Origin of the sequence: Streptomyces sp. NPDC003035 (assembly GCF_042888285.1) — a bacterium.
Taxonomy (GTDB): domain Bacteria; phylum Actinomycetota; class Actinomycetes; order Streptomycetales; family Streptomycetaceae; genus Streptomyces.
The window spans coordinates 54436-281481 of record NZ_JBIAPJ010000008.1 but is presented as its reverse complement, the minus strand read 5'-3'; the positions used below and the strand labels follow the sequence as shown (position 1 = coordinate 281481).

Below are 227046 nucleotides of genomic sequence, written 5' to 3'. Positions count from 1 at the left end.
CCGTCTGCAGCACGCCACGCGCAACAAGCGGTACGACATCTTCAAGAAGTACACGGACCGGGTGAACGAGCAGTCCGAGCGCCTGATGACGCTCCGCGGCCTGTTCGGCTTCACCTCGGACCGTCCCTCGATCCCGATCGACGAGGTCGAGCCGGTCTCCGAGATCGTCAAGCGGTTCTCGACCGGTGCCATGTCGTACGGCTCGATCTCCCGCGAGGCGCACGAGACCCTCGCCATCGCCATGAACCAGCTGGGCGGCAAGTCCAACACCGGTGAGGGCGGCGAGGACCCGGACCGTCTGTACGACCCGGCGCGCCGCTCCTCCATCAAGCAGGTCGCCTCCGGCCGCTTCGGTGTGACGTCCGAGTACCTGGTCAACGCGGACGACATCCAGATCAAGATGGCCCAGGGCGCCAAGCCCGGTGAGGGCGGTCAGCTGCCCGGCCACAAGGTCTACCCGTGGGTCGCCAAGACCCGGCACTCCACCCCGGGTGTCGGCCTGATCTCCCCGCCGCCGCACCACGACATCTACTCCATCGAGGACCTGGCTCAGCTGATCCACGACCTCAAGAACGCCAACCCGGCCGCGCGTATCCACGTGAAGCTGGTGTCGGAGGTCGGTGTCGGTACGGTCGCGGCGGGTGTGTCCAAGGCGCACGCCGATGTCGTCCTGATCTCGGGCCACGACGGTGGTACGGGCGCCTCGCCGCTCACGTCGCTGAAGCACGCGGGCGGCCCCTGGGAGCTCGGCCTCGCCGAGACCCAGCAGACCCTGCTGCTCAACGGCCTGCGCGACCGGATCGTCGTCCAGACCGACGGTCAGCTCAAGACCGGCCGTGACGTCGTCATCGCCGCGCTGCTCGGCGCCGAGGAGTTCGGTTTCGCGACCGCGCCGCTCGTCGTCTCCGGCTGCGTCATGATGCGTGTCTGCCACCTGGACACCTGCCCGGTCGGCATCGCCACCCAGAACCCGGTCCTGCGCGACCGCTTCTCCGGCAAGGCCGAGTACGTCGTCAACTTCTTCGAGTTCATCGCCGAGGAGGTCCGCGAGCTCCTCGCCGAGCTGGGCTTCCGCACCCTCGAAGAGGCCGTCGGCCACGCCGAGCTGCTCGACACCAGCCGCGCGGTCACGCACTGGAAGGCGCAGGGCCTGGACCTGGCCCCGCTCTTCCACGTGCCCGAGCTGCCCGAGGGCGCGGTCCGCCACGCCCTCATCGAGCAGGACCACGGTCTGGAGAAGGCCCTCGACAACGAGCTGATCCAGCTCGCCGCCGAGGCGCTGAACGCGGCGTCCGCCGAGGAGGCGCAGCCGGTCCGGGCCCAGGTCGCGATCCGCAACATCAACCGCACGGTCGGCACCATGCTCGGCCACGAGGTGACGAAGCGGTTCGGCGGCGCGGGTCTGCCGGAAGACACCATCGACATCACCTTCACCGGCTCCGCCGGCCAGTCGTTCGGCGCCTTCCTGCCGGCCGGTGTCACGCTCCGCCTGGAGGGCGACGCCAACGACTACGTCGGCAAGGGCCTCTCCGGCGGCCGTGTGATCGTCCGCCCGGACCGCGGCGCGGACCACCTGGCGGAGTACTCGACCATCGCGGGCAACACGATCGCGTACGGCGCGACCGGCGGCGAGCTGTTCCTGCGGGGCCGCACCGGTGAGCGCTTCTGCGTCCGCAACTCCGGCGCGCTGGTTGTCTCGGAGGGCGTGGGCGACCACGGCTGCGAGTACATGACCGGTGGCCGGGCCGTCGTCCTCGGCGAGACGGGCCGCAACTTCGCGGCCGGCATGTCGGGCGGTGTCGCCTACGTCATCGACCTCGACCGGGACAACGTCAACTCCGGCAACCTGTCCGCCGTCGAGACGCTGACCGACTCCGACAAGCAGTGGCTGCACGATGTCGTGCGCCGCCACCAGGAGGAGACGGGTTCGACCGTCGCCGAGAAGCTGCTGGCCGACTGGTCCGTGAACGTGGACCGTTTCAGCAAGATCATCCCGACCACGTACAAGGCAGTGCTCGCCGCCAAGGACGCCGCTGAGCTCGCCGGTCTCTCCGAGGCCGAGACCACCGAGAAGATGATGGAGGCGGCGACCAATGGCTGACCCCAAGGGCTTCCTGACCACCGGGCGCGAGGTCGCCAAGACCCGTCCGGTGGGCGAGCGAGTCAAGGACTTCAACGAGGTCTACGTTCCCGGCTCCCTGCTGCCGATCATCAGCAAGCAGGCCGGCCGCTGCATGGACTGCGGCATCCCGTTCTGCCACAACGGCTGCCCGCTGGGGAACCTCATCCCCGAGTGGAACGACTACGCCTACCGTGAGGACTGGACCCAGGCGTCGGAGCGGCTGCACGCGACCAACAACTTCCCGGAGTTCACCGGCCGCCTGTGCCCGGCTCCGTGCGAGGCGGCGTGCGTGCTCGGCATCAACCAGCCGGCCGTCACGATCAAGAACGTCGAAGTCTCCATCATCGACCAGGCGTGGGACCGCAACGACGTCAAGCCGCAGGCGCCCGAGCGCCTGTCCGGCAAGACCGTCGCCGTCATCGGCTCCGGCCCGGCGGGTCTCGCCGCCGCGCAGCAGCTGACCCGGGCCGGCCACACGGTCGCTGTGTTCGAGCGCGCCGACCGCATCGGCGGGCTGCTGCGCTACGGCATCCCCGAGTTCAAGATGGAGAAGCGGCACATCAACCGCCGCATCGAGCAGATGCGGGCGGAGGGCACCAAGTTCCGCACGGGCGTCGAGATCGGCCGCGACATCACGGCGACCGACCTGCGCAAGCGGTACGACGCCGTCGTCATCGCCGCCGGTGCGACCACCGCGCGTGACCTGCCGGTCCCGGGCCGGGAGCTGTCCGGCATCCACCAGGCGATGGAGTACCTGCCGCTGGCCAACAAGGTCGTCGAGGGCGACTTCGTGACCCCGCCGATCACGGCCGAGGGCAAGCACGTGGTCGTCATCGGCGGCGGCGACACCGGCGCGGACTGCGTGGGCACGGCCCACCGCCAGGGCGCGGCCTCGGTCACGCAGCTGGAGATCATGCCGCGTCCGGGCGAGGAGCGGACGGCCGGCCAGCCGTGGCCGACCTTCCCGATGCTGTACAAGGTCACCTCGGCGCACGAGGAGGGCGGCGAGCGGGTCTACTCCGTCTCCACCACCCACTTCGAGGGCGACGAGGACGGCAACGTCCAGTTCCTGCACCTGGTCGAGGTCGAGTTCGTCGAGGGCAAGCTGACGCAGAAGCCGGGCACGGAGCGGAAGATCCCGGCGCAGCTGGTCACGCTCGCGATGGGCTTCACGGGTACGGACGTGGAGAACGGCCTGGTGGCGCAGTTTGGTCTAGACCTCGATGAGCGGGGTAACATCGCTCGCGACGCGGACTTCGCCACCAACGTCGGTGGTGTGTTCGTGGCCGGTGACGCGGGTCGCGGTCAGTCGCTGATCGTCTGGGCGATCGCCGAGGGCCGCTCGGCGGCCCGCGGAGTCGACCGCTTCCTGACGGGCGCGAGCGACCTTCCGGCCCCGATCCGCCCGACGGACCGTGCCCTGACGGTCTGATCGACCCCCAAAAACGTCCCGTACAACGACGTACGGAACTGAGCGCGGCGCCCCCCGAATGTCCCCGACCGGACGACTGGGCGGGCGCCGCGGTGCGTTCACCTCGCGGGGGCGGGGAGGGGGAGGGCCGCCGGGCGGGTCGACGGACGGAGTCCGACGCAGCCGGTCGAAGCCCGGGAGGCCGTCTGCGGCCGAGCGGTGCGAGAGCGGCGTGGGGGGAGGGTCCGGACGACTGGGCGGGCGCCGCGGTGCGTTCGCCTCGCGGGGGCGGGGAGGGGGAGGGCCGCCGGGCGACTGGGTGGCCCGTCGCGGGGCCTACTGGCTGCTCATTCGGTGCGGGTGCCGGGGATCCGTCGGGCAGGCGAAGGCCCGGTAGTCGTCGCGCGCCGCGCTGATGCCCGTCGGGCCGTAGAGGGAGGGCGGTCGCGTGTCGTCCCGGACTTCCCGCGCTTCGTCGTACGGCAGCCAGCTCCGCGCGCCCCCGAACGAGTCGATCGTCAGCAGCAGCCGCATCTCCGTCCCGCACGCGCCGCAGTACACCCGTACGAGATCCGTCCGGTGCCAGGAGTCCCAGCCGCCGATCTTCCAGCCCGGCGCGAGGGAGAGATCGTACTGATAGCAGGGCGCGGCAGCCCCGAGCCGTTCCTCGAAGGCGTCCTCCCACGCGTCGATCCGCTCGACCAGCTCCCGGGGCAGACAGTCCGCGTAGGGGTACTCGACCACCTGCTCGGGGAAGAGCACGCACGGGTTCGGCAGAAATTCCTTCCGCTCCACGATCGCCGGCTCCGGCTGCTCCGACAACGGCTCGATCACGTCCGCCGCCCGTCGCCAGTACAGCCGCGTCGAGGGACCGTAGTCGCCGAAGGACGCGTCCTCGTGACCCCTGAACGGGCACCACAACACCTGGAGCAGGTCCGTCCCCGGCGGGGCGAAGGGCGCCAGGTCCGGCACGTCCCGTGCGTGGAGCTGTGCGAGCGCGAGCAGCGGCAGTGGGGAGCCGTCGTGGCGGTCCGGCTGGTGACCGGACCAGGACATCTCGTCGAGCTCCGCCCGTTCGGCATCCGTGTACGGCACGCCGTCGGAGCCGTCCGGCCGGGGCCGCGCCCAGGCCGCCTCGACGATCCGCTCGCACTGCCGCGCGCGCTCCGGCCGCACCCCCAGCACCCGGCCGTGCTCCGCGCACATCGGCCACGCCTCGTCCGCCGGCCACAGCAGCGGACCGCCCACCGAGCTGTCGGACGCCGTCGGCGCGCCCGCACGCGGATGGAGCAGCGTCGCGGTGCGGGCGTACGCCGTCAGCTCGGGGAAAGGGACGGTGATGTCCAGGGGACGGTACGGGGTGGTCGGCCTCATTCGCACAGGCTAGTGAGCCACACCGCCGAGGCGGCCAGGGCCGCGTCCGCTTCCGGAAGGACCCCCCTCGCCCCCAGAAAGCCGTGGAAGACCCCGGTGTGCAGGTGGATGTGGGCCTGGACTCCCGCCGAGGAGAGACGGCGGGCGTACGCCAGCCCCTCGTCCCGCAGGGGGTCGCAGTCCGCGAGGACCACGAGGGTGGGCGGGAGGCCGGTGAGATCGGCGGCGAGTCCGGGGGAGGCGGCGACCGCGTCGCCGTCCGGGCCCAGGTACTGCTCCCAGTACCAGCGCATATGGGCCGTGGTGTGGAAGAAACCCTCCGCGTACGCCTCCGCCGACACGGCGTCCAGCCGGTGGTCGAGGGCCGGGTAGAAGAGGAGCTGGCCCGCGACGGCCGGGCCGCCCCCGTCGCGGGCCCGCAACGCCGCGCGCGCCGCCAGGTTCCCGCCGCTGGAGTCGCCCGCGAGGAACAGCGGGCCTCCGTACCGGGCGGCCGCCCACTCCAGGACCGTGCACACGTCGTCCTCGGCCGCCGGGAAGCGGTGCTCGGGGGCGCGCCGGTAGTCCACGGAGACCATGGACAGGCCCGTACGGGACGCCAGTTCGCGGCAGAGCCCGTCGTGGGTGTCCAGGTCGCACAGGACCCAGCCCCCGCCGTGCGCGAAGATGACGACCGGCCCCGCCGCCTCGCCGTACAGCCGCACCCGTACCCCGTTCGCCGAGGTCTCGTGGGCCGGGGGCACCTCCCGTACCCCCGCCCGGGCCGCCGCCCGCAACTCCGCCGGCGAACCCGGGCCGGGGAAGCCCGCCGACATCGCCTCGCACAGCGCCCGCGCCGCCGGTGTCAGGGGATCCGTCATCCTGTCGTCAGCCCCCCGTCGACCGTGAACTCCGCGCCCGTCACGTACGAGGACGCGTCCGAGACCAGGAACGCGATCAGCTCCCCGACCTCCTCCGCCCGGCCCATCCGGCCGAGCGGCACATGCGACCAGTTCCGGCCCGCCACCGCCGCCGTCATCGGCGTGTCGACGGCCCCCGGATGCACCGAGTTGACACGGATGCCGTGCTGCGCGAGGTCCAGGGCCGACGAGCGGGTCAGCCCGCGCAGGCCGAACTTGCTGGAGCCGTACGCCGCGTGGCCCGGGATGCCGACCAGGCCGGCGGTCGAGGACACGTTCACGATCGAGCCGCCGCCCGCCTCCCGCAGGGCGGGCAGCACCGCCTGGATGCCGAGGAACGGTCCCAAAAGATTGACCCTGAGGAGGGTTTCGAAGTTCGCGTACGTCTCCGACTCCACCGGGGCCGTACGCCACAGCGCCGCGTTGTTCACCAGCGCGTCGACACGGCCGTACGAGGCGAGGGCGCCGGCGACCACCCCCTGCCAGTCCTCCGCCGAGGTCACGTCGTGCCGTACGAACAGCCCCGCGCCGCCGAGCCCGTCCGCGACCGCCCGGCCCTCCTCCTCCCGTACGTCCGTACAGACGACCCGCGCGCCCGCCGCCCCCAGCAGCCGGGCCTCCGCCGCGCCCTGGCCACGCGCCGCGCCCGTGACGATCACGACCTTGCCTGACAGGGAGTTCACGACGCCTCCCTGGCGCGGAAGTACGGGATGACCTTCTCGCCCCACTGGCGGATGGTCTCCATGCACACCTCCTGGGGGACCGTGCCCATCTGGATCAGGCACATCACCTCGTCCACACCGATCTCGCGCAGCCGCTCCACGTAGGCGACGGCGGTGTCGGCGTCGCCGTAGGCGTGGTCGGTGTTGTACGTGCCGGTGTCGACCGGGCGCGCCGGGATGTTCGCCTCGTGGAGGCGGGCGACCAGCTCCTCGCGGCGCCGCTCCAGCGCCGCGACGTGGTCGGCGGCCTCCTCGTCCTCCGCGTAGCCGGTCGGGGCCGGGGCGTTGCCGTACCAGTGCGCGATCGACTCGGCGAAGAAGCGCTGGCCGCGGGTGCCGAGGCGCAGCGCCCGCTCGGCGTCGTCCAGGACGATCGTCGGGCAGAGCGCCGAGAAGTGGTTGTTGACCTCGGAGGAGACGAACCGCGATCCGTCGCGTACGGTGATGGCCTCGTCGTACACCGTGCGCATCGTGCGGACGTCGTCGGCGCCGGCGAAGCCCATCACCAGGGCCCCGACGCCGAGTTCGGCGGCGAGTTCGAGCGTGTCGTGCTTCGAGCAGGCCATGAAGAGGGGCGGGTGGGGTCCCTGCACCGGCCGGGGCAGGATCGCGCCGGGGCCGATGTCGATCGAGCCGTGCCACTCGAACTCCTCCTCGCGCCAGGCGTGGGAGAAGATCCGCAGGGCCTCCTCCATCTGCGGATACGTGTCCTCGGGGCGTACCCCGTACATCCGCATCTCCTGGCGGGTCGCGCCGCGCCCGGCGCCGATGTCCACCCGTCCGCCACTGAGGACGTCGAGCATCGCGGCGCGCTCGGCCACCCGCACCGGGTGCTGGTAGCCGAAGGGCATGGTGACCACGCCGTGGCCGATGCGGATCCGCTCCGTGCGGGCGGCGACCCAGGTCAGGAAGACCTCGGAGGCGCTCATGTGCGCGTACTGGGTGAGGGAGTGGTGCTCGACCGCCCAGATCCGGTCGAAGCCCATCTTCTCGGCGTGGACGGCCTGTTCGACGCAGTCGTGGATGACCTGACGCTCGCGCTCCGGGGTGGGGTCGACGAGCTGGGCCTCGAAGATCATCGAGAACTTCACGGGTCCTCCTGTGTTTCGAATAGGAATACTTCTAGCAGGCATAGGAGGGGTGGGGAAGAGGAGTCGTAGACTTCGAGCCGTGGCGGACAGGAGAACGGCCGGGCAGGAAGAGGTTCCCGAGATCCCGGGGTTCCCGGCGACGAGCTGGGCGGTGCTCGGGCTGCTCTCCTTCGGGGAGGAGCTGTCCGGCTACGACCTCAAGAAGTGGTCGGACTGGTCACTGCGCTTCTTCTACTGGAGCCCGTCGTTCAGTCAGATCTACAGCGAGCTCAAGCGCCTGGAGGCAGCCGGTTTCGCCACCTCGCGGATGGTCGCGCAGGAGACGGGCAGTCGCGACAAGCGGGTCTACCGGATCACGGACTCGGGCATGGCCGCCGTCCGGACCTGGGCGCGCACGGCGCCCGTCGACCCGCCGGTGCTCAAGCACGGGCCGATGCTCCGGCTGTGGCTGGGGCATCTCCTCGAACCCGAGCAGATGCGTGACGTCCTCGCCCGGCACCGCGAGTTCGCCGAGTCCATGCGGTTGCGCGCCGAGGTCGACGTGGAGGGCTCGAAGGCCGAGGGGGCGTGGGCGTACCCCACGCTCACCCTCAAGTGGGCCGAGCGGTACTACGCCTCCGAGCGCGATCTGGCGGACGCCATGCTCGCGGACATCGAGGAACTGGAGAGGGCGCGCGCCGACAGGGGCGAGGGCAAGGGCAAGGGCAAGCGGCCGTAGGTGCGGCGGAAGTAGAGCAGGGGGCCGGTGTCCCGGAGGGTCGTCAGTGAGGTGACCCGGCCGAGCGCGATGGCGCGGCCCCCGCCGTCGAGAACCGCGTCGAGCGCGCACTCGATCAGCGGTGCGCCGTCGGCGCTGGGCCGCCGGGCCGCCAGGCCGTACCGGCGAACGTGTCGCCGCCCGTGACGGGCTGCTCGACGAGGAGGAACTGACCGCCTGGGCCCGCGAGCGACTCGCCAACTTCAAGGTGCCGCGCCGCTTCGTCGCCGTGCCGGACCTTCCCTGCCGGACTCACCACCCCCGCCGGAGTCAACTCCCTTTGGGGGCAGGCGCGCGGCGCCTGATCACGTACCCTCGGCATCCTGTACGCGTAGAGGGAGGGGAGGGGCCCATGGCCCTCAGTCTGAGCAAGGTCCAGGAAGCCGCGCCCGCGTTGGTGAGCCTCTACAAGTCGGCGGGGGTGTCCCTCCAGAAGCACGGCATGAGCGGGCAGCGCGTCGCCGTCTATCTCGTGCTCGACTACTCGGGCTCGATGAAGCCGTACTACCAGGATGGCAGCGTCCAGGCGCTGGCCGACCGGGTGTTGGGTCTCTCCGCCAACCTGGACGACGACGGCCGGGTGCCGGTGGTCTTCTTCTCCACCGACATCGACGCCGAGACCGACATCGCGCTCGCCGACCACCAGGGGCGGATCGACCGGATCGTCGCCGGGCTCGGCCACATGGGCAAGACCAGCTACCACCTGGCGATGGACGCGGTCATCGACCACTACCTCGACAGCGGGGCGACGGCCCCCGCGCTCGTGGTCTTCCAGACCGACGGCGGACCGATCAACAAGCTCGCCGCCGAGCGGTACCTGTGCAAGGCGGCGAAGCTGCCGATCTTCTGGCAGTTCATCGGCTTCGGCGACCCGGGCAGCCGGCAGTTCGAATTCCTGCGCAAACTCGACGAGTTGGACGTGCCGTCGAAGCGGCCGGTGGACAACGCCGGGTTCTTCCACGCCGGGAAGGACCCGCGCCGGGTCCCGGACGCGGAGCTGTACGACCGGATCGTCGCCGAATTCCCCACGTGGCTGTCCGCGGCCCGGGCGCAGGCCATCCTCCGATGAGCGGGCGGCGCGCTGCGGTCCCTACGGCCTCGATCGGCTCGACCGCGTTGCCTTTTCGGTTCCGGCGAAGGCCGGGCGCGAAATGCGTTGGCCGGGCGGGGGTCGATCAGGTGATAGTGGCGCCATGGCATCTCTTGTGCGCCACGTGACGATCGACTGCTCCGACCCGTACACCCTGGCCACCTTCTGGGCCTCCGTGCTGGACGCCAAGGTGTCCGACGAGGACCGGCCCGGCGACGACGAGGCACTGGTGGAGACGCCCGGCGCGGGCCTGCTCTTCGTCCAGGTGCCGGAGGGGAAGTCGGTCAAGAACCGGGTCCACCTCGACGTCCAGCCGCAGGACCGCACCCGCGACGAGGAGGTCGAGCGGCTGCTCGCGCTCGGCGCGACACTGGTCGGCGACCACCGGAACGCGGACGGGACAGGCTGGGTGACCCTGGCCGACCCCGAAGGCAACGAGTTCTGTGTGGAGCGGGCGAACTCCGAGCGCCCGCAGTAAACCGGACAGAAGATGTCGGGTATCCGGTATTCACTGCTCTCATGAAAATCGCCGGAACCACCTGGTCCACCTTCGCCGCCGCCGAACCGGAACTCGCCGCGACCGTACGGGAGCGCTTCGGCCGGTACACGCATCACGTCCTCGCGACCGTACGGAAGGACGGCTCGCCGCGCCTCACCGGCCTCGAGGTGAACTTCCGCTTCGACGAACTGTGGCTCGCGATGATGCCGAACTCCCGCAAGGCGCTGGACCTGCGGCGCGACCAGCGGTTCTCGCTGCTCGCCAATCCGGGCAGCGGGACCGACATGGGCGGGGGCGACGTGCGCGTCTCCGGGCGGGTGGCCGAGGCCACCGACCCGGAGACGGTCGAGCGGTTCGCGAAGGAGGTCGGCGCGCCGCTGCCGTTCCACCTCTTCCTGGCGGAGGTGGCCGAGGTGGTGCGCACGGCCGTCGAGGGCGACGAGCTGGTCGTCCGCACCTGGACGCCGGGGCGGCCGGTACGGACGATCCGGCGCGGCACCGACGACAGCGCGCCGCGCGAGGACTCATGACCATGACCCGCTGAGCACCTGGGCCCGGCACCAGGACGGGGTGCCCCAGGCGTCCCGGAGAGGCCGGGCCTTGCGTAGCCAGAGGGAGAGGTCGAGCTCCTCGGTGTACCCGACGGCGCCGTGGATCTGGAGGGCGGTGCGGGCGGCGGCGTAGGCGGCCTCGCCGGCCGCGACCTTCGCGGCGGCGAGATCGGCGCTCTCGAAGGTGAGCGCCGCTCCGAAGAGCAGCGGCCGGGCGAACTCCAGGCCGAGCAGGGTGTCGGCCAGGCGGTGCTTGACCGCCTGGAACGACCCGATCGAGGTCCCGAACTGCGTGCGCTGCCGGGCGTACGCCACGGTCCGGTCGAGGAGCGTGAGTCCGACGCCCAGTGCCTGGGCGGCCGTCGCGAGCATCGCCCAGCGCACGGCCTGCTCGACGGCGCCGCGGACGGCCGGTCCGGCGGCGATCAGCTCACCATCGGGTGTAGGGCGGGAGAGCCGCCGGGCGGGGTCGGCGGAGGGGTGGACAGCCCCGTGGGAGGCGGCGCTCCACACCTCGTCCCCACGGACGACGGCCACGAGGTCGGCGACGTCCGCGTCGAGCGCGTCCTGTTGTGCGCCTCCGTTCCGCAGGGCGGTTCCCACCCTCAACCCTCCGGCGTTGTGGACCTTGGCCCCGCCGGGCGGTGCCCCACCCTCGCCCCTTGGCCCGGTTGTGGGCAGGCGTTCCGCTGGGCGGTGCCCGCCCTCACCCCCGCCACCTGGTTGTGGGCAGGCGTTCCGCAGGGCGGAACGGGTGGGCACAACCCACGACGGCGCCGCACCCGGCGGGCGCCTGCGCGGGGGCACCGGGGTAGGCGCGGGCGAGGCCCAGTCGGGGAACGCCAGGGTCGCCAGCGTTTCGCCCGTGGCGATGCCCGGCAGCAGGCGCTTCGTCAGAGCCCCCTCCCCCCTCCCCGCCAGTTCCGACAGCAGCGCCCCCACCGCCACCGTCTCCACCACCGGGCCCGGTACCCCGTGGCGGCCCAGCTCCACGAACGCCGTCGCCAGTTCCACGGGGAGCGGGCCCACGCCCTCGTACGGTTCCGGGATCGCGAGGGCGAAGACGCCCGTCTCCGCGAGGCGGGACCACAGGGCGCGGCCCGGCGCCGGGTCGCCCGACGCCCAGGCACGTATCGTCGCCGGCGTCTCCGCCGCCGTCAGCAGCGCGTCCAGCGAGCGCGCGAAATCGCGCTGCTCCTCCGTCGGCAGGAATCGCATCAGCGCCGCCCCTTCGGCAGACCGAGCAGCCGCTCGGCGATGATGTCGCGCTGGATCTCGTTCGTGCCCGCGTAGATCGGGCCCGCGAGCGAGAAGACGTACCCCTCGGCCCACTCGCCGTCCGCCCGCTCCGCCTCCCCGCCCAGCAGATCGAGCGCCGTCTCGTGCAGCGCGATGTCGTACTCCGACCAGAAGACCTTGTTCAGGCTCGACTCCGCCCCGATCGTCGCCCCCGCCGCGAAGCGCGAGGCGCCTGCCGCCGTGAAGAGCTGGTACGCCCGCGCCCCGATCACCGCGTCCGCGACCCGGTCCCGGAGCCCCGGGGCCTCGCCCGTCTCGCGCCACAGCCGTACGAGACGGTCGGCGGCGGCCAGGAAGCGGCCGGGGGAGCGGAGCATGAGCCCCCGCTCGTTGCCGGTCGTGGACATCGCGATCCGCCAGCCCTGGCCGGGCTCGCCGATCACGTCCTCGTCGGGCACGAAGACCTCGTCGAGGAACAGCTCGGCGAAGGCCGGTTTCCCGTCGAGGCGCCCGATGGGCCGCACGGTCACGCCCGGCGCCCGCAGGTCGAACATGAGGTACGTCAGCCCCCGGTGCGGCCGGTCGGGGTCCGTCTCCGGGTCGGTGCGGAAGATGCCGAAGGCCCGGTCGGCGAAGGGCGCTCGCGAGGACCAGGTCTTCTGCCCGGACAGCAGCCACCCGCCCTCCGTCCGTACCGCCCGCGAGGTCAGCGAGGCGAGGTCCGAGCCGGCCTCGGGCTCGGACCATGCCTGCGCCCAGACGACCTCGCCGGTCGCCATCGACGGGAGCACCCGGGCCCGCTGCTCCTCCGTCGCGTGGTCGAAGAGGGTGGGGGCGAGCAGGTTGATGCCGTTCTGCGAGACCCGGCCCGGCGCCCCCGCCGCGTAGTACTCCTCCTCGAAGATCAGCCACCGGAAGATGTCGGCGTCCCGGCCCCCGTACCGCTCCGGCCAGGACACCACCGACCAGCGGTCGGCGGCCAGTTCCGCCTCCCACGCGCGGTGCGCGGTGAAGCCCTCCGCCGTCTCCAGGGACGGCAGCGGCTCCTTCGGCACATGGGCGCGCAGCCACTCCCGGGCCTCCGCCCGGAAGGCGTCCTCCTCGGCGCCGTACGACAGGTCCATCAGACGCCCGCCTCCTTCATCGCCGCCACGTCCATGCCTCCGAGCGGGTCCGCGGCGGTCTCCGCGTTGTGGGCGTGGGCGAGGTGGTGCAGCCCGAAGACGGAGTCCATCCCCGCGTGCATCCCCTGGAGGTCCTCCGCCTGGTTCACCGCCCGCTTGGTCAGGGCAAGGCCGAGCCGGGGCATCTCCGCGATCCGCAGCGCCAGGCGGTCGGTCTCGGCGCCGAGTTCGGCGCGCTCCACGACCCGGTTGACCATGCCGATCTCGTACGCCCGGCGGGCCGTCATCCGGTCTCCGGTGTAGAGGAACTCCTTGGCGATCCGCGGCGGCATCACCCAGGGGTGCGCGAAGTACTCGACTCCCGGGATCCCCATCCGGACGACCGGATCGGCGAAGAACGCGTCCTCGCTCGCCACGATCAGGTCGCAGATCCAGGCGAGCATCAGCCCGCCCGCCACGCAGGCCCCCTGGACCGAGGCGACGACCGGCTTGGGGAGTTCGCGCCAGCGCCGGCACATGCCCAGGTAGACCTCGGACTCGCGGGCGAACCGCGACTCGGCGCCGTGTCGGACGGAGTGGTCCCACCACAGTCCGGCGCGCCGGTCGAAGGGGAGATGGGCGTCGCGCTCGGGGGTGCCGATGTCGTGGCCCGCGGAGAAGTGCTCGCCCGCCCCGGCGAGCACGACCACCGAGACGTCGGCGTCGGCCGCCGCCCGGTAGAAGGCGTCGTCCAGGGCGTAGGTCATCGCGGAGTTCTGGGCGTTGCGGTAGCGGGGCCGGTTCATCGTCACGTACGCGACGGGGCCGCGACGCTCGTACAGCACGGGCATCTCTCGCGCTCCTTCCCTAACAAGTGTTTGGTAGGTTAACGTACGGCCATGAGCAGCGCCATGAGCAGCGTCGAGGAGTTCCGCACCGAGATACGGCACTGGCTGCAGGCCCACCTCACCGGCGAGTTCGCCCACCTGAAGGGCCGCGGCGGACCGGGCGGGGAACACGAGGCGTTCGCCGAACGCCTGGCCTGGGAACGCCACTTGGCGGCCCACGGCTGGACCTGCGTGGGCTGGCCCAAGGAGTACGGCGGGCGCGGCGCGAGCATCGAGGAGCAGATCGCCTTCCACGAGGAGTACGCCCTCGCCGACGCCCCCGCCCGCGTCAACCACATCGGTGAACAGCTGCTCGGCCCCACCCTCATCGCCCACGGCACCGAGGAGCAGAAGGCCCGCTTCCTGCCCCCGATCCGCGCCGTCGAGGAGCTCTGGTGCCAGGGCTACAGCGAACCCGACGCCGGCTCCGACCTCGCCGCCGTCCGCACCCGCGCCACCCGCGACGGCGACGCCTGGGTCGTCGACGGCCAGAAGATCTGGACCTCGCTCGCTCACGCGTCCCAGTGGTGCTTCGTCCTCGCCCGCACCGAGCCCGGGTCGCGACGGCACGCCGGACTCTCGTACCTCCTCGTCCCCATGGACCAGCCGGGCGTCGTGGTCCGGCCGATCGTCCAGCTCACCGGCACCAGCGAGTTCAACGAGGTCTTCTTCGACGGCGCCCGCACGGACGCCGCGAACGTCGTCGGCGAGCCCGGCGACGGCTGGCGGATCGCGATGGCCACCCTCGGCTACGAACGCGGCGTCTCCACCCTCGGCCAGCAGGTCGGATTCCGCCGCGAGCTGGAGGGCCTGATCGAGCTCGCCCGGCGCACCGGAGCCCTCGCCGACCCCCTCGTCCGCGACCGGCTCGTCCGCGCCTGGACCGGACTGCAGGCCATGCGGGCGAACGCCCTGCGCGGCGCCGAGCCCTCCATGGCCAAGCTGTACTGGTCCCACTGGCACCGCGACCTCGGCGAACTCGCCATGGACATCCGCGGCGCCGCCTCCACGGTCGTCAGCGGGGAGCCGTACGAACTCGACGCATGGCAGCGGCTGTTCCTCTTCTCCCGCGCCGACACCATCTACGCCGGGTCCAGCGAGATCCAGCGCACCATCATCGCCGAGCGGGTGCTCGGCCTCCCGAAGGAGCCGCGCCCATGACCCCACCGCCGCCGCCCTACGAACCGGGACACGGACTCCTCACCGGCCGCAGCGCCGTCATCACCGCCGCCGCCGGAGCCGGCATCGGCGGCGCCACCGCCCGCCGCTTCCTGGAGGAGGGCGCCAGGATCCTCGTCAGCGACGCCCACGCCCGCCGCCTCAAGGAGACCGCGGCCGCCCTCGCCGCCGAGTTCGGCGCCGACCGGATCGACTCCCTGCCCTGCGACGTCACCGACGAGACCCAGGTCCAGCAGCTCGTCGACACGGCCGTACGCCTCCATGGGGGCCTTGACATCGTCGTCAACAACGCCGGCCTCGGCGGCACCGCCGAGCTCGTCGACATGACCGACGAGCAGTGGACCCGCGTCCTCGACGTCACCCTGAACGGCACCTTCCGCTGCACCCGCGCCGCCCTGCGCCACTTCAAGGACGCCGGCGACGGCGGGGTGATCGTCAACAACGCCTCCGTCGTCGGCTGGCGCGCCCAGGCCGGACAGGCCCACTACGCCGCCGCCAAGGCCGGCGTCATGGCGCTCACCCGCTGCGCCGCCGTCGAGGCGGCGGCCCACGGCGTCCGCGTCAACGCCGTCTCCCCGTCCCTGGCCATGCACCCGCACCTGGTCAAGGTCACCTCCGCCGACCTGCTCGCCGACCTCACCGCGGCCGAGGCCTTCGGGCGGTACGCCGAGCCCTGGGAGGTCGCCAACGTCATCGTCTTCCTCGCCAGCGGCTACTCCTCCTACATGACCGGCGAGACCGTCTCGGTCAGCAGCCAGCATCCGTAGGGGGTGTCTTGCCGATCAGGCCGGGCTCGCGTGCCCTGGCACCGCTCCCCCGTAGCCCTTCGGGCACGGGAGGTACCCCCACGCCGCGTTGTCGTCGGTCGCCAACTCCCCCGTAGCCCTTCGGGCACGGGAGGTGCCCCCACCGCGTTGTCTCCCTCCTCCGCCTTGCGATCCGTCCCCTCGGCCCTGGCGGGCCTGGGGAGACCCCATGCACAGACCCCGCTCCCTGATCCGGCCTGATCGACAAGACACCCCCTGGGACCAGAATGGACGTGTGCCGAAGACTGCCAGCAACCCCAGCAAGAAGAAGAGCCCGGTGACCGCATCGCCCGAGCGGCGCCGAGAGCTCCTGGACACCGCGGCCGAGGTGTTTGCCGCCCAGGGGTACAACGCCACGACCGTACGCAAGATCGCCGACGCCGCCGGCATGCTCGCCGGCAGCCTCTACTACCACTTCGATTCCAAGGAATCGATGCTCGACGAGATCCTCTCCACCTTCCTGACCGAGCTGTGGGAGGGCTACGACGCCGTCCTCGCCGCCGGCCTCGGGCCCAGGGAGACCATCGAGGCACTCGTCACCGAGTCCTTCCGCGAGATCGACCGGCACCGCGCCGCCGTCGCCATCTACCAGAAGGAGTCCCGGCACCTCAGCGACCAGCCCCGCTTCCACTACCTCTCCGACTCGCAGGTCAAGTTCGAGAAGGCGTGGCTCGGCACGCTGGAGCGGGGCGTCGAGGCCAAGGTCTTCCGCGCCGACCTCGACATCCGGCTCACCTACCGGTTCGTGCGCGACACCGTCTGGGTCGCCGCGTCCTGGTACCGCCCGGGCGGACAGCACAGCCCGGACGAGATCGCCCGCCAGTACCTGTCGATGGTCCTGGACGGTATCGCCGTACGTTCGTAGACGTCTGGAGGAGTTGTCATGGCCGAGGCCTACATCGTCGAAGCGGTCCGCACCCCGGTGGGCCGCCGCAGGGGAGGCCTGGCCTCCGTCCACCCGGCCGACCTCGGCGCCCATGTCCTCAAGGCCCTCGTCTCGCGATCGGGCGTCGACCCCGCCGCCGTCGAGGACGTGGTCTTCGGCTGCCTCGACACCGTGGGCCCGCAGGCCGGCGACATCGCCCGTACGGCCTGGCTCGCCGCCGGCCTCCCCGAGGAGGTCCCCGGCGTCACGATCGACCGCCAGTGCGGCTCCTCCCAGCAGGCCGTGCACTTCGCCGCCCAGGGCGTACTGTCCGGCACCCAGGACCTCGTCGTCGCGGGCGGCACCCAGAACATGTCGATGATCCCCATCGCCTTCGCCTCCCGCCAGGCCGCCGAACCCCTCGGCCTGACCGACGGCCCCTACGCCGGCTCCGAGGGCTGGCGGGCCCGGTACGGGGACGCGCCCGTCAACCAGTTCCACGGCGCCGAGCTGATCGCCAAGAAATGGGGCATCACCCGCCGTGACCAGGAGGAATTCGCCCTCCGCTCGCACGAGCGGGCGCTGTGCGCCATCGACGAGGGCCGCTTCGAGCGGGAGATCGTGCCCTACGGGGACGTGACCGCCGACGAGGGCCCGCGCCGGGACACCACGCTGGAGAAGATGGCCGGCCTGAAGCCGGTCGTCGAGGGCGGCACCATCACCGCCGCCTGCTCCTCCCAGGTCTCCGACGGCGCCGCGGCCATGCTCCTGGCGAGCGAGCGGGCCGTACGGGAACACGGCCTCACCCCGCGCGCCCGCGTCCACCATCTCTCCGTCCGCGGCGAGGACCCCATCCGGATGCTCTCCGCCCCGATCCCGGCGACCGCACACGCCCTGAAGAAGACCGGCATGTCCATCGACGACATGGACCTCGTCGAGATCAACGAGGCCTTCGCCCCCGTCGTCCTCGCCTGGCTCAAGGAGACCGGCGCGGACCCCGACCGGGTGAACGTCAACGGCGGCGCGATCGCCCTCGGCCACCCGCTGGGCGCCACCGGCGTGAAGCTGATGACCACGCTGCTCCACGAACTCGAGCGCACCGGCGGCCGGTTCGGCCTCCAGACCATGTGTGAAGGCGGGGGCCAGGCGAACGTGACGATCATCGAACGGATGTGACACTCGTCGCTGTCCCGCCCGGAGGGGCGGGACAGCGTGCTAGTCTTTCGGTGTTGCTAGTTGGTACCCATGAACTTTATGTGCGCCTGACGGGAATGTTCCTCAGGCGCAATTTTGTTTTCCGGACTCTCCGGGATGGGGCCCTTACCTATTCAGGAGATCATTGTGGCTACCGGCACTGTGAAGTGGTTCAACGCCGAAAAGGGCTTCGGCTTCATCGAGCAGGACGGCGGCGGCGCCGACGTCTTCGCCCACTACTCGAACATCGCGACCTCCGGCTTCCGTGAGCTCCAGGAAGGCCAGAAGGTCACCTTCGACGTCACGCAGGGCCAGAAGGGCCCGCAGGCGGAGAACATCCTCCCCGCCTGATCGCCGTACGCGATTCTCGCAGCCGGGACCCGCACCGTGCAGGTGCGGGTCCCGGCTCGCGCTGTGCTCAGGCCCAGGAAGGCATTTCCCTATGACTCGCTCCGAAAAGCGGCCCCGCCGGGCCGCGGAATCCACTTCCGGAACCCCGTCCGGAAATGCCTCGGGCCGCCCCGCGCGCGGCTCGGGCAACGCCGGCGCCCGCCGTGGCGCCGCCGCCCCGAAGGCCAAGGGCAAGGGGGCCGGCCGCGGTCGCGGACCGGCCACGCCTCCGCCGCCGCGTGAGTTCACCCTCCCCGAGACGCTGACTCCCGCGCTGCCCTCCGTCGAGTCCTTCGACGCCCTCGACATGCCCCCCGCGCTGGTCAAGACGCTCGCCGCACAGGGTGTGACCGAGCCGTTCCCGATCCAGGGCGCCACCCTGCCGAACTCGCTCGCCGGCCGGGACATCCTCGGCCGCGGCCGCACCGGCTCCGGCAAGACCCTCGCCTTCGGCCTCGCCCTGCTCGCCCGCACCGCGGGCCGCCGCGCCGAGCCCAAGGCGCCGCTCGCCATGGTCCTCGTGCCCACCCGTGAGCTCGCCCAGCAGGTGACCGACGCCCTCGCGCCGTACGCCACCTCCGTGCAGCTGCGGCTCGCCACCGTCGTCGGCGGCATGTCGATCACCAAGCAGTCGAACGCGCTGCGCCGCGGCGCCGAGGTGCTCGTCGCCACGCCCGGACGCCTCAAGGACCTCATCGAGCGCGGCGACTGCCGGCTCGACCAGGTCGCGATCACGGTCCTGGACGAGGCCGACCAGATGGCCGACATGGGCTTCATGCCGCAGGTCGTCGCGCTGCTCAAGCAGGTCGAGCCGGACGGTCAGCGGATGCTGTTCTCGGCGACGCTCGACCAGAACATCGACCGGCTGGTGAAGATGTTCCTCACCGACCCGGTCGTGCACTCCGTCGACCCCTCCGCCGGCGCGGTCACGACGATGGAGCACCACCTCCTCTACATCGCCGACGAGACCGACAAGAAGGCCGTCACGATGAAGATCGCGGCCCGCGACGGCCGCACGATCCTCTTCCTCGACACCAAGCGGTCCGTGGACCGGCTGGTCAAGCGGCTCCTCGCCAACGGCGTCCGGGCCTCCGGACTGCACGGCGGCCGCTCCCAGCCGCAGCGCAACCGCACCCTGGACCAGTTCAAGACCGGCCAGGTCACCGCGCTCGTGGCGACCAACGTGGCGGCCCGCGGCATCCACGTCGACGACCTCGACCTGGTCGTGAACGTCGACCCGCCGGTCGACCACAAGGACTATCTGCACCGCGGCGGCCGCACCGCCCGGGCCGGCGAGTCCGGCAGCGTCGTCACCCTCGTGCTGCCCGAGGAGAAGCGGGACATGAGCCGGCTGATGTCGAACGCCGGCATCAGCCCCCGTACGGCGCAGATCAAGTCCAGCGACGAGGAGCTGACGCGGCTCACCGGCGCCCGAGAGCCGTCCGGCATACCGGTCGTCATCGACGTCCCGCAGCCGGCCCAGCCCACCGCCGCCCGCGGCGGCGGCGGTCAGCGCTCCCGCCGAGGCGGTGGCGCCGGCGGTGGCCGCACCCGCTCCCAGGCCACCGGCCGTACGGGAACGGGCACCGGTACGCGCACGGGCGCGGGCGCCGGCAGCGGTTCGCGCACGGGTGCCGGTACCGGTAGCCGTACGGGTACGGGCGCTTCGGCCACCCGTACCCGCAGCGCCGGCGGTGCCGGCGGCCGCGGCCGCCGGGGCGGCGCGGCCTAGTCGACGAGCCGGTCCTGGAGCTTCGCCAGCGTGTGCGGCTCCAGGCCCAGGCCGTCGGTGAGGTAGCGGAAGAGGCCGCCGTAACCGGCCTTCACCTCCTCCAGCGCGGTGTTCAGGTACTCGGTCCGTACCTCCTGGAGCGGGATGATCAGGTCCGGGTTCTGCATGAGCCCGCCCTGCTTCAGCCCCTCCCGCACCTTCGCGTCGTGCGCGGCCCGGAAGGTGTTCGAGGCCAGGTAGTCACCGACGACCGCGCTCTCCGGCACTCCCAGGAGCGTCAGCAGCAGATAACTCGCCCAGCCCGTACGGTCCTTGCCCGAGGTGCAGTGGTACAGCGACGGAGTCGGGCCCAGGATCGCGAGTTCGTGGAGCGTGGCGCCGAACTGGGCCCGGTTGGCCGCGCTGGTGACGAAGGTGCGGTACACCTCGCGCATGAAGGCGGCAGCCCGGCCGCCGCCGAGCATCTCCTCCTGGCGTACCGGATCGCGGGAGCCGATCGCCGCGAGCAGCTGCCCGTACAGGCCGTTGTCCGTGACGGGACGGGACACCGCGGCGACTCCGGCCGGGAGCCGGTCCGCGCCGTCGTACTGGACCTCCAGCGGGATGCGGAAGTCGACGGCCCGGCCCAGGCGCAGTCCGGCGAGGGTCGTCACATCGGCGTCGGTGAGCTTGCCGAGGGCGTCGGACCGGTACACCAGTCCGTGCCGGACCCGGCCTCCCGTATACGTGCGGTATCCGCCCAAATCGCGGACGTTGACCGCGCCCTGGAGCGGGATGTGGCGGATGGCCGTGGCCGTGCGCGGCCGGGCGAGAGCCGTGGGGGCGAGGGCCGCGGTGAGGACGGCGGCGGTCGTGGTGCTCAGCAGTGCGCGTCTCGACAGAGGCATGACCGGACTCCCTTGAAGGGATGAGGGTTCACCCTGGTGATGGCAGGGTGCGGAGCGCGTGTGCGGCCTCGGACATGACCCGCAGGACGAGTTCCTCGCAGCTCGGAAGATCCTCGATCAGCCCTGCGACCTGCCCGGACGCCATGACACCGAGGTCGGTGCGGCCCTCGACCATGGACGCTTTGAGGAGCATGGGGGTGTTCGCGGCGAGCAGGACCTGGCTCCACGACAGGTCCTTGCCGTGTTTCATCGCGAGACCGTCGCGGACCATCCGCGGCCACGACAGTCCCGAGATCCTGCGGAAGCCGGCCGCACGCCGGACGGCCTGCGTCAACGCCCGTACGCGCCCGGCCCGTTCGAGTGCGGCGACCATCTCCGTACGGAGCATCCGGTGGGGCAGCCCGTCGATGGCGGTCGTCACCGTCACGTCCTTGACCGCCGCGGCCAGGTACAGCGCCTTGACGGCGTCGGGGACGGTGGAGTCGGAGGTGAGCAGGAAACGGGTGCCCATGGCGATGCCGGCCGCGCCGTAGGCGAGCGCGGCGACCAGGCCGCGGCCGTCGTGGAAGCCGCCGGCCGCGATCACCGGGATGTCGACCGCGTCGACCACCTGCGGCAGCAGGACGGTCGTGGCGACCTCGCCGGTGTGCCCGCCGCCCTCGCCGCCCTGCACGATCACCGCGTCCGCGCCCCAGGCGGCGACCTTCTCGGCATGCCGCCGGGCGCCGATGGAGGGGATCACGACCACGCCCGCGTCCTTGAGTTCGGCGATCAGCTCCCGGGACGGTGCGAGGGCGAAGGAGGCGACCCGTACGCCCTCGTCGACGATGATCCGTACCCGCTCGCGGGCGTCGCCGGCGTCGGCCCGCAGATTCACCCCGAAGGGCCGGTCGGTACGGGACTTCACCTCGCGGACCGCCGCCCGCAGCTCCTCCACGGTCATCGTCGCCGAGGCGAGGATGCCGAGGGCGCCGGCGTCGGCCGAGGCCGAGACCAGCCGGGGTCCGGCCACCCAGCCCATGCCGGTCTGGACGATCGGGTGGCGGACGCCGGTGAGCCGGGTGAGCGCCGTCTCCATCAGGCCCGTACCTCCCGGTCCCGCAGCCCCGCGGGGTCGATCACCTCGCGGATGAGCCGCAGCTCCTCGGCGGTCGGTTCGCGGGTGTACGGGACGTCGTCGCCGATCACCAGGTCGAATCCGGTGGCCTGCCTGACCTGGTCCACGGTGACGCCCGGGTGGAGCGAGGCGAGGCGCATCGAGCGGTCGGGCGTCTCGAAGTCGAAGACGCCGAGGTCTGAGACGACCCGGGGGATCCGGTGGAAGCGGTCGGCCCCGGCGGCGGCCGCGCGGTCGTAGCCGACGCCGCTGACCATGTCGACGCGCTCGACGAAGACCCGGGGCGAGTGCTTCGGGATCCAGTAACTGACCGGGTTGTTCAGGGTGTTGACCGGAGCGCCGCGGACGCCGAGGAGCTGACGGGCGGGCCGGGACCAGTCGCCGATGCAGGAGATGTTCTGGTTGCCGTGCCGGTCGATCTGGCTCGCGCCCATCATGACGTGCCGCTTGCCGCCGGTGACCATCGTGAGATGGCGGCGGTACGGCAGCCAGCCCTCGACCTCCCCGTCGAGGCCGACGAGCATCGCCTCGCCGTCGGTCAGCAGCAGGTCGGGGGAGAAGGAACGCTTGGCGAGCCGGGCACCGAAGGAGGAGACCGGGGCCATGGCGGCGGCGAGGACCTCGCCGTTGTCGCGCCACGCCTCGGCACAGGCGATGACGCAGTATTCCGAGCGGCTGATCACTGCTGCTCCTCGTGCCAGGTGCGGACGGCCTGCTGGTAGTCGTCCTCGCTCTTGCCGGCGAGGAACCTCTCGGCGAACTCGGGCCAGGGAGTGGTCGCGTACAGCTTCTGGAAGGGCTCGTCGCGGCCGTAGTCGGGGGCACAGGAGGTGAAGTGCGCGCCGTTCGGGGTCTCGACGACACCGGTGACGCTGTGCCGGCCGACGAGCAGGGACTGCGGGGCGGGGGCGGTGTCCCGGTCGAAGCGGTCGACCAGCTGCTCGCAGGAGACGTACGCGGTGTCGGCGGCCTCGCAGAAGAGGTCGTCGAAGTAGGGGTCCGGGCCGAGGTACTGGCCGTTGCCGAGCCGGTCGGCGCGGTTGAGGTGGACCAGGGCGGCGTCCATGCGCAGGGCGGGCACGGCGACGAACGTCTCCCCGTCCTCGTACGGCGAGGTGACCGTCCGCAGCTCGGGGTTGACCGTCATCACGTCCGAGCCGAGGCCGGCCCGCACGGGAAGGAAGGGCAGCCGGTTGGCGGCCGCGTGCAGGCCCCACATGAACATGGCCTCGTCGAGCTCTGTGAACGCGAAGTCGCCGCGCTCGCGGGCGGCGCGGAAGTGCGGTTCGAGGGGGATGGAGTCCAGGGTGGTGAAGGCGGCCACGAGCCGGCGGATCCGGCCGGCGGCGGCGAGCAGGCCCACGTCGGGGCCTCCGTAGGAGATCACGGTGAGATCGGCGATCTCGGACCGGAGCAGCGCTCTGACCAGGGCCATCGGCTTGCGCCGTGAGCCCCAGCCGCCGATGCCGATGGTCATGCCGCTGCGCAGGCGGCCCACCACCTCGTCGGGGGTCATCGTCTTGTCGGTCACGAGCCGGCCTCCCTGGCCTCGTCCTTGCCGAAGGTGCCGCGGACGCGAGCGGCGACCCCGCTGAGGTTGGCCTCGAAGGTGAAGCCCTGCTCGAAGCGGTAGCTGCGGTGCACGTCCACGGGATCGATGCCGTTGATGGCGGCCTTGGCGAGGCGGATCAGGTACCCGTCCTTCCGGGCGATCTCGCCCGCCAACTCCAGGGCAGCGTCCATGAGTTCCTCGCGGGGCACGACCTTCCAGACCGATCCGTGGGCGTGCAGCTCGGCGGCGGTGGCGGTGCGTGAGGTGTAGTACAGCGCGCGCATCAGGTGCTGCGGGACGAGCCGGGCGAGATGGGTGGCGGCGCCGAGCGCGCCCCGGTCCAGCTCGGGCAGCCCGAACGTGGCGTCCTCGGAGGCGACGATCGCGTCCGCGTTGCCGACGAGCCCGATCCCGCCGCCCAGGCAGAAGCCGCCGACGGCCGCGACGACCGGGACCTCACACGCGTACACCGCCGAAAAGGCCTCCGCGCATCCGTGGTTGGCGCCGATGAGCGCCGTGTGGCGCCCGGTGTCGTGCTCGCGCTGCATCTCCTTGATGTCGACACCCGCGTTGAAGCCCCGGCCGGCGGCGGCCAGCACCACGCAGCGGACCTCGGGGTCCCGGCCGGCCGCGCGGACGGCGTCGGCGAGGGCGTACCAGCCCTGCACGGGGAGGGCGTTGACCGGTGGGAAGTCGACGGTGACGAGTGCGATGCCCTTGCCGGGGCGTGAGGTGGAGACACCCATGAGCGGATCAGCTACCTTTCCACCAAACATTTGTTAGGTGACTGCTTGGTGAGGAAAGGTAGCAGCCGATGGAGCTGGACGGGAGGGTTGTCGTCGTCACCGGCGGCACACGAGGGGTCGGCGCGGGCATCGCCCGGGCGTTCCTCCGGGACGGGGCGCGCGTGGTCGTCTGCGCGCGCCGACCACCGGACGAGGCGGTGGCCGACGAAGGGCGGGAAGCCGTCTTCGCCCCCCTCGACCTGCGCGAACCCGCGGCGGTCGCCGCCTTCTTCGCGAGCGTCGGCGAACGGTACGGACGCCTCGACGTGCTGGTCAACAACGCCGGCGGAACGCCGTACCGGCTCCTCGGCGAGGGGGACGCCGAACGGCACGCCCGGGTCGTGGAGCTGAACCTGACCGTCCCGCTCACCGTCTCTCTCGCCGCGTACGAGCTGCTGCGGGCCTCCCGGGGGTCGGTCGTCATGATCGGCAGCGTCAGCGGGACCCGTCCCTCGCCCGGCACGGCCGCCTACGGCGCCGCGAAGGCCGGCCTGGAGAACCTGGCCCGCTCGATGGCCGTGGAGTGGTCCCCCGAGGTACGGGTCAACACCCTCGTCCTCGGCATGGTCCGCACCGAGCTGTCCCACCTCCACTACGGCGACGAGGACGGCATCGCCGCCGTCGGGGCGACGGTGCCGCTCGGCCGGCTCGCCGAGCCCTCGGACGTGGGGGAGGCGGCGGTGTTCCTGGCCTCCGGCCGGGCCGCCTACGTCTCGGGGGCGTCGCTGCTCGTGCACGGGGGCGGCGAACGCCCCGCGTTTCTGGATGCCGCGACCGTCAACAAGGAGAGCCGAGATGGGAATCTGTGACGACCGGGTCGTGATCGTGACGGGCGGCGGGCGGGGGCTGGGCCGCGCCCATGCGCTGGCCTTCGCGGCGGAAGGGGCGAAGGTCGTCGTCAATGACCTCGGCGTGGGGCTCGACGGCTCGGCGGAGTCGGGCTCCGCGGGGTCGGGCTCGGCGGGGTCGGGCTGGGCAGGGACCGGCTCACCCGCCGGACAGGTGGTGGAGGAGATCCGCGCGGCGGGCGGTCAGGCCGTCGCACACGGCGGCGACGTCGCCACCGAGGAGGGCGCCGCCTCGCTCGTCGCCACCGCTCTGGACTCCTTCGGACGGCTCGACACCCTGGTCAACAACGCGGGATTCCTGCGTGACCGGATGCTCGTGAACCTCGGCGAGGACGACTGGGACGCGGTCATGCGGGTCCACGTGAAGGGCCACTTCCTGCCGCTGCGGCACGCCGCGGCGTACTGGCGGGCGGAGGCGAAGGCGGGGCGCGAGCCGGCGGCGAGGGTCGTCAACACCACGTCGGGAGCGGGTCTTTCGGGCAGCGTCGGGCAGGGGAACTACGCGGCGGCCAAGGCCGGGATCGTCGGCCTCACGCTCGTCGCGGCGGCGGAGATGGGCCGGTACGGGATCCAGGTCAACGCGATCGCCCCGGCGGCCAGGACCCGGATGACGGAACAGGCCTTCGCGGGCCTGGAGGGCGTACCGGAGGACGTCTCGCCGCTGGTGGTCTGGCTGGGCTCGGCGGCCTCGGCGGGCGTGACCGGCCGGGTCTTCGAGGCGGAGGGCGGCCGGATCACCGTCATGGAGGGATGGCGGCCCGGCCCGACGGCCGACAAGGGGGCGCGCTGGAGCCCGGCGGAGGCGGGGGAGACGACACTGAGGCTCCTGGCGGACGCGGAGGCGCCGCAGCCGGTGTACGGCGCGTCCTGACGGTCGCCGGTGTGGCGCTTGGTCGCGACGTACGAGGCGGCGGCGCTCGCGGGCCGCGTGGCGCCGCCGGCCCTGCGCCTTTGGGGCCTGCGGGGCCTGGGCCTGTGCCGTCACCCTTTCACCCCTGCGCCGCACGCGCGGGGGCGCCGCGGCGCCCTGACGGGCCGACCGGCGCTCCCCCACGCCGACCTGGTGTCAGTAGCCGACCGCGAAGTGGCGTTCGCCGCCCCGGTTCTCCAGTTCGTCCACGGCGGCGACGGCGAGGTCCTCCGCCGAGATCCGGGACGAGCCGTCCGCCGCCACCACGAGCGTGGTGGTGGCGCGCCGGTACCCGCCGGTCCTGTCCCCGGGCTCCAGGAGAGCGGGCGGACTCAGGTAGACCCAGTCGGCGGCATGGGCGAGGCAGACGTCCAGTTGCGCGACGCTGGAGGCGGCGATCGCGCGCACGGCCGGGGGCACATACCGCGGATCGTCGAGGACGAGCACTCCGGACGGGCCGCGCAGGGGTGCGGAGCCGCCGATGAGCAGGGCGCGCGTGCCGGCTGCCGCTACGGCGTCCAGCAGCGCCGCGGTGGTCGCGGTGACCGTGCTCTCCGAACCCGGGGCGGGGCGGGTGGCGCCCACGACCGCGTCCGCGCCGGCGAACAGATCGGTCATGCGGCCGACGTCCGTGACGTCACCGCGGACGGCGGTCACGCCCGCCGGCAGGGCATCCGGCCGTGAGCGCCGGAGGACGGCGGTGACCTCGTGCCCGCGGTCGATGGCTTCGGAGACGACGCGGGAGCCGGCCATGCCGGCGGCTCCGACGACGGTGATCCTCATCGGGTGATCCCTTCCTCGGTGGGCTTGGTGGGGCTGGTGGGCATGGTGGGTTTGGCGGACCTCGGGGTGATCTGGCCCGCGGCGATCGCCGCGAGGGCGAGGGCGAACCCGATCAGCTGGACCGGGCCGAGCGACTGGCCGAGCAGCACCACGCCCAGCAGGGCGGCCACGATCGGCGACAGCAGGACGAGGACGGCGACGGAGGTGACCGGCAGGGTCGTGACGCCGCGGACCCACAGGACGTACGAGAGCAGTCCGCCGACCAGGCCGAGCCAGAGGTAGCCCAGCGCGGCGTCCCCGTCGACGGCGGGCGGCGCCCCCTCGAACAGGAACGTCACCGGCACCAGGAACAGACCGCCCGCGGCGAGCTGCCAGCCCGCGAACGCCGTCGGGCCGACACCGTCCGGACGTCCCCAGCGTTTCGTGAGCGTCACGCCGAGCGCCATCGAGGCGGCGCCGCCGAGGCCCGCCAGAATCCCGACCGCGTCGAATCCCGCGTCAGGGCCGATGACGACGAGACCGACACCGACGACACCCGCCACTCCCCAGCCGAAGCTCCAGAGCGACGGGCCCTGCCGCAGCACCGTCACGGCCAGCACCGCCACGACCAGCGGCTGCGTCGCGCTCAGCGTGGCGGCCACGCCGCCGGGCAGTCGCTCCGCCGCGACGAACAACAGCGGGAAGAGCACACCGATGTTGAGCACGCCCAGCACCATCGCCCTCGCCCACCAGGTCCCGCGTGGCAACGTCCGGGTGATCGCCAGCGCGATCAGACCCGCGGGCAGGGCGCGCAGGAGCCCCGCGAACAACGGGTGGCCGGCAGGCAGGAGTTCGGTGGTGACCACGAACGTGGTGCCCCAGACGACGGGCGCGGACGCGGTCATGGCGGTGCCGGCAAGACCGGCCGTACTCGGTGACATCACCAGGTTCTTCACGCGATCAAGCTTCGGCGGGCGCGATCGATGAGTCCAACACATGTTTGTCACCTGATCGATCGTGATTCGCGATGGATGGTGGAAGATGGGCGCATGGAGCTTCAGCAGATGCGGTACGTCGTCGCCGTCGCGGAGACGAACAGCTTCACCCGTGCCGCCGAACGGTGCCTCGTGGTCCAGTCCGCCCTCAGCCACCAGATCGCCCGCCTGGAGCGGGAACTCGGCGCCCGGCTCTTCGAACGCACCAGCCGCCGGGTGCGGTTGACGCCGGCCGGCGAGGCGTTCCTCCCGGCGGCCCGGCAGTGCGTCAACGCCGCCGAGCGCGCCGCCGCCGAGGTCGCCGCGGCCGTCGGCGAGGTCCGTGGGCGGCTCACCGTCGGCGTGATCCCCACCGTCGCGGCGGTCGACGTCCCGGCGGCCCTGAACGCCTTTCACCGGCGATACCCCCATGTCCGTATCGGGCTGCGCGTCGGTGCCAGCGAGGAGCTCGTCGACCTGGTCAAGGAAGGAGCGCTCGACGTCGCCTTCCTCGGCCTGCCCGTGACGGCCCGGCCCGAAGGGGTCGCAGCCAAACCGCTGGCCCATGACCAGCTGGTCGCCGTCGTCGCCCCCGACCATCCGCTCGCGGCGGAGGGCGAGGTCGACCTCGCCCGGCTCTCCTCCGAGGTGTTCGTGGACAAGCCCGCGGGAACGGCGGGACGCATCCAGTCCGACCAGGCCTTCGCCGCGGCGGGCGTCCCCCGCGAGGTCGCCTTCGAGGTGACCGACGCCGGGTTCATGACGCGGCTCATCCACCAGAACCTCGGCATCGCCCTGCTGCCCTCGCACTACACACGACACCTCACGGGCGTGGTCACGGTCCCGGTGCGGGACGCCCCCGCCCGCACCGAGCACCTCATCTGGAACCGCCTCACCCGCACCCCCGCCGCGACGGCCTTCCTCGCGGAACTGGACCTCACGGAAGCGGACCTGAGGGAAGCGGACCTCACGGAGCCGGCCGTCTAGGGGTACCGCTCGGCGAGCGGGTGGACGTGACGTACGAGTGAGGGACGCACACCCCGTCCCCACATCTGCGACACCACGTCAACATCCGGAAAACTGAGGGGAGTTGGGCTTCCCGAGCCGTTCTACGCGCGTCATCATCAGGGCATGCGAATCCCCCCACGATTCTCCGTCATCGGCGGTGCGGCCGCCCTCGTCTCGACCCTCCTCCTCGGCGCCCCGGCCTCCGCGGCCCCCGCCCCGACCTCGAGCTCGACCTCGGCGTTCGCCTACGCGGCCGCCGCCGTCGGCGAGATCTGCTACTCCGACCTCCCCTCCCAGGCCCACGACACCCTCCGTCTGATCGCGCGGGGCGGACCCTTCCCGTACCGCCAGGACGGCAGCGTCTTCCAGAACCGCGAGGGCATCCTGCCGGCCCACTCGACGGGCTACTACCACGAGTACACGGTGAAGACCCCGGGCAGCACCACGAGGGGCGCGCGCCGGATCGTGACCGGTGAGTCGTACCAGGAGGATTACTACACGGCCGACCACTACGCCTCGTTCGACCTCGTCGATCACGGCTGCTGAGCCGCTCGACCAACCAGCCCCCGGTCCGCGGCCGGCCGCGGACCGGGCAGGATGGTGCCCATGACCGTCGATGAGCTGGGGGAGCCGGTCGGCGGATGGGAGCATCTGGGCTTCAACCGGGCGGCGCCCGAGGACCTGCTGATCCGGCTGCTCGACGTCGAATCCCACTTCCTGTTCCGGGGCCCCGATGTCGTCGAGCGGCTCGCCCGCGACGAGGACCGGACCGTACGGCTCTTCCTCGCCGAATCCTGCGACGACGCGCCCCCGGAGATGCTCCTGGAGGTCTGGCACTGGTGGGACGGCAGCCTCTCCTTCCCCGGCCGCCCCCGGACCCACCCGAACTTCCCGCGCGCCGGACTGCTCCGTTACGCCACCGACCCGAACCCGAGGCTGCGCCGACTCGCCCTGGGGGACCCGGAGTCCACGTCCGAGCTGGTCGAGGAGCTCAGCCGGGACGAGGCCGCGGAGGTCCGGCAGGACGTGGTCGGGGACCCGAGGCTCGCTCCCTCGACCGCGGTACGCCTGCTCGACGACCCGGACTCCTCCGTGCGGGCCCGCGCCGCCCGGCACCCCGCCCTCCCGCGGGACGTCCTGCTCCGGCTGCTGCGCGATCCGAAGACCGCCTCCGACGCGGCGACGAATCCCGCGCTGCCCGTGCCGGTGATGCGCCGGATGGTCGACCTGCTGGTGGAGCGAACGGAATCGGCTGCGTCCACTCGCTGAAGCGCGACCAGCGCCGGCAACTGCCCGGCGGCCGTGACGGGCGCCCGGGCGGCGGTCAACGCGGGGCCGTCCGCTCCAGGCGGGTCCTGATCCGGTCGTCCCGGACGTACGCGACGGCGGCGAGGGCGGTGTCGCGGGCGGTGCCGTCCGGGCCACCCTCCGCGAGGATCCACGCCAGTCTCTCGACGGCCCGAGGATCCTGACGCATCGCCAGCCCGCGTGCCGCCTCGGCGGCGACGTCCGGATCCTCGTCGTCCAGCCGGGCCGCGAGCGCCTCCCGGAGTACGGGTGTGTCCTCGGGGACCTCCGCGAGCGCGAGCGTCGCCCAGTCCCGCACGCCGTTGTCGTGATCGCGGCTCAGGGCGACCAGCGTCTCCACGGTCCCGGGGTCCCCGGCGGGTACGGGCCCGGTGAGGGCGCACCCGAGCGCCCGCCGCACCTCGGCATCGGGATGCGAGGCGAACGCCACCAGCTCGGCCAGCGCGCCCGGTTCCCCGCACCGCCCCAGCGCGGCGACCACGGACAGCGCGGGTTCCCGCGCGACGGCGGGTGCGGGGGCCGGTGGGGCGTCGGGCGCGGCGGCCGGCGGGGCGCCCGGTGTGACCGCCGGTGGGGCCCCGTGCGTGGTGTCGGGTGCGGAAGCGCCCCGCCATGTCTCCGCCGCCAGGCGGCGCAGCACCGGCACCGCGCGTGCCGTGAAGCCGTCGAGGCCGCCCAGGACGCTCGCGCCGAGCGCACGCCGCAGGGGCTCGTCGCTCGCGCACCACGCGGCGGCCGTCCGGAAGGTCTCCTCGTCGTCGCGGTCGGCCAGGGCGCGGACCGTCTCGGTCCAGTCGTCCAGGTCCGGGTCACCGCACCGCAAAGCCCGCCCGGCGAGCTCCTCGGGAGGCGTGCGCAGGTCCAGGGCGCGCTCCAGGAGCGTGGCGATGGCCGCGTGACCGGTCTGCTGTTCGTTGCCGCTGCCCGGGGCGCCGTCCGCGCGCAGCAGGTCGACGACGACGGTCACCCCGCCGTCCTCGTACACGCGACGCACCACGGTCTCGCCGGACCGGTCGTCCCCGCCGGTCTCGAGCAGCCCGCGCCGCAACTCCTCCGCGATGTCGACGCCGATCCAGCGCCGCGCCTCCCGCAGCGCGTCCTCGACCGGCCCCGCTCCGTGTTCGAGCAGCGCCCGTACGCTCCCGGTCGAGCCGCGCCGGGCCGCCGCCACCAGCGGGGGCCGGCCGTCGGGCCCCGGCCGGCCCGGGTCGGCGCCGTGCTCCAGGAGGATCCGTACCGTCTCGGCGTGCCCGAGCCGGACGGCCCAGTCCAGGGCCGTGAACCCGTACGCCTCCGCCTGGTCGGCCCGCGCCCCGCCGGCCAGCAGCGCCCGCACCACCTCGGCGTGGCCGCCGCACGCCGCCCCGCACAGCGGCAGGTCCCCCGCCTCCTCGCCGCTGCCCCGCGCGGGGTCGGCGCCGGCCGCCAGCAGGAGCCGTACGATCCCGGGCTCGTTCGTGAGGGCCGCCCGGTACAGCGGGGTCTCCCCCTCGTCGTCCCCCTCGGGGGACGCTCCGGCCCGGAGGGCGCGCACGACGGCGTCGTCCCCCTCGTGGATCGCGTCGAACAGCGTGCTCATGCTCCGACCTTCGCCCGCCGGGCGCGAACGGCGCAAACGATTAGTCCCGCCCCCCGGCCCGCGGCCCACCCGCCCCTACGTGGCGCAGTCCAGGACCGTCCCGCACACCCCGCACCTCGCCCGGACGCTCCGGCCCATCGGCAGCCGCAGCCGCTGGTGGCACACCGGGCACGGGAAGGCCACCCGGGCGGAGGCCCCCGTCCCCTCGAAGGCGTACGCGGCGTCGGCCGCCGCCCGCCCGTAGCGGCGGTCCTTCGCGTACCGGTGGCGCGCCGCCCACCCCGCCGCGGCCAGCGGGGGCCGGCGGGCGTGCCGGGCGGCCTCCTCACGTCCCCGCGTCCACGCCTGGTACGCGTGCGGGCTGGTGAACCACGGCGACGGGTCCTCCCCGAACAGCGCCGCCCGTTCGGCCAGGACGTACCCGAACTCCTCCGGCGTCAGATAGCCCAGCTTCTGGCTGGACACCGCGTCCCGCCGGAACGCGTCGAGCAGCAGCCATCCCGCTCCGAGATAGGAGGTCACCACATCGGTGAGGATCTCGTTCTCCCGTGTGCCGGGAAAACCGAGGTCGAGGCGGTGCAGGAACACATGGGTGATCTCGTGGGCCAGAGCGGCTCCCACGTCCCTGCGGTGCCGCCGGAAGCGGTCGTTCAGCTCGACGAAGTACTCCGGTCCCGCGGTCAGTTCGACGCTCGCCGCGTGTTCCATCTCCCGGAAGCTCACGACCATCCGCGCCTCGGGCAGGCCCAGATGGTGGACGAGGGCCCGGGCCACCCGCTGCGCACCGAGATGGAGGTCCTCCTCGTCCCCGAAGGCCACGTCCGCCGGCGGCACGCTCGTCGCGTACCGCCGCACCCCGTCCGCCGACAGCCTCCGGTACAGCGCGGTGACGCAGGTCCGGACCGTGGAGAGGTGCGGAAACCCGTGTACGACGTCGTCGGCTCCGTCGGCTCCGTCGGCTGCGCGGTCGTTCGGCACGTCGCACCCCCTTTCCTTCACTGTACGGGGGCGGCCCGGCCTCGTCCGCTGGCCGAAAACGCGTGCTTGTGGCCTCGTGAGCCCTTGCCCATAATCCCCACCAAGCCTTGACGGGCACATGCCATCAAGGCTCAACCCCCCATGAAAGGCAGACACTTGAAGAAGAACACCTTCGTCCGTGCCCTGCAGAGAATCGCAGCGGCCGGCGCCGTCATCCTCGCCGCCGTCAGTCTCCAGCCCTCCACCGCCTCCGCCGCGCCCGCCCCGGTCGTCGGCGGAACCCGCGCCGCCCAGGGCGAGTTCCCCTGGATGGTCAGGCTCTCCATGGGCTGCGGCGGCTCGATGCTGACCCCGCAGATCGTCCTCACCGCCGCCCACTGCGTGAACGGCTCCGGCAACAACACCAGCATCACCGCCACCGCCGGCGTCGTGGACCTGCAGTCCACCAGCGCCGTCAAGGTCAGGTCGACCAAGGTCCTCCAGGCCCCCGGCTACAACGGCACGGGCAAGGACTGGGCCCTGATCAAGCTGGCATCGCCGATCACCTCGGTCCCCACCCTCAAGATCGCCGAGACCACCGCGTACAACAGCGGCACGTTCACCGTCGCCGGCTGGGGCGCCACCCGCGAGGGCGGCGCGCAGCAGCGCTACCTGCGCAAGGCGACGGTGCCCTTCGTCTCCGACGCCGACTGCAAGGCCGCCTACGGCAGCTCCCTCGTCGCCGGCGAGGAGATCTGCGCCGGCTACAACCAGGGCGGAGTCGACACCTGCCAGGGTGACTCCGGCGGCCCGATGTTCCGCCGCGACGACGCCGGCGCCTGGATCCAGGTCGGCATCGTGAGCTGGGGCGAGGGCTGCGCACGGCCCGGCTACCCCGGCGTGTACACCGAGGTCTCGACCTTCGCCTCCGCGATCAAGTCCGCCGCCGCGACGCTGTGACCCCGTGACGCGCTGAGACGGTACGTGTACGGGGGTGGGGTCCGCCCCCGTACACGTACCGCGCGATCCTCCTAGGCCAGCTCCACCCGCGCCGCCGCCCCGCCCTCCAGCTCCAGCACCCACACCTCGTTGCCGCCCTCCCGCAGCACCGGACCCGGCACGAACAGCGAGTCCTGCGGACCCACGCCCCAGTACCGCCCCAGGCAGAAGCCGTTCACCCAGACGAAGCCGCGCGTCCCGCCCGGCACGGACAGCGCCGCGTCACCCGGCCCGGCCACCTCCACCACGGCCCGGTACAGCCCCGGCCCCGCATCCCCCGCCACCGGCCGGAACGGCACCTTCTCCACCGCCTCCGCCCCGAAGGCGTCCAGCCGCAGCCCCCGGGCCCGTACCCCGTGCACGTACTGCCGCTCGTGCCGCACCCCGCCCGTGATGCCCTTGGGCTCCGCCTGCCGCGGCCCGTAGTTGACCCGGCCCAGCGACTCCACCCACAGCTCGACCACCGCCGGCCCCGCCACCGGCTCCGCGAGCACCGCGTCCTCCGCGGCCAGCACCCCCGCCCGCACCCCGTCCACGTACACCACCGCACGGTCGCGCAGCCCGGTCACCGAGAGCGGATACGGCTGCCGCGGCCCGGGGATCTCCAGCCGGTAGCACACCAGCCCCCGGTCCACACCCAGCTCCTCGAACGTCGGCGGCAGCGGCGTGACCGACTCCTCGCCGCCGAGCACCTCGAGCACCTCCGCCAGCGGCGCCCACTGGGACACCACCGCGTCCGCCGGCCCCCCGATCCGCCGCGGCGGCCCCGGCACCTCGGGCAGCGGACCCTCCGCGAACTCCGCGAGCACCTCGCGGAACCGCCAGAACTTCTCCGTCGGCAGCCCCGCCTCGTCGACCGGCGCGTCGTAGTCGTACGAGGTCACCGTCGGCAGCAGCTCGCCCTCGTGCAGCGCGCCGGCCCGGTTCGCCCCCGCCCAGCCCGCGAAATTCGTCCCGCCGTGCGCCATGTAGACGTTCACCGACGCCCCGCACTCCAGGATCTCCCGCAGCGTCGCCGCCGCGTCCCCCGCGTCCCGTACGGAATGGTCCGTGCCCCAGTGGTCGAACCAGCCGCACCAGAACTCCATGCACATCAGCGGCCCCGACGGCTGATGCCGCCGCAGCGCCGCGAACGCCTCCCGCGCGTCCGAGCCGAAATTCGCCGTCGCCAGGACCCCGGGCACCGACCCGCCCGTCAGCATGTGGTCCTCCGGCCCGTCCGAGGTGAACAGCGGCACCCTCACCCCGCAGGCCGGCAGCAGATCCGCGATCCGCCGCAGATACCCCTGGTCCGAGCCGTAACTCCCGTACTCGTTCTCCACCTGGACCATGATCACCGGACCGCCGCGGTCGATCTGCCGCTCCACCACCTGCGGCAACAGCGTCCGGAACCAGCGCTCCACCTCCGCCAGGTACTCCGCGTCCGCCGTCCGCACCCGCCGACCAAGGCGCCCCGTCAGCCAGTGCGGCAGCCCGCCGTTCTCCCACTCGGCGCAGATGTACGGCCCCGGCCGCACGATCGCCCACATCCCGGCCGCCGCCACCGCGTCCAGGAACCGCCCCAGCGCGGCCACATCCCCGTACCCGCCCCGCTCCGGCTCGTACAGATTCCACGGGACGTACGTCTCCACGCAATTGAGCCCCATCGCGCGGAGCATCTCCAGACGATGGCCCCACTGGTCCTCGTGCACCCGGAAGTAGTGCAATGCCCCCGACAGCAGCCGCACCGGCCGCCCGTCCAGAAGAAAGTCCTCGTCACCCACAGCGAACGTGCTCATGGCCTCACCCTCGCCCTCTGGCGGCGGACGGGTCCATGGACAAAGATCGTCGCTGTTTGGACGTAAGGAGCCCGAGCCGATGTACCACACCTGGATGCGCTACTTCACGCCCAGCCCGGTCCACCACCGCCTCGGGCTCGTCTGCCTCGGCGTCGGACTGCAGCACGGCACCCTGCCCACCGTCGGCCCGCGCACCCTCGACCACCACGTGGCCGTCGTCGTCAGCGCCGGCAGCGGCTGGTACCGGGGCCCCGACGGGCGGCGCACCACCATCACCGCACCCGCCCTCATCTGGCTCACCCCCGGCGTACCGCACCACTACTCCGCCGACCCGGAAACCGGCTGGGACGAGTCCTTCGTCGACTTCGGCGGCCCCGCCACCACCACCTACACCGAGCTCGGCTACATCGAACCGGACCGGCCCGTCGTCCCCCTCTCCGACGCCGCCGCCCCCCGCGCCGCCATCGGCCGCATCGCCCGCGCCGCCCGCCGCGGCAACCCGCTCCTGGAGGTCGAGACCGGCGCCGCCGTCCACGAGCTCCTCGTCGCCCTGCGCCGCGCCCGCGCCGACACCAACGCCGACGGCGACCCCGTCCTGACCGCCCTCGCCCGCGACGCCTTCCAGCCGCTCTCCGTCGCCGAACACGCCGCCCGCCACGGCATGACCCCCGCCGAGCTGCGCACCGCCGTACGGCGCGCCGCCGGCTGCAGCCCCAAGGACTACCTGCTCTCCATCAGGCTCGGCCGCGCCAAGGAACTCCTCGCCGCCACCGAACTGCCCGTCGCCGCCGTCGCCCGCCGCGTCGGCTACGACGACCCGGCCTACTTCTCCCGCCTCTTCACCCGCCGGGTCGGCACCGCCCCCATCCGCTTCCGGGAACAGCAGGGGCGGACCGTCCCGGGCGGCTGGAGCAACCGGATCCCGGATCCCGAACACCCTCCGACGATCGCCACCCGATCCGTCTAAGCTCGCTGCTCATGAGTGATATCGACGAGTCCGTCACCGCGGAACTGACCCGGCTGCGCGAAAGCATCGACAACATCGACGCGGCGGTCGTCCACATGCTCGCCGAACGCTTCAAATGCACTCAGCAGGTCGGCGTCCTCAAGGCCAGGCACCAGCTGCCGCCCGCCGACCCGGCCCGCGAGGCCAGCCAGATCGCCCGGCTGCGCGAACTGGCCGAGAGCGCGAAACTGGACCCGGCGTTCGCGGAGAAGCTCCTGAACTTCATCATCGCGGAGGTCATCCGCCACCACGAGACGATCGCGGACGGAGCACGCTGATGGCCCGGGTCACGGTCTTCACCCTCGGCGGGACCATCTCCGCGCGCGGCGGCGACGCGGCGCGCATGACGGGCGCCGAGGTCCTGGCCGGGCTCGGCGTCGTCCCCGACGCCGAGGTGGAACTCCGTGACTTCCGCCGGCTGCCCAGCTCCTCCCTCTCCTTCGAGGACCTCGCCGCGCTCGCGCACGAGGTACGGGAGACCGTCGCGGCCGGCTCCGGCGTCGTCGTGGTCCAGGGCACCGACACCATCGAGGAGACCGCCTTCCTCCTCGACCTGCTCTGCGTCACCACCGAACCGATCGTCGTCACCGGCGCGATGCGCCGCCCCGACCTGCCCGGCGCCGACGGCCCGGCCAATCTGGCCGCCGCCCTCGCCGTCGCCGCCGGACCCGGCTGCCGGGACCTCGGCGTCCTCGTCGTCCTCGCCGACGAGATCCACGCCGCCCGCCTCGTCCGCAAGACCCACACCACCTCCGTCACCACCTTCGCCTCCCCGGGCGCCGGCCCGCTCGGCACGGTCGTGGAGGGCGAACCCAGGATCCTGCTGCGCCCCACCACCACCAGCGCGATCCACCCGCTGCGCTTCGACCCGGCGGTACGGGTCGCCCTGATCACCCTCACCGTCGGCGACCGCGGCGAACTCCTCGAAGCCGTCGACTCCCGCTTCGACGGCCTCGTCGTCGCCGCCTTCGGCGCCGGTCACGTCCCCACCCGGCTCGTCGAGCCCCTGGCCGACCTCGCCGCACGCATCCCGGTCGTCCTCGCCTCCCGCACGGGCGCCGGCGCCACCCTCACCCGTACCTACCGCGGCCCCGGCTCCGAGTACGACCTGCTGCACCGCGGCCTCGTCCCCGCCGGCCCCCTCGACCCCGCCAAGGCCCGACTCCTCCTCCACGCCCTGCTCTCCTCCGGCGCCAAGGGCCCGGCCGGCTACGACCGCCCGGGCATCGCCGCCGCCTTCGCCCACCTCGACGGCACCGGCCTGGCCTGAGACGGCACCGGCCCGGCGCGAGGATGCACCCGGCCCGGCGCGAGGGCGGAAACCCCCCTGCCCCCGCGCGGGCGCATCAGGCAGCATGGGGCCCATGTCCGTACTGACGCGCGACGAAGCGCAGACCCGTGCCCGGCTCCTCGACGTCCACCACTACCGGGTCGACCTCGACCTCACCCTCGGTGACGAGACCTTCCACTCGGAAAGTGCCATCCGGTTCACCGCCCGCACCGCCGGGGACACCTTCGTCGAGCTGAAGCCCGAGACCCTGCACTCCGCCCTCCTCGACGGCGCACCCCTGGACATCGCCACCCTCCACGAGAACCGGCTCCCCCTGAGCCTCACCGAGGGCGAGCACACCCTGCGCATCAGCACCACCATGCGGTACTCCCGCACCGGCGAGGGCATGCACCGCTTCACCGACCCCGCGGACGGCGAGTCGTACGTCTACACCCAGCTCTTCATGGAGGACGTCCAGCGCGTCTTCGCCGCTTTCGACCAGCCCGACCTCAAGGCCGTCTTCGAGATGGGCGTCACCGCCCCCGAGGGCTGGACCGTCCTCGCCAACGGCATCACCGAGCAGCAGCCCGACGGCCGCTGGCAGGCCGCCCCCACCCCTCTCCTCTCCACCTACTTCGTCTGCGTCGCCGCCGGACCCTGGCACTCCCTTCGCACCGAGCACGCGGGCCTCCCCTTCGGCATCCACTGCCGCCGCTCCCTCGCCCCCCACCTCGACGCCGACGCCGACGAGATCCTCGACGTCACCAAGGCCTGCTTCGACCGCTTCCACGAGAAGTTCGAGGAGCCCTACCCCTTCGACTCCTACGACCAGGCATTCGTCCCCGAGTTCAACGCGGGCGCCATGGAGAACCCGGGCCTCGTCACCTTCCGCGACGAGTTCGTCTTCCGCTCCGCCGTCACCGTCACCGAGCGCCAGACCCGCGCCATGGTCATCGCCCACGAGATGGCCCACATGTGGTTCGGCGACCTCGTCACCCTGCGCTGGTGGGACGACATCTGGCTGAACGAGTCCTTCGCCGAGTACATGGGCTACCAGACCGTCAACGAGGCCTGCTCCGACCGCTTCCCCGACACCTGGATCGACTTCGGCATCGCCCGCAAGGCCTGGGGATACGACGCCGACCAGCGCCCCTCCACCCACCCCGTCGCCCCCGACCCCGACGCCGTCCCCGACACCGCCTCCGCGCTGCTCAACTTCGACGGCATCTCCTACGCCAAGGGCGCCTCCGCCCTGCGCCAGCTCGTCGCCTGGATGGGGGAGAAGGACTTCCTCGCCGGCATCAACACCCACTTCAAGCGACACAAGTTCGGCAACGCCACCCTCGCCGACTTCATCGACAACCTCGCCTCCGCCACCGACCGCGACGTCCACGGCTGGGCCGAGCGGTGGCTGCGCACCACGGGCGTCGACACCCTCACCCCCGAACTCGACGGCGCCACCCTCAGGGTCAAGCACGCGGGCAGCCGCCCGCACCGGATCACCGTCGGCGTCTACGACCGCGACCTCGTCGACGGCCGCCGCCTCGTCCCGCGCGAGCGCCTCGACGTCGACGTCCCGCACACCGCGACGTCACCCGTCCAGCTCCCCGGCCCGCGCCCGGCCCTCGTCGTCCTCAACGACGGCGACCTCACCTACGCCAAGGTGCGCCTGGACGAGGCATCGCTGGAGACCGCGCTGCGCTCGCTCTCCGGCATCCCGGACCCCCTCACCCGCGCATTTGTCTGGAACACCCTGCGCGACATGGTCCGCGACGGCGAACTGGAGCCCTCCGCCTACCTGGAGGCGGCCCGCGCCCACCTCTCCGAGGAGACCGACCTCGCCGTCGTACAGGGCGTCCTCGCCTTCGCCCGCACCCAGATCGCCGACCGGTACGTCTCGGCCGCCGAGCGCCCCGCGGCCCTGACCCTGCTCACGGGCATCGCCCGCGACCTCATCCGCCGCACCGAGGACGGCGAAGCCCCCGGCCTGCGCCTCACGGCCGTCCGTACGTTCATCAGCAGCGCCACCCAGCCCGACACCATCGCCGCCTGGCTCGCCGAGGGAACCGTCCCCGGCGGCCCAGAGATCGACCCGGAACTGCGCTGGCGCATCCTCGCCCGGCTCGCCGTCCTCGACGCCGTCGACGAGGCCGCGATCGACGCGGAGCTGAAGCGCGACCCCAGCGCCACCGGCCAGGAGGGTGCCGCCCGCTGCCTCGCCGCCCTGCCGAACGCGGCGGCGAAGGCGGCCGCCTGGTCCCGGCTCTTCGACTCCGACGACCTCTCCAACTATCTCTTCACCGCGACGGCCCAGGGCTTCTGGCAGCCCGAACAGGCCGATCTCGTACGGGAGTACGTCCCGCGCTTCTACCCGGCCGCCGCCGCACTCGGCGCCCGCCGCGGCCCCGCGATGGCCGAGGCGGCGGGTCGCTACGCCTTCCCGGCGTACGCGATCGACGCGGAGGCCCTGGCCTGGGGCGAGCACCACCTGACGCACGACACCCAGATCCCGGCCCTCCACCGCAAACTCGTCGACCAACTCGACGACCTCCGCCGCGCTTTGCGCGTGCGCAAGCCCTGACCTGGGGGCTCGTGCCCCGCCCCCACCGCAGCGGGGGCGCGCCCTCTTGGGTTGTGGGCAATCGTCCCGCTGGGCGGGACCGGTGGGCACAACCCGACAACCGGCCCGCACTTCTACCGTCCACCGGGGGACCGGGCGGCCTTTCCAAGGCCCCCGTCCCCCGTTCGGGTTGCTCCGGCGACATCGTCGGACAAACCCCCAGAACCCCCGGCACGCTCGTGCCCATGCGTGCCTCACCCCCACCCCTCGCCGGAGGCGAGACCGGCCCCGACGCCCTGCGCCCCCTCCTGGACACCGTCCTCGGCGCCCTCCGCGACGGCGCGCACGCACGCGGCGGCCCGATCCCCGCCGGAGGCCCGGACGAGGTCACCGCCCAGGTGCGCGAGGCCCTCGGAGGAGCCGTACTCCCCGAGACCGGCACCACCCCCACCGCCGCCCTCCGCACCCTCGTCACCGCCCTCGCCCAAGGCGCCGCCGACCCCGCCCACCCCCTCTGCGCCGCCCACCTCCACACCCCTCCCCTCGCGCTCGCCGCCGCCGCCGACCTGGCCGCCTCCGCGCTCAACCCCTCCATGGACTCCTGGGACCAGGCCCCCGCCGCCTCCGCCCTGGAGGACCTCGTCACCGAGGCCCTGGCCACGGCCGTGTACCCCACGGCCGCGTACTCCCCGGCCGCGTACTCCACCGCCGCGTCCCCCACCGCGCCCCACCCCGACGCCCTTGTCACCACCGGCGGCACCGAGTCCAACCAGCTCGCCCTCCTCCTCGCCCGCGAGCGCCACGGCCCCGGCCACGCGGTCCGCGCCGTCGTCGGTGCCAACGCCCACCACTCCTTCCGCCGCGCCGCCTGGCTCCTCGGCCTGCCCGAGCCGGTGACCGTGCCCACCCCCAACGGCACCCTCGACCCCGTCGCCCTCGACGAGGCACTGACCGACCTCCCCGGCCCCCTCCTCGTCGTGGCCACCGCCGGCACCACCGACACCGGCCGCATCGACCCCCTCCCCGAGATCGTCGCGCTCTGCGAAGCCCACGGGGCCGACCTCCACGTCGACGCGGCCTACGGCGGCGCCGCCCTCTTCAGCGACACCCACCGCCCCCTCCTCACCGGCCTCGACCGCGCCCGCACCGTCACCCTCGACCTGCACAAACTCGGCTGGCAGCCGGTCGCCGCCGGACTCCTCGCCGTCCGCGACACGGCCGACCTCGCCGTCCTCTCCCACACCGCCGACTACCTCAACGCCGACGACGACACCGAGGCCGGCCTCCCCGACCTCCTCGGCCGCTCCCTGCGCACCACCCGCCGCCCCGACATCCTCAAGATCGCCGTCACCCTGCGCGCCCTCGGCCGCACCGGACTAGGTGAGCTCGTCGACCGGGTCTGCGCGCTCGCCCGCCACCTCGCCGACCTCGTCGAGAAGGCCCCCGGCCTGGAGCTGTACGAACACCCGACCCTGACCACCGTCCTCTTCCGGCCCGAGCACGCCGATGACACCACCGTCGCCGCGATCCGCCGGACCCTCCTCACCCAGGGCCGCGCCGTCCTCGGCCGGGCCCACCAGGACGGCCGGCTCTGGCTCAAGGCCACCCTGCTCAACCCCCACGCCACCCCCGGCGACCTCGAAGAGATCCTCACGCTCGTAGCAGCACAGACGGAAGGCAGCACCGACCGATGACCGGCAGCACGCCCCAGCGAGACCTCGATCAGCCCCACGACCTGGTGGGCATCGGCATCGGCCCCTTCAACCTCTCCCTCGCCGCGCTCGCCCAGGGCGTCCCCGGCGGCCTCGCCACCGCCTTCTACGAGCAGAACCCGGCCTTCCACTGGCACCCCGGCCTCCTCATCGAGGGCGCCACCCTCCAGGTCCCCTTCCTCGCCGACCTCGTTACCCTCGCCGACCCCGCCAGCCCCTGGAGCTTCCTCAACTACCTGCGCACCCGCGACCGGCTCTTCCCCTTCTACTTCGCGGAGAAGTTCCACATCCAGCGCGCCGAGTACGACGCCTACTGCCGCTGGGTCAGCTCCCGCCTCCCCGGTCTGCACTTCGGCCACCAGGTCGACACCGTCCGCTGGAACCCCGAACGCGCCCTGTTCGAGGTGGACTTCACCCAGCTCGACGCGGACGGCGAGGCCGAGGCGCTGGGCCGCGCGTACGCCCGGAACATCGTCCTGGGCGTCGGCACCGAGCCGTACGTCCCCGAGCCGCTGAAACCGCTCGCCGCCGCTCCCAACGTCCCCGTCATCCACTCGGCGGAGTACCTCGACCACCGCGAGCGGCTCCTCGCCGCCGAACACGTCACCGTCATCGGATCCGGCCAGTCCGGGGCCGAGGTCTTCCTCGACCTCCTCAGGGCCCGGCCCGCGGGCGCCGAGAAGATCCACTGGCTGGCGCGGACCGAGGCGTTCGCTCCGATGGAGTACTCCAAGCTCGGTCTGGAACACTTCACCCCCGACTACACCCGCTGGTTCCACTCCCTGCCCGAGCCGGTGCGCAACGAACTCGTGCCCCGCCAGTGGCAGCTGCACAAGGGAATCGACGCCGACACCATCGCCGCCATCCACGAGGAGCTCTACCGGCGCACCCTGCACGGGGGCTGGCCCGACGCCGTCCTCACCCCCGGCGTCCACGTCCGCACCGCCGGCCGCGTCGCCACCACCAAGGTGGAACTGCACCTGGAGCACGTCCAGGAGGGCACCCGCTCCCGCCTCACCACCGACGCCGTCGTCCTCGCCACCGGCTACAAGGAGCGCCCGCTCGACCGGATGCTCGCCGGACTCGACCCGTACACGCGCCACGACTCGGCCGGGCGGGCGAGGATCGACGGCGAGTTCCGGCTCATCCTCGACGAGTCCGTCACCGGCTCCGTCTACGTACAGAACGCCGAGAAGCACACCCACGGCGTGGGCGCCCCCGACCTCGGGCTCGCCGCCTGGCGCAGCGCGACCATCCTGAACTCGCTCACCGGCAAGGAGCCCTACCCGCTGCCGCGCCGCACCGCGTTCACCAGTTTCGGCCTGGAACGGCGAGAGGCGCCGCGCATCCCGGCCCAGGGCCAGGAGCTGACGCCTCTCACGCAGAACTGAGCTAGAAGACGGGGGTACCGCCCCGGGTCAGCTTCCAGTCCACCGACGCGAACCGGCCCGGGTCGATCGACCCCTTCGCCTGCACCCACTGGATGATGGTGTTGCGGATCTCGTCCGAGTTCGCCCACAGCTGCTGGGCGCCCGCGATGTGCGGGAACGCGCCGCCGCCGCTGGCACGGTAGTTGTTCACGGCGAGCACGAACCGCGCGGCCGGGTCGATCGGCTCGCCGCCGAAGGCCAGGTTCACGATCCGCGAGCCGGCCGGCCGGGCGATGTCGATCTCGTACGTCACGCCGTACACGGCGTCGTAGTTGTAGTCCGGGATGCCGCCCGCGTTCGTCAGCTTCGCGGGCTCCACCGGCGCGTCGGCCGGGGTCTGTACGTAGTACCGCGCCGAGAACTCCAGGTAGTCCTTCAGCTGGGCACCGGTCAGGAGGCGGGCCTCCAGGGTGTTCTCGAAGGGGTAGAGCCCGGCGGCGTCCCTGATGGTGACCTGACCGGCCGGGATCGCGGCGGTGCGGGAGAAGCAGGACGCCTGCGAGAGGACGGGCAGCGCGGCGTACTCGCCGCCGGCCAGCGCCGCCTTCACCGTCTCCGCCTGGACGTGGTTGATCAGGTCGATGATCGGCTCGTCCTTCCACGGCGCGTCGGCGGTGGCCATGGTCGCGCCGGAGGTACCGATGACCTGGTTGACGTACGCGACGACCTTCTTGTGCTCGTCCGAGAGCAGCCCGGCGATCTCCGGGTCCTCGTCCACGGTGTTGGAGTTCAGCACCTGGGCGCCGACCTTCTCGACCACCCAGCGGCCCTTCTCCCACACGAGGTCGAAGTCGAAGAGGGTCAGGCGCTGCCCCCACTTCAGCGGCTCGGACAGCACGACGTCCTTGCCGGTCTCCTTGTTCGTCACCCGGTACTCCGGGATCTCGGTGTGGGCGTGCCCGACGAGGATCGCGTCGATCCCCGGGACCTGCTCGGCCACGAGACCGGCCGCGTTCTCGATGTGGGGCAGCTGGTCACCGTACGACGACGTCCCGCTGGAACCACTGTGCGCCGACACCACGACCACGTCCGCGCCCATGGAACGCAGCTTCGGCACCCACTTCGCCGCCTGCTCCTCCAGGCCGGGGAAGACCATCTTGCCGGTGACGTTGGCCTTGTCCCAGATCGCGATGCCGGGGTTGGTCAGGCCGAGCACCGCGACCTTCACGTCCCGGCCGTGCGGGGTGCGCAGCCGGTGCATGCTGTACGGCGGGAAGGCCGGCCGCAGCGTCTTCGCGTCGAGCGCGTTGGCACCGAGCAGCGGGAAGTCGCACTGCTCCTCGAACTTCCGGAGCACCGGGATGCCGTAGTTGAACTCGTGGTTGCCGAGGGCCGCGGCGTCGTAGCCGATGGCGTTCATCGCCTGCGCCATGGGGTGCACGGGGCCGCCGGCCCGGGTGATCGGGTCGACCTTGGCGTAGTAGTACGAGAGCTGGGTGCCCTGGATGGTGTCACCGGCGTCGATGAGGAGCGTGTTGCGCCTCCCCTTCGCCTCGCGGACCCGGTTGACGAGGGTGGATATCTTCGCGAGGCCGACGTCGTTGTGCGCCTTGTCGTCGAACTCCTTGTCGGTGAAGTAGTCCCAGTTGAAGACGTTGCCGTGCAGGTCGGTGGTGCCCATCACGGTGAACGAGTACCGCTTGGCCGGCCGGGGGCCAGGCCCGTGGGCCTGCGCCGGGGCGGCGGCGACCCCCGTGGTGAGGGCGGCTCCGGCCCCGACGGCGACGGAGCTCTCCAGGAACGTCCGGCGGTTCAGCGGCATGTGGTTCTCCTTGGTCCAGTGGCGCACAACGCGCGTAGATTCTGGCTCACGCGCCACGTCGGCAACAGACCTTTCTGATTACGGAGTGGGAAAGTGTGCGGGCATCGCACCGTCCGTTCGTCGAGGGAGCCCGCAGTGACGACCCCACACCCGACTCCACACCCGACCCCGGAGGCGCCGCAGGTGGCGGTCCGGGGCGAGGCACGACTCGAAGTGGACCCGGAGATCGCCCGCATCGGCGTCACGGTGAGCGCCCGCGGCACGGACCGGGCCGCCACCCTGACCGACCTGACCCGGCGCAACGCGCTCGCCCTCGACCTGATCAAGTCCTACGGCGAGGCCGTCGAGAAACTGGAGACGGGCGCCTTCTCGATCGCACCCGAACCGAGCAGGCACGGCCGGGGCGAACGCGTACGCGCCTACCAGGGCCGGGTCCATCTCACCGCCGAACTCAACGACTTCACCGCCGTCGGCGAACTCACCACCCGCCTCGCCGACCTGGACCTGACCCAGGTGGACGGCCCCTGGTGGGCGCTGCGCCCCGACTCCCCGTCGTACGAGGAGGCGCGCCGCACGGCGGTGGGCGAGGCGGTCCAACGCGCCCGCGCCTACGCGGCGGCGCTCGGCACCACCCTCTCCGCCCTCCTGGAACTCTCGGACACGGGCCTGACCCCGCCACCCGCCCCGATGGGCGGCATGCGGATGTCCTTCGCCGCGGAATCCATCGACACGCCCCCACCACTCGCCCTCGAACCCCAACGCCAAACCCTCACGGCGGAGGTGATGGCCCGCTTCACCATGACCCCACCGACCCTTTGACGAGCGACGTCCTGGGGCCTGACGGCCTGAGGCGTGACGGCCCGTGGCTCGGCGGCCCGCCGCCTGGGGCCTGGCGGCCTCGGGCTTGACGTCCCGGGGCTTACGGCCTGGGGCCCGCCGCCTGGGGCTTGACGGCCCGTGGCTCGGCGGCCCGCCGCCTGGGGCCTGGCGTCCTGGGGCCTGACGTCCCGGAGCCTGATGCCCTGACGGCCCATGGGTCACGGCCACGGATCGACGGCCTGCGGTCTGGCGGCCCGAGGCGTCGCGCCCGGGTGCCCCGCACCCCGCGGCCCGCGCCCTGCGGCCCGCGGGTCCGAGGACCCGTCAGCCCCGCGCCCGCGGCGCGAAGCCCCCGCCTCCGCGTCCGCCGGGCGAAGCCCCCGCCCCGCGCCCGCCGGGCGAAGCCCCCGCCCCGCGTCCGCGGCGCGAAGCCGCCGCGTGGGGGCTCGGGGGCGGAGCCCCCGGTCTCGTCAGAGTTTCGGGGAGGGGTGGGGTGGGGGAGGCAACAGCGCGAACACCCGCCCCGCCTCCGCCGCATGCGCCACCGCGATCGCCTCCACCCCCTCCCCACCCAGCACCCGCTCCACCAGCCGCCCGAACAGCACCCGCAGCGCCCCGCCCAGCTGCGCCGCCACCGCGAGCGGAGTGATGTCGCCGGCCGGCCAGTCCTCCGCCAGCACCTCCGCCAGCGCCGCCTCCCGCTGCTCGTGGAACTCGCGCAGCCGGGCGAGCAGCACCGGGCTCTCCGTCAGCATCCGCGCGAACGGCTCCGGCGCGAACCCGATCACCGGATCCCGCCGCTCCACCGCCGCCAGATAGTCCTCGCGCAGGGCCTCCACCGCCGGCACCCCGGCCGCCCGCCCAGCCGCCACCGCCCGCGCCGCGCCCGCCACGAACTCCTCGCTCAGGTCGAGGACCAGGTCCTCCTTGCGCGGGTAGTAGTTCGTGACCGTCATCTTCGCGACACCGGCCGCCGCCGCCACGTCGGCGATCGTCACCCGGTCGAAGCCCCGCTCGATGAACAGGCCCGTCGCCGCGTCCGAGATCGCCTGCCTGGTCTGCTGTTTCTTCTGCTCCCGAAGGGAGTGTGCGCTCATGGAACCAGCCTCTCATAGGTCGGTCATAAATTTATGCTTGACCTAGTAGCTGGGTCCAGCCTAAATTTAGGCCCGTCATAAAGAACAGGTCCCGACCGAAGGGCCCCACGTGCACACCCAGACCGCGCTCACGCTCCACACCGACCCCATCCGCGACTACCTCCGCCGGATCGGCCGCATCCCCCTCCTCACCGCCGAACAAGAAGTCACCCTCGGCCTCCGCGTCCAGGCCGGAATCGCCGCCGAACAACGCATCGCCGACACCGGCACCCCCACCCCCGACCTCGAACACACCTCCCGCGACGGCCGCCGCGCCAAGGACCGGATGCTGGAGGCCAACCTCCGCCTCGTCGTCTCCATCGCCAAACGCCACACCGGCCGCGGCCTGCCCTTCCTCGACCTCGTCCAGGAAGGCAACCTCGGCCTCCTCCGCGCCATCGAGAAGTTCGACCCCACCAAGGGCTTCAAGCTCTCCACCTACGCCACCTGGTGGATCAAGCAGGCCATCGGCCGCGCCCTCGCCGACCAGTCCCGCACCATCCGCGTCCCCGTCCACATGGTCGAGGAGATCAACCGACTCACCCGCGCCACCCGCGAGCTGACCGCCGAACTCGACCGCACCCCCACCGACGAAGAACTCGCCACCGCCCTCGACACCACCACCGCCCGCATCAGCCAGGTACGCGGCTACGACCGCGCACCCGTCTCCCTCCACACCCCCCTCGGCGACGAAACGGGCGACGGCGAACTCGGCGACGTCATCGAGGACACCACCGCCCCCACCACCGAGGACATCGTCGCCGCCGACCTCCTCAAGAAGCACCTCGCCACCGTCCTCGCCGACTTCACCGCACGCGAAGCCGGCGTCATCACCCTGCGCTACGGACTCGACGGCACCGACCCCCGCACCCTCGACGAGATCGGCAAGGTCTACGGCGTCACCCGCGAACGCATCCGCCAGATAGAAGCCAAGACCATGTCCAAACTGCGCCACCCCGCCCGCTCCCGGAGCCTCCGCGCCTACCTCTCCTGACCCCGGAACACGCTCATCGGAGCACCCGCCCGCACATATTCAAGACTTGTCAACAACCTTTCACGCAAAGGTTGTTGAACAGACATGGCGACCCACTTCTCTACCCACCGGTAAGCCCTACGCTCGAACCATGCGCCGAGCAAAAATCGTTTGTACCCTGGGCCCCGCCACCGACACATACGACCAGATCAAGGCACTGGTCGAAGCGGGAATGGACGTCGCCCGACTCAACCTCAGCCACGGCACCTACGCCGAACACGAGGAGCGCTACCAGCGCGTACGCAAAGCCTCCGACGAGACCGGCCGCAGCATCGGCGTCCTCGCCGACCTTCAAGGCCCGAAGATCCGCCTCGGCCGCTTCCGCGAAGGCCCCATACTCCTTGAACGCGGCGACGACTTCACCATCACCGTCGAACCCGTCGAGGGCGACCGCCACATCTGCGGAACCACCTACGACGGACTCGCCACCGACGTCACCACCGGCGAACGCATCCTCGTCGACGACGGCCGCGTCACCCTCGAAGTCACCTCCGTCGACGGACCCCGCGTCCACACCCGCGTCGTCGAAGGCGGCATGGTCTCCGACCACAAAGGCCTCAACCTCCCCGGAGTCGCCGTCTCCGTCCCCGCCCTCTCCGACAAGGACATCGACGACCTCCGCTGGGCCCTGCGCACCGGAGCCGACATCATCGCCCTCTCCTTCGTCCGCAGCGGCCGCGACATCGAGGACGTCCACCGCATCATGGACGAGGAGGACCGCCGCCTCCCCGTCATCGCCAAGATCGAAAAGCCCCAGGCCGTCGACAACATCGACGACATCGTCGCCGCCTTCGACGGCATCATGGTCGCCCGCGGCGACCTCGGCGTCGAGATGCCCCTCGAACAGGTCCCCATCGTCCAGAAGCGCGCCATCAAACTCGCCAAGCGCAACGCCAAACCGGTCATCGTCGCCACCCAGATGCTCGACTCGATGATCGACAACTCCCGGCCCACCCGCGCCGAAGCCAGCGACGTCGCCAACGCCGTCATCGACGGCACCGACGCGGTCATGCTCTCCGGCGAGACCAGCGTCGGCAAACACCCCATCGAAACCGTCCGCACCATGAGCCGGATCGTCGAAGCCGCCGAGGAAGACGTCCTCGCCAAGGGCCTGCCGCCGCTGACCGAGCGGAACAAACCCCGTACACAAGGCGGAGCCGTCGCCCGCGCCGCCGCCGAGATGGGCGACTTCCTCGGCGCCAAATTCCTCGTCGCCTTCACCCAGTCCGGCGACACCGTCAAGCGCCTCTCCCGCTACCGCTCACCCATCCCCCTCCTCGCCTTCACCCCCGACCCCGCCACCCGCTCCCAGCTCAACCTCACCTGGGGCGTCGAAACCTTCCTCGGCCCCCACGTCGACTCCACCGACGCCATGGTCGCCCAGGTCGACGAAGAACTCCTGCGCATCGGCCGCTGCCAAAAGGGCGACATCGTCGTCATCACCGCCGGCTCCCCGCCCGGCGTCGCAGGCTCCACCAACCTCGTCCGTGTCCACCACATCGGCGAGGACGACAGCCCGAAGGAGTGACCACGGCGGCCCCGTCGCCGCCGACCACACCCTCGTACGGCAACAGTGGCGCCATGTCACACCACCTCAGCGGACCCCACCTGCGCTCCCCGATGGACGACGCCCGCCTGGACCTCACGGACCTCTTCGCCTTCACCGTCCCCGGCGGGCGCACAGCGCTCATCATGAACGTCAACCCCATCGCCCCCACCGGCGGCACCGCGTTCCACCCCGACGCCGTCTACCGCATCAACATCGACACCGACGGCGACAACCAAGCCGACATCGCCTACAGCTTCACCTTCTCCGACCCCGCGAACGACGGCGAACAGACGCTCGCCGTACACCGCGCCACCGGCACCGAAGCCCGCAGCCACGAAGCCGCCGGCACCCCCCTCTTCACAGACGTCCCCGTCTCCTTCGGCCGTGAACTCTCCGTCACCGAAGCCGACGGCTACAAGGTCTCCGCCGGACTCCGCAGCGACCCCTTCTTCGCCGACCTCGACGGCATTGTCGCCGAATTCCAGTGGACCGGCACCGACTGGGGCGCCGACAAGAACGTCTTCGGTATCGCCATCGAAATGCCCGACAACGAACTCGGCGACAACCCGAAGATCGGCGTCTGGGCCCGCGTCAGCCTCCACACCGACGGCGAACTCAAGTCCGTCGACCGCGGCGCCCACCCCTCCCTCACCGCCTACCTCAACGCCGACGAGGCCAAGGACGCCTACAACGCCGGCGAACCGGCCGACGACCGGGTCACCTACCTCGAACCCTGGAAAGCCGCCCTCGCCCACACCGGCGGCTACACCCCCGAAGCCGCCGAAGAAACCCTGCGCACGGTCCTCCCGGACATCCTCCGCTACGACCGCTCCCGCCCCGCCTCGTACCCCAACGGCCGCACGCTCTCCGACGACGTCACCTCGGCCCGGCTCGCCATGATCTCCAACGGCAAGATCACCACGGACCACATCGGCCCCCACGCCGACCTCCTGCCACACTTCCCCTACCTGGGAACACCACACTGAGCGGAGGGGCGGTCCGCCGAAAAAAATGTGCCCGCGGATGTCGATCCATGCCGGCTCCGTACGACGCATGGGTGAGAGAACGACATCCACACGAGAGGCGACGGCCATGCCCAAGGTCCGCGTACACAACGTGACAATCTCCCTCGACGGCTTCACGGCCGGCACGAACCAGCGCCTCGACGCTCCGTTCGGCGACGGCGTCGGCTGGGGCGACGAGCTGCACAGCTGGTTCGTCTCCGCGAGGGAAGACTCCGCCGCGGGAAAGACCGGAATCGACGTCGACCACTTCACCCGCGCCGACCAGAACATCGGCGCCACGATCATGGGCCGGAACATGTTCGGGCCGCAGCGCGGACCCTGGGAGGACGAGTCCTGGAAGGGCTGGTGGGGCGACAACCCGCCCTACCACCACGACGTCTTCGTACACACCCACCACCTGCGCCCCACACTCGAGATGGCCGGCGGAACGACCTTCCACTTCACCGACGAGCCGCTGGAGACGGTGCTCCAGCGCGCCTTCGACGCCGCGGGCGGCAAAGACGTCCGGATCGGCGGGGGCGCGGCGGTCATCCAGCAATATCTGCGCGCCGGGCTGATCGACGAACTCCACTTGGTGATCGCACCCATGCTCATCGGGAGGGGGGAACGACTGCTCGACAACCTGGGCGACGGAATCGCCGGCTACCGGGTCTCCGAGCTGGTCAGCTCGCCGACCGTCACACACGCGATGCTGGTCCGCCGCTGACGCGCGGGGTCAGGGGCTCAGGACTTGGGCCCCACGTGCAGATCCATGAGCGCGACGGAGGCCTTGCGGGCGACGGAGATGTTGTACGGGTCGACGCCTCGGGCGGTGGTCGTCCACTCGACACCGACCTTGGTGAGGGTGTCGCCGCACAGCTTCCGGATGTCGTCCGACTTATTGGTGAAGAAGTACCGCGGGTACTCGTACCGCTTGCGCTCACCACCCACGAGCCGAGTGGTCCAGTTGGTGATCCGACACCCGTCGGAGTGGATGAGCCCCCGGATGAACGCCCAGGGGTGCGCGTCGACGATCTCCTGCTGCCAGGGTTCGAGGACGATGCGCCGCTCGTGCTTCCTGCCGGGCCCGTGCTGGGGGAACAGGCACCACAGGTGCTTGGAGTAGATCTTCACCTCCTGGCAGCCCCCCCGCTGCACCTTGGACGCGGAGTTTCCCGGGAAAACGGACTGCATGGCCTCCACGCACGCCACGATGAGGCCGGGCCAGGAATCCGTGCACGTGACGGAGAGGCTGGGCACGCGCATCGCCCGGTTCTGGATGATGTGCCCGTCGCCGAGATAGAGCCCGAGGAGGTAGGCGTACGCAGCTTCGTCCAGCTCGCGACCATCACAGCGAGGGCACTGGGGATTGTGCCTGCCGGGACACTCGCCGCGTTTCGCGCGGTCTACGTGCTTCCAGTAGCTGATCGTGCCCGTGGGGACATTGAGCTTGCGGGCCACGTCCGCGTTCTTGGTCCCGCCTCGGAGCAGGGTGAGCGCCCGCTGGCGTACCTCTGTGCCATGGAAGTTCATGCGACTACTCTGCGCAACGCTTCCTGGCTGCAGGTGGCAAAAAGCGGACATTCACGCGAAGGTGAACGTCCGCTTCGGAACCAGTACCGGGTGCGGGACTCGAACCCGCAAGCCCTCTCGGGCAGAGGTGTTTGAGACCTCCGTGTATACCGTTCCACCAACCCGGCAGGGTGACCGCGTGCAGCATACCGTGTGCGCGCTGGCCAGGCCCACTAGGTAGGCTTCACGGTGCAGCACCACGCCCCGAACGAGGAGCCCCCGTGACCGCCCCCGAGTCGCCCCAGCCCGCCGCCGACGACGTCGACGCGTCGCACGTCCCGCCGCTGACGACCCGCGTCGTCATCGCCGAGGACGAGGCCCTCATCCGCCTCGACCTCAAAGAGATGCTCGAAGAAGAGGGCTACTCGGTCGTCGGCGAGGCCGGCGACGGTGCCCGGGCCGTCGAGCTCGCTCGGGAGCACCGGCCCGACCTGGTCATCCTCGATGTGAAGATGCCCGTCCTGGACGGGATCTCCGCGGCGGAGAAGATCGCGGGGGAGTCCATCGCCCCCGTTCTGATGCTCACCGCCTTCTCGCAGCGCGACCTCGTCGAGCGCGCCCGGGACGCCGGAGCCATGGCGTACCTGGTGAAGCCGTTCAGCAAGAGCGATGTCGTGCCGGCCATCGAGATGGCCGTGTCCCGGTTCGCGGAGCTGCGGGCGCTGGAGAAGGAGGTCGCCGACCTCTCGCAGCGGCTGGAGACGCGGAAGCTGGTGGACCGGGCGAAGAGCATTCTGCAGACGCAGTACGGTCTGACCGAGCCGGCCGCGTTCCGGTGGATCCAGAAGACGTCCATGGACCGTCGTATGTCGATGCAGCAGGTCGCGGAGGCGGTCATCGAGGACGCCGAGGAGAAGAAGGCGGCGAAGGGCGGCCAGTAGCCCCGGCGCCGGCGCAGTACAGGAGAAGGCCCGCCCCACATCCTTGTGGGGCGGGCCTTCTGCTTGTGGTGCGGCGGTCTACTCCTCGCCGAGGTACGTCTTGCGGACGTCGTCGTTGTGGAGCAGGTCCTGGCCGGTGCCGGAGAGCTTGACGGAGCCGACCTCCAGGACGTAGCCGTAGTCCGCGAGGGAGAGCGCGGCCTGGGCGTTCTGCTCGATGAGCAGGATGGTCATGCCCTCGGCCTTGAGGGTGGCGATGGTTTCCATGATCTTCTGCATCATGATCGGGGAGAGGCCCATGGAGGGCTCGTCGAGCATGAGCAGCTTGGGCTGGGACATCAGGGCGCGGCCCATGGCCAGCATCTGCTGTTCACCGCCGGAGAGGGTGCCGGCGGCCTGCTTGCGACGTTCGCCCAGGATGGGGAAGAGGTCGTAGGCGCGCTGGACGTCTCGCTCGATGCCGTCCTTGTCCTTGCGGAGGAAGGCGCCGAGCTGGAGGTTTTCGGCGATGGTCAGCTTGGGGAAGATGTGCCGGCCCTCGGGGGAGTGGGCCATGCCGAGGGAGACGACCTTGTGGGCGGGGATGCCGTTGAGCACCTGGCCGTCGAAGGTGATCTTTCCGCTGGCGGGCTTGATGAGGCCGGAGAGGGTGCGGAGGGTGGTGGTCTTGCCGGCGCCGTTGGTGCCGATGAGGGTGACGACCTGTCCGGCCTCGACGGTGAAGGAGATGCCCTTGACGGCCTCGATCTTGCCGTAGGCGACCCTGAGGTCCTCGACCTCGAGAAGTGCGGTCACTTGGAGTCTCCTTCGGTGGTGCTGTCCGCGTCCTCGGAGGCGGGTTCCGGGGCGTCGGCCTCGGGGGCGTCCGTGGCCTCGGGGGCCTCGGTGGCCTCGTCAGCCTCGGCCTCAGGCTCGGCCTCAGGCTCGGCCTCAGCCTCGTCCTCGGCCTCCGCCTCCGCGGCCTCCTCCGCGTGTGCCTCCGCCGCCTCGACCTCGGCGACCTCCTCCGCGCCCGGCGCGCCCTCGAACGGCGTGCCGAGGTACGCGGCGACGACACGCTCGTCGCCCTGGACGACGTCGGAGGTGCCCTCGACGAGCTTCTCGCCCTGGACGAGCACGGCGACGCGGTCGCACAGGTTGAAGATGAACTTCATGTCGTGCTCGATGACCAGGACGGCGATGCCCTTGTCGCGGATGGCGAAGACGAGTTCCTCGGTGGTGCGGGTCTCGTTCTGGTTCATGCCGGCCGTCGGCTCGTCGAGGAGCAGCAGGCCGGGGTCGCTCGCCAGTGCGCGGGCGATCTCCAGCTTGCGCTGTTCGCCGTAGGGCAGGTTGCGGGCGAGGTGCTCGGCCTTGTTCGCCAGGCCGACGAACTCCAGCAGCTCCATGGCGCGTTCGCGGGAGGCGACTTCGGCCTTCTTGAAGCCGGGGCCGCGCAGGAGCGCGGACCAGAGGCCCTCCTTGGTCCGGGTGTGGCGTCCGACGAGGACGTTCTCCAGGACCGTCATGTTGGAGAAGAGGCGGATGTTCTGGAAGGTGCGGGCGATGCCGGCCTTGGTGACCAGGTGCGGCTTGGGCGGCAGCACGGTGCCCTTGTAGCTGACCTGTCCCTCGGTGGGGACGTACAGACCGGTCAGGCAGTTGAAGAAGGTGGTCTTGCCGGCGCCGTTGGGGCCGATGAGGCCGACGATCTCGCCCTCGCGGACGGTGAGGTTCACTCCGCGTACGGCGGTGAGTCCGCCGAAGCGCATGGTGACACCGCTGGCGTCGAGGACGGTGGCGGCCGTGGCCGTCGTGGTGGTGGTCGTCGTCATGGCGTTCACGCACCCGCCTTCGAGGTTCCGACGATGGGGTCGGCGGCGGGCCGCTGGTCCGGTACGTCGGGTGTGTCAGCTTTCTCGTCGTGCTCGTGGTACTCGAGCTGCGCGCGCCGGTTGGGGATGAGGCCCTCCGGGCGGAAGCGCATCAGCAGGATGAGCGCGAGGCCGAACGCGAGGAGCTGGTAGTCCTTGAGGAAGGCCAGCTTCTCGGGGATGAGGAAGAGCAGCGCCGCGCCGAGGAGCGGGCCGCGGATGGTGCCCATGCCGCCGAGGATGACGGCCGCGAGGAGGAACGCGGAGTTCGGGGCGACGGGGCCGGCGAACACGTACATCTCGGGGAGGACCGTGCCCTGGAAGTGGGCCTGGACGGTGCCGGCGACGCCGGCGAGGGTGGCGCCGAGGGCGAAGGCGATGAGCTTGACCCGGAAGCCGTTGATGCCCATGGCGGTGGCGGCGGTCTCGTCCTCGCGGATGGCGACCCAGGCGCGGCCGATGCGGGAGTCCTGTGCCCGGCTGAAGACCAGGACGACGAAGACCATGACGAGGAGCATCAGCAGGTAGTAGTTGGCGTAACTGCCGAGTTCCACGCCGAGGATGGTGTGGGTCTCGCCGAAGTCGTAGCCGAAGATGTTCAGCGCCGGGATGTTCGGGATGCCGTTGGGGCCGTTGGTGATCTGGGGTCCGTTGTCGCCGTCCATGTTGTTGACGGTGATGCGGAAGATCTCGCCGAAGCCGAGCGTCACGATGGCGAGGTAGTCGCCGTGGAGTCGCAGGGTCGGTGCGCCGATGATGACGCCGAAGATCAGTGAGGCGATGGCGCCGATGATCATGGCGACCCAGAACGGGAGCTGGATGTCGAGCGCGGAGGCGGTGGATCCGGAGACGAGGGCGGCCGTGTAGGCGCCGACGCCGAGGAAGGCGACGTATCCGAGGTCGAGCAGTCCGGCGAGGCCGACGACGATGTTCAGTCCGAGGGCGACCGTGGCGAAGATGAGGATCTGCACGGCGATCACGGTGAACGTGTCGGTGGTCTGGGTGAAGGGGAAGACGGCCGCGGCGGCGAAGGCCGCGACGGCGGCGACCTGCTTGTTCTTCGACGCGATGGCCGAGATACGGCTCATGAGGCCGGACTTGTTGAGCGCGCCGGCGCCGAAGCCCGCGAGGAGCAGGTAGCCGATGAAGAGTTCGGGGTACTCGGTGGAGATGCCGTACGTGACGGCGTACATGCCGAGGGCGAAGGCGGCGACGATGATCAGGATCTCGGCCCAGGAGGGGATCTCCTTGGGCTTGGCCGGCTTGCGGGTGTCGTCCTTGAGCGCGAACGCGGCGAGCGGGACGAGTGTGGTGACGGCGGCGACGAAGCCGCCGGGCTCCAGGTGGGCCAGGCCGCCGAGCTGTACGGCGATGGCGAGCACGGTGTACCAGGTGGTGCCGAGTGCGCCGAGGGCGAGGAACTGGAGGGCCTTCGTGGAGCCGCCGGGGGTGAGCCAGCGCAGGCCCTTGATGCCGAGTCCGGAGAGGGCGAAGAGCGTCAGCAGGAGGCCGGCGACGAGGGTGAGGACCTGGAGGCCGCCGGGATAGCCGGTGACGGTGAGGTCGCCGGGGAACTCGCTGGTGTAGGTCCAGGCGAGGAAGGTGCTGGCGACGGTGGCGAGGCCGCCGGCCGCGACGATCCAGTGGAGGAGGCCGGGGCGCTGGGCGTCGGTCTTCTCCGGGGCGTCGGCCGGTGCCGGGGTCTTGGTGAGGTCGGTCGTCATCACGATCACGCCCTGTCCGCGACGCGCTGGCCGATGAGGCCTTGTGGTCGGAAGAGGAGCACCAGGATCAGGAGGGAGAAGACCCAGATGTCCTTCCAGGCGCCGCCGCCGAACTGTGCCATCCCGGGGATGTGCTCGACGTAGGCGATGGAGAGCGTTTCGGCGAGGCCGAGCACGACGCCGCCGATCATGGCGCCGTAGATGTTGCCGATGCCTCCGAGGACGGCGGCGGTGAACGCCTTGAGACCGAGCAGGAAGCCCATCTCGAACCGGATCTGGCCCTTGTCGAGGCCCTCGGCGACCGCGGCGACCGCGGCGAACGCGGCGCCGATGGCGAAGGCCATGACGATGATGCGGTCGGTGTTGATGCCCATCAGCTTCGCGGTGTCGGGGTCCTGCGCCGTGGCCTGCATGGCGCGGCCGCTGCGGCTCTTGGAGACGAAGAGGCCGAGGGCGAGCATGCACGCCGGGGCGGCGACGAGGACGAACGCGTCGGCGCGGGAGATCGCCAGGTCGTTGAAGATCTGGAAGCTGTCGCCCTTGAACTCGGGGAAGCTGACCGGGCTCTTGGCTCCGGGGTAGAAGCCCCAGACGAGCTGCTGGAGCACGATCGACAGGCCGATCGCCGTGATGAGGGGGGCGAGGCGCGGGGCGCCGCGCAGGGGCCGGTAGGCGAAGCGTTCGGCAGCGGTGGCGACGGCCACGGAGACCACCGCGCCGCCTATCAGCATCACGGGTATCGCGATCACGAGGGCGGTGCCCTCGGGCAGGATCGTGTACGCCGTGAGGGCGCCGAAGCCCCCGATCATGAAGATCTCGCCATGGGCGAAGTTGATGAGCTGGACGATGCCGTAGACCATCGTGTAACCGATGGCGATGAGGCCGTAAAGGGCCCCCAGGGCAAGGCCGTCGGCCAGCTGTTGCGGCAGTTCGTTCACCGCAGGGCCTCCGATGAGCGTGTCGGATATGACACCGCGCGAGGGCGCTGTTTGCGCCCTCGCGCGGCTTGGTTCAGGTGGTGCGTGTGCGGGGCAGTGCGGGTGTCAGTCCTTGAAGGTCTCGGACTTGACGTCGACCCAGGCGCCGTTCTTGACCTGGTAGACGGTGAGCTGCTTGTTCGTGGTGTCGCCGTACTGGTCGAAGGAGACCTTGCCGGTCACACCCTCGAAGGAGACCTTGGCCATGGCCTCGGTGACCTTGGCGCGGGCGTCGTCGGGCAGCTTGCCGTCGTTGGCGGCGACGACGGCCTTGACGGCCTGGATGATGGACCAGGCGGCGTCGTAGGAGTAGCCGCCGTAGGCCGCGTACGGGTCCTTGTAGCCGGCCGCGTTGTAGTCGGCGATGAACTTCTTGGCGGTCGGGAGCTTCTCGACGGGGAAGCCGACCGAGGTGGCCAGGTCACCGTCGTTGGCCTCGCCGGAGGCCTTGATGAACTGCGGGTCGTAGATGCCGTCGCCGCCCATGGTGGGGATCTTGGCGCCGGTCTTCTTGACCTGGTCGGAGAGCAGGCCGCCCTCGGGGTACTGGCCGCCGAAGTAGACGGAGTCGGCGCCGGAGCCCTTGATCTTGTTGGCGGTGGAGGAGAAGTCGGTCTCCTTCACGGTGACGGAGTCGGTGCCGACGACGGTGCCGCCCAGGCGCTTGAACTCCTCGGCGAAGATCGCGGCGAGGCCGGCGCCGTAGGTCTGCTTGTCGTTGACGACGAAGACCTTCTTCTTGCCGGCGTCCTTGAAGAGGTAGTTCGCGGCGAACTTGCCCTGGACGACGTCCGTGGTGGCGGTACGGAAGTAGGTCTTGAAGGGGCGCTTGAACTCGCCCTTGCCCCAGTTGTCGCCCTGCGAGAGCGAGGGGTTCGTGTTGGCCGGGGAGACCTGGGTCAGGTTGGCCTTGTCGAAGTCCGCCTGCATGGACTGGGAGACGCCGGAGTTCAGCGGGCCGACGACGCCGAGGACGTCCTTGATGCCGACGAGCTTGGTGGCGTTGGCCTTGCCGGTGGCCGGGACGGCCTGGTCGTCGAGGGCCTCGATCTTGAAGGTGACGCCCGGGACTTCTTTGTTCTTGTTGGCGGTCTGGACCGCCAGGTCCACGGAGTTCTTGATGCCCTGGCCCAGCGCGGAGAGCGAACCGGTGAGCGGCGCGTCGACGCCGATGACGACGGTGGTGCCGCCGCTCGTGTTGTCGCTGCCACCCTTGTCGTCGCGCGAACCGCAGGCGGTGAGCGTGAGTGCTCCCGTGGTGATCACGGTGGTGAGGATGAGCAAGGAACGGTGTCGCACGATGAATCCTTTCCCTGGCGCGGCCCCCTCGAGCTGAGGCGGTGCCGTGAAGCGTGAAGCTTGAGGTGCCGTTGGTGAATGCCGGGCCGTACTGGGGATGACTGGGTGGTGCAGGCCGTGCAGCTGACGCGCCCGGCGGCGCGGTGACTGGCGGTGACTCTAAGCGCAGGTGGGGGAGGTGGGGAGCGGGGAGGTCAGGATGTGACTGTCTTGTTATCGCGAGGGGGAGAGGAGGTGGACATGGGGTGGGCAAATCGGGGCATTAGGGTCAGCAACGTCGTGTTCACATAGTGAGAACGTGCAGTTCCGCTAAGGGGCTTGAGCAGATCTTGCTCCTGTCGGACCGCTTCTGTCGGTATCCGGATATCGGACACTCACTCAAACGTCAGCGGACGGAACGCTGAGTGTGCCGGTCTGCTTGTCGCGGGTCCGTGTCACGGAGCGTTACGAGCGGTCCTGGTGCGGAGGGTCCAGTTCTCCGAGCTGCCGGTCGCGCCGTTCGCCGACGCGCACCGTCTTCGCGTCTCCCGGTCGGTGAAGGCCTCCGCGGCCTCGCGGCCCTCGGAGCGCTCCTCGGCGCGCGCGCTCGCGAGGACCTCGTCGTGGATCGTCAACTGCTCGTTCGAGAGCCCCTTCTGCTCCCAGTCGAGTCCGGCCCACCTGCTCCCCGCGAGCGCTTCCTTCACCCAGTAGGCGACGAGGTCGGTGCAGATGTCCACCGCCGTCCTGACCTGCGGCGGAGCCGGTTCGGGGCGGTCGCCCGAGCAGCCCGGCAGGGTGGCCAGAGCGCCGACGGCCAGGACCGCGGCGAGCGCGGCCCCGGCCGGAGCGTACGGCGGGAAGCCCATGCCCGGGACGCTAGGGGATCGCGTGCGCGGGCACAACAGCACTTCCGGCGACGGAAGTTGAGAAGGGCTGTGGCGGGGGAGCGGCTACGGAAGCTGCACGAACGGCGCGAGGAAGGAGCGGGCGCCGGGGGCGTCGAGCCGGTACACCACGTTCGTGGCGTAGCAGGGCGCGTCACCCGTGATCGTGGTGGCGACCAGGGTCCGCCGGCCGTCCAGCGTGGCGAAGTTCGGTCCGCCCGAATCGCCGTAACAGGCACCGCCGTTGCCCTGCGGCGCGGTCATGGCGAGCCGGATCCACGCGTCGTTGAGCGCGTTGAACGTGACCGGCGCCTTGAGCCGGACGCCGCCGCCCGGGTGGGTGTGGCCCCCCGGTCCGCGGCGCGCCTCCTGGGTGCCGTACCCGGCGACGACGAAGGAGGTGTCGTTCAGTCCCTGCGAGCCGAGCGCGGAGAGGGCGCCCGCCCGGGGGAGGGTGGCGGGCGTGAACGACCAGCGCTTCTTCATCGCGGCGCCGGGCAGCTCGATCACGGAGATGTCGTGGGTGTCGGAGGCGGGCCCGGGGTACGCCGGGTGGTTGTGCGCGGTGCCCTCGACGGCCACGGCCTTCGCCACGGCGGCCGGGTCGCCCGGGTGCTCGGCGGCGGCCTTGTCCAGGCCGGCCTGCACGTCCTGGTCCAGCGAGACGTGGAACCGTACGTTCTCCGGCCAGTCGGTGGTGCAGTGCGCGGCGGTCAGGAAGGTGTCGGCGTCGATCATGGTGCCGGAGCAGACCCAGTCGACCCGGTCGGGCGTGCCCGGGTCACCGTCGTCGTCCCAGGTCGCGACCAGCGCGCCGACCTCGGTGCGCTCGGGTGCGGGGGTCGCGTTGTACGAGTTGATCGCTGCGGACGGGATCGCGGTGGCGAGAACGGCAGCGCAGGCCGCGGCGGTGAGTGCGGTCGCCACGGTCGTGGTGCGTACGGCGGTCACGAAGAACCCCTCGGTGTGTGAGTGGAACGGGTGTTCTCCTGTGGGGGAGGCTCGCCAGTGAAGCGGGTGCGGGTCGCCAGGGCAAGAGGGTCTCGGGTGGCAGGTGTTGAGAGACGTGGCCCGTGGATCCGGCGGCGGCCGGGGGCGCGTCGTCCGTCGGGCCCGGCCGGGGCGGTGGGAGCCTGCCTGATCTGGCTCGGGCGTCCGGAGGCCGTTGGGAGGCGGTCCGGAGGCCGTTCAGAGGCAGTCCGGAGTCCGTCCGGAGGCCGTCCGGAGGCCGTCCGGAGGCTGGGATCGGGGTCCTGGGAGCGCGTCCGGAAGCCGATGTTCCGTCTCCGGAGACCGGTATTCGCCGCCTTGAGTCCGGGCTTACGCCCGAGCCGGGGATTCGGGGCCGGATCGACGCCCGATCCGGGGGTCCGCGCCTCGGCTCGGAGGTCCGCGCGCGGGGCCCGATGGTGACTGTGCGTCGCGGTGGCCGGCGTCTCGGGCCCGTGGGTCCGCGACGGAGCGCGGTCCGGGAGGTCGCGCGGCCTGGGGCATCGCCCGGTCCCGGAGATCGCGCGGTCCGGGACGAGGTTCCGTCCCGGACCGGGAGGTGCGTGGAGGCCGGCGGCCTGCGTCAGGCGGTGTCGCCGCCGACCACGCTCGCGCCCGGGACGTTGCCCACGTCCTTGGCGGTGACGTCACGGAGCATGCAGGTCAGGCGTGCCGAGCAGACCCGCTTGCCCTGCTCGTCGGTGATCACGATCTCGTACGTCGCTGTGGAGCGTCCGCGGTGGACGGGCGTCGCGACGCCCGTCACGAGGCCGCTGCGCGCCCCTCGGTGGTGGGTGCAGTTCAGGTCCACGCCGACGGCGATCTTGGAGACTCCGCCGTGCAGCATCGAGCCGATCGAACCGAGCGTCTCGGCGAGGACAGCGGAGGCGCCGCCGTGCAGCAGACCGTACGGCTGGGTGTTGCCCTCCACCGGCATCGTGCCGACGACCTTCTCCGCCGAGGCTTCGACGATCTGCACGCCCATGCGGTTGCCGAGGTGCCCGGCCGAGAAGAGCGCGGGAAGGTCGACCCCGAGTGCGGCGTACTCGTCGATGACCTCCTGCGGGAACTTCACGTGCTGCTGCTCGCCCATCGGCCGGCTCCGTTCGTCTTCGTACGGCTGCTGATCCTGATCCGCCTGAGCAAACGCTTAGGCGGGCTGTGATTGTTCCAGACGCACGATGACCGACTTGCTGGCGGGGGTGTTGCTGATGTCCGCCGTGGACTCCAGGGGCACCAGGACGTTCGTCTCCGGGTAGTACGCCGCCGCGCAGCCCCGGGCCGTCGGATAGTGGACCACCCGGAACCCGGGCGCCCGCCGCTCGCTGCCGTCCTTCCACTCGCTGACCAGATCGGTGTACGCCCCGTCCGGCAGCCCGAGGGCCTTCGCGTCCTCGGGGTGGACGAGGACGACCCGGCGGCCGCCCTTGATGCCGCGGTAGCGGTCGTCGAGGCCGTAGATCGTGGTGTTGTACTGGTCGTGCGAGCGCAGGGTCTGCAGCAGCAGCCGGCCCTCGGGAACCGTCGGGTACTCGACGGGCGCGGCGGTGAAGTTGGCCTTGCCGGTGGTCGTGGGGAAGCGACGCTCGTCGCGCGGGGCGTGCGGGAGCGCGAAGCCGCCCGGGTTCGCGGCGAGGCGGGCGTTGAAGTCCTGGAAACCGGGCACCACGCGCGCGATGCGGTCGCGGATCGTGGCGTAGTCCTGCTCGAACTCCTCCCACGGGGTGGTGGAGGCGGCGCCGAGCACGGCCCGGGCCATCCGGGCCACGATCGCCGGCTCGGAGAGCAGGTGCGGGCTCGCGGGCGGGAGATTGCCGCGTGAGGCGTGCACGAGGCCCATCGAGTCCTCGACGGTCACGAACTGCTTGCCCGTCGCCTGGACGTCCTTGTCGGTGCGGCCGAGCGTCGGGAGGATCAGCGCGCGCGTGCCGGTGACCACGTGCGAGCGGTTCAGCTTGGTGGAGACGTGGACCGTCAGCCGGGCCCGGCGCATCGCGGCCTCGGTGACCTCCGTGTCGGGCGTGGCTCCGACGAAGTTGCCACCCATGGCGAAGAAGACCTTCGCCTCGCCGTCGCGCAGCGCCTGGATGGAGCGGACCACGTCGAAGCCGTGGTGACGCGGCGAGACGATCCCGAACTCCTTGTCCAGAGCGTCCAGGAAGGCGGGCGCGGGCCGCTCGAAGATGCCCATCGTGCGGTCGCCCTGCACGTTCGAGTGGCCGCGGACCGGACAGACGCCGGCGCCCGGCCGGCCGATGTTGCCGCGCAGGAGAAGGAAGTTGACCACTTCGCGGATGGTCGGCACGGAGTGCTTGTGCTGGGTGAGGCCCATCGCCCAGCAGACGATGGTGCGCTCGGAGGCGAGGACCATCTCCAGGGCGCGCTCGATCTCGGCGCGGGTCAGGCCCGTCGCGGCGAGGGTCTCGTCCCAGTCGGCTGCCTTGGCGGCCGCGGCGAACTCCTCGTACCCGTGCGTGTGCTCCCGTGCGAACTCCTCGTCGACCGCGCCCCGCGTCTCGAGGATCAGCTTGTTGAGGAGGCGGAAGAGCGCCTGGTCGCCGCCGATGCGGATCTGGAGGAAGAGGTCGTTGAGCGCGGCGCCCTTGACCATGCCCTGCGGGGTCTGCGGGTTCTTGAACCGCTCCATGCCGGCCTCGGGCAGCGGGTTCACCGAGATGATCCTCGCGCCCGCGGCCTTGGCCTTCTCCAGGGCGGACAGCATCCGGGGGTGGTTCGTGCCCGGGTTCTGTCCGGCGACGACGATCAGGTCCGCCTGGTGCAGATCCTCCAGCGAGACGCTGCCCTTGCCGATCCCGATCGTCTCGTTGAGGGCGGAGCCGGAGGACTCGTGGCACATGTTGGAGCAGTCCGGCAGGTTGTTCGTGCCGAACTCGCGAGCGAAGAGCTGCAGCAGGAACGCGGCCTCGTTGCTGGTCCGTCCCGAGGTGTAGAAGAGCGCCTCGTCGGGGGAGGAGAGGGCGGTCAGCTCCTCGGCGATGATCGAGAACGCCCGCTCCCAGCTCACCGCCTCGTACCGCTCCGCGCCCTCGGAGAGGAGCATGGGATGGGTGATCCGGCCCTGCTGCCCCAGCCAGTACCCGCTGCGGGTCGCCAGGTCCGCCACCGGATGCGCGGCGAAGAAGTCGGGCGTGACCCGGCGCAGCGTCGCCTCCTCGGCGACGGCCTTCGCCCCGTTCTCGCAGAACTCCGCCACGTGCCGCTTGTCGGCCTCCGGCCAGGCGCAGCCCGGGCAGTCGAAGCCGTCCTTCTGATTGACCTTGAGCAGGGTCCGCGCGGTGCGCCGCACCCCCATCTGCGCCTGGGCGATCTTGAGGCTCTGCGCGACGGCGGGGAGTCCGGCGGCCGCGTGCTGGGGCGGCGCGACCTGCGGTGCGTCCTGGACCGGGTCGCCTGCGGGGGGCTTGCTGACCATCGCGCTCTCCCTTGAGCGGTCATCCTGTCTCGTACGTCTCCGATCCTGTCACGCCCCGCGGACAGTCCGTGCCCGTCGGCCGCCGAGGGCGGGAATGTCAGTGGTCCGTGGCAGGATCGTCCCCGTGGCTGAGACAGCATCGAAGAAGACCCAAGACAACCGTCCGCGCCTGCTCCTCATGGACGGGCACTCACTGGCGTACCGGGCGTTCTTCGCGCTGCCTGCGGAGAACTTCACCACCGCGACCGGTCAGCCGACGAACGCCATCTACGGCTTCGCGTCGATGCTGGCGAACACGCTCCGCGACGAGGCGCCCACGCACTTCGCCGTCGCGTTCGACGTGTCCCGCAAGACCTGGCGCTCCGCGGAGTTCCCGGAGTACAAGGCGAACCGCTCGAAGACCCCGGACGAGTTCAAGGGGCAGGTGGAGCTGATCGGCGAGCTGCTGGACGCGATGCACGCGCAGCGGTTCGCGATCGACGGCTTCGAGGCCGACGACGTCATCGCCACGCTCGCGACCCAGGCCGAGGCCGAGGGCTTCGAGGTCCTGATCGTCACCGGCGACCGTGACTCCTTCCAGCTGATCACGGACAACGTGACCGTGCTGTACCCGACCAAGGGCGTCTCCGAGCTGACGCGCTTCACGCCCGAGAAGGTCGAGGAGAAGTACGGCCTCACCCCGCAGCAGTACCCGGACTTCGCCGCGCTGCGCGGCGACCCGTCGGACAATCTGCCGGGCATCCCCGGCGTCGGCGAGAAGACCGCGGCGAAGTGGATCAACCAGTTCGGTTCGTTCGCCTCGCTGGTGGAGCGTGCCGAGGAGGTCAAGGGCAAGGCCGGGCAGAACCTCCGCGACCACCTGGAAGCGGTCAAGCTCAACCGCGTCCTCACCGAGATGGTGCGGGACGTCGAGCTGCCGAGGACGGTCCAGGACCTGGAGCGTGTGCCGTACGACCGCACGGCCGTCGCGCTCGTCCTCGACACCCTGGAGATCCGCAACCCCTCGCTGCGCGAGCGGCTGCTCGCCGTGGACCCGGGCGCCGCTGAGGAGCAGGCCCCCGCGCCCGCCGCGGGCGTGGCACTGGACGGCACCGTCCTCGGCGCCGGTGAGCTCGGGCCCTGGCTCGCCGAGCACGCCGGCAAGGCGCTGGGCATGGCCACGGTCGACAGCTGGGCCCTGGGCACGGGCAATGTCAGCGAGGTCGCGCTGGCCGCCGCCGACGGCGCCGCCGCCTGGTTCGACACCACCCAGCTCGACGAGGCCGACGAGCAGGCCTTCGCCGCCTGGATCGCGGACCCGGAGCGGCCCAAGGTCCTGCACAACGCCAAGGGCGCGCTGCGGGTCTTTCCCGAGCACGGCTGGAGCGTCGCCGGCGTCACCATGGACACCGCGCTCGCCGCCTATCTGGTCAAGCCGGGTCGCCGCTCCTTCGCGCTCGACGCGCTGTCCGTCGAGTACCTCGGCCGGGAGCTCGCCCCGGCGGCCACCGCCGACGGACAGCTCGCCTTCGGCGCCGACGACACCGCGGAGGCCGAGGCCCTGATGAGCCAGGCCCGGGCCGTGCTCGACCTCGGGGTCGCCTTCGAGGAGAAGCTCGGTGAGGTGGGCGCCCGCGAGCTCCTGCACGAGGTGGAGCTGCCGACGTCCGTGCTTCTCGCTCGTCTCGAGCGGCACGGCATCGCCGCCGACCGGGCCCATCTGGAGGCCATGGAGCAGCAGTTCGCCGGCGCCGTGCAGCAGGCGGTGAAGGAGGCGCACGCCTCGGTGGGCCACGAGTTCAACCTCGGTTCGCCCAAGCAGCTCCAGGAGGTGTTCTTCGGCGAGCTGAACCTGCCGAAGACGAAGAAGACGAAGACCGGGTACACGACGGACGCGGACGCGCTGGCATGGCTGGCTGCCCAGACCGAGCACGAGCTGCCGGTGATCATGCTTCGCCACCGTGAGCAGGCGCGGCTGCGCTCCACGGTCGAGGGTCTGATCAAGACGATCGCCGCCGACGGCCGCATCCACACCACCTTCAGCCAGACGGTGGCCGCGACCGGACGGCTGTCGTCCACCGACCCGAACCTGCAGAACGTGCCGGTGCGCACCGACGAGGGACGGGCGATCCGGCACGGCTTCGTCGTCGGCGAGGGCTTCGAGGCCCTGATGACGGCGGACTACAGCCAGATCGAGCTGCGGGTGATGGCCCACCTCTCCGAGGACGAGGGCCTCATCGAGGCATTCACCTCGGGAGAGGACCTGCACACCACGGTCGCCTCCCAGGTGTTCGGCGTCGAGCGGTCCGCGGTCGACGCGGAGATGCGGCGCAAGATCAAGGCCATGTCGTACGGCCTGGCGTACGGGCTGTCGGCCTTCGGTCTCTCCCAGCAGCTGAACATCGAGGCGCGCGAGGCGAATGCCCTGATGGACACGTACTTCGAGCGCTTCGGCGGAGTGCGCGAGTATCTGCGCCGGGTCGTGGACGAGGCGCGCGCCACGGGCTACACCGAGACGATGCTGGGCCGCCGCCGGTACCTCCCGGACCTGAACAGCGACAACCGCCAGCGCCGCGAGGCCGCCGAGCGGATGGCGCTCAACGCCCCGATCCAGGGCACGGCGGCGGACATCGTGAAGGTCGCGATGCTCAACGTCGACCGGGCGCTGAGGGAGGCGGGTCTCACCTCCCGGATGCTCCTGCAGGTCCACGACGAAATCGTCCTGGAGCTGGCCCCCGGCGAGCGCGAGCAGGTCGAGTCCCTGGTCCGCCGGGAGATGTCCGCGGCGGTCACCCTCCGCGCCCCGCTCGACGTCTCGGTCGGCGTGGGCCCGGACTGGGAGTCCGCGGCGCACTGACATGACGAGGCCCCCACGGCCGCGACCGTGGGGGCCTAGGGGTGTCCCAGCGCGTTCGGCGGCACGGTCAACGGGATCCCGGACGGGAGCGCACCGGCTCCCGATCGCCGGCGTGCGGCGGGGTGGGCGGCGTCGCCCGGGGCGGCGGGGGCGTCCTGCGAAGCCGCATCCCCGCCCCGTACAGCACCAGGCCGACGGCCAGGCCCGCTCCGCCCCCGAAGCAGGCCGTCGGAATGATGTCCAGGGGCGTCTCGATCCGGCCCCAGTACGCGTACCAGCGCAGGCAGCGGTGCACCACTCCGGCCAGGACGCATACGGCGATCAGCCCGCCCGCCAGCCAACGCCCTCGCCTGCCGAGGACCGGTACGGCCGCGGGCGGCGCCAGGTCCCTCGGGGTCGCGCGCAGCGCCCGCGCCGTGAACCACACCAGCAGGACGAGGGCGAGGGCCGAACCCCCGTACTGCAGATAGAGATAGACCGGGAAGCCGGCCACGACCTCGGCGAGGAACGGGATCGTCCGTGTCCCCCAGCGGTCGAGGTGGGTGAATTCGTCCCACACCACATGCGTGGTGGCGCCGAGCGCCGCCGACAGGAAGAACCACGCGGCCAGCGGCCCCCGCCGACGTCCCCGCCAGGAGCGGCCGCGGACGAACTCGTACACCCGCCCCCGCCACCGCTCCGGCAGCAGGGCCACCAGCGGTTCACGCACCATAAGCCACACCGCCACCAGCGCCGCGGTGATCAGCACATCGACGGTCACGATCCCCGGCACGGAGTGCGTGACGTCCCCGAAGACCATCGCGTCCGGGATCGCCGTGGCCGCGAAGTAGGTCATGTCGGGCGAGAACGAGCCCGCCACGAGCGCGGAGGCGATCAGCGGACCGCGTGCGGTGCCGTCGCGGCGGATGCCCGGCAGCACCGCGGCGGCATGGCTCAGCGTGAACGGCATCGGAGCATCCCCCTCAGGATCCATGGCGACCGCCGGACCTCCCCTGCGGCCGGCGCTCGACGATCACGCCCAGTATGCGGGAGCGGATGTGGAGGAGCGGATGTGCGGGACGGCGGGCGGCCAAGAGGTGACGAAAGCGTGAAAGACGGTCAGGGCTCGGTGTTCCCGGGCCCGTCGGTGTCATAGGGTCTCCTGAGTCCACGCGCGGGGAGCGCGGTCCAGTCGAGGGGGAGGGACCATACGTATGGCAGCGCAATTCGGCCGCCGGCTGCGCAGGGGAGCCACCAGTGGTGCCGTCGTGGCCGCGGCGGTGGCGGCGCTGGCCGCTTCCCAGGCGCCCGGAGTGACCCCGCCGCCCTCGGACAACGCGAGCGGTGACCGGCCCGTCGGCGCCGGAGAGACACCGGCGTCCCCCGACGGCACGGCGACCGGCGACTCCCCGTACTACACCGATCTGCCGCCGCTGAACACGCCCAACAAGCCCGGCACCTCCATAGACCTGCCCGTCATCACCGGTCCCGCGGAGGCGGGCATCCCCGCGTCCGTGCTCGCCGCCTACAAGCGGGCGGAGCAGTCGATACGGTCCAGCGACCCCGGGTGCAACCTCCCGTGGCAGCTGCTCGCCGGCATCGGCAAGGTCGAGTCCGGGCAGGCGCGCGGCGGCAGCGTCGACGCCAACGGCACCACGGTCACGAAGATCCTCGGCCCGGTCCTCAACGGTGTCGGCTTCGCCAACATCTCCGACACCGACGACGGCGCCTTCGACGGCGACGCGACGCACGACCGCGCGGTCGGCCCGATGCAGTTCATCCCCTCCACCTGGGCGACCTGGGGTCAGGACGCCAACGGCGACGGCCGCAAGGACCCCAACAACATCTACGACGCCGCGCAGGCGGCCGGGCTCTACCTCTGCGCCAACAACCGCGACCTCGCGATCAAGGCCGACCTGGACCGGGCGATCCTCAGCTACAACCGCTCGACCGAGTACCTGCACACGGTGCTCTCCTGGTTCGAGTACTACAAGCGGGGCACCCACCAGGTGCCGGACGGCTCCGGTCCGCTGCCGGTGGACCGCAGCGACACACCCCGTACCACCTCGCCCCGGCCGACGCCCACGCCCACGACCACGCCGAAGCCGACCGCCCCGGTCACCCCCGAACCGTCCCCGTCGACGGGCACGCCGCGCCCCAACCCGTCCGAGCCCGGCACCACGGCGCCGAGCAAGCCGCCCGTCGTGCCCGCAGAGGTGCGGGTGGCGCGGATCAAGGACGCCGGCACGGGCACCCTGACCGCCACCGCCGGCGGCGCCTTCGCGAACCGGCCGGCCGTCCTCGCGCTCGACTCCGCGGGCAGGCCGGTCGCGGGTCTCGGTGTGCGGTTCGAGATCTCCGGCTCCACGGGCGCCCATTTCGGCGGTGTGGCGAAGAGCGTGACCGTGACCACCGACGCGGCGGGCAAGGCCGTCGCGCCGACCGTCCGGGCGGGCGAGCAGCAGGGCACGTTCACGGTCCGGGCCACCGTCGTGGGCCGCACCCTGGCGCCCGTCGCGTTCTCCGCGACGGTCACCGAGCGGAAGGCCGACACCCTGGTCCGCGGTGACGCCGCGGAGTTGACCGCCACCGCCGGCGACCGGTTCGCCCACCGTGTCCTGGTGAAGGCCACCCTCGACGGCGCCGCCGCCTCGTCGGTTGCCCTGACCGCCACCCTGATCACCTCGGCGGACGACCCGCGGACGAACACGAAGGGCCCGTACTTCAAGGACGCGGACGGCAACCCGCTGCGCACGCTCACCGGCCTGAAGACGGACGAGAACGGTCTGCTCACGCTTCCCGACCTCTACGCGGACGGCGAGGCCGGCACCTTCCTGCTGCGTCTGACCGCGCCCGGAGGCGGCACCGTCACCATCGAGCTCAAGGTCACCGCCCCGGCCCCCGAGCCGACGCCGACCCCGACGCCCACCCCGTCGCCCAGCGGCTCGACCGAGGCCACGCCGACCCCCTGACCGCCGCACCCGACCGGGGTACGCCTCCGTCCTTACGACCCCGGTCCCGTACGCCCCCGCCGCCCCTCCGTCCGCCCGGACGGTGGGGCGGTGCTCTGTGTTCCCCGCCCCTGTGTTCTGAGTGCAACGTGTTCTCATCTCGCAGCCGCATTGCTACGGTGCCCCAGCCCTGACGCCGCATCAGATCGAGCACCGGGAGGCCGACCATGCGCGCCCTCGTAGCCGCCGCCATCGGGCTGGTCCCAGTCCTCCTCGTCATCCTCTTCGTCTCGGTGGTCGACCTGCCGCCCGACGGACCCACGTCCCCCAAGCCCCTCCTCACCGCCGACCCCGGCCCCAAGAAGTAGGAGGAGCCAGTCCATGCGCCGCCGAGCCAGCCTCGTCCTGCTCTCCTTCGCCGTGTTCCTCGCCGCGATGGCCCCCACCCTGCGGTGGTACGTCTTCCCCCGCGTGGTGAAGATCCCGCCGAACCAGTACCAGGAGATCGTTCTGGAGGCGAAGCCCGCCACCCTCGTCGACTACTCGACCCTCACGGCCAAGGAGGTCGAGAAGCTGACGATCGTCCAGACCCTCAAGGGCAATGTGGAGGAGTCGAAGAGGATCGAGCGTGACGCCGGCCGCGACGTCGTCGTGTGGGACGCGCTCACCTACATCACCGGCCCCGACGGCAAGATGGTCTCCCAGATCCCCGAGCGCTACATCTTCGACGCCCACACCCAGGACCCGGTCAACGCCACCGGCGCGATGGTCGACGGCGACCCCGTCCGGCGCGAGGGCATCGAGTTCAAGTGGCCCTTCCTCACCGAGAAGCGGGACTACCAGTACTACGACGCCCGATCCCGCACCACGGCCCCCATCCACTACCAGGGCACCCGCACCTTCCGCGGGATGGAGGTCTACTACTTCGAGCAGACCATCCCCTGGACCAAGGTCCCCATGCCCAAGACGATGCCCGTGAAAGGCATCACCCCGGAGGTGATCGCCCAGACGGGTATGACCATCTGGTACACCACCAAGCGGATGTTCTGGGTCGATCCGGTCACCGGCGCTCCCGTCAACGGCGAGGAGATCCACAAGGAGGAGCTCCGCAACGACAAGACCGGCTGGAAGGTCACCGCGTTCTCCGGTCATGTGAAGATGCGCGAGGACTACATCCGGTCCACCGTCGAACTCGTCGAGACCAACCGGACGGTGGTCCTGCTCGTCACCTCCTATCTGCCGTGGACGTTCGTCACCCTAGCTCTCGCCCTGCTCGCCCTCGCGCTTTGGCTGGAGGCCCGCGGCCGGCGCCCCGAGCCCGCGCCCGCTATCCCTCCCTCCTGAGCCGCGCGCTGGTGTGCCGGGTCGGCTCCGCCGCGGCGGGGTCCTCCGGCCACGGGTGCTTGGGATAGCGCCCGCGCAGCTCCGCCCGCACCGAGCGGTAGCCCTCTCGCCAGAACGAGGCGAGATCGGCGGTGACGGCCGCCGGGCGGCCGGCGGGGGAGAGGAGATGGACCACGACCGGCGTCCCCGCCACCTCCGGCGTCTCGGCCAGGCCGAACATCTCCTGCAACTTGACCGCGAGCACCGGCTGTTCGCCGCTGTAGTCGACCCGTATCCGTGAACCGCTCGGAACCTCGATCCGCTCGGGCGCCAACTCGCCGAGCCGGCCCGCCTCGCCCGTCGCCCAGGGCAGCAGGCGCTGGAGCGCCTGCCCCGCGTCGATCCGGCCGAGATCGGTCCGGCGCCGCGCCCGGGACAGCTCGGGCTCCAGCCACTCCTCGGCCCGGTCGAGCAGGGACTCCTCCGAGACCTCCGGCCAGGGCGCGCCCAGGACCCGGTACAGAAAGCCCAGCCGCTCTCTCAGCTCCCGCGAATCCCTGCTCCACCGCAGCAGCCCGAGCCCCTCGCGCCGCAGTCCGTCCAGCAGCGCCGCCCGTACGAGCGCGGGATCGGCGCTGTCCCTGAGCGGACGCGCGGTGAGTTCGACGGCGCCCAGCCGGGACACGGTCCGCGCGACCACGTCCCCGTCCTCCCAATGGACCTCCTCTCCCTCCTCCAGCAGATGCCCGGCGGCGGCCCGCGCCACCGCCTCGTCCACCACGGCCGCCAGCCGCACCCGGGCCGTGGCGCTCCGCACCGGCCGGTCCGCCACGGCCACGGCCAGCCAGGGGGCGCTGCGCAGCCCCGACCCCTCGGAGAGCTCGGCGCCCGTCCCCGACACCATCAGGAACCCGCCGCCCTCCCGGGCCCTGGCCACCCGCTCGGGAAACGCCAGCGCCGTCACAAGTCCGGCCACCGCGTCGTCACCACCCCCCGTCACGGCGCCGGTGCCGTCGCCACCCGGGCCCGGTCCGCCCGGTCCGCCCGGTCCTGCCTCTGCGGCCGACCGCTCCAGGCGCCGAGCCTCCGCCCTCCAGCGCGCCCCGTACGCGTCGCCGCCCCGCCGCGCCGCACGCCAGGCTCCCGCCAGGTCGTCGCCGTACTCCCGGGGCGGCTCCTCGCTCAACAGCGCCACCACCTCGGCCGCCCGCCGGACGCCCACCTCCGGCGCACCGTCCAGCAGCGCCCGGGCCAGCCGCGGATGCACCCCCAGCCGCGACATCCGTATGCCCCGCTCCGTGGCCCGGCCCTCCTCGTCCACCGCTCCGGCCGCCGTCAGCGCGGCACGCGCCGCCGCCATCGCCCCGGCCGGCGGGGCGTCCAGGAGCGCCAGCCCCCGCGCGGCGGGATCGCCCCAGCACGCCGCCCGCAGGGCGAACGAGGCAAGGTCCGCGATCTCGATCTCGGGGGAGGGGAAGCGCGATCGGCGCCCGTCGTCCGCCTCCGCCCAGCAGCGGTACACGATGCCGAACGTCTCCCGTCCCGCCCGCCCGGAGCGCTGCGTCGCCCCCGCGACCGACACCGGCACCGTGGCGAGAGACCCGAGCCCCCGGGCGTGGTCCATCCGCGGCTCGCGCGCCAGGCCCGAGTCCACGACGATCCGCACGCCCGGCACGGTGAGGCTCGACTCCGCCACGGAGGTCGCGAGGATCACCCTCCGCCGTCCGCCGGGCTCGGCCCCGCGCAGCACCGCGTCCTGCACAGCCGCCGGCGCGCGCCCGTGCAGCTGGAGCACGTCGGCGTCGAGGTCGGCCAGCATCCCCGCCGTCCGCGCGATCTCCCCCGTGCCGGGCAGGAAACAGAGGACGTCGCCGTCGTGCCGCTCGCAGGCGAGCCGCACCGTCGCCGCCACATGGCGCAGGAGCGCGGGGTCCACCCAGGTGCCGTGCGCCGGCCGGACACCGGCGGGCGGCGCGGTGAAGAACACGCGGTACCCGTGCCCCTCTCCCTTTCCCCACACGATCGGCGCCGGACCGCTGCCGTCCAGGACCGTCAGAAGCTGGGCCCACGCCTCGGCGTCGCTGGTGGCCGAGGCGGCGATCAGCCGGAGCTCCGGCCGCAGCGTCGCCCGGACGTCCACCAGGAACGCCATCGCCGTGTCCGCGTCCAGATGGCGCTCATGGCACTCGTCGAGCAGCACCACGTCCACGCCCGCCAGCTCCGGATCGCGCTGGAGCCGCTGAAGCAGCACGCCCGTGGTCACCACCTCGACGCGGGTCGCCGGCCCGGCCCTGCGCTCACCGCGGACCGAGAAGCCGACGGCGTCGCCGACCTCCTGCCCCAACAGCCACGCCATCCGTCGCGCGGCCGCCCGCACCGCCATCCGGCGCGGCTCGGCCACCACCACCCGCCGCCGCGGGCCGTCCCCTATGAGGCCCGCGAGCGCGAGGGGCACCAGCGTCGTCTTGCCGGTGCCGGGAGGCGCGTACAGCACCGCCGTGCCGCGCTCGTCGAGTGCGGTCAGCAGCTCGGGGACGGCATGGCGGACAGGGAGACGGTCGAGTGCGTCGTGTCGGATCACGCACTCAGTCTCGTACGTCGTCGCCGGCGCCGGGCCCGGCTGTCCACAGGCCCTGTCCTTTCATATGACGAATGGGGTGCTCGTCCGCCGTCAGTCCCTCTCGCACACGAAGATCGCCGTGCCCGGGATCAGATTCCCCCGCAGCGGAGACCAGCCGCCCCACTCCTGGCTGTTCCAGGCCGGCCACTCCGGCTCCACCAGATCCACCAGCCGGAAGCCGCCGGCCACCACGTCCCTCACCCGGTCGCCGATCGTCCGGTGGTGCTCCACGTAGACGGCGCGCCCCTGCTCGTCCTGCTCCACATAAGGAGTGCGGTCGAAATACGAGGACGCGACCGACAGGCCTTCCGGGCCGGGCTCGTCCGGGAACGCCCAGCGGATCGGGTGTGTCACCGAGAAGACCCACCGGCCACCGGGCCGCAGTACCCGGCGCACCTCGCGGAACACCTTGACCGGGTCCGCCACGAACGGCACCGCGCCGTACGCCGAGCACGCCAGATCGAAAGAGCCGTCGAGGAAGGGCAGCGCTCCGGCGTCCGCCTCGACCAGGGGCACGTCCTCGCCGATCCGCAGCGCGTGCTGGAGCTGCCGGTGCGAGAGGTCGAGAGCCACCGGCCGCGCCCCCTGCGCCGCCAGCCAGCGCGAGCACTGCGCCGCCCCCGCGCCGATCTCCAGGACGTCGAGCCCCTTCAGCGAGCCGGCCGGTCCGAGCAGACCGGCCTCGGCCTCGTCGAGACCCTCGGGGCCCCAGACGAACCGGTCGTCCCCGAGGAAGGCCCCGTGCTCGTTCTGGTACTCGTCCGCGTTCCGGTCCCACCACCCACGGCTCGCCCGGCTGCTCTCCGCGTCGCCGGCGTCGCGCCGGGTCGCCTCCGGCTCGTCCTCGTGTCCGTCTTCCTGTTCGTACTCTTGGTTCATCTCGCCCGTCGATGTAGTTTGCGCACAGCGCGGCTGCGTCGCCCCGGCCAGGACGGCCTGGAAGGACATGAGTTGTGCCGGTTATGCGGTGATCCGCCCCGGGTGCGCGCTTCGCGCATTGACCCTGTCCGGCTGCCCCCGTATGCTAAAGGTTGCGCTGCGGGCCTGCGCGCCTCAGACGGAGCAGGCCGCGCTCGCACGGTTGTATGTCCCCTCGGTTCTCGAGGCGCCCCACCGTTCAGTCGGTAAGGCGCTTCATTGGCTGTCCGGCTTCTTCGGTGCGATACGGGCTCACGGCGTAGCAGTACCTACGACTTTCTGTCCGTAACCGGAGCCCTTTCCCACATGACGAGCAGCACCGAGACCACCGCCACCACCCCGCAGGTTGCGGTCAACGACATCGGTAACGAGGAAGCCTTCCTCGCCGCGATCGACGAGACGATCAAGTACTTCAACGACGGCGACATCGTCGACGGCGTCATCGTGAAGGTCGACCGGGACGAGGTCCTGCTCGACATCGGTTACAAGACCGAAGGTGTCATCCCGAGCCGCGAGCTCTCGATCAAGCACGACGTCGACCCGAACGAGGTCGTCAAGGTCGGCGACGAGATCGAAGCCCTTGTTCTCCAGAAGGAGGACAAGGAAGGCCGCCTGATCCTCTCGAAGAAGCGCGCCCAGTACGAGCGCGCCTGGGGCACCATCGAGAAGATCAAGGAAGAGGACGGCATCGTCACCGGTACCGTCATCGAGGTCGTCAAGGGTGGTCTCATCCTCGACATCGGCCTCCGTGGCTTCCTGCCGGCCTCCCTCGTCGAGATGCGTCGTGTCCGCGACCTCCAGCCCTACGTGGGCAAGGAGCTCGAGGCCAAGATCATCGAGCTGGACAAGAACCGCAACAACGTGGTCCTGTCCCGCCGCGCCTGGCTCGAGCAGACCCAGTCCGAGGTTCGCCAGACCTTCCTCACGACCCTCCAGAAGGGTCAGGTCCGCTCCGGCGTCGTTTCCTCGATCGTCAACTTCGGTGCCTTCGTGGACCTGGGTGGCGTCGACGGCCTCGTGCACGTCTCCGAGCTGTCCTGGAAGCACATCGACCACCCGTCCGAGGTTGTCGAGGTCGGCCAGGAGGTCACCGTCGAGGTTCTCGACGTGGACATGGACCGCGAGCGTGTCTCCCTGTCGCTGAAGGCGACGCAGGAGGACCCGTGGCAGCAGTTCGCCCGTACGCACCAGATCGGTCAGGTCGTCCCGGGTAAGGTCACCAAGCTGGTTCCGTTCGGTGCGTTCGTCCGCGTGGACGAGGGCATCGAGGGTCTGGTCCACATCTCCGAGCTGGCCGAGCGCCACGTGGAGATCCCGGAGCAGGTCGTCCAGGTCAACGACGAGATCTTCGTCAAGGTCATCGACATCGACCTCGAGCGTCGCCGGATCTCGCTGTCCCTGAAGCAGGCCAACGAGTCCTTCGGTGCCGACCCGGCGTCGGTCGAGTTCGACCCGACCCTGTACGGCATGGCCGCGTCCTACGACGACCAGGGCAACTACATCTACCCCGAGGGCTTCGACCCCGAGACCAACGACTGGCTCGAGGGCTACGAGACCCAGCGCGAGGCCTGGGAGACCCAGTACGCCGAGGCGCAGCAGCGCTTCGAGCAGCACCAGGCTCAGGTCATCAAGTCCCGCGAGGCCGACGAGGCCGCCGCTGCCGAGGGCGCTGCCGCCCCGGCCGCCGGTGGCAACGCCGGTGCGGGCATCTCGGGTGGTTCGTACTCCTCGGAGTCGGACGACAACTCCGGCGCCCTGGCGTCGGACGAGGCCCTGGCTGCCCTGCGCGAGAAGCTGGCCGGCGGCCAGAGCTGAATCGGCTCTGCTGCTAGGCACTAGCTAGCCAACGATCGAGGCCCGCTCCCCTTCGGGGGGCGGGCCTCAGTCGTTTCCCAGGGGGGTAACCGTTTCCCGGGGACAAGCGTTTCCCGGCGGCGGGTCGCTCCACGCGTGCGTGCTCGGGCGCTGACACTCCGTCCACGAAAACCGGTGCCGGGGGAATGACCTCGCGCCGAAGGGCGTTCTTTCCTAGGAACACGAGGAGGAGCGGTAATCGTGCTTGATCCCCAGGATTTGTACGAATGGGACCAGAAGGGCCTGGCCGTGGTGGACCTGGCCCTGGCGCAGGAGTCGGCCGGGCTGGTCATGCTCTACCACTTCGACGGCTACATCGACGCGGGCGAGGCCGGCGAGCAGATCGTCGAGCGCCTGCTGGACACGCTGCCGCACCAGGTGGTGGCCCGCTTCGACCACGACCGGCTCGTCGACTACCGCGCCCGCCGACCGCTGCTCACCTTCCGCCGCGACCGCTGGACGGCGTACGAGACGCCCGCCCTCGAAGTCCGGCTCGTCCAGGACGCCACCGGCGCGCCCTTCCTCCTGCTCTCCGGCCCCGAGCCGGACGTCGAGTGGGAGCGCTTCTCCGCCGCCGTCCGTCAGATCGTGGAGCGCCTCGGTGTGCGCCTGTCCGTGAACTTCCATGGCATCCCCATGGGCGTCCCGCACACCCGCCCCGTCGGCCTCACCCCGCACGGCAGCCGCACGGACCTCATGCCCGGCCACCGCAGCCCCTTCGACGAGGCGCAGGTGCCCGGCAGCGCCGAGTCGCTCGTCGAGTTCCGGCTCACGGAGTCCGGCCACGACACCCTCGGCGTCGCGGCCCACGTCCCGCACTACCTCGCCCGCTCCTCCTACCCCGACGCGGCACTGACCGTCCTGGAGGCCATCACGGCCGCCACCGGGCTCGTCCTGCCCGGCGTCGCGCACGCGCTGCGCACGGAGGCCCGGCGCACCCAGACCGAGATCGAACGCCAGATCGGCGAGGGCGACGAGGAGCTGACGGCCCTCGTCCAGGGTCTTGAGCACCAGTACGACGCGGTGGCGGGCGCCGAGACCCGGGGCAGCCTGGTCGCGGAGCCCGTGGACCTGCCGTCGGCGGACGAACTGGGCCGCGAGTTCGAGCGCTTCCTCGCCGAGCGGGAAGGCGACGGCTAGCGCCTGTCTCCGGGCCCGGCGGGGCGGAGGAGGCACGAGGGTCCTAAGCTGCCGCTCATGCTGAAGGTGGGCCTGACCGGCGGTATCGGCGCCGGCAAGAGTGCAGTGTCGCGGCTTCTCGTCTCGTACGGGGCTGTGCTGATCGACGCCGACAAGATCGCGCGCGAGGTCGTCGAGCCCGGGACACCCGGGCTCGCGGCCGTCGTGGAGGCCTTCGGGGCGGAGGTCCTGACCGGCACGGGCGCTCTGGACCGGGCGAAGCTCGGGTCCATCGTGTTCTCCGACTCCGACCGTCTCGCCACCCTGAACGCCATCGTCCATCCCCTCGTCGGCGCCCGCTCCGCCGAGCTGGAGAGCGCCGCGGGGCCGGACGACGTCGTCGTCCACGACGTGCCCCTCCTCACCGAGAACGGCCTCGCCCCGCTCTACGACCTGGTCGTCGTCGTGGACGCGTCCCCCGAGACCCAGCTCGACCGGCTCGTACGGCTGCGCGGCATGGCCGAGTCCGAGGCGCGGGCCCGGATGGCGGCCCAGGCCACGCGCGAGGAGCGGCGGGCGATCGCGGACCTCGTCATCGACAACGACGGGCCGCTGGAGGCGCTGGAACCGCAGGTCCGCACGGTCTGGGCGGAGCTGACGCGGCGGGCGGCCGCCGAGCGTCGGTGAGGCGACCGGGGAAGTGGTGGGAGCAGCACCGATCACCCGCGCTCCGGGATGGGTAGGGATCGCGAAGGCGACAGTCGGATCGTATTCCGGTACGGAATACGGCTCCCGTACGCGCTGTTGCACCCCCGGAGCAAGGGAAGGATGCCACCGTGGCCGAGAGGAACCCGGAAACCCACGTCATCGACTTCCGCGCCGCCGAGCAGCTGCTGGCCGCGCGGGATCCTCGCGGCGCGGTCAAGCTGCTCGACTCGGTGATCGCCGCCCACCCCGAGAACACCGCGGCACGGCTGCTGCGAGCCCGGGCCTTCTTCGCCGCGGCCCAGCTGCGGCCCGCGGAGCTCGAATCGAACTCGTCCTCGAGCGCGAACCCGACAACGCGTTCGCGCACTTCGCACTCGCCCGCACGTTTCAGCGCTCCGGCCGCCCCGGCCAGGCGACCCGGCACTTCCGGCTGGCGGCCGCGCTCGACCCCAAGCCGGAGTACCTCCAGGCCGCCCGTTTCAGCACGGAGGACTGAGCCGCCGCCCGGGGGCGCCGCCCGGGGGCGCCGCCCGGGGGCGCCGCCCCGGGGGCGCCGGACCGGCGGTGCGGGCGCCTCAGCGACGGCCCCGGCCGCCGTGGTCGGGCTCGTAGGGCGGGACGTCCCGCCCCGGCTGCCAGTGCGGCCCCTGGCGAATGTGGTGCAGCACCATCGACAGGTCGACCGCGGCCACCACGAACAGCACTCCGCAAGCCGCCGCCCACCCCGGCCTGCCGACCAGGGCGAACATCGTGGTGCCGAAGACCGCCCAGACCACACCCCACAGGCTCAGCCAGAACCGCATCCGCAGGGCACTGCGCGCGGTCGCGGGCTCACTCCCAGTACGCATGACCGTCTCATCTCCTGTCCAAGGTCTACCCCCGCAGGGGAGGGGTGAACGGGCCCGGGCGCGGGAACGGCCGCGCGGGCGCCGTCGTTCTCCCGGCATGAGCGGACGGATGCGTGAGGGGCACGGAGGGACAGGGCCGGGATCCATCACCCCGGACGGATGCGCGGTGGAGGTCTACCGGCGCCTCGGGGTCGGGAGCGAGCCCGAGGTGATCGAGGCCGCCGTGCCGGCCAGCGCCTCGCTTCTGGACTGGGCTGCGGCGCAGGGCGGGTGACGGGGCCTCTGGTGCGGCGTGGTTTCGCGGTGACGGCCGTGGACGAGTCGGCCGAGATGCTCGATGCGCTCAAGGAGCGGGTGGCCGGTGCGGAGACGGTGCGGAGCCCGATCGAATCCCTGCGGCTGGAGCGGCGGTTCGACGTGGTGATGCTCGCCTCGTACCTCGTGCACACCGCCGACCACCGCACCCGGCAGGCGCTCCTGGAGACCTGCAGACGGCACGTGCGGGACGACGGCTGCGTCCTGATCCAGCGTGAGGGCGAAGGATGGCACCGGGAGGTGCCGCGCGAGCGCGAGGACCCGGGCGGCTGCACGGTACGGATCCTGTCGGCGGACCCGGTCGGGGACGGCGTCAACTCGGTCCTCGCCGAGTATGTCTTCCCGGACCTGCGCTGGACCCAGACCTTCCTTTCCCGGCCCCTGAGCAAGGAGGACTTCGAACGGTATCTGGGCGAGGCCGGACTCGCGGTGGACGCCTATCTCACGGACGACGGTACGTGGGTCAGGGCTCGCCCCAAGTCCCCCTGAAAAAGATCGAGTCGGGCGCTCCGGCGGCGATGAGTTTCCGGCGCCCGGCCCGTCTACCCCTGTGAAAGCGAACGCACCGCCGACACAAGGGGACCACCCATGAGCACCGACATCGCCGCCACGACCGCTGCCGCCACGACCGCCCCTTCCGGTGCCGCCGCCTCCGGGACCACGAGGCGCGGGCGGCTGAGCCGCCGCGCCGACATCACCGTCCGCGTGTTCCAGATCCTGCTCGCGCTTGCCTTCGCGATCCCGAGCGCCGCGCCGAAGCTCGTCGGCCACTGGTCGGCCGCCGAGTCCTTCGACAAGATCGGCTGGGGCGACTGGCTGATGTACACCGTCGGCGCCCTGGAGCTCGCCGGAGCCGTCGCGCTGGTGATCCCGGTGCTGTCCAGCGCCGCGGCCACGGCGCTCACCGGCCTGATGATCGGAGCCTGCATCACCCAGCTGACCGTCTTCGACGGCCAGTACGCCCTGACGCCTGTCCTCTTCGCCGTGCCCCTGATCGTGATCGCCTGGACGCGCCGCCACCACAACAAGGAGCTCCTCGCGCTGGTCCTCCGCCGTCGGGTGTGAGGCGACGCGCGACGGGGGATCCGGGCTCCGGCGGGGGAGCCACGGAAGCGGTACGTACGGGGGGAGGCGGGATGGACCGGGAAGTCCGCGGCGTCGACGAGTTGCTCCGCAGTGAGGCCGTACGCGAGCGGCGTGGGGCGCTCCGCCGGCGGATCGAGACCGCCGGGATCACCGTCCACGACATCCTCCGCTGCGAGGACCGGACGGTGTTCGTCGGACCGGGGTACGAGGAGCGGCACACCGTGGTCCTGACCCGGTCCGGCGGGTATCTGCGGCGGATCGCGGGCGAGGAGTTCTTCGTCGACCCGACCGGCGGCTATCTGACCCGCCCCGGAGACGAACACCACGTGGCCCATTCGGTCGGTCCCGGCGACCGCTCCACCGAGATCCTCATCGGCGAACAGCTCTTCGCGGACCGCTTCGACGGCCGGCCCAGCGACCGCAGGCTCTCCGTCACCGGCACCACCGACCTGCACCACCGCGCCCTCCTGGCCGCAGCCCGCCGCGGCGCCGATCCCTTCGAACTGGCCGAACGGCTCCACCGGTTACTGGACCTGGTCGCCACCTCCGCCGGCCACTGGCGCACCGACACCACCGCCCGCCCCTCCACCGCGCGCGTGCACGGCGATCTGGTCCGCGACACCTGCGCCGCCCTGGCCACCGGAATCCCGGCGCTCCGCCTCTCCCTGGAGGAACTGGCCCGTGTCGTCGGGGTCTCCCCGCACCATCTGAGCCGGGTCTTCCGTTCCGTCACCGGGGCGACCCTCACGCGCTACCGCAACGAACTGCGTGTCCGCGGCGTCCTGCACGCCATCGAGGAGGGCGAGGGCAGCCTGCGGACCCTCTCGTACGCCTACGGATTCGCCGACCAGGCCCACCTGACCAGGACGTGCCGCAGCCACACGGGTCAGGTTCCCAGCGCCGTACGGAGTCTTCTCGCGGATCGCGCATGAATCTTCAACGCCCCCGGGGCGGGCGGCCCGCAGGATGGCGGCGGCCGGGAACCCCGGCCGGCGCCGTGACACCGGCGGCACCACGTCTTCCGAGCGGGGGAACGATGACCCTTCTGGCCCGAGCCGGCATGACCATGGCGGCCGTCCTGACGGCCGCCGCGTGTGTCGGCTCCGCCCCCGGCAGCGCCGCCGGCGCCGCGCCCGGGCCGTGCAGCGGATCAGGCCGGTGGACGTCTGGCCGTTCGAACGGGAGACGGCGGGCGACCAGGGCATCCCGCGCACCTGCCTGCCCTGGCCGGCCTCCCGCCCCCACCGGGCGGCGCCGGGACGCACGCTGACCATGCCGGTCCTGCTTCTGGCGGGAGACCGGGACCTGTCCACGCCGGTGCGGTGGGCCCGCGAGGCCGCCGCGGCGACCCCCCGGGCCGAACTGGTCGTGCTGGAGGGCGTCGGTCACTCCACGCAGAGCCGAAGCGACGCGGGGGCGCGAGCGGCCACGGAGTTCCTGCTCCGTTAGGAGCGGGTGGCACCCCGTGAGGTGCCACCCGCGCGCGACGGAGCGCCACGCCCGGGACGGGGGTCCGGGCGTGGCGCGCCGTCGTGCGCGGGGGCGGTCGTTTCTAGTGGACGACGGTGTAGCTGCGCCAGGGGGCGGTCCCGGGCACGATCGAGTCGGCCGAGCGGGTGGGGACGTAGATGGGCTCCGAGCCCCGGCAGTCCCGGGTCGGGTACATGATGATGTCGACCAGCGTCCGGTTCTCGATACTCGTCGCGCCGGCCGGCGCGAGCCGGTGGCACCCCCTGACCGACGGGCTCGTCACCGTGACCGCCACCTCGTTCCCGGTCTCGTAGGTGATCGTTCCCACTGCCGAGCGGCCGAGGCCGGAGCAGCCCGCGACGCCGAGCGTCAGGAGCGCGGCCCCGGCGGCGATGCCGAGACGCCGGTGAACGGACATGGCGGATCCTCGTCTGTCGGGGAGGCGACGGACGCCCCGTTTCCCGTCACCCTGCCGCCTGCCGGGCGGGCTGTCACCCGCTGCTGGGCCGCCCGGGCGAAGCGGCGCGAGACCCCGTTGTCAGACCCCACCCGTAAGGTCGGAGGTCCAGTCGGATTCCGTCGCGGAACGGGGAGGTGAGCAGCGCCGTGACACACACCTGGCAGACCAGTGCCGCCGTCTTCCTGCCGGCCGCCCTGCCCCGCGACGGGCGGGTCGCGTTCTGGGCGCCCGACGGCGGCGAGCTGCCCCCGCTTCTCCCCCCGTCCCCGCCCGCGAACCTGCCGCCGTCCGCCGACCGGAGCCCGGTGACGCCCCTCGGCGGCGAAGGCCCCGGCGCCCGGGTCGCCGAGCTCACCGTCGTACGCCGCCACGGCGCCGGAGTCCGCAGCCGCACGGTCCCCGCCGTGATCCTCGGCGTCGCCGAAGCCCTGCCCCATCTGGTCGCCGCCCGCCACCACCCGGCCGTCCACCCCGCCACCGCCTGCTGGGGCGCCGCCGCCCTGCACGCCCTGCAGCTCGTCGCGCGAGGACGCCTGCTGCCCGGGCTCACCGCCGACGACCTGGACGCCTGGCGGGCGGGCCCGCTGGACGCCGACGACATCGCCCACCTGCGGGCCGTCGCCGCCGCCATGCCCCACGAAGCCCACGCCGCGCCCGTCCCCGGCCGCAGCCCGCTCCAACTGCCCGAGCCCGAGGCGCTGGTACGGGCCTTCCTCGACGCGGTCGCCGACACCCTGCCCCGTACCCCCGCCGCGGCCCACGCGGCCGGCGCGCCCTTCGCCGCGCGCACCGCGCAGCACCTGCCCCGCGCGCGTGCCTGGGCGGCCGAGGCCGCCGCCGGCATGGACGCCGGGGTCCGGGTCTCGCTCCGCCTCGACCTTGCCGGGCACGAACTCTTCGACATCGCCGAGGAAGGCGGCGACGAGCGGCACGCCGCCGCGGCGCTCCTCCAGATCCACAGCCTCGCCGACCCCACCCTCGTCATCGACGCCGCCGACCTCTGGGCGGGCGGCGGCGACGACCTCTTCGGGCCGCGCGCCCGGATCGACGCCGTCCTCGCGCTGCGCCGCGCGGCCCGTGTCTGGTCCCCGCTCGGCAGGCTCCTGGAGCGAGACGTCCCCGATGCCCTCGCCCTCACCGAGGACGAGCTGTACGAGCTGCTCGGTCCCGCCGCCGCCCGCCTCGCCGACGCCGGGATCGCCGTCCACTGGCCCCGCGAGCTGGCCCGCTCGCTCAGCGCCTCCGCCGTGGTCCGGCCGCCGCTGTCCGCCCCCGGCTCCGCCACCGACGGCACGACCTTCTTCGACAGCGAGGAACTGCTCCGCTTCAACTGGCAGCTCGCCCTGGACGGAGACCCGCTCACCGAGCGGGAGATGGACGCCCTCGCCGAGTCCCACCGGCCCATCGTGCGGCTGCGCGACCAGTGGGTCGTCGTCGACCCCGACCTCGTCCGCAAGGCCCGCAAGCGGGAACTGGGCCTGCTGGAGCCCGTCGACGCCCTCGCCGTCGCCCTCACCGGCACCGCGGAGGTGGACGGCGAGACCGTCCGCGCCGTGCCCGTAGGAGCCCTCGCGACCCTGCGGGACCGGCTCGTCGCCGGCCCCGAGGAGGTCACCGCGCCCGCCGGCCTGGACGCCACCCTGCGCGACTACCAGCTGCGCGGCCTGGCCTGGCTCGACCTGATGACCTCGCTCGGGCTCGGCGGCTGCCTCGCCGACGACATGGGCCTCGGCAAGACCGTCACCCTCATCGCCCTCCATCTGCGCCGCGCCCGCCGCGCGCCCACCCTGGTCGTCTGCCCCGCCTCCCTGCTCGGCAACTGGCAGCGGGAGATCCAGCGCTTCGCCCCCGGCGTACCCGTGCGCCGCTTCCACGGCGCCGACCGTTCCCTGGACGGGCTCGACGCCGGCTCCGGCACCGGCGGGTTCGTCCTCACCACCTACGGCACCCTGCGCACCAGCGCCCCTCAACTGGCCGCCCAGGAATGGGGCATGGTCGTCGCCGACGAGGCCCAGCACGTCAAGAACCCCTTCTCCGCGACGGCCAAGGCGCTGCGCACCATCCCGACACCGGCCAGGGTCGCCCTCACCGGCACCCCCGTGGAGAACAACCTCTCCGAGCTGTGGGCCCTGCTTGACTGGACCACCCCCGGCCTCCTCGGCCCCCTCAAGGCCTTCCGCTCCCGCCACGCCCGCGCCGTGGAGAACAGCGAGGAGATCGAGAACGACGAGGCCGTCGAGCGCCTCGCCCGCCTCGTCAGGCCCTTCCTGCTGCGCCGCCGCAAGTCGGACCCCGGCATCGTCCCCGAGCTGCCGCCCAAGACCGAGTCCGATCACCCCGTGGCGCTCACCCGCGAACAGGCGTCGCTCTACGAGGCGGTGGTCCGCGAGACCATGGCGCAGATCGAGGGCGCCGAGGGCATCGCCCGTCGCGGGCTCATCATGAAGCTGCTCACCTCGCTCAAGCAGATCTGCAACCATCCCGCCCAGTACCTCAAGGAGCAGACCGCCAAGGGGGGCGGCACGGCACGGCTCGCCGGCCGCTCGGGCAAGCTCGCCCTGCTCGACGAACTCCTCGACACGATCCTCGCCGAGGACGGCGCCGTGCTCGTCTTCACCCAGTACGTCTCCATGGCCCGGCTCCTCGCCGACCACCTGGCCGCCCGGGCGATCCCGGCCCAACTGCTGCACGGGGGCACGCCCGTGGCCGAGCGGGAGCGGATGGTGGACCGCTTCCAGTCCGGCGAGGTGCCCGTCTTCCTGCTCTCGCTGAAGGCGGCGGGCACCGGGCTCAACCTCACCCGGGCCGGACACGTCGTCCACTACGACCGCTGGTGGAACCCGGCCGTCGAGGAGCAGGCCACCGACCGGGCCTACCGCATCGGACAGACCCAGCCGGTCCAGGTCCACCGGCTGATCGCCGAGGGCACCGTGGAGGACAGCATCGCCGAGATGCTCCGCGCCAAGCGGGCCCTGGCGGACGCCATCCTCGGCTCCGGAGAGGCCGCCCTGACCGAGCTGACCGACCGCGAACTGGCGGACCTCGTCTCGCTGAGGAGGCCGTCGTGAACCGCAGACCCCCGGCCGGACGGTTCGCCGGCCCGCGCCACGACGACCGGCGCCGTACGTTCCCGGCGCTCGCCCCGCGCGAGGCCCCCGACGGCCGCTTCGCCTCCACCTGGTGGGGCAACGCATGGGTGGAGGCCCTGGAGGACACCGCCCTCGACGCCGCCCGCCTCGCCCGCGGCAAGGCGTACGCCGGGCGCGGTCACGTCGACGCGATCACGGTCACCCCCGGCCGGGTCGTCGCCTACGTCCACGGCACGCGCCCCCGCCCGTACCGCACCGAGATCCGGCTGCGCACGCTCGGCGACGACGGCTGGGAGCGCTTCCTGGACGAGGTCGCCGCGCGGCCCGACCACATCGCCGCCCTGCTCGACAAGGACGTCCCCCACGCCGTCGAGGCCGTCACGGGACTCCTGCCCGCGCCCGGGGACCTCGTCCCCGACTGCTCCTGCCCGGATGACGGCTTCCCCTGCAAGCACGCCGCCGCCCTCTGCTACCAGTCGGCACGGCTCCTCGACGAGGACCCCTTCGTCCTCTTCCTCATGCGGGGACGCGGCGAGCAGGAGATCCTCGCCGCCCTCACCCAGCGCAACGCGGCCCGCTCCGCGGCCGAGAAGACAGCGTCGGCGCCGCCGATGGCCACGGTTCCGGCCCGCGCCGCCCTCGCCGCGCTCACCGGTCACGCCCTGCCGTCGCTTCCCCCGCCGCTCCCCGTCCCGGCGCATCCCGGCCGGCCCCCGGCCTACCCACCGGACCCCGACGCCCCGGATCCTCTCGCCCTGGACCTGCTCGCCATGGAGGCGGCCGCCCGCGCCCACACCTTCCTGGTCACCGGACGCGACCCCGTCGCCGCGCTCACGCCCTGGCAGGACGCCGTACGGCTGGCCGCCGCGCACCCCGGCTCCGGTCTCACCGCCTCCACCCGTGCGCTCTACCGCGACCTCGCGTACGCCCTCGACCGCACACCCACCGACCTGGCCCGCGCCGTCGCCGCCTGGCGGCAGGGCGGCCTCGCCGGGCTGACCGTCCTGGAAGAGCCCTGGGACCCGCCCGCCGGCCCCTTCGACCGGGCCCGCCCCGCCCTGCTCGCTGCCGACTTCCCCGCCTTCCGCCCCTGGCGCAACCGGCTGTCGACGCGCTCGCTCCAGCTCCGCTTCGGACGCGACGGGCTCTGGTACGGGTACGAGTCGGACGCCGACCGCGAGGACTGGTGGCCGCGCGGCACGCCGGACCCCGACCCCGTCGGCGCACTCACCGATCTGCTGGGACGCTGACCGATAGGCTGGCGACTCGCGTCGATCGTTCGAAGGGGGCCTGGTGGAAGCCGAGTTGGTGGCACTGGCGACGGCGGGGGCGACCGCGCTCGTCCAGCAGATGGTGGGCGACGGCTGGGAGCGGGCCCGGACGCGTGTCGCCGCGTTCTTCGCCGGCCGCTTCGGTGCCGACGCGGAGTCGGTCGGCGCCGAACTGGACGCCGTACGGGGCGAACTGCTCGACGCCGCACGGAGTGACGACGAGGACGCGGCGGCCGACGCGCGCGCCGAAGCCCTCGCCGAATGGCGGGCCCGTATGCGCCGCAGCCTTCGCGACGATCCCGACGCGGCGGCCGAGCTGCGCGAGATCCTCGCGGAGTTGACGGGCGACGGGGCGGGGGAGGGGACGGGGGAGACGACCCTCCAGGTGACCAACACCATCAACGATGGGTCCTACCACGGCCTCGTGATCCAGACCGGCCTGATCGGCACCCTGCGGAACAGCGGTGGAGGCGGAGGGGGCCAGGTGGGGCAGGCCGGGCAGCTTCCCGCGCCGCGGAGTGCGCCGGACGGCCAGGGCCGGTGAGGCCCACCGTGCACAACGACCTCAGCGGCACCGTCCACGGCCCGGTCGTCCAGGCCCAGCACATCGGCACGCTGACACTCCACGAGGCCGTCGTCCCGGCGCTCGTCCCCGGCGCCCCGGTTCCGCGGTTACTCCCGCCGCCCACCCGCCACTTCACGGACCGGCACGCCGAACTGGAGCGGCTGACCGCCCTCCTGGAGGAGGACGACGAGACGCCACGGCTGGTTGTTCTCTCCGGGCCCGGCGGCATCGGGAAGTCGGCGACCGCGCTCCACTTCGCCGCCCGGCTCTCTTCCCGCTACGACGGCGGCCAGCTCCACGCGGATCTGCGCGGCGACTCCGCGAGCACCGCCCAGAGCCCGTCCACCGTCCTCGCCCGCTTTCTGCGCGCGCTGGGCGTGGCCGCGCCGTACGTCCCGGCCGACGAGCAGGAGCAGATCGACTGGTTCCGGTCGCTGACCGCCGACCGTCGGCTGCTCGTCGTGCTCGACAACGCCCACTCCGTGGCCCAGGTGCTCCCGCTGCTGCCCGCCGCACCCGGATCGCTCACCCTCGTCACCAGCCGGCGTCGGCTCTCCGGGCTCGTGCGCGCGGGCGCCCATCACGTCGAGCTGCCACCCCTCGGACCGGCGGACGCCACGCTCCTCCTCTCCCGTCTCGCAGGCCGCCCCCCTGCCGGAACCGGGACCGGGACCGATGCGGGCGCCTCCGCGGTCGCCCGGCGGTGCGGCGGACTGCCGCTCGCCCTGTGCATGGCCGGCGAGCGACTCGCCGTACGGACACACCTGACCTGGGACCAGCTGGAGCGTGACATGGCAGCCGCGGCCGCACCACACGACGCCACCTCGCCGGAGCCGGGGAGTGACCCGGTCACCGCCACCGCCGACGCCTCCTACCGGGACCTCGGTCCCGACGAGGCCCGCCTCTACCGGCTCGGCGCGCTGCGCCCCTGGGCGGGCCTGACCGCGCCGGCCGCCGCCGCCCTCCTCGACGTACCCGAAGCGCGCGCCGCCGACCTGCTCGAAGGGCTCGCCGGACTCCACCTCGTCGAGGAGTACGCGCCTGGGCGGTACCGCTACCACGACCTCCTGCGCGCCGACGCCGAACGGCGCGCGCTGCGCGAGGACGGCGCCGGGGAGGCCGCCCGGGCCGTGGGCCGGCTGCTCCGCCACCACCTCCGGACGGCGGCCGCGGCAGATGCCCGCGTGATGCCGGGCCGTTGGCACCTGGGACCGGTCTACCACCGCCTGCCCGTGGACGACGGCTCCGTCGGCAGCATCATCGACGCCCCCTCCGGCACGCCCACCGACGGCGCCTCGGCCGCCGCCTGGCAGCTCATGGAGCGCGAGAACCTCGTCGAGGCGGTGCGGACCGCCGACCACTTCGGATTCGACGAGCTCACCTGGCAGCTGTGCGAGGCGCTGTGGAGCCTCTTCCTCCGTCAGGGCTTCCACCACGACTGGATCGCCACCCACCGCCTCGGTGTCCAGGCAGCGGCGCGCTGCCTTGACGTGCCCGAGGCGGAGGGACGGATGCACACCCAGCTCGGCTTCGCCCATCTCGGCCTCGGTAGCTTCGAAGAGGCCGAACGCTGCTTCGAGGCGGCCGCCGAGGCGGACCGGCGCTGTGGGCACCGCCGCGGCGAGGCGACCGCCGTCGAGTCGCAGGGGCTCGTACGGCTGCGGCAGGGGCGGTACGCGGAGGCTGCCGAGTGCTTCGAGCGTGCCCGCGCCCTCACCGACGATCCGCGCGCCGGGGCCCTCCTCGAACACCACCTGGGCCGTGCCCTGTCCGGCCAGGGCCGCCACGCCGAGGCGGCCGACCGGCTGCGGCACGCCCGGGACCTGATGCGAGCGCTGCCCGACCCGTACAACGAGGCGCGTGTCCTGACCAGCCTCGGCGAGGCCGCGCTCGCCGCCGGCGACCTCGGTGCGGCGTCCGGGCATCTCGCCGAGGCGGCCGAGCGGATGGCGCGCGAGGCCGCGCCCGTCCAGCTGGCGGCGATCGCGGAACTGCGGGCGCTCGCCGCCGGTTCGGAGGAGGAACGGCGGCGCTTCCTGACGGAGGCCGCCGAGCGGCACGAGGCGCTGGGGTCGCCCACGGCCGCGAGCCTGCGCGCGGAGCTCGCCGCTATGAGCCGACGGAGCTGACCGGCCCGGCGGGACCGCCCTGGCCGGTCGGGCCGCCCTGACCGACCGGGCCGTCCGGATCGATACGGCAATCGCCGTTCCGTACGTCGACGCGATGCCTGGTTCCTCCCGTCATCACCGTCATGCCGTCGGCGAGGGCGCCCAGGGGACGGCCGCTCTCCCGCCAGGCGTGGAGGGCGGAGGCGTAGACGGCGGGATCGCACGGGTCGGGGAACCCGTCCGGGCCCGGGCGGGCGGTCAGCACCAGGTTGGCGCCCTCGCGGGTACGGACGAGGCAGCCGTCCCTGCCGGTCACGACCACGGCGAGCGTCGCGTGCGGCCGCTCCCGCAGCAGTTCGGCGGCGCGTGGCCCGGGAGGGGCGGGGGAGCGTTCCACCACCAGATCCGCCAGGGCGAGCCGGTCGGTCTCACGTGTCGCGTCGTCCACGACGGTGTGCGCGTCGTCGGCCGGCGGCAGCTCGGGCTCGGAGTCCGGGGACGCGTACCGGGTGACGGCGATCTCGGGCACGGACGAGGACGGCTCGCGGACCGAGGTGAGGACGCGCAGCGGAACGCTGACCGCGGAGGTGAGGCCGTCCGGTATGCCGAGGGGCTCCAGCCGGGCGGGCTCCTCGGGCTCGGGGAGCCGCAGGAGGTCGTGGAAGAGCGTCCGTAGCAGCCCGGCCGAGGCGCCAGGGGCGGACGTGGTCTGTGCGGCGAGTCCGTCGTGGCGACCCGGTGTGTGGGCTTCCCGTACGGACTCCAGTCGGGCGCGCAGGGGTTCCCCCGACCGCAGATGCGGCGCGGTCCGGCCGAGCGCGGCGACGGGCGAGGCCGGGTCGAGTTCCTCGTGGGGGAACGCGCCGAGCAGGACGGGCAGGCCGAGTGCGGCGGCGTAGAAGGTGACGGAGCCGTGGTCCCCGATGACGCAGTCCGCGGCGGCGAGGGTCTGCCGCCAGGGCCCGAGCGGGTCGATGAGCGTCAGACCGGCGTCGGCGGCCCGCCGGAGCCAGCGACGCACCTGACCGGGGCCGTGGCCGTACCAGATGTTGGGGTGCAGGACGGCGCAGAGCCGGTACTCGTCGACGGGCAGCGTCCCCGTCAACTCCCGGAGCAGCGCGGGGAACCGTTCGCTGCCGAGGAGGGAGCCACGGCCCCAGGTGGAGTTCAGTACGACAAGGGTCCGGCCGTCGTCGACGCCGAGGGCGCGGCGCAGCGCGGGGCGGCGGTCACGCAGGGCGAGCAGCCGGTCGAAGCACGGATCCCCGGCGAGGACCGCCGTGTCGGCGGCCTCGGGGCAGGCCGTGGTGAGGCGCTGGAGCTGTTCCGGGTGGGAGAGCACGGTCGCGGTGGCGAGGGGCTTCCCCTCGTGCAGCAGCCACTCGGGATCCATCCCGAAGACCGGCACGCAGCCCGGCCCCGAGCCCGCCGACTGCTCTGCCCCCGGCCGCCCGGTGTCCGGTGTCCGGTGTCCGGTGTTGCCAGCCTCTTATTGTAGCCAGCGCCGTGCGAGAGGACGATCAACTTCCCCTGAAAATGATGGAGGTCACCGCCGTAGCTGGCGCTGATCGCCAGATCCACCGGCGTCCGCGTCGCCTGCTCCCAGGGCAGGACCGGCAGCCCCGCCTCCGCCAGCAGCTCCGGCACGCCCGCGAGAAACGGCGAGGATCCGGTACAGGTCGCCACGCACTGCACGTCCAGCGCGTCGTCGAACAGCGGCAGCACATCGAGCAGCCGGGTCGCGGACGTGACGTTGTGTACGACGAACAGCACCGTGCGCGTGGCGGCGCGGGTCGTCCAGCGCGCCGCATCGGGCCCCACCGGCACCCTGAGTCCCCGCCCGCCCATGCTCACCCCCTCGCCGCGCCACGATAACCCCCTCGAACGGAGCCGGTGATTCCCCGTTCGTTCGAGGTCACACCCACTCGATGGAGTGAAACACGCCAACGGCCTGATCCGGCCGGGTCCGGATCGCGTTAATTGCGGGTACGGGCGAATGCCCGTGAAAACCTCCGGAAGGCAGGAAGCCATGAGGCAGATTCGCCGAAGTGGTCTGGCCACACTGATGGTCACGGGTGGCGCGCTCGCGCTCTCGGCGGGCGCCGCGCACGCCGACTCCGGCGCCCAGGGCGCTGCGGTCGATTCGCCGGGAGTGATCTCCGGCAACACCGTTCAGCTGCCGGTGCATGTCCCGGTCAACGTCTGCGGCAACACCGTCAACGTCGTCGGACTGCTCAACCCGGCCATGGGCAACCGCTGCGAGAACACCACCGCGTCCGACGGCTACGGCTCGGACGCGGACGGGGGCGGGGGCGGCCGGCACAAGGACTTGCCCGGCACGCCGCACACCGGTGGGAAGACCGGCGGGGGCGCGTCCAACGGCGGCGGCTCCTCCGCCGAGGGCGTCGCCCGGAACTCCCCCGGGGTGCTCTCCGGCAATGGCATCCAGCTGCCGATCGACCTCCCCGTGAACGTCAGCGGCAACTCGGTCAACGTCGTCGGCATCGGCAACCCCGCCTTCGGCAACACCTCGGTCAACGGCCCCGGCCGGCCCGAGACGCCCGGTGAGCAGCCGAAGCCGCAGGAGCCCGGCAAGCCGTCGCCCGCCCCGGGTGACGACGCGGAGGGATCCGCCCCGGCGCCCGGCCCGCAGGCCGGCTCGGTCGGGCTCGCCGACACCGGCTCGGACCTGGTCGGCTACGCCGCCTCGGCCGGCGCGGCGCTCCTGCTCGGCGGCGCGCTGGTCTACCGCCGCGCCCGCCGCGTGGGCGCGCAGGGCTGAGGCCCACGCGGGCCTTATGCACGACGCCAGGCCCGGAGTACCGCCTCGATGGCCGGTGCCACCCTCGTCCGGGCCTGGTGGCGGGGTACTCCCCGCATGAGCAGCGAGTCGTACTCGGTGTCGATGTGACGTACGGCCGCCCGCACGGCGGCGGTGACCGCGCCCCGGTCCAGTGCCCTTCCGGCCGCCGTACGTCCCACCCGGCCGCTGCCCTTCTGCGCGGCGTGCGCCGCGATGTCCGCGGCCCGGTCGGCCGGGCAGGACGGAAACAGCCGTAGGATCTCGGCCTCCAGCGCCGCCGTGACCTCCACGTCCCGTTCCGCGCGCCGCGCCGCGTCACGGGCCCGCCGTCGCGCCCGTGCCTCCGCGTCCGCCAGACAGGCCGTCTCCGCCCGGGCGAGCGCGGCTTCCTCGACGAGCAGCCCCTGACGCTCGTACCGGGTACGGCGCCGGTTGTGCCGTACGACCACCGCCCACAGCGAACTGGCTTCGCGGGCCCGGCGAGTGAGGGCGGTGTTCCCGCGACGCAGGAACACCAGATGGCCGAGGTCGGCGCAGTCCAGGCAGACCGGTGCGTTGAACTCGACGATCATCCGCTCCAGCGGCCCCTGACGGCACTCCGAGCAGCGGCGGCGCTTCAGCGGTTCGACGACGACGGGTGCGACCAGGTCCATACGGACCTCTTTCCCTCCTCTTTCCCTCCGGCACCGTTCACCCTCCGGCACCGTTCACCCTCCGGCACCGTTCAGCGCACGCCGGGAGCGGCCGCGGCGATGAACCCGTCGAGCGCCCCCTTCGCCTGCCGGGACCGCAGGGCGCGCTCCTCCTCGTCGGCCGCCTCGTGCATGCAGCTGGTGATCTGGAAGGCGGACTCGGCCAGTTGGCGGGTGTCCGGGGCGTCACAGACCAGCTGGACACGGAAGAGAGCCTGGCTTGCCGCGGTGCGGTGATGGTACGAGGCGAAGCGCGCCGCCTCGGCCCGCTCCGAACCGGGGTCCTGAGCGGCGCTGAACCAGCGGTCGTGCTGGCTGCGCCGGAAGTCGACGACCGCGCCCGCGAACGCGCTGTACGCCGCGATCCGTTCCTGGCGCAGCTGCTCGGTGCGGGCCAGCACGGCCGTGCGCTCGGCGGCCCGGCCCTGGAACCAGTGCGTGGCGATCACGCCCAGCAGGGTCCCCGCCACGGCGATCAGTGCCGTCCCCATGATCGGTCGCTCCTCGGAAAGCTCAACAGAATGCTCAACCGGCGTCAATAATCGTTCGATTACTCGTCACGGACCGGACTAGGGTCCGTCGCGTGGCAACGAAACTCAATCAGATCATCGCAGTGGAGAAGGGCGTCAAGTCCAGGGCGCATCAGGACCTGACGGCGGCGCACCACGGGCTGCAGAAGCCCGCGCTGCTCGCCGGCATCTCCCGTACGTACCAGCCGAAGGACGAGGAGGGCGAGCAGCTTCCGCCCGAGTCGACGCTGGTGCAGGTGAAGGCCGAGGACGTGCTGCGCGACACCGCGCGGGCGCTGACCCGGCTGTTCGATGTCACGGCCACCAAGGACTGGGCCAACTGCGAGGCGCGCGCGGACGTCACCGTCGACGGGCGCGTGCTGGTGAGCCAGGTGCCCGTCGCGTATCTCCTCTTCCTGGAGAAGCAGCTGACGGACATCAACACCTTCGTCCGCAAGCTGCCCGTCCTCGACGCGGCCGAGTCCTGGACGCAGGACCCGTCGACCGACGCGTGGAAGACCGAGGTCGTCCGCACGGTGCGGACGAAGAAGGTGCCGCGCAACCACGTCAAGGCGGAGGCGACCGACAAGCACCCGGCGCAGGTCGAGGTGTACTACGAGGACGTGCCGGTCGGCTACTGGACCACGGTCAAGTTCTCCGGCGCGCTGCCCGCCCGGCGGGTCAACGAGCTTCTGGAGCGGGTGGAGAAGCTCCAGCAGGCGGTGAAGTTCGCCCGTGAGGAGGCGAACAGCGCCGAGGTCACCGACCAGCGGGTCGGCGACGCCGTCTTCGGCTACCTCTTCGGGTAACAGGGGACAGCGGGGAACGACGGGGGACACCCACAGACTCCCCGGCCACAGAACACGGCCGGGGTGCGCGAGGAGCGCAAAGCTGAAGATGAGGCTTGTCGTGAATGCGCGGCCCTTCTGACGAGGGTCGCGATCAAACTCAGACTATTGCTCCAGATTCAGCATCCGCCGCTCATCGCCGGATCGACCGGGCCCGGGCCCTGGTGCGTCGAAATGCCAGTTCGAATCTGGTCCGCCGAGCTCGATCGGCGGTGGTCCAATGGCAGGACGCGACGCAATGACGACTGACCCGGGTTCTCAAGCGTGCCGGCGTGTGATGTGAGCGGCATCCACAGGGTCCGGGGGCAGGCTACGCCCTCGGACCCGCTCCCGTTCCGGGCCCTATTGCCGGTAGCCGCTCAGGAAACGGCCGATGCGGCTGATCGCCGCGTCGAGATCGTCGGCGTACGGGAGCGTCAGGATGCGGAAGTGGTCCGGTCGCGGCCAGTTGAAGCCGGTGCCCTGCACCACCTGGATCTTCTCGCGCAGCAGCAGGTCGAGGACGAACTTCTCGTCGTCGTGGATCCTGTGCACCTTCGGGTCCAGGCGCGGGAAGGCGTAGAGCGCGCCCTTCGGCTTCACACAGGAGACACCCGGGATCTCGTTGAGCTTCTCCCACGCCTTGTCGCGCTGCTCCCGCAGCCTGCCGCCCGGCGCGGTCAGCTCGTGGATCGACTGCCGGCCGCCGAGCGCGGCCTGAATGGCGTACTGCGCGGGGGCGTTCGGGCACAGCCGCATGGAGGCGAGCATCGTCAGCCCCTCCAGGTAGCTCTTCGCGTGCTGCTGCGGACCGCTGACGACCAGCCAGCCGGAGCGGAAGCCCGCCACCCGGTACGTCTTCGACAGACCGCCGAAGGTGAGGACGACCAGGTCGGGGGCGAGGGAGGCGGCCGGGTGGTGGACGGCCTCGTCGTAGACGATCTGGTCGTAGATCTCGTCGGCGAAGACCATCAGCCCGTGGCGGCGGGCGAGATCGAGGATGCCCTCGACGATCTCGCGCGGATACACCGCGCCCGTGGGGTTGTTGGGGTTGATGATGACGACGGCCCGGGTCCGGTCGGTGATCTTCGCGGCCATGTCGGCGAGGTCCGGGTACCAGTCGGCCGACTCGTCGCACAGGTAGTGCACGGCCTTGCCGCCCGCCAGGGTGGTCGCCGCCGTCCATAGAGGGAAGTCGGGCGCGGGGATCAGGACCTCGTCGCCGTCCTCCAGGAGCGCTTGGACGGCCATGGAGACCAGCTCGGAGACGCCGTTGCCGAGAAAGACGTCGTCGACGTCGACCTCCGGCAGTCCCATGGCCTGGTAGCGCTGGGCGACGGCGCGACGGGCGGAGAGGATGCCGCGGGAGTCGGTGTAGCCGTGCGCCTTCGGGAGCATCCGGATCATGTCCTGGACGATCTCCTCCGGCGCCTCGAAGCCGAAGAGCGCGGGGTTGCCGGTGTTGAGGCGCAGGACGCTGTGGCCCGCCTCCTCCAGGGCGTTGGCGTGCTCGATGACCGGGCCGCGAATCTCGTAGCAGACCTCGCTCAGCTTGCTCGACTGCCGGAACTCCATGCGACGACCTCCCAGAAGGATTGATGCTTGGTTTTACCAAGTTCGAGCTTGGAAAGTCCAACAACTTGTCTAGACTGCGTCGCATGCCACGCCGCCGAAGCTATGACCAGTACTGCGCCGCCGCCCGTGCCCTCGACGTCGTCGGCGACCGCTGGACGCTGCTGATCGTCCGCGAACTCCTCGCCGGGCCGCGCCGTTACACGGATCTGCACGCCGATCTCCCGGGCGTCAGTACGGACATGCTGGCCGGCCGCCTCAAGGACATGGAGGGCGCCGAACTCGTCACGCGCCGCCGCATGCCGCCGCCCGTCTCGGCGTACGTCTACGAGCTCACCCGGCGGGGCCGCGACCTGTTGCCGGTCCTGCGGGCCCTGGCGGAGTGGGGGGCGCCCGCCCTGGAGGAGCCGCGGCCGACGGACGCCGTGCGCGCCCACTGGTTCGCGATCCCGCTGCTGCGCGCTCTGGAGGGCGAGGTGGAGGGAGTGGTGCGGGTGACCCTGGACGAGGGGGAGTTCCATCTACGGATCGGAGGCGACGGGCCGCCTGAGTACGGGGACGGGCCGCCGCCGGCCGACACCGCCGACGCGCACCTGCGGACGGACTCCGCGACCTGCCGGGCCCTGGCGAGCGGGGAGTCGACCCTCGCCCAGGCGGTGCGGGACGGGCGGGTCGCGGTGACGGGAGCCGGTCGTCTCGCCGGTGAACTGCGGTAGAGGTACGGACCGTTGCTGGTGGAGTGAGAGTCAATCCCCGTCCGAGTCATCCCCCTGACGAGTAGCGTACGTCGCCGTCGCTTCCCCGGAGGTTACGGATGCTCCGGACGTGCCGGAGGTGGCGCACCACGAGGGCCGCCGGGGTGGGCTGGCCAGGGGCACGTCGAGCGGCGCGCTGCGGATCCAGCCGCCCAAGGGTCGCACGGATGTCATCTTCCGTACCGTCACTCTCGCCCCGGGTGACTCCACGGGCTGGCACCATCACCCCGGCCAGATCATCGCGGTCGTCCAGTCGGGCACGCTGACCCGCATCCTGCACGACTGCTCGGTCGAGACGGTCTCCGCGGGCGAGGCGTTCGTCGAACCCGCGGGCCGGAAGAACCGGCACATAGGGTTCAACGTCGGCTCCGAGCCCGTCGTGCTCTCCATGACCTGCCTGCTGCCCCAGGACGCACCGCTGTCGATCGAGGCGGAAGCGCCGGACTGCCCGCGCTGCCTTCCTCACCGTTTCCATGGTCCTGTGGTCCTGCTCACGCCGCCCTCGCCTGTGACAAGGTCGACTCCGTGCGATTCGAAGCGATCACCTGGGAGCGACTGTCCGAGGCCCTGGCCGCGCACGTCGACGGGTCCGTGCCCGGGGACGGTGGGGACTGGCTCAAGGTCGGCATCGACGGTCCGCCGGCCGCGCCGACCGGCGAGATCGCCGAGCGGGTCGCCGACGCGCTGCGGCTGCGCGGCCGGTCCGTACTTGTCGTCGGCACCGGAGGGTTCCTGCGGCCCGCATCGCTCCGTTACGAGTACGGGAAGCAGGACCCCGACGCGTACTACAGCGGCTGGTACGACACCGGGGCGCTGTGGCGCGAGGTGTTCGGGCCGCTGGAGGCGGGAGGCAGTGGGCGCGTGCTGCCCGACCTCTGGGACCCCGTGAGCGACCGGGCGACCCGCAGCCCGTACGTGGAGCTGCCGCCCGGAGGCGTGCTGCTGGTGCACGGCCCGTTTCTGCTGGGGCACTGGTTCCCGTTCGACGTGACCGTCCATCTGCGGCTCTCGCCCGGCGCCCTCGCGCGCCGCACCGAGGAGCCCTGGACCCTGCCCGCCTTCGCGCGGTACGAGAACGAGGTCGGCCCGTCCGACGCGGCGGACGTCGTCGTCCGCGCCGACGACCCACGCCACCCGGCCTGGACCGGTCTCAGGGCCTCCTAGAGGGTGTCCCCCGGTGGCTCCCAGGGCGCGGGCGCGGGTCCTGGCTCGGCCTCGGCAGGGCGTCCTCCCACCACCGTCACCGCCTCCGCGCCCGCCCGGCATCCCGCCGCTGCCGCCGCCATCGCGTCCGCTCCCGCGAGCCGGGCCGCGAGGAACGCCCCCGTGAAGGCGTCGCCCGCCCCCGTCGAGTCCACCGCCCGCACCGCCGGTGCCGCGACCCGGCCCGTCACCGAGCCCGCCTCCGCGACCAGCGCACCCGCCGTACCCAGGGTGACCACGACCAGCGGGAACGTACGGCTCAGCACCTCGGCCGCCTTGGCCGGTTCGGCGCCCCCGGTCAGCAGGCGGGCCTCGTCGGCATTGGGCAACAGCGCCTGCGCGCCCCGTGCGGCGGTCAGGAACCGGTCCCCGCCGAGCCGCTCCAGGAACCCCGTGGAGGCCGGGTCCACGCTCGCCGGAATCCCCGCCTCCCGCGCGCCCCGCAGGGCCCGCAGCGCGGCGGCACGGCTCGCGTCGGCGAAGAAGAGGTACCCGGACAGATGCAGATGGGCCACACCGTCGAGGAACGCGTCGTCCCAGTCGGCGGGCGAGAGACGCAGCGCCGCCCCGCTGTCGGTCAGGAACGTCCGCTCGGTGCTCGCGTCGACCAGCGCGATCACCGTCGCCGTGGCGGCGTGCGCGTCCCTGACCAGCAGCGGCCGCACACCGGCCCGGCGCAGGGCTCTCTCGTGCCAGTCGGCCGCCTCGGCCCCCACGCGGCCCAGCAGGCGCACGTCCTCCCACCCCGAACGCACCGCCCAGCAGACCGCGTTGGCTCCGGCGCCGCCGGGCAGCGTGCGGATGTCGGCCGCCGTGTCCGTGGCGGGTGCGAGCGGGGTCCGGTGCCGGGCCACGACGTCGGTGACCACGTCGCCGACGACCAGCAGGCCGCTCACGCGCCGCCTTCGGCGTACGCCGTGGCGATCCGCGCGGCGAGCCGCACATTGCCCCGTACCGCCGCGAGGTTCGCCTCCAGCGAGGCGCCCTCCGTGTGGACGGTCAGGTACTCCAGCAGGAACGGTGTCACGGCCTGCCCGGTGATCCCCTTCTCCTTCGCCGCCGCGAGACCCTGCGCGAGCACCCGGTCGTGCAGCACCGGATCCAACTGGTCGGCCTCCGGCACCGGGTTGGCGACGATCAGCGCCGCGTACGGCTCGCCCAGGTCGTCCTGGGCGCGTATCACGCCCGCCACCTCCTCGGGCGTGCGCAGCGTCCAGTCGACCGGCTCGCCCGACGAGGCCAGGTAGAACCCGGGGAAGTGCTCCGTCCCGAACCCCACCACCGTCACACCCAGCGTCTCCAGGCGCTGCAGGGTCGCCGGGACGTCGAGGATCGACTTGACCCCCGCGCACACCACCGTCACCCCGACCCTGGACAGCAGCCGCAGATCCGCCGACTCGTCCTGCGTCTCGCTCCACTCCCGGTGCACCCCGCCGAGCCCGCCGGTCGCGAAGACCCGTATGCCGACCGAGTCCGCCAGCCAGGCCGTCGCCGAGACCGTCGTCGCCCCCGTCGCCCCGGTCGCCAGCGCGGGCGCCAGGTCGCGGTGCCCCAGCTTCCGTACCGCCGGATCCTCCGCGATCCGGGCCAACCCGTCCTGGTCGAGGCCGACATGGGCCGTGCCGTCGATCACGGCGATCGTGGCGGGCACCGCCCCGCCGTCCCGTACCAGCGCCTCCAGCTCCCGCGCCACGGCCAGATTGCGCGGGCTCGGCAGACCGTGCGCGATGATCGTGGACTCCAGCGCGACGACGGGACGGCCCTCGTCGAGCGCCTCCCGAACCTCTTCGGACACGTGTGTGGACATGTCCCATCTCTGGCGCAACCGCGAACCACTCAAACCTCGGTGGCGACCCTCAGCCACAGCCCGGCAGGCCGGGCAGCCGGCCCGCGTCCACCACCTGGATCACCGGCCGGGAGGCGGACGTCTTGGCGTTGCCCACGCTGTACGCAACGGCCAGCGCGCCGTCCCTGCCCTGCGCGTACCCGTACGCCGGTGTGATCCGCGCGTACGAGCCGGAGCCGAGGTCCAAGGCGTAGGAGGTCTCCGGCGTGCGCCAGGTGACCAGACGGCCGCTGATCCGCAACTGATCCATGCCGTCGACGGCCGGGGACGTCGTCACGACCGCCGCGGGCCGCGCGTCCCCCGTCCGCCACACCATCAGCCGGGGCTCCGCCTCGCCCTCGACCCATGCCCAGGTCCTGCCGTCGGAGATCACGGACCGGATGTCCCGCAACGCGGCCAGAGGCGCGGGCAGCGCGGCCGGCCGCCCGCCGGCGCGGGAGACGGCGGTCAGCCGTGTCCCGGACCCCGCCGATTCGCGCCACACCAACAGTCCGCCGGCCGCGAAGGGCGCGTCCATCACCCCCGTCCGCAGGGCTCGTGGGGCGCCGCCCCCGGCCGCGGCCGCGTACACGGTGGCCTTGCCGCCACCGACTCCCTGGGCCCAGTGGACGGCGCCGTCACGGACGACGGGCTGGGGCAGCGGGCCCGGCCGGTCCGCACGGGCGAGCCGCCGGGACGCGCCCGTCGTGGCGTCCCAGACGTACAGGCTCCATGGGCTGTCCAGGGTCCGTCCTTCCAGGACGGCGAACGCGGCCCACCGCCGGCCGTCGAAGTCGGCGGCGAGCAGCTGGTGTTCGACGGGGTCGGCGAGGGTGAGCAGGGTGCGGGGCGCGTCGGTTCCCCGCAGCAGGGCGGCCCGTCGCTGCCCGCCGCCCGTGAGCTGGACGGCGGTCCAGCCGGGGCCGGTGTCCGTGAGCACCGCCCGCTCACCGGCCGGTACCCGCAGTTCACCGGCGGCGAGCGCGGAGCTCCAGGCGGTGGGCAGCCGCACCTCGCAGGCGGCGGCCTGCGCGCTGGGCCGCGGTGCGGGGGCGGACGACGCGCGCGGTGCCGAGGCGGACGCCTCTCGGGGCGCCGGCTCCGGGGCGGGCCGCGCTGACGAGCACCCCGCGACCAGGATGCCCGTCAGCAGCAGGGTCAGGGCCGCACGGGCGCCGACCGGGGAGGGGGACCTACCAGACGTACCCACGGCCGCCCATGATGGTGGTGATGGTGTCGGACGAGATGCGCGCCGACTTGGGGACGGATCCCGCCCAGGAGATCACGCTCGTGCTCACGCCGCCCACGGGATCCAGGTAGTTGACCTGCCCGGCGGCGGTGTCCGTGTTGTAGCCGTCGATCGAGACCCAGTGGAATATCTCGATGTTGGGGTGGCCGACGAGGTGCGGGCCGCCCGGTACCTCCCAGGCGTTGCCGGCTATGGCGAAGTCGTTGTCGGTGTTGTGGGTGATGTGCTGCTTGAAGTTCGCCTTGTCGGTGGCGGTGGGGGTGTACGGCAGTGCCTTCGGGACGTAACCGGCGCCCGGCAGACGGTGGTTCAGCGCGTCGGCCATCGGGTAGCCCGTAGGGCTGGGGACGTTGATGTTGATGCCGTACCAGGCGGTCCCGTTGGAGGTCGTCTTGAGCAGGGTCGCGGCGTCCTGCTGCGACCGGCCCGCGACCTCGTCGCGCGCGGACTGGGTGATCACGAGGGTGGCCGGGCCGCACCAGTAGGACGTCTTCTGTGACTGGTGGATGCCGCCGGAGAGCTTGTACCCGGCCAGCGGCGCCCGGGTGCGTACACCGTCGTACGTTCTGGCGGCTTCCGCCTGCTTGGCGGCGGCGAGTCTCTGCTGGGCCGGGGTGAGGCGCTGGGGGCCGAGGGTGTCGTAGGCGGCCTTGTAGTCGGCTCCGGGGGCCACAGGGCCGGCGGCCAGGGCCGCGGGGGCGGCCAGGGTGGCCGCGAGCAGCGCGGCGGCGGTGAGGGCCGTGGTGGTCAGGGCGGCGGTGCGGGGGAGGAAGGCAGACGCGGACATCGCACTCTCCTGTCGGAGGTGAGGGAGGAGTTCAGGGGGAGTTTGACGCGCACACGCCAGGCTTGACAGGGGGCTCGGCGGATTGTCCGCGACCAACATTGGGTGCACCAAAGGCGCTGCTCGTGACCAGCGGCGACCTCTGTCGGCAACCCGTCCCGCCAACCCGGTTTTCGGCCGTGCGGCGCCATCGCGCCGTATTCCGTGGTGCGTGCCTATGGGTGGTTCCGCCCCCGAAGGGGCCGAGGTGTCCATTCGTCACTTCTACGACGGTCTCGCGGTCGACCACGACCTGATTACGCCGACTGGGGGGGGCGTCGAGGCGCCTGCGGAATCGGTGCTCCGCCGCCCCGCCCGGCAGTCCCTGCGTCCTTCGGTGCGGCCGTCCGTGCCCCCGACCTCCCGGGGTCTGCCCCGAAGCCGTTCTTCGGATTCCGTCGCCGTCGCCGAACAGCGGGAAGTCGCCTGGTCGGAGACGAAACGGAGCACGATCTTCCATCCCGTCCCGACGCTGGAACGATCCTGGCCCCCCGCTACAGTCACCGCCCATGACGACACACGACCAGCCCTCCTTCGCCGTCCACATCCCCGATGCGGAACTGGAGCCGGAGCCGCTCGACCCCGCACAGATCGTCTCGGGCTCGCCCGAGGTGACCGGCAAGGTCCTCTGGGAGTCCGCCGACGGCAAGCAGGTGCGCGGTGTCTGGCAGATCACGCCCGGAGTGGTCACCGACACCGAGGCGAACGAGCTCTTCGTGGTCGTCAGCGGCCGCGCCACCGTCGCCGTCGAGGGCGGCGCCACGCTGGAGATCGGGCCCGGCGACGCGTGCGTGCTCCGCGAGGGGGACCGGACCACCTGGACGGTCCACGAGACGCTGCGCAAGGCGTATCACATCAGCCTCTAGAAAAGGGGAGTTGAGGGTATGGTAGGAAACTTTCCTACCAGATAGCATCCCGGGCGGCGGCTTGGCGCGGCGCCCGATCCCCAGGGGCGTGACGCGCTCAGCGAGAGCTCTGACCCGGCCGCCGTGCACAGCCCTCCGACCCCTTCGGGGCGGTGTGCGGTGCTCCGCACCGGTGCCCAGCTCTCGCCACCTCTCAGGCCAGGGAGTCCAGGTATGCGCCTGTACGCCATCGCCCCACCACGCCGCACCACGACCCTCCTCCTCGCCACCATCCTGCTGCTGATCGGCGGCCTCCTGCTCGCCCACCCCGGCCGGGCCGGAGCCGCCGCGGACCCGCTCATCTCCCGTGGCAAGCCCGCCACGTCCTCCTCCGTCGAGGACTCCACCTTCCTTCCGGCCAAGGCGTTCGACGGTGACCCGGCCACCCGCTGGGCCAGCGCCGAGGGCTCCGATCCGCAGTGGATCAAGGTCGACCTCGGCTCCACCGCCACCGTCTCGCGCGTACGGCTCTCCTGGGAGGTCGCCCACGCCAAGGCGTACCGCGTGGAGATCTCGGCCGACAACGCCACCTGGACCCGGCTCGCCACGGAGACCGCCGGCGACGGCGGCACCGACGAGTGGACCGGACTCACCGGCAAGGGCCGCTTCCTGCGCGTCTACGGGACCGCGCGCGGCACCTCGTACGGCTACTCCCTCTACGAAGTAGAGGTCTACGGCACCTTCGACAGCGGACCTCCGCCCTCGGGCGCCTTCACCGTCGTCGCGGCCGGCGACATCGCCGCCCAGTGCACGGCGTCCAGCAGCTCCTGCGCCCACCCCAAGACCGCCGCCCAGGCCCAGCGGATCAACCCGAAGTTCTATCTGACGATGGGCGACAACCAGTACGACGACGCCCTGCTCTCCGACTTCCGCGCCTACTACGACAAGACCTGGGGCGTCTTCAAGGCCAAGACACGTCCGGCCCCCGGCAACCACGAGACCTACGACCCGTCCGGCCCGCTCGCCGGCTACAAGGCGTACTTCGGAGCCCTCGCCTACCCCCAGGGCAAGCCGTACTACAGCTACGACGAGGGCAACTGGCACTTCGTCGCCCTCGACTCCAACTCCTTCGACGACCCCGCCCAGATCCAGTGGCTCAAGGACGACCTCGCCCGGAACACCAAGGGCTGCGTCGCCGCCTACTTCCACCACCCGCTGTACTCCTCCGGCGGCCACGGCAACGACCCCGTCTCCAAGCCCGTGTGGCAGATCCTCTACTCGGCCAGGGCCGACCTCGTCCTCAACGGCCACGACCACCACTACGAACGGTTCGCCCCGCAGGACCCGTCGGGCCGGGCCACCGCCGACGGCATCGTCGAGATCGTCGGCGGCATGGGCGGAGCCGAGCCGTACCCGATCGAGACCGTCCAGCCCCACAGCCAGAAGCGCATCAGCGGTACCTACGGCGTCCTGAAGCTCGACTTCACGGACACGACGTACACCTGGCAGTACGTCGGCACCGACGGCCAGGTCAAGGACTCCGGCCCGACCTACACCTGCCACTGATGTACCTGGCGACCACCGGTCGCCCGGACGCGCCGCCACCTCGCCCTTCAGGGGCGCGGCGGCGCGTCTCCGGCACCGTCCTCGCGCTCGGCACGGTCAGCTTGGTCACCGACGTCTCCTCGGAGATGGTGACGGCCGTGCTGCCCCTGTACCTCGTCGTCGGACTCGGCCTCACCCCGCTCCAGTTCGGCTTCCTGGACGGCCTGTTCAACGGAGCCACCGCGCTCGTCCGGCTCCTCGGCGGGCACGCGGCCGACCGCGGTGGCCGCCACAAGCGGGTCGCCGGATTCGGCTACGCCCTGTCCGCCTGCTCCCGCCTCGGCCTGCTCCTCGCCGGCGCCGCGACCGGCTGGATCGCGGCGGCGCTCGCGGGCGACCGGCTCGGCAAGGGCATCCGTACCGCCCCGCGCGACGCCCTGATCACCCTCAGCAGCCCGCCCGAGGACCTGGGCCGCGCCTTCGGTGTCCACAGGGCGATGGACACGACCGGCGCCCTCCTGGGCCCGCTGGCGGCGTTCGCCCTGCTGTGGGCGACGGCGGACGCGTACGACGCGGTGTTCGTCGTGAGTTTCTGCACCGGAGTGCTCGGCGTGCTGCTCCTGGTGGTGCTCGTGCCCGGCGGACGGGCCGGTCCCGCGGCGGGCGGCGGTCCCCGTCCGCGGGCACGCACCCTGCTCGCCCCGCTGCGCTCGGCCGCGTACCGGCGGATCCTCGGGGCCACCGCGCTGCTCGGAGCCGTCACCGTCGGGGACGCGTTCGTCTACCTGCTGCTCCAGCGGCGGCTCGACCTGGCCGTCACCTGGTTCCCGTTCCTGCCGCTGGGCGCCGCGGCCGGCTATCTGCTGCTCGCGGTCCCCGCCGGACGCCTCGCCGACCGGATCGGACGCCGCAAACCCTTCCTGTACGGGCACGGGGCACTGCTCCTCGCGTACGCCCTGCTGCTCGCCCCCGGCCCCGGGCCGCTCCTGCTCGGGCTCGTTCTCGGGCTGCTCGGGGTCTTCTACGCCGCCACCGACGGGGTCCTGATGGCGCTGACCGGCCCCCTGCTGCCGGCCGGGCGGCGCGCGAGCGGCCTCGCGCTCGTACAGACCGTCCAGGCCCTGGCCCGCCTGGTCGCGGCGACCGGATTCGGCGCCGCCTGGACGGTATGGGGGCCGACGGCCGCCCTCGTCCTGGCCCTCGCGGGGCTCACGGCGGCCCTGGGCTGCGCGTGGCGCCTGCTGCCCGATACGCCTCCCGGGCTCGTCCCCGCTCCCTCTACCGTCCCCGCTCCCGCTCCCGCTCCCGAAGGGCCTTCGGCATGACCACGCGTGCGCGCCTCTGGGTGCTCGTCCTCGCCGTCCTCCTGCTCGGCGGCGGAGCCACCGCGTACACACTCCGCGCTGCGGATCGGACCGTCACGTCGAGCGGTGGCGCCGGTCTCACCCTCGACGGGGCGCCGGGCCACCTCTACGTCCGTGACACCGTGAGCGGGCGGGTCGGCCGCCAGGGCCTGTCCGCACCGGACTCCCGTACGACCGGCGGGCCGCTCTGCGACCGCTTCCACGCGGCCGGGCCCACCGCGCTCTGCCTGCGGCGACGGCCGGGGGTGCCTGCCCGCTCGTACGTGATCGTGCTGGACCGGCGACTGGGCGAACTGCGCCGGATCGCGCTGCCCGGCATCCCCAACCGCGCCCGCGTCTCCGCCTCGGGACACATGCTCTCCTGGACGATGTTCGCCACGGGCGACTCGTACGCCGGCTCCGCCTTCTCGACCCGGACCTCGATCCTCGACCTGCGCACCGGCTATCTCGTGAAGAACATGGAGCAGATCCCGCTCACACTCCACGGCCGCCGGTACCACGCTCCCGACGTGAACTACTGGGGTGTCACCTTCGCCCGGGACGACAACCGCTTCTACTCCACCGTCGCGACGAAGGGCCGCACGTACCTGGTCGAGGGCGACATGAGGAGATGGTCGGCGAAGGCGCTGCGGGAGAACGTCGAGTGCCCCTCGCTGTCACCGGACAACACCCGGATCGCCTTCAAGAAGAAGGTCTCCGACGATCCGAAGGCACCCTGGCGGCTGCACGTCCTCGATCTCCGGACCCTGCGCGAGCACCCGGTCGCCGAGCGCCGGAGCATCGACGACCAGGTGGTCTGGACGGACGACGCGACCCTCGCCTACGCCCACGAAGGGGCGGTGTGGAGCGTTCCCGCCGACGGCACAGGCGAGGTGCGGCTGCTGGCACGCGGGGCCACGTCCCCGACGGTCCTCCACTGAGGCCGCCCGGGTCGGATGCTGGATGTCGGATGTCGAATGTCGGATATTGGATCCAGGACGTCGGATCCAATATCCGATGTCCCTCAGGCGCGCCGCAGGACTCCCCGCACCGCCAGCGCCGCCATGGGCAGCAGCAGGAGCGCGCCCACGACGTTCAGCCAGCCGTAACCCGCCTGGGACACGATCAGCCCCGCCGCCAGACCGCCGACGCCGGCGGCGGTGTTCATGATGAAGTCCGACAGGCCCTGGACCGCCGCCCTGGCGGCCTGCGGAACCGAGTCCGTGAGCAGGGCGGAGCCCGACACCAGGCCCGCCGACCAGCCGAGCCCCAGCACGAACAGGCCGGCCGCGGTCTGCCCGTGGCTCGCCCCCGCGGTGCCCGCGAGCAGCGCCGCGACCGCGAGCAGCCCGACCGCCAGGCCGATCACGGAGAGCCGGCCCAGCCGGTCGGACAGCCAGCCCATCACGGGCGAGAACGCGTACATGCCGGCGATGTGCCCGCTGATGACCAGCCCGATGAGCTGGATGCCCGCTCCGTGATGGCTCAGCGCCACCGGGGTCATCGACATGATCGAGACCATCGCGGTGTGGGACACGGCCACGGTCACCAGTGCGAGACGGGCCCGCGAGGACTTCCGTACCGCCCGCATCCCCGCCCGGAGCGAGCGCCCCTCGGCCTCCTGGCTCTCCTCCGGGCCCGACAGGGCACGGGCCGTCAGCAGCGGATCGGGGCGCAGCAGCAGCGCCACCATGACCGCGGAGACCAGGAACACCCCGGCCGCCCAGACGAACGGCCCGGCCGCCGCCGGGATGCCGAGACCCGCCACGCTCTCCCCGGCCGGAGCGGCGACATTGGGCCCGAGGACCGCGCCGATCGTCGTGGCCCACACCACCGTGGAGATGGCCCGGCCCCGCCGGTCCGGCTCGGCCAGGTCCGCGGCCGCGAACCGGGCCGCGAGGTTGGCGGAGGACCCGGCGCCGAAACCGACCAGGCCCGCGAGGAGCAGCGGGAAGTTGTCGACGACGGCCCCGAGGACCACGATCCCGGCACCGAGTGCGCCCACCAGGTAGGCAAGTACGAGCCCTGGCCGCCGACCGCGGGAGCCCATCAGGGACGCCAGCGGCATGGCGAGCAGCGCGGGACCGGCGACCGAGGCCGTCGAGGCGAGGCCCGACAGGGCCTCCGTGCCGCTGACGTCCTTGGCCAGGACCGCCGCGAGAGCGACGCCGATGGCGATACCGAGTCCACCGAGGATCTGGCTGGCGATCAGCACGGCCTGGATGCGTCGCCGGAGCGCCGGAAGCTCGGCGGCCGTGACAGGGGCGGATATCTCCGCCGGAACGGCGGCGTCAGGGGCACTGGGGGTGTTGGTCACTTACGTGAGTGTGCCAGCCGTCCGGCCTGATGGAAACGTCGACCCCTCATACCCCCAGGGGGCACCGAACCATGCCCTCTCAGAACAAGGGCTGCGGCAGCACGCCCTCCAACGCCAACAGGGTCCGCTTGGTCTCCAGACCGCCCCCGAACCCGCCTATTCCTCCGTCACTCTCGACCACGCGGTGGCACGGCACCACCACAGGCAGCGGATTGGCACCCATGGCCGCCCCCACCGCCTGGGCGGCGCCCGGCTGCCCCACCCGCCCGGCCAGGTCCCCGTACCCCACGACCGTCCCGAACGGCACCCCTTCCGCCAACTCGCGCAGCACCTGGCGGTTGAAGCCGGTCGTCAGCGTCCAGTCGAGGGCCAGGTCGAAGGCCCGGCGCCCACCCGCGAAGTACTCCCCGAGCTGCCGCACCGGCTCGGCGAGCCGCCCCGAGTCGCTCCGCACCGGCTCCGCGCCGAGCCGATCCGCCAGCCGTCCCAGCGCTGCCTCCCGTACCGCCGCGTCGGCGTGGAAGACCACGCTCACGAGGCCGCGGTCGGTCGCCGCGAGCAGCAGCGGGCCGATGTCGCTCGCCACGACCGTCCATTCCACCGTGGTGTCCATGGGGATCACGGTACGACCGCCCACCGACACCGCCGTCGTCACGGGCCGGTCTCGGCTCGGTCTCACGGAGGCCAATTCCCGGACCGCATGGTCGTGCGCCCTGCCGCGCGCCATAATCTCGCCCGGAGGGTCTACTCAGCGGTACCGACTGTTTTCGGACGACGTTGCACCACGGGTGGAGGGCACACGCTCATGCAGGGCACGGTCGACGGATTCAGCTACGGCCTCGTGACACCGGTCGCCGCCTACCTCATGGCCTGCCTCGGCAGCGCCCTGGGCCTTCGTTGCACCATCAGATCGCTGCGCCACCGCGACACCTTCAAGGCCGGCTGGCTCGCCCTGGGAGCGACCTCGATAGGCACGGGCATCTGGACGATGCACTTCATCGCGATGATGGGCTTCTCCGTCCATCAGGCACCCATCAGCTACGACCGGCCCATCACCTTCGCCAGCCTGGGCGTCGCCGTCGTGATGGTCGGCATCGGCATCTTCATCGTCGGATACCGCGGCGCGACCCCGCTCGCCCTGGTCACCGGCGGCACCATCACCGGCCTGGGCATCGCCACGATGCACTATCTCGGCATGGCGGGCATGCGCCTCCAGGGACGCATCGAGTACGACACCCTCACCGTCGCCCTCTCCGTCGTGATCGCCGTCGTCGCGGCCACCACCGCCCTCTGGGCGGCCGTCTCCGTGCACGGATTTCTGGCCAGCCTCGGGGCGAGCCTGGTGATGGGTCTCGCCGTCAGTGGTATGCACTACACCGCCATGGCGGCCGTCAACGTCCACCTGCACGGCGACGGCGCCGTCGTGGGCACCGGCGACTCCGCCACCTCGCTGCTCCTGCCGATGCTGATCGGTCCCGCCGTCTTCCTCCTGCTGGCCGCGGTCGTCGTCATGTTCGACCCGCTGCTCGTGATGGGCGACCCGGACTGGCAGCGTCCCGCCGCCCAGGGCGCGTACCGCCCCGGAGTCCCGGCGCCCCGCCGTGCCCCCGCCTACGGCGAGCCCGCGAACTGGTCGGCCCGGCAGCCCTCCGGCCGCGGCGGACGCCGGGCGGCGGGCCGGGGCGGCCACCGCTCCCAGGACTGGTGAGGGACTGGCCGCCGGGCGGCCGGTGAGCCGTTCACGGCCCGACTGTCAGTGGGGGGTCGTACGGTGGTGACATGCGGCCCGTTTCCCAGATCGAACGTACGGTGGCGCCTTTCGAGGTCGTCAGTCCCTACCAGCCCAGCGGCGACCAGCCGACGGCCATCGCCGACCTCGAGCGGCGCATCCGCGCGGGCGAGAAGGACGTCGTCCTCCTCGGCGCCACCGGCACCGGCAAGTCGGCGACCACCGCCTGGATGATCGAGAAGCTGCAGCGCCCCACGCTGGTGATGGCGCCGAACAAGACGCTGGCCGCCCAGCTGGCGAACGAGTTCCGCGAGCTCCTGCCGAACAACGCGGTCGAGTACTTCGTCTCGTACTACGACTACTACCAGCCCGAGGCGTACGTCCCGCAGTCGGACACCTACATCGAGAAGGACTCCTCCATCAACGAGGAGGTCGAGCGGCTGCGGCACTCCGCGACGAACTCGCTGCTCACCCGGCGCGACGTCATCGTGGTCGCCTCCGTCTCCTGCATCTACGGTCTCGGTACGCCCCAGGAGTACGTGGACCGGATGGTCCCGCTCAAGGTCGGCGAGGAGATGGACCGCGACCAGCTGCTGCGCCGCTTCGTCGACATCCAGTACACCCGCAACGACGTCGCCTTCGCCCGCGGCACCTTCCGGGTCCGCGGCGACACCATCGAGATCTTCCCGGTCTACGAGGAGCTCGCGGTCCGCATCGAGATGTTCGGCGACGAGATCGAGGCGCTCTCCACGCTCCACCCCCTCACCGGCGAGGTCATCAGCGAGGACCGCGAGCTGTACGTCTTCCCCGCCAGCCACTATGTGGCGGGTCCGGAGCGCATGGAGAAGGCGATCAACGGCATCGAGCGCGAGCTCGAGAGCCGGCTCGCCGAGCTGGACAAGCAGGGCAAGATGCTGGAGTCCCAGCGCCTGCGGATGCGCACCACGTACGACATCGAGATGATGCGCCAGATCGGCTCCTGCTCCGGCATCGAGAACTACTCGATGCACTTCGACGACCGCGAGCCCGGCTCCGCCCCCAACACGCTCCTCGACTACTTCCCCGAGGACTTCCTCCTCGTCATCGACGAGTCGCACGTCACCGTTCCGCAGATCGGCGCGATGTACGAGGGCGACGCCTCCCGCAAGCGCACCCTGGTCGACCACGGCTTCCGGCTGCCCTCCGCGCTGGACAACCGCCCGCTGAAGTGGGAGGAGTTCCAGGGGCGGATCGGCCAGACCGTCTACCTCTCGGCCACCCCCGGCGCGTACGAGCTGTCGCGCGGCAACGGCTTCGTCGAGCAGATCATCCGTCCCACCGGCCTCGTCGACCCCCAGGTCGTCGTCAAGCCCACCGAGGGGCAGATCGACGACCTGGTCCACGAGATCCGGCTGCGCACCGAGAAGGACGAGCGGGTGCTGGTCACCACGCTCACCAAGAAGATGGCCGAGGATCTCACCGAGTACTTCCTGGAGCTCGGCATCCAGGTCCGCTATCTGCACAGTGACGTCGACACCCTGCGCCGTATCGAGCTGCTGCGCGAGCTGCGGGCCGGCGAGTACGACGTCCTGGTCGGCATCAACCTGCTCCGCGAGGGTCTCGACCTCCCCGAGGTCTCCCTCGTCGCCATCCTCGACGCCGACAAGCAGGGCTTCCTGCGCTCCGGCACCTCGCTGATCCAGACCATCGGCCGCGCGGCGCGCAACGTCTCCGGACAGGTCCACATGTACGCGGACAGGATCACGCCGGCGATGGAGAAGGCCATCGACGAGACCAACCGGCGCCGCGAGAAGCAGATCGCGTACAACACGGCCCACGGCATCGACCCGCAGCCGCTGCGCAAGAAGATCAACGACATCGTCGCCACCATCGCGCGCGAGGAGGTCGACACCGAGCAGCTGCTCGGCACCGGCTACCGCCAGTCGAAGGACGGCAAGGGCGCCAAGGCGCCCGTGCCCTCCCTCGCCGCCCACTCCACCAAGGCCAAGGGCAAGGCCGGCAAGGCGGGCGGCACGGTCGAGCTCGGCGACCGGCCGGCCGCCGAACTGGCCGCGATCATCGAGGAGATGACCGACCGGATGCGGGCCGCGGCGGCGGAGCTGCAGTTCGAGGTGGCCGCCCGGCTGCGTGACGAAGTGGGAGAGCTGAAGAAGGAGTTGCGCCAGATGAAGGAGGCGGGACTCGCCTGACGGCGCCCGCCCCCCGGCTCCGCCGGGTGTGTTGCAAGACCGACACAAAACGCGACCGCGTCTGCTGCGCTGTCGGTGCCCCTGCGTAGGGTGCTGCACAACCGCACGCACACCAGAGACGGCCGCGGGGAACGACGGAGAGGGGACAGCGCGTGACGGTCAACATGACCAAGGGTCAGGCCATCAACCTGGAGAAGCAGGGCGGGGGCACGCTCACCTCGGTACGGATGGGGCTCGGCTGGCAGGCGGCTCCGCGCCGCGGCCTGTTCGGCTCGCGCACCCGGGAGGTCGACCTGGACGCCTCCGCGGTGCTCTTCGCGGACAAGCAGCCGGTGGACGTCGTCTTCTTCCGCCACCTGGTCAGTGACGACGGCTCCGTCCGGCACACCGGTGACAACCTGGTGGGCGGCGCCGGCCAGGGCGGCGACGACGAGTCGATCCTGGTCGACCTCCAGCGCGTCCCCGTCCACATCGACCAGATCGTCTTCACGGTGAACTCCTTCACCGGGCAGACGTTCCAGGAGGTGCAGAACGCGTTCTGCCGGATCGTCGACGAGACCAACGGCCAGGAGCTCGCGCGCTACACCCTGGACGGCGGCGGCCAGTACACCGCGCAGATCATGGCGAAGGTGCACCGGGCCGGCTCCGGCTGGCAGATGACCGCGCTGGGCAACCCGGCCAACGGCCGGACGTTCCAGGACCTCATGCCCGCGATCCTGCCGCACCTGTAGGACGGCACCGCAGGCGCACCCCACAGCTCCCGGAGGCAGCAGGCCGCCGGGAGCTGTCCCACATGATCAGCCATCAATCAGCCATGAATCCGCCGCGTTGCGCACGGAACGAAGCCGAGGGGACAGAGTCGATGACGGCCGAGCTGGTCCGGGGGCAGAACCACCCCCTGCCCGACACCCGACTGGAGATCCGGGTCTCGGCCGGCCATCCGGTCGTCGCCGGAGCCACTCTCGGCGACGAACGGGGCACCGTCCCCGGCGTCGAGTGGATCGCCCACCCGGGCTCGCCCTCGCTGCCCGGCGTCGAGGTCTCCCAGCAGGCCGCCGCCGACCACCGTCTCGCCGTGGACCTGGAAGCGGTCCCGGCCGCGGTGCACCGCGTCTCCGTCCTCCTGGCGCTCCCCGTCGGCGTCGGCGGTCCGACCCGCTTCGGCGCCCTCCCGGCCCCCTTCGTCGCCGTCACCGGCCTCGACGGCACCGAGATCGCCGGCTACACGATCACCGGACTCGACAGCGAGTCCGCCGTCGTCGCCCTGGAGCTGTACCGCCGCCAGGGCGCCTGGAAGGTCCGCGCCATGGGCCAGGGGTACGAAGGCGGCCTGGCCGCGATGCTCGGCGACCAGGGTCTCGAGCGCCCCGCCGACCTGGCCGCGTCGATCCTGGAGGCCGTGGCCCGGGGCCTGGCCCGCTCGGTCTCCGCGCCGCCCCCGCGCGTGCCCGAGACGGAGCGAGTGCGCCACACGGCGCCGACGACCGCGACCGATCCCGCCCCCGGGTCCGACCCTGCCCGTGTGCCCGACCCGGCGCCCGGACCCGTCCCCGCGCCGACCGCGCCGACCGTGCCCGTGACACCGCCGCCCGCCCCCACGGCCGGCACCGGTGGTCCGATCAGCTATGCCCACCCTCGCCGCCGGACGCCCGACCCCGCCCCCGAGCCGCAGCCGGCTCCGCCCGTCCCCGTCGCGGGGGACGCCAGCGGCTGGTCCATGGAGGAGCGGCTCTACAACCAGGTGTGGGGCATGTTCGAGGACCTGGCGCGCAGCACCGCCGCGTACCGCAGCGCCTGCGACTTCGCCGAGTCCCGCCTCGACCAGGAGCTCGACCGCGCGCTCTCCGACCCGCGCAGCCGTATCGGCGGCGCGGGGGACGCCGCCCGCGAGGCCGCCCGCGCCAAGCACGACGAGCTCACCGCCCGCGCCCAGGAGGCCCTCGACCGGGACCTCGCCCAGCTCGCCGCCGAGTCCGAGGTCGTCGAACCGGCGCTGCCCGCCGCCTTCGCCCGCTGGGACAACCCGGTCTGGCAGGCCTACCGCGTCCCCATGGAGGTGCCGATGGCCGTGCGCCTGGGCGACCTCCATCTGCCCGAGCGCACCGACCTGCGCATCCCGATGCTGGTCCGGCTCCCGCTGGAGCGCGGTCTGTGGGTGGACAGTGGCCGCGGACACTCCGAGGCGGCGGGACTCCTCGACGAGGCCGAGCTGCGGCGCCTCGCCATGGACACGGCGGTCGCGCACGCCGCCCGGCTTCTCGCCGTGTACCCGTCCGGTGGGATCGCCGTCCATGTCGTTGACCCGGCGGGCTCGGGAGCCGCCGCACTCGCCCCGCTCGTCGAGGCGGGCGTCCTGGCCGACCCGCCGGCCTCCGGGGCGGCCGGGGTCTCCGCCGTCCTCGCGCGGCTGACCGAGCGCGTCGACCTGGTCCAGATGGCGCTGCGGGCGGGCGCCCCCGACGCGCTGCCGCCGGGCATGGACACCGCCGAGCAGCTCCTGATCGTGCACGACTTCCCGCACGGCTTCGACGACCGGGCGGTCACCCAGCTCCGCTACCTCGCGGACGAGGGCCCGGCCGTCGGCGTGCACCTCATGATGGTCGCGGACCGCGAGGACGCCTCCGCGTACGGCCCGGTGCTCGATCCGCTGTGGCGTTCGCTGCTGCGGATCACGCCCGTGGCCGACGATCACCTCGCCGACCCGTGGGTCGGTCACGCCTGGACGTACGAGCCGCCAAGCTTCCCGCCCGGCAGTGCGGTGCTCCGCCAGGTCCTCGCCCAGGTGGCCGAGGCCCGTCGCCAATGGGGCCGCTGACCTGCCCACTTGGGACCTCTTTACCCTGGCCTTTACCTTCTCTTGGTTCTTCGGGTAGTCTTCTCCGTGCGGAGGGGAGTACTCCCCATGCGCGGCGTTCCCGTCAATACGGACGGACCCTGAGCGGTTCGATCCCGGGGCGTCGGCCCGGCTCGCCGTAGAGCGTGCCCGGGTGGAAGAGACCTCCGGCAGCGACGACGCTGATCAGTAGCCGTACGACGCCGGAGGCGCAGTGGACGTTTCAATGACCCTGTGGGTGCTGACCATTCTTGGTCTGTCCGCCCTGATCGCTATCGACTTCTTCATCGGGCGCAAGCCCCATGACGTGTCGATCAAGGAAGCCGGAACCTGGACGATCGTCTGGATCGTCCTCGCCGTGCTCTTCGGCCTGGGACTGCTGCTCTTCGGCAACAGCCAGGCGTCCGGCGAGTTCTTCGCCGGCTTCATCACCGAGAAGTCGCTCAGCGTCGACAACCTCTTCGTCTTCGTCCTGATCATGGCGAAGTTCTCGGTGCCCTCCCACCTCCAGCAGCGCGTGCTGTTGATCGGTGTGCTGATCGCCCTGGTCCTGCGTGCGATCTTCATCGCCGCCGGCGCCACGATCATCGCCAGCTTCTCCTGGGTCTTCTACATCTTCGGCGCGTTCCTGATCTACACCGCCTGGAAGCTCATCAAGGAGGCACGCGCCGACGAGGATGAGGACGACTGGGAGGAGAACCGTCTCCTCAAGTCCGTCGAGAAGAAGTTCGGCGTCGCGGACAAGTACCACGGCACGAAGCTCTTCATCAAGGTCAACGGCAAGCGGGTGCTGACCCCGCTGATGGTCGTCATGCTCGCCATCGGCACGACGGACGTCCTCTTCGCCCTCGACTCCATCCCGGCGATCTTCGGCCTGACCCAGGACCCGTACATCGTCTTCACCGCCAACGCCTTCGCCCTGATGGGTCTTCGACAGCTGTACTTCCTGATCGGCGGCCTGCTCAAGAAGCTGGTCCACCTCAGCTACGGCCTGTCGGTGATCCTCGGCTTCATCGGCGTGAAGCTGGTGCTGCACGCGCTGCACGAGTCCGGGGTGCACGTCCCCGAGATCTCGATCCCGTTCTCGCTGGCGGTCATCTGCGGCGTCCTGATCGTCACCACGATCACCAGCCTGATCGCCTCCAAGAAGCAGGCGGAGCGCGAGGCGGCCGAGAGCGCCGACACGACCGGCAAGAGGGTGGCCTCCGGCGAGTCCGAGAAGGACAGCGTCGAGGTCTGATCCTCGCCCGACCCACGCACCGTGGCCGGTGCGGACGGCACACCGCCGTCCGCACCGGCCACCGGCGTGTTCGGGCCGCCGGTCCGTCCGGCGTGCTCCGCGGCTACGCGGGCACGCCCTCGGGCGACTCGGTTCGGGCGGCGGGTTTCGTCTCCGGCAGCAGCGCGAAGCAGCCGAGGCTCAGCAGTGCCACCACCGTCAGATACGCCGCCACGCCCCAGGGGGCACCCGTGCCGCGGCTGGCGACCGCCGTCGCGACGATCGGCGTCAGGGCACCGCCCAGCACGCCGGCGAGGTTGTAGCCGACCGCTGCGCCGGTGCAGCGCACCCTCGGCTCGTACAGCTCGGGCAGATAGGCGGCGACCACCGCGAACATGGTGATGAACGCCAGCAGCGCGCCCGTGAAGCCGAGAAACATCAGCACCGGCCGACCCGTGTGCAACAGCCCCACCATCGGGAACATCCAGACCGCCGAGGCGGCGCAGCCCGCGAGGCAGAGGGGTCGCCGGCCGAAGCGGTCGCCGAGGATCGCGACGAACGGGGTCACGATCCCGCTGATCGCCACCGCCCCCATGACACAGACCAGCATCACCGTGCGGTCGATGCCGAGCCGCTCGGTGCCGTAGGCCAGGGCCCAGGTGGAGACCGTGTAGAAGACGGCATAGCCGACCGCGAGGGCGCCCGCTGTCAGCAGCACCAGACGCCAGTGGTCGCGTGCCACCTCCGCCAGCGGTGCGCCGGCCCGCCGACCCTCCGCGGCGAGCTGCTGGAACTGCGGGGTCTCCGTCAGCGAGGAGCGCAGCAGCAGGCCGCCCGCCGCGAGCAGCCCGGCGGCCCAGAACGGCACCCGCCAGCCCCACTCGCGAAACTGCGCGTCGGTCAGCCCGGCGGAGAGCGCCAGCATCACACCGTTCGCCAGGAGGAAGCCGACCGGCGGGCCGATCTGCGGAAAGCTCGCCCACAGCACGCGCCGCCCCTCCGGCGCGTGCTCCGCCGTCAGCAGCACGGCGCCGCCCCACTCGCCGCCCAGGCCGAGTCCCTGCAGGAAGCGCAGGACGAGCAGGAGCACGGGAGCGGTGATACCGATGGTGGCGTACGAGGGGACACAGCCGACCGCGACCGTGGCACAGCCGGTCAGCACCAGCGAGGCGAACATGACGGGCCGCCGTCCGTAGCGGTCGCCGATGTGCCCGAAGAGGGCGGAGCCGAGCGGACGGGCGACGAAGCCCACGGCGAAGGTGCCGAAGGCGGCCAGAGTGCCGGCGAGAGGGGAGAACGTCGGGAAGAAGAGTGGGCCGAGGACGAGAGCGGCGGCCGTTCCGTAGACGAAGAAGTCGAAGAACTCGATGGCCGTGCCGACGAGGGAGGCGGCGGCGAGCCGCCCCATGGACGGAGCGGACGGAGCGGACGGAGCGGACGGAGCGGACGGAGCGGACGGAGCGGACGGAGCGGAGGGGGTGGAGGGGGTGGAGGGGGTGGACGGGGTGTCGTCAGGGAGCTGCGGGGGGTGACTGTGGCGCATGCCGCGCCAACTACCCGGTGTCCGCGCGGGTTACGGGGGCGTAGGGAAGCGCAGGCCACGGAGCCGTGCGCCTCGGTCCGGTCGGCGGTTCACCAGTCGTGGGCCTGGCCCCGGCCCACGCTCACCAGCCGCGCGTGTGCCACTCGGGGAGATGCGGGCGCTCGTCACCGAGCGTGGTGTCCCTGCCGTGGCCCGGGTAGACCCAGCTCTCGTCCGGCAGGACCGCGAAGAGCTTGGTCTCCACGTCCTGGATCAGGCTCGCGAAGGCCTTCGGGTCCTTCCAGGTGTTGCCCACGCCGCCGGGGAAGAGGCAGTCGCCGGTGAAGACGTGCGGGTGCCCGTGCGGGTCGTCGTAGACCAGGGCGATCGAGCCGGGGGTGTGCCCGACCAGTCGACGGGCGGTCAGCTCGACCCGGCCGACCGTGATCGTGTCGCCGTCCTCGACCTTCACGTCCGTCGGGACGGGGATGCCCTCGGCGTCGTACGCGCCCGCATGCGTCCGCGCACCGGTCGCCGCGACCACCTCGGCGAGAGCCTGCCAGTGGTCGCCGTGCCGGTGGGTGGTGACGACGGACGCGATGCCGTCGTCACCGATCAGCGTCAGGAGGGTGCCGGCGTCGTTGGCCGCGTCGATCAGCAGCTGCTCCCCGGTCGCCCGGCAACGCAGCAGATACGCGTTGTTGTCCATCGGGCCGACCGCGACCTTCGAGATCATGAGGTCCGTCAGCTCGTGCACATCGGCCGGTCCGCCGACCTTCACCGTTCCGCTGTACGTCATGGGCTCAGCCTATAGCGGGGGGAGGTCGGGGAGCCTGTCGCCCGCGAGGACGGCGAGGTGGGCGCCCTTGTCGCCGCGACCGGACAGCCAGCCGAGCAGTTCGGCGCCGGTGCCGCCGAGGACGACGGGGTCGCCCTTGTCGCCGCCGGTGTGCCAGCTGGGGCCGCCCTCGTCGTGCCCGAGGAGAAGGGTCACCGGTGGGACCTCCGGGCGTCCCGACCAGCGGTCGGCGAGGAACTCGATCTCGCGGGTCACGAACTCGTCGGGCAGGTCGTCCAGCTCGTAGCCGGCCCCCAGGTCGACGTGGTGCAGGGCCACCTCGACCCAGCGGCGGAAGGGGATGCGGGCCGCCCGGTCCGTGACGCCGTTGCGGAGCTCCACGATCCGCTCCCAGTCGGCGGGCTCGGCGGCCACGGCCTGGAAGCGCTCGGCGCTCTCGCGCACGTCGGCGAGGTGCACGTCGAGCGGGCGCGGGGCGTCGCGCTCGATGTCGGCGTCGCGGGTCGCGGCGTCCGCGTACATGGGCCGGCCCTGGAGGACGTTCACGAGGGCGTCGGCGTTGCGGGCCAGGTGGGCCAGAACATGTCCACGGGTCCAGCCCGGAAGCCGTGACGGCTGGGTCACCTCCGCGTTGTCCCAGGAGGCGGCTGCGTCGAGGAGTCGCTCGGTCGCTTCACGTACAGATGCCAGGTCACGCACAGGGTCGATCATGAGGCCGACCCTAGCGCCGCCACTCGTTCGGGTGAAGCGGGTGGAGCGCGGCCGGAAATCGAATGTGCGTGCTATAAGCTCGATGGAAGCATCCGGCATCCTTGGTTGTTGGGTATTCAGCACATCCAGGCATCCCCAGGCATATCTGCGACCCGCATTCCTGTGCCTCCGCTCTCTCAAGAAAGGTGCGGACCGGCGTGGCCGACCGTCTCATCGTTCGTGGCGCTCGCGAGCACAATCTCAAGAACGTCTCGCTCGACCTCCCGCGTGACTCCCTCATCGTCTTCACCGGGCTGTCCGGGTCGGGCAAGTCCTCCCTCGCGTTCGACACGATCTTCGCGGAGGGACAGCGCCGGTACGTCGAGTCGCTCTCGTCGTACGCCCGGCAGTTCCTCGGCCAGATGGACAAGCCGGACGTCGACTTCATCGAGGGTCTCTCGCCCGCCGTCTCCATCGACCAGAAGTCGACCTCGCGCAACCCGCGCTCGACGGTCGGCACCATCACGGAGGTCTACGACTACCTCCGTCTGCTCTTCGCCCGCATCGGCAAGCCGCACTGTCCCGAGTGCCGCCGCCCGATCTCCCGGCAGTCGCCGCAGGCCATCGTCGACAAGGTCCTGGAGCTGCCCGAGGGCAGCCGCTTCCAGGTCCTCTCGCCGCTCGTGCGCGAGCGCAAGGGCGAGTTCGTCGACCTCTTCGCCGACCTCCAGACCAAGGGCTACAGCCGCGCGCGGGTGGACGGGCAGACGATCCAGCTCAGCGAGCCGCCGACCCTGAAGAAGCAGGAGAAGCACACGATCGAGGTGGTCGTCGACCGCCTCACCGTGAAGGAGAGCGCCAAGCGCCGCCTCACCGACTCCGTCGAGACCGCGCTCGGACTCTCCGGCGGCATGGTCGTGCTCGACTTCGTCGACCTCGCCGAGGACGACCCCGAGCGCGAGCGGATGTACTCCGAGCACCTCTACTGCCCGTACGACGACCTGTCCTTCGAGGAGCTGGAGCCGCGCTCCTTCTCCTTCAACTCGCCCTTCGGCGCCTGCCCGGACTGCACCGGCATCGGCACCCGCATGGAGGTCGACCCCGAGCTGATCGTCCCGGACGAGGACCGGTCCCTCGACGAGGGCGCCATCCACCCCTGGTCGCACGGACACACCAAGGAGTACTTCGGCCGGCTCATCGGCGGACTCTCCCAGGCGCTCGGCTTCCGTACGGACATTCCGTACGCCGGGCTTCCGGCGCGGGCCAAGAAGGCCCTGATGCACGGCCACAAGACCCAGGTCGAGGTCCGCTACCGGAACCGGTACGGACGCGAGCGGGCGTACACCACGCCGGCCTTCGAGGGCGCCGTGTCCTTCGTCAAGCGGCGCCACAGCGAGGCCGAGAGCGACTCCAGCCGTGAGCGCTTCGAGGGCTACATGCGCGAAGTGCCCTGCCCCACCTGTGAGGGCACCCGCCTCAAGCCGATCGTCCTCGCCGTCACCGTCATGGAGCGGTCCATCGCCGAGGTCGCCGCGATGTCGATCAGCGAATGCGCCGACTTCCTCGGCCGACTGAAGCTCAACGCCCGCGACAAGAAGATCGCCGAGCGGGTCCTGAAGGAGGTCAACGAGCGGCTGCGCTTCCTCGTCGACGTCGGCCTCGACTACCTCTCCCTCAACCGCGCCGCCGGCACGCTCTCCGGCGGCGAGGCCCAGCGCATCCGGCTCGCCACGCAGATCGGCTCCGGTCTGGTCGGCGTGCTGTACGTCCTGGACGAGCCGTCCATCGGCCTCCACCAGCGCGACAACCACCGGCTCATCGAGACGCTGGTCCGGCTGCGGGACATGGGCAACACCCTCATCGTCGTCGAGCACGACGAGGACACCATCAAGGTCGCCGACTGGGTCGTCGACATCGGCCCCGGCGCCGGTGAGCACGGTGGCAAGGTCGTCCACTCCGGACCCCTCGCCGAGCTGCTCTCCAACCAGGAGTCGATGACCGGGCAGTACCTCTCGGGCCGCCGGGCCATCGGGACGCCGGACATCCGCCGCCCGGTGGACCCCTCGCGCCGGCTCACCGTGCACGGCGCCCGGGAGAACAACCTGCGGGACATCGACGTCTCCTTCCCGCTGGGCGTCCTCACGGCCGTCACCGGAGTCTCCGGCTCCGGCAAGTCGACCCTGGTCAACGACATCCTCTACACCCACCTGGCGCGCGAGCTGAACGGCGCCAAGTCGGTGCCCGGGCGGCACACGCGCGTGGACGGCGACGACCTCGTGGACAAGGTCGTGCACGTGGACCAGTCGCCGATCGGCCGCACCCCGCGGTCGAACCCGGCGACGTACACCGGCGTCTTCGACCATGTCCGCAAGCTCTTCGCCGAGACGATGGAGGCGAAGGTCCGCGGTTATCTGCCGGGCCGGTTCTCCTTCAACGTCAAGGGCGGCCGCTGCGAGAACTGCTCCGGCGACGGCACGATCAAGATCGAGATGAACTTCCTGCCGGACGTCTACGTCCCGTGCGAGGTCTGCCACGGCGCCCGGTACAACCGGGAGACCCTGGAGGTCCACTACAAGGGCAAGTCCATCGCCGAGGTCCTGGACATGCCGATCGAGGAGGCCCTTGACTTCTTCGAGGCCGTCCCGACGATCGCGCGCCATCTGCGCACGCTCAACGAGGTCGGTCTCGGGTACGTCCGGCTCGGCCAGTCGGCGCCGACGCTCTCGGGTGGTGAGGCGCAGCGCGTGAAGCTCGCCTCCGAGCTCCAGAAGCGGTCGACGGGCCGCACGGTCTACGTCCTGGACGAGCCGACCACGGGTCTGCACTTCGAGGACATCTCGAAGCTGATCAAGGTCCTGTCCGGTCTGGTCGACAAGGGCAATTCCGTGATCGTCATCGAGCACAACCTCGATGTCATCAAGACCGCCGACTGGGTCATCGACATGGGCCCGGAGGGCGGCAGCGGCGGCGGCATTGTGGTCGCCGAGGGCACGCCGGAGGAGGTCGCCTCGGTCCCGGCGAGCCACACCGGCAAGTTCCTCCGCGAGATCCTGGGCGCGGACCGAATCAGCGACGCGAGCGTGCCCGCGGCGCGCAAGGCGTCCGGCTCCGCGAAGAAGGCTCCCGCGAAGAAGACCGCGGCGACCGCCACGGCCGCGGCCAGGAAGGCACCCGCCAAGAAGACGGCTGTGAGGGCACGCAAGGCGTGACCTCAGAGGGTCTGGGACACCGCCGCCGTCCGGCGGCGGTGCCCCAGACCCACATCGGGCGCCCGATGCGGGCCTCACCCCCGCCTGGCGGTGCCCGCGTGCCCTCAGCCCGTCAGCCCCTCGGTCGGCCGGTCCGTCCGTTCGCCTTCAGCTCGTCCGCGTACGGAGGCTCCGCGCCCGGGCGGGTGCAGGTCAGGGCCGCCGCCTCCGCCGCGTACGACAGCAGGGCGGACCAGGCGGCGGCGTCCAGGGAGTCCGCCGCGCGGTCACCCAGGCCGTGCAGCAGCGCCGCGTTCACCGTGTCGCCCGCGCCGATCGTGTCCGCGACCGCCACGCGCACCGCGGGCACCGTCACCTCGAACGACGAGGTGAAGACCGTCAGCCCGGCCCCGCCCCGGGTCAGGACCACCGCCGCCGGTCCCCGCTCCAGCCAGGCGGCAGGGGAGCCGCCCAGCCAGGCGGCGTCCTCCTCCGAGAGCTTCAGAAGCGAGACGTACGGCAGCCAGCCCGCGAAGCGCTCGCGGTAGGCGGCGCCGTCCGGGATCAGGCCGGGCCGGATGTTGGGATCCAGCAGCGTGAGGGCGCCGCGCTCCGCCTCGCGCCGCAGCAGTGCCTCGTACGCACCGGCGCCCGGCTCCAGGGCCAGCGAACAGGTGCCGAACGCCACCGCCCGCACCTCCTCGGGCAGCCGCTCCGGCAGGGTGAAGAGCCGATCGGCCGTGCCCTCGACGTAGAAGCCGTACGCCGCCGAGCCGTCCGCGCCCACCGACGCGACCGCCAGCGTCGTCGGCTCCGGGCCGCGCTGGACGAGCCGGTCCGAGACCCCTGCCGCCCGCAGACCGGCCACCAGAGCCTCCCCGAAGGCGTCCGTGGAGACGCGCGAGCAGAACGCCACCTCGGCGCCCAGCCGGCCGAGCGCCACGGCCGTGTTGTACGGGCCACCACCCGGCCGGGGTGTCAGCGGGGACAGGGGAGTGGCGGCGGGCCCCTCGGGGACCAGGTCGATCAGGGACTCACCGGCGACGACGATCACGCCCGTGAACGTAACCCATGCCCCAGCGGCCACGACAGCCCCGTCGAAGAGCGCCAGGAGCCCGCCGGTATCGTCGGTTCGGTCACCCCTTGCCCCGATCCCACCGTGGAGCGCTCATGTCCGGCCAGTCCACCCGCCGCACCGTACTGAAGGGCGCCGCGCTCGCCGGAGCCGCCGGACTGGGTGTCGCGGCCTGCTCCACGGAGTCCAAGCTCGGGCACGCCCAGGTCCCGACCCCGACCGCACCGGTCTCCCTCGGTGCGCCCGAGGAGGTGCCGGTCGGCGGCGCCAAGCTCTACCGCGAGCAGCGGGTCCTGGTGAGCTGCCCGGCCGAGGGCCAGTACAAGGCGTTCAGCGCCCAGTGCACCCACGCCGGCTGCGTCCTCGACAAGATCGAGAACAACGAGGGCAACTGCCCCTGCCACGGCAGCCGCTTCGATGTGACCACCGGCAAGGCACTCAAGGGCCCGGCGACGGTCCCGCTGCCCGAGGTCCCGCTCCGGATCGAGGGCGGAAAGCTGGTCGCGGGCCCGGAGGCGTAAGCCCCGCCCCTACGCCCAGTCCCAGTCGATCCCCAGGATCCCCGGCCGTACCCCCTGCTCCACCAGATGCACCGTGCGGTGCCGCCCGCTCAGCGTCAGATCCGAGCGGCCGCCGCGCGGGGCACCGGCCGAGGCCTGCGCGAAGCGCCGGCACCGCACCGGCAGGGCCGCCTCGTCGAACCGCACCTGAAGCACGTACTGCCCGCCGGCGAAGCTGAACCCCCGGACGTACTCCCCGCTCGGGCCGCCCGTCCCGTCCTCGAAGCCGTACCCGAAGAGGTACGTCTCCCCAGCCCGCAGCCGCGCGTCGAAGAGCAGCTCCGTGACGAGCACGCCCGTCTCGCCGTGCCATCGCACCCGCCCCGGACGGCAGTTCTCCAGGGCACGCACCTCCACCCGGGAAGGGTCGCAGCCCGGATCGCCGTGGTGGATCGCGAGATAGCGGTCGATCCCGTCCCGGTGCGCCCGCACCACGTGCTGGGAGTCGCGCCCCACCAGCTCCCGCCCCGCCCCGATCCGTACCCGCTCGTGGTGACCGACCGTGTGCAGTCCGCCGTCCACCGGCGACTCCAGCTCGGCGAGCAGCTCCTCCACGACACCCGACGCCTCCACCAGCGAGCGGTACGAGCGGCCCGCCGGCCGTTCCACGTCACCGCGCGCCCCGGCGCCCTCCGCCAGCAGCCGGATCAGCGAATCACCCGGCAGCTGAAGCACCTCCTCCAGGGCGCGCACGGCCTTCATCGACTCGGGCCGCTGCGGGCGGCGGGCGCCCTGCTGCCAGTAACTGAGGCTGGTGACCCCCACCTTGATGCCCCGGTGGGCGAGGTGGTGCTGCACCCGCTGGAGCGGCAGACCGCGCACCGCGAGCGCCGTGCGCAGCGCCAGATGGAACGGTCCGGTGTGCAGCAACTGCGCCAGATCGGCCTCGGTGTGCCCCACGGGGACTCCTCAGTGAATGTTCACGACGAAGGGGCGGGTCGCCGCCCCGCCGACGGCGGGCCCGCAGGTGACGGCAGACGCGTGTTCACCCCGCGGGGTCACACCGTTCACAGCCCGCCGTCACCCCGCATTGAAGCGTGTTGACCGGTTCCGGACAACGCTCGATGCTCCTGGACAGCGTCCGGACGCGCTCCTCCGACTCCCAGTCCCCACTCCCCACTCCCCACTCCCCACATCCCCGCACCCCCCACCCCCACCCCCCGCCTCGGGAGGAACGCGATGCGCAGTAGAAAGCTGTCCCTGGCGGCACTCGCCGCTGCCGCCCTCTTCCTGCTCCCCACGACGCCGGCGACCGCCGCGCCGACGAGCGAGGACGTCTCCGCCCTCGCGTACAAGCGACTGAACATCACCATGCAGGCGCAGCAGAAGACCAACTGGTGCTGGGCCGCGGGCGGCAACACCATCGCGACCTGGTTCGGCCGCAACCACACCCAGAACCAGTTCTGCAACGCCGCCTTCAACCGCCAGCAGGGCTACGACTGCCCCAACAACCAGGCCACCCTGGGCAACGTGCAGACCGGCCTGCGCTGGGCCGGCATCAACCCCGGCTCGTACGTGAACGGCTGGCTCCGCTACCCGACCGTGCAGACCGAGATCAACGCCGACCGCCCCATCGAGACGCGGATCCAGTGGTCGAGCGGGGGCGGGCACATGCACGTGATCTACGGGTACGACGACACGAACAGCTGGGTCTACTGGGGCGACCCATGGCCCTCCAGCGACCGCTACAACTGGGCCTCGCATGCCTGGTACGTGAACAACGGCTCCTTCTCCTGGACCCACTCGCTCTACCGGATAGGGGCGTGACGACGATGAACGCACCCGCACGCGCACGTGCCCTCGGCGCGGGGCTCCTGTCCGCCGCCGCGCTCGTCGCCCTCGGCGCGGTGCCGGCCTTCGCGGCCGGTGCGCCGCCGCACGCGGCGACCCCCGAGAAGGCGGCGTCCGCCCCAGCGACCCTGGACACCCTCTCCCGGTTCTTCTCCCGGGACGGCGCCCTGGCCCGCTCGGCGGCCGCGCCCCGGATCGAGGGCGCCTCCGTCCCCGTACGGATCCTGTCCCCCGACTTCGTCGCGGGGAGGGCGGGAGCACCGGTCGCCCGGGTCGAGTTCCACGCGAGCAAGGCGGTCGCCTCGGACGGGCGGACGGCCTCGCTGTGGACGGCGAGGCAGGCGGACGGCGGCTGGCAGGTGGTGAACATCGCCACCGGCGACGACGAGATCCGCTACGCCGCGCAGGGCGCGCGGGCGCTGCCCGGCGGGGTGGTGTTCCGCGAGCCGCAGATCGACGCCTGGTACGTCCACAAGGGCGCGAAGGTGCTCCCGCTGGACGAGGACGCCGTGCGGGCCGTCGGGAGGAACGGGACGACCCTGGCCGCGTACCGGGACCGGGTCGTGAAGGCGTACGGGGAAAAGCTCCCCGGCTCGGTCTACGCGAAGAAGGGCGCGGCCGGCGGTTACGCCGGCCCGTCCGTCGCCGCACCCGAGGAACCCCTGGTCACGGCCGCCTCGGCCACAGCGGCGGCGGGCGCGGCGCTGGCCCTCGCCCTGATCGGGACCACCGCGTGGCGCCGCCGCCGCGCGTCGGCCGAGCAGCCGGCCGCCTGACAGCGGTGACCCAGAGGGTGCCGGCCCCCGCGCGGGGGCCGGCACCCCGTCCTGCCCGGCAGCGCCCGGTCCCGCCCGCCGTGCCCGGCCAACGCGCGCGGCCGGTCGGAGTGTCGGTCGCCGCCAGTAGGGTGGGGAACATGGCCGACCCCTCCAGCTACCGCCCCAAGCCGGGACAGATCCCCGACTCTCCGGGGGTCTACAAATTCCGCGACGAGCACCGCCGGGTGATCTACGTCGGGAAGGCGAAGTCCCTCCGCCAGCGGCTGGCCAACTACTTCCAGCCGCTGGCGAGCCTGCACCCGCGCACGGCCACGATGGTCACCACGGCCGCCTCCGTGGAGTGGACCGTCGTCTCGACCGAGGTCGAGGCGCTCCAGCTGGAGTACTCCTGGATCAAGGAGTTCGACCCCCGGTTCAACGTCAAGTACCGCGACGACAAGAGCTATCCCTACCTCGCCGTGACCCTGAACGAGGAGTTCCCGCGCGTCCAGGTCATGCGCGGCCACAAGAAGAAGGGCGTGCGGTACTTCGGTCCGTACGCCCACGCGTGGGCCATCCGCGAGACCGTCGACCTGATGCTCCGCGTCTTCCCGGTCCGTACGTGCTCCGCCGGCGTCTTCCGCAACGCCGCCTCCGCCGGCCGCCCCTGCCTCCTCGGCTACATCGGCAAGTGCTCCGCCCCGTGCGTGGGGCGGGTGAGCCCCGACGAGCACCGCGAACTGGCCGACGAGTTCTGCGACTTCATGGCCGGCCGCACCGGCACGTACATCCGCCGTCTGGAGAAGCAGATGATGGCGGCGGCCGAGGAGATGGAGTACGAGAAGGCGGCTCGGCTCCGCGACGACATAGAGGCGCTGCGGCGCGCGATGGAGAAGAACGCCGTCGTCCTCGCCGACGCCACCGACGCCGACCTGATCGCGCTCGCCGAGGACGAGCTGGAGGCCGCCGTCCAGATCTTCCACGTCCGCGGCGGACGCGTGCGCGGCCAGCGCGGCTGGGTCACCGACAAGGTCGAGGCCGTCTCCACGGCCGACCTCGTCGAGCACGCGCTGCAGCAGCTGTACGGGGAGGAGAGCGGCGACGCCGTCCCCAAGGAGGTCCTCGTCCCGGCCGTGCCCGAGGACGCCGACGCCGTCACCCAGTGGCTGAGCGGCCGCCGGGGCTCCCAGGTCTCCCTCCGCGTCCCGCAGCGCGGTGACAAGAAGGACCTGATGGAGACCGTCGCGCGCAACGCCCAGCACGCGCTCGTGCTGCACAAGACCAAGCGCGCCAGCGACCTCACCACCCGCTCGCGGGCCCTGGAGGAGATCGCCGAGGCCCTCGACCTGGACTCGGCGCCGCTGCGGATCGAGTGCTTCGACATCTCCCACCTCCAGGGCGAGGACGTCGTGGCCTCCATGGTCGTCTTCGAGGACGGGCTGCCCCGCAAGAGCGAGTACCGCCGCTTCCAGATCAAGGGCTTCGAGGGTCAGGACGACGTCCGCTCGATGCACGAGGTGATCAGCCGCCGCTTCAAGCGATACCTCGCCGAGAAGGAGAGGACGGGGGAGTGGGACCAGGAGGGCGTCGCCGTGGACGCCGCGGGCGACGCGATGGACGCCGTGAACGGCTCCGCCCCGGTGCCTGTCGGCTCCGGCCCGGGAGAGCTGTCCGTCGGCTCCGGAGAGGTGCCTGTCGACGACGGCCGCCCCAAGCGCTTCGCGTACCCGCCCCAGCTCGTCGTCGTGGACGGCGGGCAGCCCCAGGTCGCCGCCGCCCGGCGGGCGCTGGACGAGCTCGGCATCGACGACATCGCCGTCTGCGGCCTCGCCAAGCGCCTGGAGGAGGTCTGGCTGCCCGGCGACGACGACCCCGTGGTCCTGCCCCGCTCCAGCGAAGGTCTGTACCTCCTTCAGCGGGTACGTGACACGGCTCACGACTTCGCCATCCGCTACCAGCGCTCGAAGCGGAACAAGCGCATCAGGACGAGTCCCCTGGACGCGATCCCCGGCCTCGGCGACACCCGTAAGCAGGCGCTCATCAAGCATTTCGGCTCGGTGAAACGGCTGCGACAGGCGACAATCGAGCAGATCTGCGAGGTCCCCGGCATGGGCCGCAAGACGGCCGAGGCCGTGGCGGTGGCCCTCGCGCAGGCGGCCCCGGCCGCACCCGCCGTGAACACGGCAACAGGAGAGATCATTGAAGACGACGGGGGCACCACCGCATGACCGCGCGCGACCAGCACGACCAGCACGATCAGCACGACCAGCACGATGAGCAAGAGAAGCAGCGAGAAGACGGAGCAGGACACGTGAGTACGGGCACGAAGGAGGCCGGTGAGACCGCCGACGTGGCGGCCATCCCCGAGCTGGTGATCATCTCCGGCATGTCCGGCGCCGGCCGGTCCACCGCGGCGAAGTGCCTGGAGGACCTGGGCTGGTTCGTCGTCGACAACCTGCCGCCCGCGCTGATCCCCACCATGGTGGACCTCGGCGCCCGCTCCCAGGGCAACGTGGCCCGGATCGCCGTCGTCGTCGACGTCCGCGGCCGGCAGTTCTTCGATGCCCTGCGGGAGTCCCTCGCCGCCCTCGACGCCCAGCAGGTCACCCGCCGGATCGTCTTCCTGGAGTCCTCCGACGAGGCCCTGGTCAGGCGGTTCGAGTCGGTCCGCCGGCCGCACCCGCTGCAGGGCGACGGCCGCATCACCGACGGCATCGCCGCCGAGCGGGACCTGCTCCGCGAGCTGCGCGGCGACGCCGACCTGGTGATCGACACCTCCAGCCTCAACGTCCACGAGCTGCGCGCCAAGATGGACGCCCAGTTCGCCGGGGACGAGGAGCCGGAGCTGCGGGCCACGGTCATGTCGTTCGGATTCAAGTACGGGCTCCCCGTCGACGCCGACCTCGTCGTCGACATGCGCTTCCTGCCGAACCCGCACTGGGTCCCCGAGCTGCGGCCCTTCACCGGCCTCAACGAGGAGGTCTCGGCGTACGTCTTCAACCAGCCCGGGGCCAAGGAGTTCCTCGACCGCTACACCGAGCTGCTCCAGCTGATCGCCGCGGGCTACCGCCGCGAGGGCAAGCGGTACGTGACGATCGCCGTCGGCTGCACGGGCGGCAAGCACCGCTCGGTCGCCACGTCCGAGAAGCTCGCCGCCCGCCTCGCCGCGGAAGGGGTCGAGACCGTCGTCGTCCACCGGGACATGGGGCGCGAGTGAAGCCGTACCGCCGGCGTACGTCCACCCTCTCGGTGCGTACGCTCCGCAGGCGCGGCGCCCAGCCCAAGGTCGTCGCGCTCGGCGGCGGCATGGGTCTGTCGGCCTCCCTCGCCGCCCTGCGCCGGATCACCGGTGACCTCACCGCCGTCGTCACCGTCGCCGACGACGGCGGCTCCAGCGGCCGGCTCCGGGAGGAGCTGGGCGTGCTGCCGCCCGGCGACCTGCGCAAGGCGCTCGCCGCGCTGTGCGGGGACGACGACTGGGGCCAGACCTGGTCCCGGGTCATCCAGCACCGCTTCCAGTCCAAGGGCGACCTGCACGAGCACGCGGTCGGCAATCTGCTGATCGTCGCCCTCTGGGAGCAGCTCGGCGACCATGTCCTCGCCCTGGACCTGGTCGGCAAGCTGCTCGGCGCGCACGGCCGGGTGCTGCCGATGTCCGCCGTGCCGCTGGAGCTCCAGGCCCTGGTCAGGGGGCACGATCCGGCGCGCCCGGACGACGTGGACACGGTCCGCGGCCAGGCCACGGTGGCGCTCACGCCCGGTGAGGTGCAGTCCGTGCACCTCGTCCCGCACGACCCGCCCGCCGTGCCGGAGGCCGTCGCCGCGGTCCGCGACGCGGACTGGGTGGTGCTGGGCCCCGGCTCCTGGTTCTCCTCGGTGATTCCGCACCTGCTGGTCCCCGAGCTGCTCGCCGCGCTCACCGAGACCAAGGCCCGCAAGGTGCTCTCCCTCAACCTCGCGCCGCAACCCGGAGAAACCGAGGGGTTCTCTCCGCAGCGTCATTTGGAGGTTTTGGGACGACACGCCCCTAAACTCGCCCTGGACGTGGTGCTGGCCGACGAGGCCGCCGTGCCCGACCGCGAGTCTCTCTCCGATGCCGCCAAGCGGCTCGGCGCCGCGGTCGAGCTGGCGCCGGTCGCCCGGGCCGACGGACTCCCGAAGCACGACCCGGAGCTGTTGGCCGCCGCGTACGACCGTATTTTTCGGATGCATGGAAGGATCGGCCCATGGCGATGACGGCAGCGGTGAAGGACGAGATCTCCCGGCTTCCCGTCACCCGGACCTGCTGCAGGAAGGCAGAGGTCTCGTCGATCCTGCGGTTCGCCGGCGGTCTGCACCTGGTGAGCGGGCGGATCGTGATCGAGGCGGAGCTGGACACCGCGATGGCGGCGCGCCGGCTCAAGCGGGACATCCTGGAGATCTTCGGGCACAGCTCGGAGCTGATCGTGATGGCTCCTGGTGGTCTGCGGCGCGGCTCCCGCTTCGTCGTACGGGTGGTGGCGGGCGGTGACCAGCTGGCCCGGCAGACCGGCCTGGTCGACGGCCGGGGCCGCCCGATCCGCGGACTGCCCCCGCAGGTCGTCTCGGGAGCCACCTGCGACGCCGAGGCGGCCTGGCGCGGCGCGTTCCTGGCGCACGGCTCGCTGACCGAGCCCGGACGCTCCTCCTCCCTGGAGGTGACCTGCCCCGGTCCGGAGGCCGCCCTCGCGCTGGTCGGGGCGGCCCGCAGGCTCTCGATCCCCGCCAAGGCCCGTGAGGTACGGGGCGTGGACCGGGTCGTCGTGCGCGACGGGGACGCGATCGGCGCCCTGCTGACGCGACTGGGCGCCCACGACTCGGTGCTGGCCTGGGAGGAGCGGCGGATGCGCCGCGAGGTCCGCGCCACCGCGAACCGGCTGGCGAACTTCGACGACGCCAACCTGCGCCGCTCGGCGCGCGCGGCCGTGGCGGCCGGAGCCCGGGTGCAGCGCGCCCTGGAGATCCTCGGCGAGGAGGTGCCCGAGCACCTCGCCGCCGCGGGGCGGCTGCGCATGGAGCACAAGCAGGCCTCCCTGGAGGAGCTCGGCGCGCTGGCCGACCCGCCGCTGACCAAGGACGCCGTCGCCGGCCGGATCCGCCGACTGCTGGCCATGGCCGACAAGCGGGCGCAGGACCTGGGCATCCCGGGCACGGAGTCGAGTCTGTCCGAGGAGCTGGACGACAGCCTCGTCGGCTGACCCGCGCCTCCCGTCTCTCGCCTCTCGCGCTCAACTTCTCGCTGCCGGTGCCTTTCTGAGGCACCGGCAGCACCCGTTCGGCCGGTGCGGCACCCTTGACATGATCATGAATGATCATGAGCCTGGCGTCTGTTCGCTTCCGTGGCAGACAACAGCAAGGGGGGCACATGAGACGCAGAGCGAGATCGATCCTCGCCGCGGCTTCACTGCTGATCGCGGGACTGGCGACGGCACCCGTCGCCGGAGCGGAACCTCAGGACAGGAGCGCCGGCGGCGCCGGCGGCGACGCTCTCTCCGTATGGCGTGCCGAGGTCAGCAAGGAACAGGTGCCGCTGCTCCTCGAAGCCGGCACCGACGGTCACGAACTGACCGAACAGGTGCCCGACGAGGGTTCCGCCACGCTCGAGCTCTACCTCACGGACAGGCAGGCCGGGCAGCTGCGCGGCAAGGGCGTCGAACTCGCGAAGCACACTCTTTCCGCCCAGGCCGAGAAGCGGGTCGCCGGAGCCGGGGACGGCGTCTTCCGTCCGTACGGCGGCAGCGGCGGGCTCAAGCAGGAGATCCTCGCCACCTCCCAGGCCCACCCGGACCTCACGAAGGTCGTCTCCATCGGCAAGACCGTGAAGGGCCAGGACATCCTCGCCGTCAAGGTCTCCAAGGGCGCGAAAAAGGTCCGGGACGGCAGCCGGCCCGCCACGCTCTACGTGTCCAACCAGCACGCCCGTGAGTGGATCACCCCCGAGATGACACGGAGGCTGCTCCACCACTACCTCGACGGCTACGGCAAGGACGAGCGGGTCACGAAGATCGTCGACTCCACCGAGCTGTGGTTCGTGCTCTCCGCCAACCCCGACGGCTACGACTTCACCCACGCCGATCCCGCCAACCGCCAGTGGCGCAAGAACCTCCGCGACAACAACGGCGACGGACGGATCGCGCCCGGCGACGGCGTCGACCTCAACCGTAACTTCGCCTACAAGTGGGGTTACGACAACGAGGGTTCGTCGCCCGACCCGGCCGACGAGACCTACCGCGGCACGGGCCCGATGTCCGAGCCCGAGACCAAGGCCCTCGACGCCTTCCAGAAGCGCATCGGCTTCCAGTACGGCATCAACTACCACTCCGCCGCCCAACTGCTGCTGTACGGCGTCGGCTGGCAGGTCGCCACCGACACCCCCGACGACGTGGCGCTCAGGTCGCTCGCGGGCACCCCGCAGAAGCCCGCCGTGCCCGGCTACCGGCCGCAGGTCTCCTCCGAGCTCTACACCACCAACGGCGAGGCGGACGGACACGCCGCCAACGTCAACGGGATGCAGATGTTCACCCCGGAGATGTCGACCTGTGCCACCGTCTCCCGCATCGACCCGAACGACGCCTGGGAGCCCGCCGACTGCGCCTCCGTCTTCACCTTCCCCGACGACGAGAAGCTGATCCAGGCGGAGTTCGCCAAGAACGTCCCGTTCGCGCTCGCCGTCGCCGAATCCTCCGCCCACCCGGACCGGCCCGTCTCCGTCACCGGCCTCGACGCGCCCGACTTCACCCCGGACACCTTCACCACCTCCTACGCCCGCGGCGGCGACCAGGAGGTCTCCGTGACCGCCCGCGGGTCGCTGCGCGGCAAGGAGCTCAGGTACCGGATCAACGGCGGCCGGACGCACACCGAGCGCCTGGAGGCATGGAAGGGCGGCGAGACCTACGGCGGCGAGGACAACCTCTTCTTCGACGAGTACCGGGCCGAGGTCGAGGACGCCGCACCGGGCGACACCGTCGAGGTCTGGTTCACCGCCCGCACCCACGAGGGCAAGGTGACCTCGTCCACCCCCTTCACCTACACCGTGGCCGACCGGCCCCGCGGCGACGTGCTCGTCCTCGCCGAGGAGGGCGGCACCACCGCCGCCCGGCACACCGCCGCCTATGTGAAGGCGCTCGCCGGCGCCGGCCGCGAGGCCGCCGTCTGGGACGTCGCCACGCAGGGGGTCCCGGACGCCCTCGGCATCCTCAGCCACTTCCGTACCGTCGTCTGGTACACCGGCGCCGAGCAGCCCTCCGGGCCTGTCATGCTCGCCGTCCGCGACTACCTCAACGAGGGCGGCAAGCTCGTCAACGCCGGCGAGAAGTCCGGCGGCCTCGTCGACATCGGCCGCGCCGACTCCAACGACTTCGCCCAGTACTTCCTCGGCGCCTACCACCGGGCCGGGCTGAAGGACCCGCCCGCCTTCGCCGGATCCGGCGGATTCGCGGGCCATACGGCAGGCCTCGGCGGCACGGCGGACAACCCGCTGGACCACGCCGGCGCGTACACCGTCACCTCGGACACCCTCGATCCGCGGCGGTTCCCGCAGTTCCGCAGCACGCCCGCGGGCGACTACCCGGGCGTCCGCACCCCCTTCGAGCCGTACGCGGGCAGCCACTTCGCGGCCGCCCGCCACACCGACAACACCTGGACCCGCCTCAGCCGTACCGTCGACCTCACCGGCGTCGACGCCGCCGCCAGGCCCAGCCTGCGGTTCCAGGTCAGCTACGACACGGAGCCCGGCTACGACAACCTCGTCGTCGAGGCCCACACCGTCGGCCAGGACGACTGGACCACGCTGCCCGACGCCAACGGCGGCACCTCCACCGCCGCCCCGGCCGACTGCGGCGCGGGCTACTACGTCCGCGGCCACCCCTTCCTCGCCCGCTACCTGACCGTCGGGGAGGGCGGCTGCGCCACCACCGGCACCACCGGCTCCTGGAACGCCTTCACCGGCCCCTCCAACGGCTGGCGGCAGGCGTCGGTCGACCTGAGCGCCTACGCGGGCAAGCAGGTCGAGCTGTCCATCTCGTACATCACCGACCCCGGCACCGGCGAGATGGGTGCCTTCGTCGACGACACCGCGCTCGTCGTCGGCGGCACACCGAGCCAGGGCGAGGGGTTCGAGACCGCGCTGGGTGCCTGGTCCGTACCGGGGCCGCCGGCCGGCAGCCCGGGCAACGGCAGCGACTGGGCGCGCTCGCCGGGGCTCTTCCACTCCCAGGCCGCCGTCACGACGCGTGACACCGTGCTCCTCGGCTTCGGCCTGGAACACGTGCGGACCGAGGCGGAGCGCAGCGCCCTCATCCGGAAGGCGCTCCGCGCGGTGCACGGCTGAGCGGACACCCGCCCTTTTGATCACAGTCAGTGATCGGGGCGAAAGGGGCACCGTGGCTCGAACCCGTCGGTAGCAACGGGCCACGGTGCATTTATCGGTCTTACGGCTGCACACGATGTCACTCTGAGCCGATGGGAGAGGTAGGGTCGTAAGCGGTCGGGGACATCCCTAAAAGAATCTCGCCGGCGTCGAAACCGGCGTACCTAACGAGGAGATCGGTTCGTGACGATCCGCGTAGGCATCAACGGCTTTGGCCGCATCGGTCGCAACTACTTCCGCGCGCTCCTTGAGCAGGGTGCCGACATCGAGATCGTGGCTGTCAACGACCTGGGTGACACCGCGACCACTGCTCACCTGCTGAAGTACGACACGATCCTGGGGCGCCTCAAGGCCGAGGTCACCCACACCGCCGACACCATCACCGTCGACGGCCACACCATCAAGGTGCTCTCCGAGCGCAACCCGGCCGACATCCCTTGGGGCGAGCTGGGCGTCGACATCGTCATCGAGTCGACCGGCATCTTCACCAAGAAGGCCGACGCCGAGAAGCACATCGCCGGTGGCGCGAAGAAGGTCCTCATCTCGGCTCCGGCCAAGGACGAGGACATCACCATCGTCATGGGCGTCAACCAGGACAAGTACGACGCGGCCAACCACCACGTCATCTCCAACGCCTCCTGCACCACCAACTGTGTGGCGCCGATGGCCAAGGTCCTCGACGAGAACTTCGGCATCGTCAAGGGTCTGATGACGACGGTCCACGCGTACACCAACGACCAGCGCATCCTGGACTTCCCGCACTCCGACCTGCGTCGCGCCCGCGCCGCCGCGGAGAACATCATCCCGACCACCACCGGTGCCGCCAAGGCCACCGCCCTGGTCCTCCCGCAGCTCAAGGGCAAGCTGGACGGCATCGCCATGCGCGTCCCGGTCCCGACCGGCTCGGCCACCGACCTGGTCGTCACGCTGCAGCGCGAGGTCACCAAGGACGAGGTCAACGCCGCGTTCAAGAAGGCCGCCGACGACGGCGACCTGAAGGGCATCCTCTTCTACACCGAGGACCCGATCGTCTCCTCGGACATCGTCAGCGACCCGGCCTCCTGCACCTTCGACTCCTCCCTGACCATGGTCCAGGAGGGCAACTCGGTGAAGATCCTGGGCTGGTACGACAACGAGTGGGGCTACTCCAACCGCCTCGTCGACCTCACCGTCTTCGTCGGCAACCAGCTCTAAGCCTCCGGAACCGGCACCTCGATGTGAGCACAGGGCTCGGACAGCGCGATGATGCGCTGTACGAGCCCTGTCTCGTGTGCTTCACCGCGTACCAAGGAGTCAGTAGAAGATGAAGACCATCGACGAGCTTCTCGCCGAAGGCGTCGCCGGCAAGCGGGTATTCGTCCGCGCCGACCTGAACGTGCCGCTGGACGGCACCACCATCACCGACGACGGCCGCATCCGCGCCGTCGTGCCCACGGTCAAGGCGCTGGCGGACGCCGGTGCCCGCGTCGTCGTCGCCTCGCACCTGGGCCGCCCGAAGGGCGCCCCGGACCCGGGGTTCTCCCTCGCCCCGGCCGCCGCGCGCCTCGGTGAACTGCTCGGTGCCGACGTTGCCTTCGCGACCGACACCGTCGGCGAGTCCGCCACGGCGACCGTCGCGGGCCTCGCCGACGGCCGGGTGGCCGTCATCGAGAACCTCCGCTTCAACGCCGGCGAGACCTCCAAGGACGACGCCGAGCGCGGCGCGTTCGCGGACCAGCTGGCCGCCCTCGCCGACGTCTACGTCGGCGACGGCTTCGGCGCCGTGCACCGCAAGCACGCCTCGGTCTTCGACCTCCCGGCCCGCCTGCCGCACGCCGCCGGCTACCTCATCGCCACCGAGGTCGGCGTCCTGAAGAAGCTGACCGACGAGGTCAAGCGCCCGTACGTGGTCGTCCTGGGCGGCGCCAAGGTCTCCGACAAGCTCGCCGTCATCGACGCGCTGCTCGGCAAGGCCGACCGTCTGCTGATCGGCGGCGGCATGGCGTACACCTTCCTCTACGCCAAGGGCTACGAGGTCGGCATCTCCCTGCTCCAGAAGGACCAGGTGGAGGTCGTCAAGGAGTACATGAAGCGCGCCGAGGCGAACGGCGTCGAGCTCGTCCTCCCGGTCGACGTGCTCGTCTCCACGGACTTCCCGGACCTGAAGACCAAGGCCCCGGCCGACTTCGAGACCGTCGACGCCGACAAGATCCCGTCGACGAAGGAGGGCCTGGACATCGGCCCGAAGACGCGTGAGCTGTACGCGTCGAAGCTCGCCGACGCCGAGACCGTCTTCTGGAACGGCCCGCTGGGCGTCTTCGAGCACCCCGACTACGCCGGCGGAACCAGGGCCATCGCGCAGGCCCTGCTCGACAGCCCCGGCTTCACCGTGGTCGGCGGTGGCGACAGTGCCGCCGCGGTCCGCACCCTGGGCTTCGACGAGAATGCCTTCGGCCACATTTCGACCGGCGGCGGCGCCTCCCTCGAGTACCTCGAGGGCAAGACGCTCCCCGGCCTCGCCGCACTGGAGGACTGACCCTTAATGACCACGCGCACCCCGCTGATGGCGGGCAACTGGAAGATGAACCTCAACCACCTCGAGGCCATCGCCCACGTCCAGAAGCTCGCCTTCGCGCTGAACGACAAGGACTACGACGCGGTCGAGGTCGCGGTCCTGCCGCCCTTCACCGACCTCCGGTCCGTCCAGACCCTGATCGACGGCGACAAGCTCAAGATCAAGTACGGCGCCCAGGACATCTCGGCGCACGACTCCGGCGCCTACACCGGCGAGATCTCGGGCGCCATGCTGTCCAAGCTCAAGTGCACCTACGTCGCCGTGGGCCACTCCGAGCGCCGGCAGTACCACGCCGAGACGGACGAGATCTGCAACGCCAAGGTGAAGGCCGCGTTCAAGCACGGCGTGACCCCGATCCTCTGCGTCGGCGAGGGCCTGGACGTCCGCAAGGCCGGCCAGCAGGTCCAGTACACCCTGAACCAGCTCGACGGCGGCCTGAAGGACATCCCGGCCGAGCAGGCCGAGTCCCTCGTGATCGCCTACGAGCCGGTGTGGGCCATCGGCACCGGCGAGGTCGCCACCCCCGAGGACGCGCAGGAGGTCTGCGGGGCGATCCGCGGCCGCCTCGCGGAGCTCTACTCCCAGGAGCTGGCCGACAAGATCCGCATCCAGTACGGCGGCTCGGTCAAGGCCGGCAACGTGGCCGCGATCATGGCGCAGCCCGACGTCGACGGTGCCCTGGTCGGCGGCGCGGCGCTGGACGCCGACGAGTTCGTCAAGATCGTCCGCTTCCGCGACCAGTGAGGTGATCGGTGAGTAGGCGGTAGCGACGATCCGTCGTACCCTTGCGGGGGTCGGGCAGGACCTGCCCGACCCCCGTCCGTATAAGTCCGAGGAAGTTGGTCCAGCCGTGGTTATGGGGTTCTCGATCGCCCTGATCGTCTTCAGCGCGCTGCTGATGCTGCTGGTGCTGATGCACAAGGGGAAGGGCGGCGGCCTCTCCGACATGTTCGGTGGCGGTATGCAGTCGTCCGTCGGTGGCTCCTCGGTCGCCGAGCGCAACCTCGACCGCATCACCATCGTGGTCGGTCTGATCTGGTTCGCGTGCATTGTCGTTCTTGCGCTTCTGATGAAGTTGGACGTGTAACTCCAATCACTGGACGCGCGTTGGGCCTTACGTAGACTGGGGCATCTTCGAGCACCATCACGCAGGGAGTTACGACCGTGGCAAGTGGCAACGCGATCCGGGGAAGCCGGGTCGGAGCGGGGCCGATGGGCGAGGCCGAGCGGGGCGAGTCGGCGCCGCGCCTCCGCATCTCCTTCTGGTGCTCGAACGGGCACGAGACGCAGCCGAGCTTCGCCAGTGACGCACAGGTTCCGGAGACGTGGGACTGCCCGCGCTGCGGCTTCCCGGCCGGTCAGGACCGGGACAACCCGCCGGACCCGCCGCGCACCGAGCCGTACAAGACGCACCTCGCGTATGTGCGTGAGCGGCGCAGCGACGCGGACGGCGAGGCGATCCTCGCCGAGGCGCTCGCCAAACTGCGCGGCGAGATCTGAGCGTGGTGTGACGGTGTGACGAACGGGCCCTGCCCGCGAAGCGATTCGCGGGCAGGGCCCGTTCGCGTCAAACCCCCGGGTGCTCAGTTCGAGGAGTCGTCGAACGGGTTGTGCATCACGTTCGAGGCCCCGCAGGACCAGATGACTCCGGTGCTCGCCTTGATCTGGCAGACCTCGAAGTAGGCGTAGCTGATGTAACCGCCCGGGGCGGCGTACGTCGTCCAGGTGGCGGTGTTCTGGCCCGTCGGAACGGTCCGCATCCGCCACACGATCTTGCCGTTCTCGCCGTTCGTGATCAGGCGGATGCCGACGGCGTAGCCGTCGGTCCGCATGTCGGTCGCCCGGATCGTGATGGGGTCGAGCCTGGTCGGGCTCTGCCACCCGATGTCCACGCGGCCCTCGTACGAATAGTCCGTCGCCGTCACGGTGTCCGAGGTGGTCGGCGTGGCCGCGGCGGCGGGCGTGGCGGTCAGTGGGACGAGCAGGGCGGCCAGGGCCGCCGCGCAGACGGCCGCGGTGTGCTTGAAACGCAAGAAATCCCCCAAAGTAAAAGACCAGTTGGTCAGAATTGATCACTCTAGCCCGGCCAGTCGCGCGGGCCGGAGAGCATGCTCTGTCGCAGCGATCAATTAGGTTGGAGGGGCAGCGGGGCAAGCAGGCAGGAAGAGAAGAAGTAGGCGATGTCCGAGATGAAGACCGAAGGCTCGATGAGGCTCAACCAGCTGCCCGAATGGGCCGCCCTCGGCAAGCACCGCGAGCAGGTGGGGGAGACCACCCTGCGCGAGCTGTTCGCCGCCGATCCGGACCGTGGCACGGCGTACGCCCTGCGGGTCGGCGACCTCTATCTGGACTACTCCAAGCACCTGGTGACCGACGAGACCCTCGCGCTGCTGCGCGAGCTGGCCGCCGCGACCGGCGTGGCCGAGCTGCGCGACGCCATGTTCCGCGGCGAGAAGATCAACACCACCGAGGACCGTGCGGTCCTGCACACCGCGCTGCGCGCCCCGCGCGAGGCCGTCATCGAGGTCGACGGCGAGAACGTCGTCCCGGCCGTGCACGCCGTGCTCGACAAGATGGCCGCCTTCGCGGACAAGGTCCGCGCGGGCCAGTGGACCGGCCACACCGGCAAGCCGATCAAGAACATCGTCAACATCGGCATCGGCGGCTCCGACCTCGGGCCGGCCATGGCCTACGAGGTCCTGCGCTCCTACACCCAGCGCGATCTGACGTTCCGTTTCGTCTCCAACGTCGACGGCGCCGACCTCCACGAGGCGATCCACGACCTCGACCCGGCCGAGACGCTCTTCATCGTCGCCTCGAAGACCTTCACCACCATCGAGACGATCACCAACGCCACCTCCGCCCGCGACTGGCTCCTCACCGGCCTGCGCGCCGACCAGGACGCCGTCGCCCGGCACTTCGTGGCCCTGTCGACCAACGCCGAGAAGGTCGAGGACTTCGGCATCGACACGGCCAACATGTTCGAGTTCTGGGACTGGGTCGGCGGCCGCTACTCGTACGACTCCGCCATCGGCCTCTCCCTGATGATCGCCATCGGCCCCGACCGCTTCCGCGAGATGCTCGACGGCTTCCACCTCGTCGACGAGCACTTCCGCACCGCGCCCGCCGAGGAGAACGCGCCGCTGCTCCTCGGCCTCCTCGGTGTCTGGTACGGCGCGTTCTTCGACGCCCAGTCGCACGCCGTCCTGCCGTACTCGCACTACCTCTCGAAGTTCACCGCCTACCTCCAGCAGCTCGACATGGAGTCCAACGGCAAGTCCGTCGATCGGGACGGCAACCCCGTCGACTGGCAGACCGGACCGGTCGTCTGGGGCACGCCCGGCACCAACGGGCAGCACGCGTACTACCAGTTGATCCACCAGGGCACCAAGGTCATCCCGGCCGACTTCATCGGTTTCGCGGAGCCCGTCGCCGACCTGCTCCCCGGCCTCGTCGCCCAGCACGACCTGCTGATGGCGAACTTCTTCGCCCAGACCCAGGCGCTGGCCTTCGGCAAGACACCCGAAGAGGTACGGGCCGAGGGCGTGGCCGAGGACCTCGTCCCGCACAAGACCTTCCAGGGCAACCACCCCACGACCACGATCCTGGCCAAGGAGCTCACCCCCTCCGTCCTCGGCCAGCTCGTCGCGCTCTATGAGCACAAGGTGTTCGTCCAGGGCGCCGTCTGGAACATCGACTCCTTCGACCAGTGGGGCGTCGAGCTCGGCAAGGTCCTCGCCAAGAAGATCGAGCCGGTGCTGACCGGCGGAGAGGGCGGTGCCGAGCTCGACGGCTCGACCGCCGAACTCGTCGCCACCTACCGCTCCCTGCGCGGACGGTAGACACCGATGCCGGGGGAGAACGCGGTGACGGGCGAGGTCCGGCTGAGGCCGCCGCGCCACACGCTGAACGACCGGGCCGTCGGCTGGTGGCGTACGCAGCTGCTGCTGACCACCGCCGTACCGGCGGTCGTCCTGGCGGTGCTCGGCGCGCTCATCACGCCGGCCCGGTCCTGGCTGCTGCCCGCCGCCGGGGTCGTGGCGGTCGCCGGCCTCGCCTGCACCGCGTTCCTCCCCGCCTGGTGGTTCAGAGTCCACCGCTGGGAGGTCACCGAGGACGCCGTCTACGTCCGCACCGGGGCCTTCTGGCAGGAGTGGCGGATCGCCCCGATGTCCCGGATCCAGACCGTCGACACCGTACGGGGACCGCTGGAGCAGGCCTTCGGGCTCGCCACCGTGACCGTCACCACCGCCTCCTCGAAAGGCGCCGTCCGGATCGAGGGGCTCGACCACGAACTCGCCGCCGACCTCGCCGAGCGCCTGACCGCCATCACCCAGGCGACCTCAGGGGACGCCACATGACCGAGGACTGGCGGCGCCTCGACCGCCGTACGGTCCTGGTCACCGCCGCCGTCCTCGCGGGTGTCGCCGGCGGCGCCGCACTGCCCGCCTTCTTCGGCCTCTCCGGCGCCATGCCCGCCTGGCAGGCCCTCGGCTGGATCCTCGCCGGGGCCACGCTCCTCATCGGCGGCGGCTCGGCCGCCGACTACGTCCGCTGGCGCCGTACCCGCTACCGCATCGGTGCCGACCGCGCCGAACTCCACACCGGCCTCCTCCTGGTCAAGCGCCGCTCGCTGGCCCGCGAGCGCATCCGCACCGTCGACCTGACGGCCCATCCACTGCTGCGCCTCCTCGGCCTGGTCAAGGTCCGCATCGGCACCGGGGAGAACAGCGGCGGCGAGTCCACCCTCGAACTCGACCCGGTCACCCGGGCCGAGGGCGAACGCCTCCGCCGCGAACTCCTCGCCCACACCGCCACCACCGCCGGGGACACACCCCACGACGGCCCCCTGGCCGCACTCGACCTCCACTGGATCCGCTACGCCCCGGTCTCCTTCGTCGCCCCGCTGCTCGGCGGCGCGGCGGCCGGCGCCGTGATGCAGGTCAGCGAGTGGTTCGGGGCCCAGGCCGAGGTGATCGACTGGATAGCCGACCGCTTCCAGGACACCTCGCTCGTCGCGACGATCCTCGCGCTCGTCCTGCTCGCCGTCCTCGCCGTCCTCGCCGGCGCCGTCGGCGCCCTCGGCCTCTGGGTCGAGATGTGGTGGAACTACCGCCTGGAGCGCGAGCCCGGCGGCACCCTGCGGGTCCGCCGCGGACTGCTCACCGCCCGCTCGATCTCCCTGGAGGAACGACGCCTGCGCGGCGTCGAACTGGTCGAGCCGCTGGGCGTACGGATGTGCGGCGCGGCCCGCGTCGACGCCGTCGCCACCGGACTCGTCAAGGACGATGAGGACAAGCACGCCGACCACAAGACCTTGCTGCCGCCCGCGCCCCGGCTGTTCGCCGACCGGGTCGCCGCCGCGGTCCTGCGCGAGCCCGAGGCCCCCACGAGCGCTCCGCTGACCGCCCATCCCCGCGCCGCCCGCACCCGCCGCCTGCGCTGGGCCCTCGCGAGCGCGCTCGCCCCGGTCGCGGTCCTCGCCGTCCTCGGAGCCGTCCTCACCCCGGTCCTGCTGTACGTCGCGGCCGGCTGCGCCCTCGTTCTGGTCCCGCTCGCCGTGCTCCTCGCCCTCGACGCGTACCGCAACCTCGGACACGGCATCACCGGCGGCTATCTGGTGGCCCGTTCCGGCACGATCCGCCGGTCCACGGTCGCCCTCCAGCGGGGCGGCGTCATCGGATGGACCGTCAAGCAGTCGTACTTCCAGCGCCGGGCCGGTGTGCTGACCCTGACCGCGACGACCGCGGCGGGAGCGGGTGCGTACGACATCCACGACGCCGGGGAGGGCGAGGGTCTCGCCTTCGCCGCGGAGGCGGTGCCGGACCTGCTCCACCCCTTCCTGGAACCCGTACGGGAAACGCCGGAGGCCCGGTCCACCGTGCGGTGAACCGGGCCTCGTCGAGCGTCCGTCGGCCGACTCAGGCCGTCGCCGGCGGATACAGGGCGCGCGGCAGCTCCGAGGCGGCCGCCGCGTCCAGCAGCCACAGCGTGCGGGAGCGGCCGTAGGCGCCGGCGGCCGGGGCCTGGACCTCGCCCGCGCCCGACAGGGCGATCGCCGCGGCCTTCGCCTTGTCCTCGCCGGCCGCGAGCAGCCACACCTCGCGCGCGGCACGGATCGCCGGCAGCGTCAGCGAGATCCGGATCGGCGGCGGCTTCGGCGCGCCGTGCACGCCCACCACCGTGCGCTCGGTCTCGCGGACCGCCGGAAGCTCCGGAAACAGCGAGGCCACATGGGTGTCGGGCCCGACACCCAGCATCAGCACGTCGAACGTCGGCACCGGGCCATGGTCTTCCGGACCGGCGGCCGCGGCCAGTTCGGCCGCGTAGGCGGCGGCCGCTGCGTCGACGTCACTGCCGAACGGCCCGTCCGAGGCCGGCATCGCGTGCACCCGGGCCGGGTCCAGCGGGACGCTGTCGAGCAGCGCCTCGCGGGCCTGGGTGACATTGCGCTCCGGGTCGTCATCGGGCAGGAACCGCTCGTCGCCCCACCACAGATCGAGCCGCGACCAGTCGATCGCGTCCCGCGCCGGGGCCGAACGGAGCGCCGCGAGCAGCCCGTTGCCGTTGCGGCCGCCCGTGAGGACCACGGACGCCGAGCCGCGCGCGGCCTGGGCGTCCACGATCCGCGTGATCAGCCGGGCCGCGGCGGCCTGGGCCATCAGCTCCTTGTCGCGGTGCACGACGAGCTGCGGAGCGCTCACTTGGCCGCCGCCTTCTTGGCCGCGGACTTCCTGGCCGCCGGCTCCTTCGCGGACGAGGGAGCGGGGTCGGCCGCCGGAGCCGCCGCGACCGGGGTCGCCTCGACGGGGTCGGGGGCGGTGATCGCCGCCTCCTCGTCGAGCCGGTCGAGCCCGTACCGCAGCGCCGAGGCGTAGGTGTCGTCCGGGTCGAGCCGGCGCAGTTCCTCCGCGATCAGTTCGGACGTCTCGCGGCGCTTGAGCGCCACGGCACGGTCCGGCTGCCCCTGGATGGAGAGCGTCGCCAGCGATCCGTCGGGCCGGTCGAGCACGATGGGCCCGCAGGTGGACTCCATCCGTACGGACGTGAGCCCGGGGCCCGCCGACTTGGCGCGCCGGACCGGCACCTTCAGCCGGTCCGCCAGCCACATGGCAAGCAGCTCGACGCTCGGGTTGAACTCCTCGCCCTCCACCTCGGCGGAGGTGACCTCGCACACGACCTGGTCGAGCGCGGCGGCCAGCATCGAACGCCACGGGGTGATCCGGGACCAGGCCAGGTCCGTGTCGCCCGGGGTGTAGGCGGCCGCCCGGCCGGTCAGCTCGTGGATCGGCTGCTCGGCGGCGTACGTGTCGGTCACCCGGCGCTGGGCGAGCGCGCCCAGCGGGTCGTTCGCCGGGTCGGCCGGCGCGTTGACCGGCCACCAGACGACGACGGGCGCGTCCGGCAGGAGCAGCGGAAGGACCACCGACTGGGCGTGGTCCGCGACCTCGCCGTACAGCCGGAGGACAACCGTTTCGCCGGTGCTGGCGTCGGCGCCGAGGCGGACCTCGGCGTCCAGCCGTGCCTTCGCCCGGTCACGCGGCGAGCGCGCGGCCCGCTTGATGACCACCAGCGTCCGCGAGGGGTGCTCGCGGGACGCGTCGTTGGCCGCCTTCAGCGCGTCGTAGGCGTTCTCCTCGTCGGTGACGATGACGAGGGTGAGCACCATGCCGACGGCCGGCGTGCCGATGGCCCGCCGCCCGAGCACCAGCGCCTTGTTGATCTTGCTGGACGTGGTGTCCGTCAGGTCGGTCTTCATGGCCGGCGCCAGCTCCGTCCGTCTCGTGCGAGCATCTCGTCCGCCTCGACCGGACCCCACGTGCCCGCCTGATACTGGGCGGGCTTGCCGTGCTTGTCCCAGTACTGCTCGATCGGGTCGAGGATCATCCAGGACAGCTCGACCTCCTCGACCCGCGGGAAGAGGTTCGAGTCGCCGAGCAGCACATCGAGGATGAGCCGCTCGTACGCCTCCGGGCTGGACTCCGTGAAGGACTCGCCGTACGCGAAGTCCATCGACACGTCCCGGATCTCCATCTGCGTGCCCGGCACCTTGGAGCCGAACCGCACCGTCACGCCCTCGTCCGGCTGGACGCGGATCACGATGGCGTTGCGGCCGAGTTCCTCGGTCGCCGTGTGGTCGAAGGGGGAGTGCGGGGCGCGCTGGAAGACGACCGCGATCTCGGTGACGCGGCGGCCGAGGCGCTTGCCGGTACGGAGGTAGAACGGGACGCCCGCCCAGCGGCGGTTGTCGATCTCCAGCTTGATGGCCGCGTAGGTGTCGGTCTTCGACTTGGGGTCGATCCCGTCCTCCTGCAGATAGCCGACGGCCTTCGCGCCGCCCTGCCATCCGGCGGCGTACTGGGCGCGCACGGTCGAGGAGCCCAGGTCCTTCGGCAGCTTCACCGCGCCGAGCACCTTGGTCTTCTCGGCGGCGAGCGCGTCCGCGTCGAAGGAGGCGGGCTCCTCCATCGCGGTCAGCGCGAGCAGCTGGAGGAGGTGGTTCTGGATGACGTCACGGGCTGCGCCGATGCCGTCGTAGTAGCCGGCCCGGCCGCCGATGCCGATGTCCTCGGCCATGGTGATCTGCACGTGGTCGACGTACGACCGGTTCCAGATCGGCTCGAAGAGGGTGTTGGCGAAGCGGAGCGCCAGGATGTTCTGGACGGTCTCCTTGCCGAGGTAGTGGTCGATCCGGAAGACCTCGTTGGGCGGGAAGACCTCGTGGACGACCTCGTTGAGCTCCTTGGCGGAGGCCAGGTCGTGACCGAAGGGCTTCTCGATGACCGCGCGGCGCCAGGAGCCGTTCTTCTGGTCGGCCAGACCGTGCTTCTTCAGCTGCTGGACGACCTTGGGGAAGAACTTCGGGGGCACGGACAGGTAGAAGGCGAAGTTGCCGCCGGTGCCCTGTGCCTTGTCCAGCTCCTCGACGGTGGTCTTCAGCTGGTCGAAGGCGTCGTCGTCGTCGAAGTCGCCCTGGACGAAACGCATCCCCTGGATCAGCTGCTGCCACACCTCCTCGCGGAACGGCGTACGGGCGTGCTGCTTGACGGCCTCGTAGACCTCCTGCGCGAAGTCCTCGTCCTGCCACTCGCGGCGGGCGAAGCCGATGAGCGAGAAGCCCGGCGGCAGCAGGCCGCGGTTGGCCAGGTCGTAGACGGCAGGCATCAGCTTCTTACGGGACAAATCGCCCGTGACACCGAAGATCACCAGACCCGACGGCCCCGCGATACGCGGGAGCCGTCGGTCTGCGGCGTCACGGAGCGGGTTGGCTCCGTGGACTGCGCTCAAGGTGCTTACGCCTCCGAAGGTGCGAGGCGCTCAAGCTCCGCCTCGGTCGACTTGAGCAGGTCGTTCCAGGACGCCTCGAACTTCTCGACGCCCTCGTCCTCGAGCAGCCGCACCACGTCGTCGTACGCGATGCCGAGCTTCTCGACGGCGGCCAGTTCGGCGCGGGACTGCTCGTAGGTGCCACGCACGGTGTCACCGGTGACCTCGCCGTGGTCGGCGGTGGCCTCCAGGGTGGCCTCGGGCATGGTGTTGACGGTGCCGGGGGCGACCAGGTCCACCACGTACAGGGTGTCCTTGTACGCCGGGTCCTTCACACCGGTCGAGGCCCACAGCGGACGCTGCTTGTTCGCCTGCGCCTTGTCGAGGGCGGCCCAGCGCTCCGAGGAGAAGACCTCCTCGAACGCCTCGTACGCCAGACGGGCGTTGGCGAGGGCGGCCTTGCCCTTGAGGGCCTTGGCCTCGTCCGTGCCGAGGGCGGTCAGGCGCTTGTCGATCTCCGAGTCCACGCGGGAGACGAAGAAGGACGCCACGGAGTGGATCTTGGAGAGATCCAGGCCGCGCTCCTTCGCCTTCTCCAGACCGGCGAGGTAGGCGTCCATGACGGCGCGGTAGCGCTCCAGCGAGAAGATCAGCGTCACGTTGACGCTGATGCCGAGGCCGATGACCTCGGTGATCGCCGGCAGACCCGCCTCGGTGGCCGGGATCTTGATGAGCGTGTTGGGACGGTCGACCAGCCAGGCCAGCTGCTTGGCCTCGGCGATGGTCGCCGCCGTGTTGTGGGCCAGACGGGGGTCCACCTCGATGGACACCCGGCCGTCCTGGCCGTCGGTCGCGTCGAAGACCGGACGCAGGATGTCGGCGGCGTCCCTCACGTCCGCCGTCGTGATCATGCGGATGGCTTCTTCCACGGTGACCTTGCGGGCGGCGAGGTCGGCGAGCTGCTGGTCGTAACCGTGGCCCTCCGAGATCGCCTTCTGGAAGATGGACGGGTTGGTGGTGACACCGACCACGTGCTGCTGGTCGATCAGCTCGGCCAGGTTGCCGGACGTGATCCGCTGACGCGAGAGGTCGTCCAGCCAGATCGCGACGCCTTCGTCGGAGAGGCGCTTGAGAGCGTCTGTCATGAGAGGTTCTCCAAAAGTCGTGTCTATGGGCGTCAGCGCGCGGCGGCGGCGAGAGATTCCCGGGCCGCGGCGGCGATGGCCTCCGGCGTGAAGCCGAACTCGCGGAAGAGGACCTTCGCGTCGGCCGAGGCGCCGAAGTGCTCCAGCGAGACGATCCGGCCGGCGTCGCCGACGTACTTGTGCCAGGTCAGACCGACACCGGCCTCGACCGCGACGCGCGCCTTCACGGACGGCGGCAGGACCGAGTCCTTGTACCCCTGGTCCTGCTCCTCGAACCACTCGACGGACGGCATCGAGACCACGCGCGTCGGGACGCCGGCGGCCTGGAGCTGCTCGCGGGCCTCGACGGCCAGGTGCACCTCGGAGCCGGTGCCGATCAGCACGACCTGCGGCTCGCCACCGTCGGCCTCGAAGAGCACGTACCCGCCCTTGACGGTGTCCTCGTTCGGCTCGTACGTCGGCACACCCTGACGGGTCAGGGCCAGACCGTGCGGGGCGCCCTTTCCGAACTCGCGGGTGTGACGCTTGACGATCTCGCGCCAGGCGATGGCGGTCTCGTTGGCGTCCGCCGGGCGGACGACGTTCAGACCGGGGATCGCGCGCAGCGACGCCAGGTGCTCCACCGGCTGGTGGGTCGGACCGTCCTCGCCCAGACCGATCGAGTCGTGGGTCCAGACGTACGTCACCGGCAGGTGCATCAGGGCCGACAGGCGGACCGCGTTGCGCATGTAGTCGGAGAACACCAGGAAGGTGCCGCCGTAGATACGGGTGTTGCCGTGCAGCGCGATGCCGTTCATCTCCGCGGCCATGGAGTGCTCGCGGATACCGAAGTGGATCGTGCGGCCGTACGGGTCGGCCTCCGGGAGCGGGTTGCCCTCGGGCAGGAACGACGAGCTCTTGTCGATCGTCGTGTTGTTCGAGCCGGCGAGGTCGGCCGAGCCGCCCCACAGCTCCGGGATGACCGCGCCGAGCGACTGCAGGACCTTGCCGGACGCGGCGCGGGTGGCGACACCCTTGCCCGCCTCGAACACCGGGATCTTCGACTCCCAGCCCTCGGGCAGCTCGTTCGCCTGGATGCGGTCGAACTCCGCGGCCCGCTCCGGGTTGGCCGTACGCCACTCGGCGAGGGACTTCTCCCAGGCGGCGCGGGCCTCACGGCCACGGTCGCCCAGGGCGCGGGTGTGCCCGATGACCTCGTCGGTGACCTCGAAGGTCTGCTCCGGGTCGAAGCCGAGGACGCGCTTGGTGGCCGCGATCTCCTCGTCGCCCAGCGCCGAGCCGTGCGCGGCCTCGGTGTTCTGCGCGTTCGGGGCGGGCCAGGCGATGATCGAGCGCATCGCGATGAACGACGGACGCTCGGTCTCGGCCTCGGCGGCCTTGATCGCCGCGAACAGCCCGGCCGGGTCCAGGTCGCCGTTCGCCTGCGGCTCGACACGCTGGACGTGCCAGCCGTAGGCCTCGTACCGCTTCATCGTGTCCTCGGACACGGCGGTCTCGGTGTCGCCCTCGATCGAGATGTGGTTGTCGTCCCACAGCAGGATCAGGTTGCCGAGCTTCTGGTGACCGGCCAGCGAGGACGCCTCGGCGGAGATGCCCTCCTGGAGGCAGCCGTCACCGGCGATCACGTAGACGTGGTGGTCGAACGGGGAGGTTCCGGGGGCCGCCTCCGGGTCGAACAGACCGCGCTCGTAGCGGGCGGCCATCGCCATGCCCACGGCGTTGGCGACACCCTGGCCCAGCGGGCCGGTCGTCGTCTCCACACCCGCGGTGTGTCCGTACTCCGGGTGGCCCGGGGTCTTCGAGCCCCAGGTCCGGAAGGCCTTCAGGTCGTCCAGCTCGAGACCGAAGCCACCCAGGTACAGCTGGGTGTAGAGCGTGAGGGACGAGTGACCGGCCGAGAGCACGAAACGGTCGCGCCCGACCCAGTCGGGCTGCGCCGGGTCGTGCCGCATCACCTTCTGGAAGAGGGTGTACGCGGCGGGCGCCAGGCTCATGGCCGTACCGGGATGGCCGTTGCCGACCTTCTGTACGGCGTCCGCGGCCAGGATGCGTGCGGTGTCCACGGCCCGCTGGTCCAATTCGGTCCACTCGAGGTCTGTGGTGGTCGGCTTAGTGCTCACCCTGAGTCAGGGCTCCTCTCCACATGTACTGGAAAGCCGGTGACTGAGGGTGTACCGGCGGTGTCGAGCCTACCCCCGACACAACCCCCTCTTTTCGATAATCGGCCCCTCAAATGAGCGGACACATCAAGACTGAAGGCGAGTCTGTCACTTCGCCTCCCGAGCCCTGTCCACGCCTTGGGACACACCCCCTCAACACGACCCCACCCCCGCGAAGATCGGCGTATGGGCAACGTCTAGAGTGGCGTGGTACGCGCAAGTCTTCACCCCGTCTTCATCCGGGGAGCTTGCTGGGATTTCTCTGTCAGGGGTGTGCGTGACGGCCGTCGAGTCCCGACCCGCAGGGGTCGTCTTGACTCCCAGCCCGGGGGGCCATCGGCCGTTCGGGGCCCGCGTCAAGGCATTCGTGGCGCTGACCAAGCCGCGGATCATCGAGCTTCTGCTCATCACCACCGTCCCGGTGATGTTCCTCGCCGAGCAGGGCGTGCCGAACCTGTGGCTGGTCCTGGCCACCTGCTTCGGCGGCTACCTGTCGGCGGGCGGCGCGAACGCGCTGAACATGTACATCGACCGCGACATCGACGCCCTGATGGACCGCACCTCCCAGCGTCCGCTGGTCACCGGCGTCCTCACCCCGCGCGAGGGCCTGGTCTTCGGCCTCACCCTCGCCGTGGTCTCCACGCTCTGGTTCGGCCTGCTGGTCAACTGGCTCTCCGCGGCCCTCTCGCTCGGCGCCCTCCTCTTCTACGTCGTGGTCTACACGATGATCCTGAAGCGGCGCACCGCGCAGAACATCGTCTGGGGCGGCATCGCCGGCTGTCTGCCGGTGCTGATCGGCTGGTCGGCCGTCACCAACTCGATGTCGTGGGCCGCGATCATCCTCTTCCTCGTCATCTTCTTCTGGACGCCGCCGCACTACTGGCCGCTGTCGATGAAGGTGAAGGACGACTACGCCCGCGCGGGCGTGCCGATGCTCCCGGTGCTCGCCTCCAACAAGGTCGTGGCCCGGCAGATCGTCGCGTACAGCTGGGTCATGGTCGCCGTCTCGCTGCTGCTGACGCCGCTGGGCTACACGGGCTGGTTCTACACGGCCGTGGCGCTGCTCACCGGCGGCTGGTGGCTCTGGGAGGCGCACGCGCTGCTCAACCGGGCGAAGAACGGCGCGACCGGCGCGAAGCTCAAGGAGATGCGCCTCTTCCACTGGTCGATCACCTATGTGTCGCTGCTCTTCGTGGCGGTCGCGGTCGACCCCTTCCTGCGGTAGGACGCCGAGCCTCCTCAGGTCCTGAACGACGGCCGGAGCGCGTGGGACAGCCCACACGCCCCGGCCGTCGCCAGTGGATCTACCGCTGGGTAGCATCGTTGTCATGGCAGACACCACGCAGGCGGACACCAAGGCGGAGCGCAAGGCGGCCAAGCTCGCCCGGCAGATCCAGGCGTTCTCCAAGAAGCACGGCGGCGCCGAGGGGCAGCTCGCCTACACCGGCCAGATGGGCACCCGCATCGTGCTCGTCGGCGAGGACGGCGGCTGGGGCGACCTGGTGGCCCCCACGCACGCCGTCGCCCAGGAGGCCGCCGAGAAGGCGGGGCTGACCCTCCACGACGAGTTCGACGGCGAGTTCGCCGCGAAGGTCGTCACCGGCCCGTACGAGTGGACCCGCATGGCCGGAATCCAGCTCGGCGGCCCGTCGAACGGCTGAGGCGACAGGCAACAACCTCGGGTGGGGCTCACCCGTTAGGACGGGTGGAAGCACGTCCACGCAGGGAGCCCCCCGAATGATCGAGACCCCGAGCCTGGTGGACCAGCACTGCCACGGGGTGCTCCGCACGGAGCTCGGCCTCGGCACCTTCGAGGCGCACCTCGGCAGGCCCGTCGGAGCAGGGGCCGCGCCGCCCGCGCCCGGCACCACCTTCTTCGACACCCAGACGGGTTTCGCGGTACGCCGCTGGTGCCCGCCGCTGCTCGGCCTGGAACCGCACTGCCCGCCGGCCCGCTATCTCGCCCGCCGCCGGGAGCTGGGGGTCCTGGAGTCGGGGCGCAGACTGCTGCGGGCCTCCGGCATCTCGACCTACCTGGTGGACACCGGACTTCCCGGCGACCTGACGGGTCCCGCCGAGATCGCCTCCACCGGCGCCGCCGACGCCCATGAGATCGTCCGTCTCGAGCCGCTCGCCGAGCAGGTCGCCGACACCTCGGGGACGGTCGAGGCGCTCCTGGCCAACCTCGCGGAGGCGGTCCACGGCGCCGCCGCGACCGCCGTCGCCTTCACCTCCGTGGCGGGGGTCTCCCGCGGGCTCGCGTACGCGCCCGAACCGCCGGGCCCCGGCGAGGTGCGCGGGGCCGCGGGCCGCTGGCTGGCCGGCCGCGGGGCCGGCGGCCGGCTCACCGACCCCGTCCTGCTGCGCCATCTCCTGTGGATCGCCGTCGCCTCCGGGCGGCCGCTCCAGCTGCACGTGGGGACCGAGGACCCGGACGGGCTCGCCGGCTTCGCCGCGGCCACCAGCGGACTCGGCAGCTCCCTGGTGCTCCTGCACGGCTACCCGCACCACCGCCGGACGGCCCAGCTGACCGGTGCCTTCCCGCACGTGTACGCCGACCTCGGCTCCGTCCTCGGCAGGACCGGGGCCCGGGCGGCGGCCGTCCTCGCCGAACTCCTGGAGCTGGCCCCCTTCGGCAAACTGCTCTTCTCCAGCGGCGCCCACGCCCTGCCCGAGCTGCACGTCGTCGCGGCGAGCGTCTTCCGGAGCGCGCTGAGCCGGGTGCTCGGCGAATGGGTGGGCGACGGCGCCTGGTCCCTCACCGACGCCCAACGCGTCGCGACGATGCTCGCGGCGGGCAACGCCCGACGGGTCTACGGCCTCCGCTGACGGCCATGCGCCGCGGACACCGCGCGCCGGTTGCGTGCCCGCCGGGCCCCGGGGCGCCCGATTGGCACGCCGCGCAGGCCCGTGCCCGCTGGGCCGCCCAGGCGTGAGGGCAGCTGCCCGCGGAGGGCCCCAAAGCAGCGTGGCGCCCAACCGACACGCCGACCGCGCGGCGCTATCAACGAGCGCCGTGTCGGCGAGGCGAAGCCCGCGACCGCGGTGAGGCGCAGCCGCGAGGGAGCCAGGCCCGGGCGGCCATGCCGGCACCTGGGCGGAGGTCGATGGAGACGACGTCGGCGTCGGTCGGCCGACGTACTCGGGACCGTCGCGCGGCTACGCCGGTGTCAGGGCCGAGTCGTCCTGGGCCGGGATGCCGGGGGTCGTCATCGGGCGCTCGCGCAGGCTCAGGGCCAGGCGGAGCACGGCGATCCACATCAGCGCGGAGCCGAGCATGTGCGCGCCGACCAGGAGCTCGGGGACGCCGGTGAAGTACTGGAGGTAGCCGATCCCGCCCTGCGCGAGCAGCACGATCAGCAGGTCACGCGCGCGGGCGCGGGTGTCGTCGGGTGCGTCCACCACCCGCAGCACCAGCCACATCGCGAGCGCGAGCGCGCAGACGATCCAGGCGGCGATGGCGTGCAGGTGGGCGGCGACGGTCCAGTCCCACGGCATCCGCGGGACGGCGCTGCTGTCACCGGCGTGCTTGCCCGAGCCGGTGACGCCGGTGCCGAGGACGATCACGAGGGCCGACGCCGTGATGATCGCCCAGGAGAGCTTGCGCACCGGGCCCGGCACCCGCGGCCGGGGAGCGGTGTCGCCCTCGCGGGTCCGCTGCCAGGTGATCACGGCGACGGTCAGGAGCGTGGTGGCGGCCAGGAAGTGACCGGCCACGGTCCACGGGTTCAGGCCCATCCACACGGTGATGCCGCCGAGGACCGCGTTGCTCGCGACGATCCAGAACTGCGCCCAGCCGAGCCGGGTCAGGCCCCGCCGCCACGGCTTGGTGGAGCGGGCCGCGACGATGGCCCAGCCGACCGCGGCCGACAGGACGTACGTCAGCATCCGGTTGCCGAACTCGATCACGCCGCGGTAGCCCTGCTCGGGCGTCACGATGAGGCTGTCGTCCGTGCACTTGGGCCAGGTGTCGCAGCCGAGACCTGAGCCCGTCAGCCGGACCGCGCCTCCCGTGACGATGATGATCACGCTCATCACGACGGCGGAGAGCGCGGCGCGCCGGAGCGTCCGGGGGGACGGGGTCCAGCGCCTGGCGATGGAGGCGAGGGGGGTCAACACGCGCCCTATCGTAGGACGGGGCTTGTGCACGCTTTCACGAGGGGGTGGGTACGCGGAGGAATGTCCCTGAACGTCACCCTCCGACTACTCCCAGCGGAAGAACCTGGCCGCCGCGCCGAGCCCGAGCACCGCCCACACGGCGAGGACCAGCGCCTGCGCCCACGGCATCCCGGCGCCGCCCTGGAGCACGTCCCGCAGCCCGTCCGAGAGCGCCGAGATCGGCAGCAGCTCCAGGACCGAGCGCGCCGCGTCCGGGAACTTCTCCAGGGGCACGATCACCCCGCCGCCCACCAGGAGCAGCAGGAAGACCAGGTTCGCGCCCGCCAGCGTGGCCTCCGCCCGCAGCGTGCCGGCCATCAGCAGGCCGAGGCCCGAGAAGGCGGCCGTGCCGAGGACGAGCAGCAGCGCCACGGAGCCGGCGCCGCCCTGCGGGGACCAGCCGAGCCCCAATGCGATCGCCGTCAGGAGCGCGACCTGGAGCACCTCGGTGACCAGGACGGACAGCGTCTTGGCGGTCATCAGCGCCCAGCGGGGGAGCGGTGAGGCACCGAGCCGCTTGAGCACCCCGTACCGGCGCTCGAAGCCGGTCGCGATGGCCTGGCCGGTGAAGGCGGTGGACATCACGGCGAGTGCGAGGACGCCGGGGGCGAGGAAGTCGACGGCCTTGTCGGTGCCCGTGTCGACGATGTCGACGGTCGAGAACAGCACCAGCAGCAGCGAGGGGATGATCACCGTGAGGAGCAGCTGCTCGCCGTTGCGCAGCAGCATCTTCGTCTCCAGGACCGTCTGCGCCGCGATCATCCGGCCGACGGGGGCCGCTCCCGGCTTCGGCGCGTACGTACCGGTGCTCATGTGCGCAGCTCCTTGCCGGTCAGTTCCATGAAGACGTCTTCGAGGGTGTGGCGCTCCACCGAGATGCCCGACGGCATCACGCCGTGCTGGGCGCACCAGCTGGTGACGGTGGCGAGCAGCTGCGGGTCCACCTCGCCGCTGATCCGGTACGCGCCGGGGGTGAGTTCCGCGGCCGCCGTGCCGTCGGGCAGCGCCTTCAGCAGGGAGCCGAGGTCGAGCCCGGGGCGGCCGGTGAAGCGCAGGGTGTTCTCGGCGCCGCCGCGGCACAGCTCCTCGGGGCTGCCCTGGGCGACGACCCGGCCGCCGTCGATGATGGCGACGTCGTCCGCCAGCTCCTCGGCCTCGTTCATGAAGTGCGTGGTGAGGACGACGGTGGCGCCGTCGGTGCGCAGCTCGCGGACGAGGTCCCAGGTGGCGTGGCGGGCCTGCGGGTCGAGTCCGGCGGTCGGCTCGTCGAGGAAGACCAGCTCGGGGCGGCCGACGACGGCCATGGCGAGCGCGAGGCGCTGCTGCTGGCCGCCGGAGAGCCTGCGGTAGGTGGTCCGGCCGCAGGAGCCGAGCCCGAGGCGCTCGATCAGCGCGTCCACGTCCAGCGGGTGGGCGTGCAGCTTCGCCATGTGGCGGAGCATCTCGTCGGCGCGGGCGCCGGAGTAGACGCCGCCGGACTGGAGCATCACGCCGATCCGGGGGCGCAGGGCGCCCGCGTCGGCGACCGGGTCGAGACCGAGGACGCGGACGGTGCCGGCATCCGCCTTCCGGTAGCCCTCGCAGGTCTCGATCGTGGTGGTCTTCCCGGCCCCGTTGGGGCCGAGGACGGCGGTCACGGTGCCCGCCCGCACATCGAGGTCGAGGCCGTCGACGGCGGTCTTCGTCCCGTACCGCTTGACCAGGCCGCGAATCTGGACGACGGACTCGTTTCGCATGCCGGGAAGTCTAAGGACCTCGCCGGGCCCTCCGGCCCCCGCCCCCCGGCCCCCGCCCCCCGGCCTCGGGCCCCCGCCCCCGCCCTTGACGGGCGCGGACCGGATGAGCCGCACCGTCGGGGGAAGGGGCACGGTATGCCCGTGTTCGTCGGTACCTCCGGATGGCAGTACCGGGACTGGCGCGGCGTCCTCTACCCCGAGGGCGTGCCCCAGCGGCTGTGGCTGGAGGAGTACGCGCGCCGGTTCGTCGCCGTGGAGAACAACAACGCCTTCTACCGGCTCCCCGAGCGCCGGACCTTCGCGGAGTGGCGGGACCGCACGCCCGAGGGGTTCGTCATGGCGGTGAAGGCCAGCCGTTTCCTCACCCATGTCAAGCGGCTGAAGGAGCCCGAGGAACCGGTGGAGCGGCTGATGGGCCGGGCCGAGGCGCTGGGGGACCGCCTCGGGCCCGTCCTGCTCCAGCTGCCGCCCACGCTCCGCGCCGACGCCGGACTCCTTGACGCCGTGCTCGCCCGCTTCCCGCGCGCGGTGCGGGTGGCGGTCGAACCCCGGCACGACTCCTGGTGGACCGACGGGATCGCGTCGGTCCTCGTGGACCGGGGTGCCGCGCTGTGCTGGGCGGACCGGGGATCACGGCCCGTGACCCCGCTGTGGCGGACGACGGACTGGGGCTATCTGCGCCTCCACGAAGGGCGCGCGAAGCCCTGGCCGGCCTACGGGCGGCAGGCCCTCGCCACCTGGGCGGACCGGCTCGCCGCGACCTGGCCGGACGCCGCCGACGTGTACGTGTTCCTCAACAACGACCCGGGGGGCGCGGCCGTCCGCGACGCGGCCTCCTTCGCCCGCGCGGTGGCCGCGAGAGGGCGGACGGCGCTGCCTCCCGCGGGCGGCGAGGGCACCCCTCGGTGAGCGCCGCGGTGATCGTTTCCGCAGGTCAGGTAAGCCTTACCTGAGTGATGCACGGCACCGCGCCCGGTGTGGACGTCGCTTGTCACTCCCGAAGGAATTACGCAACAATGGCGTTGTGAAAAACGTCGACGCGGCTCCGGTGGAGGAACTCGCGACCGGTGAGCGATCCACGCGCAACCGGGTCGCGCGGTCCATCCTGGACCACGGGCCGTCGACGGTCGCCGACCTCGCGCAGCGGCTCCGCCTCACCCAGGCGGCCGTGCGCCGGCACCTCGACTCGCTCGTCGCGGAGAACGTCGTCGAAGCCCGCGAGAAGCGGGTCTACGGCGCCCGCACCCGTGGTCGCCCCGCCAAGGTCTTCGCGCTGACCGACTGCGGCCGGGACGCCTTCGACCAGTCGTACGACTCGCTGGCCGTCGACGCCCTGCGCTGGATCGAGAAGAATGCCGGAGGGGAAGCGGCCGTGGCCGCCTTCGCCCGCGACCGGCTCGAAGCGCAGGCGGAGACCTACCGCGAGGCCGTCGAATCGGCGGGCCCCGACCAGCGCACCGAGGCGCTTGCCAAGGCCCTCAGTGCCGACGGGTACGCTGCCACTGCGCGGAACGCGCCGGTCGGCGAGCAGCTCTGCCAGCACCACTGCCCGGTCGCCCACGTCGCCGAGCAGTACCCCCAGCTGTGCGAGGCGGAGACGGAGATCTTCTCCCGCCTCTTGGGAACGCATGTCCAGCGTCTGGCCACCATCGCGCATGGTGACGGCGTCTGCACCACGTTCATCCCGCACAGCGCCCCACAGACCACCCCATCAGAAGCATCCGCAAGCACGGCCGGGAGGAACCCCGCATGACCACCGAGATCAGCCACCCCGAGCTCGAGGGCCTGGGTCGGTACGAGTACGGCTGGGCCGACTCGGACGCGGCCGGTGCCACCGCCAAGCGCGGTCTCTCCGAGGCCGTCGTCCGCGACATCTCCGAGAAGAAGAACGAGCCGGAGTGGATGCTCAAGCTGCGGCTGAAGGGTCTGCGCCTCTTCGACAAGAAGCCCATGCCCAGCTGGGGCTCCGACCTGTCGGGCATCGACTTCGACAACATCAAGTACTTCGTGCGCTCCACTGAGAAGCAGGCCGCTTCGTGGGAGGAACTGCCCGAGGACATCAAGAACACGTACGACAAGCTCGGCATCCCGGAGGCGGAGAAGCAGCGCCTCGTCGCCGGTGTCGCGGCCCAGTACGAGTCCGAGGTCGTCTACCACCAGATCCGTGAGGACCTGGAGGAGCAGGGCGTCATCTTCGTCGACACCGACACCGCGCTGAAGGAGCACGAGGAGCTCTTCCGCGAGTACTTCGGCACGGTCATCCCGGTCGGCGACAACAAGTTCGCCTCGCTGAACACGTCCGTGTGGTCCGGCGGATCGTTCATCTACGTGCCGAAGGGCGTGCACGTCGAGATCCCGCTGCAGGCCTACTTCCGTATCAACACGGAGAACATGGGCCAGTTCGAGCGGACGCTGATCATCGTCGACGAGGACGCCTACGTCCACTACGTCGAGGGCTGCACCGCCCCGATCTACTCCTCCGACTCGCTGCACTCGGCGGTCGTCGAGATCATCGTGAAGAAGGGCGGCCGCTGCCGCTACACGACGATCCAGAACTGGTCGAACAACGTCTACAACCTGGTCACCAAGCGCGCCGTGGCCTATGAGGGCGCGACCATGGAGTGGGTCGACGGCAACATCGGCTCCAAGGTCACCATGAAGTACCCGGCCGTCTACCTGATGGGCGAGCACGCCAGGGGCGAGACCCTGTCCATCGCCTTCGCGGGCGAGGGCCAGCACCAGGACGCCGGCGCCAAGATGGTCCACATGGCCCCGAACACCTCCTCCAACATCGTCTCCAAGTCGGTGGCGCGAGGCGGCGGCCGCACCTCCTACCGCGGTCTCATCGAGATCGGCGAGGGTGCGCCCGGCTCCAAGTCGAACGTGCTCTGCGACGCGCTGCTCGTCGACACGATCTCCCGCTCGGACACGTACCCGTACGTGGACGTGCGCGAGGACGACGTCTCTATGGGTCACGAGGCCACCGTCTCCAAGGTCTCCGAGGACCAGCTCTTCTACCTGATGAGCCGCGGCATGACCGAGTTCGAGGCGATGGCGATGATCGTGCGCGGCTTCGTCGAGCCGATCGCCAAGGAGCTGCCGATGGAGTACGCGCTGGAGCTCAACCGGCTGATCGAGCTGCAGATGGAAGGCTCCGTGGGCTAGCACGCCCCGCGGACCAGGCAAACGACCCGGGCTCAGTCGCTGAGCCCCGCGAGCCCGCCGCACGGCGGCTGGGTCCCGGCCGGCACCGAAAGGCGCCCGGCCGGACCGGCCGCCCGCACGCGGCGGGCGCGTACGACGAGGCAGGAAGAGAGCAACACGACAGCCATGGCTGAGGCTCAGAACATCCCGGCGGGCTCCACCACCGCCGGCTCGATCGCGGTGGCCGCCGAGTCCACCGTCGCCACGCGCATGAGCGCGCCCCCGTCCTTCGACGTCGCGGACTTCCCCGTCCCGCGCGGCCGCGAGGAGGAGTGGCGGTTCACTCCCCTGGAGCGCCTGCGCGGACTGCACGACGGCACCGCCGTCGCGTCCGGCGAGGGCGTCAAGGTCGAGATCGAGGCCCCCGAGGGCGTCACCGTGGAGACCGTCGGCCGTGACGACGCGCGCCTCGGCAAGGCGGGCAAGCCCGTCGACCGCGTCGCCGCCCAGGCGTACTCCTCCTTCGAGAAGGCCTCGGTCGTCACCGTCGCCAAGGAGGCCGTCCTCACCGAGCCGATCCGCATCGCGGTGCACGGTCAGGGCGGGGTCGCCTTCGGCCACCAGGTGATCGAGCTCGGTGCCTTCGCCGAGGCCGTCGTGGTCATCGACCACACCGGTGACGCGGTGCTCGCCGCCAACGTCGACTACCTCCTCGGCGACGGCGCGAAGCTCACCGTGGTCTCCGTCCAGGACTGGGACGAGAAGGCCGTCCACGTCGCCCAGCACAACGCGCTGGTCGGCCGTGACGCCTCCTTCAAGTCCGTCGTGGTCACCTTCGGCGGCGACGTCGTCCGCATCCACCCGCGGGTGGCGTACGCGGCCCCCGGCGGTGAGGCCGAGCTCTTCGGCCTGTACTTCACCGACGCCGGGCAGCACCAGGAGCACCGCCTCCTGGTCGACCACAACACCCCGCACTGCAAGTCCAACGTGGCCTACAAGGGCGCGCTGCAGGGCCAGGACGCCCACGCCGTATGGATCGGCGACGTCCTCATCCAGGCCGCCGCCGAGGGCACGGACACGTACGAGCTGAACCGGAACCTGGTCCTGACGGACGGCGCCCGCGTCGACTCCGTGCCGAACCTGGAGATCGAGACCGGTGAGATCGCCGGCGCCGGTCACGCCTCGGCCACCGGCCGCTTCGACGACGAGCAGCTCTTCTACCTGATGGCTCGCGGCATCCCGGAGTACGAGGCCCGCCGCCTCGTCGTCCGCGGCTTCTTCGCCGAGCTGGTCCAGCAGATCGGTCTGCCGGACGTCGAGGAGCGCCTCATCGCCAAGATCGAGGCCGAGCTGGAGGCGTCCGTCTGATGTCCTTCGTCCGAGTCTGCGCACTGAGCGAGCTGGAGGCCGACACCCCGAAGCGGGTCGAGGTCGACGGCACGCCGGTGTCGGTCGTGCGCACCGAGGGCGAGGTGTTCGCGATCAACGACATCTGCTCGCACGCGAACGTCTCCCTCTCCGAGGGCGAGGTCGAGGACTGCGCCATCGAGTGCTGGCTGCACGGCTCCAGCTTCGACCTCCGCACCGGTAAGCCGTCCGGCCTTCCCGCGACGCGCCCCGTCCCCGTATACCCCGTACAGATCCAAGGGGACGATGTGCTCGTCTCCGTCACCCAGGAGTCCTGAGTCACCCATGGCAACGCTTGAAATCCGCGACCTGCACGTCTCCGTCGTCGTCGAGAACGGCACGAAGGAGATCCTCAAGGGCGTCGACCTGACCGTGAAGCAGGGCGAGACCCACGCCATCATGGGCCCCAACGGCTCCGGCAAGTCGACCCTGGCCTACTCGATCGCCGGGCACCCGAAGTACACGATCACCAGCGGCACCGTCACGCTCGACGGTGAGGACGTCCTGGAGATGTCGGTCGACGAGCGTGCCCGCGCCGGCATGTTCCTGGCCATGCAGTACCCGGTCGAGGTCCCTGGTGTCTCCGTCTCCAACTTCCTGCGCACGTCGGCGACGGCGATCCGCGGCGAGGCCCCCAAGCTGCGTACCTGGGTGAAGGAGGTCAAGTCCGCGATGGAGCAGCTCCAGATGGACCCGGCCTTCGCCGAGCGCAACGTCAACGAGGGCTTCTCCGGCGGTGAGAAGAAGCGCCACGAGATCCTCCAGATGGAGCTTCTCAAGCCGAAGATCGCGATTCTCGACGAGACCGACTCCGGCCTGGACGTCGACGCGCTGCGTCAGGTCTCCGACGGCGTCAACCGCGTCCGTGAGACCGGTGAGGTCGGCACGCTGCTGATCACGCACTACACGCGGATCCTCCGCTACATCAAGCCCGACTTCGTGCACGTCTTCTCCGGCGGCCGCATCGTCGAGTCCGGCGGCGCCGAGCTCGCCGACAAGCTGGAGAACGAGGGCTACGAGTCGTACAGCACGAAGGGTGGCGCATCCGCGTGACATCTGCCCATCAGGGGCTCTCCGGCCTCCTCGACACCGAGGCGATCCGCAAGGACTTCCCGCTCCTGGATCGCACGGTCCACGACGGCAAGAAGATCGTGTACCTCGACTCCGCGGCGACCTCGCAGAAGCCGCGCCAGGTGCTCGACGCGCTCAACACCTACTACGAGCGCCACAACGCCAATGTCCACCGCGGCGTCTACACGGTCGCCGAGGAGGCGACGGCGCTGTACGAGGGCGCCCGTGACAAGGTCGCGGCGTTCATCAACGCGCCGAGCCGCGACGAGGTGATCTTCACCAAGAACGCCTCCGAGTCGCTCAACCTCGTGGCCAACATGCTGGGCTGGGCCGACGAGCCCTACCGCGTGGACCACGAGACCGAGATCGCCATCACGGAGATGGAGCACCACTCCAACATCGTGCCGTGGCAGCTGCTCTCGCAGCGCACCGGCGCGAAGCTGAAGTGGTTCGGCCTCACCGACGACGGTCGTCTCGACCTGTCGAACATCGAAGAGGTCATCACCGAGAAGACCAAGATCGTCTCCTTCACGCTGGTCTCAAACCTGCTGGGCACGATCAACCCGGTCGAGACGATCATCCGTCGCGCCCAGCAGGTCGGTGCGCTCGTCTGCATCGACGCCTCGCAGGCCGCCCCGCACATGGTGCTCGACGTGCAGGCGCTGCAGGCCGACTTCGTGGCCTTCACCGGCCACAAGATGGTCGGCCCGACCGGCATCGGCGTGCTGTGGGGACGGCAGGAGCTCCTGGAGGACCTGCCTCCGTTCCTCGGCGGCGGCGAGATGATCGAGACCGTCACGATGAACTCCTCGACGTACGCGCCGGCCCCGCACAAGTTCGAGGCGGGTACGCCCCCGATCGCGCAGGCCGTCGGCCTCGGCGCGGCCGTGGACTACCTCTCGGCGATCGGCATGGAGAACATCGCGCGCCACGAGCACGCGATCACCGAATACGCCGTCCGTCGCCTCCAGGAGGTTCCGGACCTGCGGATCATCGGCCCCACCACGGCCGAGGACCGCGGCGCGGCGATCTCCTTCGTGCTCGGCGACATCCACCCGCACGACGTGGGCCAGGTGCTCGACGAGCAGGGCATCGCGGTCCGGGTCGGCCACCACTGCGCGCGGCCGGTCTGCCTGCGGTACGGAATTCCTGCGACCACGCGAGCGTCGTTCTATCTGTACTCCACCCCGGCCGAGGTCGACGCCTTGGTCGAGGGTCTGGAGCACGTACGGAACTTCTTCGGCTAGGGGATCTCGTGAAGCTGGATTCGATGTACCAGGACGTCATCCTGGACCACTACAAGCACCCGCACGGGCGCGGTCTTCGGGACGGCGACGCCGAGGTGCACCACGTCAACCCGACGTGCGGCGACGAGATCACGCTCCGTGTGAAGTACGACGGGTCGCGGATCGCGGACGTCAGTTACGAGGGTCAGGGCTGCTCGATCAGCCAGGCTTCGGCCTCGGTCCTGAACGAGCTGCTCGTCGGCAAGGAGCTGACCGAGGCGCGGAAGATCCAGGGCACGTTCCTGGAGCTGATGCAGTCCAAGGGCCAGATCGAGCCGGACGACGCGATGGAGGAGATCCTGGAGGACGCGGTCGCGTTCGCCGGTGTCTCCAAGTACCCGGCCCGGGTGAAGTGCGCGCTGCTCAGCTGGATGGCGTGGAAGGACGCGACGGCCCAGGCTCTGGGTGACGCGGAAAGGAAGTCGGCATGACCGAGAACGCCGAGGCCACGATGAAGCCGGCCTCCGAAGAAGAAGTCCGCGAGGCGCTGTACGACGTCGTCGACCCCGAGCTGGGTATCGACGTGGTCAACCTCGGTCTGATCTACGGCATCCACATCGACGATTCCAACATCGCGACGCTGGACATGACCCTGACGTCCGCGGCCTGTCCGCTGACCGATGTGATCGAGGACCAGGCGAAGGCCGCCACCGACGGCATCGTCAACGAGCTGAAGATCAACTGGGTCTGGATGCCGCCGTGGGGTCCGGACAAGATCACGGACGACGGCCGCGAGCAGCTTCGCGCGCTCGGATTCAACGTCTGACCGTTTCGACGTCCGACCGTTTCGACGTCCGACCGTTTCGACGTCTGACCGTTTCGTGCTCACGATCGGCCATGCCCGCCAGGCAGACTGGCGGGCATGGCCGTTCGCATGTACCACCTCGCCGTCGATTGCCACGACCTTCCGGGCCAGGCCCGGTTCTGGGCGCAGGTCCTCGACTGGAAGATCCTCTTCGAGGCCGAGGACGAGATCGTCATCGGAGCAGACGAGCACGCCTGGCCGGGGATGTGCTTCCTGCCGGTGCCCGAGTCCAAGACCGTCAAGAACCGGCTTCACATCGACCTCTCGCCCGACGACCGGGACGCCGAGGTGGCCAGGATCATCGGGCTCGGGGCCCGGCGGGTCGACGTCGGTCAGGGCGAGGACGCGACCTGGGTCGTCCTCGCCGACCCCGAGGGCAACGAGTTCTGCGTGCTGCGCCCGAAGCGGTCCCTCACCGACTGAACGAGGGAGTTTCGGCCGCTGCCTCGGCCGCCTCGGCGAGGGCCGGGGCGAGGTTCTCCTTGCGGATGCGCTGGTCGATGTAGAGGAGGCCGGTCACCAGCGGGGGAAAGACCGAGGAGACGAACTGGCCGACCAGTGAGCCGATGACCGCGATCACCAGGACGGGTACGAGGAGGAGCAGGTACTCCCCGGTGGACTCGGGCGAGGCGTCTTCCGAGAAGGACAGCGGGGCGGACAGCAGCAGACTCAGGACCTGCTGGAGCCCCCAGTTGACCGCCGCCGCGATGGCGCCGGCCGCCAGCGTGCACCCGAAGATCCGCCACCACGAGCCGCGCACCAGCTCGGACGAGCGGCGCATCGCGGCCATCGTGCCCTGCCCCTCGAGGACGGCGGCCGACGGCGCCAGGCTGAACTTCACCCAGAGCCAGGCGGCGAGCGGGGCGGTCAGCAGGGTGGCCAGCACGGCTCCCCCGAACGACAGGACCACCAGCGCCACCGGGCCCGACCCCGAGAGGGCCACCAGCAGACCGGCGAACGTGCCCACGAACACGATGAGCGGGACCGGCACGGTCAGCAGCATCGTCAGGAAGACCGTGCCCAGGACCGCCGGCGTCCGGGACCAGGCGCGGCGCCAGACCGCGCCGAAGGTGGTGCGGCGGCCGAGGACCGCCTCCTGGAGGACGGCCGGACAGGCCGCGTACACGAGCGCGCTCGCGACCACCATGCCGATCATGGCGATCAGCCACACACAGCCGAAGGCGATCAGCAGCGGCCGGCCGTCCTCCCAGCTGGGGTCCTGCCCGCTCGGCAGGTCGAAGACTCCGGGCAGATGGTCGGCGACCACGGTGTACGCGATGCCGCCGGCCGCCGCGAGCACCAGCAGGGCCGCGCCGAACGCGGCGGCGGCGACGCCGAGCAGCGGCTTCCAGTAGCGGCCGATGGCGGCGAAGGCACCGGTCAGGATCTGGCTGAGACCCATCGGTGCCAGGGGTATCACGCCGGGCTTCGGCGGAGGGGGCGGGGGAGCGTAGCCGTAGCCGTACGGCCCCGAGGGATGTGTCATGCGGGACACCGTAGCGTCAGCCGCTGCGTACGCCCGTACATATCCCTGGGTACACTCGTACACATGGGATACGGACTGCTGGCGGGGGCCATCACGGCGGAGATCATCGCGACGGTCTCCATGAAGCACAGCGACGGGTTCTCCAGACTCTGGCCCTCCCTCGTCACGGGCGCGGGCTATGTGATCGCCTTCGCGCTGCTCGCCCAGGCGCTCAAGACCCTCCAGGTCGGCACCGCGTACGCGATCTGGTCCGGGGTGGGCACCGCGGCCGTCGCCGTCATCGGCATCCTCTTCATGAACGAGACCCTCAGCCTCGCCAAGGTCGCCGGAGTCCTCCTGATCATCGCCGGCGTCCTCGTCCTCACCCTGGGCGGAGCGCACTGATGGCCCGCCCGCGCCGCTACGACCCGGAGCGGCGGCAGCGGATCGTCGACGCCGCGCTGCGCGTGGTCGGCGCCCGGGGCATCGCCGGGCTGAGCCACCGTACGGTCGCCGCGGAGGCCGACGTCCCGCTCGGCTCCACGACCTACCATTTCGCGTCCCTCGACGAACTGCTCGTCGCCGCGCTCCGCCAGGCCGACGAGGGGTTCGGCCGCGCGCTGCGCGAGAGCGGCGCGCTCGCCGACCCGGAGGCCGACCTCGCCGCCGCGCTCGCCCGGCTCATGGGGGAGTGGATCGGCGGCGAGCGGACGGCGGTGGAGTTGGAGTACGAGCTCTACCTCGCCGCCCTGCGCCGCCCCGTCCTGCGGCCGGTCGCCGCCGAGTGGACGCACGCCGTCACCGAGGCCCTGTCCCGGCGGACGGACCCCGTCACCGCCCGCGCCCTGGTCGCCCTCATGGACGGCATCTGCGTGCAGGTCCTGCTCACGGACGGGGCCTACGACGAGGGGTACGCGCGCGAGATGCTGGCACGGGTCCTCACCCCGACGGAACCGCCGAACCACGCCCCCGCGGCCTCGTCGGTTCCGCCAGGCGACTCGACCGACACCTGAGACCGGTTGGCCCGCGCGGGGCCGCGAACGTTAGGTTTTCCGCATGACCACTGCTCCTCGCACCACCGGCGCCGTCGCCGCCGGCCTCGCCACCATCGCCGGTGACGGCACCGTTCTCGACACCTGGTTCCCCGCCCCCGAGCTGACCGACGCGCCCGGGCCCGCCGGAACCGAGCGGCTCACCCCCGACGCCGCCCGCGACGCCCTTGGTGAGGGCGCCGCCAAGGCCCTCGGCATGGACGCCCGCCGTGGCGTCGAGGTGGTCGCCGTCCGCACCGTCATCTCCTCCCTCGACGACAAGCCGCTCGACGCGCACGACGCCTACCTGCGCCTGCACCTGCTCAGCCACCGGCTGGTCAAGCCGCACGGCCTGAGCCTCGACGGCATGTTCGGCGTGCTCGCCAACGTCGCCTGGACCTCGCTCGGCCCGGTCGCCGTCGATGACGTCGAGAAGGTGCGCCTCAACGCGCGCGCCGAGGGCCTGCACCTCCAGGTGACCTCGATCGACAAGTTCCCGCGGATGACCGACTACGTCGCCCCCGCCGGCGTCCGGATCGCCGACGCCGACCGCGTCCGGCTCGGCGCGCACCTCGCCGCCGGCACGACCGTCATGCACGAGGGCTTCGTCAACTTCAACGCCGGCACCCTCGGTACCTCGATGGTCGAGGGCCGCATCTCCGCCGGAGTCGTCGTCGGCGACGGCTCCGACATCGGCGGCGGCGCCTCCACCATGGGCACCCTCTCCGGCGGCGGCAACGTGATCATCTCCATCGGCGAGCGCTGTCTCGTCGGTGCCGAGGCGGGCGTCGGCATCGCGCTCGGCGACGAGTGCGTCGTCGAGGCCGGTCTGTACGTCACCGCCGGCACGCGCGTCACGATGCCCGACGGCCAGATCGTCAAGGCCCGTGAGCTCTCCGGCGCCTCGAACATCCTCTTCCGCCGCAACTCGGTCACCGGCGCCGTCGAGGCCCGCCCGAACAACGCGGTGTGGGGCGGGCTCAACGAGATCCTCCACAGCCACAACTGAGCGTGACCGACGTGGGTGACTCGCGTTAGCAGGACGACGCGAGTCACAGCGTCATACGAACAGACAAGGCGAGGAGTCGACATGAGGACGAGGCCGACCGTGGTCGGAATCGTGGGAGCGCTGACCGCGGCGGTGGTCGTGCTGCCCGTTGGGGCCGCCACCGCGGACGAGACGCACATCGACTCGCACAACGGGCCGCACTTGACGCTGATCTCCACCGGTCAGATCGACGACCCGCTGGAGGACGTCCTGGAGCACGCCGCGATCCTCGGTACCACTTACGTCTACGACTGAACCAGATCCTCGTACGCCGCCCGCAGCCCGTCGACCGTCTCCTGGTCGGCGGGCTGCAGCGGTTCCCGTACGTAGTCGCCGAGGAGCGCCTTCGCCGTCACCGTGCCCGGCAGACCGGAGGCCATCATCAGCTCGGCGAGCGGCAGGGTGAGCGCGTTGAGCCGGGCCGCACCGGCCGTGTCCCCCGCGTCGAAGGCGTCGAGGACGGCGCGCATCTGCCGGGGCACCACGTTCGCCACCGTGCTGACGAAGCCGGCGCCGCCCACCGCGTACAGGGGCAGGTTCATCTCCTCGCAGCCGGAGTAGTACGCGAGGGAGGTGCGGGCGATCACCTTGGCGGAGCCCAGCAGGTCGTAGGCACAGTCCTTCACCGCCACGATCCTCGGGTGCGCGGCGAGCCGGATCAGCGTCTCGGGCTCGATCCGGGTGCCGGTGCGGCCGGGGATGTCGTACAGCATCACCGGCAGGCCGGTCGCGCCCGCGACCTTGAGGAAGTGTGCCTCGATCGCGGCCTGCGGGGGCCGGCTGTAGTACGGGGTGACGACCAGGAGTCCGTCCGCTCCGGCCTTCTCGGCCTGCCGGGCGAGCTCGACCGTGTGCCGGGTGTCGGAGGTGCCGACGCCCGCGAGGACCGAGGGGCCCGGCCCGACGGCCTCGCGGACCGTCTCGATCAGGGCGGCCTTCTCGGCGTCCGTGGTGGTGGGGGACTCGCCGGTGGTGCCGTTGAGCACGAGGCCGTCGCAGCCCTCGGACACCAGATGGGCGGCGTGCTCGCGGGCCACGTCGAGATCGAGCTCGCCGGTGGCGGTGAAGGGGGTGATCATCGCGCAGAGGGCCCGGCCGAAGGGGCGGTGAGTGCTCATCGGGAAAGTCTGCGGGCCCCGGATGATGAAGGTCCACTTAGTTCTGCTTGGGGTGAGGGATAAGCGTCACTGAAGCGTGGGTGGGTCTCTGGCATGATCTCCCTGCGCGACAGGAGGACATGGAGAGAGAACAGCATGAGCGAACAACGTGTCGCCCTGGTCACCGGCTCGTCCTCGGGCATCGGCGCCGCCGTCGCCCGCCGCCTCGCCGACGCGGGGATCCGGGTCGTCGTCAACTCCGCGCGGTCGGTCGAGGCGGGCAAAGCCCTCGCCGCCGAACTCCCCGACGCCGTCTACGTACAGGCCGACGTCTCCGACGAGGCGCAGGCCGCCGGGCTCGTCGCCTCCGCCGTGCGGGCGTACGGCCGGCTCGACATCCTCGTGAACTGCGCGGGCACCACCCGGTTCATCCCCCACGACGACCTCGACGCGGCCTCGCCCGATGTGTGGCGGCACCTGTACGACGTCAACGTCATCGGGGTCTGGCAGACCATCACCGCCGCCGTCCCGCATCTGCGCGCGAACGGTGCGGGCTGCGTCGTGAACATCTCCTCGCAGGCCGGCGTCCGCCCCGGCGGCAGTTCCATCCCGTACGCCGTCTCCAAGGCGGCCGTCAACCACATGACGAAGCTGCTGGCCAAGACCCTCGGCCCGGACGTCCGGGTCAACGCGGTCGCGCCGGGCTTCGTCGACACCCCCTGGTTCGACGGGGTGGCGGGTGCGGACGAGGCGAAGGCGCATGTGGCGGGCGCGGTTCCGCTGCGGCGGGTGGGGCGGCCGGAGGACATCGCCGGGGCCGTCTTCGATCTGACGAACGCCGCGTACATCACCGGCGAGGTGCTGCTCGTCGATGGCGGAGGCCATCTGCTGGGCTAGCCCGGCCAGCTAGCCAGACAGGCTGGAGCGGGGGGCTGGAGCGGGAGCTTGAAGCCGTCGTGGCTGCGGGCGAAGCCCAGGGAGGCGTAGAAGCGGTGGGCCTCCGTCCGTCGCTTGTCGCTGGTCAGCTGGACGAGCCCGCAGCCGCGTTCCCGCGCCCGCTCCACCGCCCGCCGCATCAGCTCCCGCCCCAGCCCGCCCCCGCGCCGGTCCGCCCGGATCCGTACCGCCTCGATCAGGCACCGTTCGGCCCCGCCCTTGCCCAAACCGGGGATGTACGTCGCCTGCAGGCACCCCACCACCAGCTCGCCGTCCACGAGCACCAGCATCTCGTTGCGCGGATCACCGTCGATGTCCGCGAAGGCCCGCTCGTACGCCGCGGTGACGACGACCGAGGCGGGGTCCACGACCTGCTCCTCGTCGGCGAGGAGAGCGAGGACGGCGGGGAGTTCGGCACGCGTGGCGGGGCGGAAGATCACGGGAGGAGTCTCGCACGGGCCGCCGGGCCCTCTCCGGAGCCCTCGAAGACCCCTTGACCTCAACCATGGTTGAGGCAAGAGGGTGGGGACACCGACGACAGGAGACCACCTCATGAACACCGTTGCCCAGCCCGACGCCCGTCCCGACCTGCGCCGAACCGGTGTCGGGCTCGTCATGGTCAGTACGTGGCGGGTCGGAACGCCCGAACGCCAACAGGCCGCCGTGGAGGCACTGCGCAAGGAGTGGGAGGGCCGCAACTGGCCGGACCCGGGACCGCTCTCGTACGCGGTGTACGCCGGCGAGGACGGCACCACGCTGCTCCACTACTCGCAGTGGACGGACGAGGAGGCGTACCAGGACTACGTCCGCACCCTGCGGGACCGCCCCAACGCACAGCTCGACGCGGCCGTCCCCGGGATCGAGCGGGTCGGGATCCGCCGGTACGCACCGCCGTACCGCACCGCCGCGCTGAGCGAGGAGAGCGCCGCGGCCGTGCCCGGCGCCCTCGCCGTCGTCGAGGTCGAGTTCGACGGGCCGGACTCCGCGCGGCAGCGGGCCTGGGTGGACGCCGTGTTCACGGCGCTGGAGAGCGACACCGGCAGGAGGCCGGCGCGGGGCGGGATCGCGGCCCACTTCCACCTCTCCACCGACGGCACCGGGGTCCTCAACTACGCCGAGTGGGAGAGCGCGCGGGCCCACGAGAAGTGGCTGAACGCGGACGCCGCCCCGCTCAGCGACGCGTGGGCGGCCGTGCACCACCACCCCGGCCTGGCCGGCGGCCGTATGCACCGGTACACGCCCGCGCTGAGTCTCAGCGCGGGCGTGTGAACGGAGCCGTGTCCCGTGGCTACGGGCGGAAGCGCAGCACCTGCGGGTCGTGGTCGCTGTCCTGGTCGGCGAACTCCGCGTTGATGTGGACGCTGTCGTACTCGAAGTGGCGGATCCCCGGGCTCGTCAGGATCTGGTCGAGAACCTGGCTGTTGCCCTGGAAGACGTACGAGTAGCGCTCGCTGCGCGGCAGCGACTTCACGGCCGGGTAGAGCGCCCCGCCGTCCGTCAGTGCCCGCGTCGTCTCCGAGAACTCGAAGTCGTTGATGTCACCGACGACCAGGACGTCGGCGTTCTTCTCGATGGCGAGGACATCCTTGACGAAGGCGTTGACGGCCTGCGCCTGGAGGAGGCGCTTCGCCTCGGAGGAACGGTTCGGCGGCTGGTGGTGCGAGACCAGGGACTCGTCACCGCCCTTGGAGCCGAAGTGGTTCGCGATCACGAAGACCGTGCGGCCGCGGAAGGTGAACTCGCCCGCCAGCGGCTTGCGGCTGTTCTCCCACGCCGTGTTCGCCGGGTCGATCCGGCCCGGGGAGACCGTCAGCGCCGGGCCGCCGTCCTCGCCGCGCACCACGCCCGTCGCGGCGGTCGCGTCGCCGCCCGTGCGGTCGGTGAAGGAGACCCGCTCCGGGTTGAAGAGGAAGACCTGGCGGATGTTGCCGCCGGGCTCGCCGCCGTCCTTGTTGTTCGCCGGGTCGACCGAGCGCCACTCGTACGCCGGGCCGCCCGCGGCCACGATCGCGTCCGTGAACTTCTTCAGCGTCTGGTCGGCCGCGACCGTACCGTCGTTCTTGGCGCCGTTGTTGTCCTGGATCTCCTCCAGGGCGACGATGTCGGGCGAGGCGAGGTTGTCCACCACGGCCGCGGCCAGCGCGTCGAACTTCTCCTGCGGGTCGGACGGGTCGAGGTTCTCGACGTTGTACGTCGCGACCGCCAGCTCGTTCTTGTGCTGCTTGTCGGTGGTCTCGCGCTCCAGGCCACGGTCGACGACCGTGCCGAGGGTGCGCGCGGTCACCTTGTAGCCGCCGAACTGGTCGAAGTCCATCGGCCCCTCGCTCGAACCGACCAGCCAGTCCCCGACGTTCGCGGTCGGGAAGGGCTGCTGGGCGAGCGGGATCAGCGACTGGACCTTGAGGCGACCGGTGTTCTGCGCGGTGTACGAGCCGTAGACCGCGCCGCCGCGGCGGTTGGCGTTCTCCCCAGGCTTCACCGTCACCCACAGCTCGCCGTGCTCGGTGGAGGGGCCCACGACCCGCGAGGAGCCGACGCGGACGTTGGCGCCCTCCAGGGACTCGTAGAAGTCCAGGGCGTACGACTCCGGGTCCAGCGGGAGGCCGTTGATCGAGCCGCCGGCGGCCGGGTCGCCCTCGGGGGCGTACACGTCCGGGACGGAGAAGGCGGAGATCGTCACCGGGGCCGGGACCGGGTTGCCGGAGGAGACCACGGTCACGGTGGGCCGGGAGATCTGGGTGAGCGACTGGTTGCCGGAGTTCAGGCCGCCGGGGACGTACTCGCCGACCGTGCCGTTCACCTTGACCGCGTCGCCGACGGCGACGGTCGGCAGGGAGCTCGTGAAGACGAACAGGCCCTCGCTCGTGGCCGGGTTGTCGTCGGCCTGCGGGTCCTGGATCCAGAATCCGCGCGAGCCGTAGGTCCGGACACCGGTCACGATGCCCGTGACACCGGTGACCTGCTGCCCGACGAGGGGGGAGATGCGGGTGGTGCCCTGGATGTCGTGGACACGGACGCCGGCGGCGGTCTCCGCCGAGGTGTCCGCGGAGGCGGTCGAGCCCGCGAGGAGGCCGGCCGCGAGCGCGGCGGACACGACGGCGGCCACGGCCGCGGATCTCGGTATGGAGGAAGGCATCAAGGAGCTCCGGAGGCGCTTGGAGAATCGGTCGATGGATCTACGCGCGTCAATCTCTTGGGTGAGTGGGTGCCTTGTCAAGGGTCGACGGGTGTACGAAGGCTGACGGCTCCGTGAACCGGAGGTCCACCCGGGAAATGCGTCTACGCTGAATGCCGTTCGCCCCGACGCGCCCTTCGAGGAGAAGACCCCAGATGGCACCGGACCGCCCCACCCTGCCCCCCGTTCAGCTGCACTCGGACGCGGAGCTGGCGCGGGCCGCCCTGGCCGCCCCCCTCCTGGCCCGCGCGGCCCGGCTCGCCCGCTGGGCCGGCCCGGAGACCACGGTCGGCGCGGGCGGGGAGCTCGATGACGACCAACTGGCGGCCGCCGCCGAGGCGTTGGGCCTTGCCGCCGACGAGGACGGTGCGGCGTACGCGAGCGAGGCGTGGCGGCTGGCCGTCGACACCGGGCTCGTGGACGTCGAGGAAGGCGAGGAGGGCGGCGACGAGGATGCCCTGGGCGCGGTGACCACGGGCGAGAACCTCGCCGTCCTCACCGGCGGAGCGCCCCTCGACATCCTCGGGATCTGGCTCGACGCCCTCGACGTGGTGTTCGCCGACGCCACGGCGCCGGTGCTCGACGACCTGGCCGAGGTCATCGGCGAGGACGGCGAGATCGACTTCGAGCTCCTCGACTGGAACCCCGAGGAGGAGGCCGAGTTCCTGGAGGGCGTCCTCGGCAACCTCTACGTGCTGACGGTGAGCGAGGGCGGGCTGGGCGAGGGTGCGGTGCCGCTGCCGGCGCTCGCCGCGTCGATGATCGTCCCGGACGACATGGGGGAGCCGACCGACGACGTCCTGGAGCAGGTCTCCGAGGCGATGATGCGCCTCGACGACCAGTTCCGGCTGCTGGAACCGATCGGCCTCGTCGAGTACCAGCCCGTCGACGAGGCACTGATGGTGGAGGAGGGCGAGGAGCCCACCGCGCGGATCGACGAGGTCGACGACGAGGACGTCACGCGGTACGGGATGGTCAGGCTGACGCCGCTCGGTCTCTACGGCGTACGGGCCCGGATGCTGGAGGCGGGCGTGGACGCGCCGGCCGTCGGCGAACTGGCGGACAAGGGCGCGGACGTCCTCCTCGACGGACTCGCGTCCTACCCCGAGAGCGCGGCGCGCGCCGAGACGGTGACCTGGCTGGCCGGGCGGGACGAGCTGACCGCCGCCCGCGAGCTGCTGGGCGCGGCGCGGGGCACGGACACCGGCTCTCCGCTGCGGCGCCTCCACTGCCAGCAGGCGCTCTCCCTGGTGAGCGTCGCGGCGGAGCCGGCGGTACGAGAGGTGCTGGACGACGCCGAACTGGGCGGGCTCGCGCGGGTGTGGCTGGCGGAGCGGGGCGCGACGGATGTTCCGGCGCCGCCGGAGTCGATGATCTTCTGGCTGGCGATCGACACGATCGCGGCGCAGCTGGACACGGACGGCGACCTGGAGGAGCTCCGGGACCTGATCGAGGGCCTGACGGGCCGCCACAGCGGCTTCTTCGACGCCGCGTGGCGGGTGGAGCACCCGGCGACGGCGGAGGTCCTGGAGGCGATGGGCCGCCTCCACCGGGACAAGGGGTCGGCGAAGGAGGCCCGCAAGGCGGCCTTCAAGGCGAGGTCGCGGGCGGGCGCGTAGGGCGTCCCTTGCGGCGCCCAGCCCGGGCGTGATTCCCCCACCCCACCCCTCCCCGAAACTCTGACGAGACCGGGGGCTGCGCCCCCGGAGCTCCGGGCGCGCCGGCTTCGCGGCGCGGTGGGGTGAGGGGGCTCCGGCCCTGACGGGGCTCCGGCCCTGACGGGTCGGCGCGCCCGCTGCGCGGCGTGTGAGGCCGGTCTCGACGAGCCCTGGGGATCGCCTGCTTCGCGGCGCATGGGGCGATGGGGTTCCGCCCGCGGCGCGGGATGTCCGGTCCTCGGCGGGCGTCGGTCCTTCCGAGCGGAAGCGAGATGCGGGGCGGCGTGCGCCGGCTTCGCGGCGCGGTGGGGTCGACTTGGGCCCCGGAGGGCCTGCGGCGCGGTGCGTGACGCCGGTCCCTCGCTTCGCGGCGCGGTGGGGTCGACTCGGGCCCCGGCGGGCCTGCGGCGCGGTGCGTGACGCCCGGTCGCTTCGCGGCGTGGTGGGGTCGACTTGGGCCCCGGCGGGCCTGCGGCGCGGTGCGTGACGCCCGGTCGCTTCGCGGCGTGGTGGGGTCGACTTGGGCCCCGGCGGGCCCGCGGCGCGGTGCGTGACGCCCGGTCCCTCGCGGGCGTCGGTTCCATCGGGCCCCGCTGCGCGGTGGGTGGTGATGCTGCGGGCCTGGACCCCGGTGGGACCGAGCGGTGGATACGAAGCGTCAGGTTCGCAAGTACGACGCGCCGTTGAGGTCGAGGATCGTGCCCGAGGACCATTCGGCCTCGGGGGAGGCGAGCCAGAGGACCGCGTGGGCGATCTCCTCGGGGGTTGCCACGCGGTGGAACGGGCTCTGGGAGCGGATGGCGTCGCCCTCCGGGCCCGTGAGGCGCGGCGCCACGCGTTCCGTGGCGAAGAAGCCCGGGGCGACCGACGCCACCCCGATGCCGTGCGGGGCCAGGGAGACCGCCAGGGACTGGCCCAGTGCGTGGACGGCCGCCTTCGTCGCGCCGTAGGCCGGGTGGTCCGGTTCGCCGCGGAACGCGCCCCGCGAGCCGATGTTGACGATCCTCCCGCCCCCGCCCTGGTCGATCATGCGCCGCGCCGCCAGATGGCTCAGATTCGCCGTGGCCAGCAGGTTCACGGCCACATGCCGCTGCCAGACGGCGACCCACTCCTCGTACGGCGTCTCCGCCAAGGGGTGCCGTACGTTCACCGCCGCGTTGTTCACCAGCACGTCGATCCCGCCGAGCGCCTCCGCCGCCTCGTCCGCGACCGACGCCGCTCCCGCCGGGTCCGCGAGGTCGCCGCCCGTCAGGACATGGCCCTCGCCCTCGAGGGATTCCAGCGTCTCGCGGGCCTCGTCGGCGCGGGACCCGTAGTGGACCGCGACCCGGTCCCCGTTGGCGGCGAACGCCTGGGCCACGGCGCGGCCGAGACCCCGGGACGCGCCGCTGACGAGAACGCGCCGGCCGGAAGGAAGCAGGTTCATGGAAGGACGCCTCTCTGTTCAACCCCCGTTTATACGTGGGCGGGACCGTGTGCCCCGACACCGGGTGACGAACAGGGAGACGCCACACCATGCCCCTCCCCGAGGCGCCGGCCGCGGAGGACCGTGAGGGGCAGGCCCACGGACACGGGCACCAGCTCGGCCACGGTCCCCTCGTCGAGGACCCCGCCGGCCTCCGATTCGGCACGGTGTACGGCGTGGACTGGGAGGACGTCCCCGACCGCGACGCCCGCGAGGTCGCGGTGCGCGAGCAGCTCGGCCCCGCCGAGGTCACCCGCGCCCGCAAGCTGGAGGGCATGTGGTGGGGCGACGGGGGCGCCTACATCGTCTCCTCGTACGCCCGCGAGGAGAGCCCCGGCGCCGCGCACGACGGCCAGGTCTGGTTCTACGACCCCAAGCGCCGCACCCTCACCCCGAAGGTCCTGCTTGGGGGTTGCGTCCGGCTACGACGGCCCCGACAACATCACCGTTTCGCCCGACGGCGACACTCTCTTCGCCTGCGTCCAGGAGCCGGGCTCCTGCTTGCCATCACCGGCCCCTGGCGCCGCCGGCCCCGCCGCTGACCCCCGCCCCGTAAAGGCGCTCGAAAACCCTTGGCGGGTGGGCGTGCCGCCCGCCTAAGGTCGTCCTCATGCACCTCCCGGTGCGCCGGCTGCGGCTCCTTCTTCCACGAAATCACGCCGCCGCCCTACTGATCTCGGGAGGCACAGCATGGACACGAGGGTGCCCGGTGCGCAGGCGACGGATACTTCATCGGGACCGGCAGGTTGCGGGTTCGAGTCCCGTCACGCCTCTCCGGGGTGTGTAGCTCAATCGGATAGAGCGGCCGGCATATGGACCGTCGCCGACTCCTGATCTCGGGCGCCCTCGTCGTCGCTGTGTTCCCCGCACGCATGAATTCGGGGGAATTCACATGGCACGCTTCAACCTCCGCACCATCAGAGCCCGTTCGACCTCGCCCGTGACCTCCACGGCCGCCGCCCGCACGCACGAGGGCGGCGCCGGCGTCCTGCGCGAACCCCGGTCGGAGCTCTTCCTTCTCGCGCTGGCCAATTTCGTCACGCAGAAGACCTTCTACGAGAGCGGCGAGGACCGTGACGACCGCTTCGCCGCCCTGGTGCGAAAGCTCGCCGTCGAGGATCCCGAGTGGACCGCGGGGCTGCTCGCCTGGCTGCGCCGCGAGGGCAACATGCGTACGGCCTCCCTGGTCGGCGCCGCCGAGTACGTCAAGGCCCGGCTCGACGCGGGGGCCGAGACCGGCCCCGCCAACCGGCAGGTCGTCGCCTCCGTCCTGCTCCGCGCGGACGAGCCCGGGGAGCTGCTCGGCTACTGGACCTCGACGTACGGCAGGAACATCCCCAAGCCCGTCAAGCGCGGCATCGCGGACGCCGTGCGGCGGCTCTACTCCGGCACGTCCCTGCTGAAGTACGACACCGCCTCCAAGGGCTACCGCTTCGGCGACGTCCTCAACCTGGTGCACGCCACCCCGGATCCCGGCAAGCCCTGGCAGGGTGACCTCTTCCGGTACGCGCTCGACCGCCGGCACCACCCGGACACCGCGGTGCCGCCCGCGTCCAGCCGCACCCTCGTCGCCCACCGGGCCCTGATGGAGCTCCCGGTCGACGAGCGGCGCGCCGTGGTCACCGCGCCCGACGGCGCACAGCGGCTGGCCGAGGCGGGCATGACCTGGGAGGCCCTGGCGGGCTGGCTGCAGGGACCGCTGGACGCGGCGGCGTGGGAGGCCGTCATCCCGTCCATGGGCGCCATGGCGCTGGTGCGGAACCTGCGCAACTTCGACCAGGCCGGAGTCTCCGACGAGGTCGCGGCCCAGGTCGCGGCCAGGATCTCCGACCCGGAAGCGGTCGCGGCGTCGCGGCAGTTCCCGTTCCGCTATCTCGCCGCGTACCAGCACGCGCCCTCGTTGCGCTGGGCGTATCCGCTGGAGAAGGCGCTCGGCCACGCGCTGGCGAACGTGCCCGCACTGCCGGGCCGGACGCTGGTCCTGGTCGACCGCTCGGGTTCGATGTGGTCGCGGCTCTCGGACCGCTCGGAGCTCAACCGGGCCGACGCCGCCGCCGTGTTCGGCACCGCGCTGGCGCTGCGGGCCGCCGACGCGGACCTGGTGCAGTTCGGCACGAGCAGCGCGCCGATCACGTACCGGGCGGGCGAGTCCGTGCTGAAGGTCCTCGGCCGCTTCGGCGACCTCGGCGGCACGAACACCACCGAGGCCGTGCGCCGGCACTACCAGGGGCACGACCGGGTCCTGATCGTCACCGACGAGCAGGCGGCGCACAGCCGCCGTGGGGACCCGACCGCGCAGGTGCCGGACCACGTCCCGGTCTACACCTGGAACCTGGCGGGCCATCGGGTGGGCCACGCCCCCTCCGGCTCCGGCATGCGCCACACCTTCGGCGGCCTGACCGACGCGGCGTTCCGCATGGTGCCGCTGCTCGAAGCCGGCCGGAGGGCCGACTGGCCCTGGACGTGAGGAAGGGCCCGCCGGGTGACCGGCGGGCCCTTTCCGTACAGCGTTTCCGTACAGCGTTTCCGTACCGCGGATCAGAGGGACTGGGCGGCCGGCTTCACCATGCCCCGGACCGTGCGGGACTTCACGAACTCGCCCATCGCCGTCATCTCCCACTCGCCGGAGAACTGCTTGATGAGCTTCGCCATCATCACGCCCGTCTGCGGCTCGGCCGTGGTCAGGTCGAAGCGGACCAGCTCCTCGCCGGTCGCCGCGTCCATCAGGCGGCAGTACGCCTTGGCGACCTCGGTGAACTTCTGGCCGGAGAAGGAGTTGACGGTGAAGACCAGGCCCGTCGCGTCGGCCGGAAGGCGGCCGAGGTCGACCACGATGACCTCGTCGTCGCCCGCGCCCTCACCCGTCAGGTTGTCGCCGGAGTGCTTGACGGAGCCGTTCAGGATGGAGAGCTTGCCGAAGTAGCAGCTGTCCAGGTGGTTGCGCTGAGGGCCGTACGCGATCACCGAGGCGTCGAGGTCGATGTCCTTGCCGCGGTACGCGGGCTCCCAGCCGAGGCCCATCTTGACCTGGGAGAGCAGCGGACGGCCGCCCTTGACCAGGGACACCGTCTGGTTCTTCTGGAGGGTGACGCGGCCCTTGTCCAGGTTGATCTTCCCCGTGGAGACGGGGGCGGCGGCCGGGGGAGCGGGCGGCGCGGACGGCGGGGGAGGCGTCGGGGCGGCGACCCTCGGGTCGACGGGGGCGGCCGCGGGAGGCGCCACCGGAGCGGCCGCGGGGGCTGCCGCCGCCGGCTCCTCGTCCACCGAGACGCCGAAGTCGGTGGCGATGCCGGCCAGCCCGTTGGCGTACCCCTGGCCCACGGCCCGCGCCTTCCAGGCTCCGTTGCGCAGGTAGATCTCCACGACCACCAGCGCCGTCTCCGCGCCGAGCTGCGGCGGGGTGAAGGTGGAGAGGACGCTGCCGTCGTCGGCGTTGCGGATCGTCGCCGTCGGTTCGACGCCCTGGAACGTCTGGCCCGCCGCGTCGGGGCTCGCGGTGACGACGATCCTCTCGATGCCGGGCGGCACCGCGCCGGTGTCCACCACGATCGCGTCGGGAGCCGTGCCGCCGCCGGAGCGGTAGGTCACACCGGGGCCGGACGGCTGGTTGTAGAAGATGAAGTCGGCGTCCGAGCGCACCTTGCCGTCGGCGCCGAGCAGGAGGCCCGAGACGTCGAGCCGCACAGGGGCGGCCACGTCCACCGCCACGCGCGCGGCGGAGAGAGGGATGTTCGAGCCGGGGGTCATAGCGGTCATGCCAGGGCTAACGAGCGAGACCGCTTTGCCGTTCCCTTACCTTCGCTACCTTCGGCCACTCTGGTTACGGGGGTGGTTCCGGGCCGCGCGCTCGTTGCCGAACTTGTACGCGCCCGTCCACCGCGCCATGACGAGCTGGGCGTCCCCCGAACCGTCCTCGGAACCGTCCCCCGCAGCCACCTCCGCCAGGAACTTCTCCGCGCGTCCCCCGCGCAGGGTCCCCGCGGCGCGCCCGCGGTGGGTGATGACGACCGAACCGTCGGCGCGCTGCTCGAAGCTGAATCCATGAGGCTGTGGCATGACGGGCATCCTGCCCTCCGGGCTGTGGGCCCGTCATATGAATATTCCCGCGGCTCGTATTCTTGCGGCTCGTGGGTGGGAGCTCTTTTCGTACGCGGAACGTGGACGAGGCGCGGCAGGAGATCGACGCGCGGTACTACGCCAACTTCATGGACGTCATCGAGCGGCGGGCGCGTCCCTTCGCCGCCCGGTTCGACACAGTCGACCTGGGGGAGGTCGTCATCGGCGATCTGGCCTGCGGGGCCGACGTGCGGATGCGCTTCGGCGAGCTCGGGGCGTTCCACGTCAACGCCCCGCTCAGCGGGACGATGGAGATGCGCCAGGGCGGCCGGGCGGCGATGGTGGCGACGGCGACCGAGGCCGTGGTGCTCGACCCCTCGGGCGACACCTTTCTGGACCGCTGGAGCGGGGACTGCCGGACCGTGTCCGTCAAGATCGGCGCGGCGGCACTGCACGACCGGCTGGAACAGCTCCTCGGGCGCCCGCCCCGTGGCGCCCTCGCCTTCGCGCCGCGTCTGGACATCTCGCGCGGTCCCGGACTGAGCTGGGCGCGCTTCGCCCGGCAGGTGGCGCGCGAGGCGCTCGCCGCGGACAGCCTGGCCCACCACGCGCTGGTCGCGGGGCCGCTCCGGGAGGCGCTGCTCAACGGGCTGTTGCTGGCGGCCGAGCACCCCTGGCGCGAGGAGCTGGCCCACCCGGCGGAGCCGCTGCGGCCCGCGCCCGTCAAACGGGCCATGGACGCCGTACGGGACCGCCCCGAGCATCCCTTCACCACCACCGAACTCGCCGGCCTCGCCCGGGTCGGGGTGCGCCGGCTCCAGGAGTCGTTCCGGGAGCACGTGGGCATGTCCCCGATGGCGTACGTCCGTTCGGTCCGGCTCGAGCGGGTCCACGAGGAGCTGCGGGGCGCCGGGCCGGGGGAGCTGAGTGTCAGCGAGGTGGCCTGGCGCTGGGGCTTCGCCCACCTCGGGAGGTTCGCGGCGCAGTACCGGACCCGATTCGGCGAGACGCCCTCGCAGACCCTGCGCTCGGGCGCGTGACGGGCGGGACGGGCAGGCTTGCCGGGAGCGTCGGCCGGAGTCGGCCGGGGGGGGGCTACCGCCGGACTCGCCGCGTTCCGCGGACAGGGGCCGCGCTGAGCGGATCGCGGGGCTCCCTGCCGCCGCCGTAACGTTCCCTCTGTCGCGTGTGCCCGTGCATGCCGTGACCCGGGCCCCGGCCGGCGCCCCCGCATCAGTCCGGCCGGGCCTGCGTACGTCTCACCCGTCCTCGGCGTCCCCGGGCTCCCAGCGCAGCAGGTCTCCCGGCTGGCATTCGAGCGCCTCGCAGAGCGCGGCGAGCGTCGCGAAGCGCACCGCCTTGGCGCGGCCGTTCTTGAGGACGGCCAGATTGGCGGGGGTGATCCCGACGCGTTCCGCGAGCTCTCCCACGGACATCTTCCGCCGCGCCAGCATCACGTCGATGTCGACGGCGATCGCCATCAGATCACTTCCTCCAGCTCGGCGCGCATCCGCGCCGCTTCGACGTCGCGCGCGACGGCCTGGGCGAGCAGCATCCGCAGCACGAGCACGATGAGCGCGACTCCCAGGATCGCCACACCGAGCCCGCCCAGCAGCAGGACCACGCCCGGCGCGACGGCCTCGCCGGGGGCCAGGACGACCCCGAGCGCGAAGACCAGGAGGGCGGCGGCCACGATCGCGCCGATCACGACATGGACGTACCGGAAGGCCGCCGGGGAGAAGACCGTGCCGCGCCGCACCATCGTCACCAGCCGCCATACGCAGACCAGGACGACCTGGACCGCCATGACGCCCAGGACCACGATCACGAGGAACGGGGCGCGCAGGTACGCGTAGTCCGGGTCGAGCCCGTCCAGGTCGGCGGCGAGCAGCGGCACCATCACCGTCTGGACGAACAGCGAGCCGCCCAGCAACACCACGAGCACGGCACGCAACGCATGCACGGTCAGCTTTCCCATTGCCTCTCCCTCAATCGAGCCACGATCGAAATCTATCGATTCTCGATAGCCATCGCAAGGCCGGGGAGAGGGGACCGCCTAGTACGGCCAGCGCGGAGGGTCGACGCAGAAGTGGCCGCCCAGGTTCGCGTCCGCCGGATCGTCCTCCGCCGGCAGTCCCTGTTCGGCGATGATCCGCTCCGCGTACGGCTCCGAGTCGTCCCGCGGCTCGTAGCCGAGCGCCCGGGCCGAGGAGAGGTCCCACCACAGCCGGGTGTTGGCGGACGATCCGTACACCACGGTGTGGCCCACGTTCTCGGCGGTGAGCGCCGCGTGCAGGAGTCGCGCGCAGTCGTCGGGGCTCAGCCACATCGACAGCATCCGGACCGAGGTCGGCTCGGGGAAGCATGATCCGATCCGGACGGAGACGGTCTCCATGCCGTGCAGGTCCCAGTAGAACTGGGCGAGGTCCTCGCCGAAGCACTTGGACAGGCCGTAGAGGGTGTCCGGCCGGTGCGGGGTGTCGACGGGGATCACCGGCTCGTCCCCGCGCGGGCGGGGGGTGAAGCCGACGGCGTGGTTGCTGGAGGCGAACACGATGCGCCCCACACCCTCCTCGCGCGCCGCCTCGTAGAGGTGGTGCAGGCCGGTGATGTTCGCGGCGAGGATCTTCTCGAACGTCGACTCCAGGGAGATGCCCGCGAGATGGATGATCGCGTCGACCCCCCGGACGGCCTCGCGCAGCGCCTTGCGGTCGGTGAGGTCGGCGATGATCGCGTCGGGTGCGCCCTCGATGGGGGCCAGATCGAGCAGCCGGAGCTCGTATCCGTACGCGGGCAGCAGGTCGCGCATCAGGGTGCCGACGCCGCCGGCGGCACCGGTGAGCAGGACGGTGCGGGGTGTGGGCATGTACGTCAGTCTCCGTCCGTGGATCGCATTCACAACCATGGACAAGGTAGGGAGCCGTCTCATGGGCCGTCAAGACCGCGCGAGGAGCGGGTGGAAAGCGGGTTTGGAGGCGTGCGTGCGCCTTGACCGGCGCTTTGGCGCTGCTCTAGCGTGAAGCTGTTCAAGAATATGGACAACAGTCAGAACTGTGCACGACGGACTTCTCAGGGAGCGCCCGTGACCTCAGCCCCGCCCGCCGCCCCGCTCGCCGCCCGGCTCGACGGCCTGCTGTTCTTCCCCGTCACCGCCTTCGGACCGGACGGCACCGTCGACCTCGACACCTTCCGCGCCCATGTCCGCGGCGGCATCGAGGCGGGCGCCGCCGCGGTCTTCGCCTGCTGCGGCACCGGCGAGTTCCACGCGCTCACCCCCGAGGAGTTCCGCGCCTGTGTCGCCGCCGCCGTCGAGGAGTCCGCCGGCCGGGTCCCCGTCGTCGCCGGCGCCGGCTACGGCACCGCGCTCGCGATCCGGTACGCCCAGCTCGCCGAGGAGGCCGGCGCCGACGGGCTCCTCGCCATGCCCCCGTACCTCGTCGTCGCCGACCAGGCCGGGCTGCTGCGCCACTACACCGACCTGGCCGCCGCCACCTCGCTCGACGTCATCGTCTACCAGCGCGACAACGCGATCCTCACCCCCGAGACGGCCGTGGCCCTCGCCCGCGCCGAAGGGATCATCGGCCTCAAGGACGGCCTCGGCGACCTCGACCTGATGCAGCGGATCGTCAGCGCCGTCCGCGCCGAGGGCCTCGGCCTGCTCTACTTCAACGGCCTGCCCACCGCCGAACTCACCGGGCTCGCCTACCGCGGCATCGGCGTCACCCTCTACTCCTCCGCCGTCTTCTGCTTCGCCCCCGACATCGCCCTCGCCTTCCACCGGGCCCTCGCCGCCGGCGACGACGCGACGGTCGACGTGCTCATCGACGGCTTCTACCGCCCCCTCGTCGAACTGCGGGCGAAGGGGCGCGGCTACGCGGTCTCGCTCGTCAAGGCGGCGGTACGCATGGGAGGTCTGGACGTCGGCGAGGTGCGACCGCCGCTGAGCGAGCCCGCGCCCGAGCACCTGAAGGAGCTCGCCGCGATCATCGAGCGCGGCCGGGCGCTGCTCGCGAGCCGGGAGGGCGACGCATGAGGGCCGGGACCTTCGTCTACCCGTGGGACGTCGTCGGCGACCCGGCGGCGCCGGACCTCCTCGCCGGCCTGGGCGTCGCGCAGGTCACGCTCGCCTCCGCGTACCACTCCACGCGCGCCCTGACGCCCCGGCACCCCAGGCACCGGATCGTCACCGCCGAGTACGCCGCCGTGCTCTACCCGCCGGACGGGAACCGCTGGGCGGGGCGCGGACTGCGACCGTACGAGGCGGGGGAGTGGGCGCCCGGAGACGCGTACGGGGAGGCGGCGGACGCGCTCGCGGGCGCGGGCCTCGAGGTGCACAGCTGGGTGGTCCTGGCCCACAACTCCCGTATGGGCGCCGACCATCCCGAGACCTCGGTCGTCAACGCCTACGGCGACCGCTACCCCTGGGCGCCGTGCATCGCCCGGCCGGACGTCCGTACCCACCTGGTGGAGCTGGCGGTGGAGGCGGCGGTACGGCCCGGCGCGGCCGGCACCGAACTGGAGTCCTGCGGTTGGTACGGCTTCGCGCACCTGCACGCGCACGACAAGACCGCGGGGGTCGCGCTCGGGGACCGGGAGCAGTACCTGATGTCCCTCTGCTTCTGCCGCTCCTGCCGGGAGGGGTACGGGGAGGAGGGCGCCGACCCCGACGCGCTGGCGGCGGCCGTGCGGGGCGCGCTGGAGCCGGTGTGGGCCGGAGTCGCGGCGGGCAGCCTCGGCGCCTTCGAGGCCCCCGCCCTGGCCTGGCGGCTCCGGTGTGCCCGGGCCCTCCAGGAGGCGGCCGTGGCCGCGGTCCGGGCGGCCGCCCCGCCCGGCTTCCGCGTCCTGCTCCACGCGGACCCCCACCCGCACCGCTGCGGCGCGAACGTCGGCACCGACCCGGCGCACGTGCTCGCCCTGGCGGACGGCGTGGTCACCCCGGCCGCCCTGGTGGCCCCCTTCGCGGGCCCCGCGGCCCCGGACACCGTCCTGGCGGCCAACTTCCCCGTGGTGACCGGCATGGGCGGCTCCCCGTCCACCCTGATCGAGGACGCGAAGCGGGCGGCCTCGGAGGGAGCCACCGAACTCCGCCTCTACCACGCGGGCCTGGCCTCGGACGCCGACCTGGCCACCGTCCGGGAGGCTCTGCGGGCGCTGGGCTGAGACGAGGGCGGCGGGGCGGAGGCCGCCTCCTCACCCGCGCGCGGGAGGACGCCGTCGTCCCGCCCTCCGGGGTGCGGCCAGGGCGATCGCTCCGGCCAGGCCCGCGACGGTGAGGAGGGGCAGCAGCAGGCGGATGTCGAGGACGGCGATCAGACCCGCGCCCGCCGCCAGGGCGAGCGCGTTCGGGACGAAGACCAGGGTGTGGGCGGTCGCCGCCGCGCGGCCCACGGCTGCCTCCGGCGCCTCCCGTTGGACCGCCGTCATGACGGCGATCAGGACGCAGGGCAGGCCCACGCCGATCAGCGCGCTCGCCACCAGCGCCACCCCGTCGTGCGGGACCGCGCGTACGCCCGCCGCCAGGGCGAACAGGGCCAGTCCCGCGGCGGACAACAGCCGTTCGGGAACACGGCGCAGCAGCGGTCCGGCCGCCAGGCCCGCGAGGACCGAGCCCGCGCCCTGGACGGCGTACAGCACGCCCGCGTAGGCGGGGGAGTGGCCGAGTCCGCGGTCCACGACGGCGTAGACCGCCGCGCCGTTCACCCCGGCGAGCAGCATCGTGAACGAGCCGGCCAGGACGAGGCGGCGTAGCACCGGGGAGGCGCGGAGCGTCCGCAGGCCCTCCGCCGTGTCACGGAGCCAGTGCGCCGACGCCGGGCGCACCGGCTTCTCCTCCCGTACGCGCATCAGCGCGAACACCCCCGCGGCCAGCGCGAACGTCGCCGCGTCCAGCAGCGCCACCGGCCCGCCGCCGTACCGGGCGAAGAGACCGGCCGCGGCGAGCGGGGCGATCAGCTTCACGCTCTCGTTGACCGTCATCCGCAGCCCGTTGAAGTCCCCGAGCAGCCGCTTGTCGAGCGCGCTCGCGGCCAGCGCGACCTCCGCCGCCTCGTGGACGGTGCCCTGGATGCCGTACAGCACGAGCACGGCGAACAGCAGCCACACCCGGTCCGTCGCGTCCACCCACAGCAGGGTCGGCAGCAGGGCCGCCATCGCCACGTTCGACCACACCATCAGGGGCCGCCGCCGCAACCGGTCCACGACCGTGCCGAGCAGCGGACCGACGAGCGCCGGCGCCCAGAGGGCGAAGACCGTCAGCGCCGCCAGACTGTCCGAGCCGGTCAGGGACTTGACCCAGATCCCTGACGCCAGCCACATCGCCGTCGTGCCGAAGCCCGACACCAACACCCCGGTCAGATAGAGACCGGCCGTCCACCTCTTCATGCCCGCAGCCTGGCGTCTGAGGTGGCGCGACCGGATCGGGCAGATTCCCTAGGGACAGCTGCTCGGCGTCACGTAGCCCCGTCGGTACGGGCCCGGTTCTCGTACCGCAGCGCGGCCCCCGTCACCACCGCGCCCAGGCCCTCCCACAGGCCCACGCCGAGGAAACCGGCGGGTGCGCGGCCGGTGACGACGGCGAGGGTGAAGACGGCACAGGTGAGGAGACGGAACGGAACCGTCCAGCGGAAGAACGGCTTCCAGTCCGCGAGCGAGGCCAGGACGTAGTAGACGCCCATATTGAGCGCGGCCATGGAGGAAGCGGTCAGAAAGACGAGGGTGTGGTCCCCGTCCGCGCGGCTCGCATCGGGTAGGGGTTCGAAGCCCATGACGGTGAGCATGATGTCGGGCGCCACCAGTCCCACCACCCCCAACGCGGCGGCGAGCAGCCCGAAGACGGCCATGGTCCAGCCGGACAGGGAACGGGGCAGGCGCACGGCGGTCCTCCGCTGGGTCGAAACTATGCTCGATGCATGAGTGACCTTGCATACCGTGTCGCGGGGCCCGACGACCAATCCGCCGTCGCCGCGCTCGACAACTCCTTCACGACGGACTACGTCTACGACGTCGCGGGCGGTGACCTCGGCTTCGGGCTGCGGCTCGTCGCCGTCGACCCGCCGCTGGTCAAGGTCTTCCCGGCGGAGGACGAGGACGACGCGGGCGACGCGGGCGACGGCGACCCGGCGGCGGACGTGCACGAGATCGTCGCCGTCGGCACCGACGGGGCCGTCGCCGGGTACATCGCCGTCGCCGTCGAGGAGTGGAACCGGCGACTCGTCGTCCATCAGGTCACCGTCGCCCCCGCCCACCGCGGCCGGGGCATCGGCGGCGAGCTGATGCGCCGCGCCCTCGCGTACGGCCGCGAGCGCGGAGCGCGTACCGCCTGGCTGGAGGTCACCAGCGTCAACGTCCCGGCGGTACGGGCCTACCGGCGCATGGGGTTCCGGCTCTGCGGCCTGGACACCACGCTCTACACCGGCACCGAGTCCGAGGGCGAGACCGCGCTCTTCATGGCCAGGCCCCTGGACCGGTAGCCACGACCGGGATCACGACCGCGACCGGGATCACGGCCGGGATCACGACCGGTAGGTCACCTCAGCGCCGCCCGCATCATCTTCTGTGCCACCGGGGCCGCGAGCCCGTTCCCGCTGACCTCCGAGCGCGCCGCGCCGGAGTCCTCGATCAGGACGGCGACCGCGACCTCCTTCCCGGTCGTCGCGTCCTTGGCGTAGGACGTGAACCAGGCGTACGGCGTCTTGCTGTTGTTCTCGCCGTGCTGGGCGGTCCCGGTCTTGCCGCCGACCTCGGCGCCGTCGATGGCCGCGTTCGAGCCCGTGCCCTTGTCGACCACGGTCACCATCGCGCTGCGCAGCTGCTCCGCCGTCGAGGACGACACGATCCGCCGGGTGTCCCCGTCCTCGAAGGACTCCAGGGCGTCTCCGTCGGAGTCGACGACCTTCGAGACCATGTGCGGGGCGGCCATGAGACCGTCGTTGGCGATCGCCGCGGACACCATGGCCATCTGGAGCGGCGTCGCCGTCACATCGAACTGGCCGATACCGGTGAGCGCGGTCTGCGCCTTGTCCATGTCGGACGGATACACACTCGCGTACGCGCGCACGGGCACGTCGCGCTCGTCGTCGTTGAAGCCGAACTTCTCCGCCATCGCCTTCACCTTGTCCTGGCCGAGATCGACGGCGATCTTGGCGAAGACGTTGTTGCAGGAATACTGGAGCGCGGTGCGGAGGGTGGCGTTCTCGCAGGGCGCGGAGGGGTTCTCGTTCTCCAGATAGCGGGTCGAATGGGGAAGTTTGTACGGGTCGGGGCTGTTCGTCGCCGTGTCCACGGAGCCGTAGAGCCCGTTCTCCAGCGCGGCCGCCGCGACGACCAGCTTGAACGTGGAGCCCGGCGGCAGCGGCTGCCGCAGCGCCCGGTTGACCAGCGGCTTGTCCTCGTCCGTGGTCAGCTCCCGCCAGGCGGAGCCGTCGGTCAGGCCGGCGATCCTCGACGGGTCGTACGACGGGGTGGAGACCATGCCCAGGATCCGCCCGGTCTTCGGGTCGATGGCGACGGCCGCGCCCTTCTTGTCGCCGAGCGCCTTGTACGCGGCCTTCTGCACCGCCGGATCGATCGTCGTGACCACGTCACCGGGCTCCTGCTGCTTGCCGGTGAGGGCGTCCAGCGGGTTCTTCAGCCGGGTGTCGGTTCCGTCCAGGACATCGGAGTAGATGCCCTCCAGCTGCGTGGCGCCGAAGGCCTGTGAGCTGTAGCCGGTGACCGCTGCGTAGAGCTCACCGTCGGTGTAGCCGCGCTTGTACGCGAGGTCGCTGCCCTCCGTCTCCTTCGAACCGGTGACCGGTGAACCGGCCACGATGATGTTCCCGAGCGGCTGCGCGTACTGCGCGATGACGTTCCGCCGGTTCTTCTTGTCGTCCGCGAGGGCCTTGGCTTCGTACGCCTGCACCCAGGTGGCCCGGCCCAGCAGGGCGAGCACCAGGAGCAGCGAGAAGACCGAGGCGCGCCTGATCGTCTTGTTCATCCCATATGCGGGACGAGCGGGACGGGGCCCACCGTTCCGGATGTGTCCCGTTTCTCAGGGAACCTTCATCCGGCACGGGCGGTGTCCTCGGGGCCGAGTGAACCCGAGGGCGCCCGCCGTCTCACCGCGCCCCGACGAACCCCGACTCGTACGCCAGGATCACCGCCTGCGTGCGGTCACGCGCGCCCGTCTTCGACAGGACCGCCGCCACATGCGTCTTCACCGTCGCCGGGCCCACGCCCATCCGGCCGGCGATCTCCGCGTTCGTCAGGCCCGTCGCCACCAGGCGCAGCACCTCCGCCTCCCGCTCGGTGAGCCGGGCCACCCAGGGCGGCGCCGCCGGGGGACGGCGGCGGGCGTGCTCGGCGGCGAGCCCCCGTACCGCCGCCGGATAGAGCAGCGAGTCGCTGCGCGCGACCAGCCGGACCGCGTCCACCAGCTCCTCGGCCGCCGCCCGCTTCAGCAGGAACCCGGCCGCGCCCGCCCGCAGCGCGTCGTACACGTACGCGTCGTTCTCGAAGGTCGTCACCACCACGATCCGCGGGGGCTCCGTCATCCCCGCCAGGATCTGCTCGGTCGCCCGGATCCCGTCGATCTCCGGCATCCGCACGTCCATCAGCACCACGTCCGGCCGCCGCTCCCGCACCACCGACACCGCCTCGGCGCCCGTCGACGCCTCGCCCACGACCTCCAGGTCGGGCTCCGCGTCGAGGATCACCCGCAGGGCCGTGCGCACCATCCGCTCGTCGTCCGCGAGCACGATCCTGATCACCGGGAACCCGCCTCTCCGCGGATCGGCCCGCGGGCCGCTCCCAGCGGCAGCCGCACCGCCAGGCGCCAGACGCCGACCACCGGGCCGACCTGTGACGTGCCGCCCAGGAGGCGGGCGCGTTCCGCGATGCCGAGGAGGCCGCGGCCGCCGTCGGGGCGGGCCACCGGCGCGCGGGCGGGCAGGGGGTTCTCCATCGTGATCTCCAGCTCGTCGTCGTGCAGGGCGAGCCGCGCGGTCACGCGCTCGCCGCCCGCGTACCGGGCCGCGTTCGTCAGGCCCTCCTGGACGATCCGGTACGCCTCCCGCGACACCGCCTCCGGCACCCGGTCCAGGTCTCCGGTCACCGACAGCTCCACCCGGGGACCCGCGCCCCGCACGAGCGCGTCCAGCGCGTCGAGCGGCAGCCCCGGCAACTCCCCGTCGGCCCCGTCGTCGCCCTGACGCAGCAGGCCGAGGACCGAATCCAGCTCGCCGACGGTGCGCCGGGTGGTCTCCTCGATCGCGGCCAGCGCCTCCCGTACGAACTCCACATCGGTGTCCAGGACCCGCCGTGCCGCGCTCGCCTGGAGCGTCACCGCGCTCAGCGCGTGGCCGACCGAGTCGTGCAGCTCACGGGCGAGCCGGTTCCGCACGGCCAGCTCGGCGGCGCGCCGCTCGGCCGCCGCCAGCCGGTCCGCCGGGCTCGGCCCGAGCAGTCTCGGCGCCTGCCGGGCCAGGAACTCCCCGGCCGCCGCCACGACGGCGGCGAGCGCGAGGAGCATCAACAGCCCGGCCGGGACCCCGAGCCACTGCACCCACGGCCGGTCGATGCCCCAGACCATGACCGGCTCCGAGGCCCGCAGGCGCGCCGAGAACGGCAGCGCCATCACCGTGACCGCGAACGGGGGCAGCGCCAGCGTCGCCCCGCTGACCAGTGCCCCGATCCCCACATGGAGCGTGTACCAGCCGGCCGTCCGCGCCGTGGCGCTCCGGCCCCGGGCCGGGCCGTCCGCGAGCCGGTCCGCCCGGATCCCGCACAGGGCACGCGCCGCCGCCACCGACATCGGCCGGGTCAGCGGGAAGAGCGAGGTGACCGCGGCGAGCGGCAGGCCGATCGCGTACGCCCCGAACTGCACGGCCGGGCTCGCGGCGAACATCGGCTGCCCGCCGAGGAGCCCTCCCATGACCACGGTGCCGACCAGCCAGTACGGCATGAACAGGGCGCCGCCCAGGATCAGATGGACCCAGCGGAGCCTCGCCCGCTGCCCGAACAGCACACCTCCCAAGCGCCGGGTCACGCGCCCGCGCTCCGGCGCCGGAGGAAGACGGCCAGGCAGCCGGCCAGCAGGAACCCGGTGATCATTTCCCCAGCGTAGGTCAGCCGCATCAGCCCCGTGGCCTGCTTGGCGGGATCGGTCTCCGGCAGGAAGGTCACCAGGAGCAGATAGCCGCCCCAGCAGCCCACCCCGCCCGAGCCGACCCAGCCGAGCCCCAGAACCGTACGCACCGAGGCCCATCGACCCCACTGGAGGACCAGGGCCAGGACGTAGGCCACGGCGAGCGCGAGGAACAGCAGACGCAGCCCTTCGAGGACGAAGAAGTCCCCGTCCCGCTGGGTGATCCGCGACGTCGGGAGCCCGGTCGTGGAGCCCGCGGCCCACAGGACGTGGACCGTGGTGGGGACGAGGGCGACCAGGGTCGCCGTGACCGCCGTGACGCGGACACCGGTACCGGAGAAGCGGGCGGGCAGGTCGCCGAGCGTGCCGCGCCAGACATGGCCCCAGCGGTCGCGGGCGTAGAGGGCGAAGAGGGTGCCGAGCGCGACCCCTTGGACGATGAAGCCTCCGTAGACGGTGCCGAAGACCCACTCGTCGAGGAAGGGTTCGCGGCTGCCGGCGGGCTCGGGACCGGACAGGAGCCCGACGACGGTCTGGGCCGGAAAGCCGATCATGATCGGGGCGAGCAGGCCGGCCGCCACCCACATCGGGAAGGCGAGCAGCCAGGCCGGCACGCGCCGCCCCCAGCCTTGCGTGAGCAGCAGGGCGAGGACCACGACCGCGGCGTCCATCACCACCGAGATCGCGTTGACGGCGGCCATCAACTCCCGGTTGTCCAGGAGCGTGCTGCCCGCCGGGATGCCGATCTCGCCGCCGGCCACCCAGGCGATCTTGAGCGAGATGTACGGGAGGCAGGCCGCGACGGCCAGGAAGCGCAGGACCCGGCGGGCGGTGCCCGGCCGGCCGGGGGCCGGGTCCCGGAGTCGGGCGGGGAGAGGAGCGGTCTTCGTCATGGCCCCACGCTCCCGCGCGGGCCCCTCCCCCCACCTCCTGCCCGCCGACGAACCCCCTCCGCCGCACGGGGGAGGAGGCCCTCCACCTCCCCGAATTGACCCATGTTCTTGGAGGGGAAATGCACCCCTCGCCCGGTCACCGGGTCCCCTAAAGTGATCTTCATGAACACGACGCAGCCCTTCGCCCCGCTCCTCACCCGCGCCGCCACCGCCGAGACCACCGCCGACCCGAGCAGCGTGATGACGCTCCTCGCCGACTCCGACACCACCGGCGGGCAGCTCACCAGCTACCGCTCGACCTTCGCGAAGGGTGCCGTCGGCGCCCCGGCGCACTTCCACACGAAGGCGTCGGAGATGTTCTACGTGATCGGCGGCTCGCTCCAGGTGCTGCTCGGCGAGGAGCTGACCGTCCTGGAGCAGGGCGACTTCCTGCTCGTGCCGCCGCACACCCCGCACGCCTTCGCCGCGGCGCCGGGCGCCGAGGCCGACGTCCTGTTCACCTTCACCCCGGGCATGGCCCGCTTCGACTACCTGCGGCTGCTCGGCCGCGTGATGCGGGGTGAGGCGAGCTTCGAGGAGATCAAGGAGTCCTCGGAGACGTACGACAACCACTACGTCGACAGCCCGGTGTGGCAGAAGGCGCTCGCCGACCGGGCGTGATCAGAGGCGACGCGTCGCCAGCGTCAGCCGGTCGCGCGCGTCGAAGAGGGCGTCCTTGATCATCTGCTCGTGTCCCGGGGTGAGCCGGGCCACCGGCACCGAGCAGCTGATAGCGTCCCGCGCCGGGGTCCGGTACGGGATCGCGATGCCGAAACAGCGCAACCCGAGGGTGTTCTCCTCGCGGTCCACCGCGTAGCCCTGCTCGCGGATGAGGTGCAGCTCCTCGATGAGCTTCTCGCGGTCGGTGAGGGTGTGCTCGGTCAGCGCCGGCAGCGTCTCCGGGAGCAGCTTACGGACCTGCTCGTCGCTGTGGGTGGCCAGCAGGGCCTTGCCGAGCGAGGTCGAGTGGGCGGGCAGCCGGCGGCCGACACGGGTGAACGGCCGCAGATAGTGCTGCGACTGACGCGTCGCCAGATAGACCACGTTGGTCCCGTCGAGCCGCGCCAGGTGGATGGTCTCGGTGGTGTCGTCGGAGAGCCGGTCCAGGGTGGGCCGGGCGGCGGCCACGACCTCGTCGCCGTCGATGTACGAGGTGCCGACCAGCAGGGCCCGCACCCCGATGCCGTACCGCGTGCCCGTCGCGTCCGTCTCCACCCAGCCCAGCTCGACCAGGGTGCGCAGCAGCATGTACAGACTGGACTTGGGGTAGCCCACGGCCTCCTGGACGGCGGCGAGCGAGTGCATCCCGGGGCGCCCGGCGAAGTACTCGAGCAGTTCCACCGTGCGTACAGCGGACTTGACCTGGGCCCCGCCCGTGTCGGCAGTCGACATCGCCCTCGCCCCTCTCGTCGGTGCCTCTTGTGGAGAGGGCACGCCCGTCAATAGAGTCCCGTTCATCTACAGGAACCCTGTTCAGAATAGCGAACAGAGCGTGAAGAGGGGCGTGGCCGTGGCAGCGGAACCAGTGTGGAGTGTGGACCCCCGGACGGGGAAGCCGCGGGAACAGGTTGCGGTGGAGGCCACAGCCGAGGAGGTCGACCGCGCCGTCCGCGCCGCGGCCGCCACCCGTGAGGCGCTCGCCGACCGTACGGTACGGGCCGCCCTGCTCCGTACCGCGGCGGACCTTCTCGACGAGGCCGGTGAGCACGTCGTCGAGGCGGCCGACGCCGAGACCGCCCTCGGGCCGGTCCGGCTGACCGGTGAACTCGCGCGCACCACCGCCCAGTTGCGGTCCTTCGCGGACGTGGTCGACGAGGGCTCCTTCCTCGACATCCGGATCGACCTGCCCGACCCCACGACCACCCCGCCCCGGCCCGACCTGCGCCGCTGGAAGATCCCGCTCGGCGTCGTCGCCGTCTACGCGGCCAGCAACTTCCCGCTCGCCTTCTCCGTCCCCGGCGGAGACACCGCCAGCGCGCTCGCGGCCGGCTGCCCCGTCGTGATCAAGGCCCACCCCGACCACCCGGCGACGTCCGAACTCTGCGCCTCCCTGCTGCGCCGCGCCGCGGCCAAGGTCGGGCTGCCCGAGGACGTGGTCGTCCTGATCCACGGCTTCGACGCCGGCGTCCAGCTCGTCCGGCACCCGCTGATCGCGGCGGCCGGCTTCACCGGCTCCATCCGGGGCGGGCGGGCGCTCTTCGACGCGGCGGCGGCCCGCCCCGTCCCCATCCCCTTCCACGGGGAGCTCGGCTCCCTCAACCCGGTCGTGATCACCGAAGCGGCCGCCGAGGAGCGGGCCGCCGAGATCGGGGCGGGGCTCGCGGCCTCCATGACCCTGGGCCAGGGCCAGTTCTGCACCAAGCCCGGCTTCGTGCTGGCACCCACGGGCGAGGCGGGCGACCGCTTCGTGTCCGCTGTGACGGACGCCGTCAGCGAGAGCGAGCCCGGCGTGATGCTCGACCACCGGATGCTGGGCTCGTTCCTCACCGGCACCGCCGAGCGCGCCGGACTCCCCGGTGTCACCGCACCCGTCAAGCCCGGGCCCGGCGGACCGCACACCGTCAACGCGGGCTTCCTCACCGTCGACGCCGGCGCCCTGCTCGAAGGCGACCACGACGCGCTCCTGGAGGAGTGTTTCGGCCCGGTGACCGTCGTTGCCCGCTACGACTCCCGGGAGGAGATCAGCGCGGTCCTCTCCCGCCTCCCCGGCAACCTCACCGCCACCCTGCAGATGGCGGAGGAGGACCCCGACGCGGCCTCCCTGCTCGCCGAACTCACCCCGCTGGCAGGCCGCGTACTCGTCAACGGCTGGCCGACCGGCGTGGCGGTGGCCGGCGCCCAGCACCACGGCGGGCCCTACCCGGCCACCACCTCCACCTCCACCTCGGTCGGCGCGACCTCGATCGAGCGCTGGCTGCGCCCGGTCACCTACCAGTCGACGCCCGAGCACCTGCTCCCGCCGGAGCTCCGGGACGACAACCCGCTGGGGCTGCCGCGCCGCTGACCCGGCCCGTTCAGACGCGCACCACGATCTTCCCCGTGTGCGTGTTCGACTCCATCAACCGGTGGGCGTCGGTGATCCGCTCCAGACCCTCGAAGGTCTCGGCGATCACCGGCGCCAGCGAGCCGTCCCGCAGACCGGAACCGATGAACCCGGCCATCCGCCGCTGCCCCTCCGCCGTACGCACCACCGCGCCGTTGGCGTAACCGCGCACGGTCAGCGGCCAGTTCATCGGCACGGCCGCCGGACGGTGGTCCAGCCAGCCGTACAGCACCGCCGTGCCCCCGGTCTCCAGGGCGTCGCCGAGCTCCGCGAACCCCGGCCCGCCCACGGCGTCGAAGGCGACCCGCGCGCCCCGGCCACCGGTGAACCGCTTCACCTCCTTGACCAGGTCCTCGTCATCGGTGACGACCACCCGCGCCGCACCCAGGTCGAGCAGCCGCCGCCGCTTCTCCTCACGGCGCGTCGTGGCGATCGGCACCGCGCCGACCCGCAGGGCCACCTGGATCGCGGCCGTCCCCACGCCGCTGGACGCCCCGGTGATCACCACGGGATCGCCGGGCCGCAGCCCGCCCGCCTCCACCATGCCGCCGTACGCGGTCGAGTACGTCAGCCACGAGGCGGCCGCGGTCGTCGCGTCCACCCCCTCGGGCCGGGGCACCACGTACTCCTCCGGCAGCACCACGCGTTCCGCGTACACCCCGTGCACCCCGAAGTCGAAGTTGGCGGCCGCCATCACCGGATCCCCGACGGCGTACGCGGTCACGCCCGCGCCGACCGCCTCGACCACCCCCGCCGCCTCGTAGCCGAGCCGGGAGCCGGGGAGCGTGGCCCGGTAGTAGTACGTCCCCGCGCGGAACAGGGCCTCGGCCCGGTTGAGACCGATCGCCTCGACCCGGAAGAGCACCTCGCCGGGGCCGGGGGCGGGGAGCGGAACCTCCTCCACGGTCAGCACCTCCGGCCCGCCGAGCTCGTGGAACAGCACCGCACGTGTCATCTGTCGATTCGTCATGCCTCGACCGTAGGCAGCCGCCCCGAGACGTTCCATGTCCCAGGACCTCCCGCCCATGTCCGGGCGTCTCGCGGTACGGTGCGGCCATGGACGTACTGAGCGATGCCGTCACGGCGATGCGCACCGGACGACCGCACTCCTCCCGGACCGTCAACTCCGGCTCGTGGGGCTTCCGCTTCCCGCCGGGCAAGGGAGCCGGATTCCACGGTCTGGTCCAGGGCACGGCCTGGCTCATCCCGCCTGACGGCGGAGAGCCCGTCGAACTGCGCCCCGGGGACGTGGTGCTGCTCGCGCACGGCACCGGTCACGGGATCGCCGCCCACCCCGACGCCCCGCTCGTCGACGCCGTGCGGGCCGCCGACGGATCGTGGCCCACCCCGCCCGCCCGCGCACCCGCCCGCGCGGACGAGACCCTGCTGGTGTGCGGCGCGTACCAGGTGAGCAGGGCCCGGGCCCATCCCCTCTTCACCGAGCTGCCGCCGTACGTGCACATCCCCGCCCGGGCCGGCGCCCACCCCCGGCTGCGCGCCGCGGTCGACCTGCTCGGCGCCGAACTCGCCGACCCCCAGCCGGGATCCGACGCGCTGGTGCCCGCCCTGCTCGACACCCTGCTCGTCCTGATGCTGCGCACCTGGTGGCTGACCGAGCGCCCCGACCGCACCACAGGCTGGTCCGCGGCCCTGAGCGACCCTGCCGTCACCGCGGCCCTCCGCGCGATCCACGCGGAGCCGGCCAGGGCGTGGACCGTGGAGGAACTCGGCGCGGAGGGCGGCCTCTCCCGCGCGGCCTTCGCCCGCCGTTTCACCACGCTGGTGGGCAGGCCGCCCCTGGCGTACCTGACGTGGTGGCGCATGACCACGGCGGGACGGCTGCTCCGCGCGGACGACGCACCCCTGCGCGCCGTGGCCCAACGGACGGGCTACACCTCGGAGTTCGCCTTCGCCAAGGCGTTCAAACGGGAGTACGGAATGGCGCCGGGACGGTACCGCAGGGGCGGCGGTCCCGCTGTCCCGGCCGAGGTCAGGAGCTCGTGAGGACGACGAGCCGCTGCGTCGCCCGGGTCATCGCCACATAGCGGTCGACCGCTCCTTCGATCCCCTCGCCGAACGACTCCGGGTCGACGAGGACGACCAGGTCGAACTCGAGCCCCTTCGACAGCTCCGGCGACAGCGACCGGACGCGGTCCGTCTCCCACTCCGAGCCTGCGCCGATGCCGCCGGTCCCGATCACGCAGGCGGTCCCGTCGCCGTGCTCGGCGAGCCAGTCCTGGAGGATCGCGTCCAGGTCCGCGACGGACCCGTGGACGACGGGGACGCCGCTGCTGCGCACCGAGCTCGGCACATTGGCGTCCGGGAGCACGGCCCGGATGACCGGCTCGGCCTCCGTCATGACCTCCTCCGGCGTGCGGTAGTTGATGCTCAGGGCGGCCATCTCGATCCGGTCGAGCCCGATCCGCTCCAGCCGCTCCCGCCACGACTCCGTGAACCCGTGCCTGGCCTGCGCGCGGTCCCCGACGATGGTGAAGCTCCGGGACGGACAGCGCAGCAGCAGCATCTGCCACTCCGCGTCGGTCAGCTCCTGCGCCTCGTCCACCACGATGTGCGCGAACGGTCCGGCGAGCAGGTCCGGCTCGGCGCCCGGCAGCGCGCTCTCGTCGATCAGGCTGTCCTGCAGGTCCCGCCCGCGCAGCATCGTCACCGCGCCCTCACCGTCGGCGTCCGCCGCGAGCACGTTGTCGATGACGTCGGCCATCCGCGCGCGCTCGGCCGCGACGGAGGCCTCGCGCCGCCGCCGGCGCAGGGAATCCTCCGGGTCGCCGAGCCGCTGCCGGGCCGCGTCCAGGAGCGGCAGGTCGGAGACCGTCCACGCCTGGGCGTCCGCGCGCCGCAGCTTCCGCACCTCCTCGGGGCTCAGCCAGGGCGCGCACATCCGCAGGTACGCGGGTACCGACCACAGGTCCCCGACGAGGTCGGCCGCTTCGAGCAGCGGCCACGCGCCGTTCAGGGCCCCGTTCAGCTCCTCGTCGTGCAGCAGCGCCCTCCGGAGCTGGTCCTCGGGGACGTCCTCGTCATGCTGGTCGCGCACGATCGTGAACAGCTCCTCCCGGATCTGCTCGCGCGCCTCGTTGTGCGGGGTGCCCGGCTCCGCCGCCTCGAACGCCTCGGCCCAGTCGCCGGCGCTCAGGTACACGTCGGTCCAGGGTGTCGTGACCGTCATCCCCTCGGTGGGCGGCGTCTCGTAGAACGCGACGGCCTTCTCGATCGCCCTCACCATGGCCACGGAGGACTTCAGCCGGGCCACCTCCGGGTCGGTCTCGGGAGCTGCCTTCGCTCCCTCGGCGACCAGGTCCCGCAGGACGCAGGTCTGCACGCCCTCCTCCCCGAGGCTCGGGAGCACGTCGGCGACGTAGTCGAGGTACGGCCGGTGCGGACCGACGAAGAGCACGCCGCCCCGACGGTGACCGAGGCGGGGGTCGGAGTGGAGGAGATAGGCGGAGCGGTGCAGGGCGACGACGGTCTTTCCCGTACCCGGGCCGCCGTCGACGACGAGCGCGCCGCGGGAACCCGCCCGGATGATGGCGTCCTGGTCGGCCTGGATGGTGGAGAGGACGTCGCGCATCCGGGCCGAGCGGTTGCTGCCCAGGCTCGCGATGAAGGCGGACTGGTCGTCGAGCGCGGCGTGCCGCTCCAGACCGTCGGCGGTGAACACCTCGTCCCAGTAGTCGCTGATCCGGCCGCCGGTCCAGCGGTACCTGCGGCGGCTCGCCAGACCCATCGGCCGGGCGTGGGTCGCCGCGAAGAACGGCTCGGCCGCGGGGGAGCGCCAGTCGAGCAGCAGCCGACGGCCCGTGCTGTCGGTGAGCCCGAGCCGTCCGATGTACACCGGCTCGGGGTCGTCCGCGCGGACGATGTGTCCGAGGCACAGGTCCAGACCGAAGCGGCGCAGGGTGCGCAGCCGACCGGTCAGCCGGTGGATCTCCATGTCGCGCTCCATCGCCTCCCGGCCGACGCCACCGGGCGCCCTGCGCTCGGCGTCCAGCCGGTCGGACAGGTCGACGACGGTCTGATCGAGGCTCTTCGCGATGGCCGCGAAGTGCTGCTCGTCACCGCCGATCAGGGCCGGGTCGCACTTGGCGGAGAGACGGTCGGGGAGGTCGAACGCACTGGTGGGCAGGTCGTTCACAGGCACGTGGTGGATCTCCGATGTCCGCGGGTTCTGGGGGTGAGGACGTGATTCTGCGGCACGACGGGGGCCTTGCGGCAAGCCCCCCGGTGCGCTATAAGTTAAGAGTGGCAAGGGACGCGGACGCTCCTTTGCCTTTCTTTTTTGCCCTCCGGCACGGAATGAATCGGGCACCCCCGCGCGTTGCGGCCACGGTAGACATCACGCCCCCCGCGACCCCGGAGAGAAGCAGAGAACATGCGCGTCGAGATCTGGAGCGACATCGCCTGCCCCTGGTGCTACATCGGCAAGGCCCGCTTCGAGAAGGGGCTCGCGGCCTTCGCCCACCGCGACGAGATCGAGGTGGTGCACCGCTCCTTCGAGCTCGACCCGAACCGGCCCAAGGGCGACACGGCTCCCGTGATCGACATGCTGGCGAAGAAGTACGGCCGGACGCTGGACGAGGCCCGTGCCATGGAGGCCCACGTCGCATCCAACGCGCACTCCGAGGGACTCGGTTACCGCACCGAGGGCCGCGACCACGGCAACACCTTCGACATCCACCGCCTGCTCCACCTGGCCAAGGACCGCGGCCGCCAGAACGAGCTGCTCGACCTCACCTACCGCGCCAACTTCGCCGAGGAGCGCTCCGTCTTCGACGCCGAGACCCTGGTGCGGCTCGGTGTCGAGGCCGGCCTGGACGAGGCCGAGGTCCGGTCCGTCCTCGCCGACGGGAACGCGTACGCCGAGGCGGTACGGGCGGACGAGCGCGAGGCCGCCGAACTCGGCGCCAACGGTGTGCCGTTCTTCGTCCTCGACCGCCGCTACGGCATCTCCGGAGGCCAGCCCGCCGAGGTCTTCACGCAGGCGCTGGAGCAGGCGTGGCAGGGCCGGGCGCCGCAGCCGGTCGGCGGGGACGCGGCGGCGTGCGACGCCGACGGCGCCTGTGAGGTCTGAGCGTCCCGCCCGGGGCCCGGGCTTCCCCTTGATCATGCGTCGTTGACGCGGGGCCGGGGGGAGCCCAGGCTGGAGCCATGGATGCCATGGACCCCCTCGGCGGCGCCGAGTTCGCGCCGAAGCAGACGTATCTGAACACCTCCGCCTGCGGGCTGCTGCCCCGGAGGACCATCGAGGCGATCACCCTCCTCGCCGAGGAGACCGCGGCCGGCCGCCCCGACGGGGCCGGGAGCTTCGACATCGTCGACGAGGCGCGGGCCCGCTTCGCCCGGCTGGCCGGCGTCCGCCCCGACCGGGTCGCCGTCGGCAGCTCGGTCTCCGTGCACGTGGGGATGATCGCGCAGTCGATGCCGGCCGGGGCCGAGATCCTCTTCCCCGAGGGCGACTTCAGCTCCGTCATCAACCCCTTCACCGTGCGCGGCGACCTCAAGACGCGGTTCGTGCCGCTGGAGCGGCTCGCGGAGTCCGTCCGGCCCGAGACCGCGCTCGTGGCCTTCTCCGCCGTGCAGTCCGCGGACGGCCGGACCGCCGACTTCACGGCGGTACGGGCCGCGGCGGCCGCCCACGGCGCCCGTACGCTGCTCGACGCCACCCAGTCGGCGGGCTGGCTGCCGCTGAGGGCGGGGGAGTGGGACTACACCGTGGCAGGCGGCTACAAGTTCCTGCTCTGCCCGCGCGGGGCGTCCTTCCTCACGGTCACGGAGGAGGCGCAGGACACCCTCCTGCCGATCCACGCGGGCTGGGTCGCGGGTGAGGAGCTGTGGGTCAACAGCTACGGCCCGGTGCGTGAACTGGCCCGTTCCGCGCGGCGGTTCGACGAGCCGGCGGCCTTCCTCTCGTACCACGGTGCCGCGCGCTCCCTGGCGCTGCTCGAAGAGATCGGCATCGAGCGGATCGAGGCCCACAACACGGCGCTCGCCGCCCGTTTCCGGGCCGGGCTCACCGCTCTGGGGCATGTGCCCGTCGCGGACGTCTCCGGCGTGGTCGCGGTCCCCGGCCTCGGCGACCGGCAGGAGGCGCTCCGGGAAGCCGGCATCCTGATGTCCGCCCGCGCGGGCAACCTGCGCGCCTCCTTCCACCTGTACAACGGCTCGGCCGACGTGGACCGCGCCCTGGAGGTGCTGAGCTGACCCGCCGGGAGGGCGGACGCCCCCGGGCGCCAGGCCACCGCCTGGCGCCCGGGGGCGTCCGCCCTCCCGGGGAGCGTCTCCCGGGGCGCGCCCGTCACCGTACGGGAGTGAAGTCCCGCGCCCCGATGAACTCCGGCCGCCGCACCGGCGCCGCGAACGGCTCCACCGCCGTGTTCTCCACGCTGTTGAAGACGATGAAGACGTTGCTCCGCGGATACGGCGTGATGTTGTCGCCCGAACCGTGCATCGCGTTGCAGTCGAACCAGGTTGCCGAACCCGCGCGGCCCGTGAAGAGCCGGATGCCGTGCGCGTCCGCGAGCGAGGTCAGCGCCTCGTCCGACGGCGTACCCGCGTCCTGCATCTGCAACGAGCGCTTGTAGTTGTCCTTCGGGGTGGCCCCCGCGCAGCCGAGGAACGTCCGGTGCGAGCCCGGCATGATCATCAGGCCGCCGTTGGTGTCGTGGTTCTCGGTCAGCGCGATCGACACCGACACGGTCCGCATGCGCGGCAGCCCGTCCTCCGCGTGCCATGTCTCGAAGTCCGAGTGCCAGTAGAAACCGGAGGCGCCGAAGCCCGGCTTCACGTTGATCCGCGACTGGTGGACGTACACGTCCGAGCCGAGGATCTCGCGGGCCCGGCCCACCACCCGCTCGTCGCGCACGAGCCGGGCGAAGACCTCGCTGATCCGGTGGACCTCGAAGACCGACCGTACGGACGCGGACTTCGACTCGACGATCGCGCGCGGGTCGGACCGTACGGCCGGATCGGCGATCAGCCGGTCGAGCTCCCGCTTGTACACCGCGACCTCGTCGTCGGTCAGCAGATCGGGCTCCGCCAGGAAGCCGTCACGGTCGAACGTCTCCAGGCCCGGGGCGTCGCTCCACACCACCGGGTCGCGGCGGGGCGTGAGCACCTCGTCGGTGCCCCGCGTGGGATACAGATCCGTCAGTACGTCGGTCATGTCAGCCCTCCTCCGTCAGCAGGGGATACACCCCGTTCTCGTCGTGGTCCTCCCGGCCGGTGACCGGGGGGTTGAAGACGCAGACGCAGCGGAAGTCGGTCTTCGGCCGCAGGGTGTGCCGCTCGTGACCGTCGAGCAGGTACATCGTGCCCGGCTCGATCCAGTGCGTCTCGCCGGTCTCGTCGTTCGTCAGCTCCGCCTCGCCCTCGACGCACAGGACGGCCTCGATGTGGTTCGCGTACCACATGGACGTCTCGGTGCCCGCGTACAGCACGGTCTCGTGGAGGGAGAAGCCGACGCGCTCCTTGGCGAGGACGATCCGCTTGCTCTCCCAGGTGCCGGAGGCGGACCGCACATGGCGTTCGGTGTTCTCGATGTCCTTGAACGATCGGACGATCACGGTGACTCGATTTCCCTTCGTCTACGGGTGGTTCAGACGGTCTCGCGGACCGCACGGGACAGCGTGCGCAGCCCCTCGTCCAGCTCCTCCGGGGTGATGGTCAGCGGCGGGAGGAGTTTGACGACCTGGCTCTCCGGGCCCGAGGTCTCGAGGAGCAGCCCCAGCTCGAAGGCGCGCGCGCAGACCTTCGACGCCCGCGACCGGTCGGCGAACTCCAGGCCCCAGACCAGGCCCCGGCCGCGGTAGTGCGCGCCGTCGGCGGAGTTCTCCTCGCAGAGGGCGAGGAGCGCCTGCTCGACCTGCTCGCCGCGGCCCAGGGTCTGCTTCTCCATCTGGCCGTCGGCCCAGTACGCGTCGAGGGCGGCGGCCGCGGTGACGAAGGCCGGGTTGTTGCCGCGGAAGGTGCCGTTGTGCTCGCCCGGCTCCCACACGTCCAGCTCCGGCCGGAACAGGCACAGCGACATGGGCAGCCCGTACCCGCTGATCGACTTCGACAGCGTGACGATGTCCGGGGTGATGCCGGCCTCCTCGAAGGAGAAGAAGGCGCCGGTGCGGCCGCAGCCCATCTGGATGTCGTCGACGATCAGCAGCATGTCCTGGCGGCGGCACAGGTCGGCGAGCGCGCGCAGCCATTCGTTGCGGGCGACATTGATGCCGCCCTCGCCCTGGACCGTCTCCACGATCACGGCGGCCGGCTTGTTCAGGCCGGAGCCCTGGTCCTCAAGGAGCCGCTCGAACCAGAGGAAGTCCGGGACCTGGCCGTCGAGGTAGTGGTCGAACGGCATCGGCGTGCCGTGCACCAGCGGGATGCCGGCCCCGGCGCGCTTGAAGGCGTTGCCGGTCACGGCGAGCGAGCCCAGGGACATGCCGTGGAAGGCGTTGGTGAAGGAGACCACCGACTCGCGGCCCTTCACCTTCCGCGCCAGCTTCAGCGCGGCTTCCACCGCGTTGGTGCCGGTCGGCCCCGGGAACATCACCTTGTACGGCAGGGAGCGCGGCTTCAGGACGACGTCGTGGAAGGTCTCCAGGAACGTGCGTTTGGCGGTGGTCGCCATGTCGAGACCGTGGGTGATCCCGTCGCGCTCCAGATAGTCGATCAGCGCCCGTTTCAGTACGGGATTGTTGTGGCCGTAGTTGAGCGAACCGGCGCCGGCGAAGAAGTCGAGGTACTCGTGCCCGTCCTCGTCGGTGAGGCGGGCGCCCTGCGCGCGGTCGAAGACGGTGGGCCAGCCGCGGCAGTAGCTGCGGACCTCCGACTCCAGGGTCTCGAAGACGCTCAGTTCGGGCGGGGTGATGGTCACAGCGATGCTCCCGTGGAGTGGAAAGGGCCGATGCGGTGCAGAACTTCGGGCAGATGGGCGGCGCCGGACGCGTCGGGGAAGAGGTCCCCGTCGAAGAGGACTTCGCGCTCCAGAGGGAGCCCGTGCCGTGCGGCGTAGGCGGCGAAGAGCCGGCCGGAGGCCGTGTTGTCGGGGGTGACGGTCGTCTCGAGGGCCTCGGGGGCGACCCGCGCGGTGAGCGCGTCGAGAAGCACCCCGGCAAGACCTCGCCCGCGGTACTCCGCGTCGACGGCGATCTGCCAGACGACGAGGGTGCCCGGGCGGTCCGGGCGCATGTAGCCGGTCACGAAGGCGACCGGCTCGCCGTCGGCGGCGCGCGCGACCAGCGAGGTGGCGGCGAAGTCGCGGCTCCACAGCAGATAGCTGTACGGGGAGTTCAGGTCCAGTACCTCGGAGTCGCGGGCGATGCGCCACATCGCGGCTCCGTCCTCCACGCGTGGGCTTTCCAGAGTCATGGCTGCTTGTGCTGCGGTCATGCCGGGGGAATTTACCGAGCAATTTCTTGAATTGCATGTGGCGGTGGGGTGTGACGAAGACGCTCGATGTGTTATTCGCGCGAGCGCGAATCGCTACCGTTCTGCCCGGATATGTCCGGGCAAAAAGGGCGCGATGTGGAGTCCGTCACAAGATCGCACCGCGAGATGAATGCTGATGAAATCTTGGCGTTTAGGGTCGCAAATCGGGGGCAGAAGAAGTGCGGAAGGTGTCCGGGTAATTCGCGCGAAGAATGCACGTCGGTATTTCCCTGGAATTCACGGGATCAGGGATCACGGGAATCTTCGGCGGAGGCCGCACGGGTGTGGGCATACGAAACGGGCGGGGCCGCCGGCCCCGCCCGTCACCCGCGTACGTCGAAGGCTCTAGGCCCACGCCTCCGTCACCGCGCGGCGGGCGCCCTCCAGGTCCACCGGGTGGCCCGCCTCGCCGAGCGCGGCGCCCAGGGCCGCCAGCGAGGACCGGACCACGCCCGGAGTCGCGTCCACGCCGTAGTGGTTGACCCGGATCATCTCCTTCGACAGCGCCCCTCCGCCCGCGATCAGCGGCAGCGACGGGTCGGCCGCCAGCGCCTTCGCGACCAGCTCCGAGGCGTCCACGCCCGCCGGGGTACGCAGCGTCGTCGCGACCGGGGCCGCCTCGCGGGCCTCGTGGACGTACGGCCGCAGACCGCCGCCCAGGGCCAGCGTGCCCGCCCGGGTCGCCGCCGCCGCGGCGGCGTGACGAGCCATCAGCGCGTCCAGGCCCTCGGCCTCGATCCGCTCCACGCACGCCTCCAGGGCCAGCATCTCCAACTGCGCCGGAGCGTGCAGCAGCGCCTTGCGGCCGCCGTCGATCCAGCGCTCCTTCCAGTCCAGGAGCGAGAGGTACGAACGGCGCGGCGCCCGCGGGTTGGCGGCGAAGCGCTCCCACGCGCGCTCGCTGACGGAGACCGCCGAGACGCCCGCAGGACCGCCCATCGCCTTCTGCGCGCCGATGATGCACATGTCGACACCCCACGCGTCCGGCAGCACCGGCTCCGCGCCGATCGACGCCACCGCGTCCAGGTAGAACAGCGCGCCGTGCGCCCGTACGACCTCACCGATCTCGGCGACCGGGTTGGTGTTGCCGGTCGCCGCCTCCGCGTGCACCAGCGACACGAAGTCGATCTCCGGGTGCTCGGCCAGCGCCTGCTCCACCTGCGCGGCCGTCACCGCCGTGTGGAACGGCACCGCGAGGTCCACGACCGTGGCACCGCAGTCCCGCAGCCAGTCCCCGAAGGTCTGGCCGTAGGGCCCCGTGACGATGTTCAGCGCGGTCGAGCCGGGCCGCGCTCCGCTGCGGATGCACCCCTCCAGGGGCAGCAGCGCCTCGCCCTGGGTGATCACCACGTCCTGCTCGGTCGAGAGCAGCGCGGCGACCCGCCGCTCGATGGACGCGAAGTGGGCGGCGGTCAGCGGGGCCAGGTCCAGAAGCGGGTGTGTCACGGTCACGGTGGTGCCTTCTTCGGATCAGTTCGAGCAGGTGGGGCCAGGGTGGAGCTTCGGTTCAGGGTACGGGCCGCTCGCGCGCGGCGACCGGCGGTCGACCGCCGTGTGACGGGTCACCCGCCCCTCGTAGAGTGCTGACATGAGCGATCACGTGGTGCTGCATGTGAAGGGGCGGGTGCTCGTCGGCCCGGAGGACGTACGGGACGAGCTCTGGGCGGTCGACGGGCGGATCACGTACACCCGGCCCTCCGGCGACGCCCTGACCGTGGAGGGCTGGGCCCTGCCGGGCCTCGTCGACGCGCACTGCCATGTCGGCCTGGACCAGCACGGCCCGGTCGACGACGCCACGAGCGAGAAGCAGGCGCTGACCGACCGGGACGCGGGCACGCTCCTGATCCGCGACGCGGGTTCGCCGTCCGACACCCGCTGGATCGACGCGCGCGAGGACCTGCCGAAGATCATCCGCGCGGGCCGCCACATCGCCCGGACCCGCCGCTACATCCGCAACTACGCCCATGAGATCGAGCCCCCGGAACTGGTGGCGTACGTCGGACAGGAGGCCCGGCGCGGCGACGGCTGGGTCAAGCTCGTCGGCGACTGGCTCGACAGGGAGTCGGGCGACCTGGGTGCCTGCTGGCCCCGGGCCGAGGTCGAGGCGGCGATCGCCGAGGCCCACCGGCTGGGCGCGCGCGTCACCGCGCACTGCTTCGCGGAGGACTCGCTGCGGGACCTGGTGGAGGCGGGCATCGACTGCATCGAGCACGCCACGGGACTGACCGAGGAGACGATCCCGCTCTTCGCCGAGCGGGGCGTCGCGATCGTCCCCACGCTCGTCAACATCGCCACGTTCCCCAGGCTCGCGGAGGGCGGCGAGAAGAAGTTCCCGCGCTGGTCGGCGCACATGCGACGGCTGTACGAGCGCCGGTACGACACGGTCCGCGCGGCGTACGACGCGGGCGTGCCGGTCTTCGTCGGCACGGACGCGGGCGGCTCCCTGGCCCACGGGCTCGTCGCGGCCGAGGTCGAGGAACTGGTCAAGGCCGGCATCCCGCCGCTCGACGCCCTCTCGGCGACCGCCTGGGGCGCGCGGGAGTGGCTCGGGCGCCCCTCCCTGGAGGAGGGCGCGCCCGCGGACCTCGTCGTCTACGCGGAGGATCCGCGGGCGGACGTGCGCGTGCTCGCGGCGCCGCGGCGGGTGATCGTGAACGGCCGCGTGATCGGCTGAGGCGGCCGCCGCTTCCCGGTCAGCGCGTCAGGAACGCCAGCCGTGCCTTCTTCTCCGGGATGAAGACCTCCGGCAGGTCCACCTCGGGCAGGACGACCTCGGGGCCGAGCTCGAATCCGGACCGGACGAGCAGGCCGATCGCCTTCTCGTTGGCGGCATCCGGCTCGCCGACGATACGGGTCCGGCCGCCCGACAGCGCGAAGTCGATCAGCACGGTCAGGAGTCCCGTGGAGAAGCCGCGTTCGGGGGCGGCCGTCGGCGCCAGGAAGAGGTGCACGCCGATGTCGCCGGCGAGCACGTCGTAGCACTCGCTGACGCGATCGGCCTCGGGGTCGTACGTCTGGAAGATCGCGACCGGCTCGCCGTCGCGGCGGACCAGGAAGCCGTGGTGCGTGGTGAGCGAGTCCAGGTGCGCGTAGACGTCCCGCACCTGGTCGACGGTCGTCCCGCCCATGCCCCAGAACCGGGCGCGCTCCTCGTTGACCCAGCCGTGGATGAGGGCGGCGTCGCGGTCAGGGTCGACGGGGTCGATCCGGACGGTGCCGAAGCCCTCGACGGTCTGGAGGTGGAGGGGCTCAGTCATGCGGGAACTCCTTGGTGAGGTGGTGCCAGGCGGTGGTGACGGGGGCGAGCTCGCCCCGCAGCCACAGAGGCAGTTGGTCGCGGTGGTGGGGCTGGCCGGCGACGCCGGAGGCGCCGAACGGCACCACCCAGAGGCTGTTGTCGCGGTCGGCGAGGTCCCAGACGTAACGGGCGGCCGAGGCCCGGGCGCTGCGGTCGGTGAACCCGGGCACGCTGGACGTGGACAGCACGCAGTCGTGGTCCCCGCCCAGGCCCGGCCACTGCGCGTCGTCCTCGTCGGGAAGCGCCTGCCAGGGCGCGAGCCGGTGGGTCACGCCCCAGGCGGGCGGTTCGTCGCCGGCGGCGACCTCTTCGAGGGCCGCTCGGACGATCTCCGCGATGTCGGCGGCCGGTACGGGCCCGGAGACGAGCAGCGTCTCCAGCGCGAAGGCCACGCGCGGCCCGAGGGCGAGCCACGGCTGGAACAGCGCGGGGTGCGGCGCGGGGTCGCGCAGCGCCGCGAACGCCGGATGCCCGGCGACCCGCCGCACGACGGCCCCGCGCACGGCGGCGTACAGCCCGGCGTCGACGCTGTCCGCCTCCATCCGCCGATCCCACCCGAGCAACCGCGCCCGCACGGCGAGCGCACGGGGGGAGAGCGCGAGCCCGCCGCGAGGGCCGTCGGCGCCTTGCGTGGCCTGGCGGGGTGCCTGGCCCGTGGCGGGCTGCGGGCCCGCGTTGGTGGGGGACGGCTGAGGGCTCTCGGCGCTCTGCGCGGCCTGGCCGGACGTCTGCCCGTGCCCGGGCTGCGGGCCCGCGTTGGTGGGGGACGGCTGTGCGCTGTCGGCGCCCTGCGCGGCCTGGCCGGGCGGCCAACCGTCGCCAGGCGCTCCTGCCTCGGCGGACGCCCCGCCCTGGCGGGACGGCCCACCATCACCGGGCTGCGGGCCCGCGTTGGTGGGGGGTGTCTGAGCGCTGTCGGCGCTCCGCGCGGCCTGGCCGGGCGCCCTGTCCTGGCCGGGTGCCTGGCCCGTGGCGGGCTGCGGGTCCGCGTTGGTGGGGGACGGCTGTGCGCTGTCGGCGCCCTGCGCGGGCGGGGCGGGCGGCCCACCGTCGCCGGGTGCTCCCGCCTCGGCGGAGGTCCCGCCCTGGCGGGACGGCCCGTCGGCGCCGGGCTGTTGGTCCGGTCCGGCCGTACCCGTCGGGGTCTCGGCCAGCCGGCGGATCGCCTCCAGGAGGCGGGCCGCCGAGGGGTTGGCCGTGTCCGTGTGGATGGTGGGCATCGCCGTCGGCGTCCAGGTCTGCGAGCCGTCCAGCAGCTCGGCGATGCGGGCCGCGCGGTGGCCGGGGGCGAATTCCACGCCCAGGGGGGCCGCCAGGCCCCGTGCGTTGGCCATGACGGCGCGGCCCTCGACCTCCGCGCGGGGTGTCGGGGCCGGGCCGTCCTGCCAGGCGTGGGCGGGCTCCCAGGCCGGGACCACCCGGAGGGAGTTGGCGCGGTCGCGTACGGGGACGTACCCGGCGACCCGGTGCAGCAGACCGCCGTCCACGTCCGCCGCCTGGAGGACGTTGACCGGCTCGACCCAGCCGTCGACCGCGCGGTCCACGTCCGCGACCGTCCGGGCGGCCAGCAGCGCGGGCAGGACGCCGAAGCCCAGCTCGCCGGTCACCCGCGGCGGATGCCGCAGACTGATGGCCTCCCAGGAGCCCTCGTCCGGACCATCCGCGTCCACGCCGATGATCACCGGCCCCCGCTCCGTCTCGATCACCTCGATCCCGACCGGCTCCGCGCCCGCGACCTCGACGGACTCCCGGTGGACGGACGCCGCGCGCCAGCCGTCCGGGCCGAGGGCCTCCACGCCGCTGTCCGCGGTCCGCCGCAGCCGCTCCCGGTACAGGTCCTGGTAGTCGGCCATCGCGTTGGTGATCGCCCAGGCCACCTGCCCCGTGTGCCCGAAGTGGGCGAGGCCCGGGACGCCCGGCACCGCGAGGCCCAGCACGTCGTACTCCGGGCACGCGAGGCGGATCTGCTGGTAGACCCCCGGCGCCTCGATGAAGCGGTGCGGGTCGCCCGCCACGATCGCCGCGCCGCTCGCCGTGCGGTCACCGGAGACCACCCAGCCGTTGGAGCCCGCCGTCCCCGGCCCGTCCGTGGCGAACAGCTCCGTCCACTCCTCGCCGAGCCGGCGCGCGACCTCCTCCCGCCACAGCTTGGTGGGGAAGCCCGCGAAGAGGATGTGGGTGGAGAGCCAGACCGCCAGCGGCGTCCACGGCTCCCAGCGCCCGGGCGCGAGCCCCGTCGTCGCGAACTCGGGCGCCCGGCCGGCGCCTTCCGGCAGGCCCGCGTTGACCCCGTCCACGTACGCCCGTACCCACCGCGCCGTCCCGGCGTCCAGCCGCTCGAAGCAGCGGCGCGCGGTGTCGGCCAGCCGGGCCTGCCGTACGAAGGTGTCCCAGCCGGCCTCGCCCGCGCCGAGGAACGACGCCGTGGTGCCCTGCGCCCGATGCCGCTCCACCTCCAGCTGCCAGGCCCGGTCGACCGCGGTCACCCGCCCCTGCGCGAAGGCGAGTTCCTCGGGATCGGCGGCCCTCAGGTGCGGAATGCCCCAATCGTCCCGGTAGACATCGATGCTCAATCCGATCCCGATCCCGTCCGTGATGCTTAGGTAAGGCTGACCTAAATTAATCTACAGCTTCGCGGGAGAGGGGAGCGCGGTGGGGCTCGTCCTCCCCGAGGGGCGGGCGCACTCCCTCGGGTACTGGCGCGCCTCCTGACCGACGGCTCGCCGAGGCGTCTGGTTGACCGTCCGTTACCCGGCGACGGCGCGCGTCGTTGAATCACTTCCCGCGTGCGCCCGCGTGAGGCGCAACACGCGGGGCGCGCGGGAACGCGTGTGCCGAAAGAATCGAATATGGGCACGGAAACCCCCCTTTGGAGTGAACTCGCGCCAGGTGTCTGCCGGTTCACTCTCCGTGCGTAAAGATTCCGGTGTCTCAAGTCGCCGACGCCGTGCCGACCCCGTGTCCCCGTGGCGAGCGGCAGGCGACGCCATGTCTCTTGTGGGGGTTCCACCATCTTGAACAGCAACACCTTCCGTATGCCCGTACGCCGTACCGCGGCCGCCGCGACCGTCGCCGCGCTGGCCGTCGGGCCGGTGGTCCTCCTGGCCCCCGCGGCGCACGCCACGGGCGGCGAAGGACGCGCGACCGCCGTCGTCCTGCGGACCGGCCTCGACGTCTCCCTGCTCGGCAAGACGGTGAACGTGCCGCTGCGTGCCTCCCTCAACGAGGTCGAGGCGCCGGCGAGCAAGAACATGACCGCGCTGACCGTGAAGGTGGAGGGCGCCGAGAACGGCCGGCCGATCGACGTCCTGCGCGCCGACGTCGCCACCTCGAAGGCCACGGTGGACGCGAAAAAGGCCGAGGGGCACGTGAACCTGGTCAAGGCGCGGGTCCATGTCCCCGGCATCCGGGCGCTCTCCCTGATCGAGGTCGAGAAGGTCACCTCCAAGGCGGTCTGCGAGGCCGGTAAGCAGCCGGTCGCCGAGTCCAACGTGCTCGGGCACGTGACGGTCTTCGGCAAGAAGACCACCCTGTCGACGGGCGGCCGGACCAAGGTCACCGTGCCGGGCGTCGGCGAGGTGACCCTTGACCTGTCCCGTACCTCCACCACCTCGCGCACCGCTGCCGCGACCGCGCTCGAACTGAAGGTGGACGTCGACCCGCTGCAGCTCGGCGTGGCCCAGGTCAACGGCGTGGTGACCCTCGCCGAGGCCACCTGCGAGACGCCGAAGGGCACGAAGCCCACCCAGAAGCCCACTCAGAAGCCGACCGAGAAGCCCTCGGCCGAGCCCACCGACGCCGGCGGCGTGGAGACCCAGAACGGCGGCTCCGGCCCGGCCGACCAGAACCTCGCCGCGACCGGCGGCAGCTCGATGACCCCGTACCTGCTCGGCGGCGCCGTCGTCCTGCTCGGTGCGGGCGGCGGCGCCCTCGTCCTGGCGCGCGGTCGCGCCCGCGGCTGACCGACCCGAGGGGGGCCTCAGGGGGGAACTGGGGGAAATGGGGAAAGGGGAGGCCGAGGGCGGTCGTGACGACTACCGCCCTCGGCCTCCCGGCCGATCAACAGCCCCTGATCAGGAGGGCCTGGTCCAGGGCCTGCAGGAAGCGGTTCGTCGTGACCCGGTCCCGAACCGCCAGTCGGAGCCAGTTCCTGTCCAGACCCGGGAACGTGTCCCCGCGCCGCGCCGCGAAGCCCAGCGCCCGCAGCCGATCCCGCACCTCGTCCGCCCGCTCGATCCGGATCAGGACGAACGGCCCCTCGGCCGCCTCGACCGCCCGGACCTCGTCGAACTCCGCGAGCCCCGCCAGCAGATGCGCCCGCTCCACCCCGATCCGGTGCGCCGCGTGCTCCGCCTCCGCGAGCGCCGCGCGGGACATGCACGCCTCCGCCGCCACCAGCGCCGGCGTGGACACCGGCCACAGCGGCTGCGCCCCGGTGAGGGCCTCGATCGTCTCCGGCTGCGCGAGGACGTAGCCGATCCGCAGGCCGGCGAGACCCCAGGTCTTCGTCAGGCTCCGCAGCACGACCAGGCCCGGAACGTCCGTCCGCCCGGCCAGCGACTCCCGCTCGCCCGGCACCGCGTCCATGAACGCCTCGTCCACCACCAGCGTCCGGCCGGGGCGCGCGAGCGAGGCGAGCGTCTCCGCCGGGTGCAGCACCGACGTCGGGTTCGTCGGGTTCCCGATCACGACCAGGTCCGCGTCCTCCGGAACGGCCGCCGGATCGAGCCGGAAGCCGTCCTCCTCACGCAGCAGTACCCGGCCGACCTCGTGTCCGGCGTCCCGCAGCGCCGCCTCGGGCTCGGTGAACTGCGGGTGCACCACCACCGGTCGCCGCGTCGGAAGCGCCCGCGCGAGCAGGACGAACGCCTCCGCCGCCCCGGCCGTGAGCAGCACCCGTCCGGCCGGCAGGTCGTGCCGCTCGGCGACGGCGGCCCGCGCCACCCGCCCGTCGGGGTAGTGCGCCAAACTGGTGAGCGAGTCCGCGATCCGCTCGCGCAGCCATTCCGGCGGCGTGTTCGTCCGGACGTTGACCGCGAGGTCGATCAGCTTCTCGTCCCGTACCTCCGCGTCACCGTGGTGCCGCAGATCGTGGACGTCTGTGTGCGCGTGGATATCCATGGCCGCCGTCGGGTGGTGAGTGGGGGGTGTACGGGGCTCCGTCTGACCAGCGATGTACCCCTGTCCCTGGGGCAACAACCGTACGGCGGAGGCATCTTCGTTCGGACGAACGGGGAGAGACCGGGCGATAGCGCACGTCACGCGCCGCGTTTTCCGCTTCGGTACGAGAAGTTCGGCGCCCGGACCCGCCGCGAGCAGCGCAGCGGCCTCCGCCACCGACGCCGTCCCCGTCGCCGCCAGCGGAGCTACTGACGGATGCGGTACGGACACGGCGGCCAGCTCCTCGGCCCCATACGCCCGTAGGGGCACGCCGAGCCGCCCGGCCGCGGCAACGAGACCCGGCTCGGCCGCCCGCGCCTCCAGCGTGGCGAGTGCCGTCACGTGCGGGCCCGTGAGACCCGCCTCCCGCAGCGCCTCCGTGACCAGGGCGAGGACCTCGTCCACCGACACCCCCGAGCGCGCCCCGACGCCCACCGCCACCCCGTTCACCGCCGCCCCGCTCACCGCGTGCCCCAGACCAGGAACACGGGGGCCGCCGGAGCCATCGTCGAGGAACCGTCCGGCAGCGGGAGCAGTCGCTGGGAGTGCAGCAGCACCCCTTCGGCCGCGAACCCGCACGACTCCAGCGCCGTGCGGACCGGGGTCACCTGCTCCAGAGCCGTCACCGCCACCACCACCGCCCGCCGCGCCCGCCGGGCCGCCGTCAGCACGATCGACCTGAGCTCACGGCCACCGCCGCCGATGAACACCCCGTCCGGATCGGCCAGATGGGAGAGCACCGTCGGCGCCGCACCGTGCACCGCACGCACCTCCACACCGTGCGCGGCCGTGTTCGCGCGGATCCGCTCGACACCGGACGCCGTCTTCTCCACGGCGACCGCCGCCGCGCCGAGCCGGGCACACTCCACGGCCACCGCACCGCAGCCCGTCCCGATGTCCCAGACCAGGTCCCCGACCCGAGGCCCGAGCCGCGCGAGCGCCAGCGCCCGTGCCTCGTACGGCAGTACGGAACCGTCCTCCGCCCCGAACTCCCGGTCCGGCAGCGCCCATCGGCCCGGCCCCGACAACGGACCCGTCACCACCGGCGGCGGCCCTTCCGCCCGCGACTCGTCGAGGCACAGGACCAGGCTCACCCCCTCCCAGCTCCGGCACATCGCCTCTGCCGGCTCCACCCGCTCGAAGCGCTCCCGGAACGGATCGCCCAGCGCCGTGAACACCACCAGCGTCCGCGACTCCACCCGGTGCACCAGCTCCGCGCCCAGCTCCGCCGGGCCCACTCCGGGCCCGGGCAGCACGGCCACCTTCGGACGGGCCCGGCACACGTTCACGACCCGGGCCAGCGCGCTCCCGTACGCCTCCGCGCCGCGCACCTCCCTGCCGTCCACCACGAAGGCGTCGTCCCACGGCAGCCCGAGGCGCGCGAAAGCGAGCCCCACCGCCGTCGGTGCGGGCGACACCTCCAGTCCCGCGGGCCCGAGGCGCTTCTCCAACGTGCGTACCGGCCCGAAGAATCCGGGATCTCCCAGCACCCGCACGACCACCCGCGCCCCGCCCCCGTCCCCGGCCACGTGCTTCTCGATCAGGTCGAGTTCCGTGTCCGTCAACTCGTCGCCCCGCACGTCCACCACCAGTGCCGCCTCGCCCGGCCAGGAGCCCGCGTCGGCGCCCGCACCGCCACCGATCACCGTGATCACGCGACCAGCCTCCCCACACCGCCGCCTCTGATGTGCGCGGGACGCGCACGATCGGATAGCAAGGGCGCATGGCCGTTTTCGTCGCGCTCGGCGCGTTCCTCATGACGCTGTTCGGCGGCTGGACGGCGCAGCGCGTCACCGACCGACGCCACCTGGTCCTCGGCCTCGCCGGCGGGCTGATGCTCGGCGTGGTCGGACTCGATCTCCTGCCGGAGGCTCTGGAGGCCACGACCGCCACGGTCTTCGGCGTGCCGCAGGCCCTGCTCCTGTTCGTGGGTGGCTTCCTCCTCGCCCACGCCGTCGAACGACTGCTGGCCGTCCGTCAGGCCGCGCACGGCGTCGGTGCCGACGAAAGAGTGCCGCAGGTCGGACTCACGGCGGCGGCCGCCATGGTCGCCCACAGCCTCATGGACGGCATCGCGCTCGGCGCCGCCTTCCAGGTCGGCGGAGGAATGGGCGCCACCGTCGCGCTCGCCGTCATCACCCACGACTTCGCCGACGGATTCAACACGTACACGATCACCAGCCTGTACGGGAACGCCCGGCGCAAGGCGATCGCCATGCTCGTCGCGGACGCCCTCGCCCCGATCGTCGGCGCCGCGTCGACCCTGCTGTTCACCCTGCCGGAGGAACTGCTCGGCAGCTATCTCGGGTTCTTCGGAGGCGCCCTGCTCTACCTCGCCGCCGCCGAGATCCTCCCCGAGGCCCACCACGAACACCCCGCCCGCTCCACCCTGCTGTGCACGGTGGCGGGCGTGGCCTTCATCTGGCTCGTGGTGGGCGTCTCCGGCGGCTGATCTCACGCGGCGGGCCCGTTCCCACAGTGCTCCACGAACCGCACGGCCGCCTCCGGGGCACCCGCCCAGTGGGTGTGCACATAACTGGCGTGCACCCCCTGCTGTACGAAGCCCTCCACCCTCCGCTCCGGCTGACGCAGCCCCCAGGCCACCGCCGCGCCCGCGCCCGGCTCGATCACGGTCCGGTGGAACTCATGACCCCGCATCCGCGCCCCGGCCGCGGCCAGTGAACTGTCGTTCACCGCCACGGCGTCCCGGTACCCCAGGGTAAGGCGTGACGACATCCGCGCGTCGGCGTCCAGGACCCCGCACATCGGCGTCCCGTCGAGCGACCGGGCGAGGTACAGCAGCCCGGCACACTCGGCGGCGATCGGCGCACCGGAGGCGGCGAGCTCGGCGACGGCCTTGCGGAGGGGGTCGTTGGCGGACAGCTCGGAGCCGTACATCTCAGGAAAGCCACCCCCGATGACGAGCCCGGAGGTCCCTTCGGGAAGACGTTCGTCCCGCAGAGGATCGAACGTGACGACCTCGGCCCCGGCGGCGGTGAGCAGCTCAGCATGCTCGGCATACGAGAACGTGAACGCTGCGCCACCAGCTACAGCCACCACCGGCCTTGTTGTGGGCAACAGTTCCGCTGGGGCGGAACGGGTGGGCACAACCCGACCACCGGCGGTCAGTCGCTCGACGACCTCAGGTGTCCACGCCTCGGCGTGCAGTTCAGGCGCGCTGCGCGCGAGGGCCAGCAACCCCTCCAGGTCGCACCCTTGAAGAACCTGCTCCGCCTGCGCGGCCACCGCCTCCACGGCCTGGGCCTGCCGTTCGGCCACCGGCACCAGCCCCAGGTGCCGCGACGGCGTCGCAACCGCCGGCGCCCGCCGCAGCACGCCAAGCACCGGCACCCCCGACTCCCCGAGCGCCTCCCGCAGCAGATGCTCGTGCCGATCGGTCGCGACCTTGTTCAGGATCACCCCGCCGATCCGGACCTCCGGGTCCCACGACGCGAACCCGTGCACCAGCGCCGCCACCGACCGCGACTGCGACGACGCGTCCACGACCAGCACCACCGGCGCCTTGAGCAGCTTCGCCACCTGCGCCGTGGACGCCAGCTCGCCCTGATCGGCGGCACCGTCGTACAGGCCCATGACACCCTCGACGACCGCCAGGTCACAGCCCCGCGCCCCGTGCTCGAAGAGCGGCGCGATCAGACCCGTACCGCACATGTACGCGTCGAGGTTGCGGCCCGGCCGGCCGGTCGCCAGCGCGTGGTAGCCCGGGTCGATGTAGTCCGGGCCGACCTTGTGCGGGGAGACCGCCAGACCACGGCCGGCGAACGCGGCCATCAGGCCGGTCGCGACCGTGGTCTTGCCCGCGCCGGAGGACGGCGCGGCGATGACGAGACGTGCTACCACTCGATGCCCCGCTGGCCCTTCTGACCGGCGTCCATCGGATGCTTCACCTTCGACATGTCGGTGACGAGATCCGCGAAGTCGACCAGTTCCTGCGGCGCGTTGCGGCCGGTGATGACGACGTGCTGCTGCCCGGGGCGGTCGCGCAGCACCTCCACGACCTCCTTGGTGTCGATCCAGCCCCAGTGCAGCAGGTAGGCGAACTCGTCGAGGACGTAGAACCTGTACTTCTCCTCGGCGAGGTCCCGCTTGACCTGCTCCCAGCCCTCGCGCGCCTTGTCCTCGTGCGACTGCTCGCCCTCCGCGACCTCGCGCTGGATCCAGGACCAGCCCTCACCCATCTTGTTCCAGGTGACGGTCCCGCCCTTGCCGGTCTCGCCGAGCGCCTTGAGGGCGTTCTCCTCGCCGACCCGCCACTTGGCGGACTTGACGAACTGGAACACCCCGACCGGCCAGCCCTGGTTCCAGGCGCGCAGCGCCATGCCGAACGCGGCGGTCGACTTCCCCTTGCCGACGCCCGTGTGCACCATCACCAGCGCGCGGTTGCGGCGCTGGCGGGTGGTGAGACCGTCGTCGGGAACGACGGTCGGCTGTCCCTGCGGCATTAAGCGGCCCTCCTCGTGGCGTGCTCTGCTTGTACGTCTCTGACGAGCCCGGCGATCGAGTCGGCGCGCAGCTCGTCCAAGGTCACGGCGGTGCCGCCCAGTTCGCGGGCGAGGTTCCCGGCCAGCCCCAGTCGTACGGGCCCGGTCTCGCAGTCCACGACGACGGCCGCGGTGCCCTCGGAGGCGTGCAGCCGCGCCGCGCGGGCGGCGAGCGCCACGGGGTCCGCGCCGCCGCCGGTCGCCCGCCCGTCGGTCACGACGACGAGCAGGGGGCGGCGCGAGGGGTCGCGCAGCCGCTCGACGCGGAGCACGTCGTGGGCCTTGAGCAGCCCGGCCGACAGCGGCGTACGGCCGCCCGTCGGGAGCTGTTCCAACCGCGCGGCCGCCGCGTCCACGGACGAGGTCGGCGGCAGCGCCACCTCGGCGTCCCGGCCCCGGAAGGTGACCAGACCGACCTTGTCGCGTCGCTGGTAGGCGTCGAGGAGCAGGGAGAGTACGGCTCCCTTGACGGCGCTCATCCGCTGCCGGGCCGCCATCGACCCGGACGCGTCCACGGCGAAGAGCACCAGGTTCCCCTCGCGCCCCTCCCGGGTCGCCTGCCGCAGATCGTCCCGGCGCACCACGAGCCCGGGGCCGGACCGTCCGCGCGCCTTCTGGTGCGGGGCGGCGGCCTGCACGGTCGCCGTGAGGTGCAGCTTGGTCAGCGCGCCCCGGGGCCGTACGGCGCCGGTCGTCCTGCCGTGCTCGGTACGGGCCCGGGAGCGGCGCCCGGCCGCCCCCTCGCCGAGTCCGGGCACACTGAGCATCTTCGTACGGAAGGGCTCCGCGGCCTTGACGGCGGCCCGCTCACCGGCGCCTCCGGAGCCCTGCGGGGCGGGTGCCGGGGCGCTCTCCGGCGCCTCGGCGGACTCGGGCGCCGGACCGTCGGGCCCCTCGCCCTGCGGCGGAACGCCCCCGCCGCCACCGGGGCCCTCCGGACCCGGGTCCGGATCTTCGTCGCCCTCGCCTTCGCCCTTGAACCGCTCCAGGGTCTCGTCGAGCTTGTCCTCGTCGAGGCCGGGGGCGTCGAAGGGGTTCCGCCGCCTGCGGTGGGGGAGGGCGAGCAGCGCGGCCTGCCGTACGTCGTCGGAGGTGACGTCCGTCCGGCCCGCCCACGCGGCGAGCGCCGTCGCGGTGCGGGCCATCACGATGTCCGCGCGCATCCCGTCCACCTCGAACGCGGCGCAGGTCGCGGCGATCTGGAGCAGCGCGGCGTCACCGAGCACCACGCTCGGCAGCAGCTCGCGCGCGGCGACGATCCGGTCCCGCAGCGCGGTCTCCTCACCGGCCCAGCGGGCGGCGAAGGCGGCCGGGTCGTCGTCGAACGCGAGCCGCCGCCGCACGACCTCGACCCGCTGCTCGGGCTCGCGCGAGGCCGCGACCTCGACGGTGAGACCGAAGCGGTCCAGCAACTGCGGCCGCAGCTCGCCCTCTTCGGGGTTCATCGTGCCGACCAGCAGGAAGCGGGCCGCGTGCCGTACGGAGACGCCTTCGCGCTCGACGTACGAGGCGCCCATCGCGGCGGCGTCCAGGAGCAGGTCGATCAAGTGGTCATGGAGGAGGTTCACCTCGTCGACGTACAGAATCCCGCGGTGCGCGTCCGCGAGGAGCCCCGGCTCGAAGGCCTTCACGCCCTCCGCGAGCGCCCGTTCGATGTCCAGCGCGCCGACGAGCCGGTCCTCGGAGGCACCGACGGGCAGCTCGACCATCCGTGCGGCGCGCCCGCCGGCCGGGGCGGCCTCGTGCGGCCCGTCCGGGCACTGCGGATCGGGCGCGCCGGGGTCGCAGCTGAACCGGCAGCCGGTGACCACCGGCACCTCGGGCAGCAGGTCCGCCAACGCGCGTACGGCGGTCGACTTCGCGGTGCCCTTCTCGCCGCGCACGAGCACACCGCCCACGGCCGGGCTGACGGCGTTCAGCAGCAGCGCGAGCCGCAGGTCGTCCATGCCGACGACGGCGGTGAACGGATACCGGGTGCTCATCGGGCGGTCACTCCTTCAACTCGTTGGTGTGCGGCGGTCGTCGTGCTCACGGCGCACCCGGCGGCACGAACGGCAGCCCCGAGGGCGCGCCGTTCTCGATCAGCCGCAGCAGCGCGTCGGTGTCCGCGTGTTCCTCGATCAGGTCGCCGAGGCGGTCCAGCTGCTCCTCCCGGAGCGTGCCGAACGAGGTGTCGGGGGCAGGGACGAAGCGCCGTCCGGCCGCCGCCGCCACCTCGCGCAGGAACGCCCGGCGGAAGCCGTCGCTCTCCAGCGAGCCGTGCCAGTGGGTCCCCCACACCGCGCCGACCCGGCACCCGTCCAAGAAGCCTTCGCCGCCGAGGACCTCGGCGACGCCGTGGTGGATCTCGTACCCCTCCACCCGCTCACCGAGCGCCTCGCCGACCGGCCGGGCCAGGGTCTTCTCGACCGCGAAACGGACCCGCACCGGCAGCAGTCCGAGACCGTCCACCGCCCCGGCCTTCGACTCGACCTCGTCCTCGATGTGTTCGCCGAGGACCTGGAAGCCGCCGCAGATGCCGAGCACCGGCCGGCCCTCGGCCGCCCGCCGGGCCAGCGCGTCGGCCAGGCCACGCTCGCGCAGCCAGGCCAGCGCCTTGACCGTCCCCCGGGTCCCGGGCACGACCACCAGGTCCGCGTCGACGAGCTCCTCGGCCCGGTCCACGAACCGCACCACCACGCCCGGTTCGGCCGCCAGCGCGTCCACGTCGGTGAAGTTCGACATCAGCGGTACGGCGCACACCGCGACCCGCAGCACGTCCTCGCCGACCGGTGGCGCCACGACCGACTCGCGGACGGCGCCCCGCAGGGAGACCCGCAGGCCGTCCTCCTCGTCGATGCCGAGCCCGTGCGCGTACGGCAGGACACCGAACGTCCGGCGTCCGGTCAGGCCGAGCAGCATGTCCAGGCCCGGCTCGAGGAGCGTCACGTCGCCACGGAACTTGTTCACCAGATACCCGGCCACGAGCGACTGGTCCTCGGGGCTCAGCAGCGCCGTGGTCCCGAAGAACTGGGCGAAGACCCCGCCCCGGTCGATGTCCCCGACGACGAGCACCGGCAGCCGCGCGGCCCGCGCGATGCCCATGTTCACGATGTCCGTGCGCCGCAGATTGATCTCGGCCGGGCTGCCCGCGCCCTCGCAGATCACGGCGTCGTACGTGCCCCGCAGCTCCTCCAGGCACGCCAGCACGGGCTCGAAGAGCTCCTTCTGGCGCCCCCCGTGGTAGCCGCGCGCACTGAGTTCACCGACGGGCTTGCCCATCAGCACGACCTGGCTGGAGCGGTCGCTGCCCGGCTTCAGCAGTACGGGGTTCATCAGCGCGGTCGGCTCGACGCGCGCGGCCTGCGCCTGCATGGCCTGCGCCCGGCCGATCTCCGCGCCCTCCCGCGTCACGAAGGAGTTCAGGGACATGTTCTGGCCCTTGAACGGGGCGACCTTCACGCCCTGCCGGACCAGCCAGCGGCAGATGCCCGCCGTGACGACACTCTTGCCTGCGTCGGACGTGGTCCCCGCGACCAGCAGTCCGCCTCCGCGTCCGCCTCTCATGCACGCCTCCGCTTCATGGCCGTCACGGCCAGCCGTCCACCCACACACACCGCCAGCGTCAGCGCGGTCACCCGGCGCGACAGCCGTACCGCCCGCTCGATGTCCCCGACCTCCACGGCCCGGCCCTCCCCGTTCAGCACGGGCCGGTGCTCGACCCGCCCGCCGTACGAGAGCGTCCCCCCGAGCCGTACGCCGAGGGCCCCGGCGAACGCGGCCTCCACCGGGCCCGCGTTGGGGCTCGGGTGCTTGGCCGCATCGGCGCGCCAGGCCCGCAGGGCCCCTCGGGGATCGCCGCCCGCGACCGTCGCGAGCGCGGCGGTCAGCCGGGCGCCCGGCCAGCCGGCCACGTCGTCGAGCCGGGCCGAGGCCCAGCCGAAGCGGCGGTACGTCGGGGACTTGTGGCCGACCATCGCGTCGAGCGTGTTCACGGCCCGGAAGCCGAGCAGGCCCGGAACCCCCGCCACGGCTCCCCAGACCAGGGCGCCCACGACGGCGTCGGAGGTGTTCTCGGCGACGGACTCCACCACCGCGCGGGCCATCGCCGGACCGTCCAGGGTCTGCGGATCCCGCCCGACCAGATGCGGCAGCCGCTCGCGGGCCACCTCCAGGTCCCCGGCAGCCAGGGCGCCGCCGATCGCGCGGGCCTCCCGGCTCAGGGTCGTACCGCCGACGACGGCCCAGACAGAGGCGGCGGTCAGCGCGACGGAGGCGGCGGGACGGTCCCGTACGGCACGCGCGGCGAGGGCCCCGAGGGCCGCCGTACCGCCCGCGCAGACGGCCGTGTGCAGCGCGCCCCACCCGCGGTGGTCGCGCCGGAGAAGCTTCTCGACGGAGCCGGCGGCCCGTCCGAACACGGCGACGGGATGGCCGCGGCGGGGGTCGCCGAGGATCAGGTCCGCGGCCAGTCCGGCGGCGGCGCCGTACGCGAATACACCTGTGGCTGCTCTGCGGCCGGGCATGGCGCTGTGTCCTCACTCAGGGTCCGCGCCCTGGCTCGACGTGACCGGCGGCGAGAGTTCCTGGCTCCCGGGGATCGACTCCCCGGTCACAGTGGCGGGACCGCGCCGGATTCGCACCGGACTTCCTCTACTTGCCGCCGTATTGGCCCCGGAAGTCCACCACGCTGTGCGAACACCCGTCAACTCACCCTTGACCTGCGGTGAGACAGTGTGCGAAGCACCACACGAGGCCCGCGAACGACGGCGGCGAACGACGGACCGGGCGGGCCGCACCCGAAGGTGCGGCCCGCCCGGCCGTCGAAGCGTGTGGCGTCAGGCCACGATGAGAGAGATGCCGTACACGACGGCCGCCGCGCACAGCGCGAAGCAGGCGTACGCGCCGGTACGCGCCAGGGTGGCCGAGCCTCCCTGGGCGGCGGCCTGCTCCTGCTTGGAGAGGCCGACGATGCCGAGGGTGAAGAGGCCCACGAGGGCGACGGTCGCCACGAGGCTGACTCCGAAGACGGAGCCGAGAGCTGCCCAGTCGATCTTCATGTCGTTTCGTTCCTTACACCGCGGCAGAGGCGGCGGGGGCTGCCGGGTCCGCAGGGGCCGGCGAGGGGATGGTGGTCTTCAGGTCCTCGTCCGCGACGGCGGCGACGGAACCGGCCGGCGGCGGGGTGACGGCCGCCATGGCGGTGGTCACGACGCCCGCGGGCTCGGCCTCGACGTCGTTGACGTTGGTGTGGTCCACCACCTGGCGGCGGGAGACGAGCCAGATGGCGACGCAGGAGGCGACCAGGAAGGCCGCGACGGTGTAGACGCCCCAGTCGCCCTGGCGGGCGACGTACTCGGCTCCGGCTCCGACGAGGCCCGCGGCCGGAAGGGTCAGGCCCCAGGCGACGAACATCCGGGTGGCGGTCGACCAGCGGACGACACCGCCCTTGCGGCCCAGGCCCGCGCCCATGACGGCGCCGGAGCAGGAGTGCGTGGTCGAGAGGGAGAAGCCCAGGCTGGAGGAGGCGAGGATGACCGTGGCCGCGCTGGTCTGGGCGGCGAAGCCCTGCTGCGGCTGAAGGTCGGTGAGGCCCTTGCCCATCGTGCGGATGATGCGCCAGCCGCCGAGGTAGGTGCCGAGCGCGATCGCCACACCGGCGGAGACGATGACCCAGACGGGCGGGTTGGAGCCGGGGACGAGGACACCGCCGGCGACCAGGGCGAGGGTGATGATGCCCATCGTCTTCTGGGCGTCGTTGGTGCCGTGGGCCAGGGAGACGAGACCGGCGGAGGCGATCTGGCCGGCCCGGTAGCCCTTCTCGGTGGTCTTCTTGCCGGCGTTCCGGTCCAGGCGGTACGTCAGGCGGGCGGCGAGCATCGCGGCCAGGCCGGCGACCAGCGGGGCGGCGATCGCCGGGATGAGCACCTTGGTGACGACGACCCCGCCGTTGACACCACTGAGGCCGATCGAGGCGATGGTCGCGCCGATCAGGCCGCCCATCAGGGCGTGCGAGGAGCTGGACGGCAGGCCGACCAGCCAGGTCAGCAGGTTCCAGAGGATCGCGCCGACGAGCGCGGCGAGGATGACCTCGGGTTGGATGCCCTCCTCGTTGACGAGTCCCTTGGAGATCGTCTTGGCAACCTCCACCGACAGGAACGCACCGACCAGGTTCAGCACGGCGGACATGGCCACCGCCGTCTTGGGCTTGAGGGCACCGGTCGAGATGGTCGTCGCCATCGCGTTGGCGGTGTCGTGGAAACCGTTCGTGAAATCGAACACGAGAGCTGTCACGACCACAATCGCGAGCAGCAGCGTGATGTGTTCCATTTACCCAGGCAATCGTTCGACGTCAGTGGCTCGACGAACGTAGGCAACCTGAGTGAACGGAAGGTGAACTGGGTCGGGCTGTGTGGTGTCCCGATCCGGTGTCCTGAGATTCCGCTTAGTGCTCCCGATAGTGCTCCCGACGCGGTTCTGTCCACGATGTGGTCACCCCGCAACCACGGGTAAGCCGTGCCCTTACGGGACAGAAGCGACGCCCTTCACTTCCGTCCCTCCCGCCCGTGTCATCAGCCGGACGCCTCGCGACCCCTGTCAGCCGATCGGGGGACCCGTCGAGGAGATCCATGTCACTCGCGCGAGGCTTTCGGCGGGCCCGCCCGCTGGCATTCGGCCCCCGTCCTGCCGACACTGGGACGGTGCGCCCCGCTACAGCGACGGCAGCGGCCGTCACCACTCTGCTCGGTGTCGGCGCGGCCGCGGTCGCGGCCGGCCGGTACGCCAGTGACGCCGCCCTCAAGGCGTCGTCCGGACCGCCCCTCCCGGGCGACCCCCGGCTCACGGTGCACGCCACCGAGTCCGGCCGGGTCACCCTCACCCGCAGCCTCGCCTCCCTGCGCCCCGGTACGTACGGGATCGAGGGCCCCGGCGTCCACGCCGTCGTCGGACCCGTCCTCGACCGCGTCCCGCACACCGCGGACACCGTCGTCCGCCGCCTGGAACGGGTCGAGCTCGGCACCCTGGAGTCCGGCGCCAAGGTCCGGCTCACCCCCGAGCTGCACAGCGGCACCCCGCGCACCGCGCTGGGGATCGACCACGAGGACGTCGAGATCCCGGGCGAATTCGGCACCCTGCCGGCCTGGCTCGTCCCCGGCCCCCGTCCCACCTGGGTGATCGCCCTGCACGGCATGGGCACCACCCGCCGGCACCCCCTCAACCTCGTCCCCTTCCTCTCCCGACGGCAGATCCCCGTCCTCTGTGTGGCCTACCGCGGGGACGAGGGCGCGCCCCGCTGCCCGGACGGCCTCGGCCACCTCGGCGACTCCGCCTGGCGCGACGTCGACGCGGCCGTCCGCCACGCCGTCCGCAGGGGCGCCCAGGAGGTCGTCCTCTACGGCTGGGGGACCGGCGCCGCGATGGCGCTGCACGCCGCCGCCGACTCCGGCGTACGGGACGTGGTCCGCGGACTCGTCCTCGACTCCCCGGTCCTCGACCGGGAGGCCACCCTGCGCAACCTCGCCGCGGCCCGCCGCGTCCCCGGCCCGCTGATCCCGCTCGCGGTCCGCGCCGCGCAGGGCAGGACCGGCGGGCGCGGCGGCCTGCTCCGGGAGGTCGCCGACCCGGCCGCCCTGCGCGTGCCGACACTGGTCGTCCACGGCCCCGACGACACCATCGCCCCCTGGGAGCCGTCCCTCGACCTGGCCGCCCGCCGCCCGGAACTGGTCACCCTGCACACGGTCCGCGGTGCCCCGCACGCCTCCATGTGGAACGCCGACCCGGTGCGCTACGAAGAGGCCCTGCGCCGTTTCCTCACCCCCCTGCTCTGACCCCCCGTCCGGGGGCGTTCCACCGGCGCTCCCGATTCCGATTGGGCTTTCGGGCCGTCAGCGGGAAGACTGCCTCCGTGACGTCTCGAAAGCCTGATGAGCAAATGGCGCGCAACTCCAGACTCCGACTCGTCCGTCCGCGGGCACTCGCCACCGCCCGACGGGCCGTGACGACCCGGCGCACCCGGCCCGCGCCGCGGCCGCCGGAGGGCACTCCGCCCCGCGCGGAACTGGCCCGACAGGCACGGATCGTCCTCGCCGACGCCGTACGGATCGCCCGCTGGGCCGCCGTCGACCGCGGGGCCGAGCCCACCGCTCCGACCGGCCCCGAGCCCGTCGCTCCGACCACCCCCACGCCCGTCGCTCCGACCGCCCCCGAGGCGGGCATCGAGGCCGTCCCGGCCCAGGAACGCGCCGCTGTCGCACTGGGCCTGACGCCCGGCCAGATCCGGGCCGGCTGGGACCGGGCTCGGCTCGCCGGACTCGTCGAACTCCACGGCGGCACCGCTCGCCCCGGCTGGCGGCTGCGGGCCTGGGACCGCGACGACTCCGCCGTGCTGCGCGGCTGGGTCGCCCTGTTCGACGCCTGGTCGCTGGTGCACCCCGCTCCCGAGGACGTGCCGCCCAGCGCCGTGGCCGAGGTCGTCGAGGCCGTCCCCCAGGTGCTGTCCCTCCTCCAGCTCTCCGCCGGTCCCGTGCTCGTCCCCGCCCTTCTCGACCTGCTCCAGCAGCGGGTCGAGGAGCTGCGCGAGGAGCGCTGCGAGGTCCCCCTCCAGGGCGCGGCCACCGACGCCGCTCCGGCCGACCCCGGCGCCGACGGGCTCTCCGCCCTGCTCGACTGGGCCCTGGAGGGTCTCGCCGCCGTCGGCGCGCTGACCCTCGACGAAGGCCCCGAAGGCCCCGAAGGCCCCGAAGGCACTGAAGGCCGCGACGGTGCCGACGGCCGCCAGGCCACCCTCACGCCCCTCGGCAACTGGGCGGTCTGGGTCAAGCTGGAGCAGATCTGCGTCGCCGCCCAGAGCCCCGCCGGGAACATCGAGCAGTCCGCCGAGGACATGCTCCGCGGCTGCGCCCGCCTCACCCCCGGCCCGGCCCGCGACGAGTACCGCGCCTGGCTCGCCGCCCGCACGCTCTCCAGCGCGGTCACGGAACTCCTCGCCGTCGCCCGCGGCGAGGACGCCCTGCTGCGCGGTCTCGCCTTCGAGGCGCTCCGGGTCGTCGGAGCCCCCGCCGAGGCCGAGGTCCGGGCCGCCGCGAAGGAGACCTCGCTCCGTCCCTACGCCCTGCTCTGGCTCGCCGAGTACGACGGCGCCGACCCCGACGACGCCCCGGACGTGCTCACCCGCCAGGAGGCCACCTGGCTCTGGGTGGACACCGCCGCGGCCGTCGCCGACCACGGCGAGAGCGCGCTGCTCGTCCGCCATCTCGACTCCGCCGTGCAGGGCACCGTCCCCGCGCTCCTCGACGAGGTCCGGGCCGTCGGCCACCCCCGTACGGTCCAGGTCCTGGTGGCCCTCGCCGCCGCCCACCCCGACCCGGCCCTGGCCAAGGCCGTCCGCAGGGCGGCCTTCCAGGTCCACACCGGGGGAGCGTGAGCGGCCGCTACTCCGCGCCGCCCGGCAGATACGTCCCGAAGCTCCAGATGTTCCCCTCGGCGTCCCGGGCCATGTAGTCCCGCGAGCCGTAGTCCTGGTCCGTCGGCGGCATGAGGATCTCGATGCCGTGCTCCACCGCCCTCGTGTGGTGTGCGTCCACGTCGTCCACGTGGACGTACACCCCGGCGGGCCCGGACCCCTCCATCAGCTTGTCGAACTCGCTGCCCGTCCCCTTGCTGCCGAGCATCACCATGCCGTTCCCGTACGACAGCTCGGCGTGCGCGACCTTGCCGTCCTCGCCCTCGTACACCGCGGTGCGGGTGAAGCCGAACGCCTCCGTGAGCTGTTTGATCGCGGCGTGGGCGTCGTCATAGGTCAGGGTCGGACAGATGTGGGGTGCTTCAGCCATCCCGATCACTCCTTATCGCCTGATGGGCCTGAAACCTCGGAATGTGACCTGGGTCTCAGTCTGGCATGTGGCACCGACAACGAGCCGCGTCAGCGGAAGGTGTTGCACCGCGCCATGTCGCCCGTCGTGAAGCCGGTACGGAACCACTGCTGGCGCTGCGCGGCGGAGCCGTGCGTCCAGTTCTCCGGTGTCACCCGGCCCTGGAACTTCTCCTGGATCCGGTCGTCGCCCACCGCGGCCGCCGCGTCCAGACCGTCGCGG

General features: G+C 72.1%; 203 protein-coding genes, 1 tRNA gene, 5 pseudogenes and 1 riboswitch (2 of these 210 cut by a window edge). Of the genes and pseudogenes, 113 read left to right on the top strand and 96 right to left on the bottom strand.

Features of this window, described 5'->3' with window-relative positions; all coding sequences use genetic code 11:
* A protein-coding gene (gene gltB / locus ACFYV5_RS26030) for a glutamate synthase large subunit (RefSeq protein WP_389172359.1) crosses the window boundary here: on the top strand, nt 1–2101 show its final stretch. It extends 2459 nt beyond the left edge of the window; the window shows 2101 of its 4560 coding nt (coding positions 2460–4560); its start codon lies off the left edge, out of view; it ends in the stop codon at nt 2099–2101.
* Entirely contained in the window at nt 2094–3554 is a 1461-nt protein-coding gene (locus ACFYV5_RS26025) for a glutamate synthase subunit beta (RefSeq protein WP_355111155.1), read from the top strand. Before gltB ends, ACFYV5_RS26025 begins: the two co-directional genes overlap by 8 nt.
* 315 nt (nt 3555–3869) lie before the next feature.
* On the opposite strand, the gene ACFYV5_RS26020 is transcribed toward ACFYV5_RS26025, so the two are convergent.
* Genes ACFYV5_RS26020 through ACFYV5_RS26005 form a run of 4 tightly spaced genes read right to left on the bottom strand, consistent with a single transcriptional unit; the run spans nt 3870 to nt 7619 of the window.
* The gene (locus ACFYV5_RS26020) at nt 3870–4907 is read right to left on the bottom strand and encodes a hypothetical protein (RefSeq protein ID WP_389172357.1); all 1038 of its coding nucleotides are present in this window, start codon (nt 4905–4907) and stop codon (nt 3870–3872) included.
* The gene (locus ACFYV5_RS26015) at nt 4904–5767 is read right to left on the bottom strand and encodes an alpha/beta hydrolase (protein ID WP_389172355.1); all 864 of its coding nucleotides are present in this window, start codon (nt 5765–5767) and stop codon (nt 4904–4906) included. Before ACFYV5_RS26015 ends, ACFYV5_RS26020 begins: the two co-directional genes overlap by 4 nt.
* Nucleotides 5764–6489 (bottom strand): SDR family NAD(P)-dependent oxidoreductase, encoded by a 726-nt coding sequence (locus ACFYV5_RS26010; protein WP_389172353.1) that lies wholly within the window; start codon nt 6487–6489, stop codon nt 5764–5766. The genes ACFYV5_RS26015 and ACFYV5_RS26010 overlap by 4 nt, the downstream gene beginning before the upstream one ends.
* On the bottom strand, nt 6486–7619 hold the full coding sequence (locus tag ACFYV5_RS26005; protein ID WP_389172351.1) for an LLM class flavin-dependent oxidoreductase: 1134 nt from the start codon (nt 7617–7619) through the stop codon (nt 6486–6488). Before ACFYV5_RS26005 ends, ACFYV5_RS26010 begins: the two co-directional genes overlap by 4 nt.
* Nucleotides 7620–7698: 79 nt before the next feature.
* Here ACFYV5_RS26005 and ACFYV5_RS26000 point away from each other — a divergent pair, with 79 nt between their 5' ends.
* The 4 genes from ACFYV5_RS26000 (at nt 7699) to ACFYV5_RS25985 (ending at nt 10495) form a co-directional block, all read left to right on the top strand.
* Entirely contained in the window at nt 7699–8337 is a 639-nt protein-coding gene (locus ACFYV5_RS26000) for a PadR family transcriptional regulator (protein WP_389172349.1), read from the top strand.
* A gap of 391 nt (nt 8338–8728) precedes the next feature.
* Nucleotides 8729–9445, top strand: coding sequence for a vWA domain-containing protein (locus ACFYV5_RS25995; RefSeq protein ID WP_389172347.1), 717 nt, complete (start codon nt 8729–8731; stop codon nt 9443–9445).
* Nucleotides 9446–9569: 124 nt separating this feature from the next.
* Nucleotides 9570–9944, top strand: a complete 375-nt coding sequence (locus tag ACFYV5_RS25990) for a VOC family protein (protein ID WP_389172345.1) — start codon at nt 9570–9572, stop codon at nt 9942–9944.
* Nucleotides 9945–9985: 41 nt separating this feature from the next.
* Nucleotides 9986–10495 carry a pyridoxamine 5'-phosphate oxidase family protein gene (locus ACFYV5_RS25985; protein WP_389172343.1) on the top strand — a complete coding sequence of 170 codons (510 nt, stop codon included), beginning with the start codon at nt 9986–9988 and terminating at the stop codon, nt 10493–10495.
* Here ACFYV5_RS25985 and ACFYV5_RS25980 read toward each other — a convergent pair.
* Genes ACFYV5_RS25980 through ACFYV5_RS25970 form a run of 3 tightly spaced genes read right to left on the bottom strand, consistent with a single transcriptional unit; the run spans nt 10490 to nt 13709 of the window.
* Nucleotides 10490–11734 carry an acyl-CoA dehydrogenase family protein gene (locus ACFYV5_RS25980; RefSeq protein WP_389172341.1) on the bottom strand — a complete coding sequence of 415 codons (1245 nt, stop codon included), beginning with the start codon at nt 11732–11734 and terminating at the stop codon, nt 10490–10492. The genes ACFYV5_RS25985 and ACFYV5_RS25980 overlap by 6 nt on opposite strands.
* Entirely contained in the window at nt 11734–12879 is a 1146-nt protein-coding gene (locus tag ACFYV5_RS25975; RefSeq protein WP_389172339.1) for an acyl-CoA dehydrogenase family protein, read from the bottom strand. Before ACFYV5_RS25975 ends, ACFYV5_RS25980 begins: the two co-directional genes overlap by 1 nt.
* Nucleotides 12879–13709 carry an enoyl-CoA hydratase gene (locus tag ACFYV5_RS25970; protein WP_389172337.1) on the bottom strand — a complete coding sequence of 277 codons (831 nt, stop codon included), beginning with the start codon at nt 13707–13709 and terminating at the stop codon, nt 12879–12881. The genes ACFYV5_RS25975 and ACFYV5_RS25970 overlap by 1 nt, the downstream gene beginning before the upstream one ends.
* A gap of 60 nt (nt 13710–13769) precedes the next feature.
* Here ACFYV5_RS25970 and ACFYV5_RS25965 point away from each other — a divergent pair, with 60 nt between their 5' ends.
* From ACFYV5_RS25965 to ACFYV5_RS25940, 6 genes are all read left to right on the top strand, one after another.
* Nucleotides 13770–14906, top strand: a complete 1137-nt coding sequence (locus ACFYV5_RS25965; protein ID WP_389172583.1) for an acyl-CoA dehydrogenase family protein — start codon at nt 13770–13772, stop codon at nt 14904–14906.
* Nucleotides 14903–15691 carry an SDR family oxidoreductase gene (locus ACFYV5_RS25960; RefSeq protein WP_355111175.1) on the top strand — a complete coding sequence of 263 codons (789 nt, stop codon included), beginning with the start codon at nt 14903–14905 and terminating at the stop codon, nt 15689–15691. Before ACFYV5_RS25965 ends, ACFYV5_RS25960 begins: the two co-directional genes overlap by 4 nt.
* Before the next feature lie 274 nt (nt 15692–15965).
* On the top strand, nt 15966–16595 hold the full coding sequence (locus ACFYV5_RS25955) for a TetR/AcrR family transcriptional regulator (RefSeq protein ID WP_355111177.1): 630 nt from the start codon (nt 15966–15968) through the stop codon (nt 16593–16595).
* A gap of 18 nt (nt 16596–16613) precedes the next feature.
* Entirely contained in the window at nt 16614–17771 is a 1158-nt protein-coding gene (locus ACFYV5_RS25950) for an acetyl-CoA C-acetyltransferase (protein WP_355111179.1), read from the top strand.
* Between the two features lie 165 nt (nt 17772–17936).
* On the top strand, nt 17937–18140 hold the full coding sequence (locus ACFYV5_RS25945; RefSeq protein WP_290114082.1) for a cold-shock protein: 204 nt from the start codon (nt 17937–17939) through the stop codon (nt 18138–18140).
* A 91-nt stretch (nt 18141–18231) separates the two neighbouring features.
* Nucleotides 18232–19911: a DEAD/DEAH box helicase gene (locus tag ACFYV5_RS25940; protein ID WP_389172334.1), complete on the top strand. Its 1680-nt coding sequence runs from the start codon at nt 18232–18234 to the stop codon at nt 19909–19911.
* On the opposite strand, the gene ACFYV5_RS25935 is transcribed toward ACFYV5_RS25940, so the two are convergent.
* From ACFYV5_RS25935 to ACFYV5_RS25915, 5 genes are read right to left on the bottom strand one after another with little or no spacing between them, the layout of a single operon-like run.
* Nucleotides 19908–20798, bottom strand: a complete 891-nt coding sequence (locus ACFYV5_RS25935) for a tyrosine-protein phosphatase (RefSeq protein ID WP_389172332.1) — start codon at nt 20796–20798, stop codon at nt 19908–19910. The two genes, ACFYV5_RS25940 and ACFYV5_RS25935, sit on opposite strands and share 4 nt — an antisense overlap.
* Before the next feature lie 28 nt (nt 20799–20826).
* Entirely contained in the window at nt 20827–21876 is a 1050-nt protein-coding gene (locus ACFYV5_RS25930) for an NAD(P)H-dependent flavin oxidoreductase (protein ID WP_389172330.1), read from the bottom strand.
* On the bottom strand, nt 21876–22598 hold the full coding sequence (locus ACFYV5_RS25925) for a CoA-transferase subunit beta (RefSeq protein ID WP_389172328.1): 723 nt from the start codon (nt 22596–22598) through the stop codon (nt 21876–21878). Before ACFYV5_RS25925 ends, ACFYV5_RS25930 begins: the two co-directional genes overlap by 1 nt.
* Nucleotides 22595–23446 carry a CoA transferase subunit A gene (locus tag ACFYV5_RS25920; RefSeq protein WP_389172326.1) on the bottom strand — a complete coding sequence of 284 codons (852 nt, stop codon included), beginning with the start codon at nt 23444–23446 and terminating at the stop codon, nt 22595–22597. The genes ACFYV5_RS25925 and ACFYV5_RS25920 overlap by 4 nt, the downstream gene beginning before the upstream one ends.
* Nucleotides 23443–24213 (bottom strand): enoyl-CoA hydratase family protein, encoded by a 771-nt coding sequence (locus tag ACFYV5_RS25915; RefSeq protein WP_389172324.1) that lies wholly within the window; start codon nt 24211–24213, stop codon nt 23443–23445. Before ACFYV5_RS25915 ends, ACFYV5_RS25920 begins: the two co-directional genes overlap by 4 nt.
* Before the next feature lie 68 nt (nt 24214–24281).
* Between ACFYV5_RS25915 and ACFYV5_RS25910 the strand changes: the two genes are divergently transcribed.
* Nucleotides 24282–25061 carry an SDR family oxidoreductase gene (locus ACFYV5_RS25910; RefSeq protein ID WP_389172322.1) on the top strand — a complete coding sequence of 260 codons (780 nt, stop codon included), beginning with the start codon at nt 24282–24284 and terminating at the stop codon, nt 25059–25061.
* The gene (locus tag ACFYV5_RS25905) at nt 25048–25971 is read left to right on the top strand and encodes an SDR family oxidoreductase (protein WP_389172320.1); all 924 of its coding nucleotides are present in this window, start codon (nt 25048–25050) and stop codon (nt 25969–25971) included. Before ACFYV5_RS25910 ends, ACFYV5_RS25905 begins: the two co-directional genes overlap by 14 nt.
* A gap of 195 nt (nt 25972–26166) precedes the next feature.
* On the opposite strand, the gene ACFYV5_RS25900 is transcribed toward ACFYV5_RS25905, so the two are convergent.
* Together ACFYV5_RS25900 and ACFYV5_RS25895 are read right to left on the bottom strand one after the other, a co-directional pair.
* Complete coding sequence (locus ACFYV5_RS25900) at nt 26167–26793, bottom strand: NAD(P)-dependent oxidoreductase (RefSeq protein ID WP_389172318.1); 627 nt, start codon at nt 26791–26793, stop codon at nt 26167–26169.
* Nucleotides 26790–27713 carry an EamA family transporter gene (locus tag ACFYV5_RS25895; RefSeq protein ID WP_389172581.1) on the bottom strand — a complete coding sequence of 308 codons (924 nt, stop codon included), beginning with the start codon at nt 27711–27713 and terminating at the stop codon, nt 26790–26792. The genes ACFYV5_RS25900 and ACFYV5_RS25895 overlap by 4 nt, the downstream gene beginning before the upstream one ends.
* Nucleotides 27714–27821: 108 nt before the next feature.
* Between ACFYV5_RS25895 and ACFYV5_RS25890 the strand changes: the two genes are divergently transcribed.
* The 3 genes from ACFYV5_RS25890 (at nt 27822) to ACFYV5_RS25880 (ending at nt 30023) form a co-directional block, all read left to right on the top strand.
* Complete coding sequence (locus tag ACFYV5_RS25890) at nt 27822–28733, top strand: LysR family transcriptional regulator (RefSeq protein WP_389172316.1); 912 nt, start codon at nt 27822–27824, stop codon at nt 28731–28733.
* 144 nt (nt 28734–28877) lie between these two features.
* Nucleotides 28878–29300, top strand: a complete 423-nt coding sequence (locus tag ACFYV5_RS25885) for a ribonuclease domain-containing protein (protein ID WP_389172314.1) — start codon at nt 28878–28880, stop codon at nt 29298–29300.
* 60 nt (nt 29301–29360) lie between these two features.
* On the top strand, nt 29361–30023 hold the full coding sequence (locus ACFYV5_RS25880) for a HEAT repeat domain-containing protein (protein ID WP_389172312.1): 663 nt from the start codon (nt 29361–29363) through the stop codon (nt 30021–30023).
* A 55-nt stretch (nt 30024–30078) separates the two neighbouring features.
* Here ACFYV5_RS25880 and ACFYV5_RS25875 read toward each other — a convergent pair whose 3' ends face one another.
* Complete coding sequence (locus ACFYV5_RS25875; protein ID WP_389172310.1) at nt 30079–31641, bottom strand: ankyrin repeat domain-containing protein; 1563 nt, start codon at nt 31639–31641, stop codon at nt 30079–30081.
* A gap of 75 nt (nt 31642–31716) precedes the next feature.
* Nucleotides 31717–32619 carry a hypothetical protein gene (locus tag ACFYV5_RS25870; protein ID WP_389172308.1) on the bottom strand — a complete coding sequence of 301 codons (903 nt, stop codon included), beginning with the start codon at nt 32617–32619 and terminating at the stop codon, nt 31717–31719.
* Nucleotides 32620–32760: 141 nt separating this feature from the next.
* Here ACFYV5_RS25870 and ACFYV5_RS25865 point away from each other — a divergent pair, with 141 nt between their 5' ends.
* Nucleotides 32761–33558, top strand: a complete 798-nt coding sequence (locus ACFYV5_RS25865; RefSeq protein WP_355111205.1) for a serine protease — start codon at nt 32761–32763, stop codon at nt 33556–33558.
* A 71-nt stretch (nt 33559–33629) separates the two neighbouring features.
* Here ACFYV5_RS25865 and ACFYV5_RS25860 read toward each other — a convergent pair whose 3' ends face one another.
* A complete protein-coding gene (locus ACFYV5_RS25860) occupies nt 33630–35375 on the bottom strand; it encodes a beta-galactosidase (RefSeq protein WP_389172306.1) in 1746 nt (581 codons plus the stop codon).
* A gap of 79 nt (nt 35376–35454) precedes the next feature.
* Here ACFYV5_RS25860 and ACFYV5_RS25855 point away from each other — a divergent pair, with 79 nt between their 5' ends.
* The 6 genes from ACFYV5_RS25855 (at nt 35455) to ACFYV5_RS25830 (ending at nt 43314) form a co-directional block, all read left to right on the top strand.
* Nucleotides 35455–36342 (top strand): AraC family transcriptional regulator, encoded by an 888-nt coding sequence (locus ACFYV5_RS25855; protein WP_355111208.1) that lies wholly within the window; start codon nt 35455–35457, stop codon nt 36340–36342.
* Nucleotides 36343–36353: 11 nt separating this feature from the next.
* The gene (locus tag ACFYV5_RS25850) at nt 36354–36659 is read left to right on the top strand and encodes a chorismate mutase (protein ID WP_355111210.1); all 306 of its coding nucleotides are present in this window, start codon (nt 36354–36356) and stop codon (nt 36657–36659) included.
* Entirely contained in the window at nt 36659–37651 is a 993-nt protein-coding gene (locus tag ACFYV5_RS25845) for an asparaginase (RefSeq protein ID WP_389172303.1), read from the top strand. Before ACFYV5_RS25850 ends, ACFYV5_RS25845 begins: the two co-directional genes overlap by 1 nt.
* A 94-nt stretch (nt 37652–37745) precedes the next feature.
* Nucleotides 37746–40232 carry an aminopeptidase N gene (gene pepN / locus ACFYV5_RS25840; protein WP_389172301.1) on the top strand — a complete coding sequence of 829 codons (2487 nt, stop codon included), beginning with the start codon at nt 37746–37748 and terminating at the stop codon, nt 40230–40232.
* Between the two features lie 224 nt (nt 40233–40456).
* Nucleotides 40457–41905 (top strand): pyridoxal phosphate-dependent decarboxylase family protein, encoded by a 1449-nt coding sequence (locus tag ACFYV5_RS25835; RefSeq protein WP_389172299.1) that lies wholly within the window; start codon nt 40457–40459, stop codon nt 41903–41905.
* Nucleotides 41902–43314: a lysine N(6)-hydroxylase/L-ornithine N(5)-oxygenase family protein gene (locus ACFYV5_RS25830; RefSeq protein ID WP_389172297.1), complete on the top strand. Its 1413-nt coding sequence runs from the start codon at nt 41902–41904 to the stop codon at nt 43312–43314. The genes ACFYV5_RS25835 and ACFYV5_RS25830 overlap by 4 nt, the downstream gene beginning before the upstream one ends.
* 1 nt (nt 43315) lies before the next feature.
* Here the strand turns inward: ACFYV5_RS25830 and ACFYV5_RS25825 are convergent, their stop codons facing one another.
* Entirely contained in the window at nt 43316–45115 is a 1800-nt protein-coding gene (locus ACFYV5_RS25825) for a bifunctional metallophosphatase/5'-nucleotidase (protein WP_389172295.1), read from the bottom strand.
* Between the two features lie 135 nt (nt 45116–45250).
* On the opposite strand from ACFYV5_RS25825, the gene ACFYV5_RS25820 reads away from it, so the two are divergent.
* Nucleotides 45251–45934, top strand: a complete 684-nt coding sequence (locus ACFYV5_RS25820; protein WP_355111219.1) for an SIMPL domain-containing protein — start codon at nt 45251–45253, stop codon at nt 45932–45934.
* A 470-nt stretch (nt 45935–46404) separates the two neighbouring features.
* Here ACFYV5_RS25820 and ACFYV5_RS25815 read toward each other — a convergent pair whose 3' ends face one another.
* The gene (locus ACFYV5_RS25815; RefSeq protein ID WP_355111221.1) at nt 46405–47031 is read right to left on the bottom strand and encodes a TetR/AcrR family transcriptional regulator; all 627 of its coding nucleotides are present in this window, start codon (nt 47029–47031) and stop codon (nt 46405–46407) included.
* A 142-nt stretch (nt 47032–47173) separates the two neighbouring features.
* On the opposite strand from ACFYV5_RS25815, the pseudogene ACFYV5_RS25810 reads away from it, so the two are divergent.
* The 4 genes and pseudogenes from ACFYV5_RS25810 to ACFYV5_RS25795 all read left to right on the top strand — a co-directional run.
* A pseudogene (locus ACFYV5_RS25810) lies at nt 47174–48064 on the top strand (RNA polymerase sigma factor); the annotation flags it as partial.
* Between the two features lie 130 nt (nt 48065–48194).
* Nucleotides 48195–49631 (top strand): pyruvate kinase, encoded by a 1437-nt coding sequence (pyk, locus tag ACFYV5_RS25805; protein WP_389172292.1) that lies wholly within the window; start codon nt 48195–48197, stop codon nt 49629–49631.
* 53 nt (nt 49632–49684) lie between these two features.
* Entirely contained in the window at nt 49685–50638 is a 954-nt protein-coding gene (locus ACFYV5_RS25800; protein WP_389172290.1) for a DUF4331 family protein, read from the top strand.
* A gap of 106 nt (nt 50639–50744) precedes the next feature.
* On the top strand, nt 50745–51383 hold the full coding sequence (locus ACFYV5_RS25795; RefSeq protein ID WP_389172288.1) for a dihydrofolate reductase family protein: 639 nt from the start codon (nt 50745–50747) through the stop codon (nt 51381–51383).
* A 17-nt stretch (nt 51384–51400) separates the two neighbouring features.
* Here the strand turns inward: ACFYV5_RS25795 and ACFYV5_RS25790 are convergent, their stop codons facing one another.
* Together ACFYV5_RS25790 and ACFYV5_RS25785 are read right to left on the bottom strand one after the other, a co-directional pair.
* Nucleotides 51401–52189: a helix-turn-helix domain-containing protein gene (locus tag ACFYV5_RS25790; RefSeq protein WP_389172286.1), complete on the bottom strand. Its 789-nt coding sequence runs from the start codon at nt 52187–52189 to the stop codon at nt 51401–51403.
* 84 nt (nt 52190–52273) lie between these two features.
* Nucleotides 52274–52356, bottom strand: a tRNA-Leu gene (locus ACFYV5_RS25785).
* Nucleotides 52357–52449: 93 nt separating this feature from the next.
* Here ACFYV5_RS25785 and ACFYV5_RS25780 point away from each other — a divergent pair.
* Nucleotides 52450–53109 (top strand): response regulator, encoded by a 660-nt coding sequence (locus tag ACFYV5_RS25780; RefSeq protein WP_355111230.1) that lies wholly within the window; start codon nt 52450–52452, stop codon nt 53107–53109.
* A gap of 78 nt (nt 53110–53187) precedes the next feature.
* Here the strand turns inward: ACFYV5_RS25780 and ACFYV5_RS25775 are convergent, their stop codons facing one another.
* The 9 genes from ACFYV5_RS25775 to ACFYV5_RS25735 all read right to left on the bottom strand — a co-directional run bounded on the left by ACFYV5_RS25775 (nt 53188) and on the right by ACFYV5_RS25735 (nt 64251).
* Nucleotides 53188–53904, bottom strand: coding sequence for an ABC transporter ATP-binding protein (locus tag ACFYV5_RS25775; protein ID WP_355111231.1), 717 nt, complete (start codon nt 53902–53904; stop codon nt 53188–53190).
* The gene (locus ACFYV5_RS25770; protein ID WP_389172579.1) at nt 53901–54923 is read right to left on the bottom strand and encodes an ABC transporter ATP-binding protein; all 1023 of its coding nucleotides are present in this window, start codon (nt 54921–54923) and stop codon (nt 53901–53903) included. Before ACFYV5_RS25770 ends, ACFYV5_RS25775 begins: the two co-directional genes overlap by 4 nt.
* Nucleotides 54924–54928: 5 nt before the next feature.
* Nucleotides 54929–56686 carry a branched-chain amino acid ABC transporter permease gene (locus ACFYV5_RS25765; protein WP_389172283.1) on the bottom strand — a complete coding sequence of 586 codons (1758 nt, stop codon included), beginning with the start codon at nt 56684–56686 and terminating at the stop codon, nt 54929–54931.
* A 5-nt stretch (nt 56687–56691) separates the two neighbouring features.
* The gene (locus tag ACFYV5_RS25760; protein ID WP_355111237.1) at nt 56692–57624 is read right to left on the bottom strand and encodes a branched-chain amino acid ABC transporter permease; all 933 of its coding nucleotides are present in this window, start codon (nt 57622–57624) and stop codon (nt 56692–56694) included.
* A 105-nt stretch (nt 57625–57729) separates the two neighbouring features.
* Nucleotides 57730–58962, bottom strand: coding sequence for a branched-chain amino acid ABC transporter substrate-binding protein (locus ACFYV5_RS25755; RefSeq protein WP_355111238.1), 1233 nt, complete (start codon nt 58960–58962; stop codon nt 57730–57732).
* A 434-nt stretch (nt 58963–59396) separates the two neighbouring features.
* Nucleotides 59397–59810 carry a hypothetical protein gene (locus tag ACFYV5_RS25750; protein ID WP_389172280.1) on the bottom strand — a complete coding sequence of 138 codons (414 nt, stop codon included), beginning with the start codon at nt 59808–59810 and terminating at the stop codon, nt 59397–59399.
* 84 nt (nt 59811–59894) lie between these two features.
* Entirely contained in the window at nt 59895–60779 is an 885-nt protein-coding gene (locus ACFYV5_RS25745; protein ID WP_355111242.1) for a trypsin-like serine protease, read from the bottom strand.
* Nucleotides 60780–61401: 622 nt separating this feature from the next.
* On the bottom strand, nt 61402–61911 hold the full coding sequence (locus tag ACFYV5_RS25740) for a PaaI family thioesterase (RefSeq protein WP_389172278.1): 510 nt from the start codon (nt 61909–61911) through the stop codon (nt 61402–61404).
* A 57-nt stretch (nt 61912–61968) separates the two neighbouring features.
* Nucleotides 61969–64251: an FdhF/YdeP family oxidoreductase gene (locus ACFYV5_RS25735; RefSeq protein WP_389172276.1), complete on the bottom strand. Its 2283-nt coding sequence runs from the start codon at nt 64249–64251 to the stop codon at nt 61969–61971.
* 124 nt (nt 64252–64375) lie between these two features.
* Between ACFYV5_RS25735 and polA the strand changes: the two genes are divergently transcribed.
* On the top strand, nt 64376–67087 hold the full coding sequence (polA, locus tag ACFYV5_RS25730) for a DNA polymerase I (RefSeq protein ID WP_389172274.1): 2712 nt from the start codon (nt 64376–64378) through the stop codon (nt 67085–67087).
* Nucleotides 67088–67154: 67 nt separating this feature from the next.
* Here the strand turns inward: polA and ACFYV5_RS25725 are convergent, their stop codons facing one another.
* A complete protein-coding gene (locus ACFYV5_RS25725; protein WP_389172272.1) occupies nt 67155–68036 on the bottom strand; it encodes a DUF4184 family protein in 882 nt (293 codons plus the stop codon).
* A 244-nt stretch (nt 68037–68280) separates the two neighbouring features.
* Here ACFYV5_RS25725 and ACFYV5_RS25720 point away from each other — a divergent pair, with 244 nt between their 5' ends.
* The 3 genes from ACFYV5_RS25720 (at nt 68281) to ACFYV5_RS25710 (ending at nt 71361) form a co-directional block, all read left to right on the top strand.
* Nucleotides 68281–70038, top strand: a complete 1758-nt coding sequence (locus ACFYV5_RS25720; protein WP_389172270.1) for a lytic transglycosylase domain-containing protein — start codon at nt 68281–68283, stop codon at nt 70036–70038.
* Between the two features lie 206 nt (nt 70039–70244).
* Nucleotides 70245–70385 carry an SPW_0924 family protein gene (locus tag ACFYV5_RS25715; RefSeq protein WP_389172268.1) on the top strand — a complete coding sequence of 47 codons (141 nt, stop codon included), beginning with the start codon at nt 70245–70247 and terminating at the stop codon, nt 70383–70385.
* Between the two features lie 13 nt (nt 70386–70398).
* Nucleotides 70399–71361: a DUF3068 domain-containing protein gene (locus tag ACFYV5_RS25710; RefSeq protein WP_389172266.1), complete on the top strand. Its 963-nt coding sequence runs from the start codon at nt 70399–70401 to the stop codon at nt 71359–71361.
* On the opposite strand, the gene hrpB is transcribed toward ACFYV5_RS25710, so the two are convergent.
* Together hrpB and ACFYV5_RS25700 are read right to left on the bottom strand one after the other, a co-directional pair.
* Complete coding sequence (gene hrpB / locus ACFYV5_RS25705) at nt 71345–73921, bottom strand: ATP-dependent helicase HrpB (RefSeq protein WP_389172264.1); 2577 nt, start codon at nt 73919–73921, stop codon at nt 71345–71347. The two genes, ACFYV5_RS25710 and hrpB, sit on opposite strands and share 17 nt — an antisense overlap.
* Nucleotides 73922–74011: 90 nt before the next feature.
* Nucleotides 74012–74839 carry a class I SAM-dependent methyltransferase gene (locus ACFYV5_RS25700; protein WP_355111257.1) on the bottom strand — a complete coding sequence of 276 codons (828 nt, stop codon included), beginning with the start codon at nt 74837–74839 and terminating at the stop codon, nt 74012–74014.
* Nucleotides 74840–75184: 345 nt separating this feature from the next.
* Between ACFYV5_RS25700 and rpsA the strand changes: the two genes are divergently transcribed.
* From rpsA to ACFYV5_RS25680, 4 genes and pseudogenes are all read left to right on the top strand, one after another.
* Nucleotides 75185–76693 carry a 30S ribosomal protein S1 gene (gene rpsA, locus ACFYV5_RS25695; RefSeq protein ID WP_355111259.1) on the top strand — a complete coding sequence of 503 codons (1509 nt, stop codon included), beginning with the start codon at nt 75185–75187 and terminating at the stop codon, nt 76691–76693.
* 240 nt (nt 76694–76933) lie between these two features.
* Nucleotides 76934–77872 carry a PAC2 family protein gene (locus ACFYV5_RS25690; protein ID WP_389172261.1) on the top strand — a complete coding sequence of 313 codons (939 nt, stop codon included), beginning with the start codon at nt 76934–76936 and terminating at the stop codon, nt 77870–77872.
* 57 nt (nt 77873–77929) lie between these two features.
* Nucleotides 77930–78538: a dephospho-CoA kinase gene (coaE, locus tag ACFYV5_RS25685; protein WP_389172259.1), complete on the top strand. Its 609-nt coding sequence runs from the start codon at nt 77930–77932 to the stop codon at nt 78536–78538.
* Nucleotides 78539–78687: 149 nt separating this feature from the next.
* Nucleotides 78688–79055 (top strand): annotated as a pseudogene (locus tag ACFYV5_RS25680) (tetratricopeptide repeat protein).
* 79 nt (nt 79056–79134) lie between these two features.
* Here ACFYV5_RS25680 and ACFYV5_RS25675 read toward each other — a convergent pair.
* Entirely contained in the window at nt 79135–79407 is a 273-nt protein-coding gene (locus ACFYV5_RS25675; RefSeq protein ID WP_355111266.1) for a DUF6343 family protein, read from the bottom strand.
* Between the two features lie 109 nt (nt 79408–79516).
* On the opposite strand from ACFYV5_RS25675, the pseudogene ACFYV5_RS25670 reads away from it, so the two are divergent.
* From ACFYV5_RS25670 to ACFYV5_RS25655, 4 genes and pseudogenes are all read left to right on the top strand, one after another.
* Nucleotides 79517–80211 (top strand): annotated as a pseudogene (locus ACFYV5_RS25670) (class I SAM-dependent methyltransferase).
* Nucleotides 80212–80310: 99 nt separating this feature from the next.
* Nucleotides 80311–80787 (top strand): DoxX family protein, encoded by a 477-nt coding sequence (locus tag ACFYV5_RS25665; protein ID WP_389172257.1) that lies wholly within the window; start codon nt 80311–80313, stop codon nt 80785–80787.
* A 71-nt stretch (nt 80788–80858) separates the two neighbouring features.
* Nucleotides 80859–81740, top strand: coding sequence for a helix-turn-helix domain-containing protein (locus ACFYV5_RS25660; protein WP_389172255.1), 882 nt, complete (start codon nt 80859–80861; stop codon nt 81738–81740).
* A 226-nt stretch (nt 81741–81966) separates the two neighbouring features.
* Nucleotides 81967–82257, top strand: coding sequence for an alpha/beta fold hydrolase (locus ACFYV5_RS25655; protein ID WP_389172253.1), 291 nt, complete (start codon nt 81967–81969; stop codon nt 82255–82257).
* A 103-nt stretch (nt 82258–82360) separates the two neighbouring features.
* Here the strand turns inward: ACFYV5_RS25655 and ACFYV5_RS25650 are convergent, their stop codons facing one another.
* Nucleotides 82361–82696 (bottom strand): hypothetical protein, encoded by a 336-nt coding sequence (locus tag ACFYV5_RS25650; protein ID WP_389172251.1) that lies wholly within the window; start codon nt 82694–82696, stop codon nt 82361–82363.
* A 188-nt stretch (nt 82697–82884) separates the two neighbouring features.
* On the opposite strand from ACFYV5_RS25650, the gene ACFYV5_RS25645 reads away from it, so the two are divergent.
* Genes ACFYV5_RS25645 through ACFYV5_RS25630 form a run of 4 tightly spaced genes read left to right on the top strand, consistent with a single transcriptional unit; the run spans nt 82885 to nt 89792 of the window.
* Entirely contained in the window at nt 82885–85806 is a 2922-nt protein-coding gene (locus tag ACFYV5_RS25645; RefSeq protein WP_389172249.1) for a DEAD/DEAH box helicase, read from the top strand.
* A complete protein-coding gene (locus ACFYV5_RS25640) occupies nt 85803–87077 on the top strand; it encodes an SWIM zinc finger family protein (RefSeq protein ID WP_389172247.1) in 1275 nt (424 codons plus the stop codon). The genes ACFYV5_RS25645 and ACFYV5_RS25640 overlap by 4 nt, the downstream gene beginning before the upstream one ends.
* A gap of 43 nt (nt 87078–87120) precedes the next feature.
* Complete coding sequence (locus ACFYV5_RS25635; protein WP_389172245.1) at nt 87121–87642, top strand: hypothetical protein; 522 nt, start codon at nt 87121–87123, stop codon at nt 87640–87642.
* Nucleotides 87643–87650: 8 nt separating this feature from the next.
* On the top strand, nt 87651–89792 hold the full coding sequence (locus ACFYV5_RS25630; protein WP_389172243.1) for an ATP-binding protein: 2142 nt from the start codon (nt 87651–87653) through the stop codon (nt 89790–89792).
* On the opposite strand, the gene ACFYV5_RS25625 is transcribed toward ACFYV5_RS25630, so the two are convergent.
* On the bottom strand, nt 89773–91164 hold the full coding sequence (locus ACFYV5_RS25625; RefSeq protein WP_389172241.1) for a hypothetical protein: 1392 nt from the start codon (nt 91162–91164) through the stop codon (nt 89773–89775). The two genes, ACFYV5_RS25630 and ACFYV5_RS25625, sit on opposite strands and share 20 nt — an antisense overlap.
* Nucleotides 91165–91800: 636 nt before the next feature.
* On the opposite strand from ACFYV5_RS25625, the gene ACFYV5_RS25620 reads away from it, so the two are divergent.
* Nucleotides 91801–92553, top strand: coding sequence for a chaplin family protein (locus ACFYV5_RS25620; protein ID WP_389172239.1), 753 nt, complete (start codon nt 91801–91803; stop codon nt 92551–92553).
* A 14-nt stretch (nt 92554–92567) separates the two neighbouring features.
* On the opposite strand, the gene ACFYV5_RS25615 is transcribed toward ACFYV5_RS25620, so the two are convergent.
* Together ACFYV5_RS25615 and ACFYV5_RS25610 are read right to left on the bottom strand one after the other, a co-directional pair.
* The gene (locus tag ACFYV5_RS25615; protein WP_389172237.1) at nt 92568–93227 is read right to left on the bottom strand and encodes a DUF2293 domain-containing protein; all 660 of its coding nucleotides are present in this window, start codon (nt 93225–93227) and stop codon (nt 92568–92570) included.
* Nucleotides 93228–93298: 71 nt separating this feature from the next.
* A complete protein-coding gene (locus tag ACFYV5_RS25610; protein WP_355111289.1) occupies nt 93299–93757 on the bottom strand; it encodes a hypothetical protein in 459 nt (152 codons plus the stop codon).
* A 92-nt stretch (nt 93758–93849) separates the two neighbouring features.
* Between ACFYV5_RS25610 and ACFYV5_RS25605 the strand changes: the two genes are divergently transcribed.
* Nucleotides 93850–94584 (top strand): hypothetical protein, encoded by a 735-nt coding sequence (locus ACFYV5_RS25605; protein WP_389172235.1) that lies wholly within the window; start codon nt 93850–93852, stop codon nt 94582–94584.
* A 381-nt stretch (nt 94585–94965) separates the two neighbouring features.
* On the opposite strand, the gene ACFYV5_RS25600 is transcribed toward ACFYV5_RS25605, so the two are convergent.
* Entirely contained in the window at nt 94966–96177 is a 1212-nt protein-coding gene (locus ACFYV5_RS25600; RefSeq protein WP_389172233.1) for a pyridoxal phosphate-dependent aminotransferase, read from the bottom strand.
* 83 nt (nt 96178–96260) lie between these two features.
* Here ACFYV5_RS25600 and ACFYV5_RS25595 point away from each other — a divergent pair, with 83 nt between their 5' ends.
* The 3 genes and pseudogenes from ACFYV5_RS25595 to ACFYV5_RS25585 all read left to right on the top strand — a co-directional run bounded on the left by ACFYV5_RS25595 (nt 96261) and on the right by ACFYV5_RS25585 (nt 98093).
* The gene (locus ACFYV5_RS25595) at nt 96261–96890 is read left to right on the top strand and encodes a winged helix-turn-helix transcriptional regulator (protein ID WP_389172231.1); all 630 of its coding nucleotides are present in this window, start codon (nt 96261–96263) and stop codon (nt 96888–96890) included.
* 109 nt (nt 96891–96999) lie between these two features.
* Nucleotides 97000–97254: pseudogene (locus ACFYV5_RS25590) on the top strand (cupin domain-containing protein); the annotation flags it as partial.
* Between the two features lie 200 nt (nt 97255–97454).
* Nucleotides 97455–98093 (top strand): uridine kinase, encoded by a 639-nt coding sequence (locus tag ACFYV5_RS25585; protein WP_389172229.1) that lies wholly within the window; start codon nt 97455–97457, stop codon nt 98091–98093.
* Here the strand turns inward: ACFYV5_RS25585 and ACFYV5_RS25580 are convergent.
* The 4 genes from ACFYV5_RS25580 to ACFYV5_RS25565 are packed head-to-tail and all read right to left on the bottom strand — an operon-like array spanning nt 98090 to nt 101993.
* The gene (locus ACFYV5_RS25580; RefSeq protein WP_389172227.1) at nt 98090–99028 is read right to left on the bottom strand and encodes a carbohydrate kinase family protein; all 939 of its coding nucleotides are present in this window, start codon (nt 99026–99028) and stop codon (nt 98090–98092) included. The genes ACFYV5_RS25585 and ACFYV5_RS25580 overlap by 4 nt on opposite strands.
* Nucleotides 99025–99939 (bottom strand): pseudouridine-5'-phosphate glycosidase, encoded by a 915-nt coding sequence (locus ACFYV5_RS25575; RefSeq protein ID WP_389172225.1) that lies wholly within the window; start codon nt 99937–99939, stop codon nt 99025–99027. Before ACFYV5_RS25575 ends, ACFYV5_RS25580 begins: the two co-directional genes overlap by 4 nt.
* Nucleotides 99940–99988: 49 nt before the next feature.
* A complete protein-coding gene (locus ACFYV5_RS25570; protein WP_389172223.1) occupies nt 99989–101167 on the bottom strand; it encodes a hypothetical protein in 1179 nt (392 codons plus the stop codon).
* Nucleotides 101151–101993 carry a hypothetical protein gene (locus ACFYV5_RS25565; RefSeq protein WP_389172221.1) on the bottom strand — a complete coding sequence of 281 codons (843 nt, stop codon included), beginning with the start codon at nt 101991–101993 and terminating at the stop codon, nt 101151–101153. Before ACFYV5_RS25565 ends, ACFYV5_RS25570 begins: the two co-directional genes overlap by 17 nt.
* Before the next feature lie 545 nt (nt 101994–102538).
* Between ACFYV5_RS25565 and ACFYV5_RS25560 the strand changes: the two genes are divergently transcribed.
* From ACFYV5_RS25560 to ACFYV5_RS25545, 4 genes are all read left to right on the top strand, one after another.
* Complete coding sequence (locus ACFYV5_RS25560) at nt 102539–102895, top strand: cupin domain-containing protein (protein WP_355111303.1); 357 nt, start codon at nt 102539–102541, stop codon at nt 102893–102895.
* A gap of 213 nt (nt 102896–103108) precedes the next feature.
* Nucleotides 103109–104440, top strand: a complete 1332-nt coding sequence (locus ACFYV5_RS25555) for a discoidin domain-containing protein (protein ID WP_389172219.1) — start codon at nt 103109–103111, stop codon at nt 104438–104440.
* Nucleotides 104440–105744 (top strand): MFS transporter, encoded by a 1305-nt coding sequence (locus ACFYV5_RS25550; RefSeq protein WP_389172217.1) that lies wholly within the window; start codon nt 104440–104442, stop codon nt 105742–105744. Before ACFYV5_RS25555 ends, ACFYV5_RS25550 begins: the two co-directional genes overlap by 1 nt.
* Nucleotides 105741–106703: a hypothetical protein gene (locus tag ACFYV5_RS25545; protein ID WP_389172215.1), complete on the top strand. Its 963-nt coding sequence runs from the start codon at nt 105741–105743 to the stop codon at nt 106701–106703. The genes ACFYV5_RS25550 and ACFYV5_RS25545 overlap by 4 nt, the downstream gene beginning before the upstream one ends.
* 83 nt (nt 106704–106786) lie before the next feature.
* Here the strand turns inward: ACFYV5_RS25545 and ACFYV5_RS25540 are convergent, their stop codons facing one another.
* Together ACFYV5_RS25540 and ACFYV5_RS25535 are read right to left on the bottom strand one after the other, a co-directional pair.
* Nucleotides 106787–108079, bottom strand: coding sequence for an MFS transporter (locus ACFYV5_RS25540; RefSeq protein WP_389172213.1), 1293 nt, complete (start codon nt 108077–108079; stop codon nt 106787–106789).
* 79 nt (nt 108080–108158) lie between these two features.
* Nucleotides 108159–108692 carry a methylated-DNA--[protein]-cysteine S-methyltransferase gene (locus ACFYV5_RS25535; RefSeq protein WP_355111311.1) on the bottom strand — a complete coding sequence of 178 codons (534 nt, stop codon included), beginning with the start codon at nt 108690–108692 and terminating at the stop codon, nt 108159–108161.
* A 192-nt stretch (nt 108693–108884) separates the two neighbouring features.
* Here ACFYV5_RS25535 and ACFYV5_RS25530 point away from each other — a divergent pair, with 192 nt between their 5' ends.
* The 5 genes from ACFYV5_RS25530 to ACFYV5_RS25510 all read left to right on the top strand — a co-directional run bounded on the left by ACFYV5_RS25530 (nt 108885) and on the right by ACFYV5_RS25510 (nt 116070).
* Complete coding sequence (locus ACFYV5_RS25530) at nt 108885–109787, top strand: MHYT domain-containing protein (RefSeq protein ID WP_355111312.1); 903 nt, start codon at nt 108885–108887, stop codon at nt 109785–109787.
* 71 nt (nt 109788–109858) lie between these two features.
* Complete coding sequence (gene uvrB, locus ACFYV5_RS25525) at nt 109859–111997, top strand: excinuclease ABC subunit UvrB (protein ID WP_355111314.1); 2139 nt, start codon at nt 109859–109861, stop codon at nt 111995–111997.
* Between the two features lie 152 nt (nt 111998–112149).
* Nucleotides 112150–112728: a TerD family protein gene (locus tag ACFYV5_RS25520; protein WP_355111315.1), complete on the top strand. Its 579-nt coding sequence runs from the start codon at nt 112150–112152 to the stop codon at nt 112726–112728.
* Nucleotides 112729–112859: 131 nt separating this feature from the next.
* The gene (locus ACFYV5_RS25515) at nt 112860–114812 is read left to right on the top strand and encodes a TerD family protein (RefSeq protein WP_389172209.1); all 1953 of its coding nucleotides are present in this window, start codon (nt 112860–112862) and stop codon (nt 114810–114812) included.
* 232 nt (nt 114813–115044) lie between these two features.
* Nucleotides 115045–116070, top strand: a complete 1026-nt coding sequence (locus tag ACFYV5_RS25510) for a TerC family protein (RefSeq protein ID WP_389172207.1) — start codon at nt 115045–115047, stop codon at nt 116068–116070.
* A 103-nt stretch (nt 116071–116173) separates the two neighbouring features.
* On the opposite strand, the gene ACFYV5_RS25505 is transcribed toward ACFYV5_RS25510, so the two are convergent.
* The 3 genes from ACFYV5_RS25505 to ACFYV5_RS25495 all read right to left on the bottom strand — a co-directional run bounded on the left by ACFYV5_RS25505 (nt 116174) and on the right by ACFYV5_RS25495 (nt 119081).
* Nucleotides 116174–117457 carry an MFS transporter gene (locus ACFYV5_RS25505; RefSeq protein ID WP_389172205.1) on the bottom strand — a complete coding sequence of 428 codons (1284 nt, stop codon included), beginning with the start codon at nt 117455–117457 and terminating at the stop codon, nt 116174–116176.
* A 256-nt stretch (nt 117458–117713) separates the two neighbouring features.
* Complete coding sequence (locus ACFYV5_RS25500) at nt 117714–118370, bottom strand: MBL fold metallo-hydrolase (protein WP_355111321.1); 657 nt, start codon at nt 118368–118370, stop codon at nt 117714–117716.
* Nucleotides 118371–118379: 9 nt separating this feature from the next.
* Nucleotides 118380–119081, bottom strand: a complete 702-nt coding sequence (locus ACFYV5_RS25495) for a maleylpyruvate isomerase family mycothiol-dependent enzyme (protein WP_389172203.1) — start codon at nt 119079–119081, stop codon at nt 118380–118382.
* Between the two features lie 197 nt (nt 119082–119278).
* Between ACFYV5_RS25495 and uvrA the strand changes: the two genes are divergently transcribed.
* Nucleotides 119279–122269, top strand: coding sequence for an excinuclease ABC subunit UvrA (uvrA, locus tag ACFYV5_RS25490; RefSeq protein ID WP_389172200.1), 2991 nt, complete (start codon nt 119279–119281; stop codon nt 122267–122269).
* A 112-nt stretch (nt 122270–122381) separates the two neighbouring features.
* Here uvrA and ACFYV5_RS25485 read toward each other — a convergent pair whose 3' ends face one another.
* Entirely contained in the window at nt 122382–123302 is a 921-nt protein-coding gene (locus ACFYV5_RS25485) for a carbohydrate kinase (RefSeq protein WP_389172198.1), read from the bottom strand.
* A gap of 116 nt (nt 123303–123418) precedes the next feature.
* On the opposite strand from ACFYV5_RS25485, the gene ACFYV5_RS25480 reads away from it, so the two are divergent.
* A complete protein-coding gene (locus ACFYV5_RS25480) occupies nt 123419–123844 on the top strand; it encodes a Rieske (2Fe-2S) protein (protein ID WP_389172196.1) in 426 nt (141 codons plus the stop codon).
* Nucleotides 123845–123853: 9 nt separating this feature from the next.
* Here ACFYV5_RS25480 and ACFYV5_RS25475 read toward each other — a convergent pair whose 3' ends face one another.
* Nucleotides 123854–124783 carry a hypothetical protein gene (locus tag ACFYV5_RS25475; protein ID WP_355111330.1) on the bottom strand — a complete coding sequence of 310 codons (930 nt, stop codon included), beginning with the start codon at nt 124781–124783 and terminating at the stop codon, nt 123854–123856.
* A 279-nt stretch (nt 124784–125062) separates the two neighbouring features.
* On the opposite strand from ACFYV5_RS25475, the gene ACFYV5_RS25470 reads away from it, so the two are divergent.
* From ACFYV5_RS25470 to ACFYV5_RS25415, 12 genes are all read left to right on the top strand, one after another.
* Nucleotides 125063–125650, top strand: a complete 588-nt coding sequence (locus ACFYV5_RS25470) for a papain-like cysteine protease family protein (protein WP_389172194.1) — start codon at nt 125063–125065, stop codon at nt 125648–125650.
* A 5-nt stretch (nt 125651–125655) separates the two neighbouring features.
* Entirely contained in the window at nt 125656–126450 is a 795-nt protein-coding gene (locus ACFYV5_RS25465; RefSeq protein WP_389172192.1) for a hypothetical protein, read from the top strand.
* Between the two features lie 140 nt (nt 126451–126590).
* Nucleotides 126591–128660: an excinuclease ABC subunit UvrC gene (gene uvrC / locus ACFYV5_RS25460; RefSeq protein WP_389172190.1), complete on the top strand. Its 2070-nt coding sequence runs from the start codon at nt 126591–126593 to the stop codon at nt 128658–128660.
* The gene (rapZ, locus tag ACFYV5_RS25455) at nt 128657–129649 is read left to right on the top strand and encodes an RNase adapter RapZ (RefSeq protein ID WP_389172188.1); all 993 of its coding nucleotides are present in this window, start codon (nt 128657–128659) and stop codon (nt 129647–129649) included. The genes uvrC and rapZ overlap by 4 nt, the downstream gene beginning before the upstream one ends.
* Complete coding sequence (gene yvcK, locus ACFYV5_RS25450; RefSeq protein WP_355111340.1) at nt 129646–130668, top strand: uridine diphosphate-N-acetylglucosamine-binding protein YvcK; 1023 nt, start codon at nt 129646–129648, stop codon at nt 130666–130668. The genes rapZ and yvcK overlap by 4 nt, the downstream gene beginning before the upstream one ends.
* Nucleotides 130659–131648 carry a DNA-binding protein WhiA gene (whiA, locus tag ACFYV5_RS25445; protein ID WP_355111342.1) on the top strand — a complete coding sequence of 330 codons (990 nt, stop codon included), beginning with the start codon at nt 130659–130661 and terminating at the stop codon, nt 131646–131648. Before yvcK ends, whiA begins: the two co-directional genes overlap by 10 nt.
* A 167-nt stretch (nt 131649–131815) precedes the next feature.
* Nucleotides 131816–134779, top strand: a complete 2964-nt coding sequence (locus tag ACFYV5_RS25440) for a M14 family zinc carboxypeptidase (protein ID WP_389172185.1) — start codon at nt 131816–131818, stop codon at nt 134777–134779.
* A 222-nt stretch (nt 134780–135001) separates the two neighbouring features.
* Entirely contained in the window at nt 135002–136012 is a 1011-nt protein-coding gene (gene gap, locus ACFYV5_RS25435) for a type I glyceraldehyde-3-phosphate dehydrogenase (protein WP_355111344.1), read from the top strand.
* Between the two features lie 109 nt (nt 136013–136121).
* Nucleotides 136122–137333 (top strand): phosphoglycerate kinase, encoded by a 1212-nt coding sequence (locus ACFYV5_RS25430; protein ID WP_389172183.1) that lies wholly within the window; start codon nt 136122–136124, stop codon nt 137331–137333.
* A gap of 6 nt (nt 137334–137339) precedes the next feature.
* Nucleotides 137340–138116 (top strand): triose-phosphate isomerase, encoded by a 777-nt coding sequence (tpiA, locus tag ACFYV5_RS25425; protein WP_355111347.1) that lies wholly within the window; start codon nt 137340–137342, stop codon nt 138114–138116.
* A gap of 112 nt (nt 138117–138228) precedes the next feature.
* Complete coding sequence (secG, locus tag ACFYV5_RS25420) at nt 138229–138459, top strand: preprotein translocase subunit SecG (RefSeq protein WP_355111348.1); 231 nt, start codon at nt 138229–138231, stop codon at nt 138457–138459.
* 77 nt (nt 138460–138536) lie between these two features.
* Nucleotides 138537–138872 carry an RNA polymerase-binding protein RbpA gene (locus tag ACFYV5_RS25415; protein WP_003976875.1) on the top strand — a complete coding sequence of 112 codons (336 nt, stop codon included), beginning with the start codon at nt 138537–138539 and terminating at the stop codon, nt 138870–138872.
* An 83-nt stretch (nt 138873–138955) separates the two neighbouring features.
* Here ACFYV5_RS25415 and ACFYV5_RS25410 read toward each other — a convergent pair whose 3' ends face one another.
* A complete protein-coding gene (locus tag ACFYV5_RS25410; RefSeq protein ID WP_355111350.1) occupies nt 138956–139405 on the bottom strand; it encodes a hypothetical protein in 450 nt (149 codons plus the stop codon).
* 147 nt (nt 139406–139552) lie between these two features.
* Here ACFYV5_RS25410 and pgi point away from each other — a divergent pair, with 147 nt between their 5' ends.
* Genes pgi through ACFYV5_RS25395 form a run of 3 tightly spaced genes read left to right on the top strand, consistent with a single transcriptional unit; the run spans nt 139553 to nt 143262 of the window.
* The gene (gene pgi / locus ACFYV5_RS25405) at nt 139553–141214 is read left to right on the top strand and encodes a glucose-6-phosphate isomerase (RefSeq protein ID WP_389172180.1); all 1662 of its coding nucleotides are present in this window, start codon (nt 139553–139555) and stop codon (nt 141212–141214) included.
* A 6-nt stretch (nt 141215–141220) separates the two neighbouring features.
* The gene (locus ACFYV5_RS25400; protein ID WP_389172178.1) at nt 141221–141733 is read left to right on the top strand and encodes a PH domain-containing protein; all 513 of its coding nucleotides are present in this window, start codon (nt 141221–141223) and stop codon (nt 141731–141733) included.
* Complete coding sequence (locus ACFYV5_RS25395; RefSeq protein ID WP_389172176.1) at nt 141730–143262, top strand: PH domain-containing protein; 1533 nt, start codon at nt 141730–141732, stop codon at nt 143260–143262. The genes ACFYV5_RS25400 and ACFYV5_RS25395 overlap by 4 nt, the downstream gene beginning before the upstream one ends.
* A 31-nt stretch (nt 143263–143293) precedes the next feature.
* On the opposite strand, the gene pgl is transcribed toward ACFYV5_RS25395, so the two are convergent.
* Genes pgl through tkt form a run of 5 tightly spaced genes read right to left on the bottom strand, consistent with a single transcriptional unit; the run spans nt 143294 to nt 149904 of the window.
* Nucleotides 143294–144076: a 6-phosphogluconolactonase gene (gene pgl / locus ACFYV5_RS25390; protein ID WP_389172174.1), complete on the bottom strand. Its 783-nt coding sequence runs from the start codon at nt 144074–144076 to the stop codon at nt 143294–143296.
* Nucleotides 144073–145131, bottom strand: a complete 1059-nt coding sequence (gene opcA / locus ACFYV5_RS25385; protein ID WP_355111359.1) for a glucose-6-phosphate dehydrogenase assembly protein OpcA — start codon at nt 145129–145131, stop codon at nt 144073–144075. Before opcA ends, pgl begins: the two co-directional genes overlap by 4 nt.
* Complete coding sequence (gene zwf, locus ACFYV5_RS25380; RefSeq protein WP_355111361.1) at nt 145128–146660, bottom strand: glucose-6-phosphate dehydrogenase; 1533 nt, start codon at nt 146658–146660, stop codon at nt 145128–145130. The genes opcA and zwf overlap by 4 nt, the downstream gene beginning before the upstream one ends.
* A 5-nt stretch (nt 146661–146665) precedes the next feature.
* Nucleotides 146666–147784, bottom strand: a complete 1119-nt coding sequence (tal, locus tag ACFYV5_RS25375; RefSeq protein WP_355111362.1) for a transaldolase — start codon at nt 147782–147784, stop codon at nt 146666–146668.
* 32 nt (nt 147785–147816) lie between these two features.
* Nucleotides 147817–149904, bottom strand: coding sequence for a transketolase (gene tkt, locus ACFYV5_RS25370; protein WP_355111363.1), 2088 nt, complete (start codon nt 149902–149904; stop codon nt 147817–147819).
* A gap of 316 nt (nt 149905–150220) precedes the next feature.
* Here tkt and ACFYV5_RS25365 point away from each other — a divergent pair, with 316 nt between their 5' ends.
* The 3 genes from ACFYV5_RS25365 to ACFYV5_RS25355 all read left to right on the top strand — a co-directional run bounded on the left by ACFYV5_RS25365 (nt 150221) and on the right by ACFYV5_RS25355 (nt 152772).
* Nucleotides 150221–151168 (top strand): heme o synthase, encoded by a 948-nt coding sequence (locus ACFYV5_RS25365; protein WP_355111365.1) that lies wholly within the window; start codon nt 150221–150223, stop codon nt 151166–151168.
* Nucleotides 151169–151271: 103 nt separating this feature from the next.
* Nucleotides 151272–151604 (top strand): hypothetical protein, encoded by a 333-nt coding sequence (locus tag ACFYV5_RS25360; protein WP_389172171.1) that lies wholly within the window; start codon nt 151272–151274, stop codon nt 151602–151604.
* Nucleotides 151605–151680: 76 nt separating this feature from the next.
* On the top strand, nt 151681–152772 hold the full coding sequence (locus tag ACFYV5_RS25355; RefSeq protein ID WP_389172169.1) for an amidohydrolase family protein: 1092 nt from the start codon (nt 151681–151683) through the stop codon (nt 152770–152772).
* 330 nt (nt 152773–153102) lie between these two features.
* Here the strand turns inward: ACFYV5_RS25355 and ACFYV5_RS25350 are convergent, their stop codons facing one another.
* From ACFYV5_RS25350 to ACFYV5_RS25340, 3 genes are all read right to left on the bottom strand, one after another.
* Nucleotides 153103–154071: a heme A synthase gene (locus tag ACFYV5_RS25350; RefSeq protein ID WP_389172577.1), complete on the bottom strand. Its 969-nt coding sequence runs from the start codon at nt 154069–154071 to the stop codon at nt 153103–153105.
* A gap of 75 nt (nt 154072–154146) precedes the next feature.
* On the bottom strand, nt 154147–154914 hold the full coding sequence (locus ACFYV5_RS25345; protein WP_389172167.1) for an ABC transporter permease: 768 nt from the start codon (nt 154912–154914) through the stop codon (nt 154147–154149).
* Entirely contained in the window at nt 154911–155837 is a 927-nt protein-coding gene (locus tag ACFYV5_RS25340) for an ABC transporter ATP-binding protein (protein ID WP_355111373.1), read from the bottom strand. Before ACFYV5_RS25340 ends, ACFYV5_RS25345 begins: the two co-directional genes overlap by 4 nt.
* Nucleotides 155838–155972: 135 nt before the next feature.
* Here ACFYV5_RS25340 and ACFYV5_RS25335 point away from each other — a divergent pair, with 135 nt between their 5' ends.
* The 10 genes from ACFYV5_RS25335 to ACFYV5_RS25290 all read left to right on the top strand — a co-directional run bounded on the left by ACFYV5_RS25335 (nt 155973) and on the right by ACFYV5_RS25290 (nt 163973).
* Entirely contained in the window at nt 155973–156746 is a 774-nt protein-coding gene (locus ACFYV5_RS25335) for a DUF72 domain-containing protein (RefSeq protein ID WP_389172165.1), read from the top strand.
* Nucleotides 156747–156861: 115 nt separating this feature from the next.
* On the top strand, nt 156862–157590 hold the full coding sequence (locus tag ACFYV5_RS25330; RefSeq protein ID WP_355111376.1) for a metalloregulator ArsR/SmtB family transcription factor: 729 nt from the start codon (nt 156862–156864) through the stop codon (nt 157588–157590).
* Entirely contained in the window at nt 157587–159002 is a 1416-nt protein-coding gene (gene sufB, locus ACFYV5_RS25325; RefSeq protein WP_355111377.1) for a Fe-S cluster assembly protein SufB, read from the top strand. The genes ACFYV5_RS25330 and sufB overlap by 4 nt, the downstream gene beginning before the upstream one ends.
* A 165-nt stretch (nt 159003–159167) precedes the next feature.
* Nucleotides 159168–160349 carry a Fe-S cluster assembly protein SufD gene (gene sufD / locus ACFYV5_RS25320; RefSeq protein ID WP_389172162.1) on the top strand — a complete coding sequence of 394 codons (1182 nt, stop codon included), beginning with the start codon at nt 159168–159170 and terminating at the stop codon, nt 160347–160349.
* The gene (locus ACFYV5_RS25315; RefSeq protein ID WP_355111381.1) at nt 160349–160666 is read left to right on the top strand and encodes a bifunctional 3-phenylpropionate/cinnamic acid dioxygenase ferredoxin subunit; all 318 of its coding nucleotides are present in this window, start codon (nt 160349–160351) and stop codon (nt 160664–160666) included. The genes sufD and ACFYV5_RS25315 overlap by 1 nt, the downstream gene beginning before the upstream one ends.
* Before the next feature lie 7 nt (nt 160667–160673).
* Entirely contained in the window at nt 160674–161441 is a 768-nt protein-coding gene (sufC, locus tag ACFYV5_RS25310; RefSeq protein WP_355111383.1) for a Fe-S cluster assembly ATPase SufC, read from the top strand.
* On the top strand, nt 161438–162706 hold the full coding sequence (locus ACFYV5_RS25305) for a cysteine desulfurase (protein WP_355111385.1): 1269 nt from the start codon (nt 161438–161440) through the stop codon (nt 162704–162706). The genes sufC and ACFYV5_RS25305 overlap by 4 nt, the downstream gene beginning before the upstream one ends.
* An 8-nt stretch (nt 162707–162714) precedes the next feature.
* On the top strand, nt 162715–163176 hold the full coding sequence (gene sufU / locus ACFYV5_RS25300; RefSeq protein WP_389172159.1) for a Fe-S cluster assembly sulfur transfer protein SufU: 462 nt from the start codon (nt 162715–162717) through the stop codon (nt 163174–163176).
* Nucleotides 163173–163511: a metal-sulfur cluster assembly factor gene (locus ACFYV5_RS25295; RefSeq protein ID WP_355111388.1), complete on the top strand. Its 339-nt coding sequence runs from the start codon at nt 163173–163175 to the stop codon at nt 163509–163511. The genes sufU and ACFYV5_RS25295 overlap by 4 nt, the downstream gene beginning before the upstream one ends.
* 96 nt (nt 163512–163607) lie before the next feature.
* Nucleotides 163608–163973, top strand: a complete 366-nt coding sequence (locus tag ACFYV5_RS25290) for a VOC family protein (protein WP_389172157.1) — start codon at nt 163608–163610, stop codon at nt 163971–163973.
* Here the strand turns inward: ACFYV5_RS25290 and ACFYV5_RS25285 are convergent.
* Nucleotides 163963–165036, bottom strand: coding sequence for an oxidoreductase (locus ACFYV5_RS25285; RefSeq protein ID WP_389172155.1), 1074 nt, complete (start codon nt 165034–165036; stop codon nt 163963–163965). The two genes, ACFYV5_RS25290 and ACFYV5_RS25285, sit on opposite strands and share 11 nt — an antisense overlap.
* A 63-nt stretch (nt 165037–165099) precedes the next feature.
* Between ACFYV5_RS25285 and ACFYV5_RS25280 the strand changes: the two genes are divergently transcribed.
* From ACFYV5_RS25280 to ACFYV5_RS25265, 4 genes are all read left to right on the top strand, one after another.
* Complete coding sequence (locus ACFYV5_RS25280) at nt 165100–165420, top strand: multidrug efflux SMR transporter (RefSeq protein WP_355111392.1); 321 nt, start codon at nt 165100–165102, stop codon at nt 165418–165420.
* Nucleotides 165420–166028: a TetR/AcrR family transcriptional regulator gene (locus tag ACFYV5_RS25275; RefSeq protein ID WP_389172153.1), complete on the top strand. Its 609-nt coding sequence runs from the start codon at nt 165420–165422 to the stop codon at nt 166026–166028. Before ACFYV5_RS25280 ends, ACFYV5_RS25275 begins: the two co-directional genes overlap by 1 nt.
* Nucleotides 166029–166071: 43 nt before the next feature.
* Nucleotides 166072–167055: a 2,3,4,5-tetrahydropyridine-2,6-dicarboxylate N-succinyltransferase gene (dapD, locus tag ACFYV5_RS25270; RefSeq protein WP_355111396.1), complete on the top strand. Its 984-nt coding sequence runs from the start codon at nt 166072–166074 to the stop codon at nt 167053–167055.
* A gap of 81 nt (nt 167056–167136) precedes the next feature.
* Entirely contained in the window at nt 167137–167349 is a 213-nt protein-coding gene (locus ACFYV5_RS25265) for a hypothetical protein (protein ID WP_355111398.1), read from the top strand.
* On the opposite strand, the gene dapA is transcribed toward ACFYV5_RS25265, so the two are convergent.
* Complete coding sequence (gene dapA, locus ACFYV5_RS25260) at nt 167340–168212, bottom strand: 4-hydroxy-tetrahydrodipicolinate synthase (protein WP_355111399.1); 873 nt, start codon at nt 168210–168212, stop codon at nt 167340–167342. The genes ACFYV5_RS25265 and dapA overlap by 10 nt on opposite strands.
* A gap of 135 nt (nt 168213–168347) precedes the next feature.
* On the opposite strand from dapA, the gene ACFYV5_RS25255 reads away from it, so the two are divergent.
* Nucleotides 168348–169088 carry a glucose 1-dehydrogenase gene (locus ACFYV5_RS25255; protein WP_355111401.1) on the top strand — a complete coding sequence of 247 codons (741 nt, stop codon included), beginning with the start codon at nt 168348–168350 and terminating at the stop codon, nt 169086–169088.
* On the opposite strand, the gene ACFYV5_RS25250 is transcribed toward ACFYV5_RS25255, so the two are convergent.
* A complete protein-coding gene (locus tag ACFYV5_RS25250) occupies nt 169085–169567 on the bottom strand; it encodes a GNAT family N-acetyltransferase (protein ID WP_389172149.1) in 483 nt (160 codons plus the stop codon). The genes ACFYV5_RS25255 and ACFYV5_RS25250 overlap by 4 nt on opposite strands.
* Before the next feature lie 112 nt (nt 169568–169679).
* Between ACFYV5_RS25250 and ACFYV5_RS25245 the strand changes: the two genes are divergently transcribed.
* Nucleotides 169680–170396 carry an antibiotic biosynthesis monooxygenase gene (locus ACFYV5_RS25245; protein ID WP_389172147.1) on the top strand — a complete coding sequence of 239 codons (717 nt, stop codon included), beginning with the start codon at nt 169680–169682 and terminating at the stop codon, nt 170394–170396.
* Between the two features lie 19 nt (nt 170397–170415).
* On the opposite strand, the gene ACFYV5_RS25240 is transcribed toward ACFYV5_RS25245, so the two are convergent.
* Nucleotides 170416–172263: an endonuclease/exonuclease/phosphatase family protein gene (locus tag ACFYV5_RS25240; protein ID WP_389172145.1), complete on the bottom strand. Its 1848-nt coding sequence runs from the start codon at nt 172261–172263 to the stop codon at nt 170416–170418.
* 194 nt (nt 172264–172457) lie between these two features.
* Here ACFYV5_RS25240 and ACFYV5_RS25235 point away from each other — a divergent pair, with 194 nt between their 5' ends.
* Nucleotides 172458–173921, top strand: coding sequence for a hypothetical protein (locus ACFYV5_RS25235; protein WP_389172143.1), 1464 nt, complete (start codon nt 172458–172460; stop codon nt 173919–173921).
* Between the two features lie 697 nt (nt 173922–174618).
* Here the strand turns inward: ACFYV5_RS25235 and ACFYV5_RS25230 are convergent.
* A complete protein-coding gene (locus ACFYV5_RS25230) occupies nt 174619–175386 on the bottom strand; it encodes an SDR family NAD(P)-dependent oxidoreductase (RefSeq protein ID WP_389172141.1) in 768 nt (255 codons plus the stop codon).
* A 164-nt stretch (nt 175387–175550) separates the two neighbouring features.
* On the opposite strand from ACFYV5_RS25230, the pseudogene ACFYV5_RS25225 reads away from it, so the two are divergent.
* A pseudogene (locus ACFYV5_RS25225) lies at nt 175551–175967 on the top strand (alkaline phosphatase PhoX); the annotation flags it as partial.
* 350 nt (nt 175968–176317) lie between these two features.
* Nucleotides 176318–177892 (top strand): TROVE domain-containing protein, encoded by a 1575-nt coding sequence (locus ACFYV5_RS25220; protein WP_389172139.1) that lies wholly within the window; start codon nt 176318–176320, stop codon nt 177890–177892.
* A gap of 71 nt (nt 177893–177963) precedes the next feature.
* Here the strand turns inward: ACFYV5_RS25220 and ACFYV5_RS25215 are convergent, their stop codons facing one another.
* Together ACFYV5_RS25215 and ACFYV5_RS25210 are read right to left on the bottom strand one after the other, a co-directional pair.
* A complete protein-coding gene (locus ACFYV5_RS25215) occupies nt 177964–179181 on the bottom strand; it encodes a TerD family protein (RefSeq protein ID WP_389172137.1) in 1218 nt (405 codons plus the stop codon).
* 45 nt (nt 179182–179226) lie between these two features.
* Nucleotides 179227–179481 (bottom strand): hypothetical protein, encoded by a 255-nt coding sequence (locus ACFYV5_RS25210; protein ID WP_389172135.1) that lies wholly within the window; start codon nt 179479–179481, stop codon nt 179227–179229.
* A 71-nt stretch (nt 179482–179552) separates the two neighbouring features.
* Between ACFYV5_RS25210 and ACFYV5_RS25205 the strand changes: the two genes are divergently transcribed.
* The gene (locus tag ACFYV5_RS25205; RefSeq protein ID WP_389172133.1) at nt 179553–180521 is read left to right on the top strand and encodes an AraC family transcriptional regulator; all 969 of its coding nucleotides are present in this window, start codon (nt 179553–179555) and stop codon (nt 180519–180521) included.
* A 219-nt stretch (nt 180522–180740) separates the two neighbouring features.
* Here the strand turns inward: ACFYV5_RS25205 and ACFYV5_RS25200 are convergent, their stop codons facing one another.
* The 3 genes from ACFYV5_RS25200 to ACFYV5_RS25190 all read right to left on the bottom strand — a co-directional run bounded on the left by ACFYV5_RS25200 (nt 180741) and on the right by ACFYV5_RS25190 (nt 182347).
* A complete protein-coding gene (locus tag ACFYV5_RS25200; protein ID WP_355111420.1) occupies nt 180741–180962 on the bottom strand; it encodes a helix-turn-helix transcriptional regulator in 222 nt (73 codons plus the stop codon).
* Nucleotides 180962–181459, bottom strand: coding sequence for a DUF2975 domain-containing protein (locus tag ACFYV5_RS25195; protein WP_389172131.1), 498 nt, complete (start codon nt 181457–181459; stop codon nt 180962–180964). The genes ACFYV5_RS25200 and ACFYV5_RS25195 overlap by 1 nt, the downstream gene beginning before the upstream one ends.
* A gap of 78 nt (nt 181460–181537) precedes the next feature.
* A complete protein-coding gene (locus tag ACFYV5_RS25190) occupies nt 181538–182347 on the bottom strand; it encodes an NAD-dependent epimerase/dehydratase family protein (RefSeq protein WP_389172129.1) in 810 nt (269 codons plus the stop codon).
* Nucleotides 182348–182515: 168 nt separating this feature from the next.
* Here ACFYV5_RS25190 and ACFYV5_RS25185 point away from each other — a divergent pair, with 168 nt between their 5' ends.
* Nucleotides 182516–183514, top strand: coding sequence for a 5-dehydro-4-deoxyglucarate dehydratase (locus ACFYV5_RS25185; protein WP_389172127.1), 999 nt, complete (start codon nt 182516–182518; stop codon nt 183512–183514).
* On the top strand, nt 183511–184641 hold the full coding sequence (locus ACFYV5_RS25180; RefSeq protein WP_389172125.1) for a hypothetical protein: 1131 nt from the start codon (nt 183511–183513) through the stop codon (nt 184639–184641). Before ACFYV5_RS25185 ends, ACFYV5_RS25180 begins: the two co-directional genes overlap by 4 nt.
* A 30-nt stretch (nt 184642–184671) precedes the next feature.
* Here the strand turns inward: ACFYV5_RS25180 and ACFYV5_RS25175 are convergent, their stop codons facing one another.
* Nucleotides 184672–185862, bottom strand: a complete 1191-nt coding sequence (locus ACFYV5_RS25175; RefSeq protein ID WP_389172123.1) for an MFS transporter — start codon at nt 185860–185862, stop codon at nt 184672–184674.
* A 68-nt stretch (nt 185863–185930) separates the two neighbouring features.
* Nucleotides 185931–186320, bottom strand: a complete 390-nt coding sequence (locus ACFYV5_RS25170) for a hypothetical protein (protein ID WP_355111584.1) — start codon at nt 186318–186320, stop codon at nt 185931–185933.
* A 69-nt stretch (nt 186321–186389) separates the two neighbouring features.
* Here ACFYV5_RS25170 and ACFYV5_RS25165 point away from each other — a divergent pair, with 69 nt between their 5' ends.
* Entirely contained in the window at nt 186390–186950 is a 561-nt protein-coding gene (locus tag ACFYV5_RS25165) for a GNAT family N-acetyltransferase (protein WP_389172121.1), read from the top strand.
* A 56-nt stretch (nt 186951–187006) separates the two neighbouring features.
* Here the strand turns inward: ACFYV5_RS25165 and ACFYV5_RS25160 are convergent, their stop codons facing one another.
* From ACFYV5_RS25160 to ACFYV5_RS25145, 4 genes are all read right to left on the bottom strand, one after another.
* Nucleotides 187007–188455, bottom strand: a complete 1449-nt coding sequence (locus tag ACFYV5_RS25160) for a penicillin-binding transpeptidase domain-containing protein (protein ID WP_355111431.1) — start codon at nt 188453–188455, stop codon at nt 187007–187009.
* A gap of 121 nt (nt 188456–188576) precedes the next feature.
* Complete coding sequence (locus ACFYV5_RS25155; RefSeq protein WP_389172575.1) at nt 188577–189224, bottom strand: response regulator; 648 nt, start codon at nt 189222–189224, stop codon at nt 188577–188579.
* Nucleotides 189224–190504 (bottom strand): sensor histidine kinase, encoded by a 1281-nt coding sequence (locus tag ACFYV5_RS25150; protein ID WP_389172118.1) that lies wholly within the window; start codon nt 190502–190504, stop codon nt 189224–189226. Before ACFYV5_RS25150 ends, ACFYV5_RS25155 begins: the two co-directional genes overlap by 1 nt.
* Complete coding sequence (locus ACFYV5_RS25145; RefSeq protein WP_389172116.1) at nt 190501–191496, bottom strand: hypothetical protein; 996 nt, start codon at nt 191494–191496, stop codon at nt 190501–190503. Before ACFYV5_RS25145 ends, ACFYV5_RS25150 begins: the two co-directional genes overlap by 4 nt.
* Before the next feature lie 162 nt (nt 191497–191658).
* Between ACFYV5_RS25145 and ACFYV5_RS25140 the strand changes: the two genes are divergently transcribed.
* The gene (locus ACFYV5_RS25140; RefSeq protein ID WP_355111436.1) at nt 191659–192156 is read left to right on the top strand and encodes a cupin domain-containing protein; all 498 of its coding nucleotides are present in this window, start codon (nt 191659–191661) and stop codon (nt 192154–192156) included.
* Here ACFYV5_RS25140 and ACFYV5_RS25135 read toward each other — a convergent pair whose 3' ends face one another.
* On the bottom strand, nt 192157–192927 hold the full coding sequence (locus tag ACFYV5_RS25135; protein WP_215072285.1) for an IclR family transcriptional regulator: 771 nt from the start codon (nt 192925–192927) through the stop codon (nt 192157–192159).
* Between the two features lie 133 nt (nt 192928–193060).
* On the opposite strand from ACFYV5_RS25135, the gene ACFYV5_RS25130 reads away from it, so the two are divergent.
* Nucleotides 193061–194539 (top strand): aldehyde dehydrogenase (NADP(+)), encoded by a 1479-nt coding sequence (locus ACFYV5_RS25130; RefSeq protein WP_355111588.1) that lies wholly within the window; start codon nt 193061–193063, stop codon nt 194537–194539.
* A gap of 10 nt (nt 194540–194549) precedes the next feature.
* Here the strand turns inward: ACFYV5_RS25130 and ACFYV5_RS25125 are convergent, their stop codons facing one another.
* The gene (locus ACFYV5_RS25125) at nt 194550–195548 is read right to left on the bottom strand and encodes a zinc-dependent alcohol dehydrogenase family protein (RefSeq protein WP_389172113.1); all 999 of its coding nucleotides are present in this window, start codon (nt 195546–195548) and stop codon (nt 194550–194552) included.
* 86 nt (nt 195549–195634) lie between these two features.
* Here ACFYV5_RS25125 and ACFYV5_RS25120 point away from each other — a divergent pair, with 86 nt between their 5' ends.
* On the top strand, nt 195635–196582 hold the full coding sequence (locus ACFYV5_RS25120; RefSeq protein ID WP_389172111.1) for an AraC family transcriptional regulator: 948 nt from the start codon (nt 195635–195637) through the stop codon (nt 196580–196582).
* Here ACFYV5_RS25120 and helR read toward each other — a convergent pair.
* Entirely contained in the window at nt 196569–198731 is a 2163-nt protein-coding gene (helR, locus tag ACFYV5_RS25115) for an RNA polymerase recycling motor ATPase HelR (RefSeq protein ID WP_389172573.1), read from the bottom strand. The two genes, ACFYV5_RS25120 and helR, sit on opposite strands and share 14 nt — an antisense overlap.
* A gap of 237 nt (nt 198732–198968) precedes the next feature.
* Between helR and ACFYV5_RS25110 the strand changes: the two genes are divergently transcribed.
* On the top strand, nt 198969–199667 hold the full coding sequence (locus tag ACFYV5_RS25110) for a DsbA family oxidoreductase (RefSeq protein WP_389172109.1): 699 nt from the start codon (nt 198969–198971) through the stop codon (nt 199665–199667).
* Between the two features lie 77 nt (nt 199668–199744).
* On the top strand, nt 199745–200797 hold the full coding sequence (locus tag ACFYV5_RS25105; protein ID WP_355111443.1) for an aminotransferase class V-fold PLP-dependent enzyme: 1053 nt from the start codon (nt 199745–199747) through the stop codon (nt 200795–200797).
* A 94-nt stretch (nt 200798–200891) separates the two neighbouring features.
* Here the strand turns inward: ACFYV5_RS25105 and thpD are convergent, their stop codons facing one another.
* The 5 genes from thpD to ACFYV5_RS25080 form a co-directional block, all read right to left on the bottom strand.
* Nucleotides 200892–201758: an ectoine hydroxylase gene (gene thpD, locus ACFYV5_RS25100; protein WP_389172107.1), complete on the bottom strand. Its 867-nt coding sequence runs from the start codon at nt 201756–201758 to the stop codon at nt 200892–200894.
* 1 nt (nt 201759) lies between these two features.
* Complete coding sequence (locus tag ACFYV5_RS25095; protein ID WP_355111447.1) at nt 201760–202158, bottom strand: ectoine synthase; 399 nt, start codon at nt 202156–202158, stop codon at nt 201760–201762.
* A 32-nt stretch (nt 202159–202190) separates the two neighbouring features.
* Entirely contained in the window at nt 202191–203459 is a 1269-nt protein-coding gene (gene ectB, locus ACFYV5_RS25090) for a diaminobutyrate--2-oxoglutarate transaminase (RefSeq protein ID WP_355111448.1), read from the bottom strand.
* Nucleotides 203456–203974 (bottom strand): diaminobutyrate acetyltransferase, encoded by a 519-nt coding sequence (gene ectA / locus ACFYV5_RS25085; protein ID WP_355111450.1) that lies wholly within the window; start codon nt 203972–203974, stop codon nt 203456–203458. Before ectA ends, ectB begins: the two co-directional genes overlap by 4 nt.
* 384 nt (nt 203975–204358) lie before the next feature.
* Nucleotides 204359–205459, bottom strand: coding sequence for an aminotransferase class V-fold PLP-dependent enzyme (locus tag ACFYV5_RS25080; RefSeq protein WP_355111591.1), 1101 nt, complete (start codon nt 205457–205459; stop codon nt 204359–204361).
* 142 nt (nt 205460–205601) lie between these two features.
* On the opposite strand from ACFYV5_RS25080, the gene ACFYV5_RS25075 reads away from it, so the two are divergent.
* Nucleotides 205602–206687, top strand: a complete 1086-nt coding sequence (locus ACFYV5_RS25075; protein ID WP_355111452.1) for an amidohydrolase family protein — start codon at nt 205602–205604, stop codon at nt 206685–206687.
* 19 nt (nt 206688–206706) lie between these two features.
* On the opposite strand, the gene ACFYV5_RS25070 is transcribed toward ACFYV5_RS25075, so the two are convergent.
* Together ACFYV5_RS25070 and ACFYV5_RS25065 are read right to left on the bottom strand one after the other, a co-directional pair.
* The gene (locus tag ACFYV5_RS25070; protein ID WP_389172103.1) at nt 206707–207270 is read right to left on the bottom strand and encodes a GNAT family N-acetyltransferase; all 564 of its coding nucleotides are present in this window, start codon (nt 207268–207270) and stop codon (nt 206707–206709) included.
* Nucleotides 207263–209884 (bottom strand): penicillin acylase family protein, encoded by a 2622-nt coding sequence (locus tag ACFYV5_RS25065; RefSeq protein ID WP_389172101.1) that lies wholly within the window; start codon nt 209882–209884, stop codon nt 207263–207265. Before ACFYV5_RS25065 ends, ACFYV5_RS25070 begins: the two co-directional genes overlap by 8 nt.
* A 441-nt stretch (nt 209885–210325) precedes the next feature.
* On the opposite strand from ACFYV5_RS25065, the gene ACFYV5_RS25060 reads away from it, so the two are divergent.
* Complete coding sequence (locus ACFYV5_RS25060) at nt 210326–211273, top strand: SCO1860 family LAETG-anchored protein (protein WP_355111456.1); 948 nt, start codon at nt 210326–210328, stop codon at nt 211271–211273.
* A gap of 97 nt (nt 211274–211370) precedes the next feature.
* Here the strand turns inward: ACFYV5_RS25060 and cobC are convergent, their stop codons facing one another.
* Together cobC and ACFYV5_RS25050 are read right to left on the bottom strand one after the other, a co-directional pair.
* Complete coding sequence (gene cobC, locus ACFYV5_RS25055; RefSeq protein WP_389172099.1) at nt 211371–212936, bottom strand: Rv2231c family pyridoxal phosphate-dependent protein CobC; 1566 nt, start codon at nt 212934–212936, stop codon at nt 211371–211373.
* On the bottom strand, nt 212933–214126 hold the full coding sequence (locus ACFYV5_RS25050; RefSeq protein ID WP_389172097.1) for a precorrin-6Y C5,15-methyltransferase (decarboxylating) subunit CbiT: 1194 nt from the start codon (nt 214124–214126) through the stop codon (nt 212933–212935). Before ACFYV5_RS25050 ends, cobC begins: the two co-directional genes overlap by 4 nt.
* Before the next feature lie 68 nt (nt 214127–214194).
* On the opposite strand from ACFYV5_RS25050, the gene ACFYV5_RS25045 reads away from it, so the two are divergent.
* Nucleotides 214195–214923 (top strand): ZIP family metal transporter, encoded by a 729-nt coding sequence (locus tag ACFYV5_RS25045; RefSeq protein ID WP_355111462.1) that lies wholly within the window; start codon nt 214195–214197, stop codon nt 214921–214923.
* Between the two features lie 2 nt (nt 214924–214925).
* Here the strand turns inward: ACFYV5_RS25045 and ACFYV5_RS25040 are convergent, their stop codons facing one another.
* The 7 genes from ACFYV5_RS25040 to ACFYV5_RS25010 form a co-directional block, all read right to left on the bottom strand.
* Nucleotides 214926–216332, bottom strand: coding sequence for a cobyrinate a,c-diamide synthase (locus ACFYV5_RS25040; RefSeq protein WP_389172095.1), 1407 nt, complete (start codon nt 216330–216332; stop codon nt 214926–214928).
* On the bottom strand, nt 216326–216934 hold the full coding sequence (gene cobO, locus ACFYV5_RS25035) for a cob(I)yrinic acid a,c-diamide adenosyltransferase (protein ID WP_389172093.1): 609 nt from the start codon (nt 216932–216934) through the stop codon (nt 216326–216328). The genes ACFYV5_RS25040 and cobO overlap by 7 nt, the downstream gene beginning before the upstream one ends.
* Nucleotides 216934–218955, bottom strand: a complete 2022-nt coding sequence (locus ACFYV5_RS25030; RefSeq protein ID WP_389172091.1) for a putative cobaltochelatase — start codon at nt 218953–218955, stop codon at nt 216934–216936. The genes cobO and ACFYV5_RS25030 overlap by 1 nt, the downstream gene beginning before the upstream one ends.
* A gap of 46 nt (nt 218956–219001) precedes the next feature.
* A complete protein-coding gene (locus ACFYV5_RS25025; RefSeq protein WP_389172089.1) occupies nt 219002–220519 on the bottom strand; it encodes a cobyric acid synthase in 1518 nt (505 codons plus the stop codon).
* On the bottom strand, nt 220516–221478 hold the full coding sequence (locus ACFYV5_RS25020) for a cobalamin biosynthesis protein (RefSeq protein ID WP_389172087.1): 963 nt from the start codon (nt 221476–221478) through the stop codon (nt 220516–220518). The genes ACFYV5_RS25025 and ACFYV5_RS25020 overlap by 4 nt, the downstream gene beginning before the upstream one ends.
* A 31-nt stretch (nt 221479–221509) precedes the next feature.
* A riboswitch (cobalamin riboswitch) is annotated at nt 221510–221654 on the bottom strand.
* A gap of 136 nt (nt 221655–221790) precedes the next feature.
* Nucleotides 221791–222012, bottom strand: a complete 222-nt coding sequence (locus tag ACFYV5_RS25015) for a hypothetical protein (protein WP_158986071.1) — start codon at nt 222010–222012, stop codon at nt 221791–221793.
* Between the two features lie 13 nt (nt 222013–222025).
* Entirely contained in the window at nt 222026–223282 is a 1257-nt protein-coding gene (locus tag ACFYV5_RS25010; protein ID WP_355111472.1) for an inorganic phosphate transporter, read from the bottom strand.
* Between the two features lie 371 nt (nt 223283–223653).
* Between ACFYV5_RS25010 and ACFYV5_RS25005 the strand changes: the two genes are divergently transcribed.
* Nucleotides 223654–224781, top strand: coding sequence for an alpha/beta hydrolase (locus ACFYV5_RS25005; protein ID WP_389172085.1), 1128 nt, complete (start codon nt 223654–223656; stop codon nt 224779–224781).
* A 77-nt stretch (nt 224782–224858) separates the two neighbouring features.
* On the top strand, nt 224859–226376 hold the full coding sequence (locus tag ACFYV5_RS25000; protein ID WP_389172083.1) for a hypothetical protein: 1518 nt from the start codon (nt 224859–224861) through the stop codon (nt 226374–226376).
* Nucleotides 226377–226383: 7 nt separating this feature from the next.
* Here the strand turns inward: ACFYV5_RS25000 and ACFYV5_RS24995 are convergent, their stop codons facing one another.
* Entirely contained in the window at nt 226384–226785 is a 402-nt protein-coding gene (locus tag ACFYV5_RS24995; RefSeq protein WP_355111477.1) for a VOC family protein, read from the bottom strand.
* 89 nt (nt 226786–226874) lie between these two features.
* Nucleotides 226875–227046: the 3' portion of a neutral zinc metallopeptidase gene (locus ACFYV5_RS24990; RefSeq protein ID WP_389172081.1), read on the bottom strand. It continues 719 nt past the right edge of the window; the window shows 172 of its 891 coding nt (coding positions 720–891); the start codon falls outside the window, past its right edge; it ends in the stop codon at nt 226875–226877.

Bases quoted from the DNA above. Each gene is read 5' to 3' on its own strand.
- ACFYV5_RS25905 (WP_389172320.1), top strand. From the start codon at position 25,048: ATGGGAATCTGTGACGACCGGGTCGTGATCGTGACGGGCGGCGGGCGG.
- ACFYV5_RS25530 (WP_355111312.1), top strand. From the start codon at position 108,885: ATGCAGGGCACGGTCGACGGATTCAGCTACGGCCTCGTGACACCGGTC.
- ACFYV5_RS25175 (WP_389172123.1), bottom strand. From the start codon at position 185,862: ATGAAGAGGTGGACGGCCGGTCTCTATCTGACCGGGGTGTTGGTGTCG.
- ACFYV5_RS25675 (WP_355111266.1), bottom strand. From the start codon at position 79,407: ATGCGTACTGGGAGTGAGCCCGCGACCGCGCGCAGTGCCCTGCGGATG.
- ACFYV5_RS25845 (WP_389172303.1), top strand. From the start codon at position 36,659: ATGGCCCGGGTCACGGTCTTCACCCTCGGCGGGACCATCTCCGCGCGC.
- ACFYV5_RS25185 (WP_389172127.1), top strand. From the start codon at position 182,516: ATGGACAACAGTCAGAACTGTGCACGACGGACTTCTCAGGGAGCGCCC.
- ACFYV5_RS25240 (WP_389172145.1), bottom strand. From the start codon at position 172,263: ATGCCTTCCTCCATACCGAGATCCGCGGCCGTGGCCGCCGTCGTGTCC.
- ACFYV5_RS25965 (WP_389172583.1), top strand. From the start codon at position 13,770: ATGAGCAGCGTCGAGGAGTTCCGCACCGAGATACGGCACTGGCTGCAG.
- cobO (WP_389172093.1), bottom strand. From the start codon at position 216,934: ATGCCGCAGGGACAGCCGACCGTCGTTCCCGACGACGGTCTCACCACC.
- ACFYV5_RS25430 (WP_389172183.1), top strand. From the start codon at position 136,122: ATGAAGACCATCGACGAGCTTCTCGCCGAAGGCGTCGCCGGCAAGCGG.
- sufD (WP_389172162.1), top strand. From the start codon at position 159,168: ATGGCTGAGGCTCAGAACATCCCGGCGGGCTCCACCACCGCCGGCTCG.
- ACFYV5_RS25650 (WP_389172251.1), bottom strand. From the start codon at position 82,696: ATGTCCGTTCACCGGCGTCTCGGCATCGCCGCCGGGGCCGCGCTCCTG.
- ACFYV5_RS25165 (WP_389172121.1), top strand. From the start codon at position 186,390: ATGAGTGACCTTGCATACCGTGTCGCGGGGCCCGACGACCAATCCGCC.
- ACFYV5_RS25825 (WP_389172295.1), bottom strand. From the start codon at position 45,115: ATGCCGCTGAACCGCCGGACGTTCCTGGAGAGCTCCGTCGCCGTCGGG.
- ACFYV5_RS25020 (WP_389172087.1), bottom strand. From the start codon at position 221,478: ATGCCCGGCCGCAGAGCAGCCACAGGTGTATTCGCGTACGGCGCCGCC.
- ACFYV5_RS25315 (WP_355111381.1), top strand. From the start codon at position 160,349: ATGTCCTTCGTCCGAGTCTGCGCACTGAGCGAGCTGGAGGCCGACACC.
- ACFYV5_RS25700 (WP_355111257.1), bottom strand. From the start codon at position 74,839: ATGAACCAAGAGTACGAACAGGAAGACGGACACGAGGACGAGCCGGAG.
- ACFYV5_RS25295 (WP_355111388.1), top strand. From the start codon at position 163,173: ATGACCGAGAACGCCGAGGCCACGATGAAGCCGGCCTCCGAAGAAGAA.
- ACFYV5_RS25015 (WP_158986071.1), bottom strand. From the start codon at position 222,012: ATGAAGATCGACTGGGCAGCTCTCGGCTCCGTCTTCGGAGTCAGCCTC.
- ACFYV5_RS25980 (WP_389172341.1), bottom strand. From the start codon at position 11,734: ATGCGATTCCTGCCGACGGAGGAGCAGCGCGATTTCGCGCGCTCGCTG.
- ACFYV5_RS25795 (WP_389172288.1), top strand. From the start codon at position 50,745: ATGCCCAAGGTCCGCGTACACAACGTGACAATCTCCCTCGACGGCTTC.
- ACFYV5_RS25890 (WP_389172316.1), top strand. From the start codon at position 27,822: ATGGAGCTTCAGCAGATGCGGTACGTCGTCGCCGTCGCGGAGACGAAC.
- ACFYV5_RS25895 (WP_389172581.1), bottom strand. From the start codon at position 27,713: ATGTCACCGAGTACGGCCGGTCTTGCCGGCACCGCCATGACCGCGTCC.
- uvrB (WP_355111314.1), top strand. From the start codon at position 109,859: ATGCGGCCCGTTTCCCAGATCGAACGTACGGTGGCGCCTTTCGAGGTC.
- dapA (WP_355111399.1), bottom strand. From the start codon at position 168,212: ATGAGCACTCACCGCCCCTTCGGCCGGGCCCTCTGCGCGATGATCACC.
- ACFYV5_RS25880 (WP_389172312.1), top strand. From the start codon at position 29,361: ATGACCGTCGATGAGCTGGGGGAGCCGGTCGGCGGATGGGAGCATCTG.
- ACFYV5_RS25400 (WP_389172178.1), top strand. From the start codon at position 141,221: ATGCCGGGGGAGAACGCGGTGACGGGCGAGGTCCGGCTGAGGCCGCCG.
- ACFYV5_RS26015 (WP_389172355.1), bottom strand. From the start codon at position 5,767: ATGACGGATCCCCTGACACCGGCGGCGCGGGCGCTGTGCGAGGCGATG.
- ACFYV5_RS25985 (WP_389172343.1), top strand. From the start codon at position 9,986: ATGAAAATCGCCGGAACCACCTGGTCCACCTTCGCCGCCGCCGAACCG.
- ACFYV5_RS25765 (WP_389172283.1), bottom strand. From the start codon at position 56,686: ATGACGACCGACCTCACCAAGACCCCGGCACCGGCCGACGCCCCGGAG.
- ACFYV5_RS25885 (WP_389172314.1), top strand. From the start codon at position 28,878: ATGCGAATCCCCCCACGATTCTCCGTCATCGGCGGTGCGGCCGCCCTC.
- ACFYV5_RS25180 (WP_389172125.1), top strand. From the start codon at position 183,511: ATGAGGGCCGGGACCTTCGTCTACCCGTGGGACGTCGTCGGCGACCCG.
- opcA (WP_355111359.1), bottom strand. From the start codon at position 145,131: ATGAAGACCGACCTGACGGACACCACGTCCAGCAAGATCAACAAGGCG.
- tpiA (WP_355111347.1), top strand. From the start codon at position 137,340: ATGACCACGCGCACCCCGCTGATGGCGGGCAACTGGAAGATGAACCTC.
- ACFYV5_RS25830 (WP_389172297.1), top strand. From the start codon at position 41,902: ATGACCGGCAGCACGCCCCAGCGAGACCTCGATCAGCCCCACGACCTG.
- ACFYV5_RS25335 (WP_389172165.1), top strand. From the start codon at position 155,973: ATGCCCGTGTTCGTCGGTACCTCCGGATGGCAGTACCGGGACTGGCGC.
- ACFYV5_RS25940 (WP_389172334.1), top strand. From the start codon at position 18,232: ATGACTCGCTCCGAAAAGCGGCCCCGCCGGGCCGCGGAATCCACTTCC.
- ACFYV5_RS25290 (WP_389172157.1), top strand. From the start codon at position 163,608: ATGGCCGTTCGCATGTACCACCTCGCCGTCGATTGCCACGACCTTCCG.
- ACFYV5_RS25345 (WP_389172167.1), bottom strand. From the start codon at position 154,914: ATGAGCACCGGTACGTACGCGCCGAAGCCGGGAGCGGCCCCCGTCGGC.
- ACFYV5_RS25355 (WP_389172169.1), top strand. From the start codon at position 151,681: ATGATCGAGACCCCGAGCCTGGTGGACCAGCACTGCCACGGGGTGCTC.
- ACFYV5_RS25815 (WP_355111221.1), bottom strand. From the start codon at position 47,031: ATGAGCGCACACTCCCTTCGGGAGCAGAAGAAACAGCAGACCAGGCAG.
- ACFYV5_RS25750 (WP_389172280.1), bottom strand. From the start codon at position 59,810: ATGGGCTTCCCGCCGTACGCTCCGGCCGGGGCCGCGCTCGCCGCGGTC.
- ACFYV5_RS25220 (WP_389172139.1), top strand. From the start codon at position 176,318: ATGGCACGCTTCAACCTCCGCACCATCAGAGCCCGTTCGACCTCGCCC.
- ACFYV5_RS25245 (WP_389172147.1), top strand. From the start codon at position 169,680: ATGAACACCGTTGCCCAGCCCGACGCCCGTCCCGACCTGCGCCGAACC.
- ACFYV5_RS25045 (WP_355111462.1), top strand. From the start codon at position 214,195: ATGGCCGTTTTCGTCGCGCTCGGCGCGTTCCTCATGACGCTGTTCGGC.
- ACFYV5_RS25930 (WP_389172330.1), bottom strand. From the start codon at position 21,876: ATGGAGACGGCGCTCACCCGGCTCACCGGCGTCCGCCACCCGATCGTC.
- ACFYV5_RS25915 (WP_389172324.1), bottom strand. From the start codon at position 24,213: ATGGGTGTCTCCACCTCACGCCCCGGCAAGGGCATCGCACTCGTCACC.
- coaE (WP_389172259.1), top strand. From the start codon at position 77,930: ATGCTGAAGGTGGGCCTGACCGGCGGTATCGGCGCCGGCAAGAGTGCA.
- ACFYV5_RS24995 (WP_355111477.1), bottom strand. From the start codon at position 226,785: ATGGCTGAAGCACCCCACATCTGTCCGACCCTGACCTATGACGACGCC.
- ACFYV5_RS25800 (WP_389172290.1), top strand. From the start codon at position 49,685: ATGTCACACCACCTCAGCGGACCCCACCTGCGCTCCCCGATGGACGAC.
- ACFYV5_RS25170 (WP_355111584.1), bottom strand. From the start codon at position 186,320: ATGGCCGTCTTCGGGCTGCTCGCCGCCGCGTTGGGGGTGGTGGGACTG.
- ACFYV5_RS25720 (WP_389172270.1), top strand. From the start codon at position 68,281: ATGGCAGCGCAATTCGGCCGCCGGCTGCGCAGGGGAGCCACCAGTGGT.
- ACFYV5_RS25140 (WP_355111436.1), top strand. From the start codon at position 191,659: ATGAACACGACGCAGCCCTTCGCCCCGCTCCTCACCCGCGCCGCCACC.
- ACFYV5_RS25860 (WP_389172306.1), bottom strand. From the start codon at position 35,375: ATGAGCACGTTCGCTGTGGGTGACGAGGACTTTCTTCTGGACGGGCGG.
- ACFYV5_RS25600 (WP_389172233.1), bottom strand. From the start codon at position 96,177: ATGGAGTTCCGGCAGTCGAGCAAGCTGAGCGAGGTCTGCTACGAGATT.
- ACFYV5_RS25550 (WP_389172217.1), top strand. From the start codon at position 104,440: ATGTACCTGGCGACCACCGGTCGCCCGGACGCGCCGCCACCTCGCCCT.
- ACFYV5_RS25665 (WP_389172257.1), top strand. From the start codon at position 80,311: ATGAGCACCGACATCGCCGCCACGACCGCTGCCGCCACGACCGCCCCT.
- ACFYV5_RS25340 (WP_355111373.1), bottom strand. From the start codon at position 155,837: ATGCGAAACGAGTCCGTCGTCCAGATTCGCGGCCTGGTCAAGCGGTAC.
- pyk (WP_389172292.1), top strand. From the start codon at position 48,195: ATGCGCCGAGCAAAAATCGTTTGTACCCTGGGCCCCGCCACCGACACA.
- sufB (WP_355111377.1), top strand. From the start codon at position 157,587: ATGACCACCGAGATCAGCCACCCCGAGCTCGAGGGCCTGGGTCGGTAC.
- ACFYV5_RS25970 (WP_389172337.1), bottom strand. From the start codon at position 13,709: ATGCCCGTGCTGTACGAGCGTCGCGGCCCCGTCGCGTACGTGACGATG.
- ACFYV5_RS25865 (WP_355111205.1), top strand. From the start codon at position 32,761: ATGAAAGGCAGACACTTGAAGAAGAACACCTTCGTCCGTGCCCTGCAG.
- ACFYV5_RS26025 (WP_355111155.1), top strand. From the start codon at position 2,094: ATGGCTGACCCCAAGGGCTTCCTGACCACCGGGCGCGAGGTCGCCAAG.
- ACFYV5_RS25855 (WP_355111208.1), top strand. From the start codon at position 35,455: ATGTACCACACCTGGATGCGCTACTTCACGCCCAGCCCGGTCCACCAC.
- ACFYV5_RS25960 (WP_355111175.1), top strand. From the start codon at position 14,903: ATGACCCCACCGCCGCCGCCCTACGAACCGGGACACGGACTCCTCACC.
- ACFYV5_RS25900 (WP_389172318.1), bottom strand. From the start codon at position 26,793: ATGAGGATCACCGTCGTCGGAGCCGCCGGCATGGCCGGCTCCCGCGTC.
- ACFYV5_RS25195 (WP_389172131.1), bottom strand. From the start codon at position 181,459: ATGGGAAAGCTGACCGTGCATGCGTTGCGTGCCGTGCTCGTGGTGTTG.
- ACFYV5_RS25265 (WP_355111398.1), top strand. From the start codon at position 167,137: ATGAGGACGAGGCCGACCGTGGTCGGAATCGTGGGAGCGCTGACCGCG.
- ACFYV5_RS25125 (WP_389172113.1), bottom strand. From the start codon at position 195,548: ATGACGAATCGACAGATGACACGTGCGGTGCTGTTCCACGAGCTCGGC.
- ACFYV5_RS25725 (WP_389172272.1), bottom strand. From the start codon at position 68,036: ATGCCGTTCACGCTGAGCCATGCCGCCGCGGTGCTGCCGGGCATCCGC.
- ACFYV5_RS25235 (WP_389172143.1), top strand. From the start codon at position 172,458: ATGGCACCGGACCGCCCCACCCTGCCCCCCGTTCAGCTGCACTCGGAC.
- ACFYV5_RS25505 (WP_389172205.1), bottom strand. From the start codon at position 117,457: ATGGGGCGGCTCGCCGCCGCCTCCCTCGTCGGCACGGCCATCGAGTTC.
- ACFYV5_RS25975 (WP_389172339.1), bottom strand. From the start codon at position 12,879: ATGGACCTGTCGTACGGCGCCGAGGAGGACGCCTTCCGGGCGGAGGCC.
- ACFYV5_RS25440 (WP_389172185.1), top strand. From the start codon at position 131,816: ATGAGACGCAGAGCGAGATCGATCCTCGCCGCGGCTTCACTGCTGATC.
- pepN (WP_389172301.1), top strand. From the start codon at position 37,746: ATGTCCGTACTGACGCGCGACGAAGCGCAGACCCGTGCCCGGCTCCTC.
- ACFYV5_RS25215 (WP_389172137.1), bottom strand. From the start codon at position 179,181: ATGACCGCTATGACCCCCGGCTCGAACATCCCTCTCTCCGCCGCGCGC.
- dapD (WP_355111396.1), top strand. From the start codon at position 166,072: ATGACCACTGCTCCTCGCACCACCGGCGCCGTCGCCGCCGGCCTCGCC.
- ACFYV5_RS25660 (WP_389172255.1), top strand. From the start codon at position 80,859: ATGGACCGGGAAGTCCGCGGCGTCGACGAGTTGCTCCGCAGTGAGGCC.
- ACFYV5_RS25715 (WP_389172268.1), top strand. From the start codon at position 70,245: ATGCGCGCCCTCGTAGCCGCCGCCATCGGGCTGGTCCCAGTCCTCCTC.
- ACFYV5_RS25105 (WP_355111443.1), top strand. From the start codon at position 199,745: ATGGATGCCATGGACCCCCTCGGCGGCGCCGAGTTCGCGCCGAAGCAG.
- ACFYV5_RS25500 (WP_355111321.1), bottom strand. From the start codon at position 118,370: ATGACGTACAGCGGAACGGTGAAGGTCGGCGGACCGGCCGATGTGCAC.
- ACFYV5_RS25160 (WP_355111431.1), bottom strand. From the start codon at position 188,455: ATGAACAAGACGATCAGGCGCGCCTCGGTCTTCTCGCTGCTCCTGGTG.
- ACFYV5_RS25230 (WP_389172141.1), bottom strand. From the start codon at position 175,386: ATGAACCTGCTTCCTTCCGGCCGGCGCGTTCTCGTCAGCGGCGCGTCC.
- ACFYV5_RS25770 (WP_389172579.1), bottom strand. From the start codon at position 54,923: ATGACGACGACCACCACCACGACGGCCACGGCCGCCACCGTCCTCGAC.
- ACFYV5_RS25610 (WP_355111289.1), bottom strand. From the start codon at position 93,757: ATGGGGACGGCACTGATCGCCGTGGCGGGGACCCTGCTGGGCGTGATC.
- ACFYV5_RS25995 (WP_389172347.1), top strand. From the start codon at position 8,729: ATGGCCCTCAGTCTGAGCAAGGTCCAGGAAGCCGCGCCCGCGTTGGTG.
- ACFYV5_RS25710 (WP_389172266.1), top strand. From the start codon at position 70,399: ATGCGCCGCCGAGCCAGCCTCGTCCTGCTCTCCTTCGCCGTGTTCCTC.
- ACFYV5_RS25135 (WP_215072285.1), bottom strand. From the start codon at position 192,927: ATGTCGACTGCCGACACGGGCGGGGCCCAGGTCAAGTCCGCTGTACGC.
- rpsA (WP_355111259.1), top strand. From the start codon at position 75,185: ATGACGAGCAGCACCGAGACCACCGCCACCACCCCGCAGGTTGCGGTC.
- secG (WP_355111348.1), top strand. From the start codon at position 138,229: ATGGGGTTCTCGATCGCCCTGATCGTCTTCAGCGCGCTGCTGATGCTG.
- ACFYV5_RS25030 (WP_389172091.1), bottom strand. From the start codon at position 218,955: ATGAGCACCCGGTATCCGTTCACCGCCGTCGTCGGCATGGACGACCTG.
- uvrC (WP_389172190.1), top strand. From the start codon at position 126,591: ATGGCCGACCCCTCCAGCTACCGCCCCAAGCCGGGACAGATCCCCGAC.
- tal (WP_355111362.1), bottom strand. From the start codon at position 147,784: ATGACAGACGCTCTCAAGCGCCTCTCCGACGAAGGCGTCGCGATCTGG.
- ACFYV5_RS25545 (WP_389172215.1), top strand. From the start codon at position 105,741: ATGACCACGCGTGCGCGCCTCTGGGTGCTCGTCCTCGCCGTCCTCCTG.
- ectA (WP_355111450.1), bottom strand. From the start codon at position 203,974: ATGACCGCAGCACAAGCAGCCATGACTCTGGAAAGCCCACGCGTGGAG.
- thpD (WP_389172107.1), bottom strand. From the start codon at position 201,758: ATGACCGACGTACTGACGGATCTGTATCCCACGCGGGGCACCGACGAG.
- ACFYV5_RS25935 (WP_389172332.1), bottom strand. From the start codon at position 20,798: ATGCCTCTGTCGAGACGCGCACTGCTGAGCACCACGACCGCCGCCGTC.
- ACFYV5_RS25615 (WP_389172237.1), bottom strand. From the start codon at position 93,227: ATGGACCTGGTCGCACCCGTCGTCGTCGAACCGCTGAAGCGCCGCCGC.
- ACFYV5_RS25285 (WP_389172155.1), bottom strand. From the start codon at position 165,036: ATGACACATCCCTCGGGGCCGTACGGCTACGGCTACGCTCCCCCGCCC.
- pgi (WP_389172180.1), top strand. From the start codon at position 139,553: ATGTCCGAGATGAAGACCGAAGGCTCGATGAGGCTCAACCAGCTGCCC.
- ACFYV5_RS26020 (WP_389172357.1), bottom strand. From the start codon at position 4,907: ATGAGGCCGACCACCCCGTACCGTCCCCTGGACATCACCGTCCCTTTC.
- ACFYV5_RS25280 (WP_355111392.1), top strand. From the start codon at position 165,100: ATGGGATACGGACTGCTGGCGGGGGCCATCACGGCGGAGATCATCGCG.
- ACFYV5_RS25200 (WP_355111420.1), bottom strand. From the start codon at position 180,962: ATGGCGATCGCCGTCGACATCGACGTGATGCTGGCGCGGCGGAAGATG.
- ACFYV5_RS25255 (WP_355111401.1), top strand. From the start codon at position 168,348: ATGAGCGAACAACGTGTCGCCCTGGTCACCGGCTCGTCCTCGGGCATC.
- ACFYV5_RS25495 (WP_389172203.1), bottom strand. From the start codon at position 119,081: ATGATCGACCCTGTGCGTGACCTGGCATCTGTACGTGAAGCGACCGAG.
- ACFYV5_RS25145 (WP_389172116.1), bottom strand. From the start codon at position 191,496: ATGACGAAGACCGCTCCTCTCCCCGCCCGACTCCGGGACCCGGCCCCC.
- ACFYV5_RS25910 (WP_389172322.1), top strand. From the start codon at position 24,282: ATGGAGCTGGACGGGAGGGTTGTCGTCGTCACCGGCGGCACACGAGGG.
- ACFYV5_RS25070 (WP_389172103.1), bottom strand. From the start codon at position 207,270: ATGACTGAGCCCCTCCACCTCCAGACCGTCGAGGGCTTCGGCACCGTC.
- ACFYV5_RS25110 (WP_389172109.1), top strand. From the start codon at position 198,969: ATGCGCGTCGAGATCTGGAGCGACATCGCCTGCCCCTGGTGCTACATC.
- rapZ (WP_389172188.1), top strand. From the start codon at position 128,657: ATGACCGCGCGCGACCAGCACGACCAGCACGATCAGCACGACCAGCAC.
- ACFYV5_RS25740 (WP_389172278.1), bottom strand. From the start codon at position 61,911: ATGGGCGAGCAGCAGCACGTGAAGTTCCCGCAGGAGGTCATCGACGAG.
- ACFYV5_RS25010 (WP_355111472.1), bottom strand. From the start codon at position 223,282: ATGGAACACATCACGCTGCTGCTCGCGATTGTGGTCGTGACAGCTCTC.
- ACFYV5_RS25735 (WP_389172276.1), bottom strand. From the start codon at position 64,251: ATGGTCAGCAAGCCCCCCGCAGGCGACCCGGTCCAGGACGCACCGCAG.
- ACFYV5_RS25790 (WP_389172286.1), bottom strand. From the start codon at position 52,189: ATGAACTTCCATGGCACAGAGGTACGCCAGCGGGCGCTCACCCTGCTC.
- ACFYV5_RS25515 (WP_389172209.1), top strand. From the start codon at position 112,860: ATGACGGCCGAGCTGGTCCGGGGGCAGAACCACCCCCTGCCCGACACC.
- ACFYV5_RS25875 (WP_389172310.1), bottom strand. From the start codon at position 31,641: ATGAGCACGCTGTTCGACGCGATCCACGAGGGGGACGACGCCGTCGTG.
- ACFYV5_RS25950 (WP_355111179.1), top strand. From the start codon at position 16,614: ATGGCCGAGGCCTACATCGTCGAAGCGGTCCGCACCCCGGTGGGCCGC.
- ACFYV5_RS25835 (WP_389172299.1), top strand. From the start codon at position 40,457: ATGCGTGCCTCACCCCCACCCCTCGCCGGAGGCGAGACCGGCCCCGAC.
- ACFYV5_RS25190 (WP_389172129.1), bottom strand. From the start codon at position 182,347: ATGCCCACACCCCGCACCGTCCTGCTCACCGGTGCCGCCGGCGGCGTC.
- ACFYV5_RS25025 (WP_389172089.1), bottom strand. From the start codon at position 220,519: ATGAGAGGCGGACGCGGAGGCGGACTGCTGGTCGCGGGGACCACGTCC.
- ACFYV5_RS25595 (WP_389172231.1), top strand. From the start codon at position 96,261: ATGCCACGCCGCCGAAGCTATGACCAGTACTGCGCCGCCGCCCGTGCC.
- ACFYV5_RS25470 (WP_389172194.1), top strand. From the start codon at position 125,063: ATGCGCAGTAGAAAGCTGTCCCTGGCGGCACTCGCCGCTGCCGCCCTC.
- ACFYV5_RS25210 (WP_389172135.1), bottom strand. From the start codon at position 179,481: ATGCCACAGCCTCATGGATTCAGCTTCGAGCAGCGCGCCGACGGTTCG.
- ACFYV5_RS25535 (WP_355111311.1), bottom strand. From the start codon at position 108,692: ATGGACACCACGGTGGAATGGACGGTCGTGGCGAGCGACATCGGCCCG.
- ACFYV5_RS25120 (WP_389172111.1), top strand. From the start codon at position 195,635: ATGGACGTACTGAGCGATGCCGTCACGGCGATGCGCACCGGACGACCG.
- ACFYV5_RS25075 (WP_355111452.1), top strand. From the start codon at position 205,602: ATGAGCGATCACGTGGTGCTGCATGTGAAGGGGCGGGTGCTCGTCGGC.
- ACFYV5_RS25465 (WP_389172192.1), top strand. From the start codon at position 125,656: ATGAACGCACCCGCACGCGCACGTGCCCTCGGCGCGGGGCTCCTGTCC.
- whiA (WP_355111342.1), top strand. From the start codon at position 130,659: ATGGCGATGACGGCAGCGGTGAAGGACGAGATCTCCCGGCTTCCCGTC.
- ACFYV5_RS25560 (WP_355111303.1), top strand. From the start codon at position 102,539: ATGACGACACACGACCAGCCCTCCTTCGCCGTCCACATCCCCGATGCG.
- ACFYV5_RS25555 (WP_389172219.1), top strand. From the start codon at position 103,109: ATGCGCCTGTACGCCATCGCCCCACCACGCCGCACCACGACCCTCCTC.
- ACFYV5_RS25575 (WP_389172225.1), bottom strand. From the start codon at position 99,939: ATGTCCACACACGTGTCCGAAGAGGTTCGGGAGGCGCTCGACGAGGGC.
- ACFYV5_RS25625 (WP_389172241.1), bottom strand. From the start codon at position 91,164: ATGGATCCCGAGTGGCTGCTGCACGAGGGGAAGCCCCTCGCCACCGCG.
- sufC (WP_355111383.1), top strand. From the start codon at position 160,674: ATGGCAACGCTTGAAATCCGCGACCTGCACGTCTCCGTCGTCGTCGAG.
- ACFYV5_RS25275 (WP_389172153.1), top strand. From the start codon at position 165,420: ATGGCCCGCCCGCGCCGCTACGACCCGGAGCGGCGGCAGCGGATCGTC.
- ACFYV5_RS25360 (WP_389172171.1), top strand. From the start codon at position 151,272: ATGGCAGACACCACGCAGGCGGACACCAAGGCGGAGCGCAAGGCGGCC.
- ACFYV5_RS25565 (WP_389172221.1), bottom strand. From the start codon at position 101,993: ATGTCCGCGTCTGCCTTCCTCCCCCGCACCGCCGCCCTGACCACCACG.
- ACFYV5_RS25620 (WP_389172239.1), top strand. From the start codon at position 91,801: ATGAGGCAGATTCGCCGAAGTGGTCTGGCCACACTGATGGTCACGGGT.
- ACFYV5_RS25990 (WP_389172345.1), top strand. From the start codon at position 9,570: ATGGCATCTCTTGTGCGCCACGTGACGATCGACTGCTCCGACCCGTAC.
- ACFYV5_RS25395 (WP_389172176.1), top strand. From the start codon at position 141,730: ATGACCGAGGACTGGCGGCGCCTCGACCGCCGTACGGTCCTGGTCACC.
- ACFYV5_RS25480 (WP_389172196.1), top strand. From the start codon at position 123,419: ATGTCCGGCCAGTCCACCCGCCGCACCGTACTGAAGGGCGCCGCGCTC.
- ACFYV5_RS25850 (WP_355111210.1), top strand. From the start codon at position 36,354: ATGAGTGATATCGACGAGTCCGTCACCGCGGAACTGACCCGGCTGCGC.